The 230,686-nt window shown below is 51.3% G+C and carries 213 protein-coding genes, 1 tRNA gene, 2 pseudogenes and 1 other annotated feature (2 of these 217 running past the window's edge); of the genes and pseudogenes, 174 read left to right on the forward strand and 42 right to left on the reverse strand.

Annotated features, from left to right (window positions below):
* A protein-coding gene (locus AC0LWF_RS01265; protein ID WP_474649765.1) for an extracellular solute-binding protein crosses the window boundary here: on the reverse strand, positions 1-1,167 show its 5' portion. The gene continues 153 nt to the left of window position 1, outside the view; the window shows 1,167 of its 1,320 coding nt (coding positions 1-1,167); it begins with the start codon at positions 1,165-1,167; its stop codon lies off the left edge, out of view.
* A 351-nt stretch (positions 1,168-1,518) separates the two neighbouring features.
* Here AC0LWF_RS01265 and AC0LWF_RS01270 point away from each other — a divergent pair, with 351 nt between their 5' ends.
* Positions 1,519-1,794 carry a hypothetical protein gene (locus AC0LWF_RS01270; RefSeq protein ID WP_474649766.1) on the forward strand — a complete coding sequence of 92 codons (276 nt, stop codon included), beginning with the start codon at positions 1,519-1,521 and terminating at the stop codon, positions 1,792-1,794.
* Between the two features lie 120 nt (positions 1,795-1,914).
* On the opposite strand, the gene AC0LWF_RS01275 is transcribed toward AC0LWF_RS01270, so the two are convergent.
* Positions 1,915-2,316: a VOC family protein gene (locus AC0LWF_RS01275; protein ID WP_474649767.1), complete on the reverse strand. Its 402-nt coding sequence runs from the start codon at positions 2,314-2,316 to the stop codon at positions 1,915-1,917.
* A 33-nt stretch (positions 2,317-2,349) separates the two neighbouring features.
* Positions 2,350-2,607, reverse strand: coding sequence for an ATP-binding cassette domain-containing protein (locus tag AC0LWF_RS01280; protein WP_474649768.1), 258 nt, complete (start codon positions 2,605-2,607; stop codon positions 2,350-2,352).
* Between the two features lie 105 nt (positions 2,608-2,712).
* Here AC0LWF_RS01280 and AC0LWF_RS01285 point away from each other — a divergent pair, with 105 nt between their 5' ends.
* The 8 genes from AC0LWF_RS01285 to AC0LWF_RS01320 all read left to right on the forward strand — a co-directional run bounded on the left by AC0LWF_RS01285 (position 2,713) and on the right by AC0LWF_RS01320 (position 10,894).
* Positions 2,713-3,300, forward strand: coding sequence for a guanylate kinase (locus AC0LWF_RS01285; RefSeq protein ID WP_474649769.1), 588 nt, complete (start codon positions 2,713-2,715; stop codon positions 3,298-3,300).
* Positions 3,301-3,663: 363 nt separating this feature from the next.
* Positions 3,664-4,032, forward strand: a complete 369-nt coding sequence (locus AC0LWF_RS01290) for a DoxX family protein (protein WP_474649770.1) — start codon at positions 3,664-3,666, stop codon at positions 4,030-4,032.
* A gap of 149 nt (positions 4,033-4,181) precedes the next feature.
* On the forward strand, positions 4,182-5,087 hold the full coding sequence (locus AC0LWF_RS01295) for a M15 family metallopeptidase (RefSeq protein WP_474649771.1): 906 nt from the start codon (positions 4,182-4,184) through the stop codon (positions 5,085-5,087).
* A complete protein-coding gene (locus tag AC0LWF_RS01300; RefSeq protein ID WP_474649772.1) occupies positions 5,084-5,614 on the forward strand; it encodes a VanZ family protein in 531 nt (176 codons plus the stop codon). Before AC0LWF_RS01295 ends, AC0LWF_RS01300 begins: the two co-directional genes overlap by 4 nt.
* A 38-nt stretch (positions 5,615-5,652) precedes the next feature.
* On the forward strand, positions 5,653-6,348 hold the full coding sequence (locus tag AC0LWF_RS01305; protein WP_474649773.1) for a response regulator transcription factor: 696 nt from the start codon (positions 5,653-5,655) through the stop codon (positions 6,346-6,348).
* On the forward strand, positions 6,341-7,462 hold the full coding sequence (locus AC0LWF_RS01310) for a sensor histidine kinase (protein ID WP_474649774.1): 1,122 nt from the start codon (positions 6,341-6,343) through the stop codon (positions 7,460-7,462). Before AC0LWF_RS01305 ends, AC0LWF_RS01310 begins: the two co-directional genes overlap by 8 nt.
* 385 nt (positions 7,463-7,847) lie before the next feature.
* Positions 7,848-9,083, forward strand: a complete 1,236-nt coding sequence (locus tag AC0LWF_RS01315) for a plastocyanin/azurin family copper-binding protein (protein ID WP_474649775.1) — start codon at positions 7,848-7,850, stop codon at positions 9,081-9,083.
* Positions 9,041-10,894: a multicopper oxidase domain-containing protein gene (locus AC0LWF_RS01320; protein ID WP_474649776.1), complete on the forward strand. Its 1,854-nt coding sequence runs from the start codon at positions 9,041-9,043 to the stop codon at positions 10,892-10,894. Before AC0LWF_RS01315 ends, AC0LWF_RS01320 begins: the two co-directional genes overlap by 43 nt.
* Here AC0LWF_RS01320 and AC0LWF_RS01325 read toward each other — a convergent pair.
* The gene (locus tag AC0LWF_RS01325) at positions 10,891-12,975 is read right to left on the reverse strand and encodes an AAA family ATPase (protein WP_474649777.1); all 2,085 of its coding nucleotides are present in this window, start codon (positions 12,973-12,975) and stop codon (positions 10,891-10,893) included. The genes AC0LWF_RS01320 and AC0LWF_RS01325 overlap by 4 nt on opposite strands.
* A 191-nt stretch (positions 12,976-13,166) precedes the next feature.
* Complete coding sequence (locus AC0LWF_RS01330; protein ID WP_474649778.1) at positions 13,167-14,066, reverse strand: NAD(P)/FAD-dependent oxidoreductase; 900 nt, start codon at positions 14,064-14,066, stop codon at positions 13,167-13,169.
* A 26-nt stretch (positions 14,067-14,092) separates the two neighbouring features.
* Between AC0LWF_RS01330 and AC0LWF_RS01335 the strand changes: the two genes are divergently transcribed.
* The 3 genes from AC0LWF_RS01335 to AC0LWF_RS01345 all read left to right on the forward strand — a co-directional run bounded on the left by AC0LWF_RS01335 (position 14,093) and on the right by AC0LWF_RS01345 (position 16,650).
* Positions 14,093-14,689 (forward strand): epoxide hydrolase family protein, encoded by a 597-nt coding sequence (locus AC0LWF_RS01335; RefSeq protein ID WP_474649779.1) that lies wholly within the window; start codon positions 14,093-14,095, stop codon positions 14,687-14,689.
* A 9-nt stretch (positions 14,690-14,698) separates the two neighbouring features.
* Positions 14,699-15,190 carry a hypothetical protein gene (locus tag AC0LWF_RS01340; protein ID WP_474649780.1) on the forward strand — a complete coding sequence of 164 codons (492 nt, stop codon included), beginning with the start codon at positions 14,699-14,701 and terminating at the stop codon, positions 15,188-15,190.
* A gap of 158 nt (positions 15,191-15,348) precedes the next feature.
* A complete protein-coding gene (locus tag AC0LWF_RS01345; RefSeq protein ID WP_474649781.1) occupies positions 15,349-16,650 on the forward strand; it encodes an epoxide hydrolase family protein in 1,302 nt (433 codons plus the stop codon).
* Here AC0LWF_RS01345 and AC0LWF_RS01350 read toward each other — a convergent pair.
* On the reverse strand, positions 16,647-17,195 hold the full coding sequence (locus tag AC0LWF_RS01350) for an aldehyde dehydrogenase family protein (protein ID WP_474649782.1): 549 nt from the start codon (positions 17,193-17,195) through the stop codon (positions 16,647-16,649). The two genes, AC0LWF_RS01345 and AC0LWF_RS01350, sit on opposite strands and share 4 nt — an antisense overlap.
* 296 nt (positions 17,196-17,491) lie before the next feature.
* Between AC0LWF_RS01350 and AC0LWF_RS01355 the strand changes: the two genes are divergently transcribed.
* Positions 17,492-21,739 (forward strand): GGDEF domain-containing protein, encoded by a 4,248-nt coding sequence (locus AC0LWF_RS01355; RefSeq protein ID WP_474649783.1) that lies wholly within the window; start codon positions 17,492-17,494, stop codon positions 21,737-21,739.
* Positions 21,740-22,192: 453 nt separating this feature from the next.
* Here the strand turns inward: AC0LWF_RS01355 and AC0LWF_RS01360 are convergent, their stop codons facing one another.
* On the reverse strand, positions 22,193-22,600 hold the full coding sequence (locus tag AC0LWF_RS01360) for a MerR family transcriptional regulator (RefSeq protein WP_474649784.1): 408 nt from the start codon (positions 22,598-22,600) through the stop codon (positions 22,193-22,195).
* Positions 22,601-22,717: 117 nt separating this feature from the next.
* Here AC0LWF_RS01360 and AC0LWF_RS01365 point away from each other — a divergent pair, with 117 nt between their 5' ends.
* The gene (locus AC0LWF_RS01365) at positions 22,718-23,482 is read left to right on the forward strand and encodes an SDR family oxidoreductase (protein WP_474649785.1); all 765 of its coding nucleotides are present in this window, start codon (positions 22,718-22,720) and stop codon (positions 23,480-23,482) included.
* 78 nt (positions 23,483-23,560) lie between these two features.
* Here AC0LWF_RS01365 and AC0LWF_RS01370 read toward each other — a convergent pair whose 3' ends face one another.
* Positions 23,561-24,301, reverse strand: coding sequence for a spermidine synthase (locus AC0LWF_RS01370; protein ID WP_474649786.1), 741 nt, complete (start codon positions 24,299-24,301; stop codon positions 23,561-23,563).
* 101 nt (positions 24,302-24,402) lie between these two features.
* Here AC0LWF_RS01370 and AC0LWF_RS01375 point away from each other — a divergent pair, with 101 nt between their 5' ends.
* The 11 genes from AC0LWF_RS01375 to AC0LWF_RS01425 all read left to right on the forward strand — a co-directional run bounded on the left by AC0LWF_RS01375 (position 24,403) and on the right by AC0LWF_RS01425 (position 39,750).
* Entirely contained in the window at positions 24,403-25,386 is a 984-nt protein-coding gene (locus AC0LWF_RS01375; RefSeq protein WP_474649787.1) for an ATP-binding cassette domain-containing protein, read from the forward strand.
* Entirely contained in the window at positions 25,387-26,208 is an 822-nt protein-coding gene (locus AC0LWF_RS01380) for an ABC transporter permease (protein ID WP_474649788.1), read from the forward strand.
* Positions 26,209-26,334: 126 nt separating this feature from the next.
* Positions 26,335-27,624 carry an MFS transporter gene (locus tag AC0LWF_RS01385; protein ID WP_474649789.1) on the forward strand — a complete coding sequence of 430 codons (1,290 nt, stop codon included), beginning with the start codon at positions 26,335-26,337 and terminating at the stop codon, positions 27,622-27,624.
* 182 nt (positions 27,625-27,806) lie between these two features.
* On the forward strand, positions 27,807-28,802 hold the full coding sequence (locus tag AC0LWF_RS01390; RefSeq protein ID WP_474649790.1) for a cell wall hydrolase: 996 nt from the start codon (positions 27,807-27,809) through the stop codon (positions 28,800-28,802).
* Between the two features lie 182 nt (positions 28,803-28,984).
* Positions 28,985-29,899, forward strand: a complete 915-nt coding sequence (locus AC0LWF_RS01395) for an exopolyphosphatase (RefSeq protein ID WP_474649791.1) — start codon at positions 28,985-28,987, stop codon at positions 29,897-29,899.
* A 27-nt stretch (positions 29,900-29,926) separates the two neighbouring features.
* On the forward strand, positions 29,927-30,103 hold the full coding sequence (locus tag AC0LWF_RS01400; RefSeq protein WP_474649792.1) for a hypothetical protein: 177 nt from the start codon (positions 29,927-29,929) through the stop codon (positions 30,101-30,103).
* Positions 30,104-30,574: 471 nt separating this feature from the next.
* On the forward strand, positions 30,575-32,497 hold the full coding sequence (locus AC0LWF_RS01405; RefSeq protein WP_474649793.1) for a methyl-accepting chemotaxis protein: 1,923 nt from the start codon (positions 30,575-30,577) through the stop codon (positions 32,495-32,497).
* Between the two features lie 113 nt (positions 32,498-32,610).
* Positions 32,611-33,999: a hypothetical protein gene (locus AC0LWF_RS01410; protein ID WP_474649794.1), complete on the forward strand. Its 1,389-nt coding sequence runs from the start codon at positions 32,611-32,613 to the stop codon at positions 33,997-33,999.
* Positions 34,000-34,231: 232 nt separating this feature from the next.
* Positions 34,232-35,248 (forward strand): NAD-dependent epimerase/dehydratase family protein, encoded by a 1,017-nt coding sequence (locus AC0LWF_RS01415; RefSeq protein ID WP_474649795.1) that lies wholly within the window; start codon positions 34,232-34,234, stop codon positions 35,246-35,248.
* A gap of 3 nt (positions 35,249-35,251) precedes the next feature.
* Complete coding sequence (locus AC0LWF_RS01420) at positions 35,252-36,319, forward strand: dihydrodipicolinate synthase family protein (protein WP_474649796.1); 1,068 nt, start codon at positions 35,252-35,254, stop codon at positions 36,317-36,319.
* Between the two features lie 194 nt (positions 36,320-36,513).
* The gene (locus AC0LWF_RS01425) at positions 36,514-39,750 is read left to right on the forward strand and encodes a response regulator (RefSeq protein ID WP_474649797.1); all 3,237 of its coding nucleotides are present in this window, start codon (positions 36,514-36,516) and stop codon (positions 39,748-39,750) included.
* A 94-nt stretch (positions 39,751-39,844) separates the two neighbouring features.
* Here AC0LWF_RS01425 and AC0LWF_RS01430 read toward each other — a convergent pair.
* Positions 39,845-40,567: pseudogene (locus tag AC0LWF_RS01430) on the reverse strand (MBL fold metallo-hydrolase).
* Positions 40,568-40,636: 69 nt separating this feature from the next.
* Between AC0LWF_RS01430 and AC0LWF_RS01435 the strand changes: the two are divergent.
* The 3 genes from AC0LWF_RS01435 (at position 40,637) to AC0LWF_RS01445 (ending at position 43,239) form a co-directional block, all read left to right on the forward strand.
* Positions 40,637-40,918 carry a LytS/YhcK type 5TM receptor domain-containing protein gene (locus AC0LWF_RS01435; RefSeq protein ID WP_474649798.1) on the forward strand — a complete coding sequence of 94 codons (282 nt, stop codon included), beginning with the start codon at positions 40,637-40,639 and terminating at the stop codon, positions 40,916-40,918.
* Between the two features lie 198 nt (positions 40,919-41,116).
* Positions 41,117-42,562, forward strand: coding sequence for a diguanylate cyclase domain-containing protein (locus AC0LWF_RS01440; RefSeq protein ID WP_474649799.1), 1,446 nt, complete (start codon positions 41,117-41,119; stop codon positions 42,560-42,562).
* Positions 42,563-42,789: 227 nt separating this feature from the next.
* A complete protein-coding gene (locus tag AC0LWF_RS01445) occupies positions 42,790-43,239 on the forward strand; it encodes a methyl-accepting chemotaxis protein (RefSeq protein ID WP_474650446.1) in 450 nt (149 codons plus the stop codon).
* A 49-nt stretch (positions 43,240-43,288) separates the two neighbouring features.
* Here AC0LWF_RS01445 and AC0LWF_RS01450 read toward each other — a convergent pair whose 3' ends face one another.
* Positions 43,289-44,386: an ATP-binding protein gene (locus AC0LWF_RS01450; RefSeq protein WP_474649800.1), complete on the reverse strand. Its 1,098-nt coding sequence runs from the start codon at positions 44,384-44,386 to the stop codon at positions 43,289-43,291.
* Between the two features lie 219 nt (positions 44,387-44,605).
* Between AC0LWF_RS01450 and AC0LWF_RS01455 the strand changes: the two genes are divergently transcribed.
* Complete coding sequence (locus tag AC0LWF_RS01455; RefSeq protein ID WP_474649801.1) at positions 44,606-45,265, forward strand: NAD-dependent epimerase/dehydratase family protein; 660 nt, start codon at positions 44,606-44,608, stop codon at positions 45,263-45,265.
* A gap of 42 nt (positions 45,266-45,307) precedes the next feature.
* Here AC0LWF_RS01455 and AC0LWF_RS01460 read toward each other — a convergent pair whose 3' ends face one another.
* Genes AC0LWF_RS01460 through AC0LWF_RS01470 form a run of 3 tightly spaced genes read right to left on the reverse strand, consistent with a single transcriptional unit; the run spans position 45,308 to position 48,962 of the window.
* Entirely contained in the window at positions 45,308-46,438 is a 1,131-nt protein-coding gene (locus AC0LWF_RS01460) for a Ger(x)C family spore germination protein (protein ID WP_474649802.1), read from the reverse strand.
* Entirely contained in the window at positions 46,431-47,525 is a 1,095-nt protein-coding gene (locus AC0LWF_RS01465) for a GerAB/ArcD/ProY family transporter (RefSeq protein ID WP_474649803.1), read from the reverse strand. The genes AC0LWF_RS01460 and AC0LWF_RS01465 overlap by 8 nt, the downstream gene beginning before the upstream one ends.
* 33 nt (positions 47,526-47,558) lie before the next feature.
* The gene (locus tag AC0LWF_RS01470) at positions 47,559-48,962 is read right to left on the reverse strand and encodes a spore germination protein (protein WP_474649804.1); all 1,404 of its coding nucleotides are present in this window, start codon (positions 48,960-48,962) and stop codon (positions 47,559-47,561) included.
* Between the two features lie 130 nt (positions 48,963-49,092).
* On the opposite strand from AC0LWF_RS01470, the gene AC0LWF_RS01475 reads away from it, so the two are divergent.
* Entirely contained in the window at positions 49,093-49,899 is an 807-nt protein-coding gene (locus AC0LWF_RS01475; RefSeq protein WP_474649805.1) for a phospholipase D-like domain-containing protein, read from the forward strand.
* A gap of 240 nt (positions 49,900-50,139) precedes the next feature.
* Here the strand turns inward: AC0LWF_RS01475 and AC0LWF_RS01480 are convergent, their stop codons facing one another.
* Positions 50,140-50,835, reverse strand: a complete 696-nt coding sequence (locus tag AC0LWF_RS01480; RefSeq protein WP_474649806.1) for a TetR/AcrR family transcriptional regulator — start codon at positions 50,833-50,835, stop codon at positions 50,140-50,142.
* A 173-nt stretch (positions 50,836-51,008) separates the two neighbouring features.
* Here AC0LWF_RS01480 and AC0LWF_RS01485 point away from each other — a divergent pair, with 173 nt between their 5' ends.
* Together AC0LWF_RS01485 and AC0LWF_RS01490 are read left to right on the forward strand one after the other, a co-directional pair.
* The gene (locus tag AC0LWF_RS01485; RefSeq protein ID WP_474649807.1) at positions 51,009-52,466 is read left to right on the forward strand and encodes a DHA2 family efflux MFS transporter permease subunit; all 1,458 of its coding nucleotides are present in this window, start codon (positions 51,009-51,011) and stop codon (positions 52,464-52,466) included.
* Between the two features lie 199 nt (positions 52,467-52,665).
* Positions 52,666-53,691, forward strand: coding sequence for a zinc-binding dehydrogenase (locus AC0LWF_RS01490; protein WP_474649808.1), 1,026 nt, complete (start codon positions 52,666-52,668; stop codon positions 53,689-53,691).
* Between the two features lie 62 nt (positions 53,692-53,753).
* Here the strand turns inward: AC0LWF_RS01490 and AC0LWF_RS01495 are convergent, their stop codons facing one another.
* Positions 53,754-54,566 carry a helix-turn-helix domain-containing protein gene (locus AC0LWF_RS01495; protein WP_474649809.1) on the reverse strand — a complete coding sequence of 271 codons (813 nt, stop codon included), beginning with the start codon at positions 54,564-54,566 and terminating at the stop codon, positions 53,754-53,756.
* A gap of 153 nt (positions 54,567-54,719) precedes the next feature.
* Here AC0LWF_RS01495 and AC0LWF_RS01500 point away from each other — a divergent pair, with 153 nt between their 5' ends.
* From AC0LWF_RS01500 to AC0LWF_RS01525, 6 genes are all read left to right on the forward strand, one after another.
* Positions 54,720-55,529, forward strand: a complete 810-nt coding sequence (locus tag AC0LWF_RS01500; RefSeq protein WP_474649810.1) for a phytanoyl-CoA dioxygenase family protein — start codon at positions 54,720-54,722, stop codon at positions 55,527-55,529.
* 178 nt (positions 55,530-55,707) lie between these two features.
* Positions 55,708-56,454, forward strand: coding sequence for a phytanoyl-CoA dioxygenase family protein (locus tag AC0LWF_RS01505; RefSeq protein WP_474649811.1), 747 nt, complete (start codon positions 55,708-55,710; stop codon positions 56,452-56,454).
* Positions 56,455-56,490: 36 nt separating this feature from the next.
* The gene (locus AC0LWF_RS01510; protein WP_474649812.1) at positions 56,491-57,339 is read left to right on the forward strand and encodes a helix-turn-helix domain-containing protein; all 849 of its coding nucleotides are present in this window, start codon (positions 56,491-56,493) and stop codon (positions 57,337-57,339) included.
* A gap of 137 nt (positions 57,340-57,476) precedes the next feature.
* Positions 57,477-58,331, forward strand: coding sequence for an aminoglycoside 6-adenylyltransferase (gene ant(6) / locus AC0LWF_RS01515; RefSeq protein WP_474649813.1), 855 nt, complete (start codon positions 57,477-57,479; stop codon positions 58,329-58,331).
* A 165-nt stretch (positions 58,332-58,496) separates the two neighbouring features.
* Entirely contained in the window at positions 58,497-59,630 is a 1,134-nt protein-coding gene (locus AC0LWF_RS01520) for a metallophosphoesterase (protein ID WP_474649814.1), read from the forward strand.
* Between the two features lie 78 nt (positions 59,631-59,708).
* Entirely contained in the window at positions 59,709-62,009 is a 2,301-nt protein-coding gene (locus AC0LWF_RS01525) for an alpha/beta hydrolase family protein (RefSeq protein WP_474649815.1), read from the forward strand.
* Between the two features lie 78 nt (positions 62,010-62,087).
* Here the strand turns inward: AC0LWF_RS01525 and AC0LWF_RS01530 are convergent, their stop codons facing one another.
* Complete coding sequence (locus tag AC0LWF_RS01530; RefSeq protein ID WP_474649816.1) at positions 62,088-63,119, reverse strand: LacI family DNA-binding transcriptional regulator; 1,032 nt, start codon at positions 63,117-63,119, stop codon at positions 62,088-62,090.
* Positions 63,120-63,254: 135 nt separating this feature from the next.
* On the opposite strand from AC0LWF_RS01530, the gene AC0LWF_RS01535 reads away from it, so the two are divergent.
* From AC0LWF_RS01535 to AC0LWF_RS01575, 9 genes and pseudogenes are all read left to right on the forward strand, one after another.
* Positions 63,255-65,045, forward strand: a complete 1,791-nt coding sequence (locus AC0LWF_RS01535; RefSeq protein WP_474649817.1) for an L-fucose isomerase — start codon at positions 63,255-63,257, stop codon at positions 65,043-65,045.
* A gap of 30 nt (positions 65,046-65,075) precedes the next feature.
* A complete protein-coding gene (locus tag AC0LWF_RS01540; RefSeq protein ID WP_474649818.1) occupies positions 65,076-65,504 on the forward strand; it encodes an RbsD/FucU family protein in 429 nt (142 codons plus the stop codon).
* A gap of 109 nt (positions 65,505-65,613) precedes the next feature.
* Complete coding sequence (locus AC0LWF_RS01545; RefSeq protein ID WP_474649819.1) at positions 65,614-66,756, forward strand: endospore germination permease; 1,143 nt, start codon at positions 65,614-65,616, stop codon at positions 66,754-66,756.
* Positions 66,707-68,131, forward strand: a pseudogene (locus AC0LWF_RS01550) (spore germination protein). The gene AC0LWF_RS01545 and the pseudogene AC0LWF_RS01550 overlap by 50 nt, the downstream one beginning before the upstream one ends.
* Positions 68,128-69,288, forward strand: coding sequence for a Ger(x)C family spore germination protein (locus AC0LWF_RS01555; protein WP_474649820.1), 1,161 nt, complete (start codon positions 68,128-68,130; stop codon positions 69,286-69,288). The pseudogene AC0LWF_RS01550 and the gene AC0LWF_RS01555 overlap by 4 nt, the downstream one beginning before the upstream one ends.
* A 181-nt stretch (positions 69,289-69,469) precedes the next feature.
* On the forward strand, positions 69,470-71,656 hold the full coding sequence (locus AC0LWF_RS01560) for an alpha-galactosidase (RefSeq protein ID WP_474649821.1): 2,187 nt from the start codon (positions 69,470-69,472) through the stop codon (positions 71,654-71,656).
* Between the two features lie 95 nt (positions 71,657-71,751).
* Complete coding sequence (locus AC0LWF_RS01565; protein WP_474649822.1) at positions 71,752-72,144, forward strand: phage holin family protein; 393 nt, start codon at positions 71,752-71,754, stop codon at positions 72,142-72,144.
* Positions 72,145-72,304: 160 nt separating this feature from the next.
* Positions 72,305-72,676 (forward strand): YhjD family protein, encoded by a 372-nt coding sequence (locus AC0LWF_RS01570; protein WP_256217318.1) that lies wholly within the window; start codon positions 72,305-72,307, stop codon positions 72,674-72,676.
* A 126-nt stretch (positions 72,677-72,802) separates the two neighbouring features.
* Positions 72,803-73,186 (forward strand): cupredoxin domain-containing protein, encoded by a 384-nt coding sequence (locus AC0LWF_RS01575; protein ID WP_474649823.1) that lies wholly within the window; start codon positions 72,803-72,805, stop codon positions 73,184-73,186.
* A gap of 50 nt (positions 73,187-73,236) precedes the next feature.
* Here AC0LWF_RS01575 and AC0LWF_RS01580 read toward each other — a convergent pair whose 3' ends face one another.
* Positions 73,237-73,494 carry a hypothetical protein gene (locus AC0LWF_RS01580; RefSeq protein ID WP_090572795.1) on the reverse strand — a complete coding sequence of 86 codons (258 nt, stop codon included), beginning with the start codon at positions 73,492-73,494 and terminating at the stop codon, positions 73,237-73,239.
* Between the two features lie 110 nt (positions 73,495-73,604).
* Between AC0LWF_RS01580 and AC0LWF_RS01585 the strand changes: the two genes are divergently transcribed.
* The 6 genes from AC0LWF_RS01585 (at position 73,605) to AC0LWF_RS01610 (ending at position 77,009) form a co-directional block, all read left to right on the forward strand.
* Entirely contained in the window at positions 73,605-73,892 is a 288-nt protein-coding gene (locus tag AC0LWF_RS01585; protein WP_090572796.1) for a Dabb family protein, read from the forward strand.
* Between the two features lie 154 nt (positions 73,893-74,046).
* The gene (locus AC0LWF_RS01590; RefSeq protein WP_474649824.1) at positions 74,047-74,472 is read left to right on the forward strand and encodes a DUF86 domain-containing protein; all 426 of its coding nucleotides are present in this window, start codon (positions 74,047-74,049) and stop codon (positions 74,470-74,472) included.
* A gap of 88 nt (positions 74,473-74,560) precedes the next feature.
* Positions 74,561-75,238 carry a helix-turn-helix transcriptional regulator gene (locus tag AC0LWF_RS01595; protein WP_474649825.1) on the forward strand — a complete coding sequence of 226 codons (678 nt, stop codon included), beginning with the start codon at positions 74,561-74,563 and terminating at the stop codon, positions 75,236-75,238.
* Positions 75,239-75,685: 447 nt separating this feature from the next.
* Entirely contained in the window at positions 75,686-76,171 is a 486-nt protein-coding gene (locus AC0LWF_RS01600; protein ID WP_474649826.1) for a DUF948 domain-containing protein, read from the forward strand.
* A gap of 19 nt (positions 76,172-76,190) precedes the next feature.
* Positions 76,191-76,613, forward strand: a complete 423-nt coding sequence (locus AC0LWF_RS01605) for a YtxH domain-containing protein (RefSeq protein ID WP_474649827.1) — start codon at positions 76,191-76,193, stop codon at positions 76,611-76,613.
* Positions 76,614-76,745: 132 nt separating this feature from the next.
* Complete coding sequence (locus AC0LWF_RS01610) at positions 76,746-77,009, forward strand: hypothetical protein (protein ID WP_474650447.1); 264 nt, start codon at positions 76,746-76,748, stop codon at positions 77,007-77,009.
* Here AC0LWF_RS01610 and AC0LWF_RS01615 read toward each other — a convergent pair.
* The 3 genes from AC0LWF_RS01615 to AC0LWF_RS01625 form a co-directional block, all read right to left on the reverse strand.
* Positions 76,903-78,546 carry an MDR family MFS transporter gene (locus tag AC0LWF_RS01615; protein ID WP_474649828.1) on the reverse strand — a complete coding sequence of 548 codons (1,644 nt, stop codon included), beginning with the start codon at positions 78,544-78,546 and terminating at the stop codon, positions 76,903-76,905. The two genes, AC0LWF_RS01610 and AC0LWF_RS01615, sit on opposite strands and share 107 nt — an antisense overlap.
* Positions 78,543-79,016: a MarR family winged helix-turn-helix transcriptional regulator gene (locus AC0LWF_RS01620; protein ID WP_474649829.1), complete on the reverse strand. Its 474-nt coding sequence runs from the start codon at positions 79,014-79,016 to the stop codon at positions 78,543-78,545. Before AC0LWF_RS01620 ends, AC0LWF_RS01615 begins: the two co-directional genes overlap by 4 nt.
* Before the next feature lie 155 nt (positions 79,017-79,171).
* Positions 79,172-80,056, reverse strand: a complete 885-nt coding sequence (locus tag AC0LWF_RS01625; protein WP_474649830.1) for an AraC family transcriptional regulator — start codon at positions 80,054-80,056, stop codon at positions 79,172-79,174.
* A gap of 182 nt (positions 80,057-80,238) precedes the next feature.
* Between AC0LWF_RS01625 and melA the strand changes: the two genes are divergently transcribed.
* The 6 genes from melA (at position 80,239) to AC0LWF_RS01655 (ending at position 84,874) form a co-directional block, all read left to right on the forward strand.
* On the forward strand, positions 80,239-81,537 hold the full coding sequence (gene melA / locus AC0LWF_RS01630; RefSeq protein ID WP_474649831.1) for an alpha-glucosidase/alpha-galactosidase: 1,299 nt from the start codon (positions 80,239-80,241) through the stop codon (positions 81,535-81,537).
* Between the two features lie 227 nt (positions 81,538-81,764).
* Positions 81,765-82,574, forward strand: a complete 810-nt coding sequence (gene racE / locus AC0LWF_RS01635) for a glutamate racemase (protein ID WP_474649832.1) — start codon at positions 81,765-81,767, stop codon at positions 82,572-82,574.
* Positions 82,575-82,716: 142 nt separating this feature from the next.
* The gene (locus tag AC0LWF_RS01640; protein WP_474649833.1) at positions 82,717-83,922 is read left to right on the forward strand and encodes a M14 family zinc carboxypeptidase; all 1,206 of its coding nucleotides are present in this window, start codon (positions 82,717-82,719) and stop codon (positions 83,920-83,922) included.
* Between the two features lie 40 nt (positions 83,923-83,962).
* A complete protein-coding gene (locus tag AC0LWF_RS01645) occupies positions 83,963-84,202 on the forward strand; it encodes a hypothetical protein (protein ID WP_126018027.1) in 240 nt (79 codons plus the stop codon).
* 119 nt (positions 84,203-84,321) lie between these two features.
* Positions 84,322-84,624 (forward strand): iron-sulfur cluster assembly accessory protein, encoded by a 303-nt coding sequence (locus AC0LWF_RS01650; RefSeq protein ID WP_474649834.1) that lies wholly within the window; start codon positions 84,322-84,324, stop codon positions 84,622-84,624.
* 25 nt (positions 84,625-84,649) lie between these two features.
* Complete coding sequence (locus tag AC0LWF_RS01655) at positions 84,650-84,874, forward strand: YuzB family protein (RefSeq protein WP_126018025.1); 225 nt, start codon at positions 84,650-84,652, stop codon at positions 84,872-84,874.
* Between the two features lie 148 nt (positions 84,875-85,022).
* Here the strand turns inward: AC0LWF_RS01655 and AC0LWF_RS01660 are convergent, their stop codons facing one another.
* Positions 85,023-87,032: an LTA synthase family protein gene (locus AC0LWF_RS01660; protein ID WP_474649835.1), complete on the reverse strand. Its 2,010-nt coding sequence runs from the start codon at positions 87,030-87,032 to the stop codon at positions 85,023-85,025.
* A gap of 21 nt (positions 87,033-87,053) precedes the next feature.
* Positions 87,054-88,202 carry a THUMP domain-containing class I SAM-dependent RNA methyltransferase gene (locus AC0LWF_RS01665; protein ID WP_474649836.1) on the reverse strand — a complete coding sequence of 383 codons (1,149 nt, stop codon included), beginning with the start codon at positions 88,200-88,202 and terminating at the stop codon, positions 87,054-87,056.
* A 183-nt stretch (positions 88,203-88,385) separates the two neighbouring features.
* Between AC0LWF_RS01665 and AC0LWF_RS01670 the strand changes: the two genes are divergently transcribed.
* Positions 88,386-89,012 (forward strand): O-methyltransferase, encoded by a 627-nt coding sequence (locus tag AC0LWF_RS01670; RefSeq protein WP_474649837.1) that lies wholly within the window; start codon positions 88,386-88,388, stop codon positions 89,010-89,012.
* Positions 89,013-89,763: 751 nt separating this feature from the next.
* Here the strand turns inward: AC0LWF_RS01670 and AC0LWF_RS01675 are convergent.
* The gene (locus tag AC0LWF_RS01675; RefSeq protein ID WP_474649838.1) at positions 89,764-90,990 is read right to left on the reverse strand and encodes an MFS transporter; all 1,227 of its coding nucleotides are present in this window, start codon (positions 90,988-90,990) and stop codon (positions 89,764-89,766) included.
* A gap of 187 nt (positions 90,991-91,177) precedes the next feature.
* On the opposite strand from AC0LWF_RS01675, the gene hemE reads away from it, so the two are divergent.
* From hemE to hemG, 3 genes are read left to right on the forward strand one after another with little or no spacing between them, the layout of a single operon-like run.
* The gene (hemE, locus tag AC0LWF_RS01680) at positions 91,178-92,242 is read left to right on the forward strand and encodes a uroporphyrinogen decarboxylase (protein ID WP_474649839.1); all 1,065 of its coding nucleotides are present in this window, start codon (positions 91,178-91,180) and stop codon (positions 92,240-92,242) included.
* 15 nt (positions 92,243-92,257) lie between these two features.
* Positions 92,258-93,193 (forward strand): ferrochelatase, encoded by a 936-nt coding sequence (hemH, locus tag AC0LWF_RS01685; RefSeq protein WP_474649840.1) that lies wholly within the window; start codon positions 92,258-92,260, stop codon positions 93,191-93,193.
* A gap of 42 nt (positions 93,194-93,235) precedes the next feature.
* Positions 93,236-94,711 (forward strand): protoporphyrinogen oxidase, encoded by a 1,476-nt coding sequence (hemG, locus tag AC0LWF_RS01690; protein ID WP_474649841.1) that lies wholly within the window; start codon positions 93,236-93,238, stop codon positions 94,709-94,711.
* Between the two features lie 80 nt (positions 94,712-94,791).
* Here the strand turns inward: hemG and AC0LWF_RS01695 are convergent, their stop codons facing one another.
* Positions 94,792-95,331: a phosphatidylglycerophosphatase A family protein gene (locus tag AC0LWF_RS01695; RefSeq protein ID WP_474649842.1), complete on the reverse strand. Its 540-nt coding sequence runs from the start codon at positions 95,329-95,331 to the stop codon at positions 94,792-94,794.
* A 137-nt stretch (positions 95,332-95,468) separates the two neighbouring features.
* Between AC0LWF_RS01695 and AC0LWF_RS01700 the strand changes: the two genes are divergently transcribed.
* The 3 genes from AC0LWF_RS01700 (at position 95,469) to rdgB (ending at position 98,086) form a co-directional block, all read left to right on the forward strand.
* Positions 95,469-96,533, forward strand: coding sequence for a GerMN domain-containing protein (locus AC0LWF_RS01700; RefSeq protein ID WP_474649843.1), 1,065 nt, complete (start codon positions 95,469-95,471; stop codon positions 96,531-96,533).
* 165 nt (positions 96,534-96,698) lie between these two features.
* Positions 96,699-97,445, forward strand: a complete 747-nt coding sequence (gene rph, locus AC0LWF_RS01705; protein ID WP_474649844.1) for a ribonuclease PH — start codon at positions 96,699-96,701, stop codon at positions 97,443-97,445.
* The gene (rdgB, locus tag AC0LWF_RS01710; protein ID WP_474649845.1) at positions 97,442-98,086 is read left to right on the forward strand and encodes an RdgB/HAM1 family non-canonical purine NTP pyrophosphatase; all 645 of its coding nucleotides are present in this window, start codon (positions 97,442-97,444) and stop codon (positions 98,084-98,086) included. The genes rph and rdgB overlap by 4 nt, the downstream gene beginning before the upstream one ends.
* A gap of 599 nt (positions 98,087-98,685) precedes the next feature.
* Here the strand turns inward: rdgB and asnB are convergent.
* Positions 98,686-100,530, reverse strand: coding sequence for an asparagine synthase (glutamine-hydrolyzing) (gene asnB, locus AC0LWF_RS01715; RefSeq protein WP_474649846.1), 1,845 nt, complete (start codon positions 100,528-100,530; stop codon positions 98,686-98,688).
* 124 nt (positions 100,531-100,654) lie between these two features.
* Between asnB and AC0LWF_RS01720 the strand changes: the two genes are divergently transcribed.
* From AC0LWF_RS01720 to AC0LWF_RS01730, 3 genes are all read left to right on the forward strand, one after another.
* Positions 100,655-101,008: a hypothetical protein gene (locus AC0LWF_RS01720; RefSeq protein ID WP_474649847.1), complete on the forward strand. Its 354-nt coding sequence runs from the start codon at positions 100,655-100,657 to the stop codon at positions 101,006-101,008.
* Positions 101,005-101,352, forward strand: a complete 348-nt coding sequence (locus AC0LWF_RS01725) for a hypothetical protein (protein ID WP_474649848.1) — start codon at positions 101,005-101,007, stop codon at positions 101,350-101,352. Before AC0LWF_RS01720 ends, AC0LWF_RS01725 begins: the two co-directional genes overlap by 4 nt.
* Before the next feature lie 101 nt (positions 101,353-101,453).
* Positions 101,454-102,785 (forward strand): 5'-deoxyadenosine deaminase, encoded by a 1,332-nt coding sequence (locus AC0LWF_RS01730; protein ID WP_474649849.1) that lies wholly within the window; start codon positions 101,454-101,456, stop codon positions 102,783-102,785.
* 120 nt (positions 102,786-102,905) lie between these two features.
* On the opposite strand, the gene AC0LWF_RS01735 is transcribed toward AC0LWF_RS01730, so the two are convergent.
* Positions 102,906-103,784 (reverse strand): SDR family oxidoreductase, encoded by an 879-nt coding sequence (locus tag AC0LWF_RS01735; RefSeq protein ID WP_474649850.1) that lies wholly within the window; start codon positions 103,782-103,784, stop codon positions 102,906-102,908.
* 281 nt (positions 103,785-104,065) lie between these two features.
* On the opposite strand from AC0LWF_RS01735, the gene AC0LWF_RS01740 reads away from it, so the two are divergent.
* Genes AC0LWF_RS01740 through AC0LWF_RS01755 form a run of 4 tightly spaced genes read left to right on the forward strand, consistent with a single transcriptional unit; the run spans position 104,066 to position 105,772 of the window.
* Positions 104,066-104,692 (forward strand): hypothetical protein, encoded by a 627-nt coding sequence (locus AC0LWF_RS01740; protein ID WP_474649851.1) that lies wholly within the window; start codon positions 104,066-104,068, stop codon positions 104,690-104,692.
* Positions 104,692-105,213 carry an accessory gene regulator B family protein gene (locus AC0LWF_RS01745; protein ID WP_474649852.1) on the forward strand — a complete coding sequence of 174 codons (522 nt, stop codon included), beginning with the start codon at positions 104,692-104,694 and terminating at the stop codon, positions 105,211-105,213. Before AC0LWF_RS01740 ends, AC0LWF_RS01745 begins: the two co-directional genes overlap by 1 nt.
* Positions 105,214-105,220: 7 nt before the next feature.
* On the forward strand, positions 105,221-105,382 hold the full coding sequence (locus tag AC0LWF_RS01750) for an AgrD family cyclic lactone autoinducer peptide (protein ID WP_474649853.1): 162 nt from the start codon (positions 105,221-105,223) through the stop codon (positions 105,380-105,382).
* Positions 105,383-105,394: 12 nt separating this feature from the next.
* Positions 105,395-105,772 (forward strand): LytTR family transcriptional regulator DNA-binding domain-containing protein, encoded by a 378-nt coding sequence (locus AC0LWF_RS01755; protein ID WP_474649854.1) that lies wholly within the window; start codon positions 105,395-105,397, stop codon positions 105,770-105,772.
* 117 nt (positions 105,773-105,889) lie between these two features.
* Here the strand turns inward: AC0LWF_RS01755 and AC0LWF_RS01760 are convergent.
* Positions 105,890-105,966 (reverse strand) — tRNA-Arg (locus tag AC0LWF_RS01760).
* A 156-nt stretch (positions 105,967-106,122) separates the two neighbouring features.
* Between AC0LWF_RS01760 and AC0LWF_RS01765 the strand changes: the two genes are divergently transcribed.
* The 19 genes from AC0LWF_RS01765 (at position 106,123) to hemB (ending at position 127,064) form a co-directional block, all read left to right on the forward strand.
* The gene (locus AC0LWF_RS01765; RefSeq protein ID WP_474649855.1) at positions 106,123-106,323 is read left to right on the forward strand and encodes a hypothetical protein; all 201 of its coding nucleotides are present in this window, start codon (positions 106,123-106,125) and stop codon (positions 106,321-106,323) included.
* Positions 106,313-107,578: a DNA polymerase IV gene (locus tag AC0LWF_RS01770; RefSeq protein ID WP_474649856.1), complete on the forward strand. Its 1,266-nt coding sequence runs from the start codon at positions 106,313-106,315 to the stop codon at positions 107,576-107,578. Before AC0LWF_RS01765 ends, AC0LWF_RS01770 begins: the two co-directional genes overlap by 11 nt.
* A gap of 20 nt (positions 107,579-107,598) precedes the next feature.
* On the forward strand, positions 107,599-107,949 hold the full coding sequence (locus tag AC0LWF_RS01775; protein WP_474649857.1) for a YolD-like family protein: 351 nt from the start codon (positions 107,599-107,601) through the stop codon (positions 107,947-107,949).
* Positions 107,950-108,164: 215 nt separating this feature from the next.
* Positions 108,165-109,052 (forward strand): hypothetical protein, encoded by an 888-nt coding sequence (locus tag AC0LWF_RS01780; protein WP_474649858.1) that lies wholly within the window; start codon positions 108,165-108,167, stop codon positions 109,050-109,052.
* Between the two features lie 96 nt (positions 109,053-109,148).
* The gene (gene tig / locus AC0LWF_RS01785; RefSeq protein ID WP_474649859.1) at positions 109,149-110,447 is read left to right on the forward strand and encodes a trigger factor; all 1,299 of its coding nucleotides are present in this window, start codon (positions 109,149-109,151) and stop codon (positions 110,445-110,447) included.
* A gap of 196 nt (positions 110,448-110,643) precedes the next feature.
* Positions 110,644-111,225: an ATP-dependent Clp endopeptidase proteolytic subunit ClpP gene (clpP, locus tag AC0LWF_RS01790; protein WP_132484003.1), complete on the forward strand. Its 582-nt coding sequence runs from the start codon at positions 110,644-110,646 to the stop codon at positions 111,223-111,225.
* Between the two features lie 34 nt (positions 111,226-111,259).
* Positions 111,260-112,516, forward strand: coding sequence for an ATP-dependent protease ATP-binding subunit ClpX (gene clpX / locus AC0LWF_RS01795; protein ID WP_090572835.1), 1,257 nt, complete (start codon positions 111,260-111,262; stop codon positions 112,514-112,516).
* 200 nt (positions 112,517-112,716) lie between these two features.
* Complete coding sequence (gene ispG, locus AC0LWF_RS01800; protein ID WP_090572836.1) at positions 112,717-113,838, forward strand: flavodoxin-dependent (E)-4-hydroxy-3-methylbut-2-enyl-diphosphate synthase; 1,122 nt, start codon at positions 112,717-112,719, stop codon at positions 113,836-113,838.
* A gap of 141 nt (positions 113,839-113,979) precedes the next feature.
* Complete coding sequence (lonB, locus tag AC0LWF_RS01805; RefSeq protein WP_474649860.1) at positions 113,980-115,689, forward strand: ATP-dependent protease LonB; 1,710 nt, start codon at positions 113,980-113,982, stop codon at positions 115,687-115,689.
* Positions 115,690-115,777: 88 nt separating this feature from the next.
* Entirely contained in the window at positions 115,778-118,132 is a 2,355-nt protein-coding gene (lon, locus tag AC0LWF_RS01810; RefSeq protein WP_474649861.1) for an endopeptidase La, read from the forward strand.
* A gap of 122 nt (positions 118,133-118,254) precedes the next feature.
* A complete protein-coding gene (yihA, locus tag AC0LWF_RS01815; RefSeq protein ID WP_474649862.1) occupies positions 118,255-118,896 on the forward strand; it encodes a ribosome biogenesis GTP-binding protein YihA/YsxC in 642 nt (213 codons plus the stop codon).
* Between the two features lie 166 nt (positions 118,897-119,062).
* Positions 119,063-119,653, forward strand: a complete 591-nt coding sequence (locus AC0LWF_RS01820; RefSeq protein ID WP_474649863.1) for a non-ribosomal peptide synthetase module — start codon at positions 119,063-119,065, stop codon at positions 119,651-119,653.
* A gap of 333 nt (positions 119,654-119,986) precedes the next feature.
* On the forward strand, positions 119,987-120,385 hold the full coding sequence (gene speD, locus AC0LWF_RS01825; RefSeq protein WP_090572841.1) for an adenosylmethionine decarboxylase: 399 nt from the start codon (positions 119,987-119,989) through the stop codon (positions 120,383-120,385).
* A 202-nt stretch (positions 120,386-120,587) separates the two neighbouring features.
* Complete coding sequence (hemA, locus tag AC0LWF_RS01830; protein WP_474649864.1) at positions 120,588-121,982, forward strand: glutamyl-tRNA reductase; 1,395 nt, start codon at positions 120,588-120,590, stop codon at positions 121,980-121,982.
* A 26-nt stretch (positions 121,983-122,008) separates the two neighbouring features.
* On the forward strand, positions 122,009-122,827 hold the full coding sequence (locus AC0LWF_RS01835) for a cytochrome C assembly family protein (RefSeq protein WP_474649865.1): 819 nt from the start codon (positions 122,009-122,011) through the stop codon (positions 122,825-122,827).
* A 51-nt stretch (positions 122,828-122,878) separates the two neighbouring features.
* Positions 122,879-123,529, forward strand: a complete 651-nt coding sequence (locus AC0LWF_RS01840; protein WP_474649866.1) for a precorrin-2 dehydrogenase/sirohydrochlorin ferrochelatase family protein — start codon at positions 122,879-122,881, stop codon at positions 123,527-123,529.
* 3 nt (positions 123,530-123,532) lie between these two features.
* The gene (gene hemC, locus AC0LWF_RS01845; protein ID WP_474649867.1) at positions 123,533-124,498 is read left to right on the forward strand and encodes a hydroxymethylbilane synthase; all 966 of its coding nucleotides are present in this window, start codon (positions 123,533-123,535) and stop codon (positions 124,496-124,498) included.
* Positions 124,499-124,504: 6 nt separating this feature from the next.
* Complete coding sequence (gene cobA, locus AC0LWF_RS01850; RefSeq protein WP_474649868.1) at positions 124,505-126,067, forward strand: uroporphyrinogen-III C-methyltransferase; 1,563 nt, start codon at positions 124,505-124,507, stop codon at positions 126,065-126,067.
* A 1-nt stretch (position 126,068) separates the two neighbouring features.
* Positions 126,069-127,064: a porphobilinogen synthase gene (hemB, locus tag AC0LWF_RS01855; RefSeq protein WP_474649869.1), complete on the forward strand. Its 996-nt coding sequence runs from the start codon at positions 126,069-126,071 to the stop codon at positions 127,062-127,064.
* 145 nt (positions 127,065-127,209) lie between these two features.
* On the opposite strand, the gene AC0LWF_RS01860 is transcribed toward hemB, so the two are convergent.
* Complete coding sequence (locus AC0LWF_RS01860) at positions 127,210-127,872, reverse strand: Crp/Fnr family transcriptional regulator (protein ID WP_474649870.1); 663 nt, start codon at positions 127,870-127,872, stop codon at positions 127,210-127,212.
* Positions 127,873-127,984: 112 nt separating this feature from the next.
* Between AC0LWF_RS01860 and hemL the strand changes: the two genes are divergently transcribed.
* From hemL to murC, 6 genes are all read left to right on the forward strand, one after another.
* Positions 127,985-129,286: a glutamate-1-semialdehyde 2,1-aminomutase gene (hemL, locus tag AC0LWF_RS01865; RefSeq protein ID WP_474649871.1), complete on the forward strand. Its 1,302-nt coding sequence runs from the start codon at positions 127,985-127,987 to the stop codon at positions 129,284-129,286.
* 15 nt (positions 129,287-129,301) lie between these two features.
* Positions 129,302-130,297, forward strand: a complete 996-nt coding sequence (locus AC0LWF_RS01870; protein WP_474649872.1) for an RluA family pseudouridine synthase — start codon at positions 129,302-129,304, stop codon at positions 130,295-130,297.
* A gap of 97 nt (positions 130,298-130,394) precedes the next feature.
* Complete coding sequence (locus AC0LWF_RS01875) at positions 130,395-131,639, forward strand: LysM peptidoglycan-binding domain-containing protein (RefSeq protein WP_474649873.1); 1,245 nt, start codon at positions 130,395-130,397, stop codon at positions 131,637-131,639.
* Between the two features lie 166 nt (positions 131,640-131,805).
* Positions 131,806-132,050 (forward strand) — a binding site (T-box leader).
* A 76-nt stretch (positions 132,051-132,126) separates the two neighbouring features.
* Positions 132,127-134,787 (forward strand): valine--tRNA ligase, encoded by a 2,661-nt coding sequence (locus tag AC0LWF_RS01880; protein ID WP_474649874.1) that lies wholly within the window; start codon positions 132,127-132,129, stop codon positions 134,785-134,787.
* Positions 134,788-134,849: 62 nt separating this feature from the next.
* Positions 134,850-136,217, forward strand: a complete 1,368-nt coding sequence (locus AC0LWF_RS01885; protein ID WP_474649875.1) for a bifunctional folylpolyglutamate synthase/dihydrofolate synthase — start codon at positions 134,850-134,852, stop codon at positions 136,215-136,217.
* 7 nt (positions 136,218-136,224) lie between these two features.
* Positions 136,225-137,619, forward strand: a complete 1,395-nt coding sequence (gene murC / locus AC0LWF_RS01890) for a UDP-N-acetylmuramate--L-alanine ligase (RefSeq protein ID WP_474649876.1) — start codon at positions 136,225-136,227, stop codon at positions 137,617-137,619.
* A gap of 214 nt (positions 137,620-137,833) precedes the next feature.
* On the opposite strand, the gene AC0LWF_RS01895 is transcribed toward murC, so the two are convergent.
* The 3 genes from AC0LWF_RS01895 to AC0LWF_RS01905 form a co-directional block, all read right to left on the reverse strand.
* A complete protein-coding gene (locus AC0LWF_RS01895) occupies positions 137,834-138,268 on the reverse strand; it encodes a VOC family protein (RefSeq protein ID WP_474649877.1) in 435 nt (144 codons plus the stop codon).
* 314 nt (positions 138,269-138,582) lie between these two features.
* Positions 138,583-139,107: an SRPBCC family protein gene (locus AC0LWF_RS01900; protein WP_474649878.1), complete on the reverse strand. Its 525-nt coding sequence runs from the start codon at positions 139,105-139,107 to the stop codon at positions 138,583-138,585.
* A 79-nt stretch (positions 139,108-139,186) separates the two neighbouring features.
* Positions 139,187-139,516, reverse strand: a complete 330-nt coding sequence (locus tag AC0LWF_RS01905) for an ArsR/SmtB family transcription factor (protein ID WP_474649879.1) — start codon at positions 139,514-139,516, stop codon at positions 139,187-139,189.
* A gap of 117 nt (positions 139,517-139,633) precedes the next feature.
* Between AC0LWF_RS01905 and AC0LWF_RS01910 the strand changes: the two genes are divergently transcribed.
* From AC0LWF_RS01910 to AC0LWF_RS01970, 13 genes are all read left to right on the forward strand, one after another.
* Positions 139,634-141,070: an SPOR domain-containing protein gene (locus tag AC0LWF_RS01910; protein WP_474649880.1), complete on the forward strand. Its 1,437-nt coding sequence runs from the start codon at positions 139,634-139,636 to the stop codon at positions 141,068-141,070.
* A 62-nt stretch (positions 141,071-141,132) separates the two neighbouring features.
* Positions 141,133-141,375 (forward strand): DUF4321 domain-containing protein, encoded by a 243-nt coding sequence (locus AC0LWF_RS01915; protein WP_090573494.1) that lies wholly within the window; start codon positions 141,133-141,135, stop codon positions 141,373-141,375.
* A gap of 33 nt (positions 141,376-141,408) precedes the next feature.
* Positions 141,409-142,041, forward strand: a complete 633-nt coding sequence (locus AC0LWF_RS01920; RefSeq protein WP_474649881.1) for a Maf family protein — start codon at positions 141,409-141,411, stop codon at positions 142,039-142,041.
* Positions 142,042-142,080: 39 nt separating this feature from the next.
* Positions 142,081-142,770 (forward strand): RadC family protein, encoded by a 690-nt coding sequence (gene radC / locus AC0LWF_RS01925; RefSeq protein ID WP_474649882.1) that lies wholly within the window; start codon positions 142,081-142,083, stop codon positions 142,768-142,770.
* 45 nt (positions 142,771-142,815) lie between these two features.
* Complete coding sequence (locus tag AC0LWF_RS01930) at positions 142,816-143,844, forward strand: rod shape-determining protein (protein WP_474649883.1); 1,029 nt, start codon at positions 142,816-142,818, stop codon at positions 143,842-143,844.
* Between the two features lie 120 nt (positions 143,845-143,964).
* Positions 143,965-144,828 carry a rod shape-determining protein MreC gene (mreC, locus tag AC0LWF_RS01935; RefSeq protein ID WP_474649884.1) on the forward strand — a complete coding sequence of 288 codons (864 nt, stop codon included), beginning with the start codon at positions 143,965-143,967 and terminating at the stop codon, positions 144,826-144,828.
* Positions 144,825-145,349: a rod shape-determining protein MreD gene (mreD, locus tag AC0LWF_RS01940; RefSeq protein WP_474649885.1), complete on the forward strand. Its 525-nt coding sequence runs from the start codon at positions 144,825-144,827 to the stop codon at positions 145,347-145,349. The genes mreC and mreD overlap by 4 nt, the downstream gene beginning before the upstream one ends.
* Before the next feature lie 74 nt (positions 145,350-145,423).
* A complete protein-coding gene (locus AC0LWF_RS01945; protein WP_474649886.1) occupies positions 145,424-146,083 on the forward strand; it encodes a septum site-determining protein MinC in 660 nt (219 codons plus the stop codon).
* Positions 146,084-146,106: 23 nt separating this feature from the next.
* The gene (gene minD / locus AC0LWF_RS01950; protein WP_126017977.1) at positions 146,107-146,898 is read left to right on the forward strand and encodes a septum site-determining protein MinD; all 792 of its coding nucleotides are present in this window, start codon (positions 146,107-146,109) and stop codon (positions 146,896-146,898) included.
* 7 nt (positions 146,899-146,905) lie between these two features.
* Positions 146,906-148,054, forward strand: a complete 1,149-nt coding sequence (locus AC0LWF_RS01955; RefSeq protein WP_474649887.1) for an FtsW/RodA/SpoVE family cell cycle protein — start codon at positions 146,906-146,908, stop codon at positions 148,052-148,054.
* A gap of 151 nt (positions 148,055-148,205) precedes the next feature.
* On the forward strand, positions 148,206-149,228 hold the full coding sequence (locus AC0LWF_RS01960) for a peptidoglycan DD-metalloendopeptidase family protein (protein WP_474649888.1): 1,023 nt from the start codon (positions 148,206-148,208) through the stop codon (positions 149,226-149,228).
* Positions 149,221-150,108 carry a site-2 protease family protein gene (locus AC0LWF_RS01965; RefSeq protein WP_474649889.1) on the forward strand — a complete coding sequence of 296 codons (888 nt, stop codon included), beginning with the start codon at positions 149,221-149,223 and terminating at the stop codon, positions 150,106-150,108. Before AC0LWF_RS01960 ends, AC0LWF_RS01965 begins: the two co-directional genes overlap by 8 nt.
* Before the next feature lie 52 nt (positions 150,109-150,160).
* Positions 150,161-151,357 carry an Rne/Rng family ribonuclease gene (locus AC0LWF_RS01970; protein WP_474650448.1) on the forward strand — a complete coding sequence of 399 codons (1,197 nt, stop codon included), beginning with the start codon at positions 150,161-150,163 and terminating at the stop codon, positions 151,355-151,357.
* Positions 151,358-151,382: 25 nt separating this feature from the next.
* On the opposite strand, the gene AC0LWF_RS01975 is transcribed toward AC0LWF_RS01970, so the two are convergent.
* Positions 151,383-152,759 carry an arsenic transporter gene (locus tag AC0LWF_RS01975; RefSeq protein ID WP_474649890.1) on the reverse strand — a complete coding sequence of 459 codons (1,377 nt, stop codon included), beginning with the start codon at positions 152,757-152,759 and terminating at the stop codon, positions 151,383-151,385.
* A gap of 45 nt (positions 152,760-152,804) precedes the next feature.
* The gene (locus tag AC0LWF_RS01980) at positions 152,805-152,963 is read right to left on the reverse strand and encodes a hypothetical protein (protein WP_474649891.1); all 159 of its coding nucleotides are present in this window, start codon (positions 152,961-152,963) and stop codon (positions 152,805-152,807) included.
* A 297-nt stretch (positions 152,964-153,260) separates the two neighbouring features.
* Between AC0LWF_RS01980 and rplU the strand changes: the two genes are divergently transcribed.
* The 22 genes from rplU (at position 153,261) to AC0LWF_RS02090 (ending at position 173,171) form a co-directional block, all read left to right on the forward strand.
* On the forward strand, positions 153,261-153,572 hold the full coding sequence (gene rplU, locus AC0LWF_RS01985) for a 50S ribosomal protein L21 (RefSeq protein ID WP_474649892.1): 312 nt from the start codon (positions 153,261-153,263) through the stop codon (positions 153,570-153,572).
* A gap of 10 nt (positions 153,573-153,582) precedes the next feature.
* Positions 153,583-153,924 carry a ribosomal-processing cysteine protease Prp gene (locus AC0LWF_RS01990; RefSeq protein ID WP_474649893.1) on the forward strand — a complete coding sequence of 114 codons (342 nt, stop codon included), beginning with the start codon at positions 153,583-153,585 and terminating at the stop codon, positions 153,922-153,924.
* A 14-nt stretch (positions 153,925-153,938) separates the two neighbouring features.
* Positions 153,939-154,244 (forward strand): 50S ribosomal protein L27, encoded by a 306-nt coding sequence (gene rpmA, locus AC0LWF_RS01995; RefSeq protein ID WP_474649894.1) that lies wholly within the window; start codon positions 153,939-153,941, stop codon positions 154,242-154,244.
* 159 nt (positions 154,245-154,403) lie between these two features.
* Positions 154,404-155,144, forward strand: coding sequence for a Spo0B domain-containing protein (locus tag AC0LWF_RS02000; protein WP_474649895.1), 741 nt, complete (start codon positions 154,404-154,406; stop codon positions 155,142-155,144).
* Between the two features lie 14 nt (positions 155,145-155,158).
* A complete protein-coding gene (gene obgE, locus AC0LWF_RS02005; RefSeq protein WP_474649896.1) occupies positions 155,159-156,487 on the forward strand; it encodes a GTPase ObgE in 1,329 nt (442 codons plus the stop codon).
* 199 nt (positions 156,488-156,686) lie between these two features.
* A complete protein-coding gene (locus AC0LWF_RS02010) occupies positions 156,687-157,124 on the forward strand; it encodes an ACT domain-containing protein (RefSeq protein ID WP_474649897.1) in 438 nt (145 codons plus the stop codon).
* Positions 157,125-157,153: 29 nt separating this feature from the next.
* Positions 157,154-158,440 carry a homoserine dehydrogenase gene (locus AC0LWF_RS02015; protein ID WP_474649898.1) on the forward strand — a complete coding sequence of 429 codons (1,287 nt, stop codon included), beginning with the start codon at positions 157,154-157,156 and terminating at the stop codon, positions 158,438-158,440.
* A 38-nt stretch (positions 158,441-158,478) separates the two neighbouring features.
* A complete protein-coding gene (thrC, locus tag AC0LWF_RS02020; RefSeq protein WP_474649899.1) occupies positions 158,479-159,552 on the forward strand; it encodes a threonine synthase in 1,074 nt (357 codons plus the stop codon).
* Positions 159,552-160,526 carry a homoserine kinase gene (thrB, locus tag AC0LWF_RS02025; RefSeq protein WP_474649900.1) on the forward strand — a complete coding sequence of 325 codons (975 nt, stop codon included), beginning with the start codon at positions 159,552-159,554 and terminating at the stop codon, positions 160,524-160,526. The genes thrC and thrB overlap by 1 nt, the downstream gene beginning before the upstream one ends.
* Positions 160,523-161,398, forward strand: a complete 876-nt coding sequence (gene pheA / locus AC0LWF_RS02030; protein ID WP_474649901.1) for a prephenate dehydratase — start codon at positions 160,523-160,525, stop codon at positions 161,396-161,398. The genes thrB and pheA overlap by 4 nt, the downstream gene beginning before the upstream one ends.
* A 45-nt stretch (positions 161,399-161,443) precedes the next feature.
* The gene (gene ilvE, locus AC0LWF_RS02035; protein WP_090572879.1) at positions 161,444-162,325 is read left to right on the forward strand and encodes a branched-chain-amino-acid transaminase; all 882 of its coding nucleotides are present in this window, start codon (positions 161,444-161,446) and stop codon (positions 162,323-162,325) included.
* Between the two features lie 181 nt (positions 162,326-162,506).
* Positions 162,507-164,168, forward strand: a complete 1,662-nt coding sequence (locus tag AC0LWF_RS02040; protein ID WP_474649902.1) for a LysM peptidoglycan-binding domain-containing protein — start codon at positions 162,507-162,509, stop codon at positions 164,166-164,168.
* Between the two features lie 169 nt (positions 164,169-164,337).
* A complete protein-coding gene (locus AC0LWF_RS02045; protein ID WP_474649903.1) occupies positions 164,338-164,982 on the forward strand; it encodes a BofC C-terminal domain-containing protein in 645 nt (214 codons plus the stop codon).
* A gap of 169 nt (positions 164,983-165,151) precedes the next feature.
* Positions 165,152-165,655: a crossover junction endodeoxyribonuclease RuvC gene (gene ruvC, locus AC0LWF_RS02050; protein ID WP_474649904.1), complete on the forward strand. Its 504-nt coding sequence runs from the start codon at positions 165,152-165,154 to the stop codon at positions 165,653-165,655.
* Positions 165,652-166,284 (forward strand): Holliday junction branch migration protein RuvA, encoded by a 633-nt coding sequence (ruvA, locus tag AC0LWF_RS02055; protein WP_474649905.1) that lies wholly within the window; start codon positions 165,652-165,654, stop codon positions 166,282-166,284. Before ruvC ends, ruvA begins: the two co-directional genes overlap by 4 nt.
* 19 nt (positions 166,285-166,303) lie before the next feature.
* The gene (gene ruvB / locus AC0LWF_RS02060; RefSeq protein ID WP_474649906.1) at positions 166,304-167,359 is read left to right on the forward strand and encodes a Holliday junction branch migration DNA helicase RuvB; all 1,056 of its coding nucleotides are present in this window, start codon (positions 166,304-166,306) and stop codon (positions 167,357-167,359) included.
* Positions 167,359-167,808: a thiol-disulfide oxidoreductase DCC family protein gene (locus AC0LWF_RS02065; protein ID WP_474649907.1), complete on the forward strand. Its 450-nt coding sequence runs from the start codon at positions 167,359-167,361 to the stop codon at positions 167,806-167,808. Before ruvB ends, AC0LWF_RS02065 begins: the two co-directional genes overlap by 1 nt.
* 23 nt (positions 167,809-167,831) lie before the next feature.
* Positions 167,832-170,003, forward strand: coding sequence for a SpoIID/LytB domain-containing protein (locus AC0LWF_RS02070; protein ID WP_474649908.1), 2,172 nt, complete (start codon positions 167,832-167,834; stop codon positions 170,001-170,003).
* Positions 170,004-170,012: 9 nt separating this feature from the next.
* Entirely contained in the window at positions 170,013-171,059 is a 1,047-nt protein-coding gene (gene queA, locus AC0LWF_RS02075; protein ID WP_474649909.1) for a tRNA preQ1(34) S-adenosylmethionine ribosyltransferase-isomerase QueA, read from the forward strand.
* A gap of 23 nt (positions 171,060-171,082) precedes the next feature.
* Entirely contained in the window at positions 171,083-172,216 is a 1,134-nt protein-coding gene (gene tgt, locus AC0LWF_RS02080) for a tRNA guanosine(34) transglycosylase Tgt (RefSeq protein WP_474649910.1), read from the forward strand.
* A 24-nt stretch (positions 172,217-172,240) separates the two neighbouring features.
* The gene (gene yajC, locus AC0LWF_RS02085) at positions 172,241-172,573 is read left to right on the forward strand and encodes a preprotein translocase subunit YajC (RefSeq protein ID WP_474649911.1); all 333 of its coding nucleotides are present in this window, start codon (positions 172,241-172,243) and stop codon (positions 172,571-172,573) included.
* A gap of 118 nt (positions 172,574-172,691) precedes the next feature.
* Complete coding sequence (locus AC0LWF_RS02090; RefSeq protein WP_474649912.1) at positions 172,692-173,171, forward strand: DUF421 domain-containing protein; 480 nt, start codon at positions 172,692-172,694, stop codon at positions 173,169-173,171.
* A gap of 150 nt (positions 173,172-173,321) precedes the next feature.
* Here the strand turns inward: AC0LWF_RS02090 and AC0LWF_RS02095 are convergent, their stop codons facing one another.
* Complete coding sequence (locus tag AC0LWF_RS02095) at positions 173,322-174,188, reverse strand: phosphatase PAP2 family protein (RefSeq protein ID WP_474649913.1); 867 nt, start codon at positions 174,186-174,188, stop codon at positions 173,322-173,324.
* A 110-nt stretch (positions 174,189-174,298) separates the two neighbouring features.
* Complete coding sequence (locus tag AC0LWF_RS02100; RefSeq protein ID WP_474649914.1) at positions 174,299-174,700, reverse strand: TIGR04086 family membrane protein; 402 nt, start codon at positions 174,698-174,700, stop codon at positions 174,299-174,301.
* A 163-nt stretch (positions 174,701-174,863) separates the two neighbouring features.
* Between AC0LWF_RS02100 and AC0LWF_RS02105 the strand changes: the two genes are divergently transcribed.
* Positions 174,864-175,631, forward strand: coding sequence for a YetF domain-containing protein (locus AC0LWF_RS02105; protein ID WP_474649915.1), 768 nt, complete (start codon positions 174,864-174,866; stop codon positions 175,629-175,631).
* Between the two features lie 60 nt (positions 175,632-175,691).
* Here AC0LWF_RS02105 and spoVB read toward each other — a convergent pair whose 3' ends face one another.
* On the reverse strand, positions 175,692-177,266 hold the full coding sequence (gene spoVB / locus AC0LWF_RS02110; protein ID WP_474649916.1) for a stage V sporulation protein B: 1,575 nt from the start codon (positions 177,264-177,266) through the stop codon (positions 175,692-175,694).
* 182 nt (positions 177,267-177,448) lie between these two features.
* Between spoVB and AC0LWF_RS02115 the strand changes: the two genes are divergently transcribed.
* The 16 genes from AC0LWF_RS02115 (at position 177,449) to AC0LWF_RS02190 (ending at position 197,898) form a co-directional block, all read left to right on the forward strand.
* Positions 177,449-177,709, forward strand: coding sequence for a post-transcriptional regulator (locus AC0LWF_RS02115; RefSeq protein WP_474649917.1), 261 nt, complete (start codon positions 177,449-177,451; stop codon positions 177,707-177,709).
* Positions 177,710-177,799: 90 nt separating this feature from the next.
* Positions 177,800-179,062 carry a protein translocase subunit SecD gene (gene secD, locus AC0LWF_RS02120; protein WP_474649918.1) on the forward strand — a complete coding sequence of 421 codons (1,263 nt, stop codon included), beginning with the start codon at positions 177,800-177,802 and terminating at the stop codon, positions 179,060-179,062.
* Positions 179,052-179,984 (forward strand): protein translocase subunit SecF, encoded by a 933-nt coding sequence (secF, locus tag AC0LWF_RS02125; protein ID WP_474649919.1) that lies wholly within the window; start codon positions 179,052-179,054, stop codon positions 179,982-179,984. Before secD ends, secF begins: the two co-directional genes overlap by 11 nt.
* A gap of 56 nt (positions 179,985-180,040) precedes the next feature.
* The gene (locus AC0LWF_RS02130; protein WP_474649920.1) at positions 180,041-180,952 is read left to right on the forward strand and encodes a cation diffusion facilitator family transporter; all 912 of its coding nucleotides are present in this window, start codon (positions 180,041-180,043) and stop codon (positions 180,950-180,952) included.
* Between the two features lie 54 nt (positions 180,953-181,006).
* Positions 181,007-183,415, forward strand: a complete 2,409-nt coding sequence (gene recJ, locus AC0LWF_RS02135; RefSeq protein ID WP_474649921.1) for a single-stranded-DNA-specific exonuclease RecJ — start codon at positions 181,007-181,009, stop codon at positions 183,413-183,415.
* A gap of 24 nt (positions 183,416-183,439) precedes the next feature.
* Positions 183,440-183,952, forward strand: coding sequence for an adenine phosphoribosyltransferase (locus tag AC0LWF_RS02140; RefSeq protein WP_474649922.1), 513 nt, complete (start codon positions 183,440-183,442; stop codon positions 183,950-183,952).
* 321 nt (positions 183,953-184,273) lie between these two features.
* Entirely contained in the window at positions 184,274-186,460 is a 2,187-nt protein-coding gene (locus tag AC0LWF_RS02145; RefSeq protein WP_474649923.1) for a RelA/SpoT family protein, read from the forward strand.
* Between the two features lie 30 nt (positions 186,461-186,490).
* Positions 186,491-186,934, forward strand: coding sequence for a D-aminoacyl-tRNA deacylase (gene dtd, locus AC0LWF_RS02150; protein ID WP_474649924.1), 444 nt, complete (start codon positions 186,491-186,493; stop codon positions 186,932-186,934).
* Positions 186,935-187,049: 115 nt separating this feature from the next.
* The gene (locus tag AC0LWF_RS02155) at positions 187,050-187,223 is read left to right on the forward strand and encodes a hypothetical protein (RefSeq protein WP_474649925.1); all 174 of its coding nucleotides are present in this window, start codon (positions 187,050-187,052) and stop codon (positions 187,221-187,223) included.
* Between the two features lie 1,357 nt (positions 187,224-188,580).
* Positions 188,581-189,828: a histidine--tRNA ligase gene (gene hisS / locus AC0LWF_RS02160; protein WP_474649926.1), complete on the forward strand. Its 1,248-nt coding sequence runs from the start codon at positions 188,581-188,583 to the stop codon at positions 189,826-189,828.
* Between the two features lie 62 nt (positions 189,829-189,890).
* The gene (gene aspS, locus AC0LWF_RS02165; protein WP_474649927.1) at positions 189,891-191,711 is read left to right on the forward strand and encodes an aspartate--tRNA ligase; all 1,821 of its coding nucleotides are present in this window, start codon (positions 189,891-189,893) and stop codon (positions 191,709-191,711) included.
* Positions 191,712-191,793: 82 nt separating this feature from the next.
* Positions 191,794-192,549, forward strand: coding sequence for a tRNA threonylcarbamoyladenosine dehydratase (locus AC0LWF_RS02170; protein ID WP_474649928.1), 756 nt, complete (start codon positions 191,794-191,796; stop codon positions 192,547-192,549).
* Positions 192,546-193,211: a YdeI/OmpD-associated family protein gene (locus AC0LWF_RS02175; protein WP_474649929.1), complete on the forward strand. Its 666-nt coding sequence runs from the start codon at positions 192,546-192,548 to the stop codon at positions 193,209-193,211. The genes AC0LWF_RS02170 and AC0LWF_RS02175 overlap by 4 nt, the downstream gene beginning before the upstream one ends.
* 263 nt (positions 193,212-193,474) lie before the next feature.
* Positions 193,475-194,824 (forward strand): Nramp family divalent metal transporter, encoded by a 1,350-nt coding sequence (locus tag AC0LWF_RS02180; protein ID WP_474650449.1) that lies wholly within the window; start codon positions 193,475-193,477, stop codon positions 194,822-194,824.
* 163 nt (positions 194,825-194,987) lie between these two features.
* Positions 194,988-196,292: a replication-associated recombination protein A gene (locus AC0LWF_RS02185; protein ID WP_474649930.1), complete on the forward strand. Its 1,305-nt coding sequence runs from the start codon at positions 194,988-194,990 to the stop codon at positions 196,290-196,292.
* A 256-nt stretch (positions 196,293-196,548) separates the two neighbouring features.
* A complete protein-coding gene (locus tag AC0LWF_RS02190; RefSeq protein ID WP_474649931.1) occupies positions 196,549-197,898 on the forward strand; it encodes a hemolysin family protein in 1,350 nt (449 codons plus the stop codon).
* A 107-nt stretch (positions 197,899-198,005) separates the two neighbouring features.
* Here AC0LWF_RS02190 and mnmA read toward each other — a convergent pair whose 3' ends face one another.
* Positions 198,006-199,103: a tRNA 2-thiouridine(34) synthase MnmA gene (gene mnmA / locus AC0LWF_RS02195; protein ID WP_474649932.1), complete on the reverse strand. Its 1,098-nt coding sequence runs from the start codon at positions 199,101-199,103 to the stop codon at positions 198,006-198,008.
* A 249-nt stretch (positions 199,104-199,352) separates the two neighbouring features.
* Here mnmA and cymR point away from each other — a divergent pair, with 249 nt between their 5' ends.
* From cymR to AC0LWF_RS02265, 14 genes are all read left to right on the forward strand, one after another.
* Positions 199,353-199,772, forward strand: coding sequence for a cysteine metabolism transcriptional regulator CymR (gene cymR, locus AC0LWF_RS02200; RefSeq protein WP_474649933.1), 420 nt, complete (start codon positions 199,353-199,355; stop codon positions 199,770-199,772).
* A 13-nt stretch (positions 199,773-199,785) separates the two neighbouring features.
* Positions 199,786-200,943: a cysteine desulfurase family protein gene (locus tag AC0LWF_RS02205; RefSeq protein ID WP_474649934.1), complete on the forward strand. Its 1,158-nt coding sequence runs from the start codon at positions 199,786-199,788 to the stop codon at positions 200,941-200,943.
* A 17-nt stretch (positions 200,944-200,960) separates the two neighbouring features.
* Positions 200,961-201,512: a PRC-barrel domain-containing protein gene (locus AC0LWF_RS02210; RefSeq protein ID WP_474649935.1), complete on the forward strand. Its 552-nt coding sequence runs from the start codon at positions 200,961-200,963 to the stop codon at positions 201,510-201,512.
* Positions 201,509-201,703: a hypothetical protein gene (locus tag AC0LWF_RS02215; protein ID WP_090572911.1), complete on the forward strand. Its 195-nt coding sequence runs from the start codon at positions 201,509-201,511 to the stop codon at positions 201,701-201,703. Before AC0LWF_RS02210 ends, AC0LWF_RS02215 begins: the two co-directional genes overlap by 4 nt.
* A gap of 135 nt (positions 201,704-201,838) precedes the next feature.
* Complete coding sequence (locus tag AC0LWF_RS02220; RefSeq protein ID WP_474649936.1) at positions 201,839-202,909, forward strand: AI-2E family transporter; 1,071 nt, start codon at positions 201,839-201,841, stop codon at positions 202,907-202,909.
* Between the two features lie 360 nt (positions 202,910-203,269).
* Positions 203,270-205,906, forward strand: a complete 2,637-nt coding sequence (gene alaS / locus AC0LWF_RS02225) for an alanine--tRNA ligase (protein WP_474649937.1) — start codon at positions 203,270-203,272, stop codon at positions 205,904-205,906.
* Between the two features lie 49 nt (positions 205,907-205,955).
* Positions 205,956-206,219 (forward strand): IreB family regulatory phosphoprotein, encoded by a 264-nt coding sequence (locus AC0LWF_RS02230; protein ID WP_090572914.1) that lies wholly within the window; start codon positions 205,956-205,958, stop codon positions 206,217-206,219.
* Between the two features lie 32 nt (positions 206,220-206,251).
* The gene (gene ruvX, locus AC0LWF_RS02235; protein WP_090572915.1) at positions 206,252-206,668 is read left to right on the forward strand and encodes a Holliday junction resolvase RuvX; all 417 of its coding nucleotides are present in this window, start codon (positions 206,252-206,254) and stop codon (positions 206,666-206,668) included.
* Between the two features lie 8 nt (positions 206,669-206,676).
* The gene (locus AC0LWF_RS02240) at positions 206,677-206,991 is read left to right on the forward strand and encodes a DUF1292 domain-containing protein (protein ID WP_474649938.1); all 315 of its coding nucleotides are present in this window, start codon (positions 206,677-206,679) and stop codon (positions 206,989-206,991) included.
* Positions 206,992-207,025: 34 nt separating this feature from the next.
* Positions 207,026-207,325 carry a DUF1292 domain-containing protein gene (locus AC0LWF_RS02245; protein ID WP_474649939.1) on the forward strand — a complete coding sequence of 100 codons (300 nt, stop codon included), beginning with the start codon at positions 207,026-207,028 and terminating at the stop codon, positions 207,323-207,325.
* Positions 207,326-207,455: 130 nt separating this feature from the next.
* Entirely contained in the window at positions 207,456-208,565 is a 1,110-nt protein-coding gene (gene mltG / locus AC0LWF_RS02250) for an endolytic transglycosylase MltG (protein ID WP_474649940.1), read from the forward strand.
* Between the two features lie 11 nt (positions 208,566-208,576).
* Positions 208,577-209,524: a peptidase U32 family protein gene (locus AC0LWF_RS02255; protein WP_474649941.1), complete on the forward strand. Its 948-nt coding sequence runs from the start codon at positions 208,577-208,579 to the stop codon at positions 209,522-209,524.
* Between the two features lie 27 nt (positions 209,525-209,551).
* Positions 209,552-210,808, forward strand: coding sequence for a peptidase U32 family protein (locus AC0LWF_RS02260; protein WP_474650450.1), 1,257 nt, complete (start codon positions 209,552-209,554; stop codon positions 210,806-210,808).
* Positions 210,809-211,033: 225 nt separating this feature from the next.
* On the forward strand, positions 211,034-213,172 hold the full coding sequence (locus AC0LWF_RS02265) for a methyl-accepting chemotaxis protein (protein WP_474649942.1): 2,139 nt from the start codon (positions 211,034-211,036) through the stop codon (positions 213,170-213,172).
* A 99-nt stretch (positions 213,173-213,271) separates the two neighbouring features.
* Here AC0LWF_RS02265 and AC0LWF_RS02270 read toward each other — a convergent pair whose 3' ends face one another.
* Positions 213,272-213,955, reverse strand: coding sequence for a zinc metallopeptidase (locus tag AC0LWF_RS02270; protein WP_474649943.1), 684 nt, complete (start codon positions 213,953-213,955; stop codon positions 213,272-213,274).
* Positions 213,956-213,981: 26 nt separating this feature from the next.
* Positions 213,982-214,428: a MerR family transcriptional regulator gene (locus AC0LWF_RS02275; RefSeq protein WP_474649944.1), complete on the reverse strand. Its 447-nt coding sequence runs from the start codon at positions 214,426-214,428 to the stop codon at positions 213,982-213,984.
* 425 nt (positions 214,429-214,853) lie between these two features.
* Here AC0LWF_RS02275 and AC0LWF_RS02280 point away from each other — a divergent pair, with 425 nt between their 5' ends.
* From AC0LWF_RS02280 to AC0LWF_RS02290, 3 genes are read left to right on the forward strand one after another with little or no spacing between them, the layout of a single operon-like run.
* Positions 214,854-216,224, forward strand: a complete 1,371-nt coding sequence (locus AC0LWF_RS02280) for an ammonium transporter (RefSeq protein ID WP_474649945.1) — start codon at positions 214,854-214,856, stop codon at positions 216,222-216,224.
* A gap of 47 nt (positions 216,225-216,271) precedes the next feature.
* On the forward strand, positions 216,272-217,348 hold the full coding sequence (locus AC0LWF_RS02285; protein ID WP_474649946.1) for a DUF294 nucleotidyltransferase-like domain-containing protein: 1,077 nt from the start codon (positions 216,272-216,274) through the stop codon (positions 217,346-217,348).
* 27 nt (positions 217,349-217,375) lie between these two features.
* Positions 217,376-218,110, forward strand: coding sequence for an exonuclease domain-containing protein (locus tag AC0LWF_RS02290; RefSeq protein ID WP_474649947.1), 735 nt, complete (start codon positions 217,376-217,378; stop codon positions 218,108-218,110).
* On the opposite strand, the gene AC0LWF_RS02295 is transcribed toward AC0LWF_RS02290, so the two are convergent.
* Positions 218,084-218,638: a M67 family metallopeptidase gene (locus AC0LWF_RS02295; RefSeq protein WP_474649948.1), complete on the reverse strand. Its 555-nt coding sequence runs from the start codon at positions 218,636-218,638 to the stop codon at positions 218,084-218,086. The two genes, AC0LWF_RS02290 and AC0LWF_RS02295, sit on opposite strands and share 27 nt — an antisense overlap.
* Positions 218,639-218,712: 74 nt before the next feature.
* Complete coding sequence (locus tag AC0LWF_RS02300) at positions 218,713-220,026, reverse strand: MFS transporter (RefSeq protein ID WP_474649949.1); 1,314 nt, start codon at positions 220,024-220,026, stop codon at positions 218,713-218,715.
* 137 nt (positions 220,027-220,163) lie between these two features.
* Here AC0LWF_RS02300 and AC0LWF_RS02305 point away from each other — a divergent pair, with 137 nt between their 5' ends.
* Positions 220,164-220,730 carry a TlpA family protein disulfide reductase gene (locus AC0LWF_RS02305; RefSeq protein WP_474649950.1) on the forward strand — a complete coding sequence of 189 codons (567 nt, stop codon included), beginning with the start codon at positions 220,164-220,166 and terminating at the stop codon, positions 220,728-220,730.
* A 58-nt stretch (positions 220,731-220,788) separates the two neighbouring features.
* On the opposite strand, the gene cimA is transcribed toward AC0LWF_RS02305, so the two are convergent.
* A complete protein-coding gene (cimA, locus tag AC0LWF_RS02310; RefSeq protein WP_474649951.1) occupies positions 220,789-222,402 on the reverse strand; it encodes a citramalate synthase in 1,614 nt (537 codons plus the stop codon).
* Positions 222,403-222,601: 199 nt separating this feature from the next.
* On the opposite strand from cimA, the gene AC0LWF_RS02315 reads away from it, so the two are divergent.
* From AC0LWF_RS02315 to AC0LWF_RS02340, 6 genes are all read left to right on the forward strand, one after another.
* Positions 222,602-223,891 carry a DNA polymerase IV gene (locus AC0LWF_RS02315; protein WP_474649952.1) on the forward strand — a complete coding sequence of 430 codons (1,290 nt, stop codon included), beginning with the start codon at positions 222,602-222,604 and terminating at the stop codon, positions 223,889-223,891.
* Positions 223,892-223,964: 73 nt separating this feature from the next.
* On the forward strand, positions 223,965-224,201 hold the full coding sequence (locus tag AC0LWF_RS02320; protein ID WP_116189662.1) for a ferredoxin: 237 nt from the start codon (positions 223,965-223,967) through the stop codon (positions 224,199-224,201).
* A gap of 168 nt (positions 224,202-224,369) precedes the next feature.
* Complete coding sequence (locus tag AC0LWF_RS02325; protein ID WP_474649953.1) at positions 224,370-226,274, forward strand: CHASE2 domain-containing protein; 1,905 nt, start codon at positions 224,370-224,372, stop codon at positions 226,272-226,274.
* Positions 226,271-228,115, forward strand: coding sequence for a FecR family protein (locus AC0LWF_RS02330; RefSeq protein WP_474649954.1), 1,845 nt, complete (start codon positions 226,271-226,273; stop codon positions 228,113-228,115). The genes AC0LWF_RS02325 and AC0LWF_RS02330 overlap by 4 nt, the downstream gene beginning before the upstream one ends.
* A 23-nt stretch (positions 228,116-228,138) precedes the next feature.
* Positions 228,139-229,743, forward strand: coding sequence for a stalk domain-containing protein (locus AC0LWF_RS02335; RefSeq protein WP_474649955.1), 1,605 nt, complete (start codon positions 228,139-228,141; stop codon positions 229,741-229,743).
* An 87-nt stretch (positions 229,744-229,830) separates the two neighbouring features.
* Positions 229,831-230,686, forward strand: the 5' portion of a protein-coding gene (locus AC0LWF_RS02340) for a L,D-transpeptidase (RefSeq protein ID WP_474649956.1). 614 nt of this gene lie beyond the right edge of the window; the window shows 856 of its 1,470 coding nt (coding positions 1-856); the start codon lies at positions 229,831-229,833; its stop codon lies beyond the right edge, outside the window.

Genomic DNA, 230,686 nt, shown 5'->3' on the forward strand with positions numbered 1-230,686 from the left:
AGCGCCTGCCGATCTGTTACCTACTGCAATGATCTCTTTTACAAGACCGGAAGCTTTAGCGTTAGCCAGTTTGGAGCTGTTTACTTTCATGGAAGGCAAGACGCCGTCTGCTTCAAGTCCGCGAATTTGCATTTCGTCATTGTACATGTTCTTGATGAACGATTTAACGAATGCTAATTGCTTTTTGTCGTTTTTAACTTTTGCGGAGAAACCGTAACCGTTGGAGAAGCCGCCGTTTACATAGGTTTGGTTGCCTTTGCCACCAGCTACCGACGGCATTGGGAAGTAACCAACTTTGTTCGTTAGGCTACCTGCTTGTTTAGGATCCGCGAATACGCTGGAAGCCCATGATCCGTCATACATCATAATAGCTTCGCCACGAATGAGCTGGTTGCGCTGTTCGGCATAATCCAAGCCGAGCTCGCCTTGTTTAAAGTAGCCCTTTTTCACCCAGCTTTGGTATTTCGTAAACGCTGCTACCATTGGAGCGCTGTTCCATTTTGTTTTACCAGATACGAATCCGTTCGTAATATCCGGACCTGCATAACGGGACCACAATGTATTAGCTGTCATGAGCGGCACCCATGCGGCTTTGGAAGCTTGGGCAAAAGGTGTTTTTCCGTCTCTTTTAATGGTGTCTGCTATTTTCTCAAGATCGCTTAATGTTGTCGGAGCTTTCAGACCGTGAGCTTTAAAGTAATCTTTATTGTAGAAATAACCTTCTTGGTAGCCACCGATAGGCAAACCGTATATTTTCCCGTTCACTTTGAACTCGTCCAAAGATATAAACTTGTTCGATAAACCAAGCTCTTTCAGAATCGGTGTCAGATCGAGCAGCCTATTTGCTTCAACATACAGCTGCGTGTCGGATCCGCCGAACAGATCGAATATCGCAGGAGCTTTGTTAACGACCATCTCTGAACGTAATTTCTCCTTGCGGTTTACGTCCGAATCGACGCCATCCAGTTTGTACTTTACACCTGGAACTTCTTTTGAAACCCGGCTCAATACATCTTTTAGGATATTGAAGCGTTGTTGTTTCGCCTCGCCCAATTGCGTATGTCTTATCACAATGGTATCGGTTTTTGATGCTGCGCCAGCCGTACTTAAGACAGTTGAAGCTGCAAGTACCAAGCTAATTGATGAGACTAGAAGACGTTTCTTCATACGATGGAACCTCCCAATATGGTATATGTATCTATTTCAGAATAGAATTATCGGAATATTTTGAATAGGGATAAATTTCAATTATTCGAGGATAAATTTGTATAACTTAAGTCGCAGTTTGTTGATTCGCTGTTCCTAGGTTCGCCTATGGATCGCTAGCCGCGCCTCGAAATCTAACGGTTGTGACAGCGCCAAATTAGCTCAAAATGCCCAATTTTATCCCCTAACGGTTGCTATGAATCTTATTTGATGCATCCCCTCGCAGGCTGCTTTTTTTCTTTTAGATGATATAATCAAACTCGACAACAGCGGAAATGAGTTGGTGAGGTTGTTTTGATAAAGAGATTGAATTTGTCAACGAAGAAGCAAGTTGTATTGATCATGATGATTTTTATAATCCCGCTAGTATTGCTCTTGATTAGCTATAATTTTTATGTCGTCAACGTCTTAAACAGCAAGATCGAACAAACGAATCGGAATTCAATTATGCTGTATCAGAACACGTTCGAGAAAAATTTAAGCAATGCCGATATCGCATCCGTCGAAGAAGTCGCTCGCGCATCCGAGCAGCTTCGCTTAATGGCGAGCAAGCTGAACGATGCTGTTAGTAAGTTCGAGCTTGAATAATGGAGCAATATAGAAAAAAGGTGGTACCTTTGGGTATCACCTTTCGTTCACGCTATGAGGAGGGATCGAGTTGCCACAGTGTCCAAATAGTTCGGACTAGCGATGAATTCTCTAGAGCATTCACTCACCATTCACCGCAAATATCGAATGAACATTACCCTCTGGATCGCCGAAGAAGCCACACGTATGACCCCAAGGCTTAATCTGTGGCGCTGTGACGTCTATCGCTCCCTTCGAAACGAATTCCTCATATAAGGCATAGACTTGATCCGGCGTATCACACTCAAAATTAAGCTCTACGGCTTGTCCCTTGCGACTTTCCGTATAAGAAGAGTAGTTGTTGGTATTCTCCGCCATAAGCGATCGGGAGCAAATACCCAATCTTATTCCTGGATTGCTGAATTCTACGTAATGCTCTTCTTCTACAACAATCTCAAATCCCAACACTTCCTTATAAAATCGGGCCAATCGAGCGACATCATCTGCTAACAGTGTAATTCCTTCTAGTTTTACGAGCTTCATCGTTTGCCGCACCTCCAAGTTGAGTTTAACATATTACAAATCGTTTTCGGGTCCATATCTTTCCTCTATCTGCATATACATCCGCTCATTATGTTCTTCCACAATAACAGGCGATTCGAAAAACTCGCTAAGTCGTTCTGTTGTTAGTACATCCTCCGTTCTTTCGCGATACACGACTTCGCCGCTGCGGATGAGCAGCGCATGAGTGAACACCGGCAAAATCCCCTCTGTATGATGTGTGACGTAGATGAGCGTCGGCGCATCGTCGCTTTCAGCATTGAGTTGAAGCAAGGGAACGGCGGCGTGACTCCTCAGGCCTACCGGCAGCAATAAGCTAAAGAGTCAAGCCACATTGTTCGATATATAGAGTAGAAGAGTACGAAGGAGGCGATGCACGTGACAAAGCCGGATATTTTCGTATTTACAGGGACATGTGGTTCGGGCAGGAAGACGACAGCCCATCGACAATGCACGGAGTTTAATTTGAAGCACATTGTGTCTTGCACGACTCGGTTGCCAAGAGACAAAGAAAGACCGGATTTTGACTATCATTATTTATCTAGGGAAGAATTTGAAGAAGCGGAGCGCAGCGGTCGTTTTGTGCAAACGGTGGAAATCGATAAAGAACGGTATGGTGTAAGGAAGCGGGATTTCGAGTTCGCCCTTCAAAGCGGTCGAGGTGTCTATCTGATACTGAACCGTGAAGGTGCGTCGGTCATTAAACAACTGTACGGAGACCGCGTCATTCGTCTATTCCTGTACGTGGATAAACAGACTGTCCGAGAATGGCTGGAAAGCAAAGGGGCCGGACCGGAACTAGTCAATCATGTGCTGAATCATTACACAGAAGAAGTTGGCTATCGTAAAGAATGCGAGCATGTCTTTCAAAATTTTCATTTAACAGACACGCTGAATCATATAAGGGAAGTCATTCGCAGGTATCGACCAGACTTGCCTTACGCTTCAGATCAAGCACTTGAATAAATAGAGAACGGAACGGACAAAAGTGCGATTGATTTCGGATGTGGAACGGGGCTTGTTGGGCTGAACTTGCTTGATGATTTCGGGCACATCGTCTTTTTGGATAGTTAACCAAATAGATGGCGAAGATTGGATTCAAAGAAATAAGATCCAAAACCGTTTATAGTAGCAGTAAAATCTTCATGAATCAAGATGCTTCTATGGATTTGAAAAAATAAGCATGTGGAATACGGGCGCGACCTATAAAGGGTTGCGTTTTTTTATTGGAATCACAAAAATTGCATCTTTACAGGACACCATATAGTGTCGTATTATGAAATAGGACACTTAATGGTGTCTAATATAACTATGAAAAGAGGACTTTAAATGCACATACTTTCCATCGTTCTTCAAAGCTGGCTGCTCTTCTCCATGGCTTTCTTTGGTGTAAGCAAGGTTACAGGGGCTAAGCATCAAGTAGAGCTATTCGATTCGATTCAATTTCCTCAGTGGTTCCGCGGCATTACGGGTATTATCCAAATTGCTGCAGCCGCCTTGCTCATCATCGGCTACTGGTATCCGGGAGCTGCCTCCTGGGCAGGAATCGGGATCGGCATTATGATGCTGGTAGCGGTTCTCTCGCATATCCGAGTCAAGCATTCGTTCGGTAAGATATTCCCAGCCCTCCTGAACATCGCATTGGCGATTGCGGTTCTGCTGTTATTCGCAGATGAGCTGTCCCATCCTTTCAGCTAAGTCATCCCATCCAAACACGTCGATCTCTGGCGTGTTTTTTGTTTATCGCACGTTCCTCGCAGCACGGTTTTAATAAATTTTTTATCTTTTCCCATCCTAATTTTTAAATTTTCTCCTTTATTCTTGAGTAGGTAAAGGAGGAGTTAAGCATGAAGAAACTTGTTGTTATCATGATGTTGTTGCTTGTATGCGGCTTGTTCATATTTGGGAAGCAGTATGCTGCTGAAGATAAAGCGGTGGATGTGCAAGGGCACGATCAAGCAGAAGTGTCCAAATCCGGTGAGGAGTCCGAAGCAGACGCTAAACAGACAATGCTCACCATATCCAAGAATGATATCTATAAAGGTGATTTATTGCTTGTGAACTCACAGCATTCTGTGCCAAAAGGATACGAAGTATCGGATGTTATCAATTTGTTCAAGCATCAAGATTTGTTGCATGGCTTCGGAATATTGGATAACACTGTCGAGCTGCCGATGGATATGCTGAATCGATTTGACGAGATGATTGCTTCAGCAGAGGAGGATGGCGTCAGTCACTTTCTGATCAACAGCGGATACAGAGATAAGGAACAACAAGCGGAGCTCTTCGAGAAGCTCGGATCGGACCAAGCGAATCCGCCTGGCTACAGTGAGCATAATTTGGGCTTGTCGCTGGACATCGGTTCATCGCTCGGTCCCATGAAGGATGCTCCTGAGGGCGAGTGGCTGGAGAAGAACGCATGGCAGCATGGCTTTGTCGTGCGTTATCCGGAGAATAAGACGAGCATTACGGGCATTCAATATGAACCGTGGCATTTTCGCTATGTAGGGCTTCCGCACAGCGCCATTATGCAGCAGTATGGCTTTGTTCTGGAGGAATACTTGGCTTACTTGAAAGAACAAAGCACGATTCACGCTGAGATCGACGGCAAGCTGTACACGATTTCCTATTATCCAGTCCAAGGCAAGCAGGAGCTATCGGTGCCGACGGATGGCAATTACACGATTTCGGGGAACAATATGGACGGGATTATCGTAACCTCTTGGGAAACTAGGGGGGCGGTGCGATCATGAAGACTCAACGAATCATCCTGCTGCGTGTTTGTCTTACTGCCTACGTCTATTTGTTAGTGAAGGTGATCTTGTTCAAAGGCGGAGCCATCGACCTAACGTTTGTGATGCAGCAGCTCCACGTAAGCTTGCATGAGCCTGCGCATATTGTGATGAGGATGCGACAAGGAAATCTCATTCCATTACATGAAATTAGGCGAACACTGAACGATACCACAAGCAATGGGCTTGTGAATCTGATTGGGAATATCGCTATTTTCTTGCCGTTCGGCGTCCTGACAGGCATGCTCGGTTCACAGCGGCAATTGAACGTCCTTGCAATACCAGCGTTGTCCTTTGCAGTTAGCTTGTCACTGGAACTGCTGCAGGCATTGCTCTGGATTGGTCAATTTGATGTAGATGATCTTATTCTGAATACATGCGGGGGCTTGTCAGGAGGTATTATGTACGGCTTGTATGCCATAGCGCTCGGGCTGCTGCCTTCCAGGAGAAGCACGAAGCCATTAACGCCGCCTGGACAAATCTGTTAAACTGAAAAGGACTCCAGGTAAGTGAGGAAGGTATGAGCATGCCCATTACGATTCTTATTGCAGATGATGACGCAGAGATTGCTGATCTGGTTGAGCTGCATATGGTAAAAGAAGGCTATCGTTGTATGAAGGTTTACGACGGACTGGCGGCTGTTGAAGCGATTATGAAACACGACATTAATCTCGCCATTCTCGATATTATGATGCCGAAGCTGAATGGCTATGAGGTAACGAGGCAAATCAGGGACAAGCATCATTTGCCGATCATCTTTCTCAGTGCGAAGACCTCTGATCTTGATAAAATAACCGGCCTTGTGCAAGGTGCGGATGACTATATGACGAAGCCTTTTAACCCGATGGAGCTGGTTGCGCGAGTGAATGCTCAGCTAAGGCGATCGCTGCGATTCAGCCAGCCTGCTGTGGTGGCAGGCAAGCCGGTAATTGAGGCAGGTCTCGTTGTCATCAATCCAGAGGAGCGCTCGGTTCTTGTCGATGGCAAGCCGATCACGCTGACACCTAAGGAATTTGATATTTTGTACTTGTTAGTCCGCCATCCGAAAAAAGTGTACAGCACGGAACATATTTTCCAGCAGGTGTGGGGGGAAGAGTTTTACGAGGGCAACAATACGGTGATGGTCCATATCCGTACACTCCGGAAGAAGCTTGGGGATGATCTCAACAAGAACAAGTTAATCAAAACCGTATGGGGAGTCGGTTATTCCTACCATGGCTAAACTCATTCAAAGCTTCAGATTCAACATGATCGTGCTCGTCGGGCTTAGCATGATGTTATCCGGGGCCATTACCTACGTCATTTATAAGGTCGCACAAGGATATTACCATACGACTAAATATGAAGATCCGTCGACTCAGCTGCGTGTATTCATCAAACAGGTCGGGGACGTGAACTTCTTTCTCCTTTTCTTTATCCCGATGTCGATTTATTTCTTCTTCCTGCTCACGAAGCGGTATGCGGGATACTTCAAGGACATTTCAAGCGGAATTAATCAGCTAGCATCAGGCAATTTCGAGACGAGAATCGTCATCCCATCGACAGACGAATTCGGTGACATCGCAAGAGACATTAATTTGGCGGGAGAAAAGCTGCGGGAAGCGCTGGAGCGGGGTGATTTTGCAGAGAATAGCAAGGAACAGCTCGTTCTGAATTTGGCCCATGATCTCCGTACACCGTTAACGTCGGTGATCGGCTATTTGGATTTCATACTGAAGAATGATAGCTTGCCCCAGGAGCAGGCACGGCATTACACATCAATTGCTTACACGAAAGCGCAGCGCCTGGAACGGTTAATTGACAATCTGTTCGAGGTGACAAGGATGAACTATGGGAAGCTGCCAATTGAACAGAAACCCGTTGACCTTAGCGAGCTGCTGCTCCAGTTAAATGAAGAACTATTTCCAATGTTCGAGAATCAAAGCTTAATCTCTCGGCTGGATGTGACGCCAGCGCTAACGGTCCGGGGCGATAGCGAGCTGTTGGCCCGCGTATTCGAAAACTTGCTCAGCAATGCGGCTCATTATGGCGGTGAGGGCGAATATGTCGATATCAGCTGCCAACTTGATGGCGAGGATGTCCTTGTCCAAATCACCAATTATGGAGACAGCATTTCACCTGAGGATTTACCGCATATATTCGACATGTTCTACACAAGCGACAAAGCGCGTACATACCATGAAGGCAGCACAGGACTGGGATTGTTCATTGCCAAAAATATTGTGGAGCAGCATCACGGAACGATTGCAGTGGAGAGCAGCGTGATCAGCACGATATTTGAAGTTCGATTGCCGCGGGAGTTAATGAAAAGCGAGACATCTATTCTCATTGAATGAGAATGGATGTCTTTTTTATTTTTTTCACTCAAAAATAGTAGTTCATAGATGTGGCGCTGCCTGCGCAGGCCAGCAAGGATGGCGCCGAGAGAACAAATACGTTCTCTCATCTCCAAAACTAACCCAAAAACCAACCGAGAGAACAAATACGCTCTCTCAGAGCAGAGCGACCCCGCTCGCCGCTCGAAATTGTGCATCTATTCGGACACTCAGTGTAAAGTCACCCGCCCGGGTGGCTTTTTTGTTCCCTTTGTTCCCTTTGTTCCCTTCGTTCCTTTCATTCCCTTTTTTCTTTCTGTTTTGGTAGTGAATTGGTAGTGAACGTGGTAGTGGCAAACAGCTAAGATGCGAATGGGTCACAATTATCGACTGGGGAGGAAAGTAAATGAAATTCATTCGTATCATGCTTCTCGTTGCCATTATGGCGCTGACGGGAGCAACAGGTGCATTCGCAGATGGTGCGAGCGCATCGCAAACTTGGGACGTATCCGTTGGCAAAATGATGTCCAAGGATACAGAAATGTTTTCGATGCAGCCTGGTGTCATTTACATCCATGAAGGGGACACGGTGAAGTTTACGAACAACGACATGCTCGCTCCGCATTTGCTCGCCTTCTTGCTCGGCAATCCGCCTCCAGGTGATGATGTAGATATTTCGAAATTCACGCCTGCCAGCGGCTCCGCTTGGGCAGGAGATACGATGATGTTCTCGCCCGAAATGATGCCGATGCAATCGTATTCCATCACGTTTACGAAGGCAGGCGCGTACGCTTATTTCTGCGCGATTCACCCGGTAATGAAAGGCACGGTCGTCGTCCTTCCAAGCGGCAGTATCCTTCCTACTAAGGCCGAGCAGGCTGCGGTGAACAATGCGCTGCTTGACGATCAAATGAATGTTGCTGCAGATTGGAAAACCTTTAACAGCAAAGTGAGTTACGACAAGAACAAGGACGGCACGCTGACCTATAAAGTGCTCGCAGGCGTGGGCAATTCGGAAGTGATGGTCAACGCTTTCCTTCCAGGTGAAGTTTACATTAATGCAGGGGATACCATCCAATGGCTGGCTGGAGCACCAGGGGAAGCACATACAGCTGTCGTGAATGCGCCGAAAGGAATGCAGGTCTTCACGGAGAAAGGCGTTAATCCTGAAGTTGTGACACCGCATAGCCCGGTTTACGATGGTAAAGGCTTCGCGTCGGCAGGTGTACTGATGCAGAATGTGCCGGATTTCGGCAGTCCGAGCTTTAAGCTCACCTTTACGAAGCCAGGTACGTATACGGTGACAGATGTGCTTTGGGGTTACACTGGCAAGATCATCGTCGCTCCGAAAGGCGCCGTGAAGCTCACCGTGAATGACAAAGCGGTTGTGACGACGACGCTATTGAAGAACGGCCACGTCTTCGCCCCACTTTCCAGCGTTGCTAAAGCATTGGGAGCTTCCTACCAGGTTTCCGGCAAAACGGTTCTGGTTGGTGGGAAGAAGCTAGTCGCCACAGCCGATACAGCTCCATATGTGTCGAAAGGTGTGACTTACATCGCCGTTGAATCGGTGGCGCAGCTGCTCGGCAAAACCTATACATGGGATCAAACAGCGAAGCTGTTGGCCATCCATACGAAATGAAACCAGCCTTCCATGCAATAAAAGTTAGGGAGCATGCGCTGCTGCTATCAGCAGCGCTGCTCCTTAGCTCGTTGTTGGTCGGGTTCATGCTGCCGCGCCTTGCCGAAGGCGCTACCCAAACAACCCTCCAAACAGCTACCCCAACCGTTCCCCAAACCGCGCAGGTCAAACGGTTCCATCTCTACGCGACCGACGGTGAAGTTAAGCTGGCGGACGGCAAACGCCTCTATATTTGGGGTTATAGCTTAAAGAATGAGCCCGGATCCGCGATACTGCCTTCTCCGACGCTCACGGTGAACGAGGGCGACAAAGTCGAAGTGACTCTGACGAACATCGGTCCATCGAACTCGCATATTAAGAAGCTGGCGCATACGATTCATTTTCACGGACTCGATACCGATCAAGCGAATGACGGAGTTCCCCATACATCTCAAGCGATACTGCCTGGCGAAAGCTTCACGTACCGTTTCACGGCAACGCATGCTGGCACTTATTTCTACCATTGCCATGTGGATACGATTGAGCACTTGCAGATGGGGATGCACGGTGCGTTCATCGTAAAGGCGAAAGGCGGCGCTCCGGAGGATTGGACAGGAGGCCCCCGCTATGACAGAGACTACGTGTTCCTGCTGAATGAGATCGACCCGATGTGGCACGAAGCGGTCGAGAAGGGAGAAACGTACGATCGAACGGACTACCACCCGCGCTATTGGACGATTAACGGCAAATCGTTTCCCGATACCGAGAGCGATCCTGCGACTATGGTAGAAGGGCGGGTAGGAGATACCATCCTTATCCGGCTAATTAACTCGGGCTACGACACGCACTCCATCCACATGCATGGTGAACATTTTCAAGTAATCGCTTCGGATGGCAGGCCAATTCCGGCTCCACTTACGAAAGATACGATCGAGATTGCTCCCGGGGAACGGTACGACATTCTCGTCAAGCTGACCCAGAGCGGCCATTTTCCAATCCACAGTCATAACATTAAGGACAATACGAACGATGGCCTTTATCCTGGCGGCATGCACACGATGATGATGGTTTCCCCGGCATTGCCGGATAGAGCGGTTACGCTGACAAACGGGAAGAAGGCTGCAATGATCGACGGAAAAAGCAAATCGATCGCAGCGGCGCCGTTCCTGCAAGGCAAGGAGCTGTATGTGCCGATCCGGCTGCTGCAAGACGAGGTTCGTTTCGGCATGCGTCAAGGCGCGAAATCGGGAGAGGCCCTGCTAACGCTGAAGGCAAACGAGCTGAAGCTGACGGCTGGAAGCAAGAATGCTGTCTATAACGGTAAAAAGGTTGCATTAACCGCGCCTGTACAACTATTGAAAGGAACGACGTTCGTTCCGCTCAGCGCAGGTGTGAGGTATATGGGCGTGAAGCTTGTGTCTTCAAGCGCAGCAGAATGGCGACTGAAGCTGCCGCAATTGCCGCCATCGCCGTCGACGTTCCCGGTGGAAGCGCCGACGACATCAGAGGCTGCACCAGACGAAACGACTCAAACGGAGCCAACAACGTCGGACACCGATCATACGATGCATGACGAGCATGGAACGATGGTCACGATCAGCGCAACAGGCTTTTCTATGAAAGAGCTGCATATAAAAGCCGGAACTACTGTGACATGGATGAATGGCGATAAACAAGGACATACGGTCACCGATTTGGACGGTCGTTTCAACAGCAAGACGATTCCGCCTTCCCGCTCGTGGAGTTTCACGTTCAAGGACGCAGGCACGTATACGTACTATTGCTCCGTACATCCGACGATGCAGGCGGTTGTAATCGTAGATCCAGCTTAACGCAGCAGCTCGTCGGCGAGACGACCGATTCCCTTCTTCAAATATCTGTAGTAGGTCGTCATCGCAAGGCCGAGTCTCGTTGCGACGGTCTCGTGGGAACCGATCCCTTCGATATAGAATAGCTGCAAAATTCGCGCCTGCAATTTCTCCTGATTTTTGCCGGATGCCATCCGTTCAAGTCTTATTGTAATGCGCCGTGCAATGCTGGCTGCAAGCGGTTCGTTTCCGTTATCGGGTTCGTTATCCGGCAGCAAGCTGCCGAGCTTCTTCACAAGAGTAAGCTCGAAGCCAAGCGAATGGAAGCATTCCAGAGCCTGCTTGACGAGCCCAAACCAAGTATCTTTCGAAGGCGCATCTGGCTTATCCGTTCCTGTACCCCTACCCATGCCCGTGCCCATGCCCGGAATTCTGTGGAAGAGCTCATCGTTTCTAAGGTCGATGCACGCCGCTTTCCAATGTATCCCGCCTGCTGAGATGTAATCGGCCCATGGAATCCGTTCGAAGCCAAGCCGGCAAATCGATTCCAGCGGTCCATCAATTGGAATAAGGATGGAAACGCGCTTCCCCGTTATGCCAGTGGAGAAGTGTTCTTGCACGATGACCGAGCTTAGCTCCGGCTCATATTCGCGCTTGACGCCTAGTATCCAGATCAGATACTCCTTCTCCTGCAGCGGCGTTTCCTGAATGAAGGTGGCGAAGACGGGATTTGCCGCGAATATGGGTCGCGTTTTCTCGGTTAGCGGTACAAAGGTGTAGATGCCCGCGACATCCTGATCATGGTAAACAACCCGAAACGAGGAGGGCTCTTCTTCCCAAATGGCGTCAAGGTAAGTATGCTGCAACGTGTCATCGATCTGAAATGGAGGGAAAGCGAGAAAAAATTGTTGTACCAGCTCGCGGAGCAGGGGAAGTTGCTCTTTGCTAGCGGCATTGATTCTGAAGCCCGACCGATCAGTGGCAAAATAAAAGTTTCTCATAAACTCATCAGACATGAGAAATGCCTTCTCAAGCCGCAGCAGCTTCTTGCGTTCTTCATCGCTTGGCGAAGTATGCGTCCAGCGCCGTTCGATCGCAGCTAGTGCTCGCTGCTTGTAGAGGGCATGCGTCTCAGGAGCGCGGTGGGCAAGCTCGGCATTCACCCATTTGCTGACGGCATCCAGAAGGCAATAACCGCCTTGCCGGAACAGCTTGACGTAGGGAATATTGCAGAATTCGTTGAACTGTTCCTGCGTAATTTCTTCGCCGATAATCCATTGCAGCATATCTTGGTCGAATCGCCACGGAATCGAGGCGGCCGTCAGCAGCTTCTTGATATGGAGAGGCTCTTCCCCCTGGAAGAGCTTGCGGTCCATCGAAGAGATAATCGCTTGCGTCTGATCTCCGCCGAGAAAAGAAGGAACTCCGTGCTTCAGCACTGTGCTGCATGTCAGAGAGAGGGCAAGAGGAATTCCGCCCGAGAATTGTTCAACGGCATACCGCACTTCAGGATCGTTGATGCCCGATGTGATCAGGTAGCTTTCCATTTCTTTACGGTTCAGCGGCGCGAGTCTCATGTTGCGATACATGTAGCTCCATTCGGAAGCTGACAGCGTGCCTTCGCCAAGTGGATGCTTTCCGGCTGTACATACTTTGACGCGCACGGTCAGCAGCGGCAGCCACTTGTCGAATAGCCATTCTAGTGCTGCTCCCCAGCGTTCCAAGCTATCGAGGAGCAGGACGATTCCGCCTCGCTGCTGCGCAACTTGGTTAATCAGTTCGGCTTCCTCTTCGCCTGGCGGCTTCGCCTCCGACTCCTTCGGCTGGAGCCCGGCATTTGCGAGTTTCAAACGAACGGCTTCCACGAAATGTGCCGGCTGCGTGAAAGAACGCCCGTCGATATAGAAGACGAGCTCTTCTCTTGCTGTCCATTGGAAGGCACGAAGCAAAGCGCTCTTGCCGATACCTCCTGGTCCGCAAATATGAATGAGACACCAGTCGTCGTTGCTGTCATTTAGCTCCTGCCTCATAATAGCGAGTTCTTTCTCCCGCCCGACAAATCTTTTTTGCTCTAAATCGCTCAGCACTTGACGAACTAGCTTCATCGTAGATTCATCGCTCCCGTTAGACGGAATGTTATGTAGGATTAGTTTGATCTGATTTTAACGCTTCCTTTATGTGAAAAGCTGTCGAATTGTATACCATTTGGGAAATATTAGGGGGATGATTCACGCCCTCATAAACGTATACAAAGGACCCCATGTCTACAGCAGACATGGGGTTCTTCATCTGGAGATTAGAAGTCCGCTTCGACGAGATCGGTGTTTACCGCAATGGCAGCTTTGCAGCCTTCAGCAGCTGCGACAATGACTTGAGCAGGGGGCTGAAAGGATGTATCCCCAGCAACATAGACCCCAGCAACACTCGTCCTGCCATAATGATCTTTTGCAACGATGCCCATCTCATTGGTTCTGCAAGCAAGCATGTCGATGATCGGGGAGGCATGTGTCCATTGCGGTGTAACGAAGCCTCCTGAACGCTCAATTGAGAATCCATCCTCGAATTGGACCCGCTGCAGCATCCCGCCTGTTCCGATGAGAGAAGAGATCCTAGACTCGATGACCGCGATTCCGCGCTGGCGGAGCCTATCTCTCTGCTGTGGCTGGAGCAGCGGCATACCGTTTGTGCAGAATACCAAGTCTTTGCTCCAATTGTACACTTTCTTAGCTAGAAAAAAGGCACTCTCATGATCAGCGATAACAACGAGCGGTTTATCTCGAAGCTCCCAGCCATCACAGTAAGGACAGCTGAATATGCTTTTGCCATAATAATCGTGAATCCCTTTCACTGGGGGAAGAGTTTCTCTTAGTCCTGTTGCCAGGATGACGCTGCGGGATACAAAGTTGTAGCCTTGCTCGGATGTGGCTTGAAAGACGCCGTCGATTTGGCGGACGGCAGTCACTTTCGCCGGACTGACTAGAACAGAAGGGTATTTCCGCAAGTCTTGATGCGCCAGTTGTCGGAATTCGGTCGGGGCAATCCCGTCTCTCGTAATGAAACCGTTGGATTGCCGCGTGACGGCGTTTCTCGGTTTGTTATCGTCGAATAGGATGACATTTCTTCTCGCGCGCCCTAGGACGAGAGCCGCATTAAGACCTGCCGGACCTCCCCCAATAATGATGCAATCCAGTAACATGCGTATCCCTCCCATCCTAGATTTATATGACTGTCAGCTTGTTTTATTGCGGCGTTTCTCAAGCGTGCTTCTCCAGCTATCAGACAACTCGACCTGCCCGCTATTGGGCGAATGATTACGATTGGCGCAAGATTGAGGCGAGAATCAATTCCTTCCCGCATTTTCTTACCGAGATTGACGGCTTGGACATTCACTTCATTCACGTTCGTTCGAAGCACGAGAACGCCATGCCGATGCTCATTGCCCACGGATGGCCGGGATCAATTATCGAGCAAATGAAGCTGATCGAACCGCTTACGAACCCAACGGAATACGGCGGAACCGAAGCAGATGCCTTCCACATCGTCATTCCATCGATGCCTGGCTACGGGTTCTCGGGCAAACCGACGGAGACGGGCTGGAATCCGAAGCGCATCGCGACCGCTTATAGTGAACTGATGGCTCGTCTTGGCTACGAGAAGTATGTGGCGCAGGGAGGAGACTGGGGCTCAATCGTCGTTAACATGATGGGCGTTCAGGAACCGGAAGGCTTGCTCGGCATTCACACCAACATGCCTGAAGTGATTCCGCCTGAGGTTGATGCGGCGATTTGGTCGGGCAATCCGCTGCCGGAAGGACTATAGGACGAAGAGATGAAAGCGTGCGAGCAGATTCGCGAAAATAAATTTTACTATGCTTTCTTAATGGGAACGCGTCCGCAGACGCTGACTGGCCTTGCGGATTCCCCTGTCGGTTTGGCTTCCTTCATGATTGACCATGATTGGAAGAGTCATGCCATGATCTCGAGAGCTTTCGCCGGCGTTCAGGAAGGTCTGACACGCGACGACGTTCTTGATAACATCTCGCTCTTCTGGTTTACGAACAGTGCGATTTCTGCAGCTCGCCTATACTGGGAGAACGGTAATGCGGGCATATCCTTCTTCGCTGTCAAAGGCGTCAAGCTGCCGGTTGCCGTCAGAGTATTCCCGGATGAGATGTATGAAGCGCCGAAGAGCTGGTCAGAGAAGGCATACCCGAATCTGATTCATTACAATAGACTGCCTAAAGGCGGACACTTCGCTGCTTGGGAGCAGCCTGAATTGATCATTTCCGAGCTGCGCACGGCATTTAAGACGCTCCGTTAATATAGATGAGAGACCTGGGTCATGGAAACATGATTCGGGTCTTTCTTTTTTTTTTTATGAATGGGATAAGAATCCCGATTTGGTTGGAACTTAAACAGAAGACTTCAAGACAGCGGGACACTCCCGTACGACTATCACAAAAGGAGCCATACCTACTTATGAGCACCAAAGTTTGGTCGCGTTTAGCGATGCTGATTGCCTTATCGCTAGGTTTGGCAGCCTCGGGCATATATACGAACACGGTTGGCGCGAGACCACAGCAATCTTCTGGGCAATCCCAATCGGATAAGAACGCCATTCGTCCGTTTCAGGTGCATGTTTCGGAAGCGGAGCTCGCCGATCTGCATAGACGAATACTGGCGACAAGATGGCCGGATAAGGAGACGGTCTCGGATCATACGCAAGGCGTACCGCTGGCAACGATGCAGAAGCTCGCGGACTATTGGGCGAACAACTACGACTGGCGTAAGTTCGAGGCGAAGCTGAACGCTCTGCCAATGTTCGTTACGAATATTGACGGGGAGGACATTCAGTTCATCCATGTCCGTTCGAAGCATAAAGACGCGATGCCGATTCTCCTTATGCACGGCTGGCCGGGCTCCATCGTTGAGATGCTGAAGGTGATCGATCCGTTAACCAACCCGACAGCCTACGGTGGCAAGGAATCGGACGCGTTCGATGTCGTCATTCCATCGATGCCAGGCTACGGATTTTCGGGCAAGCCTACTACGACGGGGTGGGGGCCCGACCGAATCGCGCGCGCATATGGCGAGCTGATGAATCGGCTCGGATATAAGAAGTATGTGGCACAAGGCGGCGACTGGGGTGCGCTTATCGCTGATGTAATGGCTGTCCAGCAGCCAAAGGGTCTGATTGGCATTCATACGAACATGCCAGGCGCGGTCCCGGCGGAGATCGAGAAGGCGCTTCAAGCCGGCAAGGGCTGCCCTCCCGGTCTAACAGCCGACGAGAAGCATGCATGCGAGCAGCTCGACTTCTTCTATAAGCAAATTGGCTACGCTCAGATGATGGGGACGCGCCCGCAGACACTCACTGGACTTGCGGATTCGCCCGTCGGCATGGCAGCTTTCATGCTTGATCATGACGCGAAGAGCTTGGAGCTGATCGCTAAGGCATTCGACGGACAGCCAGTGGGGCTCTCACGGGACGATGTCCTCGACAATATTACACTCTATTGGCTCACGAACACACCGATCTCTTCAGCGCGCCTCTATTGGGAGAACAAATATCCTTTCTTCAGCGTCAAAGGCGTCAAGCTGCCGGTTGCCGTGAGCGCCTTTCCAGACGAGCTCTATCAGGCGCCGAAGAGCTGGGCGGAGAAGGCGTATCCGAATCTTATCTATTTCAACAAGCTGGACAAGGGCGGTCACTTCGCGGCATGGGAACAGCCGGAGCTATTCGTACAGGAGCTCCGCAATGCAATCAAGCCGCTCCGCTAATCGGTGTAAAGCACAAAGCCAGCCTCATTCACAGATGAATGAGGCTGGCTTTCTCTATTCAGAGCAAGAAAGGATATTTTCGCGCTTCGACCTGAACCGACACCCACTTGGTTGTCGTCATCTCTTAGAAGCCGTAACGGCCGCCGTAGTGGGCCGATCCCGGAAGCTTTCTCGCCTCCGAATGGCGCGGTCACATCCATGTTAGCCGTTGTGTCGTTCACATGCGTCATGCCGCTCTCGGTGAGACGAGCGAAAGCGTCTCCTTTAGCCAAATCCTGCGTAAATACGGCGCTAGACAGACCGTAGTCGGTATTGTTAGCCCATACGAGCACTTCCTCGTCACTGCCAAACGGAATAATCGTTGCGATTGGTCCGAAAATTTCCGTCTGCGCCAGTGTGGAGTCTGGCTTCACGTCGGCGAACACGAACGGAGTAACGATATTGCCGATTTGCTTGCCTTCGAGAACGACGCGAGCCCCTTCTTCTACGGCAATCGCCGCAAATCCAACCTTTAGGCAGGTCGGCTTGCTCGAAGACGTCCGCAATGACAGCGATGCAGCGAATCGCCGAGATGATTGAGAAATTAATCATTGAATTGCATGGTCGCGCAAGCACTATCTCTCCAAAGCGGCGGAATGCTTCCGGCAATTTACGATGGATTATTTTGCGTCCTTGCAGAAGGAATACGAGCAAAAAGGGTGGGGGTAGAGCAGAGTGAGATCATAATTAATAGTTATGTCAACTATTAATTTGAATAATTGATGAGGCTGTAATATTAAGCTTTTTCTTGCAAAATCCTGTTATACTAAAAGTGGAATTTCAACATGAAGGGGACTGCCCAGTGAACGAACGATTGCTCTCTATTGATACAGCGACACCGCATTTAGGTGAAGCTTATATGAGATTCATTCCGCGAACTTGGCGTTTCTTCGAGCGTGGTCAAGTGTTGAAGCGGATCGAGCAGTGGCAGAGAATCGCTGCGAATGGAACGGGGTTAAGAGGAATCGTAGATTGGATCGAGACGGAATCGCAGCTCGACGTTAGGCTGACGCCGCTTCCGGCAGGATTCATCTCATTTAACGCATTCTCGAGTCAAGATGGGCTTAGCGATTCCGAACGTGCTTGGGTGATGGTATCGTTATTCGATACGCTAGGATTGCTGCATGCGAATCAGTTCTATATCGGGTTCCTGTCACCGGACTTGATCAGCGTAAACCCGAGCACGCTTCAGGTTATGCTATGCTTACAGCCATTCCCATCCGTGTTTCCATTACTGGATTTCTATATACAAGATTATCCGTTTGAACTCTTTAGCGCTCATTGTCGAACCCATACGATTACTCGCGCGTCCGACTTCTACGCAGCTGGAACGATCATGCGTGAGCTGCTCCACGGTCATCTGGTTTATCCGCCGCTCAAAGTGTTATATGAGCGGTTGATTGGCGATCCATCCTTCTTATTTATCGAAGATGCAGCCTATGAGATTAGCCGTATCTATGGACTAAGTCGCGAGCCTTGGGAGCAGACGATCGGTCCTAATGCTCATGCATGGCTCTACCATGCAGAACCGCCTATATCACCGGAGAGCCAGCGTCAATTCAGACGATTCCTGCGTGCTGAAGGGTCGAAACAGATTGCGATCATCCACGAAGATGAGTCGCTCATTGCTGAAGTGCTCCGCTTCCACATAAATGAAGTGCTTGAGAAGCAGTCATTCGTTACGATAAAATGCACGGATGTTCCATTCTCCACCATAACAGAGATGGTTAACCGGATCATCAGCGCATTAACATTGACTTATTATCCGCAAGCAGAGCCGCAGTTCCGAGCACTGGCCAGACGTCAGCGCCAGCTGGTGCAGCAATACTACTTTGGACAAGACGTATCCGAGGCATTCGGCGAATGGATGCTTCGTTTCTATACACAATTGATAGCCATTATTCCCGCAGACAATATTTACCTCATCTTCGATGAATGCTCGAATATAGATCTGGAATCGTCCCAGTTGTTCAAGTATGCGTGGAGCCGTTACAGTGAGCAGATGCCGCGGTTGTTCACGATCTTCTGCGGCAAGGCGCTGGATGAATCGGATATGAATGAAGAGATGTATCGAATCCAATTCCTTCCATATAGTGCGGCGGCATATAGCGGGCTAATGCGCAAACGGCTCTGCCGTGTCGAGCCACAAACGCTGCAGCATCTCGCCAATTGGCTCAATGACCAGGCGATCGATCCGAAGTATACGAATATGATGCTGGAAGCGTTCATTGATCAAGAGCTGTTGCAGCTGACACCTGCAGGATGGGTAGCCGGAACTCGTGAGCTTCCGCTGGAAGGCACGAATCCGGTCTCCATTACGGAACAGAAGCTGGATCAGCTGAGCGCAGAAGAAACGGAATTGCTCGCGCTGTTCTGCTACTTGCCAGCGCCGATCCGTGTATGGAGCTTGTTCAACGCGAACCAGCTCCCGCTCAGCCGGCTGTATGTCAATTTGCACCATTTGGCCAAGCTCGGTCTCATTCTGTTCTTCCACCAGAACAGTGTGATTGTGCATAACAATGTGAAGGAGCAGCTCGCTCTCCGTTATGATATGGCGCAAGCTTACTCCCAAGCGGTCGCCTACATGCTGAAGTTCGAGAAGTATCCATCGCTAACGATGCTTAATCTGGTGCGCAAATCCGGTGATAAGCGGCGGGAGTATATCCTTCTGATGCTCTATTTCCGCAGAAACCGCAAGGCGCTTTCCTCTGAACAATCGCGGCTGCTGCTGGAGCAGATGATCGGGCTGCATGAACAGCTTCAGCGACCGACGATGCAATGCTTTTATCGGCTTATTTTGCCCGTGTACAATGGATTCCGCGAGATGAAGCGCTGTGAAGAAGTATGCATGAAGCTGTATGAGCTGAGAGGCCGCGACGGCGACCGATTCAAGTGGATGTTCTACAAAATGCTGCAAAATGAGCTCGAGCTCGCGGACCATAAAGATGAGCTGTTCGCCTACCTGGAGAACCCGAATCACAAGCTTAGCGACAAGCTCGACGCGCTGTGCCCGCTTGTGGCGAACCGAGTGTATCTGAATCTCGAGCCGCATGAGAAGGAGTACATTAAGGAGCTATACATCGGGCAAATCTACCCTAACCGCCATCTTATTCCGGAGTGGGAGTTCATTGACTCCTCCTACTACTGTATCGCGTTTATCTTTGAGAATTTCCCTCATTTGAACACATGGGGACTGGCGCTGCTGAACAAAGTGGAGTCGATGCTCCATTACAGCTTCTACCCGGATCTCATTCTGAGAGTGTACAACATGTACATTCATCAAAATAACGCTCGTATGGCAAGAAGCTACATCGAGAAAGTAATCAACGGCGCAACACAGCTTGGGCATCCGAACATGCTCGAGGTCGGTCATGCGAACGGTATGGAAATTTCGCTAATTCTCGGCGATATGCCAGCATTCCATTATCACTGGAACCAGCTCGTGGACATTAAGCGCAGAGACGTGCTCGAAGGCGTTCGCGATATGATCCGAATGTATGCCTGTGAATCTCGGCAATGGGAGCTGCTTGACCGCATGGGTCAAATTCCGGATACGAGCGACTACGCGAAGACAAGGATGGAGCTTTACCGTGTCTACGCCGCGCATCGCAGAGGAGAGCGGATGATTCCGCAGCCTGCTATTCAAGAGGAGCAGCCGGCCATGTTCGTTGGTGCACTTAGGCTGCTGCAGCTCGGCTCAGTAGAAGCAGCATGCCGCCATCTCCAGCGATGCATCGGCGGTGCAGAGCGTACGGGAAGGTTCCCAATGCTGGAGGGCTGGACATTCCGCGAGCTGCTGCTGGCGATGCTTAGCATACAGCCGGTCAGCGAGACCATTACAATTGAGGAGATTGGCCAGTGGATCGCGCGCTTCAAACAATTTATTGAAACGAACGCCTATGATTTGTTCTGGGCGGACTACTATTATATCTCTGCGGTGTGGGAGCTTCGGCAAGGGGCGGTCACGAACGGGATGCTGCTGCTGCGCAAAGCGATCAACGCTTATTATCTGATCCAGCAGAATGATAGAGCTGTGGAAGTGAAGCTGGAGATGGAGGCTTACATGAAGCCGGTAGGTTTGCCTGTAGGCTGGGAGCTGGCGGACAACGCGCAAGTCAAACAAATTATGCAAGAGCGCAGAAGCTTCCTGGAACAATCGCTCGATTACTTGACGACGATTCGAATGTTCGATCGACTGCCGGATTCGCTTAATTTGAGCATGGTTATCGACCGCGTCACGTTTGCGCTTTTTGAATATTATCCGGTTGCTTACGCATCCATCCTGTTTGACCTGCCGTTCCATAAATCGCAGAATTATTATTCCGCTTTCGGTCCTATCGGCCGCAACATGCTGACCGAATATCGCGCGGGCGAGAGCCAGTTGCAGCGAGTCAGCTTCACGCTGTTTGGCGCAAAGCATCGTTCAATCCGGATGGATGTGTTCTTGCATCAGATGCATGACAATATCTCGCATCAATTGGATCAGCTGCTGCATATCGTTAAGCCGCATATCGGGAATGCGGTACTCTACGAGGAAATGATGATCGACAGCTTGACTGGCCTCTATTTGCGACAGCATTTTATGGACAGGCTTGTGCAAGAGGTTGAAATATCGAAGCGGTATGGCCTCGACGTCTCGGTGCTGATGATCGACTTGGACGACTTCCGCAAAGTCAATGAACTCGGCCATCAAGTTGGTGACGAGGTGCTGAGGAAGATCGCTGATACGATTAGGTCGCTGCTCAGCCAGCATGATATTCCGGGGCGCTACGGCGGCGAGGAGATGCTCATTATTTTGCCTAAGACAGACGGGAAGCATGCGCTGCAGCTGGCGTCGGATATTCGCAAGCAGATTGAGCTGGAATTCGGCAGCGGCTTCGGCAAGCCTTATCGAGTAACGGTCAGCATCGGCGTCGCTTCGTTGGAATTATGCCATGCAAGTACGGCTGAGGAGCTGATCCGATATGCCGATGATGCGGAGATTAGGGCGAAGAATACCGGGAAGAACAAGGTGGTTGCGGCTTGGCTGCGGCGTAGTGATGGAGCGTAGGGGCGGGGGGAGGTCGATAATTGCGACCTTCGCTGAGAGAGCGTAATACGTACTCTCAGCGCAAAAATCGGCCCATTGAGGCTCTAAGAGTGCAGATTCAGCACTCTCAGATCAGGAAATCACCGAAATCGGCAGCTTTGCGAAGCTGAGAGAACACACACGTGCTCTCAGCGTCCGAATCTAGCCAAAAGTCGGCTGAGAGAACACATATGATCTCTCAGCGCGGCAGATCAACAAACTAATCCTGCTCTTAGCGTTAAAACTCACCGAATGTCGGCTGAGAGTGCGACATACGTACTCTCAACGCGAAAATCGGCCGATTGAAGCTCGGAGAGTGCAGATTCAGCACTCTCAGAACAGGAAACCGCCGAAATCGGCAGCCTTGCGAAGCTGAAGCTGAGAAAGAAACAAGAAAAGACCATCCTTACGCCGTAAGGATGGTCTTTTCTTGTTCTAGTTCGCTCGATTGCGCACGCGCTCTTTCATTTTTTCCATGAGCTCGATGTTGCCGGGGTCGTTGTAAAATTCGATCTTCTCATCGATCAGCTTCAAATTGTGCTGCAGTTTCTCGATTTGCCGCTCAACCTCGAGGCGGTGCTCGGTCAACATGAGCTTTCTTTCTTCGCTCGTTGCTGCACCTTGCATAGCCCACTGGCTGTATGTCTTCATTTCTTTGATTGGCATGCCGGTATCCTTCAAGCAGCAGATCAGAGCAACCCAGTTCATGTCTGCCTCGGTGAAGCTGCGATTGCCGGATTTGGTGCGCTCGACGAACGGGAGCAGCCCTTCTTTGTCATAATAACGCAGCGTATGTGCGGAGAGTCCGAACTTCTGTGCGACTTCGTTAATGGAGTAGTTCATATTTTAACAGCCTCCTATGGCTTGACTTAGAGTTAACTCGAAGTGATATTCTCACTGTAGACCTCGCTGGCCGAATGGTCAAGAGGCCAAACCACATATAAAAGGAGCAATGAATTTATGAATCATACAACGAAAATCGCACTCGTAACAGGTGGAAGCCGCGGACTTGGTAGAAACACTGCTTTAGCGCTGGCTGGCAAAGGAATCGGCGTCATTATCACTTTTCATACCCAGCAAGCAGCCGCTGATGAGGTTGTTCAAGAAATTGAGCAGGCAGGTGGCACGGCAGCTGCAATTCAGCTGGATACAAGTATGGTGTCTTCATTCGATGGCTTCGTAACTGTACTCGGGGACGTGCTGAGGACGAGGTGGGATCGCGACAGCTTCGATTATCTCATTAACAACGCAGGCGTCGGTAAGAATTCGCCATTCTCTAATGTGACGGAAGAGATGTTCGACAGCCTTATGAACATTCACTTTAAGGGCGTCTATTTCTTGACGCAGAAGCTGCTTCCGCTGCTCGCGGATAACGGCGGCATCGTGAACGTCTCCACTGGTTTGACGCGCTTCGCGATGGAAGGCTACAGCGCTTATGCGTCAATGAAAGGCGCGATTGAAGTAATGACACGCTATTTGGCAAAAGAGCTCGGCAAGCGCGGCATACGCGTGAACTCCGTTGCTCCCGGCGCAATAGAGACCGACTTCGGCGGCGGAGCGTTGCGAGATAATCCGCAAGTGAATGCACATGTTGCATCGATTACGGCACTCGGCCGTGCTGGTGTACCTGATGATATCGGCGGCGTTATCGCATCGCTCTGCACGGATGACATGCGGTGGGTGAATGCGCAGCGTCTTGAGGCTTCGGGCGGTATGCTGATATAAGTCCATCTGTAGAGTGAAGCTGGCATCGGTCTCTGAACCGATGCCAGCTTTTTTTTATGCGATATGATAGTGATAGTATTAGCGGTCTTCGATCATATAGCCTTGCGCAGGTTCTATTCGTGTAAAACCAGCCATCCGGCTTTCTTGAAAGCGGATCGGACGCTGGCTGGCGGCAATAATGATATTCCGCTGCTCAGGCATGCTGGCTGAGGGCAGCGCAAATACACGCGTGTACGCGAATACGGCTTGCAGCGTCGTATGAACGGCAGCTGTAACGGTATCTTGCCCACCCTTGCCCATTACATTCAGAATGACTGCGCCGCCTTCCGAGAGTTTGGCAGCGGTCAGCTCGAAAAAAGCTCTTGAAGTAAGATGCCGCGGTGTTCCGCTGGCAGTGAAGGCGTCGAGCAGGACGAAATCAAACGCATGGTCTGCCTGTTCCTCGAGAATCGCTCTTCCATCGCCGATCTGCACATGCTCGTCGTTGCAGCCAAACAGCTCTTTGCTCAGCTGAACGACTTGTCCGTCAAGCTCTGCCGTCGTGAAGCGGACGCCAGGGCAGCCGCGCGCAATCGTACCGATGCCGTGACCGATCAAGAAGACGCTACCGTAGGAGGAATTATTGCAACTCATTAGGTGAATCATCGCTTGCGGATACTCGAATACCATTCGATCGGGATTGTCGAGGTCCAATGCGCCTTGCATAGCGTTCTCGGCGAATTGCAGCACTCGGAATCGGCCGCGTTCACCACCAAGCTCAAACGTATCGTAGACAGTGATTTCGTGCGTCTCGGTATAATCATGGAATAAGATTTGCATGACTTAGTTAGCTCCTTATCTTGTTCATCAGCCTGTTCATATTCAGTTCATAGAATCAGGTTAAGATTCGTTTAGTCAATAGTCAACTAGGAGGAATTAACTTGAAACTCGGAAATAGCATAGAGCCGAACAACGGCGATTTAGCAGTTGATGCACAAGGGCTTGTGAAGCTGTTTGGCGATAACCGCGCAGTAGATGGTGTTGATCTTCAAGTAAAAGCAGGTTCGATATATGGCGTACTCGGACCGAATGGTGCAGGGAAGACGACAACGATTCGGATGCTCGCAACGCTTTTTCGGCCAGATGCCGGCTCGGCGCGGATCTTCGGCCATGATGTGGTGAAGGATTCGCAAATTGTCCGCCAATTGATTGGTGTAACCGGACAATACGCATCGGTAGACGAGTCGCTGAGCGCAACGGAAAACTTAGTCATTTTCTCCCGCCTGCTTGGGCTTGGCCGTGCCGAATCGAAGCGCAAAGCAGCGGAGCTGCTCGAAGAATTCGGCCTCACGGAAGCGGCGAAGCGACCGCTCAAGAACTTCTCCGGCGGTATGCGCCGCAGACTCGATCTTGCAGCAAGCTTGATCGCGCAGCCGCCGCTCATCTTCCTTGATGAGCCGACGACAGGGCTCGATCCGCGTACACGCGCTCAAATGTGGGAAACGATCCGCAGATTGGTGAAGACCGGCTCAACCGTGCTGCTCACGACGCAATACTTGGATGAAGCCGATCAGCTGGCGGACCGGATCGCCGTAATCGACCGCGGCCACGTCGTTGCTGAAGGCACGGTGGATGAACTGAAAGCATCTGTCGGAACATCTTCCTTACAGCTGCGTGTGCAGCAGGGAGCTGATATTGCGGAAGCGCGCCGTATCGTGAATCAAGTGCTTGCGGTTCAATCGAACGTAACCTCGGAAGCGGCGAAAATTACAGCACCGATGGCAAATGCCGATCGCGTCACGGATCTGCTCCTCGCGCTCCGTGAAGCGGGGATTGCCCTTGATGAGGTCAGTGTGCAGAAACCGACGCTAGATGAAGTATTCTTATCTATTACGGGGCAAGGCGTTAATAAGGGGGCAAACTAAATGAGCAGCAACAGTCAGACATTAAGAACAGGCACCAATCGTCCGTTACGGAGACATACCAGCTTCACCCAATCCATCCGCAACTCGCTTACGATGGCGTATCGGGGATTGCTGAAGATTAAGCGCACACCTGAGCAGTTATTCGACGTGACGCTTCAACCGATTATTTTTACGCTTATGTTCACGTACATCTTCGGCGGCGCGATCTCTGGAGACGTACAAAGCTATCTACCGGTCATTATTCCAGGCATACTCGTTCAGACTGTTATTACAACCTCTATCGTAACCGGCGTTCAGCTGCGAGAGGATATGGATAAAGGCGTATTCGACCGGTTTAAGTCATTGCCGATAGCCCGGATCGCTCCGCTCGCCGGGGCACTGCTTGCCGATACGATCCGGTACACCATTGCAACAACGCTCACCTTCTCGATGGGTTACATTATGGGTTATCGCCCGGAAGGCGGGCTTGAGCATGTCGTTCTTGCAGGCTTGCTTGTCATTGTTTGTTCGTGGGCAATGAGCTGGATCTTCGCATTCTTCGGCGTTATTGCACGTACAGCTTCCAGCGTACAAGGGATTTCGATGCTCGTGCTGTTCCCGATGACGTTCTTGTCGAATGCATTCGTCCCTACGGAGACAATGCCGAAGTGGCTCCGTTGGTTTGCGGACATCAACCCGATCTCGCATCTGATCTCGGCTGTCCGTGATTTGACCAATAAAGGTACGGTTGGCTGGGATTTGGCTATCTCGCTAATCGGCGCTGCAGTCATCGTCTTGATCTTCGCACCCATTACGGTTCGTGCCTACATGCGCCGGACATAAGTCACAAGAAACATTGGCCCTTGAGCATTCAAGGGTTTTTTTGTTTTGGCTATGTTCTTTTCTTGGCTTTCAAATTAGAATAGCAATAGAGTAGTAGAGCATGGCCACATAACTGGAGTGAATGTAATGAAGTCTATCAACCGCGTCTTGCGGCAAAATGTTAAAAATAACCTATACAACGGCATTGCATGGTCGATTGGATTTAATTTCGTAACGCCATTTATTCCGATTCTGGCAGCCAGGCTTAACGCGTCGAACAATGATTATGCATTGTTATCTTCGGTACCGGCCATTCTGACGATCTTGCTGACGTTCCCTGCCTCCATGCTGATTGGAAGGTACAGGCAGCAGAAACGGATTATTTCCGGCATGATTCTGCTGAGCCGCTTCAGTTACCTGCTGCTGTTCTTCCTGCCTTACTGGCATGCATCGCCGATGGTTGCCTTGATTGCGCTCGTCAGTGCTTATAGTGCGACCAACACCATTATCGCGGTGTCCTATCAATCGATTATGGGCGAGATTATCCCGTCCAGCTATCGGAATAAGGTGTTCGCGCAGCGGAACTTATGGATCGGAATAACGGGTATGGTAACGGCGCTCGTGGCGGGATACGGAATTGACCACTTTGCCTATCCATACGGGTTTCAAGCGGCGGTCGTGCTCGGGTTCATTGCTTCACTTATTGAAACCTGGTATTTCCATAAGCTGCGTATTCCGAGCGAGGAAGAGGCAGTTAACCAGCCAACCGATGCGGAAGCCCGCACTGCTGTCATCAAGCCGCGCCAGCGCATATCGTTTAATCCTGTTCATGCGTTTCGGAAGATGTTCAAAGTCGGCGGCGGTTGGCCGTTCATCTTATTTTGCGGCTGTGCGACTTTTTACACCTTTTCGTGGATGGCGGCTTGGCCGATGTATTCCAAACTGAAGGCGGACATTCTGCATGCAACCAATACGCAGATAAGCATCACTACTGTCGTCGGCTCCATCGGTTCCTTGATCGCCTTCGGCATGTGGGCAAAGCTGGCGGACCGCAGAGGGAACGGCTTCACGGTATTCGTCTCTTCGCTGGCGCTTGGCCTGGCCCCATTCTGGTGGGCGTATGCCCCTTCGATGAAATATGTCTATGTGTACGATTTTATAGGTGGCTTCGTCACAAGCGGCTTCCAGCAGTCCATCTTTAACCGCCTGCTCGAGATCGTCCCAGAAGAGACGCGGCATCCGGCTATATCGCTCTACACGACGCTGGCCCAAATTTCTGCGATCTTCGCGCCGCTTGTCGGCATGAGTCTATTCACCTGGATCGATTACGTGCCAAGTATGATACTCATTGGAATCATTCGTGTTGTCGGCGCACTATGCTTCCTATTGATTTTGCTGCCGAAACGAGAGGCTCGTATAACGCGAAGCATGAATTAGTCCATTTATACTGGCAGTCAGGACACTTCCTCCTGGCTGTTTTTTTATGCCCGAAATGTGGGGGATTAAAGCACTAATCGGCTATTTCTGTGAAAATGTTAATGAAATTTGCGTAAAGAGCTGTGTTATAATCTGGCAAGACGGTTAGGCAGCTTAAACCAAACGCCATCAAGGAGGTACACATGATTAAAGCAATCAAGCCTGTTAAAGGGCTTCTTATCGCAATGATTCTGGGGTTACTTCTTAGTTGCATGATGTCGCTCTCCATTGCAGGAGCACAGGAAGCTGATTATGATCAATCTGTATCGGTTCTAGTGAATGGCAAGCATGTGTTGTTATCCAAGCAGGCATTAGTCATTAATGGAAGAACTTATGTACCGGCTGCTCGCATTGCGAAGCTGCTAGGAGCATCCGTAAACTGGAATAATAACGACGAAGAATTAACGATACATACCGCATTAAGCGATGAGATTGTAATCGGAAACCGTGTCCCGGTCGTTTATTTCAATGACGTCCGTTATCGGATGGACGCGCTTCCAATACTGAAGGACGACAGACTGTATTTGCCGGTCCGCCAATTGGCAGATATGCTGCATGCAGACATTACGGCAGACTCACAATCTGACACCGTCGAGCTGGCATTGGCACAGCCTGCGTTCGTAAGTGAAGAGAAGGGCCTGGGTGAAATCAGCATTGAAGCCGGCATTAGCAAAGCACAGCTGCTGAAGCGCAACGGACTGAGCAGTGAAGCAGAAGCGCCTGTTGGCACGAAGCTCAAGGTCGTTATCCCTTCTTTCTTCAGCAGGCCTGCGGCTGATTACACCCAATCGGATCTTTTGCTGCTTGCGAAGATTACGATGGTGGAATCGGGCTATGAATCGTATGAAGGACAGCTTGCGCTGGCGAATGTCATTCTGAATCGGGTGAAGGATACGAGATTCCCGGATTCGATCAAGGAAGTTATCTATTCAGGCAGACAGTTCCCTCCGGCTCATAACGGTATGCTCGATAACAGCACCCCGCATGCAAGAGCACTGCGCGCTGCCAAGGATGCGCTGAATGGACGCAACAATATCGGTGACGCCGTCTACTTCTACAATCCAGAGGTGACGAGAGGGTCATTCTGGTCGAGCCTTGAAGTCGTTGTGAAGATCGGCCATCATAGCTTTGCTAAATAATAGATTAGAGCCCGCGATTAACTATTCGCGGGCTTTATTATTTGGAGACGCAAGGGCAGAAATATAGCTGCGGAATTTGTCGCACCTTGTCTAAAATCTAGTAATCTTTGGTTTATTCCGTCTCAAAATCTGGTATAATAGTCCTGATGTTGGCATGATAGAATTACTTTGTGGGGGCGAACATGATGAGGCTCGTTACGAGAAGCGATTTCGACGGATTGGTGACGGCAGTACTGCTCAGAAAGCTTGGTATGATCGATGAGATGAAGTTCGTGCATCCTAAAGATATGCAGGATGGTACAATTGAAATTACGAAGAACGATATATTAACGAACATTCCATTCGTTCCAGGCTGCGGCCTATGGTTCGACCACCACGCCAGCGAGCTGAAGCGGTCACAGGAAGAGAAGTTTGAATTCGAAGGCGAGATTCGCATTGCGGACAGCGCTGCGCGAGTCGTTTATGAATATTACGGCGGGCAAGACAAATTTGGTCCGTTCTTCGACAGCATGATGGAGGGCGTAGACAAAGCCGATGCGGCAAAATTCAGCAAGGACGATATTTTGCAGCCGAAAGGTTGGGATTTGCTGTCCTTTATTATGGATTCCCGTACGGGACTTGGTCGCTACCGCGATTTCCGGATCAGCAACTATCAGCTCATGGAGAAGCTTGTTGACCTGTGCCTGGAGCATCCGCTTGATCACATTATGCAGGATGAAGATGTGTTGCAGCGGGTTGAACGGTACTACGAGCTGGACGCTTTATTCCGTGAGATGCTCATCAAGCATACGCGAATTGAAGGACATGCCATTGTAACGGATCTAAGAGGCACCCAGCCGATCTATCCGGGCAATCGGTTCCTCATCTATGCGCTATTCCCTGAACAGAATGTTTCCTTATGGATTGTTGACGGCTTCCAGAAGCAGAACTGCGCGATTGCGTGCGGCCACAGCATCGTGAACCGGACTTGTGACGTTCCGGTCGGCTATTTGATGCGGGAGTATGGCGGCGGCGGGCACGAAGCGGCAGGAACATGCCAAGTGCCGTATGACCAAGCGGATGAGACGATCGCAGCGATCATCAAGCAATTCAACTAATAGAAATCCCGCTCGTGGCAGGTTCGCTTGCACGAGCGGGATTATTTTTTTGCGCTGCTCTGCGGAGGCATCGGCATCGACTTCGGTTCGAAGTTCATGCATGGCTTGCCGGAGGAGGAGAGGACAGCGGCGCTTGGCATCGCGGACCCTTTGAATTTGAAAGCTTTACAGCCTCTTGGGAAGTTCTTATCCCAAGTGATGTAGAAATGGCGACATTTCATACAGTCGATACGTGGTTGCTCGTTCGTCATGCTGATAATACTCCTTTACTATTGCTGTTGTACGTTATGTGAAGGAATCGATTGATGAGCCAAAGCTTAGCGGAGAAGTGTCGTACTCTCTTTCTCTCCTATTCGCGATCCTTCTCTCATTATATCGTAAAAAACTGCAATGATTTGCATTGTTCATTAAGATATTGTTTGCTATTATGAATGGGAATCCAAATGGCGAAATTTGGCGAATGATAGGTTGGAATTACTACAACATAGATGATAACAGCTCACCAGCCTAGCCAATTCTTCAACCAGGTGACAAGTCTTTTTCGTCATCTGGTTTTGTTTTATTTTGTTTGCATCATGGGAGAGGGGGACTATCCTAGAAATTCCGAGCGACAGCAACAAGAGAGTTCATGCAAGTGGACAACGATGAATCCAACTTTGACAACGAGGTGAGCTTGTGAATTTGAAGCGAAAGTTCCAATTCTCCAACATAGCCAATACGTTAGCGATATCGCTGTTTATTTTTATTTTTGCGATATTCTCCATATTAGGGACCGTTATTTATAGCAGCACACGCAGCGTCATCGTTCATCAGCAAGAGCAGATGATAGAGGCGAAGACGCAAGCAATCGTTGATCAAATAGATGCCCTCTTCAAGGAGAAGGGCAGTATCGTCAAGCAGATGGCGACGAATTCGCTGTTTCTCAATTATATCGAGACGACGCCTGGCCTTGCGCAAGCGAAATCCTCCACGTATGCAGCAGAGACAGAGCGGACGCTCATGTCGATCTTCAAGACCGACCCGAACTTGGCAGATACATGGGTGGCTAACATCGCTGGCAACATGTGGCTGGAGCATGACGGCTTAACGAACAAGGCGGATTTCGATATGAAGAGCCGTCCTTGGTTTAAGCCGGCGCTGGAGGCGAACGGGCTCTATTATTCGGATCCTTACGTCGATCAAGTAAGCGGCAACGTTCTCTTCGGTATTTTCTATCCGATCAAGGATGCAAAGGATCAGGTTGTCGGCTTCACGGCTGCTGACATTGCAATGAAAGATATGCCGGCTATCATGCAGAGTTATACGCTCGGAGAGACAGGCTATTCCTTCTTGCTTTCGAAGACGGGTGATATTCTATACCATCCAGACAAGGATAAAGTGCTTAAGGAGAAGTTGAACGAGAGCAAAGGCGAAATGGGTGAGGTCGGGAAGAAAATGGTGGCAGGCGAATCCGGTCTGCAGCTGGTCGACGACAATGGCGTGAAGCGGTATGTCGGCTACGCGACGAGCAAAGAAACCGGATGGTCGGTCGGTCTTACCATTACCGAGAAAGAAGCGATGGGCGATTTCAATAATGTCACGTATATGACGATTGGCGGATTTGCTGTTAGCCTTATCGTGCTTGTCTTCATTACATATATTACGCTGCGTTATATGCTTCGGAATATTCCACAGCTGCTGGCGAAGCTCAAGCTTATTGAGCATGGCGATTTGACCGTGCAGTTCGATCTGAAATCGAAGAATGAGATCGGCCAAATCTCCCAGGGGCTCGCAAGCATGGTGCAGCAAATTTATAAAATGATTGCGACCGTTACGAGCACCTCGCAGAGCGTAACGAGCGGCGCAGCTGAAATATCGGCAACGACTGAGGAAGTTGCCAAAGGCAGCATGAATCAGGCGGAGTCCGCGCAGACCGCTTCCGAGCTGATGAAGGTGTTGACGAATACGGTAAGTATCGTCTCAAGCAGAGCGCAGGAAGCAGTTGAGCTGACGAAGAAGACGAACCAAGGCGCGGTCGCCGGCGGTGATGCCGTTCGCACGACGATCAGCAGCATGGATCGGTTATCGACTCAGATGTCGGAGCTGGAGAAAGATTCAAGCCGAATTGGCAATATCATTCAAGTTATCAACGATATCGCTGAGCAGACGAATCTGTTGGCGTTGAATGCTGCGATTGAAGCAGCACGGGCTGGCGAGCAGGGAAGAGGCTTCGCGGTCGTCGCCGATGAAGTGCGCAAGCTGGCGGAACGAAGCGGCGAAGCGACGAAGCAGATCGTTACGATCATTACGAGCATGCAGCACAGTACGCAAGAGAGTGTTCGCGCGGTTGCCGAGACGGCTGCATTGTCGCAGCAGACTGGTGAAGAGCTCGATAACATTGTGCGTATGGTCGGCGAAGTCGCAAGGCAATCCGAAGAGATTGCGCGCGCGAGCCATGGGCAATCTACCCAATCGATGGAGGTTATGAAGGAGATTGAGTCGATTGCAGCAGTCAGCGAAGAAGCGGCAGCAGCGGCGGAGCAGACAGCGAGCTCGTCTCAATCATTGACGTCGATTGCACAAGTGTTGAATGATACCGTAACGAAATTCCGTTTGTAATGGAAGTTAATAGGTGACATAAGCAAAAGGTCCACGATTTCGATCGTGGGCTTTTTGTGTTATTTTGGATATAAAATACAGCTTGGGCCTGTTTGAGAGATGGAGGGTTAACGATGCAGAAGAGCTTGAACGGCATCATGTCGGAGTCGACAGAGGGGACGCCAGCTGCTGCGAAAGGGATTTCGATCGGCATTATCGGCACCTCGCAGCTTGTCGGCCGCATATTGCAGGTGTTGAAGGCATTTCCTTCTTTTCGCCCGGTCCCGATGGTTTATGAACAGGACATAGAAGCGCCAAGGTTGGCGCAGCAGCTCGGTGATACAGTAGAAGTGCTGCTCGCTTCAGGCCTGGTTCCGTATAATCGCATAAGTGAGGAAGCGGATGTGCAGGTGGCGTTGCATTATGTCCCGTTGACAGATACGGGGTTCTACCGTGCGCTGTTCCGATTGAAAAATACAGTCGGCGGCATGGAGAGAAACTTGCGGATCTCGATAGATACGTTAAGCAAGCAAATGGTGCAGAAGTCGCTCAGCGAAATTAACGAGTCGCTTACTGAAGTGGTTTACTATGACGGACCGGACTACGCCTCGAAGGAGCAGTTGATTGCCTATCATCAGGGACAATATGAATCGGGCTGCTGCGATGCGGCGCTGACAGCGGATGAATCTGTTGCGCGTGAGCTGACAGGGCTCGCGATTCCGAATGAGTGGATTATTCCGACCGATCAGAACATTACTGTAGCGCTGGAGCGGGCGCTGCTTTCGACGGAAACGCGCCAAAGCCGGGAAGCGCAGGTCGTCGTCGGGCTCGTTAATCTCGATCAATTCGAGAAACGAATCCATGTACACACGTCCGAGCATGAAGTGCAGAAGCTGAAGCTTGACATTCACCGGATGCTGCTCGACTATGTCGAATCGCTTGACGGGTATTTGACGCCGCTCGGAGGGGATGAATATTTGTTCTTTACGACGCGGGGTATCTTCGAGCGGGTTACGGGCGGCTATAAGAAGATTTCCCTTGGCAAAAGCATCTATCAGAAGTTTGGGCTGTCGCTCAGCATCGGCATGGGCTTTGGCCGTTCGGCGAACGAAGCGGGCACGCATGCCCGTATCGCGCTGCGCAAGTCGAAGGAAGCGGGTGGAGACACATGCTTCATAGTAGGGGAGGATAAAACAGTGATCGGGCCGCTCGCGATGGCGGATTCGCTGGAGTTCGCTTTGTCGCTTACCGATGCGGAGCTGCTAAAGAAAGCGGAGGATGCCGGAATGACTTCCGGCTACCTTAGCAAGCTGATGGCTCAGGTGGCGCGATCGGGAAAGACCGATTATATGGTGCATGAGCTGGCCGCAATTCTGGACATTAGCGTGCGAAGCACACACCGTTTGCTGCTCCAGTGGATGGACCATAGCTTAGTTGCAATCGCAGGTGTCGAGAAGGTGCCGAAGGGAAGGCCGCGCCAAGTTTTCCGGTTAACATTCCTGCGAGACAAGGCGCCGATTTAGGGTATTTAGGGCGGGTGTTTGGTTGCGAGGCGCACTTTCGATGCTGAGAGAGGCTTTCCCCTTTCTCGACCTGCTTTTTCAACTATTTCCGCTCGGAGAGAGGCATTTCCCGCTCTCGGATGCCATTTCGCTTATCCCTATTTAAAGTCAATTAAAAGATTTGTCTTTTAATCTCATCTCCCTCTAAGATGAAAGTAGAACTTATTCTCATTCATGGAGGGGAACTTGGAGCATGCGGACGATTGAGGAGCTGGAGGCGAAGCTGGCGGAACCGTCGGAGGCGCTGATCCGGGACGTAAGGGAGATCAAAGGAGACATACTGCTGCTCGGGGTCGGCGGAAAAATGGGGCCGAGCCTTGCGCGCCTGCTGCTGAACGCCATTCGTGCGGCCGGTGTGGATAAACGTGTTATCGGCGTATCCCGATTCTCGGAGCCGGGACTGCAAGCACAGCTGGAGGCAGATGGCGTGGAGACAATCGCCTGCGATCTGCTGGACGATGAGGCGCTTCAAGCTCTTCCAGATGCGCCGAACGTCATCTATATGGCAGGCACCAAATTCGGCACCACCGGGAACGAGTCTTTCACATGGGCGATGAATGCTTACCTCCCGGGCAGAGTCGCTGAGAAATACCGCAATTCCCGCATCGTCGTGTTCTCATCCGGTAATGTCTATCCATTCACGCCGGTTGGTTATGGCGGAGCAAGTGAATCGGTGCCGCCTTTACCTGTTGGCGAATATGGCCAATCGTGCTTGGGGCGGGAGCGGATATTCGAGCATTTCTCGAAACGAAACGGTACCAAAGTGCTAATTTATCGGCTCAACTATGCAATAGATATGCGCTATGGCGTGTTGCTTGAGCTGGCTCGATCAGTGAAGACGAAGAAACCGATCAACTTGACGATGGGCTACGCCAATGTCATCTGGCAGGGGGATGCGAACGAGATTGCGATCCGCTCCTTACTCGCCTGCGAAGCACCTGCCGCTTATATGAACGTAACAGGACCGGAGACCGTATCGATCCGCTGGGCGGCAGAGGAGTTCGGCAAGCGGCTGGGCGTGCAACCGGTATTCGAAGGCAGTGAAGCAAGCGATGCCCTGCTCAACAATGCGGCGAAATGCCAGCAACGATTCGGCTATCCTCGGGTGTCCTTGCTGCAAATGATAGATTGGGTGGCGGAATGGGTAGAAGCGGACGGAGTGACGCTCAATAAACCGACGCACTTCGGGGAGCGAAAGGGGAAGTTTTAATCGATGAGCACGAGAAGAGACTTATCCTCCGGGCAGAAGCGTGCGCTGCATGACGGGCTCGTTATACCGGCGCATCCTCTGGCGCTTGATGAGCATCGCCGTCTCGATGAGCGTCATCAACGCGCACTAACCCGCTATTATTTGGCCTCGGGAGCAGGCGGCATCGCTGTTGGCGTCCATTCCACGCAATTCGAAATTCGTGACCCGAAGCACAATCTCTATGAGAAAGTCCTTCGGCTAGCGACGGAGGAAGTAGATCGTGCCAATCTGCAGCATCCGTTCCTCCGCATTGCGGGCATATGCGGTCCTGCAGCGCAAGCGCTCGGTGAAGCCGAGACTGCAGCGGCAATCGGTTACGATGCGGGGTTGCTTAGCATGGGAGGCCTTGCAGATCAGTCTGAACTCCAACTTCTGAAGCGCACAGAGCAGATTGCAGAGCGAATTCCGATTGTAGGCTTCTATCTTCAACCATCGGTTGGCGGCAAAATATTCTCCTATGAATTTTGGCGTGCTTTTGCCGATATTCCAGGTGTCGTCGCAATCAAGATGGCGCCGTTCAACCGCTACCAAACCATTGATGTCGTTCGAGCGGTATGCGAGTCCGAACGTAGAGATGAGATTGCCCTGTATACCGGCAATGATGATAATATCGTAAACGATTTGCTGACGCTCTATCGCTTCCAAGTGGGCGGGCGGCCGGTTGAGAAGCGAATCGCCGGTGGGCTGCTCGGCCATTGGGCGGTATGGACGCGGAAGGCGGTCGAATTGCTCGAAGCCATCAAGCAAGCAAGGCAGCAAGAGCTGCTGCCTGCAGACTGGCTGACGCGAAACATCGAATTGACCGAGACGAATGCTGCTTTCTTCGATCCGGCACATGGCTTTGCGGGCTGCATACCTGGCATACATGAAGTGCTCCGTCGGCAAGGACTTATGCGAGGGACGTGGTGCTTGAACCCGAATGAGACGCTCTCGCCAGGCCAGCAGGAGGAGATTGACCGGATGTACCGGGATTATCCGCATCTGAACGACGACGAATTTGTGAAACAGAATCTGTCGGATTGGCTCTCCTAGCATGCCAAAACAAACCCGTAAAAAGAGGTGATTCTGCCCCTTTTAACGGGTTTTTTCTATGAATTTCCTTTTTCGACGCGCATCTGACATGAATCGACAAAATTGCTTTACTTTTTCGTCGTTCATTCAATACAATGGTGGAAAGCAAGGAAACTTATTTCCATTTCGATAAGCAAGGAAGGCGGAGCGAGCACATGACCAGCCATCGCAAGACTGAATTGAACCGAACGATTGTACTAGCTCTATTCGCTCTGATGTTGATTCTATTTGCGGCAGCGCCTTATAGTTACGCATCTGTTGCTGATCCGCAGACACCTGACAAAAAAGTACTTATTCTTCATTCGGCAACCCCGGATTATCCAACGACGAAGATGTTCGTGGACGCATTCGCAAAAGTACTCAAAGCGTCCACGAATGTTACCATAAATCAAGATTATTTGGATTTGGTAAGATACGGCTTACAGCCCGGCTATGAACAGACGATTATGTCTTTGTTGAAGCAGAAATATGAGAATAACCAGCCTGATTTAATCGTGACGACGAGCTACCAGATGCTTCCATTTATGAAGAAATTCGGTGAGCAGTTATTCCCTGGTGTGCCTGTCATCTACGCCTACAACGAGTTTGAAGGCGCCGCACCTGATCAGATGCCGGCTAATTATACGGGTGTTTTGGGAGATTTTGAGCTGTCTGGCACGATTGATCTCATTCTGAAGTCGAAGCAGCAGACGGACAAGATCTATGTCGTTATCGGCAGCTCGCCGAATGAACAGAATGCGCTGAATATGGCGAAGTCAGAAACGGCTCATTACGAGAATCAAGTGCAGCTGGAATACTTGAACGGTCTTACATATTCGCAGCTGCTGAATAAACTGGAGCAAGCGCAAGTCGAGCATGCAGCGATTCTGTTCGTATTTCTATTTCAAGATAAGACAGGCAAGCCCTATATTCCAGCAGAAGTTGTGAAGAAAATCATAGAAGTTTCGCCTATACCCGTCTATTCGCCTTTCAGCCAATTTATGGGGAGCGGTATTGTCGGCGGTGCCATGCACAACTTTGCCGATCTCGGCGCTACGGCAGCACAGCGCGCCTTGCTGATTCTTCAAGGGAAGTCAGCCAGCGATCTGGGGACAATCAATAGTAGTAAACGAGCAGTCCAAGTCGATTGGAGAGCGCTTGCAAAGTGGGGGATTAAGGAAAGCCAGCTGCCGAAGGGCACCGATATTCTGTACAAGAATCCGACGATATGGGAGCAGTATCGCTGGTACATAATCGGCGGTGTCGCGCTAGCGGTGTTGGAATTTGTGCTTGTTATGGTGCTGCTGCTTACCCGGACACGCCGCAAACGGGCGGAAGATGCGCTTCGGGAACATAAGGACCATCTGGAGGATCTCGTTGAGGAGCGCACACAGGAGCTAGCGCTGAAGAATGTACAGCTTAGCGAGGCCAAGGAGATTGCTGAGAGCGCAAGCCGGGCGAAGGGCGAGTTTCTCGCCAATATGAGCCACGAGATTCGGACGCCGTTGAATGCCATTGTCGGGTACAACTATTTGTTACAGAAGACTGTGATGTCCGATAAACAGCTCGATTACGTCGATATGACGATTCAGTCAGCGAAAGGCTTGCTGACCATCATTAACGACATTCTTGATTTCTCCAAAGTCGAAGCGAAGATGATTACGCTCGAATATATAGATTTTGATTTGTACGAGGTGCTGAACAACATCTCGAATATGGTCAGCTTCAAGGCGTTTGACAAGGGACTGCGCATGCATATCTCCATTCATCATGAAGTGCCGCAAGTGCTGCATGGTGATCCGTTCCGGCTCAATCAAGTGCTGCTCAATCTTGTTAACAATGCAGTCAAATTTACGGAGCATGGGGAAGTAACCGTTGCTGTCAGTGTGCTAGAACAGCAGGCGAGGAGAATCAAGCTACAGTTCCAAGTGACGGACACGGGTATCGGCATCTCGCCAGCGGAGCAAGAGCATCTGTTCAAGACATTTTCGCAAGGGGATATGAGCACGACGCGCAAATACGGTGGTACGGGACTTGGCCTTGTTATTAGTAAAAGCCTTATCGAACTGATGGGTGGTACGATTGCGCTCGAGAGCGAGATCGGACATGGCAGCTGTTTTACGTTCACCGCTTTATTCGAGGAAGGCGATTACGATCTATTCAAGGAAATTCGGCAGATGAATTCGACGTACCTGCGCGTCTTGCTTGTTTGTGATAATCAACAGATGCAGCTTGTTATGAAGCAGCAGCTGGAGCAGTTTCAATACATTGTCACCATTGCAGCGTCTGCAACAGAAGCGTTTGACAGCATCCATAAGTATGGCGGCTACGATTTGCTGCTTATTGATTGGAAGCTTAGAGATCACGACGGAACGGAAGTATTCAAGCAGATCTATGAGGCGTTCCCGTTCCTGACGAAGACGATTGCACTTATTAGCGACACGCATAATTATGAGCTGCAGCGCCATCTGGACGATACGGAACTCGACAGGGTGCTCCCTTATCCGATCAGCCAATCCCAGCTATACAATGAAATATCTTCAGTGATTAGGCAGAAGCCAGCATCGGTTGCCGGAGGAACGGTGCAGCAGGAGGGGATGGAGAAGTTCGCGATGCTGAATGCCGCGCGTGTCCTGCTCGTTGAAGATAATGAGATCAACCAGCATGTCGCGAGGTCGATTCTGGAAGAGACAGGTGTAATGGTCGACATTGCCGAGAATGGGCTGCAAGCGGTCGAGAAAACAGCGGCAGCACATAAGTTCGATGCCATTCTGATGGATGTTCAAATGCCTATTATGGATGGCTACGAGGCGACGCGGAAAATTCGTGAAGCAGAGGTTGCCGCGGCAAGCGAGTACCGTATTCCGATCATTGCAATGACAGCCGACGCGATGAAAGGCGTTCACGATAAAGTGCTGGAAGCGGGTATGGACGGTTATATTACGAAGCCTTTCGAGCCGATTGAATTGTTCGTCATGCTGCAGAAGCTCATTCTACAATCGAAGTCCGTAGTCGTACCAGTACCGGCGCAGCCGCAGATTAGCGACTTGTCGCAGCTGCCGGACCAGCTTCCCGGTCTTGATATTAGCGAATTCATGGCACGGTATCGGATGAAGCCGGAATCGTATTTGCATATTCTCGGCCAGTTCGCTGCAAAGTCATCTGGGGCGGTAAAAGACATTTCCTCTGCCTTCTCAGTTGGCGATATTGACGGAGCACGCTTTCTAACGCACACGTTGAAGGGTGTTGCGGCTAACATTGGCGCGAATACGCTGCATATGGCGGCGCTCAAGCTGGAGACGATGATTCATGAGGGCAAATATGCGAAGCTGGAAGTAGTACTGGATACGCTCGAGGAAAAGCTGAAAGAAGTGTTGGACTCGATTGCGAGCCTTGTGCGGCATTACCGTTAGCTCAAGAAAAGAAAAAAGAAGGCGGTTTTCCATGGCTGCATCTGTGCTACAGATAGCTGGAAAGCCGCCTTCCCTATAAGGACTATACGTTCGGTTAAGACTGAGGCGCAGAGACGATCGCTTGCAGCCGCTCCTGTAGATTGTCAGTGCATACTCCGCCGTGATAAGCAATGACACTGTTAAGCTCAAGCGCTTGAAACTTCGTGATGGATTGCAGAGCAGTATTCTGGTCAGGCGTAAATGTAGGGTTGAACGATTGCAGCACGCCATCCCCGGCCGTAAGGGCGTCGCCGGCAATTAATGTTTGGCTTGGGATATGGTAGAGTGATGTGTGATCCGGCGTATGGCCAGGCGTGAATACGACCTGAATGCCACCAGCATACGGAAGAATATCCCCGTCATGCAGCACCGCATCGACGTGAACCGGTTAAACGAACGACTTGCTCTTCACAAGCGGCTCCTTGCCAGTTAAGTATGGCACAGCAACTTCATGGGCGATGACCTGCACTTGATCGCCAAATAGTCGTTTAAGCTCCGGCAAGCTGCCGATATGATCGCGGTCTTGATGCGTGATGATGATCTTAGTCAGCTTTTCGAACGGGATCGACGCTTTGTTGAACGCGGCGCGAATGACATCCACTTGGCCTGGAAGTCCGGTATCGACGAGAATAATTTCCTGCTCATCCCATAGAACAGTTGGATAGATGACGAACGGATTACCTTGGATGGACATGCTGATTTCGATGGCTTGAATGCCAGCGCCAGATTGCGTCACAATGAACACCGCCTTATTAGTCATGGATACGTACAACTTCATTATTTATCGGAAACGGCTCAAATAGCAAGTTTTAGGGTATTGGCTTGGCACAGAGAAGGAGGGGCAATTGTGATCAAAGACTTCGCGCTAAGTCTGTTTCTATTAACCTTCTTTCTTTTCTTTCTAACAAGGTTTTTCTATTGGTTTCGCTCGGACACAGAGCTGGATACGCGGAAAAAGCTGGTTCTTGGCGCGGTATGCGGCTTACTAGGCATACTGCTGCTATATAACGGGGCCTCCTACAATGGCTTCGTATTCGATTTGCGATCCGTTTCGGTGCTCCTTGCCGTCTCGTTCGGAGGGCTGCCCTCCAGCTTAATTACTTTTGTTATGATGACGCCCGCAACTTGAAGGCGCTGTATGCACTTACGGATGCAGCTTTGTATCAAGCGAAGCATGAAGGACGTAACCGCACGATACGAGTTATTCAGAGCTGACTGGACTAACAGAAATTTAACGAATAGATGTCAACTTTTTTAACAAGTAAACACTATACTGAAACTGATCTAACTTTATATTGAACATCTTTAATGAACGGGGAGGTTGAAAATGGAGCCGACAAGTCATTCATCACTTTCCGATTTTGACCATCTCGTAAAGCTGAATCTCATGAGAGAGAAAATGATTCAAGGACAACGGCATATTTTGAAGCATATTCTGAGAGGCGAGCCGCTAAAGCTCGTTCTTGATCACATTATAGAAATGGTTGAAGACCTTGTACCGGGCTGGATTTGTTCCATTATGCTGCTTGACCAAGAGAAGAACTCGCTCTATGTGATTGCGCACCGCAGCTTGCCGCAGCACTACATTGATGCAGTGAATGGGAGCCTGATTGGCTCGGCCTCTGGCTCCTGTGGAACGGCGGCATACCGCAACGAAACGATCATCGTCGACGACATTGCGCGTCACCCGTTCTGGTCGAAGGAGAAAGCGATCCCGCTTGCAATCGGGCTGCGCTCCTGCTGGTCTTATCCGGTGCGGACGTCTGATCAACAAGTGCAGGGGACCTTCGCCATCTATCAGCGCGTTACTGCTCTTCCTAGGGAAGATGAAGAAGAAATTATCATGACTTTCACTCGTCTCATCGAGCTCGTGCTCGATCAAACGAAGCTGCGGCTGGAGAACATTCAGAATGAACAGCGATACAAATCCTTATTCGACAATAATACGGATGCGGTATGCTCCTTTGATCTCGAGGGCAACTTTCTATCTGCGAATCCAGTGACACTTGAACTGCTCGGCTACACGCTCGAAGGGCTGCATTTGAAGACGGGTAGAAGCTTTGTGTTGAAGGAAGATACGGAACAGGTAATGAAGCTGATCCATGAGGCGCATCAAGGTAGCTCCGTTAATGGAGATATTCGAATCATGAACCGTTTCGGGAGAATCATTCCGATCAATATCACTTTAATTCCCATTATTGTGAATGAGAGAATCGAGGGCTTATTCGGAATCGCCAAAGATTTCACCCAAATCTACGAACAACAGGCGAAGATTCATAGGCTCGCATATTACGATTTGTTGACGGGATTGCCGAACAGGCGGATGCTGATGGAGCGTTTATCTGAGGCACTGACGGTGGTGGGGGCGGCAGAAAGCAACGTCTCGCTCATTTATCTAGATATCGACCATTTCAAAAGCGTCAACGATCGTTATGGCCATCATGTCGGCGATGAGCTGCTGCAGCAGGTTGCACGGCGGCTTGAGCGCTGTATCGGACCAAATGAGATTGCTGCTCGAATGGGAGGCGATGAATTTACGATTCTGTTGACTGGCGAGCGCTCGGAGACTCGTGCGATAGCAATCGCGGAAGCGGTGCTGCGGGCCTTCGAGGAGCCGGTAATGGCTCATGGTATCGAGCTGACCGTGACGCCAAGCATCGGCATAGCTACATCGAAGCGAGGCGGAGAAGATGTAGATACGCTCATTCGCAGTGCGGATACGGCGATGTATACGGTCAAAACATCCGGGCGGGGAAATTACCGCATCTATTAATACAATCAAAGATTTCCCGCTGCGGCCTTGCCGATGAGGGAAGTCTTATTTTTTTATGGAAGCAGTTATGCACATATCTAATAAAAGCGCTTGAGGGTAGCAACCGAATTAATAAGACGCTCAGCCAGATGGATGAAGTGAATCGTCATATGGAGCAATTAGAGCGCGATTCGAAACAGATCGGTGAAATCATCTATGTCATTAACGAAATCGCTGAGTAAACCAATCTGCTTGCGCTGAATGCCGCAATTGAAGCGGCGCGAGCAGGCGATCAGGGTAGAGGCTTCGCCGTTGTAGCGGATGAAGTGCGTAAGCTTGCGGAGCGCAGCGGCGATGCAACGAAGCAGATTGCGGACATTATTAAAGGCATGCAGCAGAGCGCGGTGAAGAGTGTGCATGCTGTTGGCGATAGTGTCGTTCAGTTTGCGCAGACACGCGATTCGTTCGGAGAGATCGTCGGCAATGTGAACAAGACGGCGAATAAGGTCGACGAGATTTATCGGGAGAGCGAAGGACAGGCGGAGCGAGCGAATGATGTGATGTATTCGATTAGCTCAGTCGCTGCGATCAGTGAGCAGTCGGCGGCCGCTGCGGAAGAGACGGCAGCATCATCCATGGAGCTGTCCCCCATGGCGGGTCGTTTGAATAGTTCAGTCGAGCACTTTAAGTATAAATAAATGAGAATAGGCAGCAGGGCTATAGAAACCCTGCTGCCTATTGTTATTATTACCTGGCCTCCTCTATAACCGGCATATAAATGTTGAAGCTCGTACCAACATCTGCCTTGCTGCTGACTTCGATTTCTCCATTCATCCCTTGAATCAAGCTGTAGGCGACCATCATGCCAAGGCCAGTACCTTTCTCCTTCGTCGAGAAGAATGGCTTGCCTACGCGCTTTAGCATCTCTTCATCCATGCCAATTCCGGAATCCGTAATTACGATATGGGCAATCCCGTTGACCGCTCCCTTGCATTCAAGTCTCAGCTCCCCTCCGCTTGGCATCGACTCAATCCCGTTCTTGATGAGATTGATTAGCGCCTGCCGAAACTTCTTGGAGCTGCCATAAATAAGAATGCCTTCGGCTTGATTCAGCAGATAGAAGCGAATATCTTGAATGGTGGAGTAAGGCACCATCATCTTCGCGATGTACGCAAGCTCGTCGTAAAGGGAGAAATTCGCTGTATCATCAATGATCGGCTTGGCAAAGGATAAATAGTCTGTAATGATGCTAGCTGCCCGGTCGAGCTCCTCCAGAGAGATTTTAATATAGTCCTTCTTCTTCTCTGGCGTTAATCCAGGCGTATTGAGCAGCTGCAGAAAGCCTCGCGTAACGGAGAGCGGATTGCGGACTTCATGGGAGATGCTGGCGGCGAGCTGGCTGACGGTGGAAAGATGTTCCATCCGATTTAAGTCATAGGGTGCTGGTTCTTCAGCAAGCTGTCTCGGGTGCGCAGGCTGTTTGGAAATTGTGATATAAAATGTGAGTGCTGAAGCGGCGGATTCGGCTGAATCAGCTTGCGGTACGAGCATGATGCGAAGAGGGATAGGGGCATGTCCCTTAGTCCAAAGCGGAAGCTCGAAAGTTTGTGCTTCGCCGAAAGTGAGGGCATGCTGGATGTGCTGATACAGATCAGGCAAGTCTTCTTGTGCGAATAACGTATGTATGCGTTGTCCGAGAAGCGATTGCGAAGGGGGCTGGGCGAATGCTTGTACGGCTGCCGGATTGGCATAGCGGATGAATGCTTCCGGATCTGTTGCGAGAATAGCCTCAGGGTGACGGTCGAATAGAATCGGATAAAGAAGTGAAGGGCTTCTTGGATTCATCTCTCACACCTCAACGTATAGTTGTCAAAGGCTGATGCATATGATTTTTGTAAATAACTACCATCATAATAACATAACTCGCGCCTTCCGTGAACCTTTACATGTCACGTACATGCTGCTAACACTACTTTATTCGCCACGTAACGTAAGCTTTCCTCTTTCTGCTCCAATGTGCTATCGTAATGGCTATCGATGGCAAGGAAGCGAGGAGTGATCAGAATGAAAATATTGCTATTTGGCGCAACGGGCATGGTCGGTCAAAGCGTGCTGCGCGAGTGTCTCTTGGATTCCGAAGTGGAGCGTGTACTTGTCGTCGGTCGAAGCGGAACGGGGAAGACGCATCCAAAGCTAGAAGAGATTATCCATCCGAACCTGCTGGATCTGACAGCGATTGAATCGCAGCTATCCGGTTACGATGCTTGCTTGTTCTGTCTTGGCGTCTCATCGGCAGGGATGACGGAGGAGAAGTATCGCGCCATTACATACGATCTCACGCTTAGTATCGCGAACACATTAGTACGTCTGAGCCCAGCTATGACCTTTATCTACGTCACGGGAAGCGGGACGGACAGCACGGAGAAGGGCCGCAGCATGTGGGCAAGAGTGAAGGGCAAGACGGAGAATGACTTGCTGAAGCTGCCTTTCAAAGCGGCGTATATGTTCAGACCTGGCGCGATTATTCCCAAATATGGCGTCAGATCCAAGACAGGCTGGTATATGTTTTTTTATGCCTTCATAAGGCCTTTCGCCCCGTTGCTTGAACGTGCATTCAAGAATGCGGTCACGACGTCGGACCAATTAGGCCGAGCGATGGTCAAAGTAGCGAAGCACGGCTATTCGAAGCCGCATATCGAGAGCCGGGATATTAATCGTATTTAACTAGCAAGAAGACGGAGCCGAATTCGGCTCCGTCTTCTCGTATCAAGACTCGATCATCCCATAGTCTCGCACATGGAGATGAACTTGAACATTGATTTTCGCCTTCGGATAAACCTGCTCCCAATTTGTTTGCTTCCAAGCTCCGTGGCTCATTTTGTTCCGAACCGCTGAGCCGATGCCGACAGAATCCGCTCCCAGCTGCTGCAGCCGCTTCATAATGCCCTCTAGTTCCTCGCGAATCGCTTCGGTAAGTTCTTTCGTTAGCTGCTCCCGGTCTGCAGTCGAATTCAGCTTCTTCTCACCCAAGTATTCGAGCAGAATCGCATCCAAGGTGACACCAATGTTCACTTGAGGCGCTGAAGCCCGGTTTCCAATGCTTGTGACAGTCACCTTACGTTTGCTGACCAGAGCATCCAATACCGCACTTTGCTTCTTCCGGGAACGGCTATCTTTCATTCGAATAATGATGCCCCCATTCTTGAAGCTATGCTTTAGCATCATGAATAGAGTCGACTTCTCTGCGTCGATAGCGCCAACATATCGTGAGTCTTTGAAGATGGCGATGCCATCAGCCTCAACAAGATCGTTCTTCTTTGCGATGACGGATCCAATCGGATCAACGCCATCGTCCAAATAATCGCGTATGAAATCATGCATGCTGCCGCTGGGGGATTCATTAATGATCTCCTCTTGAACGAGAAGCGTGCTTAAGTAATCACCAATCGAAGGGATATCTTTGTATTGATGAGCGAGAAGATCGATGCTGCTCCCTTTGGAGACAATGATGCGCATTCTTTCGCTCACGGTATAATCGCGGCGGTAGGAGTCCAAATAATCGTAAATGCCCTGCTTCGCGAGATTTTCGCCGATAATCAGATTTTGCAGCTGACCGGATACGAGCACTTGGCTTGTTTTGCGTGAAAGCTGGTTTCGCGCTTCCTTCGGCGAGTTATCCGCCGTCTGGACCACTTTCTCCATTGGTCCGCTTTTCGTATCGGTAAGCTTGATCGCAACGGCTACCTTTAATAATTTGGCATCAGCTTCGTCCGAGGCATCGTTGAGATCCAATGCAGCTGTTGTCACGATTCCAAGCCCTTCCAGTTTCTTCGGCTCGGCACAGCTTTGAAGAAGCAGTGCGATACAAATCAGCGGCAACGACAGCTTTTTATGCATATTTACGCCGCTCCTTCACCTTTGCAATGCCAATCATGCCGAGCAACAGTACCGGCAGTAAAAATGCAATGCCAATTTCAACATAGCCTAATTGATTCAGCCATTCATTCGTCCGTTTGAGGTCAGTTGGATAAATAAAGAAGACCGCAATGGCAATAACGAGCAAGAAAATATAAATTCCTGTCTGGCTTCTTGCTTGCGGCCGCATTCTATGAATTGTTTCGACGGCCATCCACATATAGAGGGTAGTGATAAACAACGCCCTAAGAAGCGTCAGGTTAAAGATGAGATCGTCCAAACGCTGAGCGAAGGGGAACTTGACGTTCGACAGCATATTCAGAATGGGATAGGACAGCTGCTTTAGCTGCTCGAAGCTGAAGAATCCAAGCGCCAAAAAGGAAATGATGCTATAGAAAATCGTCGTTAGGCAATTCCCGATTTGGAATGCCAGATGAAGACGGGATTGCTTATTCGTATAGGGCATGAGGAGAAGGGCCGTCTCGTAGCCTAAGAAGGAATAATAGATGTTCATCCAGCCTAAAAAGTCATGATTTGCATCCTCGAACCAAAAGGTAGTCAATCGAGATCGATCAAAGCCTTCCAAGAGTGCACCAGGCGTCGTGAAGAGAAGGCTAAGCAAGAGGGTCAGAAATAACGGAGCGATGTTGGAAATGCTCATGATTCCCTTGCTTAGCAGCATGAAGATCAATGCCCCAAGCAGCACGTAGAGATAGGCAGGCGGCAGCGTCGGGAACGAGAGAGAACGAAGGATAAGCAAATACTCTTTACTGACCGTCAAGCCTAGAATTGTCCATTGGATGGCAAACAGAAAGAAAAGCGGCGTTACAATAAACGCGGGCAATGCCCTTCTAGCAATTGTGATGATATCGGCGCCGTTTCCATACCGATAGACAAGTGCAATAAGTACGATGTTTAATGCGGCAGTGGCCCCGAAGATAGAAAGAGCAGCCCAACCATTTGTTCCGATATAAGTGGTTACTAGACGCGGAAGGGTGAAAGCTGTCACTCCGTATTGCATCGAGACGGATACGCAGATCAGATGGCTGAATTTTAGCTTGGCTGTCATGGCGTTTCTCCTTCCTTCGGGTGTATTTTCGGTTTAGGCTTGCGGTTTGCGAATTTTGTCCAGCAGCTGCATTGGCGCACGGATGATCATATCAAGCCAGCTGCCTGGTTTAGACGGCGTGAGCGGAAACAGAAACGACTGTCCGAACAAGTTTGGTGACACGAGTTGAATGCAAATATAAGCAAGTCCGATCATAAGGCCGAAATTCCCGAAGAATCCAGCTAGCAGAATAATGCCAAACCTGAGCATCCGGATGGCTGAACTCATCATATAGCTGGGAATGACGAAGGAGGCTATTGCCGAAATCGAGACCGAGATGATGAGAATATTGCTCGTAATGCCTGCTTGAACAGCAGCCTGGCCAATGACGATACCGCCGACCGTACCGATTGTTGTTCCGATCTTTGTCGGCAGACGTGCACCGGCTTCCCGCAGCAGCTCAATCGTAATTTCCATAACGATCGCTTCCATGAGCGGGGAGAACGGCACTTTGTTACGGGATTCCATCAAATTGTTCAGCAGCTCTTGAGGGATCATCTCGTAGTGATAGGTAACGATCGTGACGTACAAGGCAGTGAACATTAGCGTGATGAAAAGAGCGATGATGCGCAACAGTCTAACGGCAGAGCCGATATTCCAAGTCATATAGTAATCATCGGGCGATGCGAAGAACTCGAAGAAGTAAGCAGGCGCGCTGAACGCAACCTGGCTGCCATCCATGAGGCCGACAATTTTGCCTTCGGCTAGCTTGCTCGTCATGAGATCGGGGCGAACGCTTGTCAAGTACTGTGGCATGAGGTGGTACATGCTTTTGCCCAAATACTGAACAAGCGTATTCGTATCGAGCATAATATCGGTCTGAATCGCTTCGATCTTATTGCGCAGCACCTTGAGATGGTTCTCATCGGCTGTCCCTTCGAGATAGAGCAGCATGATCGTGCTTTTTGTTTTTGTGCCGCAAGTGAGTGTGACGGCTTTGAGGCTAGTGTCCTTGAAGCGCCTCCGAATTAGCGATAAGTTGGTGCCAAGCGACTCGGTAAAAGAATCTTGAGGACCGCTTATAACCGTTTCCAGCTCACTGCTCTCAACGGATCGCGATTCCGGTCCGTACGCATCGAACAGATAAGCTAGCTCCTTGTAGAAAATCGCAGCTTGTCCCCCAAGAATGCCGTCGGTTAGAGCTTTCGCATCTAATGTCTGGCTATACTGGGACTGGCCAAGTCGTTTCTCGATTTCATAAGCTCCTGCATCGGTGCTGCCGAACGGCTCGAGCACTTCTTTGCGCAAGCTTTCCTTGTTGGTCAGATGATCGAAATAAAGAAGCTGAACTTGCTGCGCCGGATATTCCCGGTGAGTAACGTCCTCGCATTGCTGAAGCAGGAGGAGCGTTTGTTCAACTAAGCTGCTGTCAGATTGGCTGACATTCTTCTGCATCATTAGCGACGATCTCCTCTCTTGGATTAATCTGGCATAGTATGTGCAAAATAGTGCTGCTTGCATTCGTGTGCTCCTCCGAAACCGTGGTAAACTAGAACCAAAATAGAGATTCAAAAGGTGGGCAGTATGTATGCGAATACTTAAATTTATTTTGCCGCTGACGCTTGTGCTTTGCGTCACAGCATGTGGCGCGATTTATGCTTCATCGGATAAATTGTCCAAGGTGAAGGGCATGGATGCAGAGTGGGCGTTCACGCAGGCGAACCAGCAGCCGGATAAGCTGTTGATCAGCGTCATTAATGAGGCGAGCACTACGCTCGATATTGCAATCTACAGCTTGACGAAGCCGGAGATCGTCGATGCAATCAAGAAGGCGAAGAAGCGCGGTGTTGCCGTGCGGATCATTACCGACCGGATTCAGTCGGCGGGCAAGACGCAGAAGGAAGCGCTCAAGCTGCTCGGCAGCGCTGGCATTCCGCTGAAGATCAACAAGCACAGCGGCTTGATGCATTTGAAAATGACGATCGTGGACGGGAAGACGGCGACAACAGGCTCCTTCAACTATTCGAAATCGGCGAGCACCGATAACGATGAAGTGCTCATGGTGCTGCGCAGCGCCGAGGTAGCGGAGTCGTTCGCGCGGCAATTCCAGGTCATGTGGGAGGATACCGGCGCGTTCGAGGCGATTACGCCAATCATTGCCGAGGATGCGGTCGAGGTGACCGGGGAAGAGGAGTCTGGATCTGGCGAGCAGGCTGCTGTTCCAGCTTCGCAAACGCCGCGCGATTCGTCCAACAGCGCCGGTACTGCCGATGTGGTGTACAAGAGCTGCGCAGAAGCTCGAAAAGCTGGCAAAGCGCCGCTACATAAGGGCGATCCGGGCTATAACCGGAAGCTCGACGGTGATGGTGACGGCGTCGCGTGTGAAGTGAAATAACGAAAGCATAAGTGCCATAATCCACTTATTGTTCCGCTTGCGGCGACTAATTCATCAAATAAATGCGATGAAGCACTTATTTCACTAGAGAAGATCGGCACGATCTCCGTCATGGGTAGCGGCGGCGGACTGCTGGAGCAGCTAAACGTGCTGCTGAAGCCGGGAAGTGATGCATAATTCATACGACAAAAATGGTGGCATAAAGACCGAGTTACTAGGGTCCTTGTGCCACCATTTTTATTAAATGACGCCGTATGTCACTTTGCGTACCAAATACTCGATTTTGTCCATCATCCGCGTATCTTCGATCGAAGTGTAAATATCTGGCTTAAACAACTGGAGCTTCTTGATCTGATAATAATCGCTAATGGCATTCCGAAGCGTCAAATTGTTCTTCATTAAGTACATTGGATCAAGCAAATGGCGGAACATGAGCTCGTCCTCCAGGATAAGCAGCGTTGCATTAAGCGAGTTTAGGTATCCCTCTGCCATGCCTCGCTCATAGAACTTACGCAGCCGTGCATTGCGTTCGCTAATGGCAACGTCGATAGAAGCCATATGCTGCGGATAGATCTCGCGCAAATCTTTGAAGAAGATTTCCGTGCCATAGTTGGCGATCACCAGCGTCTGGCTGAACGAAGACATGAAGCCTTGAACGTAAGCGTCGCTGCTGCCTTCGATAAGCTCGGCTTCGGAGCCGCTGCCTACGACATACTTCACAAAAAGAGCCGCAAGCCGCTCGATGATCTCATCCCGTGAAGGAAAATATTTGTACAAAGTCGCCTTCGACAAGTCCATTGCCTTCGCGATATCGTCCATGCGCAGGTTATGAAGACCATTCGTTTTGAGCGGATGAAGCAGCTTCGCTGCATATTTATTAAGAATAGATTCGTCTGTATACCGGCAAATCGGTGCTTCGCCGCCTGTCGTTTCCATAGCGCTCACACTCACTTTCTAGTACCCAGTATACACAATGTCGACAGACAAATAAACTATTTGGTCAAACTAAACTAAAAGTGACTAAAGTGGTTTACTTTATCTATGTTTTGCGATATGATCATTTTTACATAAATCCCAAGTGGGCAAATAGGATAGGAGTAGATAACTTAATGAGTTCAACAACGACGGCATCTCCGAACGTTCGGTTCTGGCCAATCATGATCGCTATTTTCTTTGGCGCTTTTCTTAGCATACTCGGCATCAGTACCATAAACGTGGCGCTGACGATCTTCATGCAAGATTTTCATTCTACGCTGAGTACGGTACAGTGGACGCTGACCGGTTTCATGCTCTCGCTTGGTACAATTGCACCGCTGACTGGCTACCTGGGCAATAGGTTCGGCTACAAGAACGTTTACTTGTATGCAATGGTTGGCTTTGTCGCTTTCTCAATCCTGTGCGGCTTCGCATGGAGCATTGAATCGCTGATCGTTTTCCGCATTGTGCAAGGGCTCTTTACAGGTTTGGTCGTTCCGGCGACGATGACGATTATTTTCCAAGTTATTCCGAAGGAGCGCCAGCCTTTCGCAGTCAGCATCTGGGGCTTGTCGGCGATGCTTGCGCCAGCATTCGGCCCTACACTTAGCGGCTGGCTTATCCAGCAGTTCAGCTGGAGATGGTTGTTCTTTATCAATGTACCAATCGGCATTATTGCCATTCTCTTCATTGTTATGATGATTCCAAGCTACCGTATCGGTTCGGCGAATAAGCTTGATGTTTGGGGACTCATTACAGTTGTACTTAGCAGCGCGTCGCTGCTTGTCGGGCTGAGCCAAGGCCGTACATGGGGCTGGGATTCCGCGCGTGTTATCAGCTTGTTCGCCTTTGGCGCTGCAATGCTCGTGTTGTTCATTATCCGCGAACTGATGGCGAAGCAGCCACTGCTGAACTTGCGCGTATTCGGCAACTACCGCTTCTCGATTACGCTCGTGGCGAATACCATCATTACAATCAGCCTGTACTCCGGTACATTGCTCATTCCACTGTTCTTACAAAATGTTCAGCAAGAAACGCCTATGGACACAGGTCTGATTTTGTTGCCGGCTTCGCTCATTATGGCGCTTGCCATGCCAATGGCAGGGAAGTTGTACCCGATTCTTGGACCGCGCATAATGACGATTGCCGGTCTTGTCCTGATTATCTTCGGCAGCTTTGAGTTGACGCATATGCATAATGACAGCACGCATCTCTACATCATCCTGTGGATGTCGATTCGCAACCTCGGTGTATCGTTCGCTGCTGCTGCGACAAGCACGGCGGGGATGGAAGAGATTCAGCCGACGATGATCGGCGATGCATCTTCGGTTACGAACTGGGTGCGTAACGTGGGCGGCTCGTTCGCGATTGCACTCTTCACATCGCTGCTGGCATCGCACACGATCACGCATGTGGCGGAGCTGACGCAAGATGGCAAGGAAAGCGCGAAGCTCATTCCCCTGTTCTCCTTCACGATGAGCGTTAACGACGTGTTCCTCGTAGCGACCTACATCGCAGTTGCGGCGATTCCGTTCACGCTGCTCGTCGGCAAGAAAACCGCTCGTACACGTGCGGAAGCGGCCGCGGCATAATAAAACCACCTTTAGTAAAGTGTGAAGCCGGACCTTGGATGGTCCGGCTTTTTTGTGTGCTGCTTATGGGCGAGGCTTCAAATGGTCTTGCACCAACTAAGAATTAAGGGAATAACAGGAAATCGTTCGTTTATGTGGAAGTAGTCTACGGATAGACGGAAGCTGAACATCTAATTCGGGGAGCAGGAGCTGATCGGGGATGGACATTAAGCAAGTCGTCGTAACTGGGCAAAATGAAGTTGAGCTGCAAAATTCGAGTTTGAAGGATGAGGTTGGACCGGAAGAAGTGCTGATTGACACGGAGTATACGTTCATCAGCGCTGGCACCGAGCTCGCGAACTATACGGCAAAGGACGTGAAAGTATTCGAGCCAGGCCATTGGCACTCTTATCCGTGGAAATCCGGCTATGCTAACGTAGGTATTGTTCGCAAGGTTGGAGACAACGTGAAGCGAGTGAAGGCTGGGCAGCGCGTCTACACGTTCGGTCTACATGCTTCGGCGATTATCGTCAGCCAGCAGCAGCTTATTATTGAGGTTCCTTCGGATATTAACCCGGCGATTGCGGCATCCTCTCGGATGGCTGGCGTTGCGGCGACCTCGATTATTTTGAGCGAAATTCCGCATAACGCGACGGTAGCCGTGTTCGGCCTCGGCATGGTGGGCAATCTAGCCGCGCAAATGTTCCGGAATCTGGGCTGCAAAGTGATCGGCGTCGAACCGAATGAGCAGCGCCGTCAGCTCGCGAAGGCGTGCGGCTTGGATATTACAATTGGCGGCAGCAGTGAAGAAGTGCAAGAGCAGATCCGCGCCCTTACTGGCGGCAAGCTTGCGCATATTACGGTCGATGCCGTCGGCCACAGCAGCGTTGTTATGCAAGCGCTTCAAGCTACGGCGAGTCTCGGTCAGCTCGTGCTGCTCGGCAGTCCGCGCGTGCCGGTTGAGGGCAACTTGACCGAGCTTCTGTCCGACGTTCATCTGCGCTGGATTACGATGCGCGGCGGGCTGGAATGGTTCTTGCCGGTCTATTCCGAAGTGTCGACTGCCGTGTCGCTCTATAGCAAGCAGGAGCTGGTGTTTGATTGGATTCGCCAAGGAAAGCTAGCACTGGAGCCGCAAATTTCCCACTACGTGAACCCAAGTCAGATCAAGAAAGCGTACGACGGTCTGCTCTATGAGCCGCAGACGTATACGGGTGTCGTGCTGGATTGGTCGAAACAACAATAAAAAACAAGAGTAAGAGCAGGATAGAGGCGCTACCTTTGGTGGCGCTTTGTTTATTTTGCTTCTTATGTGCGCGGTCCCTTCTTAAACACACGTGGGCTGACCTGATGCCGCTTGCGGAATTGGTTGGCAAAATGATTATAGTTCTGGAACCCGACATCGAGCGCGACTTCCGTTGGGTGACGATCCGTATGCTCGAGGAGCAGAGCCGCTTGGCGGATGCGCATGTCGTTCAGCGTATCGACGATTGAGCTGCCGGTTGATTCTTTGAACAGGTGAGAGAGCCGCGACGGAGACAGACCGACAGCCTTTGCCAGCTCGTCAATGCGGACAGGCTCCTGCATGCGAGTGGCGAGCATATGCTGAATCTCTTCAATGCGCGGATCAAGCTGCTTCGTCATTCGCTTCGCGAGCAGCAGAATAATGTGACGCATCGTGTTCTCGCAGAGCTCGTTCCAATACATGCCGCGTTCGATGGAATCGGAGACGAGGCTGCGGAACGCCCGGTAGATGCGTTTACGCACGGAGTCGCTATCGATCGCATGAATGAGCAGCTTTTCGTTTGGCAGCAGATTCGTCTCCATAATGCGCGAAGAGAAGTGTGCCCATATGAAATGCCACTGGCTCCCTTTACGCGTCCCATATTGATGCGGAACGCCTGGCTGCATCAGCACAACATCACCGGTCTGGCATAATCGTTCCACACCGTCAATGATGAAATATCCTTCGCCGCTGAGCGTGTACGCAATCAGCCAGTCGCTCATGCCCTGCGGCCGCCGGATCCCATAGCTATCTGGCTGGTTGAAATGATCAGCAATGACGGTGTTGCCGCCTTGCTCCTTAATATATGAGAACAGCTCATCGCGCTTCGCGCTCACCAGAAATTCACTCTCCTTGCTTCATCCATTTAGGCTCATTATAGCAGGATTGTTGTAGTAATCAGCATAATTGTTACTTTTGCGTAAGTGGTCTTAACCCTACAATAAATCTATAAGCAAGGAGCATATTCATGATCATTAGGGGGAAGAAGAATGACACAAGCGCTGCGCGTACTGACAGAGGAACAGAAGAAACAGTTCGACACGGATGGCTACTTGATTGTAAAAGGGCTGTTCTCAGCGAGCGATGTAACTGAAATTGTCGATACTTTCGATAAAATGAGCACGGAGACGATTCCTGGCTACTTCGAGCCGAACCTGGAAGCGGACGGATCAGACCCGCTGCAGCGTTATCCGCGAGTCATGCATCCGCACCGCTTCAATGAAACGGCGATGAAATATATGCTTCATAACCCTGTCTTGGAAGTTCTTGCAGATCTATATGGCGAGGAAGCGTACGCCGCTCAGAGCATGTTCTATTACAAGCCGCCGGGATCCAGAGGCCAGGCGCTGCACCAAGACAACTTCTATTTGATGGTTGAGCCGGGCAACTGTATCGCGGCTTGGACGGCGATTGATGCTGCTTATGAAGACAATGGCGGTTTACTCGTTGTGCCGAAGTCGAATACGCATGAGATTTCGTGCCCGGATAAGGCGGATGCGAAGGAATCGTTCACGACTCATTATGTGAAACCGCCTAAGGACGGCGTTGTCATGCCCGTTATTATGGATAAAGGCGATGTGCTCTTCTTCAACGGCAATCTCATTCACGGCTCGTATCGGAATAAGACGAAGGACCAATTCCGCCGCGCGTTCATTTGCCATTATGCCAACTCATCTGCAACGAAGATCAGTCAACATTACAACCCGCTTTACAGAGCGGACGGATCAAAAATCGAATTGGAAGCAAACCCGGATGGCGGCCCTTGCGGCGTCGAGGTTGGAGCGGCTTTCTATCATTAATGAAATGGTTTTTTGTGGAGCCGCAGCCGGTGAAGGCTGCGGCTTTTCTTCCGTGCTGAAGATATGCATAGTTTTTCGGTGAAGAAGAGAAGCGCAGAGGGTAGGGAAGCGGGGATAATGAAACCATAAAGAAACCATAAAGAAACGAAAGCGTTTATTCCCAAGGAGGTCCTCTACATTGTCTAATATTGCAAACGGTAAATTGTCGCAAGCTGAGCTTGAATTCTACGAGAAGAACGGCTACACGTTATTTAAGAATCAACTGTTCAGCGCTGAGAAACAGGCGGAGCTTACAAATATTTTCGAGGAACAATGGAATGTGCTTGGACGCCGCTTGAACAGCGAGCTGGATACACCGCATTTCCGCGACGAGAGACTTTTGAAGTTTCTGATGAGCGATGAAGTGCTTGATCTTGTCGAGCCGATTATCGGACCGAATATCGGTCTATGGTCGTCCCACTTCATCTGCAAAGAGCCGTTAATCGGCAAGCCGACGCCATGGCATGAAGATTCCGCGTATTGGAAAGGCCGTTTGACTCGTTACGACAAGATCGCTACAGTATGGCTTGCGATTGACCGCAGCACCAAAGAAAATGGCTGCATGCGCGTTATTCCAGGCACGCATAGCAACGGCTTCTCCGACTACGAAGATGTCGATACGGATGACGATATTTTCACCATCCAAATTAAAAATATTAACGATGCCGATGCCGTCTACTTCGAGCTTGAGCCGGGCGAATGCTCGATTCATGACTCGCGAATTATTCACGGTGCTACGGCGAACAAAAGCCAGCTGCGCCGCTGTGGTTACACGATGCGTTACTTCTCCACAGAGGCGAGCGTCATTCCGGAGAAGAACAGTGGCCACAAAATTTGGCTAGCTCGCGGCAAAGACATCGCGGGAAGCGATTTCGTTAACGTATAATAAGAACGATTATGAGAGCGTGGAGGGGAACTTGTGATGAGCGTCTATAAAGGGCCGGAACGATTGACGAATGACCGATATATGACGTTGTCCGCTCCTTTCCGCTTGTTCAAGCATTCGATCGACGGGCTTATCGATACACATTGGCATGAGTTTTTTGAAATGGCCTTTGTGGTATCCGGTTCGGGCACGCATATGTTGAACGGGGTGCCCTTGCGTTTGACGCGGGGCGCCGCTTTTTTGCTGTCACCGGCGGATTTCCACAGCTTGGAGCCGGACCCGGGCGAGACGCTGCAGCTGTATGATTTTATATTCAATGATCATTTCATACGCGAGCCGCTGCCGGAGCTGCTGTTCGATCACCGGACGGCGTACACGCACTGGTATGCCGAAGAGCAGATCGCTGAGCTTGAGCAGGAATACGAACGGATCTGGGAAGAGTCGATCGCCTGGCAGCCTGAGAGCGAAATTCTCATTCAAGGCACTGTTGAACGGCTGCTCATAGATCTATTCCGCAAGTGTCGAGCTGCAGATCAGCAGCAGGGTAGTGAAGCTGAGCCGCATCAGACGCTGCAATCGGCTGTGCGCAAAGGGCTCATCTATATTCAGCATCACTTCCGGGAACCGCTGTCGCTCGAGGAGGTCGCAACCTATTGCGGCCTTTCCGCCAACTACTTCAGCGAATGCTTCCGCAAAGGGACAGGCTCTACGTTCCAAAGCTATCTGCAGGAAGTGCGTCTGCAATTCGCGCGGTCGCTAATCAAGACGACGCAGCTGCCGATTACGGAGATCTGCTTCGCTTCCGGCTTTAATACGCTGCCGCACTTTGAGCGGGCGTTTAAGAAGCGGTTCCTGCTGCCGCCGCGAGAGTATCGGAAGCAATAATGCATTTAGGAAGAGCCTGCGGCTTATGGAGCCGCAGGCTCTTTTTGTGCGTAGACAGCAAGGAGTATGAGAGCCCAATATCGAATTCCAATAAGACAGGGATGATGGTGACTTCGTTAGAAACGGGGGTTTTCTGTATGAGAAGCGAACAAGAAATGATGAAGCTCCTTATCGAATTTGCCGAAAATGATGATCGAATTCGGTTGGTAACATTGGAAGGGTCGCGCACAAACAAGACGATTGCTCCCGATACATTTCAAGATTATGATATTTCTTATTTTGTAACCGATATGGATTCATTCAAAGCGAATGATCAGTGGCTTGAAGCCTTCGGAAAACGGTTGATGATGCAAAAACCCGAGGATATGGAGCTTTTTCCGTCCGAGCTAGGCAATTGGTTCTCCTATTTAATGCTGTTTGAGGATGGTACGAAAGTAGACCTGACGCTAATTCCGCTTCATGAAGTAGAGGAGTATTTTGCAGGGAGCGACGGTTTGGCCCAGCTGCTGCTTGACAAGGACGCGTTGATCAAGAGAGAAGTAATTGCAACGGATCGTCAGTATTGGATTAAGAAGCCGAGTGCAAGAGAATTCGATGATTGCTGCAATGAGTTCTGGATGGTTTCAACATATGTCGTAAAAGGTTTAGCGAGAAAGGAAATTCTGTTTGCGATTGATCATTTACATGGCATTGCAAGACCCAACTTATTGCGAATGATGGCTTGGTTCGTCGGAACAGAGCATGGATATACCTTCAGCGTAGGGAAGAACTATAAGTTTATTAATCGGTACCTGCCTGAAGAAGATTGGGAAAAGCTGCTGTCAACCTATTCGGAGAATGGGTGCGAGGAAATGTGGCAGTCTTTATTCACCTGTTATGAGCTGTTCCGTTCATATTCAGGCGCGGTATCCGCAAGTCTTGGGTATCCGTATCCGCAGTACGATTCTGCGATTACGAAGTATACGGATACGGTGTATCAATCGTTGCCGTGACCATTATAAAGCCTAGTGCCCTAGAAAGAAGTCATGGAGACTTCCTCTAGGGCATTTTCTTTGTGTTGTTCTCCATTCTCGCAAGCCAATCTAGCAAAATCGCATTTTGCCTACGAAATCGGTATACTGATAGAAAAGATAGCTCACAGATATCAAGGAGGACGTATGGCTGCTCGATTGATTATCATTTTGACGATTTATACGGGTTTGCAGGTTTATATCGGATGGCATTTGAACTTGTTTATTGCGGAGAGTGGCGGGCAGGTGCCAGGCGCGCTCTTCTGGCCTGTGTTTGCTATTGTTGCACTCTCTTATTTATTCGCGATGCTGCTGCGCAAATTTCTGCCGAAACCTGCCGTTACGCTGCTCAAGTGGATAGGTTCCTATTGGATCGCTCTTATGCAGTACAGTGTGCTTCTGCTGCCGGTGGCGGATTTGGCGGCATGGGGGATGCGAGCTTCTTCGATGACAAGACCGGATTCGATAGTAACGGCGGGCTGGGCGGTTATTGCTGCACTTGTGCTCATAATGGCGCGAGGGTCACGCAACGCATGGAGCCCCGTTGTTCGCGAGCATGAAGTGACGATTCCGAAGTCCGCTGGCAGCTTGAAACGGCTGCAGCTTGCGGTTGCTTCCGATCTACATCTTGGCATGACCGTTGGCCGCAAGCATCTGCAGCGTCTCGTGGATGGAGTTAATGCTTTGAAGCCTGACCTTGTTCTGCTTCCTGGCGATGTGCTTGACGATGCAGTGGAACCGTTTATTCGCAATCATTATGCCCAGCAGCTCGCGCAGATTAAGTCTAAGTACGGCACATACGCGGTACTCGGCAACCACGAATATTATGGCGGGGGTATCGATACGTATGTCCAGGCGATGAAGGAAGCCGGCATCCCTGTGATGCTCGATGACCATGTCCTCATTGCCGACAGCATCCATCTGATCGGGCGCAAGGATAAGACGGATCATGCCCGCATGAATGTCGCTGCATTAGTCGCGGATCTAGATACGAAGCTGCCGATCATTCTGATGGATCATCAACCTAGCGCAATTCGCGAAATTGCCGACGCCGGCGTCGATCTATCGCTTCACGGGCATACGCACAGGGGCCAAATGGCGCCGAACCATCTCGTGACGCGCCGAATCTTCGAGCTTGATTATGGATACAAGCTTATTGCAGAACGCTTGCACGCATTCGTCTCTTCCGGGTTCGGAACGTGGGGACCGCCGATTCGGCTTGGCAGTCGGAGCGAAATATGGTCGATCACCGTTAACTTTACTTCCCATGACAACAAATAGATGTTGGTTGCGCTTTTCAACCATCGTATAATCGAATAATAGCGTCATTTTACAATTCTGATAGACTAGGAGCCCGATATGGAACTTGAACTCATACCGTCGATACCTGCGCCGCCCGCGCGCGGCAGTATGTGGAAGAGAATGGCGAATTGGCTCCTTGACCGGGGCAAAGCGGCTCTTGGTTTTGATACCGCTGTATGGAAGGCGGCCATTGCCGGTGTATGGCTGATCTGCAATACGATATTAATTATCGAAGCGCTTGGCATGCCTACAGGCTTCGGCATCTTGTTCGATTGTGTGGTTGCGGTCCTGTTCTGCACCATTCTTATGGGGGCGGCTTCGCTCATCATTGCTTATATTCTTGCTCTATTTTATATACCGATTCCGCGTCTAACTGCGGGAGCCAGCTTGTTTACAGGCTGCGTGGTCTGGTATGTATGCGATCAGACGGATCTTGGCGATCCACTAACACTAATACTAGCCGGCAGTATTACAGCAATTGGCCTTATTGGCGGGCTCGTGATTGGCATGCTGCTTCACCGCCGCGTGCATATGGCGATTAAGCTCGCGCTTGTTGTCGCTGTTACCTCAAGCGTAGTCAGCTTCCGCTACTGGCCAATTAATCAAACAGGCGTTGTTACGGCTTCTGCGGATGTCCAGTCGGTGGACGAGCAGCAGGTTCAGGCTCTTGTTGCCGATGATCCTGCGGAGCCTGGATTGTACCGAGTAAAGAGCTTCACGTACGGCAGCGGTGACGATTCACGCCGTGATGAATACGGCGAAGATGCGGAACTTATCTCGAAGCCTGTCGACGCTTCCGCTTATATTTCACGCTGGAAGTGGCTGCGCTCCATGTTCTGGGGCTTCGACGAGAACGCCTTGCCGGTGAACGGTCGTGTCTGGATGCCAGAGGGAGAAGGAGAATTCCCGCTCGTGCTGATGGTACATGGCAATCATTTGATGGAACAGTTCTCCGACGAAGGCTATGCGTATCTGGGCGAGCTGCTGGCAAGCCGCGGGTTCATCGCCGTTTCGGTCGATGAGAATTTCTTGAACTATTCGTACTGGGGCAACATCCCGAACAACGATATGAAAGTGCGGGCCTGGATGCTTCTCAAGCATTTGCAGCAAATCGCCGAGTTCAATGAACAGGCGGGAACACCGTTCTACCACGCGGTTGATCTGAAGAAGGTCGCGCTAATCGGTCATTCCCGCGGCGGTCAAGCCGTTGCGATGGCGGCTGATCGGTCACGTTGGTTCGCTGATGACAAATCACTGGCTAGCTTGACCAGCAATAACGTGGCTATTCAAGCAGTTATTGCTATTGCGCCAACGGATAACGTCGTAGACAAGAAGCAAGCACAGCTGAAAGATACGTATTACTTGTCGCTCCAAGGCGCTAGCGACGGAGATGTCGATACGTTCAACGGCGAGCGACAGTATATCCGTTCCTCATTCTCCGCTGGCTCGGACCGTTTTAAGTCCACGCTCTATATCGGCGAAGCGAACCACAGCCGGTTTAATACCGAGTGGGGTACAATGGATGACAGCTTGCCAGGCGGCTTACTGCTCCGCAGGGCGGGCATGATGGATGCGGATGACCAGCGCGAAGTGGCAAAAGTATACGTGTCCGCCTTCCTTGAAGATGCGTTGCTTGGGAAGAAGGAATATACGCCGCTCTTCACCGATTATCGGACTGGCGCTGCGTGGCTGCCGCAAGCGACGTATATGAACCGCTACGAGGACGGCAGCTTCTTACCGCTTGCCCGTAGTGAAGAGGACTATGATAAAACGACCGAGAACAGCGGCGTGACAGCGAGTGCCAGCAAGCTGATTTGGACCGAAGACTCGGCCAAAGACCGCGACGGCAAGGACAAAGGCACGCGCGGCGCTGTGCTGCAGTGGAAGCAGGGAGACGGCAGCTACACGCTGCAGCTGCCTGATTCGCTGACGGAGAGGCTGCAGCAGGATGCAGCCGCAGCGAAGCAGCTGACATTCGCCATGACGAATCTGGCGAAGGATCTGCCTGCGGACAACAGCGGCTCAGCCGCACCGCTTCCCGTTATTAATGTCGAGCTGCAGAGCAAGAATGGCGCAGTTGCCTTGCTGCCGCTTGCACAATTCAAAGCGGTGATGCCATTGCCATACACGACGTTTACCCGTTTCGCATGGACGGAAAAAACGATAAAGAACGGCAAGTATAAAGTGCCCACTGAAGCGGTATTTCAAACGTTCAGCCTGCCGTTCGCGCAGTTCCAGAAGCAGAATGCTGATTTTGATCCGAGCGAGCTTACGCGTGTCACGTTCTATTTCACGAGCGACCGAGGCAAAGTGATGCTCGATGACATCGGCATTAGCAAGGTTGTCAGCGCGTCGTAACCGAATAACGCCAAATACAAAACACCGCAGAACTCGTGCGATCTTAGGCACGGGCAACTGCGGTGCTTTTTGCTTGCTCTAGCTATCGCTTTCGTCAAGCTGTTTCACGGACCGCCTCACAATCAGCTCGGGAGGCAGCACAACTTTTTTCCAAACCGTCTTCTCAGGCGCTTCCCGCTCCCCGATGCGATCAATAAGCAGCTGCATCCCCAGGTATCCGAACTGGTAAGCCTGCTGCGCAGCAACAGTTATGAATGGGTCCATCTCCGAGTAGAGTCCGAAGTCATCGAAGCAAACAATCGAAATATCTTCGGGAATGCGTAAGGCACGGGCGCGCAGCAGCTTGATAATAACAACGGCTAGCACATTATTGCCCGCCATAATTGCGGTAGGGAGCGGGTCCATTGAAGCAATCCACTGCTCCATCGCATCGGCGTCCAGCTCAGGACCGAAGCTGGTCTCATGCACATAACGTTCATCGAACGCGAGATCGCTCAGCTTCATCGCTTCCTGAAAGCCCGCTAACCGCAGCCGAGCGCTGCTTATCGACGCCGAGCCGTTCACGAGCGCGATGCGCCGGTGACCCTGCCCAACCAAATGTTCAACCAATCGGCGAGCGCCGTCCCGGCTGTCGCCGAGCACGATGTCGCAAGCGATGCCCGGCACTTCGCGGTCGAGCAAGACGAACGGCACGCCATGCTTGCGCAGTTGTTCCAGATGAGGATGCGACGGATCGCCGGCAGGAGCAAGCAGCGCACCGTCAACACGAGTCGTCAGAATGGTGTTGATGTATTCGCCTTCCTTCTCCACGCTCTCATCGCTATTGCCGAACAGCAGCCGGTAGCCATTCTTGCGCGCAGCATCTTCGGCGCCGCGGGCAAGCGTTGTATAAAAAGGGTTCATAATGTCTGTAATAAGCAGAAACAGAATGCGTGTCTGCTGAAGGACGAGGCTGCGCGCCATTTGGTTTGGCACATAGCCAAGCTCGTCCATAACTTTCTTTACTTTGGTGCGCGTTTTCTCGCTAATTTTGCCAGTGTTATTGATAACTCTAGAAACGGTCATAGCCGACACATTCGCTTGAGCTGCGATATCGTAGATGGTTACCATAGGTTTAAGCTCCTCATAGGTCTAATCATGCATTTATATTACCTAACAGATGGATTGACAGCAAGCGGTTACATTGTTATTTTAGAGTTATCGGTAACATTCTTTATCACATTCATTCGTTGGAGGGATTCGTTCGTGGCAGATATTAGCACTCGTTATCAATCCGCTTTCCCTAAGATTGGCATTCGTCCTGCAATTGACGGCAGACGCAAGGGCATTCGTGAATCGCTTGAAGAGCAAACGATGGAAATGGCGAAGTCCGTTGCAAGACTGTTCGCCGAGAATTTACGCTATCCGAACGGTGAGCCCGTGGAGTGCGTGATCGCAGATACTTGCATCGGCGGCGTTGCAGAAGCAGCAGCTTGCGGTGAGAAGTTCTCGCGTGAAGGCGTAGGCGTATCCATTACCGTAACGCCTTGCTGGTGCTATGGTACGGAAACGATTGATATGGACCCATCCATCCCGAAGGCGGTATGGGGCTTTAACGGCACAGAGCGTCCGGGCGCGGTTTACTTGGCGGCAGTATTGTCCGGGTATGCGCAGAAGGGCTTGCCTGCATTCGGCATCTACGGCAACGAAGTGCAAGATACCGGCGACACGACGATTCCAAGCGATGTGAGAGATAAATTGCTGGGCTTTGCCCGCGCGGGTCTTGTTGTTGCACTCATGAAAGGCAAGACGTATCTATCGATGGGCTCCGTGTCCATGGGGATCGCTGGTTCGATTGTGAATGACGCGTTCTTCCAAGAGTACCTCGGTATGCGTACCGATTACATCGACATGTCGGAGTTCGTCCGCCGCATGGATCAAGGCATCTACGATCCGGCCGAGTACGAGCGTGCGCTGTCGTGGGTGAAGGAGAATTGCAGCGAGGGTCCTGACAACAACCCTGAGGCGATTCAATCGACCCGCGAACAGAAGGATAAGGATTGGGAGACGGTTGTGAAGATGACGCTGATCGCGCGTGATCTCATGATCGGCAACCCGCGTCTGGACGAGCTGGGCTACGGCGAAGAGGCGCTCGGCCGCAATGCGATCGCATCCGGTTTCCAGGGGCAGCGGGCATGGACGGATCATTTTCCGAATGGTGACTTCTTAGAGGCGATGCTGAACTCATCCTTCGATTGGAACGGCATTCGCGCTCCATATATCGTTGCGACGGAGAACGACAGCTTGAACGGCGCTGTGATGCTATTCGGTAATTTGCTGACGAATACGGCTCAAATCTTCGCGGATGTGCGGACGTTCTGGAGCCCGGATTCCGTGGAGCGCGTAACGGGCCATCGTCTAAGCGGCCATGCGGAGAACGGCATTCTGCACCTGATTAACTCGGGTCCCGCTACGCTTGACGGAACAGGACAGCAGGAGCAAGACGGCAAGCCAGTCATGAAGCCGTTCTGGGATATTAGCGAAGAGGAAGCACAGAAGTGCCTTGATGCAACATCGTGGCGTCCTGCTTCCCTGGAGTATTTCCGCGGCGGCGGCTATTCTTCGGATTACCTTACTCGCGGCGGCATGCCGATGACGATGTCGCGGATCAACCTTGTGAAGGGCATCGGTCCTGTGCTCCAAATCGCCGAAGGCTATTCGGTTGATTTACCGGAGGAAGTGCATGATACGCTCGACAAGCGGACGGATCCAACGTGGCCGACAACTTGGTTCGCGCCAAGGCTGACTGGCAACGGCGCATTCCGCACCGTGTATGATGTTATGGACAACTGGGGCGCGAACCACGGCTCGATCAGCTACGGCCATATCGGCGCAGATCTCATTATGCTCGCTTCGATGCTGCGTATTCCAGTTAATATGCATAACGTGCCCGCGGAACAGATTTTCCGTCCGCGCGCATGGAGCCTGTTCGGCACCGACAATCCGGAGAGTGCGGATTACCGGGCATGCACGAACTTTGGACCTCTTTATCATTAATTAGCTCGTTTCAACAGGAGGATTCACACGATGCTTATTGGTATTCCTAAAGTGCTGTCGCCAGATTTGCTCAAAATCTTAATGGAGATGGGCCACGGCGACGAGATCGTCATCGCGGACTCGAACTTTCCAGCTGCAAGCCATGCACAGCGGCTCATTCGCTGTGACGGGCATGAGATTCCGGCGCTGCTTGAAGCGATTCTCCAGCTGATGCCGCTCGATCAATATGTCGACAAGCCGGCTGCGCTTATGCAGGTCGTGCCTGGCGATACGGTAGCGACGCCGGTGTGGGACGTATATGGCAGCATCATTCAGGAGCGTGCAAGCTTGGAGTCGCCGTTCGTGATGGTGGAACGGTTCGCCTTCTACGAGCGGGCTCGCAAAGCGTATGCAATTATCGCAACGAGCGAAACGGAGCGGTATGCGAATTTAATTCTCAAAAAAGGCTGTGTCCTCTAAAATCAGCTGTTTCAATCGGTCTCTTCGAGCTTAGTGCTCGAAGGGACCGGTTTTTTTTATGCCTTTTCTGGTAAAACTATGCCGAAATGGAAAAGGGGGTCAACCGTGCATGAAGGTAAAATCGATTGAGCTCGGGTTCTGGCCTGTATTTATGATGCTAACGTTGTCTGTCGGCCTTTCTTCGCATGTGCTTGTCCTTCCATCCGTGCTTGAAGTGAGCGGCAGAGATTCTTGGATGTGCGGCATCATCGCTTTTGTCATCATTCTTCCTTGGTCAATCATTTTCATCACCGGAACGATGAAACGAACGAAGCAAATTAACTTGCGGAATTGGCTGAGAACAAGGGTATCTCCGATTGGTGCTTGGTTTATTATTTTGCCGGTCGTTATCGTTCTGCTGCACGCGAGCTTTCAAACCTTCGTCGAAACGATCAGCTGGACGTCCGCGACTTATCTTCCGGATACGCCGCTTCTTGTTATCATGATTACCTTGATGACGCTTATCGGCTTTGCTGCCTACAGCGGGCTTAGGGCAATTGCGTATATGTCCTGTTTGCTGCTGCCGGCGGTCGTTATTCTCGGTGACCTCGTTATGGCTGCCAACATGCCTCATAAAAACTACGCTCTGCTGCTTCCGATGCTCGAGGGCGGATGGGGCCCGCCTCTGCACGGCTCCTTGTATGCGCTCAGCTGCATGATGGAGTTGTCGGCGATTTTATTCATTCAGCATCACTTGAGCGGCCGCATCAGGCATTGGCAAATGATCATCCAGCTCGCGTTTATTATGCTGCTCATGTTAGGACCGACCATTGGAGCGCTTACGCAGTTCGGACCTGCAGAGGCTGACAAGCTGCTCTTTCCGGCATTTGCTCAGTGGCGGCTTGTTTCAATCGGCAAATACATCGAGCATGTGGATTTCTTCGCGATCTATCAGTGGCTCTCCGGTGCTTTCGTGCGCATTTCTCTCGGTATGGTCATTACCATTGAACTCCTCCAGCTTCGCAAGCCGCTCACAAAGATTATTTTCATTACGGCTCTTAGTATCATATACATGGTTCTCTCGTTGATCCTGCTTGCTTCGGTAACTGCGCCTGAATTGATCTACCGGTATGCGTTTGTCTTTGAAATTGGAGTGATGGTTTGTGTGACGACTCTAATTTGGCTGTTATCGTTTAAAGGCATTCCGAAGGAAGGTGGCGCAGATGAGAATCCGAAGCCAAGGCAAGAAGTCAGAGCAAACAATAACCTTTGATTGGCTGCTGGATGCCGTAAAGCATTGCGGCGACGTCGAAGCTCACTCGTTGTCTTTTGAACGCGAAGGCGATATGGACCGCGAGGAGTTTGCGATTCTGTATTGCAACGGCTTGGTGGATAGTCGGTTCATGCAGCATTTGCTTCAGCCTGAAGGGCTTGGCACTCGCATTGATCCGAAGCAAAGTCCGTTTATCCGAAACCTGGACCCGGGAAACGAGGGGAAGGAGCTGTTCAATCAGCTGTTTGCAGGCTATATCATTGTCTGGAAGCCGAAGGAAGAACAGTTTTATTCGATCGATTGCTCGCATCCTCCGGGACGGACGACGGAAGAATCGACGCTGGAATTATCCATTAAAGGGCCGCGCGATGGGTTCGTCGAAGAAATTGATACGAATGTGGCGTTGATTCGGAAAAGGCTGCGTTCACCCAAAATGCATGCCGAATGGTTTACAATCGGCACGGAATCGCAGACGAGGATATGCTTGCTTTCCATGGAGGGCATTACAGCCACGGCTGCGCTTGAGGAAGCGAGACACCGGCTTCGCGGCGTTAATATTGCGGTTCTTCATGGAGCGGGAGAGCTTGAGGATATCATCTCTGACAAGTCGATTGTATTGGTACCATTGATTGATTATATCGGCCGGCCGGACGCGGTCATTCAATCGCTTATGAACGGCAGATTCGCCCTTCTGGTGAATGGCACGCCTGCTGCGTTAGTCGCGCCGGTTAACGTCTCCCTACTGGTCAAGTCTCCGGAGGATGCGTATTAGCCGTTCTATTTTGTCATCTTTGAACGGACGCTTCGCTTGATCAGCTTTGTACTATCCGGCATATTGCCAGGCTTCTATCTTGGTCTGTTGGCATTCAATAATGACCAGCTTCCATTTGCGCTGCTAGCTACCGTTACGATGAACCGAATCGGGCTGCCGTTCAGCCCTCAGATGGAGCTGATTCTTATGATGCTCATGTTCGAGATCTTTCGCGAGGCCGGCGTCCGCTTGCCACGAGCTGTCGGTCAAACGGTTACCGTCGTCGGCGGCTTAATCGTCGGCGATGCCGCGATTCGCGCTGGATTGACATCGCCGACAATGCTGGTCGTCACGGCGGTGACGGCGGTCTCCACCTTCACGCTCGTGAACCAGTCGCTGAATGGCTCCGTAACCGTCATTCGCTTCTATATGATGATCGCCGCCTCATTCCTGGGCTTGTTCGGCTTCTTTATCTCTCTCTTCTCCGTCCTGCTCTATCTCTGCACGCTGGAATCGTTCGGCATGCCGTTCTTGAAGCCGCTTGCTCCGTTCGAGTTCAAGAAAATGCTTACCGCGGTGTGGCAGCTGCCGTGGAAATATCGTGTGAAGCGCAACCTGCCATGAGGACTGCTTATGGCCGTTCCCTGCTCGTGCTTCTGCTGGCGCTAGTGCTGCCAAGCCTGCTGAGCGGCTGCAAAGGGCGGATCGATACAAGCGATCTTAGTGCGCAAGCCTTCGTAAAGGCGATGGGAGTCGATTACCGGAACGGACAATATATCGTTACGGTCCAGTTGATGGACTTCTCTGCGATTGCGAAGTCGGAGAGCCCAAAGGCCCAGAAGCCTTCCGTCTGGATCGGCGTAGGACATGGCAAAAGTATCAGCGAAGCGAATAAACAAATTGCCGTGACGACCCAGAGCACGCTTAATTTTGATCAATTGAATGTAGTCATTGTGAGGGAGCCTGCGATGAATAAGATGGCTCAAATTCTGGATGCGGTCAATCGGGTGCGCGTGACCCGATATACATCATGGATTTACGGAACGCGCAGTGAGCTTAGCGACATCTTAACGGCAAGCGCCTTCTTCGAGCTATCGCAAATGTACAGCTATATTTATAACCCGCTCACGCTCGAGAAGCAGAACAGCTCCGTTCCTCCGGTTACGATGCAGAAATTCGTCACGGCCTTTAATGAGAAGGCGATGACCGCGCTGCTGCCGAGCGTCACCGTTTCGAGCAAGGTGTGGCACCAGAACAAGAAGCCGATCACCGTGCAGGAGCTGGACGGCGTATTTGCCTTCAAAATGAAGCATAAGCCGGTCTATTTACCTCTAAAACAGGTGACTGGGATTCGCTGGTCCAAAAATCCGCTCTATCGCGCGCAATACACGGTGCAGTCAAAGGGGCAGCAGGATTCGGCGGTCGTCTGGATTAAGTATGCGAAGGTGAAGAAGAAGGAGCTGAAACTGGGCAAGGGAGGCCCGAAATTTGTGCTGCACGTGAAGGCGTACGGCGATTTGACTGAGATTGGCGGCACGATGTCAGTGGGAGAAATTGAAGGCAAGGTGCGTAAGCTGATCGAGGACGAGATTATGCTCGCTTATACGTCGGGCATTCGCCAGCACATGGATCTGTTCAATTTGGAAGAAGTGATGTATCGGTATCATTTGGGCCAGTGGAGAAAGACGGCTCGAAACGGCGATTGGCTTCCTGGCGAGAAGGACTTGCAAGTGAAGATTTCATTCGGCATCCGGCGGGCAGGCGTGTTTGAGATGCAATAGACCATTAGCGGCAGCTTGGGGAGGTTAGTGCCGTTCCATCCTACATTTATCCATATGATCGCGTCAAGCATCCATATAGATCGAATCAGAATCCCCCTATACTTGGAGACGACAAGTGAATTTGAGCGGTTAAACGCGCTTCAAATAGAGTCGTTTTTTCCATAAGGAGGATACGTTAAGGATGTCCATTACATTCAATGCCGCAAGCGGTATGTTCCATCTGCAAACACGCAATATGAGTTATATTATTCAAGTGCTTCAAGGATACCCGACTCATCTGTACTGGGGCCGCAAAATCAGCGAGCCTAACCCAGCGCGTTTGCTGCAGCGCATCGAACGCGCTTCTTTCTGTCCGACGCCGATTCCGGAGGACCGGACAATCTCCCTCGATACATTGCCGCAGGAATATCCGGGCTACGGCTCTGGCGACCTGCGTTCGCCGGCTTATGCGGTTCAACTGCCGAACGGTACGACTGTAACGGAGCTTTCTTACGAATCGCATACAATCGTGCAAGGGAAGCCAGAGATCGAGGGGCTGCCTGCTATTTATACGGAACAGGATTCCGAGGCGCAGACGCTTGTTATTACATTAGCGGACAAGCTTGCCGGCCTTACAGTCGAGCTGTCCTATACGGTATTTGAAGCATTCGATGCGGTCATTCGTTCTGCGCGTATTAAGAACGACAGCCCAGGCGTCATGCAGCTGACGCGCGCGCTCACCGCAAGCGTGGATCTGCCGCATGACCGCTTCGATATGCTGCAGCTGTCCGGCGCGTGGGTGCGCGAGCGCTACGTCCATAAGCGCCAGCTGACACCGGGCTTGCAGGCGGTTGAGAGCCGGCGCGGCTCCAGCAGCCATATGAACAATCCGTTCTTTGCGCTATTGTCCGAAGGCTCAACTGAGGATTACGGCGATGTGTACGGCTTCAGCCTCGTATACAGCGGCAGCTTCTCGGCTGGTGTTGAAGTGGATCAGTTCCACACTTCACGCGCGTTTATTGGCATCAATCCGTTTGACTTCTCGTGGCGGCTTGAAGCAGGAGAATCATTCCAGACGCCGGAAGCGGTTATGGTCTTCTCGGGCAGCGGCCTCGGCACGATGTCGCAGACATACCATGAGCTGTACCGGACACGCCTGTGCCGCGGCGCATTCCGCGATGCGGTGCGGCCGATTCTCGTAAACAACTGGGAAGCGACGTACTTCAACTTCAACGCGGACAAAATCGAAGCGATTGCCAAGGCAGGCAGCGAGCTCGGCATTGAGATGTTCGTGCTCGACGACGGCTGGTTCGGCCGCCGAGACAGCGATAACTGCTCGCTAGGCGATTGGGTCGTTGACGCGAAGAAGCTGCCTCGCGGCCTTGAAGATTTGGCGGAGAGGGTGCGCAGTCACGGGCTGGAGTTCGGCTTATGGTTCGAGCCGGAGATGGTGTCGCCGGACAGCGATCTGTATCGCGCGAATCCGGACTGGTGCTTGCACGTGCCTGGTCGCCGCCGTTCGGAAGGCAGGAAGCAGCTCATTCTCGATCTCTCCCGCGAGGATGTGCAGAACTATATCATCGAAGCTGTGAGCGCAGTGCTGCGCAGCGCGCCGATTACTTACGTCAAGTGGGACATGAACCGCAACATGTCGGAGATCGGCTCGGCTTTATTGCCACCGGAACGGCAGCGGGAAACGGCGCACCGCTACATGCTTGGCCTTTATCATGTGCTGGAACAGATTACGTCTGCGTTCCCGCATGTATTGTTTGAGAGCTGCTCAGGCGGCGGAGGCCGATTCGACCCTGGCATGCTCTACTACATGCCGCAGACGTGGACGAGCGACAACTCCGATGCGGTTAGTCGGCTGCGTATCCAGTACGGCACGAGCATCGTCTATCCGATTAGCACGATGGGCGCGCATGTATCCGCTGTACCGAATCACCAAGTAGGACGCAATACGCCGCTCAAGACACGCGGCGATGTCGCGATGTCCGGCAACTTCGGCTACGAGCTGGACTTGACGGTATTCAGCGAAGCCGAGAAAGAAGAAGTGAAGCGCCAGGTTTCACTTGTGAAGGAAGTACGCGAACTTGTGCAGTATGGCACGTTCTACCGGCTGCTCAGCCCATTCGAAGGCAATGAGACGGCATGGATGTTCGTCTCCAAGGATCAGCGCGAGGCACTCGTCGTACACGTTGCCGTGCTTAGCGAGCCTAATCCGCCGCTTAGCCGCTTGAAGCTGAAGGGACTTAGCAGCGTTCTTCGCTACGAGTGGATCGGCACAGACGAAGTGGTCGGCGGCGATGAACTGATGCATGCCGGCGTCGTGAAGCCGCTGCCGCACGGCGACTACTTTAGCTCGGTTTTCCGGTTCAAATCGAAGTAAGCCTATCTTGTTCGATCTTGTACATGTGAAGGGACAACCTGCATTTCTCCCGCATATGATGTATTGCAATTGCATCAGGAAGGGAGGTAACGATCGTGCCACACACCATCGTTTGCAGTATTACCGCTGTGCTTGGATCGCTGCTCACGTTCTCCTTTGGTATGTGGCCGGAATCATTGACATTACTCATTGTGGCAATGGGCGTAGATTACGCTACCGGCGTTACAGCCGCGGTAAAGGAGAAGGGGTTAAACAGCGGGGTTGGATCATGGGGATTAACGAAGAAAGGCATAATGCTGCTCGTTATTTTGCTTGCCCACCGAATCGATATTTTGCTGGAGCTTAATAACGTTGCCATGGGCGGAGCCATTTATTTTTATTTGGCAAATGAGCTTATTTCTATTACGGAGAACTTGGGTCGGATCGGCGTTCCGTTGCCGGATCGGCTTCGCCAGTTTATTGAAGTATTGAAGAATAAGAGTAAATAAACGTATAGCTCCCTTCATTTGAGGTCATCCTTTTTAGGATGGCCGTTTTTCTTGCCCTCCATATGCTCGCCTTGGCAGCTGCTTGCATCTTGAAGCAGGCACTGCTATAATGGGAACAAATGTTCTTATTGTTTAGAGGCTTGGAGGGGTTACATTGGCTGTGGAGATGAATCAAGCATCGCCGCCCGTTCAAATCGGCAAGGAACTGGAGCTTGTGAAGCGATATGTGCTGCTTGGCGTCGTAAGTCAAATTCTCGATCATGACATTCGCATCGTGGGAGCGACGGCAACGAAGCTGCCGCGCCTGTATGAGTCGATGATGCGCGGTCTTCAGGACCGAGTGCTGCTGGAGCTGGCGTCGATACGCAGACAGTTTCGGGCGTGCAGCATCCACCTGTATCAGGAGAAGCGCACGACGGAGGGGCTGACGGCATCATATAGCTGCATGGGCTATCAGCATCACTTCTCCATGCCGTGGACGTTTGTGAAAGCGGAGGCTGAGCGGCTGCTTCGGACATATTTGACGAAGTAGTACGTTCATCGTTTTGTCAAAAAGGTGAAAAAAGTTTATTTGTTGACACAGTTTAAGGTTGAGAAGAACGGACGATCTTATGTAATATAAGGAGTAGACATTTGATGAAAAGGGGAGCAAGAAGCAATGCATAAGTGGATTATGTTCATCGTTTTCGCAGCAGCTTCGATTTTAGGCGTTGTTTTGCTGACGACAGAGCTTCCGGGCAAGCCGGTAGACGAGGCAGCATCTTTGCCGCCAGGCGTTACTCTAATGAAGGTAGAAGCATCCTCAGACTTCGTATTTGACCAAAAAGAATACAAAGTAAAGACAGGCGATAAAGTGAAGCTGAAGCTCATCAATAAGAGCGGCGTTCACGGCCTGGCAATTCCGGATCTCGGTATTGATCTTCAAGGCGACAAGATGGAGCAAGATGTCACGTTCGATAAGCCAGGCAAGTATGAGATGCACTGTGCCGTTATGTGCGGAGCAGGCCATCAAGATATGAAAGCCGTTCTGATAGTTGAATAAGAAGCAAAAGGAGCCCAAATTGCGGCTCCTTTTTTTTGCAGGCTCACCTGCTAGTCATATGAACGGCGTTTTCCTTTTGTTCGGGCAATTGTCCAGTCACAGATATAACCAAGAAGAGCGTAACTGGCAATAGTCAGGACGTACATGAAATAGACATTCACATTATGAATGTCCATAATCATGTCCGCGAACCAGGCAGGCACGCTGAACATGAAGAAGACGAAATTATGCGGATCGTATCCTGTGGAGTTATAGAGGCATAACAGGAAGCCGATCAGCGAGGCTACAATAGTAACCGGATATCGCATACTCTGCACACACCTTTGCTGGAAGATTGCCGAACGACGGCACCTTGAGTTATTATGTGACAAAAGGATGTTTCTCAATCCACTACATTGACGAGGGAGCGGTTCGCATTATGATTACGCATATCGTATTGTTCAAGTTGAAGGATGGCAGCCCGGAGAGCGTTGCGCGCACAGTTCAAGTGCTGAAGAATATGGAAGGCAAGATTGATGAGCTGCTCTCGATCGAAGTGGGCACTGACGTGCTGCATTCAGAGCGTTCGTACCATATTGCTCTCATTACAAAATTTGAATCGATGGAAACGCTCGCGGCTTACCAGGTACATCCTGTACATAAAGAGGTTATCGCGCATATGACTGAAGTTCGCGAAGCTTCTGCGAGCGTAGACTTCGAATCGTAGTAAAGGACGGCTTAAACAATGGGTGACGTATTTGAAATGATGACTTATCTGATGGTCGTTATTATTAGTGCGATCGTGATGGCCTTGTGGCTCAAGCGCAAAGCACGTAAAAATAAAACGAAACGGTCATAAGCAGAACAGGAGATTTAGCAGGATGTATTATGTGAATCGTGAACAGTTGAATGTGCGCTTGCATGTCATACCGGAAGTTGTTGCAGCACTGGAATTGCTGCAGCAAAGCTGGGACGGCAGCTTGCTGCAAGGACTTGCCCAGGAGCGGGCGCTCCATCTGGCAATCGAGGCGGTTACCGATATCGGCAGCTACCTGATTGACGGCTTCATCATGCGGGATGCGAGCAGCTACGAGGATATTATTACGATCATTGCTGGCGAAGGTGTATTCCCAGCGGAGCTGCTGGAGACCTTGCTTGAGCTGGTTCGCTTGCGCAAGCCGCTCGTGCAGGATTATTTCGAGTGGACAAGAGGCGAGTGGCATCCGCTGGCGGCTGAGCTGCCTCATACGCTGACGGCGTTCAAAGCGGCGGTGGAATCGTATTTGGTGCAGGAGCTTGGGGAGTAGACAGAACCTAAGCTTTTGTCGATTTACGAAACGGTAAAAATGCGTTACATTTGCGATAAGGGTTGGAACGATTAAGGATGTGATTGGAATGGAACAGGATGGGACGCCGTTTTCGCAGAAGGAGCAGGCATTCCGGCAGGAAGGCTCGACACGGCAAACTGTGCTTTTCTTGCTGAAGACGAACGGGCAAATGAATGCGGGCGAGCTGGCCAAGCAGCTGCAAATTACGGAAATGGCCGTGCGGCGCCATTTGAGTACGCTCGAGCGTGACGGACTCATAACGCCGACCGTTGTCCGTCAGGCAATGGGCAGGCCGACGCATATGTTCAGTCTGACTGAGCAAGCCGAGCTCTTGTTCCCGAAGAACTACCACGTACTTGCACTTGACTTTCTGGAGGAGCTGGAGGACGATCCGGAGACGGCACTTATCGTTGACCGGTTGTTTGAAGGCCGTAAACGGAAGCTCATTGACCGGTACGCGCACCGGATGGAAGGCAAGACACTGGAGCAGAAAGTAACGGAGCTTGCGGTCATTCAGAACGATGGCGGCTACATGGTGCAGGTCGAGACGAATGAAAGCGGCATTGTGCTGCACGAGTACAACTGTCCGATTGCCCAGGTGGCGAACCGTTATCAGCAAGCTTGCGGCTGCGAGCTGGCCTTGTTCCAGCAGCTGCTCGGCACAGACGTGGAACGGACGGAGTGCTTGGCAAAAGGCGGGGGCAAGTGCAGCTATCGGATTGGGAAGGTGGGGGCTGTCCTTTAGGGCAGCTCTTTTTTTTATATGAGGTGAAAACCGGGGGACGCTGCGCGTTCGAATGTTCTTTCGATCGCTGTCGTATTCGGATTCCCTTTTGAACAATGGGAACGTGGTTGGAAATCCGAATACAAAGGCGCAAATGATTTAGCGTCGGTTAAACCGCGCAAATCATTTCGCCTAGGCGACCACAGAGGAATCGACTCCGATAAAGGATATTTCCACTTGTCATGAATGCGTCTCTCGGACAACAAAAAACCGGTCATATTCACATAGCTGAGACCGAAGCTAAGACTGAAGAAAGCAACCGCAAAAATAACGATTGGGCTAGTGCCATTAGGGCATTAGCCCAATTTTTTTCGCAATCGGAGTGTCAAGCCAAGCCCATACTGGGTATTATGTCAGTAAGTTAATGGGCATTTGCCCTGGGGGCTTACGTGAAGGAGGTGCCAAACGATGGAGACGATTTGGCTTGAGGCGATTGCGGTAGCGGCGTTCGTTGCGCTTGTCGCAGGCATTTTAATCTGGCTGCGCTCGGCTGATCGGAAGCTGGCGAAGCTGCTTATGGCTGCTGAGGCGATGGAACGCCATACTGCGGAAGCCAAAGAGCAAGTGTGCGAGCTGCTTGATCCGATGACAGCGACGATGCGCAATGTGCAGAAGCAGCTGGAAGGTGTGTCCCGGCTAACGGATGCGACGCGCCGCATTGGCGATTCGGCCAGCCAGCTGTCCTTGACCGTAAGCCGGCTAACCGCTGAGCTGAATGACACGGTTGAGCGGCATGCTGCGAAATCCGGCGATAAGCTGAGGCACCAAATTACGGATGCAATGGACTGGGCAGAGGTTGGATACGCGGTGTTTCAATTATGGCAAACGAAGCGAAAAGAAAACCGCGCCTCTGCATGCTCAGGTCATGACCTAGGGCAGGATACTACTATCTAACACAAAGGAGCGTATTCAAATGGCAAAGAAAAGTGGAGCAAAAAGTTTCGTATATGGCGCGATTGCAGGCGGCGTAATCGGTTCCGTAACAGCACTGCTGTTTGCACCAAAGCCTGGACGCGAGCTGCGCAAGGACATCGCAGACGGCACGCAGGTGGTATCTGAACATACAGTACGCATCGCTTCCCAAGTAGGGGAGAGCACAACGAAGATTGCGAAGCAAGTAGGCGACGGCGTAACGACGGCAGCTTCGAAAGCAAAAGATACAGCAAGCCAATTGATCGACAACGTACGCAGCTGGCGTTCCGGCAGCGACGATCTTGATGTTGTCGAAGCTGTGGGTGACGCAGGCGAGCTGGTGCAAGAAGCAGCTGAATCCGTGCAAGACAAAGCAGAAGAAATCGTGTCCGAGCGCACGGAAGAACTGCAAACAATCGGCTAATCGCTTGGTTCAAAAGCTGCAAAAAAGGCTTCGTCGCAACAGCTGCGGCGAAGCCTTTTTAATGTTTCATTTGGATACGTAAAAGCCATTCAGATACTACCTCCTCATCTTGTTGAGGAAATACAAAAATATATTGAAGGCACGCATTTATATATCCCGCAAAAGACGCGAAAGGTGTGGGGCTCCGAATCTGGAGCAAGAGCGCATCTTGAGAAGCGGAATATTGAAATTCATTTGCTGTACAGACAGCAAAGCTCCACCGCTAAGCGGCGAAGCCTCCTTGATGAAATTAATGCGAGTCAGCCATCTGCATGGCGGCTTCCTTCTTCTCTTCTTTGGAACGCTGAGTCAGCTTCACTTTGCCGATTAGAAGAGCCAGAAGAGCACCTACAATGATGAATACGAGCGCATATAAGAAGACGCTGTGCAAGGAGTCGACGAGGGTTGATTTCAGCACGGGAACCATCGTCTCGATTGCTTCCTTCGGCAGCTGCTTAAGTGCATCCGGATTAAGCAGTGTATTGTACAAGCCGTGCGGATCGGTATGAATCAGTTCGAGAATTTTTGTTTTGAATTCTGCCATTTGATCCGGCATCTTCGTAATAATCGGCGTCAGCTTCGTATCAAGCTCGCTGCCTGACACATGATTCATAATGGCGCCAAGGATCGTAATGCCGAACGTGCCGCCGATGGAGCGGAAGAACTGGGCGGAGGATGTGACAACGCCAAGCTCTTCGCGTTTGAAGCTCTCCTGCAGCACCAGAGTCAGCAACGGCATAACTAGGCCAATACCAAAGCCCATGATAACCATGTAGGAAGAAGCGATAAGCCGCGTTGTGTTCTCGCTCATTGTAGAAAGCAAGAAAAAGCTGACTGCTGCGATGAGCATGCCTATCACCATCTGGCGACGGGGCCCAATCTTGTAAACGACTTGACCGCCGACAATGCTTGCAAGGATTAGCGCGATCATCATCGGCATCATGACGGTGCCTGATGCGGTAGCGCTTGTGCCGATAATGCCTTGCATGAACAGCGGAACGAATACGACTGCGCCGAACATGCCAAGGCTGAGGAAGAAGCCGACGCCGTTAACGGTCGAGAAGATTCGATTCTTAAACAAATGGACGGGCAAGATCGGTTCGCTCGTTCGGCTCTCAATGCGGACGAACGCGAATAATGAAACGAACGCCAAGACGAACAAGCCGATAATCTGCCAAGAAGTCCAAGCATAATCTTTGCCGCCGAAAGATAGTGCAAGCAGCAAGCTGACGACGCCGACGATCATCGTAACGATACCTGCATAGTCAATCTTAGGCTTGCCGACCGCACGATGCTTCGGAAGGCCCCGGATAATAAAGACGAGGGCGATTACGCCGACAGGCAAGTTAATGTAGAACACCCAGTTCCATGTCCAATTGTCGACGATGAATCCGCCGATTTGCGGACCGATTACGGACGAGAGGCCGAAGATGCCACCGAATACCCCTTGCCACTTCGCGCGCTGCTTGCCGGTGAACAAGTCCCCGATAATAATCATCGCCATTGGCATCATGACGCCGCCGCCGATTCCTTGAATGCCGCGGTAAATGATCAGCTGCTCCATTGAAGTGGAAATCCCGCAAAGCGCAGAGCCGATGATAAAAATAATAATTCCGGTTACATAAATAAGCTTGCGCCCGAACATGTCGGCAAGCTTGCCGGCAATCGGTACGACGGTTGTCGAGGTTAGCATGTAAGCGGTCGTTACCCAAGTTAACAGGCTAAGACCACCGAGCTCGCCGATAATCTTCGGCATGGCCGTACCTACAATGGTGTTGTCGAGCGCGGCGAACAGCATCGCAATGATAAGACCTGTGATGAGCATGCCGCGATGCTTGAATGCAGCTTGAGATTGCTGTACTTCCTGAGATGAAGCCGCAGATTGTTCTGTCATCGTAATCGCTCCTTGTGCGGTGGATTCTGGCTGAGTCCGTCGTTTAACTTCACAGCAGCGTCAGCAATATACTCAAAGGATTGCACGAAGCGGTCGATTTCACTCGCATCAAGCTGTTGAAGAAGCTGATCAAGAATGGTTGTATAATTCGTCCGTACTTTAGTGAATGCTTCGCTACCTTTTTCAGTCAGCTGCAGGATCATTACCCGCCGGTCATTCGCATCCGGCACCCGCAAGACGAAGCCGTTCTGAACAAGCCGGTCAAGCATAACCGTGATGGCGCTTGGCTTCACTTCCATATGCTCTGCAAGCATCGATGCGGTAGCGCGCTTCTCTTCGGAAATCAGCTTCATTAAGTAGCATTGGGGTCCCGTTAAGCCGGCTTCCATGCTGTGGTTGATCATCGCGCCGATCTTCCGGTTCGTTGTCGCGATTGCATTCTGGAACCGTTCGGCATAGCTGCTGGTCATTGGACGACACTCCTTTCGCCAATAATAGTTTTACTATTTAATATTTAAACAATTTAACTAAATAATAAAAAAGAACAGCTCTTCTGTCAAGAGATGTCTGATGGGAGTTTGCTACCATTATTTTGCCCATGTTCAATAGAAAAGCGGAGCGGGACTTATTGGCTGCGCGCCTGCTGCCGATATTCGGAAGGCGAAAGGCCGAATGTTTTGCGAAATTGCTTGGAGAAGTAGAGCGCGTCCGAGTAGCCGACAGAGGAAGCGACTTGGTCGATGGACAGATGAATCTCGCCATTTAACAGCTCCTTGGCCCGCTCCATCCGCACCTTCAGCAGAAATTGCATCGGGGAAATGCCAGTCACCTGCTTGAACATTTTGGACAAGTGCGTCCGGTGGTAGCCGAGGCTGCGCGCGAGATCTTCAATGGAAATTTGCTGCGCATATTGGTAAGAAAGCCAGCGCACGGCCTGTTTGATTTGCCGTTCAATATCCGGGATGATCGCAAGCGTGTTGAACGCAAGCTTGCCGGCGTTATGCTGCCCGAGCTCCTTCAAAAAAACACGAAGCAGACCTTCAGCCTCCAAATCTGCAAGCTCGGGAAAAGGGGTCTGTTCAAACGTGCTGCGCATCTTGCGGTACAGCGAAACAAGCGAACGGATGTCCTCTGCGTGGACGATCGGATTCGCTGCCGTAATGCCTAGGCTAAGCAGCAAATGCTCAGAGATATGACCCTTGAAGGCGACCCACATATAATGCCACGGGTCGGCATCGTCAGGGATATAAGTAAACAGCTCGTCCGGAAAAATAACGAATGTATCGCCCTTTGTGCATATAAAACGCTGCCCGCTGATCTCGAACATGCCGCGGCCCGAAACAACTGTGTGAACCAGATAATAGTTATGTACGGCGGGACCGTTCGTGAGTCCGGGCATCGGCTTGCCTTCGCCTGCAAACATAACCGACAATTCGCCCTGAGCAGGCTGCGTATTGTTGACGACGGCGAACTTGAAGTGATCGGACGTGCGTGCATTGATTTTGCTCATAGCAGGGGAAGCCTCGCTTTCACCAACATTTTGCTACAAGTAGTGTAGTTTAAAAAACTACAAATGTACATATAAAACACGCATTATATCCTACTCAAACCGTTCATTCATGCCGTATAGTAAGGATTATAGTAAGACATTAATCCGCTTACATTTATGAACATTATTTGGGGAGGCACATCATGCCGAAAATTACGTTTATTGGTGCAGGAAGCACTGTATTTGCGAAGAATGTACTGGGGGATGTATTACATACACCAGCCCTTCAAGGGTTTGAGATTGCTCTGTTCGATATTAACCCAGAGCGGCTCGCCGATTCCGAGAGCATGCTCAATCATATCAAGAACACATGCGGCAGCACGTCGACGATCAAGGCGTACTCCGATCGTAAAGAAGCGCTTCGCGGTGCCAAATATGTAGTCAACGCCATCCAAGTTGGCGGCTACGACCCATGTACGATTACGGATTTTGAAATTCCGAAGAAGTATGGCCTTCGTCAAACCATTGCAGATACGGTCGGTATCGGCGGTATTTTCCGTAACCTGCGCACCATTCCTGTCATGCTTGGTTTTGCGGAAGATATGCAAGAGGTTTGCCCGGACGCCTTGTTCTTGAACTATACGAATCCGATGGCGGTTCTGACGAATGTCATGAATACGTACGGAGGCATCCAAACGGTCGGCCTTTGCCACAGCGTTCAAGCGTGCGTATCTGATCTGTTCAGAGATCTGGGTATGGATAAGACGGGTGTTCAATCCAAAATCGCCGGTATCAACCATATGGCGTGGCTGCTTGAGGTGAGCAAGGATGGCGTGGACTTGTACCCAGAAATCAAACGCCGTGCGCGTGAGAAGCAGAAAGAGAAGCACCATGATATGGTCCGTTATGAGATGATGCTGAACTTCGGCTACTACATTACAGAGTCATCTGAACATAATGCCGAGTACCACCCGTACTTCATCAAACGCAACTATCCGGAGCTAGTCGATCGCTTCAACATTCCGCTGGATGAATATCCGCGCCGTTGTATCGAGCAAATCGGCAACTGGAAGAAGCTGAAGCAAGAACTGGTCAGCAATCCAGAGCTGCAGCATAAACGTACGCATGAGTATGCATCGTATATTTTCGAAGCGATTGAAACGAACGTTCCGTTCAAAATCGGCGGCAATGTGATGAACACCGGCCTGATCACGAATCTTCCGAAGGAAGCTTGCGTTGAGGTGTCCTGCCTCGTTGACCGCAGCGGCGTAACGCCGACATTCGTAGGTGATCTGCCGCCGCAATTGGCAGCGCTGAACCGTACGAACATCAACACGCAGCTGCTCACAATCGAAGCGGCAATGACTGGCAAGCGCGAGCATATCTACCACGCTGCGATGCTTGATCCGCACACTAGCGCTGAGCTGTCGATGGACGACATCAAAGCAATGTGCGACGACTTGATCGAAGCGCATGGCGACTGGCTGCCAGCTTACAAATAAGCTAAGAATGAATACCGTCCGAGCTTGCCGCACTGCCTCGATGCAGTGCTGCCGGCTAGGGCGGTTTTTATTTTTTTGGTCGAAGTCGTGAGCGAGAGTCCGCTCCTGCCGGGAGGCGGGTTTTGTTGAACCTTGTCCTATTTTGCGCTAAGATGTAGGTACCTTTTCTGAGGAGTATTCATATTCTATTGAAGTCCTGCCAAAACGTTCAAGAAAGCGGTGTGTCTGTGCAACAACCGATCGCAATTTTGGATTCTGGCGTAGGCGGTTTAACAGTCGTCAAGGAAGTTATGCGCCAGCTTCCCCGGGAAAAAATCATTTATTTCGGCGATACTGCACGTACCCCGTACGGTCCGCGGCCCGCTGAAGAAGTGACTCGGTTTACAAGGCAAATCGTTGAGTATTTAATCCAATACCGTCCCAAAATGATAGTCATCGCCTGCAATACAGCTACAGCCGTCGCGCTCGAGGATATTCGCTCCCGCGTTGCCATTCCGGTCGTCGGCGTCATTCATCCAGGTGCCCGCGCGGCGAACAGCCGGACACAGACGGGGTTCGTCGGCGTCATCGGCACGGATGGAACGGTTCGAAGCGGCGCTTACGAGCAAGCGCTCAAGCAATTATCCCCTTCCACACAAGTGTTCAGCCTCGCATGTCCGCGGTTCGTACCGCTCGTCGAGCAAGGCAATTTCCGTTCCAAGGAAACATACGATGTCGTGGAATCCTCCTTGCAGCCGCTGAAGGAACGCGCCATTGACACGCTTATCCTCGGTTGTACGCATTATCCGTTTCTCTCGGAGACGATCGCAAGCGTGATGGGCAAGGATGTCGCGCTCATCAGCTCGGCGGATGAGACAGCCAGAGAGATCAGCACGATTTTGCATGATCGCAACCGATTGACGCGGGATGGGGAGCTGCCTGTACATCAATTCTTCTGCAGCGGAGATCCCCGGTTGTTTCGAATGATCGCCCAGGAATGGCTGGGAGAGCAGATCGAGCTTACACCTGTCGTCTGGCAGGTGCCGAAGATCGTATAACGTGCGTTTAGCGCGAGCATAAGTCGGGAAGATAGCCGTCGTTCTTGTCCCCCGGACGAGAGCGGCGGCTCTTTTGTGTGATTCTAAAGTGTCATTCTGCGGGCACGCGCGGCATAAGCATGTGACTAGAAAGGGTGATCACATGCTTCCCTATATTGTTCAAAAGGGTGACACAGTGCTGCGCATTGCCCGCACTTATAATGTGAATGCCGCTTCGCTGCTGGCGGCGAACCCTGGCATTGCTGCGGATGAACCGTTAGTGCCAGGGCTGCTGCTGCAAGTGCCGGCTCAGCATTATTTTACGTATCGGGTACAGTCTGGTGATACGCTGCTTCGCATTGCCGCCCGGTTCGCTGTGACGACATATGCGGTGAAGGCGGCGAACCGCCCGCTGGATCTGAAGCAGCTTCATGAAGGGCAGCTCCTTACCATACCAAATACGGGCAGCTCCCGGATTGTCGATGCAAGGGCAGAATATGGCCAGCGGGAGCTGATGAACAACATCGAATCGCTCCTCGAGGCGTACCCGTTCTTGCAGAGCTATACGATCGGTCATAGCGTGATGGGCAAGCCGATTGCCGCGCTTCGTCTCGGGGACGGGCCGGTGAAGGTGCATATGAATGCAGGCATGCATGCGAATGAATGGATTACGGCGCCGCTGCTTATGACGTTCATCGAGGATATGGCGAAAGCTGCGGCTGCGGGCGAGAAGCTGTGCGGCGTCGAGGCGAGGACGCTGCTCCGGCGCGTGTCGTTATGGGCGGTCCCGCTCGTTAATCCCGATGGCGCAGAGCTTGTGCAGGAGGGGCTTCCGCGAGAGCATCCTTACTATAGCGAGCTGCTTCAGTGGAATAACGGCTCGCCGAGGTTTCATAAATGGAAGGCGAATGTGCGCGGCGTTGATCTGAACGACCAGTTCCCGGCATTCTGGGAGCAGGAAGCGGAGCGCCGTGATGTACCGGGGCCAGGGCCGCGTGATTATACAGGCGAGAAGCCTTTGTCGGAGCCGGAGGCGCAGGCGATCTACGCGCTGACGCAGGAGCAGCAGTTCGATCTCGTTGTGGCGCTGCATACGCAGGGTCAGGAGATCTATTGGAACTATCGCGGCTACGAACCTGCGGAGGCGGAAGCGATTGCGCATAAGCTTGGCAAATCGAGCGGCTATAAGCCGATCAAGCTGACCGGCAGTGACGCCGGTTATAAGGATTGGTTCATTTTGCAATACCGCAAGCCGGGCTTTACGATTGAAGTCGGTTATGGCGTGAATCCGCTCCCTGTCGGCGCGTTCCCGGGGCTATATGACGAGGCGCGGCCGCTCCTTATCGCTGCGTTGGAGGCGGCCCTCTAGCTTGTGCTATAATGAGCGCAAGTAGAAGGAGGGCTGCAACATGCGCAAGCTGCTTTCGCTTCGCCACTGGCGAGCGGTGTTTGTCCGGATTTTCCGTTTGCTCGGTGCAAAGGAAGTCCGGCTGGTAGACAAGCTTCTCTATGTCGTTCCTGTGTTACTGTATTGGGTTCTGCCCGATGTCATGCCGTTCATGCCGATTGACGACATTGCGGTGACGATGATTGCGGCGGAATGGTATACCCGATATATGGAGCGCAAATATAGCGAGCATTTGAAATAACAAGGCGATAGCGGTTGAACAATGCGCCGCGTTTCTTTACAATAGAGAGATCAGGGTCAAACGAATCGTGCCGGGAGCAGGCTTCCCAAAGGCAGCAACTATAAGGAGATGAATGGACAATGAATTGCAAAATTACACGTAATGCCGCGAAGGTACTTCGTGAAGAAATCGATAAGCCAGAGAACGAAGGCAAATTGCTGCGCGTCTTCATTACGCATTCGCACGGCGACCATGCCCACTACGGCATGCAAATGGACGAGCCTACAGAGAAAGACGAAGTCGTCGAGACGGACAAGGACATTAGAGTCATTTTGGAGAAGGGCGTGGAACTGCTGGACGGCGTCAGAATTGACTACTTCTTTGTGCCACAAGAAGGCTTCATGATTTCTAACCCGACCAAAGGCAATCACGGCGACCATTAATTTGTAAACGGTTAGGGAGAGAATCATGGCTAACGATATTCGCATTTGCGACAAATGCAAACACATCAACGTGAAGAAAATGGTGCCGAAGCTGGAGCAGATGGCGCCGGACACGGAGATTAAAGTTGCGTGCAAGTCTTACTGCGGCCCGTGCTCGCGGTTCGCTTTCGTCTTCATCAACGGGCGCTACATTACTGCGCCGACTGAGGACGAAGCGATTGAGAAAGCAAGTAAATATGTGAAGAAATAAGAGCAGAAGAAAAAGAAAAACGGCCAATACGATTTTGTCCTCCTGATTCAAACAGCAGATGACAATCGTAAGAGCCGCCTTGAAGAACCGTGATGATACGCGGTTCTTTTTTTTTGTAATGATTGTTCGTTGGTTATAGTGTTACCGCTCAGTGCAGCTGAGGCACGAGGTTATATTCGACGACGAGATCGGAAGCGTCTAGCTCTTTGCGTGCTTCCACAGCGCCGGTGTGGCACACGCTCTGGTCGGTGAGCTGGGCTTGCTTTGCTCCGGTGGCGCCTGTGCCTGCAATGGAGTAACATTTGCTGTGCTCTGGCAGGCCATCTTCAGCGGGAAGATAGAGTACATTGCCATCTGTGTACGCGCCGCTGCGGAACACGATTCTTTTGCCTGCTTGCGGCGGTGCAGCTGTAATGAGCGGCGTGCCAATCATCACTTTGTCGCTGCTTGCGATTCCGAGCAGATGCAGAATTGTCGGCGTAATGTCGAGCTGTCCGCCCGGCTGCTCATAGGTTCCCGCGTGTGCATCGTCAGGCAAATGCACGATAAAAGGTACTCCTTTGAGGATGCGGAAACGTTCGGTTTCATCGAGCGATTGGCCGAGGAAGGACTCGAAAGGCTGCCAATCCGCGATGGAATTATCGTGATCTCCGTAGAAGAGGAAGATGGACTTATCCCATAGTCCTGCTTGTTTCAATGAGTCGATCATAGAGCCAAGCGCGGCGTCGACGTAGTGAACCGCCTCGAGATAATCGCCGAACATCGTCCCGCTGAACTGTTTCGTATCGAGCTGTTGAGCGCTTTGCGGCAGCTTGTAAGGGTGATGGCTCGATAGCGAGATAAGGAACGAGTAGAAGGGCTGCTTCTCCTGCTGCATTTTTGCTATCGACTGCTGGAAGAAGGACTTATCTCCAAGGGACCAGCCGATCGGCTCATCCATGGTGAAATCTTTCTTGCTATAGAACTTGTCGTAGCCTAGCTGGTCGTACATCATGTTCCGGTTCCAGAACCCCCCGTCGTACGCATGGAAAGCTGCTGTCGTGTATCCGTTATCCTTGAGTGTTTGCGGCATGCTGTCGAACTGATGCTGTGCATACCGGATAAATACCGAGCCGGTTGGCATCGGCTGGAGGGACACGTTAGCCGCCAAATCGGCATCGGATGTACGCCCTTGCGCGGTTTGGTGGTAGAAATTCGGATAATATAGCGACGATTCCAGCAGCTTGTTCATGTTTGGCGTTACCGGCACACCGCCGATCGAACGGTTGATGACGAAGTTTTGGAACGCCTCAAGCTGGATCATGATGACGTTCTTGCCCTTGTATTTGCCGAACAAGGCGTCGGATGATTCGAGTTGCTTGCGCATTTCGCCTCGAGTTTGGAACCATTGCTTAGCTGCGGTTTGCTGCTCCGCAGTTACTTTGCTGTCATGCAGCCAATGCTCATTCGCATAACGGTATAGATCGTAGCCGTGAAATCCAAGAACGCCAGTTACGTTATACAGCGACAGATTCCACCAGTTGCCCGTGAACAGCTCGGCCGCCCACGTTTGTTTGGCCTTGTGGACAGGGGCGTAGACGAGAGTGAAGCCGATCGCGAAGATGATGATCGAAGCGATGAGTCTTCGAATTACAATCGGCATGCGCCGCGGTTTGTGAAATGACAGTTCGGCCGTGCGGGTGTTACGGCTTCTGCGTGATTGTATCACTGTGTAGATGAAGAGTGGCAGAAGCAGCAGCCAGTCGGCGAAGAACCATAAGTCTTTCCCGCTAAGCAGTGAACCGATACTTTCCCCAAGCGCGCCGACTTGCCCGGCCTGCATGAGGACAGGGACTGTAATCAAGTCTTGGAAGTAACGGAAATAGATCAGGTCTGCGTACACGATCGCGGTCAGAAGGATATCGAGTGCGATTAGAGCGATGCGTCGCCCGCGTGCCGGCAGCCATAACGTCCAGAAGGAGATGACGATCAGCGTTCCGGCAGCGGTCATCCAGTCATCGCGAACCATTGCCATGTTCGGCACATGAATGATGCGGTCGAAGAAGTTCAGCTTCAAGAGCATCAAGGTGATGAACAGAATGAAATCAAGCCTTTGAAGCAGCGCAATGAGAAAAAACGGCGCCTGCTGGCGCCGTGAATAGTGAAATGGAACAGCCATGTTTCATGAAATCCTTTCTGCTTATTCCGATTTGTTAAGTGGAGGCAACGGGCCGAAAAATTGATAAAAAGCACATTCGATACGACCGTTGAACAGCTTCCGTTTCTTGTCTGCTTTACGTCCAATCGTGTCCTCGAAGGTACGAGACTGCGTTAACGCGAACATCGACCATGTCGGCAAGTAAAGAGCGCTTAACCCGAGCTGGCGGATTGCCTTCTCCGCATCGTCTTCATCTCCGAGACGCGAACCATACGGCGGATTGGTAATGATACAGCCGTAGTCGCCTTCTGGCTTAATACGCGATACCGCCATTTGCTGCAGCTTAATATCTTTGGCGAATCCGGCTTTCTTCACAGCGGCTGCCGCGATTTCAAGCGCCCCCGGATCGATGTCGGAGCCTGTAATTTGAAGCGGAATATCATCCTTCACCGAGTCAAAAGCTTCCTCGCGAGCTCTTTCCCACAGTTCTTCCGGCACGATCGGCCAGCCCTCGCTGTTGAACGTACGGCGCAGTCCAGGCGCGATATTCCAGGCAATCATCGCCGCTTCAATTGGAATGGTGCCAGATCCGCAGAAGGGATCGTAGAGCGGACGCTCTGGGCGCCATCTGCTCAGCAGCACCATCGCAGCCGCCATCGTTTCTTTGAGCGGCGCTTCTGTTACGAGCTTGCGGTAGCCGCGTTTGTGCAGCCCTGGCCCGGTCGTATCGAGTGTCAGCATGGCGACATCATTCAGCAGCCATACTTCAATGACGAAACGCATGCCATTGTCCTCGTGGAACCATTCCGTTCCGTAGACGGACTTCATTTTCTCAACGACGGCTTTCTTCACGATGCTTTGGCAGGCAGGCACGCTCGACAGCTGGGATTTATGGGAGCGTCCCTCTACCGGGAATTCAGCGTCCTCGGGAATCCAATCCGGCCAGTTGACAGCCTTGGTCCCTTCGAACAATTCTTCAAAAGTGGTGGCAGGAAATTCCGCCATCTTAATAAGCACGCGATCCGATGTGCGCAGCCACAGGTTAGCACGGCAAATATCTTCAGGACCGCCAGTAAAAATAACGCGCCCGTTCTCCACTTTCTGATCGGTATAGCCAAGATCTCTTAATTCGCGTGCGACGACCGCTTCAAGCCCCATGGGAGCTGTTGCGATCAGCTGCAGTTTGTCCATTATGTCTCACTCCGCCTTCACGAGTTCCGGTTGTATCCGGTCTATAAAAATCATACAATCAATATGGAATCAAATCTTGTACAGATTCAGATTGATGAAGATTCGTTTCTGTACAAGTATAGGACATCTACGGGAATAATTACAAACATTACATGAGTACATAATCGAAAGGAGCAGGAGAACATGTCTACGGAACTGTATGTAGAACGGTTGCTTGGGGATGATGCGGATTTGGAGCGGGTCCATCAGACGATCCGCGAGAAGGGGATGCCGGAGATTTCCATCGCTGCAGGATACGGCCGTCTGCTGACCATGCTCGTCCGCATGTCGGGAGCGCGCAATGTACTCGAAATCGGCGCGCTTGGCGGATACAGCGGGATCTGTCTGGCAAGGGGATTGTCGGACGGTGGACGTCTTACTTCATTAGAGCTGCTGCAGGACTATGCGGATGTCGCGCGGGGCAGCTTGGAAGCAGCCGGTCTTGGCGACCGCGCCGAGTATCGTGTTGGCGATGCGAAAGACAGCCTTGCGGTGCTGGCTGAAGAAGGCCGTAAGTTCGATTTCTTCTTCATTGATGCCGATAAGGAGAATTACCCGTTGTATCTGGAGTGGGCGATTAAGCTTGCTAATCCGGGTGCAGTCATTACAGGCGATAACGCGCTGCTGCACGGCAGAACGATCGATCCCGACAAGAACGGCCCATCGGTTATCGCGATGCGTCAGTTCAACGAGTCGATGGCAAGAGACGAGCGCCTCATCGGCACGCTGCTCCCAGCGTATGACGGCTTGGCGGTTGCTGTGGTGAAGTAGTAGTTGGGTTGTTGCGGGAGTGAGGGGAGGTGCACATGGGTGCGCCTCTTTTTGTTTTTGGTGGAGGTTATTTCTATTTCTATGAAGGGTACTGAGTTCCCCTCTTGGGTGATAATCGAGCTGATTACGTGAATGAAGGGTACTGGGTACCCCACATGGTTGAGATTCGAGTCTGATAACGTGAATGAAGGGTACTGAGTTCCCCTCTTGGTTGAAAATCGAGCTGATAACGCGAATGAAGGGTACTGGGTACCCCTCTTGGGCGCATCGCGGGACAATTGCGATTAGTCTCGAGAGAATCGCTTGGTTCATCTCGATGGGTTTGGCGAAGAGGACCAGTAGACCAGCTACATGGGTGGAAAGTTGGGTTGAAAGGAACAAGAGGTCCAGCAAACCAGCTACTTAGGCGGAAAGTTGGTTTGAGTAAGCAAAGAGGTCCAGCAGACCAGCTACATGGGTGGAAACGTCCACTTGATGGATGACAAAGAGGAAGTAGATCCCTAGAATACACTCTTTGCTTCTATCTGCTGAATTTCAGCCAATGTAGTGCCCTGGAGTACAAACTTTGCCTCTAGCAGCTGATTTTCAGTCAATGTAGATCCCTGGAGTTCACACTTTGCCTCCGTCCTTAGTTTCAACCACTGTTTTTCCTCTCCAGCCCCAAGTAGCTTTAATACTCACAAAAACAAAGAGACCGCCCCGAAGGACGGTCTTTCCATCTCTATCTCCATCTTCACCACCACAAATATATCTAACCCCCGCGCACAGAGCCGCTGTTTCCGCGCTTCCCGCTGACGAGGGTGCGCCGCACCCAGAGCGCGTTCACGACGAAGAGCACGGCGGAGATGATGAACACGCCGCTGATGCCGGTCCAGCCGGAGACGAAGCCGCCGACGATAGGGCCGACCATGTTGCCGAGGGCGAGCATGCTGCTATTCAGGCTGAAAGCGCGGCCTTCCATGCCATCCGGCGTGAAGCGCCGCACGAGCGCGTTCACGGACGGGATTAGCCCGCCAAGGAAGCAGCCCTGCAGCAGCCGGCACAATAGCAGCTGCCATACGGTATGCACGAACGCCTGCGGAATAAACAGCAGCGCCGCGCCAATGAGCGAGATGCCGAGCACACGCTCCTGACCGATCCGGTCGCTGAGCCGCCCAAGCAGCGGCGCGGCGATCATGTTCGATAATCCAGCCGCAGAGCCGACGAAGCCGGCCCAGAATGCGAGATTAACTGCTGTGCCGTGAAGCTGCTGCACATAGAGCGGCATGAGCGGCATCGGGCCGATATTCGCGAACTGGAGCAGGAACGTAACCGCGAACAGCGACATGAGCTGCGGCACTCGGCTCAGCTGCTTGAAGCCTTCGATGACCGAGACATTCGGCCGTGCAGCTGCGACCTCGCGATTGAAGCTCTCCTTCACGATAAAGTAGGCGAGGAGCGAGGCGACAAACAGGCTAGTGCCCGTAATATAGAAGATCGGCTGGTATCCGACCGCATCCGCCAGCAGCCCGCCGAGGAATGGCCCTAGAATCGTGCCGGCGATGCCGCCCGACTGCAGAGTCCCCATGGCGAAGCCCATCTGCTTCTTCGGCGTCGTGGCCGAAACGAGCGAAACAGCTGCTGGATTAAACCCGGAGATTGTCCCGTTCACCATCCGCAGCAGAAGCAAATGCCAGGGCGATGTAGCAAAACCCATCAGCGTCATAACCACAGCCATGCCGAAGCCTGAACGAAGCAGCATCATTTTGCGGCCGTAACGGTCGGATAGCTTTCCCCAGAGCGGCTGAAATAGAAACGAAGTGACAAAGTTGCCGGCAAAAATAACGCCCGCCCAAGTGGCGATTTCATGCTGGTTCGTCAGCCCGATCTGGTCGGATTGCAAGTACAGCGACATGAACGGAATGATCATCGTCATCCCGCCCATGACGAGAAACTGCCCGAACCAGAGAACCGCGAGATTTTTCTTCCACTGCTCCATTGCGGTTTCTCCCGTCTACTACTACTCCATTGATTCATTTTATAGTACCACTTTCGCGCCCGGCCAAAACAGCATGACGAACATTGTCATATGTTTGTCAATCATGCAAGGTGTGCGGCGGTTGTTACACCTCCGTAAAAAGGGCATAATGGAAACGTAGGGAAAACGATAGAAATGGGGAACTTCAATGAGCTACAACGACCGATTCATCCGTGCTTGCCGTGGAGAACAAGTCGATCGCTTACCCGTCTGGTATATGCGACAAGCGGGACGCTACGATCCCGATTACCGTAAAATAAAAGAAAAATACTCGCTGCTCGAAATTTGTCGGCAGCCTGAGCTTGCAGCGGAAGTGACGATGCAGCCGATCAACAAGCTCGGCGTCGACGCGGCGATTCTGTATTCCGATATTATGAATCCTGTTGCTTCGATCGGTATTGATTTTGATATCGTGGCGAACGTTGGCCCGGTCATTCATAACCCGATCCGCACTGCGGAAGACGTTGCTAAGCTGAAGCCTATCGACGTAGAAGGCGATCTATCCCATGTGCTGGAGACGATTCGCATTCTCGACCGCGAGCTGAAAGTGCCGCTTATTACGTTCGCAGGCGCGCCATTCACGATTGCGAGCTACTTGATTGAGGGCCGTCCTTCGAAGTCCTATATTCGCACGAAGGCGATGATGTACTCGGAGCCGGACGTTTGGTTCAAGCTGATGGACAAGCTCGGAGACATGGTTATCGCTTATTTGCGTGCCCATATTGCTAATGGCGGCAAGGCGTTCCAACTGTTCGACAGCTGGGTAGGCTCACTTGCGCCGCATGATTTCCGCAAATACGTTCTACCGACGATTGAGCGGATCTTTAGCGAGCTGTCTGATCTGCCGCAGCCGAAAATCTACTTCCCAGGCGTAGCATCCGGCGAGCTGCTCCCGACGCTCACGAACCTGAAAGCAGACGTAATCGGCCTCGACTGGCGCGTGCCAATCTCGGAAGGCCGCCGCAGACTGGAAGGCAAATATGCGGTACAGGGCAACTTGGACCCTTATGTGCTGACTGCTCCGATGGATGTCATTAAGGAGCATGCGAAGGCGATTATTGATGAGGGCATTCAGGAACCCGGATATATTTTCAACCTTGGACACGGTCTGTTCCCGGAAGCGTCGCTGGATAAGCTGCGCGAGCTGACGGAATTCGTGCATGAATACTCGGCTCAGGCCATTGCAACAGCGGCGGCGCCGCTTAGCAAGTAGGAGGAACGACAGCAGATGGCTAACAACTTAATCGGCGTTCTCGTTATGTCCTACGGAACTCCTGAGAGTATGGATCAAATCGAAGAATATTACACGCATATCCGCAGAGGCCATGCTCCGACGCCTGAGCAGCTAGCAGAGCTGAGCGAGCGTTATGAAGCGGTGGTTGGCGGCGTGTTCCCGCTTCGCGAGAATACGAACCGTCAAGTGGCGGGCCTTCAGGCAAAGCTTGATGAAGTGGCGCCTAATCAGTTCCGCTGCTATCAAGGGCTGAAGCATGCGCGTCCTTATATTGAAGATGGCGTTACGGCAATGGCGGCAGACGGCATTACACAAGCGGTTGCAATCGTGCTTGCGCCACACTACTCCATCATGAGCGTTGGGGCTTACGTGAAGCGTGCGGAGGAGAAAGCGAAGGAAGTCGGCATCACGATGACGGCTGTTGACAGCTATCACCTTCATCCAAAGCTGATTGAAGCGCTGGTTGAACGCGTGAAGAACGCGCACAGCAAGCTGCAAGAGAAGAGTGTACAACCTATTAAAGTGCTGTTCAGCGCGCACAGTCTGCCGGTGAAAATCCGCGAGATGAACGATCCGTATGAGCAGCAGCTGCTTGATACTTCGTCCGCTGTGGCGGAGGGTGCGGACACGCCGGATTGGCAGTTTACTTGGCAGAGCGCCGGACGTACGCGTGAGCCGTGGCTTGGTCCGGACATTCTGGATACGATGAAAGAAGTCGCTGAAGCGGGCTACAAAGGTTTGCTGTCTGCACCGATTGGCTTCGTCTCCGAGCATCTTGAAGTGCTGTATGACATTGATATTGAAGCGCAGGCAGCCGCGCGCGAGCTTGGTCTGACGCTTGAGCGCATTGACATGCTCGGCACGGATTCGCGTTATATGGAGACACTCGCTGATTCTGTGCGGGAAGCGAGCAAGACAGCTTTTCTATAAAAAAGATAAGCGTGAGAAACCTACCTTGGGGAGATGACCTGCATGCGGGGTAATGGAAAACGCGATCGCTTTGTCGTAATTGGCGGAGGCATCAGTGGACTGAGCTCCGCTTTTTATTTGTTGAAACAAGCGAAGCAGCGCGGCCGCGATGCGCTCGTTACGATTGTCGATCCTTCAGAGCGTATCGGCGGCAAAATCAACACGTTGAAACGTGATGGCTTCACAATTGAGCGGGGACCGGATTCATTTTTGGCGCGTAAGACGCCGATTATCGATCTCGCTTATGATCTTGGCATTGAGAATCAGCTGGTCGGAACGAATCCGAAAGCCAAGAAGACTTATATTTTGCACCACGGCAAGCTGCATCCGATGCCTCCGGGCCTTGTGCTTGGCGTACCGACGGAGATCGCGCCGTTCGCGAAGACGAGCCTGCTCTCTTGGGGCGGCAAGCTGCGGGCGATGATGGATTTCGTTACGCCGGCAAGCAAGGAAACGGGCGATGAGTCGATCGGACACTTCCTGACGCGCCGCGTCGGCGCTGAGGTGATGGAGCGGGTCGCAGAGCCGCTGCTCGCTGGCATCTATGCTGGTGAATTGAACAAGCTGAGCCTTGCTTCGACGTTCCCGCAGTTTCGGGATGCAGAGCGCAAGCATGGCAGCCTGATTCGCGGTATGCGTGCTAACAAGCGGCTTGCGGCGTCAACGCCGGCTGTGGCGACCCGGCTGCCGGATGCGGTGAAGAACAGCATGTTCCTCACGTTCCGAGGCGGTCTTCAGACGATGCTTGATGCGCTGCATAAGGCACTGGCTAACGTAGAGTGGAAGCTGGGAAATAAAGCAGTCGCATTCCGTCAGAACGATCCGGATGAGCATGGGGAAGACGTTGCTCCTTATGAAGTGCTGCTAAGCAATGGCGAAATTCTGGAGGCAGATGGTATCGTCATTACTGCTCCGGCATTCGATGCGGCTGATTTGCTTGAACCGCATATGAATGTCGATGCGCTGCGAGCGATTCGTTATGTGTCTGTTGCGAATGTCGTGATGGCGTTCGATAAAGCGACGCTCGGCATCGACTTCGACGGCTCGGGCTTCGTCGTTCCGCGCACGGAAGGAACAACGATTACAGCTTGCACATGGACTTCGGCAAAATGGCTGCATTCCAGTCCAAGCGACAAGGTGCTGCTGCGCTGCTACGTCGGCCGTTCCGGTGATGAGGCAGTTGTTGATTTGTCTGACAACCAGATGACCGACGCGGTCCGCCGGGATATTCGGAATACGATGGGCATTACAGCAGAGCCGCTCTTCACGGAGATTACAAGGCTGCATCATTCGATGCCGCAGTATCCAGTCGGCCATTTGCAAGAGACGGCGAAGCTTCGGACGAAGCTCCGCGCGCAAATGCCAGGGGTTTGGGTTACAGGCGCAGCCTTCGATGGGGTCGGTTTGCCAGACTGCATTCGCCAAGGCAAAGAAGCGGCTATGGGTGTCTACAAATCGCTAATTGGCGATTTCAAATAAACGTTTATTTAAATAAAAAGGGCCACGCGGGCTGTGTTAGTCATTGAACTAACGCAGCCGCGCGGCCCTTTATTTGTTTATTAGTCAATCGGCGGTCCGACTCGACCTTCTCGTTCCGCTTGTTTGCGGTGCGCGATGCGGCTGCTGGCCGCTGCGGCGATAGCACCTACAATATCATCAAGGAACGTGTGGCATTCCGCGTCTTCTTTATCGTTAAGCTTCTTCAATATGCCCGGCTTGAGCTTGTCCACATAGCCAAAGTTCGTGAATCCGATGCTGCCGTATACATTCACGATGGATAAGGCTAGAATTTCATCGCAGCCGTAAAGTCCTTCGTCATTCTCAATCATTTCTTGCAGCGGGGAGAGGAGCTTGCCTTGCTCGGCCAGTATATCCAGCTGAATACCGGTCAGTACGGCGTTCTGCACCTCGCGTTTCGTGAGCACGGCTTCAACGTACAGCTCGCACTCCTCCATGGTGAGGTCGGGGAAGTAATCCTTTTGCAGGAAAATAACGAGTTCGGCGATTTGAGACGTCTTGACGCCGCGTTTGGTGAGCCATTCCTTCGTCGCTTCGGCGATTTTCGCGCTGTTGAGGCTGTACGAACTGGACTTTGTCATGCCTAACACCCCTTGTCTCAAAATGGTGGACAAAACTGGTCTAATTGATTTGGAGGGCTCGTATATATAGTACTACAAAAGCAGGCCTTGTACCAAAACCAAAGATTCAACAATATGATTAGGGAGGAAAAATAACCATGACTCACAAACGGCTCATTCGCCGGGCCGCGCTCGCGGGAGTGCTGGCTCTGCCCATCTTGACAACCGGCTGTGGACTGTTCTCTCAGCCAGCAAGCAAATCGATAGACCCTCCGCAAAACAGTGCGCAGAACGTGAATGCAGGCGCGGACAACAAGGGACAAACTGTCGCACAGGGCGAACAAAGCGATTCGTCGCAGATGACGCTCTACTTGAAGGACCGGAACGGACTCCTTGCGCCAATTACGGTAATGGCAGGACTCGGCGCGGACGAGCAGCCGGGACAGAAAGCGCTGGAAATGATGGTAGACGGAGGAACGTATGCAAGCGAGATTCCTGACGGCTTCCAAGCGGTGCTGCCTGAAGGCACTGTCATCAAAGGGCTTAAACTCGTTCCTGATCAAAAGCTTGCCATTGTCGATTTCTCGAAGGAATTCAACAACTATAAAGCAGAGGACGAACGGCAAATTGTTGAGGCGCTCACTTGGACGCTGACAAGCTTGCCTGACGTCAATAAAGTCGAGATTAATCTCGAAGGAACGCGCCTCACGGAGATGCCGGTCGACGGTCTGCCGATGGACGATGATCTCACTCGCGCAATCGGTATTAACCTTGAAGCTGCCGATAACGTGGACTATAGCCTATCGACGCCGGTTACGATTTATTTCTCCGCAGTTACGCCTGACGACGAGCCTTATTTTGTGCCGGTGACTCGCCTTGTGAACCGTTCCGACAATAAAGCGAAGACGGCGATCGAGCAGCTCATCAGCGGTCCGATCAACAACCTTCCGCTTAAAGCGGTTATGACTTCGGATGTGCTTGTGAAGAGTGTGACGAAGAAGAAGGACGTCGTAACGGTCGAGCTGCAGGACGACAGCTATCAAGCGGGTCAGCCTGAGCCGGCAGAAATGATGGACGCGCTCGTGCTGTCAATCACCGAGGTTACTGGACTTAGCAAGGTACAGGTGAAGCTGAATGGCAAGACGGACTTCGTAGATACTCAAAATCGTAAGTACAGCGAGCCGGTTACTCGCCAAGAACATCTGAATGCATTCAAATCATAGCTGCAGGAAGCAAGCGGCTGCATGATCGAAGACCTGGCTAATCGCACTGCGCAAGCGTGTGGTTAGGGCAGGTCTTCTTGCGTTTTTGCTGGAAAGATGATTTTGAGGCATTCTTTTGGTAAAATGAGTGAGGTTGACGTAAAAACAGATGGAGGCTTACATACGATGAGAATTGATGGACGACAGGCAGCTGAGCTTCGGCCGGTCACAATTACGCTACATCCTAATAAACACGCAGAAGGCTCCGTCCTTATTGCTTTTGGTGATACGCAGGTGCTGTGTACGGCTTCGGTCGAGGAGCGCGTGCCGCATTTTATGAAGGGGCAAGGCAAAGGTTGGATTAACGCGGAGTATTCGATGCTGCCGCGGGCCACGCAGGTGCGTAACCAGCGTGAATCAGCCAAAGGCAAGCTGACGGGCCGCACGATGGAAATTCAACGGCTGATCGGCCGCGCATTGCGCTCGGTCGTTGATTTGCAGGCGCTCGGCGAGCGCACGCTTACACTCGACTGCGATGTGCTGCAGGCAGATGGCGGCACGCGTACGACTTCCATCACCGGTGCGTTCGTGGCACTTGCGCTGGCGATTCATAAGATAGATCGGTCCAATGCGTTTGCGAAATATCCGATTACGGATTACCTCGCTTCGGTGAGCGTCGGCGTTATTGGCGAGCGTACCTTGCTCGACCTGAACTACGACGAGGATTCGAAGGCGAAGGTCGATATGAACGTTGTAATGACTGGCGCCCGCAAGTTCGTTGAAGTGCAGGGCACGGGAGAAGAAGCGCCATTCTCGCGCGACGAGCTAAATGAGCTGCTGGCGAGCGCGGAAGCGGGCATTGCGAGCTTGATTGAAAAGCAGCGCGAGGTGCTTGGCGAGATGGGCAGCCGGATCGGGACGGCTCGCGTATGAAGCCGGGCGATACGGTCGTCGTCGCGACGAAGAATGCCGGCAAGGTGAAGGAATTTGCGCATGCGTTCGAGAAGCTGGGCATGCGTGTCGTGAGCATGTTCGACTATCCGGGCTTGCCGGATGTCGTTGAGGATGGCGTCACCTTCGCGGATAATGCCCGCAAGAAGGCGAAGGAAGTAGCGGAAGCGCTCGGCCTGCCGGTGCTGGCCGACGATTCCGGGCTTGAGGTTGCGCGGCTCGGCGGCGAGCCGGGCGTCTATTCGGCCCGGTACTCGGGCGAAGGCGCGACCGATGCGCGCAACAATGAGAAGCTGCTGCGCGAGCTGGCTGCACTGGGCGAAGCTGGCGCGAGTGAGGGCCTGGCGCCGCTCGCGGACGGCACGAAGCTGCTCAGCGAAGCACGGTTCGTATGCGCGCTCGCGCTGTACGATCCGGCGGAGCGCGCGTTCGTGGAGAGCGAGGGCTACGCCGCGGGCTTTATTATGGAGCAGCCGCGCGGTGAAGGCGGCTTCGGCTATGACCCGCTGTTCTGGCTCAACGGGCTCGGCAAGTCGATGGCGGAGCTATCGACCGAGGAGAAGCAAGCGATCAGCCACCGCGGCGCCGCGCTTGCCGCGTTGTTGGAGAAGCTCGCGCGCTAGGCGCGGAATAGCAAAGAGCAGGGAGGCCGCTGGGCGGCTTCTCTGCTCTTTTTATGTTTGTCTGCTGTGAGGCTGCGCTTCCGCTGAATTTCTGCGCGAGAGGCCCACTACGATCTCTCGGCATGGATTCCACGCCGAAACTGATGCTGAGAGATCAAATGGGATCTCTCAGGCACTCAACAAACCGTCGCTCTACCGGTATTTCAGCGCGAGAGGTCAAATACGATCTCTCGGCGCGGATTCCGCGCCGAACGAGTGCTGAGAGCACGCATATGTTCTCTCAGTACCTTCTCTAATTCGCCGAGAGCGGGAAAACCCGCTCTCACCATCAAATCGGCCAAATTCGCGAGCCGAGAGAGGGAATATCCCAACCGCTCGCTCCAGCCGCGAACACAAAAAAACCGAGAGAGGACCAGCCGCTCTCGGTCCCTCACTCGGTTTCCCTCGGCCGCACGTGGCTGCACTCGGTCTTCACTCGGTTTCCCTCGGCCGCACGTGGCTGCACTCGGTTTCACTCGGTCTCATTCGGCTTCCCTCTGCTTCACTCGTTCTTCCCGGTCCCAATCCCAGCCAACCAGCGACCTGCACCACCACCGCTACTACCTTATAACCACCTTATACTCCCGCAGCCACATATCGACTTGGAGCAGATACGCGAACAGCTGAGGGCCGCTCATGAGCTGGCCGAACCATGGGAGGTTCGAGCTGGCGGCTTCCGATTCGGCGAGCTCGCGAATCTTCTTCACATTAATCAAAGGCAGCAGCGGGGAGGTGCCTTCATTGATCAATTCAAGCACCTGCTTGCGCACCGCGTTCAAATAGTTCGGATTATGCGTCTTCGGATACGGACTTTTCTTACGGTACAGCACGTCGTTCGGCAGGACGCCCTCGAGCGCCTTGCGAAGGATGCCTTTTTCCCGGTCGCCTGCGATCTTGATCTCCCACGGAATATTGTACACGTACTCGACGAGTCGGTGATCGCAATAAGGGACGCGCACCTCGAGCCCAACGGCCATGCTCATCCGGTCTTTGCGGTCGAGCAGCGTTGGCATGAAGCGCGTAATGTTGAGATACGACATCTGTCTCATTTTGCGAGCGGCTTCGTCTTCACCGTCCAGATGCGGCACTTCTGCAATCGCATCGCTATACCGATCACGAATATACTCAAGCGGGCGAATCCACGCCGCTACATCCTGCGAGAGCAGGTCGGCGCGCATGCCTGCCGCCAGCGACCAAGGGAAAGTACCGGCGTTCAGCGCTTCCTCGCGATGGAACCACGGATAGCCGCCGAAAATTTCATCCGCCGCTTCTCCGGATATCGCAACCGTCGCTTCCTTCTTGATCTCCCGGCAGAAGAGCAGCAGCGACGCATCAACATCCGCCATGCCTGGCATATCCCGCGCTAACATCGCCTCGCGCAGCGTGGTGACGAGCTCGGGCGTATCGAATACCATCGAGTGATGGTTGGTGCCGAGGTGGGTGGACATCCGTTCGATCCAAGGTGCATCGGCGTTTGGCTGGAATGCATGCGCCTTGAAATGCTTATCGTTATCGACGTAATCGACCGAGAACGTATGGACATTGCCTTGCCCAGTCTCGTTGTAATAGTTCACGGCAAGCGTTGTGAGCGCGCTCGAATCCAGGCCGCCCGAGAGCAGCGTACAGAGCGGAACGTCAGAGACCAGCTGCCGCTCGACCGTATCTTTCAGCAAATCGCCGACTGTCTTCGCCGTCTCGTCGACCGACTCCGTATGGGGCTTGCTTTGCAATTCCCAATAAGCGCTCACCTTCACGCCGGAGCGGTTAACGATCGCGCATTGTCCTGGCTTCAGCTCGGATAAATCCCGATATACGCCAACCCCTGGCGTTCGCGCAGGTCCGACGATGAAGATTTCCGCCAAGCCTTCGGGTCCGACCTCAGGCTTCACGGCAGGGTGTGCCAGCAGGGCCTTAGGCTCCGAGCCGAATATAAACCGTCCTAGCTGCTTCGCGAAGAAGAACGGCTTCACGCCTAGCCGGTCCCGCGCAATGAACAACTGCTGCTCCCGCGAATCCCACAGCGCAAAAGCGAAGATGCCGTTGAATTTCTCCACACAAGACGGTCCCCACTCCATATAAGCGACGAGCAGTACTTCCGTGTCGCATGTCGTAGTGAAGTGTCTGCCCCGGCCCTCGAGTTCCCTTTTCAGCTCAGGCGCATTATACAATTCTCCGTTATACACAAGGACGTAAGTATCGTCTTCAGAGGTGCGTACCATCGGCTGCGCTCCGTTTGCAGGGTCAATGACGGAGAGGCGGCGGTGGCCAAGCGCGCAATGCGGCGAGATCCAGGTACCGGAGGCGTCCGGGCCGCGGTTAGCGAGCGTTCTGGTCATTTTCTCCAGAGTAATGGATTGTTTCGTCAGGTCCTCGGTCCAATCGATCCAGCCCGTGAATCCACACATGGTTCTCATTCCTTTCGTATGCAGGGGCTAAAAATAGCGTACTAAGATGGTTATGCGAAAAATATGGATAAAATGTCTGTCCGAAGGGGGATGCTAGAGCGATAGAAGGAGGGTGTTTTCCATAATGGCAAATGACTACGATGAGTCATATTACGCACGCAAACCGTATTATGTGTCCGTACAGGCGGGCTCGATATTGGAAGATCCAGGCGCTACCGCATATGAATTGGCAATTACAGCAAATGAAGAGGAATTGAACCGTTTGCAAGAGTTAATGGAGGAATATGCGACAAATGATGAGCGGCAGGTGTTTCATTTTGCGAGCACTCCGTTCAGTTCGGCGTCGGACCGGCAAATCAATGCTGGCGTAGACGGCCTGCTTGTCGATATTTACCGGCTTCTGAGCGAGCTCGGCACAGAGGAGACGAAACAGCATATCAGGGCGATGGGCTTGTTTCCAGAGGGGAGACTCGAATGATTGTGACGGATGCTCATGTTAGGCGCGCCATAGACCGTAACGGGCTCCGCGCCTGCGAGGTGGAAGTACATACGAATGATGCAAGCACGCCGGAGCTGCTTGTTTATTTCGGCGCGTCGCGGGATAACGATTATGATATGGTCAGCATCATCCAGAACGATGCGAAGACTGAGATCGACTGGTACGACAACAGCATGCACAGTGCGTTCGCCGATGTGAGCGACGAGCTGTTCGATACGCCGACAATGAAGACGGATTGGGGGGAGCGGGAGACGTTCAAGGAGCAGGTGCTTTCGTTTCCTGGCATTCGTGTAGATATTGGCAGGCTGATGGATTGGTCCTAATTTTGTAAAATATTCCTGCTCGTCTGGTGTACGTGTTACAATGTTAGCATATCTGACATATTTACGCGTGAATGCGGTATGAAGGAGGCAGGCGATTGCGAATGACAGCGACTTTACTGCGAAATGCAACTATTGTCACCATGAACGAGCAGGATGACCTTGTTGTTGGCGATGTTCTCATTCGGGATGATGTCATTGTCGCGGTCGGCGGCCAAGTGACGGACTATGATGCGGAATCGACGACCCTTATCGAAGCAAAAGGCAAGCTGCTTCTGCCCGGATTCGTGCAGACGCATATCCATCTGTGCCAGACCCTATTTCGCGGCCAGGCCGACGATATGGCGCTGATGGACTGGCTCCGCACGCGCGTGTGGCCGCTGGAAGCAGCGCATGACGAGGAGTCGGTATACTATTCGGCGATGCTCGGCATTGGCGAGCTGCTTCGCAGCGGGACGACAACGATTCTCGATATGGAGACGGTGAGCCATACCGATTCCGCATTTCAGGCGATGGCAGCGAGCGGTATTCGGGCGATCTCCGGCAAAGTAATGATGGATGCGGGTGGCGATGTGCCGATCGGGCTGCAGGAGGATACGGACCGCTCGATTGCGGAGAGCACGGCGCTGCTTGAGCGCTGGCACGGTCATGACGGCGGGCGTATTAGCTATGCATATTGTCCGCGTTTTGTGGTGTCCTGCTCGGAGAGGCTGCTCATGGAGGTTCGAGACCTGTCGGCGAAATATAACGTTCTCGTCCATACGCATGCTGCCGAGAACCGCGAGGAGATTGAGCTTGTCATGTCCCAACGGGGGATGCGCAACATCGTCTATCTCGACCATATTGGCCTGACCTCGCCGCGGCTCGTGCTTGCCCACTGCATTTGGCTAGATGAGCAAGAACGGGAGATTCTGAAGCGTACCGGTACGAAAATGACCCATTGCCCCGGCTCCAACCTGAAGCTCTCCTCCGGCATTGCCTTAGTGCCTGAGTTGCTGGAGCAAGGAGTCGGCATCGGCATCGGCGCGGATGGCGCTCCGTGCAACAATACGCTTGATATGTTCCAAGAGATGAAGCTGACCGCGCTGCTGCACAAGGTGCGCTGCGGAGCGGAATCGATGAACGCGCGGACGGTGCTCCGCATGGCAACGATTGGCGGGGCACGGACGCTTGGGCTCGACCATCTGATCGGGAGCGTTGAAGTAGGGAAGAAGGCGGACCTCGTGCTGTTGGACTTGAATGATTTTCACACCTTTCCTTCGTATGATGCCGACCCGTATTCCAGAGTGGTGTACGCCGCATCCAGAGGCAATGTGTCGCATGTTTGGGTGGATGGCAAGCTCGTCGTCGACCGAGGCAAAGTGAAAACCGTAGACAAGCGGCTCGTGCTTAGGGAGGCAGACCGCTCGATTTCCCGCTTGTTGAAACGGATCTAATGCTGCGTTAGGGAAAATGATGGTAGGAAAAATGATGGTGGTAAAAAAGAAAGCCAGCCCAGTCCTCGAACGGTTTCGAGAGTCTGCGAGCTGGCTTTTTGAGTTTGGAGTTAGTGCTAATTAACCGTTCACGATTTCCCCGCCGTTCACATGCAGCACCTGTCCACTCATGTAGGACGAGTCCTCACACGCCAGGTAAACATAGGCGGGAGCGAGCTCCTCCGGCTGGCCGGCCCGTTTCATCGGGGTGTCCGCCCCGAACTTGGCGACCTTCTGCTCGTCGAACGTCGAAGGGATGAGCGGTGTCCAGATCGGCCCGGGCGCCACGGCGTTCACGCGAATGCCCTGGCTCGCCAAATTCATCGCGAGGGAGCGGGTGAACGCTACTTGCGCGCCTTTCGTCGACGAATAGTCGAGCAGGTCCTTGCTGCCTTTGTACGCCGTAATGGAGGAGGTGTTGATGATGACCGATCCTGATTTCAGATGCGGCATCGCTGCTTGCGTCATATAGAACATGCCGAACACGTTCGTCTTGAACGTGCGCTCGAGCTGCTGCGGCGTTATGAGCTCGAGGCTCTCCTGCGGATGCTGCTCCGCCGCATTGTTAACGACGATGTCCAGCCCTCCGAGCTGCGATGTCGTGTCGTAGATCGCTTTCTTGCAGAACTCGGGATCGCCGATATCTCCGGCAATCGTAATGCAGCGCCTGCCCAGCGCTTCGATCCGACCTTTTATCTCATTCGCGTCGCCGTCCTCGCTCAAATAAACAATCGCTACGTCGGCGCCTTCCTTCGCATAGATAAGCGAGACAGCCCGGCCGATGCCGCTGTCCCCGCCTGTTATAATGGCAACTTTGCCTGCAAGCTTTCCTGCTGGTTTATAGTTCGGGCAATCAAACATCGGTCTTGGCGTCATTTCGCTCTCGATTCCGGGCTGTTGATTCTGGTGCTGCGGCGGGAACGAGCTGGGCTTCGTTTGCCCGTTGTTCTGTGATGTCATTGCTGTTAACCACTCCTTTCACGGAGATAGGTTGCCTAAAAAGGGGCCATTTTACACCTATCGAAAAAGACCTCCCGCCGTCCCGAGCATTTCGCGGGGGCAGTAGATGGTCTTTATTTTCTTATGCGTTTTAAGCTTCAAACTTAACTACCATTAAAAGCGATAATTTGGATATATGTGGAAGGTGTCGCGAAAAGGAGAAATATGGAGAAACTCGTTTACAAGGGTATGATTACCAGAGATAATATATTTATAGGAACGTCATACTGGGTGGTGAAAGAGTGAAAGAATTTTTACTATTCATGGTTTTCTCGACAATCGAGGGAGTTTCTGCATTCGCGCTCACGCTATATATCTACCGTTTGGACTTGAAGAGGTATATACTGCCGGTGCTAATCGTGATGACTCTTGCAAACCTACAGAGCTATGCGATTCGCGAGGATACATCACTATCGTTCATAGCCCCTACCACTAATATTATTTTTATCATTTTATTTATGGCTACCATCGTTAGAGTGCCAATTGTTTGGGCGGTTATAACTGGCGTATCCGGATTTTTTGCGTTCGGACTGCTTCAAGTCTCAATCGTACTAGCATCCAACGGTTACCTTTCAATCGATGCGGTTCAACATATGCCGCTCAGAGGGTATATGCTGCAGACCTTAACCGGCATATCCGGGACTTACATCGGGTGGATGCTCTATCAATTCGGTTACGGCTTTTCTTTTGAGTTTGACCGGCTGCGGTTGAAATTCGAAAAAACGATAGTCATCGGTTTTATCGGAGTTATGTTATCGTTACTGACTTTGCTGATTTACTATAAGGACGCATTTATGATTATGCTCAGTTTTCTCGTATCCATGTTACTGTTTCTCTACTACGCAATAAATAAGGAGGCAGCTTCCTAGTGGTTTCATACGTATCAGGCAGGATAGCCTCAAAGATAAAAGCGAGAGTTCCGGATCATCCGACCAGCGAAAATGTGCTGAAGTACTCCATTTCTTTCTTGATCAACACGATATTATCAATAGGTCTCGCTCTCGTCATATCCATATTTACAGGAAAGATTCATGAAACGGTAGTTGTCTTATGTGCATTCGCATTACTTAGGCGGATGTCTGGTGGAATACATCTCAAATCAAGTTTTTCTTGTATTTCGGTTACCTCGATCGGTGCGAACCTATTGTCATTTGTTTCACTGAGCAGCAGTGTTGCCTTTGTTATTAATTGTATTAGTCTTGTGCTAATTGGGATGCTTGCTCCAGCCTATTACCACAAGCGCAAGAAACAAACGCCGACATCCAATATGGTGTTGAAAGTCGGATCCGTTATACTGGTCGCTTTGAATTTTTTAATAGGAGATTCGATCATCGCAGCTACTTTCTTAACCCAGTCTCTTACATTGCTGATTATTAAGATAAGGAGGTGATGAGGACATGTTGAAGAATGTGCTTAAGAAAATTTCTGCTAAAGAAATGGTATTGGTAACAGCAGCTACATATGTAGTAGCCACGGTACTCCATGCAATAGCGGATGAGGTAGCTCCCGCAAGTTGGTTATTCGTTCACCAAGAAGAGACGCCTGACGAGCTTCTATAGGGGGTGGACGATGTGTACCTATCTGTTACCGAGGATTTAAAAGGGAAGTCCGGAATCATTAATTTGGATGTTAATGATGTGTGGTTTATCCATTTTTTTAGCCGAAAGAGAATCAACGAGGTTCATACGGAGACGCAAATATTGTATATGACAGGGACTCTTGCTTATTGGCAAAATGCCCTCAACTATACGTATGGATTCCCGTTTGAAACCGTAGATCGCAATATTATCGTAAATGTATCCAAAATAATATGCGTTGACTCCGTTCGAAGTGTTGCTTATTTCTCATCGGAAGTAACAGAAAAATCAAAATTTTGCACTTTTTCTCAAGGGAATCGCAAAAAAATTGAACGTCTAAAGAAGCTCAATCCGAGTATCGTTACGTTATAGTCGCCTTGTGCGGCTATTTTTTTGTGAAGCAGCGAGACAACAAAAAAGCCTCGAATCCCAATATCAAGGGCTTCGAGGCTTTCATTATTTCATCAAACTTAACGTGTCGTAATTAAATGGCGTCCCAGGAGGGATTCGAACCCCCGACAACACGCTTAGAAGGCGTGTGCTCTATCCAACTGAGCTACTGGGACAACGAGAACTATAATAACATGTAGTTTATGGATTTGGCAAGTGTTAAGCAGAAAAAAGTTTCCCTCTCCATCATCTGGAAATAAAAGTCTGTATACGAACGTGCATTCGCGTCATATAATGAGAATATACGTTCGTATATAGGAGGCGATGGCAACATGCGAATTGCAAAATATGTCGGGTGTGTCGTTGATATTATTTATGAGGATCGTGCGGGCAAGCTCAGCAAGAGGAGAATTAAGGTGCAGGCGGTCAGCGGGCCGTTCGTTCGGGCACATTGTATGGCGGCAAACGCTCCGCGCGTCTTTCGCATAGAAGGGATATTGGCAGTGGATCCGGTGAAGCACCGTGTCGGCTAAACCGCGAACGATCTTCCTGGTGGACTGCCAAAGCTTCTACGCCAGCGTGGAGAAGGCACTTAATCCAGAGCTGGAAGGGAAGCCGGTCGCTGTGGCGGGCGATCCCGAGCGGCGCTCTGGCATCATTCTGGCGGCCTGTCCGATCGCCAAGAAATATGGCGTCACTACGGCGGAGCGTCTCGGCGAAGCGCTCGGCAAATGCCGGGATCTGGTCATTATTAAGCCTTCCATGCAGCGCTACATCGAATACAGCATGCGCATTTCCGAGATTTATGAGAGCTACAGCGACCTTGTTGAAGCTTATTCCATCGACGAGCAGTTCATTGATGTGACGGGTTCCTTGCACAAGTACGGCGGCGATGCCGAGACGCTGGCGCGGACGATTCAGCTCCATGTGCAGGAATCGGTGGGCGTCTATACGCGAATCGGCATTTCCGACTCGAAGGTGCTTGCGAAGCAGGCTTGCGACAATTTCGCCAAGAAGAATGCCTCCGGCATCTACGTGCTCCAGCGGGAGGAGCTGGCGGATTCGCTATGGCGGCTGCCTGTGGGCAAGATGTTCATGGTCGGCAGCCGCATGACGGCGCATTTTCAGCGAATGGGGATCCACACAATCGGCGACCTGGCGCAGACGCCGCTCTCGCAGCTCAAGCTGCGGATGCGGCAGCGCTTCGGCAAGAACAGCGACGTGCAAGCGGAGGTGTGCTGGCGGATCGCCAACGGCATCGACGACTCGCCGGTGAAGCCGGGGACGCACATGGGCGAGAAGTCGGTCGGCCATATGATGACGCTGCCGCGGGATTACGGAACGCGCGATGAGCTCAAGGTCATCGTGCTTGAGCTGTGCGAGCTCGTGGCGCGTCGCTGCCGCTCGATCGGCAAGATGGGGCGGACGCTGTCGGTCGGCTGCCAAGGGGCGGACTTCGACCGACCGACAGGCTTCAGCCGGCAGATGACAATGCCGTATCCGTCGCATGTGACGAATGATCTTTATTACAATGCGATGTCGCTGTTCGACAGGCACTGGGATGGGCTTCCGGTGCGGCGGGTTGGCGTATCGGTAACGGGCTTTCAGTCCGATGAGCAGTACCAGCTTGTCATGGATGACAATCGAGAGCGGCTAGGCGCATTAGAAGCGGCGATGGACCGGCTGAAGGATAAGTACGGCGATGCCATTATTATGCGCGCCGTTTCCAAGACGGCTGCGGGGCAAGCGCAGGACCGGGCCATGAAGATTGGCGGGCATTACAAGTAGGCTAGGAGGCGTATTGATGTATGGGTGATACCAAGAAGCTGGCGGCAGGCGGCAACTGGCTGTGGGAGGACAGCCGGATGATGCTGCCGGAGCATAAATTGGCGCAGAATGAGCATCAGAGGGAGCTAAGACGCCGGGACCGCAAACATATCGACGAAGCGGAGTGGTCAGAGATTGCAATGGCGTTCAGCACTTCGCTGCAGCTTCACAGGCTTATTATGATCCGTATGTTCGATCCGTTCGAGGAAACGTGCATCGAGGGCGTTGTGGAGCGGATGGATCAGCTTGGCGGGCGGTTTATGGTGGACGGCGAATGGTTCCTCTTCCGCGACATTGAAGGGGCAGTGCTTGCTGAAGCTGAAGGCGACTGAGAGGGTATAGAAATTATAGATATACAAGCCGCTGCACAGCCGTGAAGCACCACGCGCCAAGGCGGCTTGTTTAGCTGTAAATAGACTGGTTGCGTATCAAATGGAAATATACAGAAAGGGGTGATATAATCAGTTTCGAACAAGGCGGTGATTTTATTACAACTCCCACTAATATGCAAGGTGACAACAAAGAGAACGTATATCTGTTTCCCAATATGCTCGATCAATATCAGAATCAGCTGACGCGCATGCTCGAATCCGAGCGCTATGGCGAAGCGAAGGAGCTTCTTCGTTTCCTGCTGAATTGTCAGGGGGAAGAGAAGCGTCATTACGAGGAGTGGAACAATTTATTAACGTGGCTGGATGTCGCATTTCCGGCCATCGAGACGACTGGTAATGACATACATACGCTTGCAGATGGAAGCGAGGACGGCAAGGATGAAGAGGCGCTGCGGCGAGATATCCTGAGCTCAGGCAACTACGATGAAGCCTTCGTGCAGCAGGTGCTCTACATCATGCAGCATCATCCGGTGGCAGATCAGCAGATCCTCGCGCTCGAACGTGCCGCTTATTTGCAGCATCCGCTTGTGGAACAGACGATTGTTACTTGGCTGACAAGCGCTGAGGTCCACCCGGCGTTGCAGTTCAAGGCGTTGCAATCGCTGAAGAAGCTTGGTGCAGTGGGGTCGATCAAGCTCGAACGGCTCGGTGAAATGGTAGAGATTGACATCGAAACGACGCCGCTTTCGATGGATGATTTTCCGCCAGTGGTTATAAGAGTCGTAGAACGGGTAGAATCGGTAACAGAAGTGGTGGACGCGTCGCTGCCTCATTTTGCCCGTGAGCTGTGGAAAGAGTGTCTGCAATGCCTCTATGGCACAGCGGCCTATACTCGTCTACTGAATGATGATGATGACACGGTGGACTGCTATTCAGCAGCGCTCCATCAAGTGCTTGAACTGTCATTATATGGCAGGGTGGATGACGACGACGTCAGGGACGCTTACGGCATTACAGATGCGCTGCGTTTCAGGTATGAGCAGGCTTGCCGATCGTTGCGCCAAATAGTACAATTTAAAAACGAGCATGGCAGCCAGTCTTGATCTTACTCCGATTGTTGAGTATAATAGAATGGTTTATTACAGTGAAACATCTGACACAGATTGATGTGTTATTTAATTTGGAGGGGAAAGCATAACATGACAGCAACTTGGGAAAAAATAGACAAGAATCTTGTCTCCATCAACGTAGAGGTTGAAGTTGGACAAGTTACGGAAGCGATCGACAAAGCATTCAAGAAAGTCGTTCAGAAAGTAAACGTACCAGGCTTCCGTAAAGGTAAAGTGCCTCGTGCAATCTTCGAATCCCGTTTCGGTGTAGAAAGCCTGTATCAAGATGCGATCGACATCCTGCTTCCTGACACATATGCAGCAGCAGTGAAAGAAACTGGCGTATTCCCAGTAGACCGTCCTGACATCGACGTTCAACAATTCGGCAAAGGCAAAACATTCAAGTACACAGCGAAAGTAACTGTGAAGCCTGAAGTTGAGCTTGGCGAGTACAAAGGCATTGAAGTACCGGCTGTAAACGCAGAAGTTACAGAAGAGGAAATCGCAGCTGAACTGAACCGTTTGCAACAGCGTCACGCTGAGCTGACTGTTATCGAAGAAGGCGCTGCAGAGAACGGCGACACAGCAGTAATCGACTTTGACGGCTATGTAGACGGCGTAGCGTTCGAAGGCGGCCAAGCTGAGCGTCACTCCCTGGAGCTTGGTTCCGGCCAATTCATCCCAGGCTTTGAAGAGCAAGTAATCGGCATGGCTACTGGCGACTTCAAGGATGTTGAAGTGTCGTTCCCAGAGAGCTACCATGCAGAGCACCTTGCTGGCAAGCCAGCGGTATTCAAAGTGAAAGTACACGAAATCAAGCGCAAGAACCTTCCGGCTCTTGACGATGAGTTCGCGAAAGACGTTAGCGAATTCGATACGCTTGAAGAGTACAAGCAAGACCTGCAAAAGAAGCTTGCTGAACGCAAAGTGAAAGAAAACGAAGCGGCTCGCGAAACAGCGGTAGTTGACAAAGCGGCTGAAGCTGCAGTAATCGACATCCCTGATGCAATGATCGAATCCGAAACAACTTACATGCTGCGTGATTTCGAGAACCGTCTTCGCATGCAAGGCATGAACCTGGAGCTGTACTACCAGTTCTCCGGTCAAGACGAAGCAGCGCTTCGCAGCCAAATGAACGCTGACGCCGTAAAACGCGTTCGCAACAACCTCGTTCTGGAGCAAATCGCGAAGAACGAAGGCATCACGTCCGGTGAAGAAGATCTGAACGAAGAGCTTGAGAAGCTGTCCGTTCAATACGGTCGCCCAGCTGAAGAGCTTCGCTCGATCTTTGAAAACAACGGCAACCTCGACAACATCAAAGAAGATCTCGTACTTCGCAAAACAATCAAGTTCTTGCTTGAGAATAGCAAGGAAGCTGTTGTAGCTTAATAATCAATGAACCGATAAGGCACGTACATACGTGCCTTATTTTATCCTAACGCAGCTTTTTGGCATGCGATGGGAGCCTAAGACGTACATATGTAGTTACCCGGTGTTAAACCGTACTTAGAAAAATGACATTGCTTCCGTAACATGTTAAAATGGATGAGGTAAGAAGAATCGATAACGAAAGAAGGTTGGTCGCATGAATCTGGTGCCTATGGTCGTTGAGCAAACGAATCGGGGAGAGCGTTCTTACGATATATACTCCCGCTTATTGAAGGATCGGATTATTTTTCTAGGAAGTGCGATCGACGACGATGTTGCCAATGCCGTCATCGCGCAGCTATTGTTCCTCGCAGCCGATGATCCGGAGAAGGACATTCATCTGTACATTAACTCACCGGGCGGTTCTGTCACCGCGGGTATGGGTATTTATGATACGATGCAGTTTATTAAGCCGGATGTATCGACCATTTGCGTCGGTCTAGCTGCAAGCATGGGCTCGCTGCTGCTTACTGCAGGAGCGAAGGGTAAGCGCTTTGCGCTTCCTAACGCTGAAGTTATGATTCACCAGCCTCTTGGAGGCGTCCGCGGCCAAGCGTCCGATATCAAGATTCATGCAGATTGGATCTTGAAGACGAAGCAGAAGCTGAACCAAATTTATGTGGAACGCACAGGCCAGACTTATGAACGTATCGATCGCGACACGGATCGCGACAACTTCATGAGCGCGGAAGAGGCGTTGAACTACGGCTTGATCGATAAAGTCGTCACGTCTCTGTAATTGACAGCGAACCAACAAGAAGGGGTGAAAACTCATGTTTAAATTCAACGACGAGAAAGGCCAGCTGAAGTGTTCGTTCTGCGGCAAGTCGCAGGATCAAGTACGTAAGCTTGTTGCCGGACCTGGCGTCTATATATGTGATGAATGTATCGAGTTATGTACGGAAATCGTTGAGGAAGAGCTCGGTCACGAAGAAGAGCTTGACCTAAAGGACATTCCGAAACCGCGCGATATTCGTGCGATTCTCGATCAATATGTCATCGGCCAAGAGCAAGCGAAGAAGTCGTTGTCTGTAGCGGTGTATAACCACTACAAGCGCGTGAATTCGCAGAATAAGCTTGAGGACGTTGAGTTGCAGAAGTCGAACATCTTGCTCGTAGGTCCTACGGGTTCAGGTAAGACGCTTCTTGCACAGACAATGGCGAAGATTCTGAACGTACCGTTTGCGATTGCGGATGCAACTTCGCTTACAGAAGCCGGCTATGTCGGTGAAGACGTTGAGAATATTTTGCTGAAGCTGATCCAAGCGGCAGACTACGATGTGGAGAAAGCCGAGCGCGGCATCATCTACATCGATGAGATCGATAAAGTAGCGCGCAAATCCGAGAATCCGTCGATTACACGCGACGTATCCGGTGAAGGCGTACAGCAAGCGCTTCTGAAGATTCTTGAAGGCACGGTCGCTTCCGTTCCACCGCAAGGCGGACGTAAACACCCGCATCAAGAATTTATTCAAATTGACACGACGAACATTCTGTTCATCTGCGGTGGCGCATTTGACGGACTGGAGCAGCTCATTAAGCGCCGGATCGGTAAGAAAGTAATCGGCTTTAATGCAGTGGGCGACGCTCAGAAGGATCTGAAAGCGGGCGAATATTTGTCGATGGTATTGCCAGAAGACTTGCTCAAATTCGGTTTGATCCCTGAGTTTGTCGGTCGTTTGCCAGTTATCTCGACGCTTGAGCCGCTTGATGAGAGCGCGCTTGTACGTATCCTCTCCGAGCCGAAGAATGCGCTTGTGAAGCAGTATCAGAAGCTGCTTGAGATGGATAACGTGAAGCTCGAGTTTGAAGCTGGTGCGCTTGATGCGATCGCCAAAGAAGCGATTAAGCGTAACACTGGTGCCCGCGGCTTGCGTGCGATCATTGAAGGACTCATGCTCGATGTGATGTATGAAGTGCCTTCGCGTGACGATGTAAGCAGTTGCACCATTACCGAGAAGGTCGTTCAAGACCGGATCATGCCGGAGCTTGTTTCCAAGAAAGGCAAGAAGAAGGAAGAAAGCGCCTGATCCAATAAATAACACCTCAAATGTTTCCACCTCTGTAGCCGCCTGCCATTCGAGGGCGACCCGCAGAGGTGGACTTTGACGTTCAAATATAAGAAAGTATAAGTTTTACCTTATACTGGGCTTATATTTCACCGTGAAACGTTAGCTTTGCCGCCTTAGGACGGCGACAGCCGTTTACACTTGATGGGAGAGGTTACCTGATGTATTTGCGTAAGGATACGGTGCCGGTCAAAGTCGGGCCGCTAACCATTGGCGGCAGCGATGAAGTCATTATTCAAAGTATGTGTACAACGAAGACAGCGGACGTTGAAGCAACGGTTGCTGAGATTCTGCGTTTGGAAGAGGCTGGCTGCCAAGTTGTCCGGGTAACGGTCAATAACAAGGAAGCTGCCGAGGCGATCAAGGAAATTAAAAAACGCATTCATATTCCGCTCGTTGCGGATATTCATTTTGATTACCGTCTGGCGCTGGCTGCCATTGAGAACGGCGTCGATAAAGTGCGGATCAACCCGGGCAATATCGGCCGTAGAGAGAAAGTCGAAGCGGTCGTCAAAGCTTGTAAAGAGAAGAACATTCCAATCCGGATCGGCGTAAACGCCGGCTCGCTGGAAAACCACCTGCTCGAGAAGTACGGTTACCCAACGCCAGAAGCGATGGTAGAGAGCGCTTTGTTCCATATCGGCATTCTTGAAGAACTCGACTTCCACGACATTATCGTGTCGCTGAAGGCGTCCGATGTGCCGATGGCGATCGAAGCATACCGAATGGCGGCAGAAGTGATTCGTTATCCGCTGCACCTAGGCATTACGGAAGCGGGCACGCTGCATACAGGCACGATCAAGAGTTCCGCTGGTATCGGTGCGTTGCTGGCAATGGGCATCGGCAACACGGTGCGGATCAGCCTGAGCGCTGACCCTGTTGAAGAAGTGAAGGTAGCGCGTGAGCTGCTGAAGACGTTCGGTCTTATTACGAATGCAGCGACGCTCGTCTCTTGTCCGACATGCGGACGCCTTGATATCGATCTGTTCTCGATTGCTAACGAGGTTGAAGAGTATATTAGCAAGATCAAAGTACCGATTAAAGTATCCGTGCTTGGCTGTGCCGTGAACGGTCCAGGAGAAGCGCGCGAAGCGGATATCGGTATCGCGGGAGCGCGTGGCGAAGGGATGCTGTTCCGATACGGAGAGATGATCCGTAAAGTTCCTGAAGCTGAGCTTCTCTCCGAACTGAAGAAGGAAATTGACGAGATCGTCCGTGTGTTCGAAGCAACGGGAGAAATTCCAGGGCGCAAGCACCTGCCTGGGCCCCATGTGACGGCATAAACAGTAAACTTTACGTGAATAGTGCGATTATTCCATCCGGCGGGGGGCAATACTGAAGAGTATGAGCCCCATAAAGCCGGATTTTTTTTGGGGGAAGCGGCGAGAGCGCCGTTTCTTTCTTTTTAGAGAGGAGTAATCGTTATGAGTAACTTAAGTATGATTTTGATGTTTATTCAAGTGTTTTTTGCTATTGTCATCGGTTTGTATTTCTGGAACCTGTTACGTAACCAGAAGACGAACCGGACGGCCGTAGACCGTGAGTCGCGTAAAGAGATGGATAAGCTGCGCAAGCTGCGTTCCGTATCACTCACTAAGCCGCTGTCGGAGAAGACGAGACCTCAGACGATTAACGATATCGTCGGACAAAGGGATGGATTGCGCGCACTGAAGGCTGCGATGTGCAGTGCGAATCCGCAGCACGTTATTATTTATGGGCCGCCGGGTGTCGGTAAGACTGCGGCTGCTCGTGTCGTACTGGAAGAAGCGAAGAAGAATCCGACGTCACCGTTTCTGCAAGAGGCGAAGTTCACGGAGATTGATGCGACTACCGCTCGCTTTGACGAGCGCGGTATCGCGGATCCGCTTATCGGATCGGTGCATGACCCTATCTATCAAGGGGCGGGCGCCATGGGAGTTGCGGGCATTCCGCAACCGAAACCAGGTGCTGTGACGAAGGCGCATGGCGGCATGTTGTTTATTGATGAAATTGGTGAATTGCATCCGATACAGATGAATAAATTGTTAAAAGTACTTGAAGACCGCAAAGTCTATCTTGAGAGTGCCTATTACAATTCTGAGGATAACAGTATTCCGATGTACATCCATGATATTTTTCAGAATGGACTTCCAGCTGACTTCAGGCTCGTAGGCGCGACGACGCGTTCGCCGCAAGAGCTTCCGCCCGCGCTGCGTTCCAGATGCATGGAAATTTACTTCCGTCCGCTGCTGCCGGATGAAATCTCGCAGATAGCCGTGAATGCGCTGAAGAAGATTGGTTTGCCTCCTTCACAGGAAGCGATTGACGTGATTACTCGCTACGCGACGAACGGGCGCGAAGCCGTCAATATTATTCAACTGGCTGCAGGGCTTGCATTGTCTGAGAAGCGCGAGGCGATCTCGGCATCGGACATCGAATGGGTGGTCAACAGCAGCCAAATTCCTCCTCGCCCAGATCGCAAAGTGCCAGCTGCGCCTCAAGTCGGCTTTGTAAACGGACTGGCAGTATATGGCCCGAACATGGGCACGCTGCTTGAGATCGAAGTTAGTGCGATCGGAGCAAGAGCAGGCAAAGGGGTATATACAATCACTGGTGTCGTCGATGAAGAAGAGCTTGGCGGAGGAAGCAGCAGAACGCTTCGCCGCAAGAGCATGGCGAAAGGCTCGATCGAGAACGTGTTGACCGTGCTGCGCCGGATGGGCATGAAGCCGGAAAATTACGATTTGCATATTAATTTTCCGGGCGGTACTCCGATTGACGGTCCTTCCGCCGGCATTGCGATGGCGACTGCAATCGCTTCGGCAATCAAAGGCTTTCCAATTAGCCATAAGCTTGCGATGACAGGCGAGATGGGGATTCACGGCAATGTGAAGCCGGTAGGCGGCGTGCTTGCCAAAGTTGAAGCGGCATTCCAAGCCGGAGCGGATACGGTCATTATTCCGCGCGAGAACTGGCAGGCCATCTTCGCAGAGCTGCAAGGGGTGCAAGTAATTCCGGTTGACCATGTTGAAGAAGTGTTTAAGCACGTATTTGGGGTGGAAGAGGCACATGTTCAGGCTACAATTCCATCGCCGGCTGCTGATGTATTTATCGCGGGCAGCCTCCCCTATTTGCAGGCGGATTCCGCTCAGTGATAAAATGGATAAAAGCTCTAAAACTTTAGGCCGATTTACAATCGGCCTTCTAAGTTAGAGACGTAAGCTTCAAGACGGAGGTGCTGGAATGGGACCTGCTAAATGGAAAGGTCGTCGCTTGCCCCTGCTGCCGCTACGGGGGCTGCTTGTATACCCCAGCATGGTGCTGCATTTAGATGTGGGCAGGGAGAAATCAGTACGCGCGCTTGATCGCGCAATGCTGGACGATCATATGATTTTGTTATGTTCGCAGTCCGAGGTGAATATTGAAGAGCCGACACAGGAAGATATTTTCCGTGTGGGCACGGTAGCGCGGGTTCGACAGATGCTCAAGCTGCCAAACGGTACGATTCGTGTGCTCGTGGAAGGCGTCGTTCGCGCAGAGATCGTCGATTACTTGCCGAATGAAGATTTCTATGAAGTGTCGATCAAGGAGCTGCCGGAATCGGAGTCGACCGATCCGGAGATCGATGCGCTCATGCGCACGGTTCTGAACCAGTTCGAGCATTATATCAACTTGTCGAAGAAGGTGACGCCGGAGACTCTCGCGGCTGTATCTGACATTGATGAGCCAGGGCGGCTTGCCGATGTCATCTCCAGTCACCTGTCGCTCAAAATTAAGGATAAGCAAGATATCCTTGAGACGATTGATGTACGTGAACGGCTGGAGCGTCTGCTCGACATTCTGAATAATGAGCGCGAAGTGCTGGAGCTCGAAAGAAAGATCAGCCAGCGCGTCAAGAAACAGATGGAGAAGACGCAAAAGGAATATTATTTGCGCGAGCAGATGAAGGCGATTCAGAAAGAGCTTGGCGAGAAAGAAGGCCGTGCAGGCGAAGCGGAGGAGCTTCGGACGCAGATGGCCGAATCCGGCATTCCGGAGAAAGTAAAGGAGAAGGTCGAGAAAGAAATCGACCGTCTCGAGAAGATGCCATCGACTTCAGCAGAAGGCGGTGTCATCCGCAATTATATTGATTGGCTACTCTCTTTGCCTTGGAACAAGAAGACCGAGGATGACCTCGATGTGAACCGGGCGGAAGGCATTTTGAACGAAGATCATTATGGGCTGGAGAAACCGAAGGAGCGCGTTCTTGAGTATTTGGCGGTCCAGCAGCTGGTGAAGAAGCTGAAGGGTCCAATTCTCTGCCTTGTCGGTCCTCCTGGTGTCGGTAAAACATCGATTGCGCGCTCCATCGCGAAGTCGCTGAATCGCGAATTCGTTCGCATCTCGCTCGGCGGCGTGAGGGATGAAGCCGAAATTCGCGGTCATCGCCGTACATATGTCGGCGCAATGCCGGGGCGTATCATTCAAGGGATGAAGACAGCAGGCTCGCTCAATCCGGTATTTTTGTTGGATGAGATTGACAAGATGGCGATGGACTTCCGCGGCGATCCGGCTTCCGCATTGCTCGAAGTGCTTGATCCGGAGCAGAACAGCACGTTCAGCGATCACTTCATCGAAGTGCCATTTGATCTGTCGAACGTTATGTTCGTGACGACAGCCAATGCGATTCATAATATTCCAAGACCGCTGCTTGACCGGATGGAAGTGCTCTATATTCCGGGCTATACCGAACTTGAGAAGCTTCAAATCGCTAAGCGATACTTGCTGCCGAAGCAGAAGCGCGAGCACGGCCTGCAGGATGAACAGCTGCTGCTTGGCGATGACAGCTTGCAGCAAGTGATCCGTGAATATACGCGAGAGTCCGGCGTCCGCAACTTGGAGCAGCAGATTGCTGCGCTTTGCCGTAAAGCAGCGAAGGCGATCGTAACGGAAGCGGGCACGGAGTCGATTGACGTCGATGCTGCGAAAGTGAAGGAATGGCTTGGACCGGCGAAGTTCCGCTATGGCATGGCAGAATCAGAGGATCAGATCGGGGCGGTTACCGGCCTCGCCTGGACCGAGGTTGGCGGCGATACGCTAGTCATCGAGGTGACGGTGCTGCCTGGCAGCGGCAAGCTGACGTTAACCGGTAAGCTCGGCGATGTCATGAAGGAATCAGCTCAGGCGGCGTTCAGCTATACGCGTTCACGCGCAGAAGAGCTCGGCATCGATCCGAAATTCCATGAGAAGAACGATATTCATATTCATATTCCCGAAGGCGCGATTCCGAAGGATGGTCCATCCGCAGGCATTACGATGGCGACAGCGCTTATCTCGGCGTTGACGAACCGTTATGTGAATAAGGAAGTAGCGATGACGGGTGAGATTACACTCCGCGGACGCGTGCTTCCGATTGGCGGGCTGAAGGAGAAATCGCTCGCCGCGCACCGCGCCGGCATCCGGAAAGTGCTTATGCCGAAGGAGAACGAGCGTGATCTGCGCGACATCCCGGACAGCGTGAAGGACGATCTGGAGTTCGTCCCAGTCAGCTCCATGGACGAGGTGCTCAAGCACGCGCTTCATGAAGCGCAGGCAGAGGCGCCGGTGGAAACGCATTAAGCGTAAATGACTGGCACCGCCTTTCGGTGCTAGAAAGCTTACGTTTCGACGAGAAATACAAGCTAGGCGTGTAGGGTGAAACCCTACACGTTGTTATGTTTTAAGAAAGCAGGTTACGACAAGTGAAAATTACTAACGTTGAATTCGTCATCAGTGCGGTAAGACCCGATCAATATCCTGTGGATGCCCTGCCAGAGTTCGCTCTGGCAGGGCGTTCCAACGTCGGCAAATCATCGCTCATTAACAAGATGATAAATCGCAAAGGGCTAGCGAGAACGAGCGCGCAGCCAGGCAAGACGCAGCAGCTCAACTACTACCGTGTAAACGATCGCTTATATCTCGTCGATTTTCCCGGTTATGGCTATGCCAAAGTATCGAAGGTGCAGCGTCAACAATTCGGAACAATGATCGAGACTTTCTTGAACGACCGCGAGCCGCTTCGCATGGTGCTGCTCATCATTGATATCCGTCATGAGCCGTCCAAGGACGACATTCTTATGTACGATTGGCTGAAGCATTATGAAATTCCCGTTTGCATTGTAACGACGAAGGCGGATAAGATCCCGAAGAGCAAGTGGGACAAGCATGTGAAGATGATTAAGACATCGCTCAGCTTCCATCCGGCTGACCGCCATGTACTCTTCTCCTCAGAGACAGGGCTTGGTCGTGACGAGCTGTGGGCTTTGATTAATGAAACGATTGAGGAAACAGCAGCAGAAGCTGAAGAAGCGGAAGAAACAGCAGAAGTTTCACTCGAAAAGTGAGGATAACGCATAAAAGCGGTGACTCTTCGTAAAATCTCCTTGATTATTCAGAAATATGCGAGAATATCGCGGCTGGCTGACAGGAATAAACCTTTTCGATCGGGTATAATATAGGTAAGCAAGAAGATTTACAAATGCGTTACTTTAAAGAATTGAGGAGATCTTTATGGCTCAGCGGATAGCCACAGAATATGTCAATGCTTCTCTGCAATTAACGGCTGAAGAGATGGCGGGATTTGTCCGGTTTTTTGAAGACCAGCACATAAAACAACAGGTGCGGGTACTTGAAAACGGCAATCACGAGGTGGTTCTCGAAGACGACGCAGGACAAGAAGAAGTCCGCCTTACATTCGAGCGTGAGCAAGATCAATTCGTTTGTGCGCTCACATGCCGCATCATGCATCCGAAGTTAACGAACGCCATGCGCAAAGCGGTATCCGTATTCCGCGGCGATGCAGTCGTCAACCGCATTTATCCGAACTATATGATGACCTATCATTATACCGAAGGCACTGTTCGCAAAATTGTCGAAATTCGCGGTGGCGAATCAAGAGTCGTCTTTGAATTCAAAGACACGATTGGCCAGCTCGAAGCAGCGTTTCGCATTATGGATGTTGAGAAAGAGATCGAAGTCGTACGCGGCGCGATCAATCAGTTGCTTGATTTGCGTAATCAATGCAAAGATCGGGAGCAAATTGCTATTATTGATGAGCGTTTAGCTCAGTATTCCCGTAACTTGTTTAAGCTAGAAGCTTAATAAATGTACAATATGCAAATGTGAAAAGGCCGCAGAAATGCGGCTTTTTTTATTGTTTATGGACGAGTAATGGCGCACACCAACCATTCAATTCGAACATACGTTGAAAAGTGGAATTTTCGCAGCATGGTCCAAATAATTATGCCAAAAAAAACTGTTGCATTTCTGGGCGATAGATGTTATTTTTATTTTCGTTGCAATGACAATTAGGAACCAGGATTCACTCAGGACATGGTAATGTTGCGAGCGGAAAGTCCCTCGGGCAGTGAATGACGTAGGTCCTAGCGGATGAAATTACAAAACATTTTATTCCTAGGAAGGGGGAACCGAGAGATGGAATATTCAACTTTCGGAAGACACGTTGCTGTTGATACTTGGGGTGTAGATTTTGACAAGCTCAACAACGCGGAATTTTTACAAGCCCAAATGGTAGAAGCTGCTGAAGCTTGCGGTGCCACTGTACTTTCGGTGCAGGCACAACAATTCGAACCACAAGGAGCAACTGTGCTCGTACTGCTGTCAGAAAGTCATCTTTCCATTCACACGTATCCTGAGAGAGGGTTCGCTGCTCTTGATTGTTATACATGTGGAGAAACAGTTGATCCGCAACTCGCGATCGACTACATGATGTCTGTATTGAAACCAAAAGTAATGCACGCTAAGAAGCTTGTTCGCGGTATGGGTGAGCTGCAAGTGGTTGAAGCCGACATGAAGCAAGTAGAGCTTGTGTAGCATTATTTAAATAAGCAGTCGTACAACAAATACTTTCTTCGATTCGCGTAATGCGAATAGGGGGAAGTATTTTTATTTCAACAAATTCATGTCTGAAAACAAATGAGATTTTCAAATAATTTTCATAATTGCAGGGGTATAGCTCGCCTTACTGTGCTATACTAAATGATGAAAAATGATGTCGAAGGGCAGGTGAACGCGCATGCACATTATCGTAGTCGGGTTGAATTATCGAACAGCTCCTGTTGAAGTTAGGGAACGCTTTACATTCTCCGAGCGAGATTTGCCAGATGCTTTGAAGCAGCTGAAACAAACGAAGAGCATTATGGAATGTGTCATCGTTGCGACCTGTAACCGGACAGAGCTGTATGCTGTTGTTGATCGACCAACGCTTTGTGGCCATTATATTCGCAGCTTTATGGAGAAATGGTTTAATACGCCGAGACAGCAGTTTACCTCGGATTTATATATGTATGAAGATGAGAAAGCGATCGATCATCTGTTCCGTGTTACTTGTGGTCTTGATTCCATGGTCATTGGCGAAACGCAAATTTTAGGTCAAATTAAGAGCGCATTTGCACTTGCGCAAGAATACAAGACAACGGGTACACTGTTCAACTCGATCTTCAAGCAAGCTGTTACGCTTGCGAAGAAGGCGCACTCCGATACAGCTATCGGGGAAGCTGCGGTTTCAGTCAGCTACGCGGCTGTCGAGCTTGGCAAACGGATTTTCGGCCAATTTGGCGGGAAGACGATAATGATTGTTGGAGCCGGCAAAATGAGCGAGCTGACTGCGAAGCATCTATATGCGAACGGTGCAAGCCGCGTCTTTGTTGTAAACCGAACCTACGATCGTGCAGTGCAGCTTGCTGATAAGTTTAATGGAACGCCGCTTTCAATGGCAGACGCGATTGCGCGTTTACATGAGACGGATATTGTAATTAGCTCAACGGGCTCTGATGGTTATGTCATTATGCGCGAGCAAGTGGCAGTAGCGATGCACAGACGCAAGTCTCGTCCGCTGTTCATGATCGATATTGCAGTTCCGCGTGATCTTGATCCAGCGATTGCGTCGGTCGACAACGTTTTCTTGTATGATATCGACGATCTTGAAGGGATCGTAGAGAGCAATATGGAGCAGCGCCGTGTAGAGGCTGCCAAGATTGATGTCCTTATTGAAGCTGAGCTTGACGCTTACCGCACTTGGTATAAGACGCTTGGTGTCGCACCTCTCATCCGGGCGCTGCAGACGAAAGCCGCAGATATCCACTCGGAGACGATGGACAGCTTGGCGAACAAGCTGCCTGACCTTGGCGAGCGGGAGCTTAAGATCATTCACAAGCTAACCAAGAGCATCGTGAACCAAATGATGCATGACCCGATCCTTCGCATTAAAGAAATGGCCGGCGAGAAGAAGGCTGATGAGGCGATGGACCTGTTCGTGAAATTATTCGCGCTTGAAGATACGCTGGATCAAACCGAAAACGAGAACAAAGCTATGCAGCAGAAGGCTGCAGTGCAAGGCGAAATCAAATCTGCTGCCAAAGATATGCTGCCTTCGCTTGGCAAAGGCTCTATTGCGGCGATTACAAGATAAGTTGTTCAAAGTTTGCGGAGGCGCCTATGGTTACCCAAAACTGGTTTTATGATGGAATCCTGTACGTCTATGCCCTGAGCCTTCTGTTTTACTTCTCCGATTTCGTTGATCGAAATCGGCAAGCGAAACAATTGGGAACAGGGCTGCTTATTTTCGTCTGGGTGCTGCAGACTGGCTTCATTGTTCATCGAATCATATCGCACCTGGACATGACCTTTATGTCATTGTTTGAATATTTGCTCCTCTTCTCTTGGCTGCTTATCACGCTTTCTTTGGTGATGAGCCGTTTTTTTCGAATGGAGCTTATCGTCTTCTTCGTCAACGTAATCGGATTTGCCGTATTAACGATCAATTTATTCGGTATCGGTTCCGGCGCCTCCATGGAGAGGTGGGAGCTGGCGCATGACATGCTTGTTCTTCATGTTATTCTGATGATTCTAGCGTATACGGCGTTTACGCTGAGCGCTATTTTCTCAGGGATGTACCTATTCCTGTTCAGAAGGCTGAAGGGGAAGCAATGGACGAAGCAGATGCAGAGAATGCCGAGCCTCGATGTAGCGGATCGGTTTATGTTCCGGGTATCGCTGATTGGTACACCGCTGCTTATGCTATCGCTCGCGATAGCGGTAGCATCCATCTTGGTTGAAGGCCGTTACGGCTTGCTTCTTGATCTGAAGGTGCTGACATCATTTGTAGCGCTTGCGCTTTATATCTGGAATGTGCTGAAGCATCAATGGTTTGATGGGGCAGGTCGGAAGTTTGCCAGATTCAATCTAATTAGCTACGCGGTTCTGCTGCTGAATGTATTTATGAACGAGGCATCTAATTTTCACAGCTGGTCATAAGGAGTGCAGATACAAAGTCAGTGCCTGCGAAAGGAGCGTTTCGCCAGGAAAATGAGAGATTATTATCCGATGATGGTGAGGCTTCATGGCCGGCGCTGCGTCGTCGTAGGCGGCGGAGCAGTTGCGGAGCGTAAGGTTCGCGGCCTATTAGACGGCGGGGCAGACGAGATTATCGTCATCGCGCCACATATAACTGAAGAACTGAAGGTGCTCGCGAGTAGCGGGTGTATCGGCCTTGTGCAACGGGAATACATAGAACAAGACCTGCACAAGGCTTTTCTTCTATTCGCAGCGACTGACTCGCGGGAAATGAATGGGAGAATTGCAGCCTACGGCGAGAGCTGCGGGGCGCTCGTCAATGTCGCCGATCTGGGCGAATCCGGTCATTTCATTACGCCATCTGCAGTCAGACGAGGCGAGCTGCTGATCGCAGTGACGACTGGCGGCGCTAGTCCGGCATTAACGAGCCTATTGAAGAAGCAGCTAGCGGGGCAGTATGGCGCTGCTTATAAAGAACTTGTGGAGCGGCTGCGGCTGCTTCGCGAGCATGTTCAAGGCGAAGTGACAGATGAAACTGCAAGGACGATGCTATTACGCCAGGCTGCGGAAGAGCTTGCTGTTCCTGGGGCGGAGTATGATCGCAATGAACCGATAGATGAGTGGATGAACAGGCTGCAGCAAGCAGCGAAGAGGAGACAATAACACATGCCTTATATCGTAGATGGACGTCGAGTAATCGTTGTAGGAACACGTCAGAGCGCGCTTGCCTTGACGCAAACGGGCCAAGTCATTGATCAGCTGAAAGCGATTTGTGCGGAGCACGGGCTTCCGTATGATTTTGAAATTCGCAAAATTGTGACGAAAGGCGACCGTATTCTTGATGTGACGTTGTCCAAAGTCGGCGGCAAAGGTCTATTCGTGAAAGAAATCGAGCAAGCGCTGTTCGATCAAGAGATCGATCTCGCCGTTCACAGCATGAAGGACATGCCTTACGAGCTGCCGGAAGGTCTCATGAATGGCGCAGTTCCGAAAAGGGTTGATCCTCGTGATTGCCTTATCTCGGCAGGTGGCCTATCGCTCTCAGAGCTTCCGCAAGGAGCAAAAGTGGGCACGAGCAGCCTGCGCCGTTCCAGCCAATTAAAGAATGCGCGTCCTGACTTGCAAATCGAGTCGATTCGCGGCAATATTGATTCCCGCATTAAGAAGCTGGACACTGAAGGCTTCGATGCGATTGTTCTAGCAGCTGCAGGCTTGCACCGCATGAGCTGGGACGGGAAGATATCGGCATACCTCTCGGAGGAGCTGTGTGTCCCGGCGGTTGGACAAGGCGCACTCGGCATTGAGTGCCGCGAAGACGACGCTGCTGTGCGCGAGCTGCTCGCGCTCTTGAACGATCCGATTACCGCGCTTGCCGTGTCGGCTGAGCGAAGCTTCCTTGGCGCCTTGAACGGCGGGTGCCAAATCCCGATTGGCGCTCACGCGACAATCGTTGGGGAAGCGGAGGATGGTTCCGCGCTGCTGGAATTGACAGGTATTGTCGGCTCAGCTGACGGCAGCGTTCTGCTGAAAGAAACATTGCAAGGCAATGATCCGGTTGCGCTCGGCATGGAAGCCGCAGCGCTGCTTAAAGCTAGAGGAGCAGACCGTATATTAGCTGAAGTTAGGGGATGAGCGACTGTGCTACAGAGAAGCGGCAAGGGGAAGGTCTATCTCGTAGGAGCGGGTCCAGGCGATCCAAAGCTCATCACGATTCGGGGAAAAGAATGTATAGCAGCTTGTGACGTCATCGTCTATGACCGGCTCGCAAGTCCACGATTGTTGAAATATTTAAAGCCGGGCGCCGAGAAGGTCTACGTTGGCAAGCTTCCGGATCGTCATACGATGAAGCAAGAAGATATTAACCAACTGCTCGTTGATCTTGCCTTGCAAGGGAAGGTCGTCACTCGTCTGAAGGGCGGCGATCCAACTATATTCGGCCGTGTTGGCGAAGAGGCCGAGCTGCTGTATCAGAACGGGATTGAGTTCGATATCGTGCCAGGCATTACCTCTGCAATCGCCGTGCCTGCCTATGCGGGCATTCCGGTTACGCATCGCGATTTGGCTTCATCTTTATCTATTATTACGGGTCACGAGAGTCCGGATAAGCTTGACCATTCCATTCAGTGGGACAAAGTAACGCTTGCAACGGGTACACTTGTCTTCCTGATGGGGGTAGCGAAGATCGGCTACATCGCTGAGCAGCTCATCAAGCATGGCAAACCTGCGGATACGCCTGTGGCGCTAGTTCGCTGGGGCACGCGCGTGGAGCAGCGGACCGTAACAGGGACGCTTGAGACAATTGAAGCGATCGTGGAAGCGGCGGACTTCAAGCCACCGGCGGTCATCGTCGTCGGCGACGTTGTGCGCCAGCGCGAGAAGCTGATGTGGTACGAGCGCAAGCCGTTATTCGGCACGCGCGTGCTTGTGACGCGCGCGAGAGCGCAGAGCAGCGACCTTGTCGAACAGATTGATGAGCTTGGCGGCGAAGCCTGCGAATTCCCGGTTATTGAGACGAGGGAGCCTGCAGGAGATGCGGCGGTGGCGGAGCTTACGGCTGCGCTGCAAGCGGCGGAGCAGTATGAGTGGCTCATGTTCACGAGCGTCAACGGCGTCGATTATTTCTTCAGCTGGCTGAGCAAGCTGCGCATTGATATTCGCCGGTTTCACCGCGCGCGCATTGCCGCGGTCGGACCGAAGACAGCAGAAGCGCTGGAGAAGCGAGGCATGCTGGTTGATGTGCTGCCTGTCAAATTCCAAGCAGAGGATCTGCTTGATAGCTTGAATGAGCATCTCATAGAAGGTCAACGCGTGCTTCTACCGCGAGGCGATCTCGCACGCGAAGTGATGCCGCGTGAGCTGAGGGCAAGAGGGCTGACGCCTGTCGAGATCGACGTGTACGAGACGGTGCTTGCGGAAGAGCAAGACGAAGAGACGCTTGAGCTGTTGCTCAAAGGTAAAGTGGACGTTATTACGTTCGCAAGCTCATCGACGGTTACGAATTTACTCGAAGTGCTGCGGCGTATGGGCGTAGAACAGCCTGTAGAGCTGCTGCAAGGCGTAGATATAGCTTGTATTGGTCCTGTAACGGCGCAAACAGCTGCTGAGGTAGGACTTACGGTAACGATTCAGCCTGAAGAGGCTACGATAGACGGACTTATTGATGCAATAGCAATGAATCGCAAGCTGAAGGGAGCATACTAACATGGCATTTCCAATTACAAGAAACCGCAGATTGCGCGGAACCGCAGGATTGCGCAGCTTGGTGCGTGAAACACAATTAACGGTAGATGACTTGATCTACCCGTTGTTCGTTACAGTCGGCACAGGCATCAAAGAAGAAATTCCTTCGATGCCAGGCGTTTATCATCTGTCGATGGATCTACTCCAGCAGGAGATTGATAACGTAGTCGCAAGCGGCGTAAAAGCAATTCTGCTGTTCGGCGTTCCAGCAACGAAGGATGCAGTCGGTTCATCCGCGTATGATCATAACGGTATCGTGCAAGAAGCGACGCGTGCGATCAAGGAATGGGCACCGCAGCTGCTCGTCGTTGCAGATACATGCCTCTGTCAATTTACTGATCACGGCCACTGCGGCATGATCCATCACGACGAGCGGACAGGCCGCGCGGAAGTCGATAACGATTCTTCGCTCGAGCTGCTCGTGAAGACGGCTGTCTCGCAAGCGGAAGCTGGCGCTGACATTATTGCGCCATCCAACATGATGGATGGCTTCGTTGGCGCAATCCGTGAAGGATTGGATGCGGCAGGCTTCGAGTCTGTGCCGATTATGTCCTACTCGGTCAAATATGCGTCTGCATTCTACGGACCATTCCGTGATGCGGCCCACTCCGCACCACAGTTCGGCGACCGTAAAACTTATCAGATGGACCCAGCCAATGCGCGTGAAGCGCTTCGTGAAGCAGAAGCGGACATCATCGAAGGTGCGGACATGCTGATGGTGAAGCCTGCGCTTGCTTATCTCGATGTTGTGCGTATGTTGAAGGAGACTTTTGACTTGCCGGTTGTTGCGTACAATGTTAGTGCAGAGTATTCGATGGTGAAAGCTGCTGCGGCTAATGGATGGATTGATGAGCGCGCGATTGTGCTGGAGACACTCACGGGGATGAAACGTGCGGGTGCGGATATCATTATTACGTATCATGCGCTTGATGTGGCACGCTGGCTGCGCGGGGAATAACAAAACTAGGCTAGACTTTGCATGAGCGCAAGTGTAAATGGCTATCGCCGTCTTCTGACGGCAGAAGCTTACGTTTCGCGGAGACATTATAGAAATGGATACAGCTTAACCTATACATTCCATAATGTTAAAAAGCCTGAACGGTCTAGCCGTTCAGGCGGGCAAGGTCGAGCTTATATTCATTTAGGCCGAATTTGAGGATGTTGCGGTCCTCGAGATCGCGAAGCACCTGGGATAACGATTGCTTCGTGACGCCTGCCATCTGGGAGAGCTCGTCAAAGTTCAGCGCAATTTTAATTGTGATGATGTTGCCAGAGCGCGAGCCGTGGCGGTTAGCAAGCAGGATGACGTTCTTAAGCACGCGGGTGCGGGCGTCAACGAAGGTCAGGTCATAGACATGCTGGTTCGTGTCGCGCAACCTGCGGCACAGCTCAGCCATAATATGGCGAGTAATCTCAAATTGATTGCGGAGCAGGTCATTGAATGCTTTGCCTGCGATGACAAGCAATGTCGTCGATTCAAGCGTCTGTGCGGAAGCCGAACGTGGTCTGCCGTCAAGCAGCGACAATTCGCCGAAGCTCTCGCCAGCTTGGATGAGCGACAGCACCTTTTCCTCGCCTGCTGTGCTGCGCGTATAAATTTTCACGGAACCTTTCAACAGAATATAGAAAGCTGAACCGTGATCATTTTCCTGAAACAATACGGTTCCTGCAGGAAAAGATTGCTTATTCGCGATCGACAAAATATGATGCAGCTGTTCGTCGCTCAAGCTTTCAAATAGCTGTACGGTCTTCAATAGTTCGATCAATGCAATCAGCCTCTCCATCTGGAGTAACAGGCCAAGATAGTAGGAAAGCCTGTACGATCTATAGCAGAAGTGTACCATAGGATTGTCACTAATTAACAGGCAGGTGTCGCAAATGAACGTTAAGAATCAGAAAAGGTCGGATGAGCGCTCCAAAGCTGCTTTTGCCAAAGCGAAGACGGTCATTCCCGGCGGCGTTAACTCTCCGGTTCGCGCTTTCAAATCTGTTGGACTAACACCGGTATATATGGAGCGCGGCGAAGGCTACCGCGTCTACGACATTGATGGCAACAGCTACATCGACTATGTCGGTTCGTGGGGACCGCTCATTATGGGCCACGCCCATCCAGAGGTTATCGAAGCGATCAAGAAGACGGCTGAGAAAGGGACAAGCTTCGGCGCTCCGACGGAGCTCGAGACGCTGATGGCTGAGCTCGTCTGCGATCGGGTGCCATCGGTTGAAGTCGTCCGTATGGTAAACTCCGGCACGGAAGCGACGATGAGCGCACTGCGTCTTGCGCGCGGCTATACGAAGCGCAGCAAAATTTTGAAGTTTGAAGGCTCGTACCATGGTCATGCGGACAGCTTGCTTATTAAAGCAGGATCAGGCGTTGCAACGCTTGGATTGCCTGACAGCCCTGGTGTGCCAGAGAGCGTGGCATCCCATACGATTACCGTTCCTTATAATGATCTGAACTCCATTAAGCTGGCGTTCGAGCAGTACGGCGAGCAGATCGCTTGTATTATCGTTGAGCCAATTGCCGGCAATATGGGTGTCGTTCCGCCGCTGCCTGGCTTCCTGCAAGGGCTGCGCGACATTACGACGCAATATGGCAGCTTGCTCATCTTCGATGAAGTCATGACAGGCTTCCGCGTTCATTACAACTGTGCGCAAGGCTTGTACGGCGTAACGCCGGATCTGACTTGCCTAGGCAAAGTCATCGGAGGCGGCCTGCCAGTCGGCGCATACGGCGGCAAACGCGAAATAATGGAGATGATGGCGCCTAGCGGTCCGATCTATCAAGCTGGCACGTTGTCCGGCAATCCGCTTGCGATGGCCGCGGGTTATACAACGCTAAGCCTGCTTACACCGCAAACGTACGAGCAGCTTGAGCGGATGAGCGTTCGCTTGCAGCGCGGCTTTGAGGCGAATGCTTCGAAACACGGCGTACCTGCTACGATTAATCGTGTAGGATCCATGGTTTGCCCGTTCTTCACCGAGAAGCATGTTATCAACTACGACACGGCGAAGACAGCGGATCTGGATCGGTTCAGAGCTTATTTTGCATCGATGTTGGATTTGGGCGTTAGCGTTGCGCCGTCCCAGTTTGAAGGCATGTTCGTTTCTGGCGTGCATGACGAGGCGGCAATTGATGCAACGATTGAAGCACACGATGAGGCGCTTCGCCGTCTCTAATAGGAGCTGAGAGTCGTGGTTGAACATCGTTTGTTAACCTATGAACGAAACGGGGAGTGGCTGAGCTTGTCGGCGAAAGAGCTGGCGAGCCATGCTGCCCATGCCGGCGTTCAGCAGATAGAGGCCGGGAGTCATCCGCACCATGTGCGGCAATGGCTGCTGGCCCTTGGTTTATTTCCGGTACGTTACTTGAATCGCCTCTTCTCCGTAGGCGGCATCCAAATGGACGGAGACACGATCCGGCTCCGCACCTTCATTCCGGCCGATCCGGCAAAGGATGCGGTTTATCGGATGGCGATGCAGCAGCGAGAGGAAGTGGAGGCTGTGCGGTCGTCCAATGAGCGCGCACAGGCAGAGGTGCTTTTTCAAGACGACTGGTGCCTCGTCATGGACAAGCCAGCAGGTATGCCTGTTCATCCGAATGCACCCGGCCAGCGCGGAACTCTCGATGAGGCGGCAGCACTCGCCGGTATCGCGCATGGCGACCATCAGTCCGCGAAGCATATCCACCGGCTGGACGATGATACGGCTGGACCCGTGCTCTATGCGCGCAATGAGCTGGCGCAGCTGCACCTGGACGCGGCGATGCGAGAGAAGACGATAGGCAGGCAGTATGTCGCCCTAGTGCAAGGCGTGCTTCGCAGGCCAGCAGGAACGATTGATGAGCCGATCGGCAAAGACCGCCATCATAGTGCCCGTAGGCGCGTGTCACCAGCCGGGGATCATGCCGTTACCCATTACGAGACAATCGCTTCGTACCGCCGCGCCACTCTTGTGCGCTTATGGCTGGAGACCGGCAGAACGCATCAAATCCGTGTCCATATGAGCTACCTTGGTCATCCGCTCGTTGGCGATTCGCTGTACGGCGGCAGTGACTCCCTGCTTCGCCACCAAGCGCTGCGAGGCGAGCAGCTGACGTTCATCCATCCGTGGTGCGCGGAAGAGATGACCGTGCAAGCGGATGAGCCTGAATGGTTCCGAGAAGTGCGCGAACGCTATGCTTCACTGTGAAAATCGTAGTCATGCCTATCCACCCCTTGCCATATAGATAAATAGGGAAGAAAGCTGTAACCAAGCTTTGGTGAGAGGGGAAAGGAGGACGACAACCGTGCCCAGTCAGTCAAACGGTTTGCGATTTGACATTTATGAACGGGTTCATTTGCCTGATGAAGTAGCGGCAATCGACGAGCTGGAAGAAATTGAGCTTGTCCCCCGTATCGGAATCGTTCAGCAAGACGAGCAGGTGTTGTTAAAAGGACATTTGCTCCTGACCGGCGTGTACCGCGCTCAGGATGAGCCTTTAGCTGAACAATCATTGGAACACTGGATTCCTGTCGAAATTACGCTTCCTATGAATCGTATTCACCGGCTGGATGACATCTCCGTAGAGATTGATAACTTCGACGTTGATCTTCTGTCAACGCGAACGCTCAATATCACGGGTGTGCTGTCGCTGAAAGGAATTGAGCTGGGTCATTCAAGCCCGCAGGAAGAGTGGCAGCGGGAAGAGCCTTTCACGGTCGTGCACAAAAGAGATCCGGTAGAGGTGCCGAATTACGAAGCGTTGTTCGAGCAGCAGACTGGTTATGCGGAGCCGCAGGCCATCCGTAATGAAGGTTGGGAGCCCGCCGGCAGCCCGCCTGCCTACAACGATGCGTTTATCCGTGATGCGGCGGCGCAAGCGGCGCAGGCGGCATTCGAGCAAGAGGAGATTGCGCAGGCGGCAGAGATCGTAAGGCAGCAGCAGCTGGAAGAGGAGGCTCGAGAAGCAGAAGCGGCGCTTCAGGCGATTGAGTCCGAGGTGTCTGATGAAGTGATCGAGGCGGCAATTGCCGGACCTCCTGCGGAGAATCCGTTTCTAGCTGACGCTGCGGAACGCGAAGCCAGGAGCCGTCAGCTGGCAGCGAATATCGCAGATGCGCCGGCTGCGCAGCAATTTGGCGACATTTCGGCAATCGAAGCCGAATCGGCGCGAAAATTGAAAGTCGCGGTCGGGGGCAAGCCAGCCGAGGAAGAGGCTGAGGCTGCTCAGCCGCCTGGCGTCGGCTTCCGGTCACTGCTGCAATCGAGCCGCAGGGAGCAGGAAGCAAGGGCGGCGGCGGAGCAATCGGCCGAGCAGGCAGCGAAGGAAGCGCGCAAATCGAGCGGAGATGAAATCGAGTGGAAGAACCTGTTCTTCAGCCGTTCGGGCGAGGATCAGTCCTTCCGCAAGCTACGCATCTGTATCGTGCAGCGAGAGGAGACGCTCGACGTCATAGCAGGCCGTTATCAGCTGCAGCCGCGCGAGATTGCGCTCTATAATCGGTTGCCGGATCAGAGCATTAGCGAAGGCCAAGTGCTGTATATTCCTTAACGCGCGCGAGATAGATGCAGATAAGCCTCCGAAAAGGGCTGTAAGCATTCCTTTTCAGAGGCTTTTTTGCTGTCTTTCCCAAATCTCTGGAAGTGTGGACGGCTGTGGGATTGACGTGGACAATTAAGAACGTGTATGATAGAAAAAATAGGGTTATACTCTTATTATAATGACGTTGATGGGGAAGAGTAGCAGGAATGCCTTCAGAGAGCGGAACCAATGCGCTGAGAGGTTCTGCAGGTAATGAACTGCGACAGGTCGCCCCGGAGTTGCTGGAATGAAACGGTGCTAATCGTTAGTTCAAGCCGGCTGCAGCCGTTATCTGTTCTAAAGTTGTCGAATGAAGCCGTTTCATGCGGTTTATTCGGAACAAAGGTGGTACCGCGGAAGCTAGAACCTTTCGTCCTTTGCTATTAAGGGCGTGAGGTTTTTTTGCGTTTATCCAGTTTATTACGATATTGAAATACATTGGAAGCGAGGAATAGTGATGTCACAGAAACAAGCAATGACAGAGATGCCGACGACGTACGATCCGAAGGCAGCCGAGTCCAAATGGTATCCATATTGGATGGAGGGCAAGTTTTTTGAAGCAGGCAAGCGTCCAGATGCGGAAGCCTATACGATTGTAATTCCTCCTCCGAACGTAACGGGTATGCTGCACATCGGGCATGCGCTCGATTTTACGCTGCAGGATATTCTGATCCGTACGAAACGGATGCAAGGCTATGATGCGCTATGGCTGCCGGGGAGTGACCACGCAGGTATCGCGACGCAAACAAAGGTTGAGCAGAAGCTGCGCGAAGAAGGCGTATCCCGCTATGACCTGGGACGTGAGAAATTCCTGGAGAAAGTGTGGGAATGGAAAGATCTGTACAATGAGACGATTCGTGAGCAATGGGCGAAGATGGGCTTCTCGCTCGACTACTCGCGCGAGCGTTTTACACTGGATGAAGGGCTGTCCGCAGCGGTTCGCGAAGTGTTCGTTCGTCTCTATGAGAAGGGCCTTATCTACCGCGGCAAAAAAATCATTAACTGGGATCCGGCTGCGCGCACGGCGTTGTCCGATATCGAGGTTGAGCATAAAGAAGTGAACGGTCATCTGTATCATCTTCAATATCCGCTGAAGAACGGCTCGGGCTTTATTACAGTTGCGACGACTCGCCCAGAGACGATGCTTGGTGATACAGCGGTTGCGGTACATCCGGAAGATGAGCGCTATAAACACCTCATCGGCGAACTGATTATTCTCCCTATCATCGGCAGAGAGATTCCGATTATTGCTGACGAGTATGTGGAGAAAGAATTCGGTTCCGGTGCGGTAAAAATTACGCCGGCGCACGACCCGAACGATTTCGAGGTTGGCCTTCGCCATAGCCTGCCGCAAATCGTTGTAATGGACGAGAGCGGTACGATGAATGCAGAAGCGGGTCCGTATAACGGTATCGACCGTGCGGACTGCCGCAAGCGGATCGTTGCAGATCTGCAAGAGCTTGGCGTTTGCATGAAGATCGAAGATCATGTTCACCAAGTTGGCCATAGCGAGCGCAGCGGCGCAGTTGTTGAACCGTACTTGTCGACACAATGGTTCGTTGAGATGAAGCCTCTCGCAGCGGCTGCGATCGAAGCGCAGAATGCGGGCAAAGGCGTCAATTTCGTTCCAGATCGCTTTGAGAAAATCTATTTGCAATGGATCGAAAATGTTCGCGACTGGTGTATTTCCCGCCAATTGTGGTGGGGACACCGCATTCCGGCATGGTACTGCGACGCTTGCGGCGCGATGCATGTTGCACTTGAAGACCAAACATCTTGCTCCACATGCGGCAGCGAGTCGCTTCGTCAAGATGAAGATGTACTCGACACTTGGTTCAGCTCGGCATTATGGCCGTTCTCGACACTCGGCTGGCCGGAGCAGTCTGAAGACCTAAAACGGTTCTATCCGACGAATGTTCTAGTAACAGGTTATGATATTATTTACTTCTGGGTTGCGCGGATGATCTTCACGGCGCTTGAGTTCACAGATGAGAAGCCGTTCAAGGACGTTCTCATGCACGGTCTCGTTCGTGACGAGAACGGCAAGAAGATGTCCAAATCGCTTGGCAACGGCGTCGATCCGCTTGAAGTGATCGAGAACTACGGCGCTGATGCGATGCGTTTCATGATTTCGACAAGCAGCACGCCGGGTCAGGATCTGCGCTTCCGCTGGGAACGCGTTGAACAAGCGCGTAACTTCGCGAATAAGATCTGGAACGCTTCACGGTTCGCGCTCATGAACCTTGAAGGCGTAACGGCAGCTGACATTGACATCAATGTGAAGCTTGGAACGGCAGATCGCTGGATTCTTCACCGTCTGAATGCTGCGGTTGCTGACGTGACGCGTCTGATTGACAGCTATGATTTTGGCGAAACCGGCCGTGTGTTGTACAACTTTATCTGGGATGACCTGTGTGACTGGTATATCGAGTTCGCGAAGCTGAACCTGAACGGTCAGGACGCGGAAGCGAAGCGCGCGACACAGTCCGTACTCGCATACGTACTAGATCGTACACAGCGTCTCATTCATCCGTTCATGCCGTTTATCAGTGAGGAAATTTGGCAACACTTGCCGCATGAAGGCGAGACGATTACGCTTGCTCCGTGGCCGGTTTATGATCCAGCGTTTGAAGCGCCTGAAGCTGTTGCCGAGATGGAGCTGCTCATGGATATGATCCGTGCGGTTCGAAACATCCGTTCTGAGGTTAATGTACCGATGAGCAAGAAAGTCGAGCTGCTCGTGAAGCCGTCGAGCGATAGCATTGCTGCCATTCTGACGCGTAACGAAGAGTTCATTGTCCGCTTCTGCGGCACGTCGAAGCTTGAGATCAGCGAAGCTCTCGCTGCTCCGGATAAAGCGATGACAGCAATCGTTACAGGCGCACAAATGTACTTGCCGCTTGCTGGCCTCATCGATATCGAGCAAGAGATTGCTCGTCTGAACAAAGAGGTTGCAAATCTGACAAGCGAAGTTGAGCGTGTGGAGAAGAAGCTTGGGAATGAAGGCTTCGTTGCGAAAGCGCCTGCGAAAGTCATTGAGGAAGAACGCGCGAAAATGGCTGACTATGCGGAGAAACGCGAGAAAGTGCTTGCGCGTATTGAGGAGCTGAAGGGCTAGAACAGCCCTTCTGAGCTTGTCAATTCGCAGCATTTCGCTGCAGAAGGAAGAAGGAAATCATAATGACTGAACAACAGTTATCGGCACAGCTTGCTAGCTATGAAGAAGCAAGGGATTGGATTGTGGGGCTCGTCCCATTCGGCATTCGCCCTGGCATGGAGCGGATCGAGAAGCTGATGGAGCTGCTCGGCCGCCCGGAGCGCCGGCTGAAATTTATCCATGTGGCGGGCACGAATGGCAAAGGCTCTGTCTGCGCTTATTTGACCAGTGTGCTGCTGCGATGCGGCTATGATGTAGGGACGTTCACGTCCCCTTACATAACGAAGTTTACGAATCGTTTCAAGTATAACGATGCGGACATTCCCGATGAAACGCTGCTTATGCTCGCGAACAAGCTGAAGCCCCATGTCGAAGCAATTGCACAGACCGAGCTTGGCTCACCTACGATGTTTGAAGTATCGACGGCGCTGGCGATTTTGTATTACGGCACAGTGTCATACCCTGATTTTGTCGTGTGGGAAACTGGGCTTGGCGGACGTATGGATGTGACGAATATCGTGACACCGCTTGTGTCGGTTATTACGAATGTTGGTCATGATCACATGGATATTCTTGGCGATACGATTGAGGCAGTCGCGACAGAGAAAGCTGGTATCATTAAAGCAGGTGTTCCCGTCGTCAGTGCAGTGACACAGCCGGAGGCAGTAGCCGTTGTAACTTCGACGGCTCAGGCGAAACGCAGCTCGCTTTATCTATTGGGTGAAAAGTTTCATGAATCGGCGCTTCAAGTGGCGGAGAATGAGCAAACATTCCGTTTTGACGGCTTGTTCCGTACGATTGAACCGCTGACCATTACACTAAATGGTGCACATCAACGGACGAATGCAGCCGTAGCTGTCATGACGCTTGAAGTGCTGCGGCAGTATTATGCCGCTATCATTGAGGATGAAGACCTACGGGAAGGGCTTCGTACTGCAGCTTGGCCGGGGCGCCTCGAGATGATTCAGCAGTCGCCTAGGCTGCTCATCGACGGTGCGCATAATCCGGAGGGCGCCCAGACCTTGGCGGCTGCGCTTCGTGATACGTATTCGTACAAGCGTCTGCATCTCATGATGGGGATGCTATCGAATAAGAATCATCGCGACACGCTCAAGCATATACTACCTCTAGTGGATACGCTTATCGTGAGTGAGCCGAATTTCCGCAAGGCAATGCCTGCTGCGGAGCTGGCTGAGCTCGTCAGCGAGATTCGTGATTCAAGTGACCGTCCTTTTGAGCTGATCGTTGAACCGGATTGGAAGCAGGCTCTTAAGAGACTGCAAGGTTTGGCGAATGAAGCGGATTTGGCGGTCGTTACCGGAACGCTCTACTTAATTGCAGACGTCCGCTCCCAATTGCTCCACAATAAGGATTCTGAAAAAGGTTGGTGAACCGTCTTTGAACACAGCAGAGCACGTTCATTTCATCGGTATTGGCGGTTACGGCATGAGCGCCATCGCGCGCGTCATGCTGGAGATGGGCTATAAAGTGACAGGCTCAGACGTTGCCGGGCAAGAGCTTACGGAGAAGCTTGCAGCCAAAGGAGCGCGTATTTACATCGGTCACGAGCCGGAGCATGTCAAAGGGGCGGATTTGGTCGTATATTCGACGGCGTTATCTCGTGATAACGTCGAGCGCGTCGCTGCGGAGAAGCTGAACATTCCGATTCTTCACCGCGCTCAAATGCTTGCGAAATTGATGAATAACGGCAAAGGTGTCGCTGTCGCTGGCGCGCACGGCAAAACGACGACATCCTCGATGATCGCACTGGTGATGGAAACTTGCCAGCTCGATCCGACGTATATCATTGGCGGTGAAATCGTCAATGTCGGTACGAATGCGAAAGCCGGCAAAGGCGATTATGTCGTGGCAGAAGCGGATGAGAGCGACGGCTCGTTCCTGCAGTACCATCCTACAATTGCCATCGTGACGAATATCGAACCAGATCATCTTGAAAACTACGACGGTGATTTCAATAAATTAAAAGCAGCTTACGTGCAGTTTCTAAGCCAAGTGAGGGATAGCGGCAAAGCGATCGTCTGTGCGGACGATGATAATATGCAAGAGATGCTTCCTGAGCTTACAGCAGGTCCTCTTGGTCGTGAAGGCGTACTTACGTACGGCATTGACCATGAGGCGATTTACCGTGCGACAAATATTACACTCGGCGATCGTAAAGCATCGTTCGATATGGCGCGTCACGGCCAGCTGCTTGGCCGCATTGAGCTGTCTGTTCCAGGACGGCACAATGTGTACAATGCAATGGCAACAGTCATTACATGCTTGGAAGCGGGCGTATCGTTCGAAGCGATTGCGGAAGCCATCGTTGATTTCCGCGGCGCGAAACGCAGATTCCAGGTGCTCGGCGAAGTGAATGATATTCTCGTTATTGATGATTATGCGCATCATCCGACAGAGATTCAGGCGACAATCAGCGCTGCCAAGTCGACGGGCAAACGGATCATTGCGGTGTTCCAGCCGCAGCGGTATACGCGCACGTTCTTCTTGCTCGAGCAGTTCAGCCGTGCGTTCTCGGAAGCGGATGAGGTGCTCATCACGGATATTTATTCACCCGCTGGGGAGCAGCAGATCGAAGGCGTTCACTCCAAGAAGCTAGTGGAGATGATCATCAAGAACAGCAATGCCAATACGTCATACTATCCGACCAAAGAGGAAGTGCTGACGGTGTTGACGGACCAAGTGAAGCCAGGTGATCTCGTCATTACGATGGGTGCCGGTGATATTTGGAAGGTTGCGGATTCACTTGCGAAGACGCTCCGCGGGAAGGCTTGAAACGTTTGCCTCCCTAAATCCCTCCAGAGGAGGGACCCCAAGGGATTCGTCCCTCTGGACCCCCGAATGGTTTAACGTTTGAGTGACAGAGGCGCGTGCGGAGATTCGTTAGGTGGGGGAGAAGTGTTGTCACTTGCGTGACAAGACTTCTTGTCTGAACAAAAAAAGCTGAGAATCGTGATTTCGATTTCTCAGCTTTTTTTTTGTGTTTTAACTAGCTAATATCCTGCCATACTGCAAACTTATTGCCATCGGGATCATAAAAATGAAACGACCACCCGCAGCCGCCATTATCTTTGAGCTCCGAAACATTCGCTCCATCTTCTTTCATTAAGCGGTATAGCTCCTCAATTTCGGTCACCTCGAAACAAGCTGCTTCCATCACATACTGTTCATCCTTTTCATCCCAGTCGTGGGTAACGAAGTTCGACGTTTGCTTCTTTGTTGTCTCTAGGAAGAAGATCCCTTGTCCGGAGTCGAGTTTTACATTGCCTTGAGGAGATAAAGCAACCAGACCATATTGCATAAAGAACCGTTTTGCGGCTTCAGCGTTTGTCACAGGTATATAGATGCATTCAATCCGCTTTAAGCAGGCTTTCGTATGAGGATACTTGCGCTCTAGCTCATGCTTTAACTCTAACTTATTCACTGAAACTCCCCCTTAAGTGGTGTGAAGTATTTATTCTGAATAAAATAGGGAATTCCTTCCACTCGGAATGGGAGTGGTGAGTTTCATGGTGCTGAAAGAGAGATGGGGGAAAGAAGCTGGTTCGCTGGACTACATGGTGCTGAATGTGATGGACGAGGGTGAGAAGCTGGTTTGGTGGACTACTCTAGGTCACTGGAAGTTACAGAATATCGGCGAAAGGAACGAAAGAGAGTCCTCCAGGTATCTACATTCATCTAACCTCGCAAAAAAAACTGAGAAATCGGACATCCGATTCTCAGCTTTATCAACATTAACTATGCGATTGTTGCGAGGTACGCATCGAGCTGCGCTAGTGTGCCTGCGAAGCCGCCTTGAACGAGGTGATGCGATTCGTTGAACGTTTTGATTTCCTCATCGGAAGCGTTGTATGGCTTGCCGCGCATGACTAGCAGCGTTTTGCCGCCTTCTTGCTCTTCGAATACAAGCTCGTTCCAAACTTCAACCGGCCAAGTTGGCGCCATCGGATGGCGGTGGCTGTTACCCTCTTTGTCCGAGAAGGAAGTGATGTAGACGAGTCGATTCGGCTCGTCGATCTCACGATACTCGAATTTGCCCCACATTTCCTGTCCATCCGGCGTCTTCATGCTGTAGTGAAAGAGACCGCCTTGCTTAAGGTCAACTTTGCACTCGCCCATTTCAAGCCCTGCTGGACCCCACCAATGCTTCAAATGCTCGGCTTGTGTGAACACCTTAAATACAAGCTCGCGAGGAGCGTCTATTACGCGTGTAATGAGCAATTCATTTATGTTTTCACCGGTAGTTGTTTGATTATCTGCCATGTAGATTCCTCCAAAGTTATCATTTTGTACGAGAGTGTTAATAATCTTACGAGCTTACGAACGTGCTTAAGAGGTCCTCCTACTCTTCTTGATTAGGGTCCTTCGTCTGCAGCTTGCGTAGATAAATCTCCAAATCATCGAACTTTCCTTCCCAGAAACGGCGGAAAGAACTGACCCAGTCATCGAGCTCCTTGAGCGGCGCAGTTCCTAGCTTGTAAATTCGCCGATTGGCAACCGGATGCACCTCGACGAGACCCGCCTCAAGAAGCACGCGCAGATGTTTGGATACTTGCGGCTGATTCAGTTCTAGCCGTTCGGCGATTTCGCCTACTGTGTGAGGGCCGTCTCGCAGAAGCTCGACAATTCGTAATCGGTTAGGCTCAGCAAGAGCGCTCATAGTCGAATTCATGTTTTGAATATACCTCATAAGGAATATTCCTGTCAAGGAATGTGAGTTGGCGGAGTCATACTTCTCTTAACTTTTTCATAGACTCGTACTAGAGTATGTGGACAAGGAGAGAGTGCGATGAACAATAAAGGACGCATTACCTATCGTTTCGATCAGCGGAGCGGAGCACGGATGGAGCCGAAGCAGGAAGAGAAGCGGCGCGAGAACTCCGCGAATGTCGTACCTTTTTTTCAAGAGGAACTTAAATTTACTTCCGATATAGGTCCATGGAACAGCTCCTTCCAAAATGATGCCCAAGCGCTGGAGCAGCTTATTCGTGAGGCAGACGGTCAATTCCCTAAGCAGAAGCCGCGGCGTGCAGAGCATGTCCGAGAATCAATTGAACAAGAGCAGCAGCCCATGCAACCAGTGTCTGAACAGCGCCGGAACCATACTGAGATCCAGCCATACCCAGAGACGGACGTGCTCGAACCGATTCTGCTAGGCGATGAATACGAAGAAACGCCAATCAAACGACCAGCGCAGTCTCCTCAGGTCATTGATATGTATCCGATCATTGATGTCGAAGAGGAAGAACGGTATCGCCGCGCAAGCAGCAATGATCGAAATGCTAGAGCTTCCTTTGGTTCTTATTTAACGGGATCATCGCAACGACCGAGTAGAGGACCGTCATGGTATAAAGTATTTGCTTCGGTCACCGGGGCGATCGCAACTGGCGCGATATTTGGTTATTTTGTACTTACACTTTTTACTGGCGGCAACGGTACGACTGGCAATGATGCAGCGACTGTAACAGGCAAGCCTTCTTCCGGCACGAGCACGGATTCAACTGCAGCCGGTACAGACAAGAATACAAACAAAAATCCGAATACAGCGACTGACACGTCCGGCACTGCTAACAGCAGCAACCAAGCTATTTCACAAGCTGCACTGGTGCAAGTCAAAGTGCCTGCCTCCACGTACTATATGCTTCAGTACGGAGTATTCAGCAACAAGGAGGGGCTTGATGCAGCAGTAAGCGAGCTGAACGAGAAGGGGCTTGCAGCGGCTTCCTTAACGTCTAGCGAGGACTACCGTGTCTACGTGGGCATGTCGACGGACAAAGACAACGCGCAGCTGCTCGGCCAGCTTCTGACGGGCATGGACGTTTATGTGAAGCAGATCGAATTGCCTGCGGTTTCCTCGATTCCTTTTAAAGGCGACAGCTCCGTCGTCGAATCATTCTTCTCTCAAACGAACGACCTGCTAGCGAAGCTGGATTCGTTAACTTTGGAGCAATTAAGCGGTGCAAGCACAGGCGGTTTGGCAGCAGGAGATTGGAAGAAACTGCATGAGACCTGGACACACTCCGCTTCACTCATGGAAGCAGGCATGACAGACAAAGTGAATAAGAACGCACTGTTGAAGCTTGTCCAGTCCATCAATACTGCGGCGCTGGCAGCTGATGCATATGTGAAGAAACCGTCGGAAGCCTACTTGTGGACCATGCAGAAGTCATTGATGCAAGCTGTATTCACTCAGAAAGGTTGGTTTGCTTCCATGGATGCATTGTAATGCGTTACTTCCCCGCGTATAATAAAGTGTACGTGTCAAATTATGGCGAGGGACGTAACAAGATGAAGAAAAATTTCTGGGTATTTTTATTATTTCTGCTTATTGGATTATTGACAGGCGCACTTCTTTCCCGGTGGCTGTCGGAGGTACCAGGACTTTCGTTCCTCACGAAAACAACGACGATAAAGTGGGCGCCAGCAGCGGATTTGCTCGTGCTCAGCTACAATTTCTCGCTTCGAATTGAGATCAGCCTACTAAGCATCGCTGGACTAATTGCAGCGATTTGGGTTTACCGCAAGCTATAACGGGGTATCTATGTATGCGTAAGGAGCGTCACCATGAACGTGAGATCTTCTTCGAATTCTTCTTCAACTATACGCCAGCTTGTGCTGGCTTCATCTTCTCCCCGCCGGCAGGAATTGGTCGCGTCACTCGGCCTTTCCTTGCCGGTTCTCATTTTGTCCAGCGATGCCGATGAAAGTACGCCGCAAAACTGGTCTCCGGCAATGATCGTGGAGCAGCTAGGTCTGCGTAAGGCCAGAGCCAGCGCCGAGCTGCTAAGCAGTGAAGCTAAGAAGAGTTCTCTTATCATCGGCGCAGACACGATTGTCGTGTTAGACGGCAAAGTGCTCGGCAAGCCGTCGGACAAGAACGACGCTGTTCGGATGCTGACAGAGCTCGAAGGTCGGCAGCATGAAGTCTATACCGGCGTCGCACTCATCGAACCTGCTACCAGCCGCGAGCTTGTCTATCACCAAATGACGCGCGTGACGATGAAGCAGCTTGGCGAAGAACGGATTCGGCGCTACGTCGATTCCGGGGAACCGCTCGATAAGGCCGGCAGCTACGGCATTCAGGGACTTGGCGCAACAATGGTGGAGCGAATCGACGGCTGTTATTTTAACGTAGTCGGACTTCCGTTATCGCTGCTGACGGACATGCTAGATGAATTCGGCATCAATGTGATTTAACAGCTAAGAGACGAATCTCGCACAAAGGCAGGGATGTCTATGGAAGCAAAGCCATTCGTTTTGAAGGATGTACCGAACAGCGAAAGACCTCGGGAACGTATGATGTCGGCGGGGGCTGAGGCGTTAAGCCATGCCGAACTGCTGGCGATCTTGCTGCGAACCGGAACGAAGCGGGAATCCGCGGTTCTGCTCGCTTCGCGTATCTTGAATCAATGCGGCGATTTGCGGGGTTTAGTGGATATGAGCATAGCGGAGATGACGAAGATCCGCGGCATCGGGACGGCGAAGGCGGTCCAGCTTCGAGCAGGCATTGAGCTCGGACGCCGGCTTGCTAGAAGCCAGCAAGGCGAGCTTCCTACCATACGAAAACCAGCCGATGCTGCGAACTTATTAATGGAAGAACTTCGTTATTTGAAACAAGAACATTTTGTCTGCTTGTTTTTAAATACGAAGAATCAGGTTATTTTAAAAGAAACATTATCCGTCGGCACCCTCAATGCGACCTTAGTGCATCCTCGCGAAGTATTTCGGGCGGCTATCAAATGCAGCAGTGCTTCGTTGATTTGCGTACACAACCATCCAAGCGGCGATCCAACGCCGAGTCCTGACGATATAGCGCTTACGAGGCGCCTGATCGATGCAGGTGAACTTGTAGGCATCGATGTTCTCGATCACTTGGTAATAGGTGACAATCGCTTTATCAGTTTGAAGGAGCGAGGTCACATGTAATATAATAAGAGGGATTGTCTGAAAGCAGAAAGGAAGTATACAAACATGTTTGGAACGAAAGATCTAGGAATTGACCTTGGCACAGCTAACACACTCGTCTATGTAAAAGGTAAAGGCATTGTCGTAAGAGAACCGTCCGTGGTCGCTCTGCGTACAGATACAAAAACGATTGAGGCCGTCGGCGAGCAAGCGAAAAAAATGATTGGGCGTACACCAGGCAACATTCGTGCGATTCGTCCGATGAAGGACGGCGTTATCGCGGACTTCGAGACAACGTCGACAATGATCAAATACTTTATCCGTCAAGCGCAAAAGCAGCGTGGCTTATTCCCACGCCATCCGAATGTGATGGTGTGTGTGCCGTCGGGCATTACTGCTGTTGAGCAGCGCGCCGTGAAGGACGCGACGGAACAAGCGGGCGCTCGCGAAGCGTTCACGATCGAAGAGCCGTTCGCGGCGGCAATCGGAGCGGACTTGCCAGTATGGGAGCCGACAGGAAGCATGGTTGTTGACATCGGTGGCGGTACGACTGAAGTCGCAGTTATTTCGCTCGGCGGTATCGTAACGAGCCGTTCGATCCGCATTGCCGGAGATGAGATGGACGAAGCGATTATGCAATACATCAAACGGATGTACAATCTCATGATTGGCGAACGGACTGCGGAGCAGTTGAAGATGGAGATCGGCTCTGCGCTAATAGGAGATCGGACGGAAACGATCGAAATTCGCGGTCGTGATCTCGTAACAGGCTTGCCGAAGACGCTGCCGGTTTCGTCGGAAGAAATTTGCGATGCGCTGTCGGATACCGTGAATGCTATTGTCGAAGCAGTGAAGGTTACCCTTGAGAAATGTCCGCCAGAGCTGTCTGCGGACATTATGGACCGTGGTATCGTTCTTACAGGCGGCGGCGCGCTGCTGAAGAACCTGGACAAGCTGTTGTCGCGTGAAACAGGCATGCCGGTAATCGTAGCAGAGAATCCGCTCGACTGCGTTGCAATCGGCACTGGCCGCGCACTAGACAATATTGATTTGTTTAAAACACGCGGAGGCCCGGTTTCTCGTTCCAAAAGATAATATCCGGCGTGTGTATCGATGGGGAAAACGGATGAGCAACGCTGATTGCTGTGAACGAACCAACGGGTTCGTTCAGCATCCAGCGCGGAATGGGCAGGTGTAGGGAAGTTGTTTAATTGGATGCGAAACAGACGGATGTTCGTCTTAATGCTTGTGTTTATATTATTCGTTACGGTAATGGGCTTCTCAATCGGTGATCGGAAGAAGCTGACTTGGCCGGAGAACTTTGCGCTCGATTCCACCTCATTTGTGCAACAATGGTTGTACAGGCCCGCTGGTTATGTAGCGGGCTTGTTTCAAGATTTATCGAACTTGCACAATATTTACAAGGAGAACGAAGAACTTCGCATCGCAGCTGCGGCTTATGCCAGAGATAGCATTAAATTTAACCGTATAGATGCCGAGAATAAACGGCTTCAAGAAAAGCTGAATTTTACGGAGCGGCAGAAAAAGCTGTATGACTACAACTATTTGATCGCACAGGTAGTGGCAGTCAGCCAGGATCCGTATGATGATACGATTCGAATTAATCTGGGCTCCAAGGATGGAATTAAGCCGAATATGGTGGTCGTTACTGATAAAGGCCTTGTCGGTCTTGTTAGCCGAGTGGACCCATTCTTCTCGTCGGTTATGCCGATCACGAAGCTCAGTGATACGTCACCTGACACGAAAGCCATCGCAGCTACAGTATTTGGCAAGGAGACGGATTCGTTCGGTATCGTCGATACCTATGATCCTGAGACCGGCAAGCTGTTCATGTCGAAGATCTCCGAGCATGATCCACTCACCAAGGGTGATACGATCATTACATCGGGTCTAGGCAATGTCTTCCCGCGGGGGATGGTTATCGGAACTGTGGATTCCAGTCAGGTCGGCGACTTCGGCCTCACGTATACGGCAACGATTACGCCGGCAGCGGATTTCGACCATTTGACAGAGGTGTTTGTCGTACAGCCTGCTGAGACAGGGGAGAGCGATAAATGAGCATGCAGCGCATCGTTGGCGTCATGCTGCTGCTCTTCCTCGTACAAGGCACCTTGTTCTATTGGTTCGTGCCGAGCAGCATGGTAGGACGGATCGTCCCGCATTTTACACTTGCTTTTGTCTTGTTTGCCGCGCTCTATCGCGGCAGACACTCCGCCTTGATTCTCGGAATGGCGTTCGGCTTATTGCAGGATCTGGCTTTCTATGGGCGCATTATTGGCATCCATTCGTTCACAATGGGACTCGTCGGTTATATGACAGGACTTCTCTTGGAGCGTAGAAAGAGTACACTTCTGATGGCACTGACGATGATTGGCATGTCCACGCTTGTATATGACACGATCGTTTACTTTATCTATCGTGTATTCCGATTAACGAGCGAGACGTACGAGTGGGCATTGTCTGAGCATATGGTTCCAAGCTTGTTCCTGCAGCTGCTCTTCTCACTAGCGATCTACGTGCCTGCGCGAAGATGGTTTGAGGGCAGCTTTGTTGCGAAGAGCGAAGAGGAAGAAACTTGACGAAAGTTGGCGCACCTGCCAGGCAGGAATCTGCACAGTTTCAAAGAATCGTATAGAGAAGGGGTGGGACGAGAGTGACCGAGAAGCAGCATATTACGATCAAAGGCGTCAAGGAAGGTCTCATCTTCCTTCTTGACGATAATTGCGAATTTTCCACGCTTATGGATGAGCTGCAATTCAAATTGGAAAAATCGCATCAACAGCTGCTGTCAGGTCCTATCGTTCACGTTCAGGTGAAGCTCGGCACCCGCCAGGTAAGTGAAGATGAGACGGAACGGATCCGGTCAGCAATCCGGCAGCAGGGCAATTTGCTCGTGCAGTCGATTGAGAGCGAGCCGCCGATCATTCCTCAGCTAGAGGATGGAAACAATTTGAAAGTGCTGGCAGGTATCGTTCGCTCAGGCCAGACGCTCGAGCATGAAGGTAATTTGCTGCTAATGGGCGATCTGAATCCAGGCGGCACGCTGCTCTGCACGGGAGACATCTATGTGCTGGGAGCGCTGAGAGGCTTAGCTCATGCAGGTTACAAAGGCAAAGAAGAGGCAATTATTGCAGCTTCGCTGCTGAAACCAACGCAGCTTCGTATCAGCGGCGTCATCAGCCGACCGCCAGATGAATGGATGACGGGTGATGCGGCAATGGAGTTCGCATACTTAAACGAAGGCGTTATGAAAATTGATAAAATGACACAGCTGCAGCGCTTGCGTAAGCTGCCGGTATTGTTTAGAGCTTAAGTAGTAAGCGGGGAGTGTTGATCATGGGAGAAGCGATTGTAGTAACTTCAGGCAAAGGCGGCGTCGGCAAGACGACGACGTCTGCCAATATCGGAACTGCGCTTGCTTTGCTGGGGAAGAAAGTGTGCATGGTGGACACGGATATCGGCCTCCGCAATTTGGATGTAGTGATGGGGCTGGAGAACCGGATTATTTATGACTTGATTGATGTAGCGGAAGGCCGCTGTAGATTGAATCAAGCGCTTGTGAAGGACAAACGCTTCGATGAGCTCTATATGCTGCCTGCTGCCCAGACAAAAGATAAATCGGACGTGTCTCCAGAGCAAGTGAAAGAGATGGTGCTTGAGCTGAAGAAGGAATTCGATTATGTCATTATCGATTGTCCTGCAGGCATTGAGCAAGGCTTCCGGAACGCGGTTGCTGGAGCTGACAAAGCGATTGTCGTAACAACACCGGAGAATGCGGCTGTCCGTGACGCGGATCGTGTAATCGGCTTGTTGGAGCAGACGCATATTCCAGCGAGACTCGTTATTAATCGGATACGCGCTAACATGGTTCGCAGCGGAGAAATGCTGGATATTGATGAAATTTGTCAAGTATTAGCCATTGATTTGCTCGGTATCGTGCCGGATGATGAGAAAGTAATCCGCTCCGCCAATGCGGGTGAGCCGACGGTTATGGATCCGTCATCACGCGCGGCGATCGCATATCGCAACATTGCGCGGCGGATGCTTGGCGATATGGTGCCACTTATGCCGCTTGAGGAGAAATCCGGGGTTATTAAGCGGTTTCGCAAGTTCCTTGGAATAGGATGATTACGCAGTGCTAAATAAACTTAAAAAAGTGGACCTCGGCATGATTATCATCCTGCTTGCCTTCATGGTCGTCAGTACGCTTCTGGTCCACAGTGCCACCTACGGAAATCCCGATTACGCGAATTATGATCTGAAAACGGTGATTTTCTACGGATTAGGATTTGCTGTCGCACTCGGTTCTACTTTCTTTGACTATCGTCTGTTTCTGAAGGCTTGGTGGGTGCTTTACGCGATCGGAGTCGTACTGCTCGTGATCGTTTATTTCACCGCTCCGGAGATTAATGGTGCGAAGAGCTGGTTCATGCTGCCAGGCGGCCTCCAATTCCAGCCTGCTGAGATGGTAAAGATCATTCTGATCATCACGGTAGCTTTCCTGATGGGAAGAAGGCAAGGAGATCCGCTGCGAGTTAGACAGGATCTACTGGTCGTGGCTACATTCTCGTTCGTACCTTTCATGCTCGTTATGATTCAGCCTGACCTCGGCAACGCGATCATCTATTTGGTTATCGTCCTTGGCATGCTTTGGATCGGCAATGTGCGTTATACGCATGTATTGCTAGGTATAACGATTATTGCAGGCGGACTCGTCCTGTTTATCTTCTTGTTCAACACGTACAATAAGCAGATTCACGATTACTTGCTAGATGCCCATAAGGTACACTGGTATGAGCGGATAAACGGCTTCATTAACCCGGAAACGGCGTCGGAGAAGGAGATCTACCAAGCGAGCAAAGCGAAGATTGCTATTGGCTCAGGCGGACTCACCGGAGACGGCTACATGAAGGGGGAATCGAAAAACCGGAAGTTTATCCCGTACCCGTACTCGGATGCGATCTTCGTCGTTATTGGCGAGGAGTTCGGCTTCCAAGGCGCCGCCGTCGTGCTGATGCTCTACTTCTTACTGATCTATAGGATGATCATAATTGCGTTCCAATGTTATGACTTGAAGGGCTCTTTTATCATCATCGGAATTGTTTCGATGTACGTCTTTCAAGTCTTCCAGAACATTGGCATGATGATCGGCCTCATGCCGATTACGGGCATTACGCTTCCATTCATCAGTTACGGCGGTACATCGCTGCTGCTCAATATGCTTTGCATTGGACTTGTTTTCAGTGTAAAAGCACATCAAGAGAAATACCAAATGGCCACTTAATTGGCCGTTATGCCTAAACCGTCTTGCGTTCGCGCAAGGCGGTTTTTGTGCTTCTATCCGAGTGCAGCATGCCGCCTCACGCTCCAACATAACTGTACATGCCCCCACATATACATAAGCGAACAAGCTGCAAAATGTTGGAGGGATAGCTATGGATACGAAAAGCAGTATTCGCGAGCGCAGAGCAGAGCGGATCAGGCGGATTGTGGAAGAGAACCGTCATGCCAAGCCGCAGCAGCCGCAGCTGAAGGCGTTGCCCGGGCCGCATCAACCGCAGCAGTACCAGCTGGATGATCAGCAGCCGTATCAGAATCAGCAACAGAAGTCGCATCCGCTTCAGAAAAATAAGCTGCAGGCACTACCGGAGAAGACAGCAGAATCTCCTTACGAGCAGCCGCCGCGAAATGAATATGATGATCCGGAGCAGCTATGGAAAGCGAATCCAAACCCATGGAAGAGTGCAGGATGGCGCATTGCGCCGTTGCCGAGCAAATACGACCGAGACGGCAAGTCTGGTGGTCCGAAGGCGCCGCAACCGCCACAACAGCGGTTCGCTTTTGTCGCTAGAGGGTTATTTATTCAATCTGCTATTTCCGTTGCGCTGTTTATTATCGTTTTCGGCATGTTTAAGCTGGACGTGCCTATCGCGAAGAAAGGGCAGGAGGTCGTAACCGCTGCCTTAACGGAGCAGATGGATTTCGATGCCGCGGCCCGGTTGTACAAGAAGATGTTTGCTGGTGCTCCGTCATTCATTCCGTTATTCGGAAGCCATGACGACCCTGAGACCCAGGTGACTGGAGGTGCCGTGGAGCTGCCTATTGTTGCACCGCTCATCAATGGTAGTGTGGTTAGATCATTCGCTGAAACGTTAAGCGGTGTAGAGATCGTCGGTCAACCCTCTCAGGAGGTGCTGACGGCGGAAACAGGCAGAGTCATTAATGTGACCAATGACGGTGAGACCGGCGTGACCGTCGTCATCCAGCACGCGAATAATCGTGTGACCTTATACGGTCATCTCGGCGAAGTGAAAGTTGCCGTCAATGACTGGCTTGAAGCCGGAACGAAGCTTGGGCAGCTCCCGGCAGCTCAGGAGGGACAGCCAAGCTTGTTATTTTTTGCGGTGAAGGAGAAAGGCAAGTACGTCAATCCCGCTGACGTCGTTCCGCTTGATTAAGTTTGGCGGCATTCGGTGGTCCGTTCATCCGCTGTTCGTGCTCGTCATGCTGGCGTCGGTCATTACGGGGTATTTTGTCGAGCTGCTAACCTTGTTTGTCATCGTCCTGGTGCATGAGCTCGGACATGTTATAACGGCTAGAGGCTTTGGCTGGAATGTGCGCGAGATTAAGCTGCTGCCGTTCGGCGGCGTCGCTGAGGTTGAGGATGGAAGCGGGCTTCCGGCGAAGGAAGAAGCGATTGTGGCGATTGCCGGACCTTTGCAGAACGTCTGGATGGCTGGCATCGCATATCTGTTTGGTCAATTCGGTCTGTGGAGTCACGAATGGGCTCATTACGTGTGCCAAGCGAACATGATGATCGGACTGTTTAATTTGCTGCCGATTCTGCCGCTTGACGGCGGAAAGCTTATGCAAGCGGCGTTCAGCCGATCGCTTACATTTCACAGCACATTAGTGTGGGGCGCGCGTATCAGCCTGCTCTTCAGCGCGCTCATGCTTGTCTACGCGATCGTTCCGGCTATTCTTAGTGGTAATGCCATTCATCTTCATATGAACTTGGTTGCTGTTGGCATATTCCTGCTGCTCACGAATTGGACTGCGTATCGAAACATTCCCTTTCTGTTTATTCGATTTCTTACGAATCGGGCCGTCTCGTCATCGCGGTCAATCGCACGCGGTGTATGGGCGCTGCCGATCGTCATTCCGAAAGGCTACACAATTCTTGCAGCGCTTCGTTTGTTCAAGCGGGACAGCTATCATCTCATCGTCGTCATGGAGGAGAAAGGGGACATTATCGGCGTTCTGCCGGAGCAGCGGCTTGTGCATGGATTTCTCTCTGATGGACGGGCCGATCGTGCAGTGCTGGAGCTTTTCATGTAGAATAGAGTATCAGTAAAGATCGACTGAGTAGGAGGTCGTTCATTTGAAACGAATGCTGGTACAGAAACAGAAAGAGTCGCTGAAGATCGCTGTGGTGGATCAAGAGCGTCTGTTTGAATTTTATATGGAAAAAAGCGAGAGTGCGGGGCAATTGGTTGGGAGCATATATAAAGCAAAAGTCGTCAATGTGCTGCCAGGCATGCAGGCGGCTTTCGTCGATATAGGACTGACGAAGAATGCGTTCCTCTACATTGATGATGTGCTTCATCCTCACCTCGAGAAGCAGAGCAAAGAGAAGCCGCAGATTAGTCAGCTGCTTCGAGTTGGACAAGAACTTACCGTTCAAGTGATTAAGGAGCCGCTTGGCGGAAAAGGCGCGCGGGTCACGACGCATTTCTCGCTGCCAGGCCGTTTCCTCGTATATATGCCGATTGCTGATTATGTAGGTGTATCAAAGAAGGTGTCAACGGACGCAGAGCGGCATCGACTTCGCGTCATTGGCGAACAGATTAGGCAAGCGGAGGAAGGCGTCATTATGAGAACCGCAGCCGATGGTGAAAGCAGCGATTCTCTGGCGAATGACGTTCAGTTTCTGCGTGAATTGTGGTTGCGGATCGAAGAGACTGCAAGATCGGCTTCAGCTCCTGCATTGCTGCACCGCGAGGCAGATCTCGTGCACCGGCTCGTGCGTGATTTGCTTACATCAGAGATGGACGAGGTATGGATCGACGATAGAACTGCATATGAGCAGACCGAAACCATAATGAAACAGATGGCCCAAGCGATGCTGCCAAGACTAAGGCTATTCGAGAAACAAGTAGGCGCGGCTTCGCTCTTCCATAAGTATCGGATTCATGAGCAGCTGCACGATGCGTTCGAACGGCGTTATCGGTTGAAGTGCGGCGGCGATCTAGTCTGGGATCAGACTGAGGCGTTGACTGTAATTGATGTGAACACTGGCAAGTTCGTAGGGACAAGCGACCTGGAGGATACCGTCTTCCGTACGAATCTGGAGGCGGCTGAGCAAATTGCCAGATTACTGCGGATTCGCGACGTCGGCGGCATTATTATAGTTGATTTTATTGATATGGAGAAAGAAGAGCATCGCGAGCAGGTGATGCATCTGCTTGAGCGTCAGGTTAGAGCGGATCGGACCAAGTGCCAAGTGGTAGGCTGGACAAGGCTCGGTCTTCTGGAGATGACGAGGAAGAAAGTGCGGGAGCAGAGCAGTTATCCTGGCGGCATATGACTTCTCACTTGAAATAACAGTGTAGTTAAAATAACCAGCTGATCCAGTAATAAAGCACAACTAGCGTGAACAGCACCGTTGGCGGGATGACGAGAATCGTCACCTTCGTGTACTCCTTCCAGGGAAGCTTAACTTTATGTTTGCGCAAGATATGCAGCCAAATGAGCGATGCTAATGTACCAATTGGCAGCAGGAGCGATCCGATATCGCTGCCGATGACGTTCGCGAGATAAGCAATCTTGAGCGTCAGCGGGTCGAGATGCATCTCGGTCAAGGTGAGCGTCCCGATCATCAAAGCTGGATGGTTATTGAAAAGCGTAGACATTGCGCTCTGAATGGTGCCAATCACGAGGCTGGCATTGAGCAGATTGCCGCTGACAATCGGCTCAAAGAAGATAACGAGCTTATTCGTAAAGCCAATGTTATGAATGCCGAAAATAATGACATACATGCCGAAAGCGAATACGAGGATGTGCCAAGGTGTCTTGCGAAGCATATCAGCTGGTGAGATGTGCAAGTAATACCAACGCCATGCGAGTAGAATTGCGGACCCAATCACGGAGACGATTGCGATCGGAATGCCATAGTAGGAAGCGACGAACAAGCTGATACGGACGACGAACACAAACAGAAGCACTTTCTGCATGAAGCGGTTCCGCTGATCAGCTGTCAATTCGCCCAGCACCGGTACAGGCGCTTGTTGCTTCAGCGGGTGCTGACCAGGCAAGTTCAACCTGCCTCGGCCATGGATGTGGGGCGTCGCTGGCAGACGCTTTGGCAGCGCGCGATAGTTGACCAGAAACAGCAGCAGAACCATGAACAGCAAGCCAAGCGTGGCAGGGACAAACATCATTAGCGTGTTCATGTATAAGCTCATATGGACCATTTTCAATGCGATGAGATTAACGATGTTGCTGACGCCGATTGGAGCGCTGGACGCGGTTGCGACAAGTGCGCCTGAGAGCAGATAAGGAATTTTCTGATGCGGTTTAAGTCCCAAGTTCTGTAGCAATATAAGCAGTATCGGTGTTGTGATAAGAATGCTGCCGTCATTGTTGAAGAACAAGGTCATCAAGAAACAGAGCAGGTTCACATACCAGAACAAGCGAATGCCGGAGCCCTTCGCCCGAGCGGCTAGTCCTTCCGCGGCCCAAATAAAAAAGCCGAAGCTCTCCAAGACGACGGCCATGACGATGGTCGCCATAATGGTAATCGCTGCACCGCTAACCGTTTGGCTGATTTGTGCAAAGTCCGATAAGGAAACCGTTCCGCTTAGCAGGACGAGCACAGCACCAATTGTTGAGGGAATCGCTTCATTGATTTCTTTCGGCCGCCACAGAATGAGGATAACGGTCATGATGAAAGCGAAGATCGTCACGGTGTTCGCTAATGTGCCGTACATGCGTTTGTTTTCCCCCCTGACTGGTCGTGGTCATAAGCGCCTTGACTACACCTGCGATTTGGTGAAGGCTGCGCCTTCATGCAGCTTCTGTACGTGCTCCTTCTCGGTACTGCTGTGAATGACCACTTCTTGCTTTGCGTTAGACGGTGTCAGCACATAGAAAACACCGGCTCCTGCGAGCGCAATGATGAACAGAACGAGCATCTCATTCGCCTCCCTTGGCATTTATAGGTATCTAGCAGCTGTCATTGATAGATACGTATACGCCAACATATGAGAGAATTCAAGAGTTGGTATAGTCGATGAACTACCGTTATGTAAATAATTACGAAAAAGATTGCTACAGCCCAGCTTAGTGTGTTATTATATTTTGGTGCCTGTGAAAGCTCGGCTTTTACACGCATGTACCGCACAGAACAGGTACATAAGCTCAGTTTGAGCTCATGGCTCGAGCCGACACCTGCATCAGGCGAGTCTTCGATATAAGGAGGTGCAACACATATGTTCGCGATTTTTGAAACTGGTGGTAAACAGTATAAAGTACAAGAGGGCGACGTTCTTTTCATCGAGAAACTGGACGCTACTGAAGGTCAAGAGGTAACTTTCGACCGCGTACTGGCTGTTTCCAAAGGTGCAGAGCTTGTAACAGGTACTCCGGTTGTTTCCGGCGCTACTGTAACAGCGACTGTTGAGAAACACGGCAAAGGTCAAAAAATCATCGTTTATAAATACAAAGCGAAGAAAAACTACCGCCGTAAGCAAGGTCACCGTCAACCGTACTCCAAAGTGACGATTGGCAAGATCCAAGGCTAAGAGGTTCATTATGATAACGGTCACGATTGAGCGCCTCTCGGCTGCTAATGCACGGATCGTATCGTTTGCAATTGAAGGACATGCCAAGTTCGCGAAGCCCGGCAAAGACATCGTCTGCGCTGGCGTATCGGCTGTATCGGTCGGCACCGTGAACGCGATTGAGGAGCTGGCAGGCATTGAGCTTCCGGCTTCCATGAAGAGCGGCTGGCTCCGGTCAGATATTCCGGTTACGGCTGACGCAGACTCGAATGAGAAAGCGCAGCTGCTGCTGGAAGGTATGATCGTGATGCTGAATTCAATTGCAGCCTCATACGGGAAGTATGTTGATATTCGTCAACAATATCGGGAATAAAGGAGGGAAAATCCATGTTGAAATTGAATCTTCAGCTCTTCGCTTCGAAGAAAGGTGTAGGTTCCACAAAGAACGGACGCGACAGCCAATCGAAACGTCTCGGCGCAAAACGCGCTGACGGCCAAACGGTTACTGCTGGTAGCATCTTGTTCCGTCAACGCGGAACGAAAGTTCACCCGGGCAACAACGTTGGTATCGGTAAAGACGACACACTCTTCGCATTAATCGAAGGCGTTGTGAAGTTTGAGCGTTGGGGACGCGATCGTAAGAAAGTTAGCGTTTACCCAGTTGCAGTTGCTCCAGTAGCGGCAGCAGAATAATAGTTCTCCCTGGTCTGCATGCAGGCCGGGGTTTTCTTTTTTTTCCTCCGCTTTTTAGCGTTGCCCACTAAAACTTTTTTAGAGGCCGAGGACGGCAAAAAGGTATAGCTTGTGCTATACTGTTTAAGCTAGGAAAGAATAGGAAAGTGGGCTCGGTTCATGAATCGGATTGGATTGACCAAACGACTTGCGGCTGCATCGTCAATTGTGGTGCCTGCGGCTGCAGTGCTCATCTGGCCGTCACAGCTGTGGCTGCTGGCTGTGTTCGTACTCTGGCTTACACTTGCTTCCGTATACTGGATATGGACAGAGCGCAAAGCGTATGAATTACGGATAGAGAGGTCAACAGAGGCGATACAGCAAACCGCAATTCGTACATTAAATCATCATCGACATGACTGGATGAATGACCTGCAAGTGATTTATGGTTATATTCGGATGAACAAAGCGGATAGAACCGTCCAGTACGTGGAACAGATAAGAGATAGAATGTTGACGGAGAGCAAGATCGCCAAGCTCGGCGTGCCGTCGCTTGTCTTATTTATTCAATCTTTTCGCACGTTAACGCACTCATTAATCATCGATTGGGAGATTGACGGGGAATTGAATATGGCGGACCTGAATGTGGACGGCGAAGCCTGTGCGAAGACGATTATGGAAGTCATCAACGCCTATCGGTTTGCAATCCAGCCGGGAATGGGAGATGCCGCAAGGCTCGGCATTCAGTTGTCGGAGAATGAGCGGAAGCTTCTTGTGACGTTCAGCTGTGAAGGGCAAGTCGGTGAGCTTGACGCTTGGAAATTGAAATGCAATGAAGCGCTGGAAGGATCGCCGCTGAAGCTGGCGGAGAACGGATTAAACAGCAGATATATGAGGCTGCAAGCGCAGCTTGGGAACTAAACGGAGGCTAACACATGTTTGTCGATAAGGCGAAGATTTTTGTAAAAGGCGGGGACGGCGGCAATGGGATCGTCTCGTACCGCAGAGAGAAATACGTGCCGAACGGCGGTCCTGCCGGCGGTGATGGCGGCCATGGCGGAGACGTTATCTTTCGTGTAGACGAAGGACTTCGTACACTGATGGATTTCCGTTACCAGAAGCACTTTAAAGGCGAGAAGGGCGAGCGCGGCAAAGTAAAGTCGATGCACGGCGCAAATGCGGAGGATACGATCGTTCGCATCCCGCCGGGAACGGTTATTCTCGATTCGGATTCGGAAGCTATATTGGCGGATATGACGCAGCATGGCTCAGAAATTATTGTTGCAAAGGGCGGTCGTGGCGGACGCGGCAACTGCCGCTTTGCAACAGCGGCAAACCCGGCTCCTGACTTTTGCGAGAATGGCGAAGAAGGCGAAGAACGCTGGATTACGCTTGAGCTGAAGGTAATGGCTGACGTCGGACTTGTGGGCTTCCCGAGCGTAGGCAAGTCGACATTGTTGTCGGTTGTATCGGCGGCAACGCCGAAGATCGGCGCGTATCACTTCACAACGCTTACGCCGAATCTCGGTGTCGTTGATGTAGGCGATGGCCGCAGCTTCGTTATGGCGGATCTGCCAGGACTCATTGAAGGTGCGCACGAAGGTGTCGGACTTGGTCATGATTTCTTGCGTCACGTTGAACGCACGCGCATTATTTTGCACATTCTCGATATGTCCGGCTCCGAAGGCCGCGATCCTTATGAGGATTGGGTGAAGATCAACGAGGAGCTGAAGCTGTACAATCCGCTCTTGGCAGATCGTCCGCAAATTATTGTAGCGAACAAGATGGATATGCCGGATGCCGAAGAGCAGCTCGCAATGTTCAAGGAACAGCTGGAAGCGGCTGGCCTTGCTGAGAACCACACGCTCGTAGCGATGTCCTCCTTGACGAAGAAGGGGGTTCAGGAGCTGTTGTACAAGGCGGCCGACCTGCTGGAGACCGTTCCAGAAACCCGGACGATCGAGGAAGTGAAAGACGTTGCGGAGCGCAAGGTGTACACGCTTGATCAGGCAGAGGACCGTTCGTTCAAGGTTGGCAAGGAGAACGAAGGCTTCTATGTGGAGAGCGCGTATATTGAGAAGTTCATGAAGCGTGTTAACTTGAACAACTCCTATGACGCGATCATGCGTTTCGCGCGGACGATGCGGACGTTAGGAGTCGATGCGGAGCTGCGGAAGATTGGAGCTAAGGACGGCGATATCGTCAGAATCGGCGACTATTCATTCGAGTTTTTCGAAGGAAGCGACTTCTATTACAACGAATAACGTGTATCAAGCTGCTTTGGCCAGGCTTGCAGAATCTCTGCAGGCTTGCATGCTGAAGCGGCTTTTTCTTTTACGGGCAAAGGGATATTCAGGTATAATATAAAAGTTGTAGATGTCACATTTCCTATTGCTGCATTCGTCGTTTTTCGATATAATGTCCTCTATGGAAGAACAGATGTCTATTGTAGGAGGACGGCGAGTGGAGGAACGATATTTTGTCGTCCGCGAGGATATGTTGCCGGAAGCCATCGTGAAGACGATACAGGTGAAAGAGATGCTCCGCCGCGGGGAAGCGACTACCGTTCATGAAGCAGCTGAGCGGGTTGGCCTGAGCCGAAGCGCTTTCTACAAGTACAAAGACGGCGTATATACGCAGAATCAGCTGCAGCGAGAAGCCATCGTAACGATCTCTATGGATTTGGATCACCGTTCAGGCGTGTTGTCCAAAGTGCTTGGCCTTGTTGCCAGCTCGGAAGGCAATGTGCTGACGATCCACCAGACGATACCGCTGCAAGGACTAGCAAGTGTCATTATTTCGGTCGAAACGTCGATGATGACAAAGACGATATCCGAAATGATGGATGCCATTCGTAAGCATGACGGCGTCCGCAAGGCGTCGATAATAGGACAGGGATAAACTGAATTTTCATATATGGAGGAACTGGAATGAAACCGATTAAAGTAGGATTGCTCGGCCTTGGAACGGTGGGAACAGGTGTTGTTCGCCTCGTGGAAGGTCATCAGAGCGATTTGGAGAGCCAAGTCGGCTCGCCGATCGTTATCGAGAAAGTGCTCGTACAGAACAAGAGCAAAGCGCGTTCGATCAATATTGATTCGAGCAAGCTGACAGAGGATGTTTGGGAAATTATTCATAACCCTGAGATTGACGTTATCGTGGAAGTGATGGGCGGCATTGATCTGACGCGCAGCTATATCCTTGAGGCGATTTCTCGCGGTAAACATATCGTAACAGCGAACAAAGATTTGATGGCGCTGCACGGTCCAGAGATACTGTCCAAGGCGCAAGAGCATGGCTGCGACATCTTGTATGAAGCTTCCGTAGCTGGCGGTATCCCGATTATTCGTACGCTGGTTGAAGGCTTCTCCTCCGACCGCATCACGAAGATCATGGGTATCGTGAACGGTACAACGAACTACATCCTGACGAAGATGAGCCAAGAAGGTGCGGATTACAGCGATGTGCTGAAGGAAGCGCAAGAGCTTGGTTATGCGGAATCCGATCCGACCTCTGACGTGGAAGGCCTAGATGCTGCACGCAAAATGACCATTCTAGCGACACTTGGCTTCCGTGCCAACATCGCGCTTGAAGATGTGGATGTTAAAGGGATTTCGTCGATTTCCCGTGAAGATATTCTCTATGCAAAGCGCCTCGGTTATGAAGTGAAGCTGCTTGGCATAGCGGAGCGTCAAGATGACTATATCAGCGTGAGCGTACAGCCGACGATGGTGAAGCGTTCGCACCCAATCGCTTCCGTAAACGGTGTGTTCAACGCGGTTTACGTGTATGGCGAAGCGGTAGGCGAGACGATGTTCTACGGAGCAGGCGCAGGCGAGCTGCCGACAGCAACTTCCGTCGTTGCTGACCTTGTTGCCGTTGTGAAGAATCTCAAGCTTGGCGTGAACGGCAAGCAAGAGAAGCTTGCTTACAAAGAGAAGAAGCTTAAGACTGACGAGCAGATCGCATCGAAATACTTCCTGCTGCTGCATGTTGCGGATCGCGCTGGTGTACTGGCACGCATCACGCAAGCTTTTGCCGAGTTTGAAGTAAGCCTTGAGTCTGTATTGCAGCAGCCGAATGCGAGCAATCCGGAAGCGGAAATCATCATCATTACGCATGATGCGAACAAAGCGGCAATGAAGAAAGTGCTTGGCGCACTCGAGAGTATGGATGTCGTGAAAGTAATCAAGAGCGTTTACCGTGTAGAAGGCTAATAAGCTAATCTTATAGACATAAAGGAGCATTACCTACGATGAGATACCTTGGCTTGATTGAAACGTACAAAGAATATTTGCCTGTAACGGACAAAACTCCAATGTTGACGCTGCAGGAGGGCAATACGCCGCTCGTTCGCGCAGAAAACTTGTCTAAGGAGCTTGGGCTGAACCTGTTCTTCAAGTATGAAGGCTTGAACCCGACAGGCTCGTTTAAGGACCGTGGTATGGTAATGGCAGTTGCCAAAGCGATGGAGGAAGGCAGCACGACAATTATGTGTGCGTCGACTGGAAACACGTCGGCAGCAGCTGCTGCTTATGCGGCTCGTGGCGGACTGAACTGCATCGTCCTGATTCCGAATAATAATATTGCGCTTGGCAAGCTTGCTCAAGCGGTAATCTATGGTGCCAAAGTGATCGCGATCAACGGCAACTTCGACCGCGCGCTCGAGATCGTCCGTGAAATTACGGCTAAGCATCCGATCACGCTTGTAAACTCGGTTAACCCGTACCGCATCGAAGGCCAGAAGACAGCTGCGTTCGAGGTCGTAGATCAGCTGGACGGAGTAGCGCCGGACTATTTGGCAATTCCAGTAGGCAATGCGGGTAACATCTCTGCGTACTGGAAAGGCTTCAAGGAGCTTCACGCACACGGCCGGATTTCGAAGCTGCCGAAGATGGTCGGCTTCGAAGCGGAAGGCGCGATGGCGATCGTGAAGGGCGAGCCAATCGCAGAGCCAGAGACGATTGCTACCGCAATCCGAATCGGCAATCCGGCTAGCTGGACAACAGCGGTTGCTGCTGCGGAAGAATCCGAAGGTCAAATCAACTTCGTCACAGACGAAGAGATTCTTCACGCGTACAAGCTAATCGCAAGCCGTGAAGGAATCTTCGCAGAGCCGGCATCCGCGGCTTCGATCGCTGGCGTGCTGAAGCTTAAGCGCGAAGGCAAGTTCCAAGGCGGCGAGACGATCGTCTGCGTGCTTACAGGCCACGGCTTGAAGGATCCGAACATCGCGATCAAGAGTGTACAAGCTGAGCCGATCGTTGTTGACGATACGGAAGAAGCGGTTATGAATGCCATCCGCCAGCTTGAGGAAGCAGCACAGTGATGAATCGCCGGGTAATGGTGAAGGTTCCGGCCAGCACGGCGAATCTTGGTCCTGGCTTTGACGCGCTTGGCATGGCGTTGTCACTGTATGCCTGGATTGAGATGGCAATTCCCGAGGATGGCAGAACTGTAATCAACCTGCATGGAGATGGACTGGACGGCATTCCCGTCGATAAATCCAACCTGATTTATAAAGTGGCTCAGCTCGTGTTCGAGAAAGCAGGCGTATCCGTACCTGAGATCACTATTGATATGTTTATCGAAATTCCTCTGACAAGAGGGCTCGGCAGCAGTGCATCCGCCATTATTGGCGGACTCGTTGCCGCGAACGCGTTAATCGGAAGCCCGCTTAGCGAAGACGAGCTGTTCCAGCTGTCAACGGAGCTCGAAGGCCATCCGGATAATGTCGGCGCATCGCTCTTCGGCGGTATCGTCGTGGCATCATGGGACGGCTCTCGCGCTGCGAAGGTGACGATTGCGCCGCCAGCGGATCTAGAAGTTCTCGTTGCGATTCCTCAGTTTGAACTGGCGACAGAGAAAGCGCGTCATGCGCTTCCTACACAGCTTAGCATGAAAGATGCTGTCTTCAACGTGGCTAACAGCTCCTTGCTCGTTGCTGCGCTCGCAAGCGGTCAGCTGGATCTTATTCCGCATGCGATGCGAGATCGGCTCCATCAGCCTTATCGGGCACCACTCGTGCCTGGTATGGCAGAAATTCTAGAGCATGCCACAGAGCATGGCGCTCTTGGAGTTGCTCTCAGCGGAGCGGGCCCGACGCTGCTCACACTCGTTCACCGCGGAAGCACGCAGAAGGCAGAGCTAGAAGCATTCCTGATCGACACGCTGAAGAGGCACGGCATTGAAGCGGAGACGATGTGGCTTGAGCCATGCACCGGAGGGCCTGAGCTCACGGTTGTAAGGGAGCCAAGTGGACAATCGTTCATGGAACGCGTTAAAGGAGAAGTCAGGGCATGATAAATGTAGCATGTTTGACGAAAGGCTCCACCTCGGACGAGGCGGCCAAATATTTATTCGGTGCGCATAACGATACGATTCAGTACACCTACCACCGTATGATCGCGGATGTATTTCTGGCGACGGCGGAAGGGAAAACGGACTACTCCATTATTCCGATTGAGAATACGATTGACGGTTCGGTGGGCTTACATACCGATTGGCTCGTTGATGAGGTCGATTTGCCGATTCAAGCCGAGTGGGTATATCCGTCCATTCAGAATTTGATTGGTCCTGCATCTGAATTGCTTGATGATGCTGGCGGTCTCGCTTACGGGCGGATTACGAAGGTGATGAGCCACCCTGTGGCGATGGCACAGTGCACGCAATATTTGAAGCGCCATCTTCCGCATGCGGAGCTTGAGCATGTTGGCAGTACATCCGAAGCTGTTCGGATTGTACGAGACAATCCGGGCCGCGGTTGGGCGGCGATTGGCCAAGTATCCGCAGCTGCGGACAACAACTTGTCCGTGCTGGAAGCTGCGGTGACCGATCACGACAACAATTTCACAAGGTTCCTGCTTGTCGGCAGCAAGCCATTCACCATTCGCGAATCGGCTGCGCATAAGACGAGCGTTCTGATTACGATGCCTGAGGACTATCCTGGCGCCCTTCATCAGGTGCTGTCTGCTTTCTCGTGGCGTCGAATCAACTTGTCCCGCATCGAATCGCGTCCGACGAAGAAGAAGCTCGGCAATTATTATTTTCTGATCGACATCGATATGTCACTCGATACGGTGCTGCTTCCGTCAGCAATTGCTGAAATCGAAGCTATCGGCTGTCAGGTTCGTGTATTAGGAAGCTATCCTAGCTTTAAATATGTTACAGCGTAAGCAATCTATATGAGAAGCAAACATTTCGGAGGTGCATGAGCAGTCATGGCAGAGCAAGTCATTTATTTAAACGGTGAGTATGTAAGCAAAGAAGATGCAAAGATTTCCGTATTCGACCACGGTTTTTTATACGGAGACGGGATCTTCGAAGGAATCCGAATCTACGGCGGCAATATCTTCAAATGCAAAGAGCATCTTGACCGTCTCTATGACTCGGCAAAATCAATCATGCTGGACATTCCTCTAACTCAAGATGAGATGGAGCAGGCTCTGGTTGAGACGATTCGCAAGAATGGCCTGCGCGATGGTTATATTCGGCTTGTCGTATCTCGTGGTCCCGGCAACCTGGGCCTTGATCCGAAGCGCTGCCCGCAAGCTTGGGTTATTATCATCGTTGAGCAGCTGGCGATCTACCCTGCAGAAGCTTACCGAGATGGACTTGTATCGGTATCGGTATCGCAGCGCCGCAACATTCCAGATGCGCTGAATCCGAAGATCAAGTCGCTGAACTATTTGAACAACATTCTCGTTAAAATCCAAGCTAACCTTGCTGGCGTTGGTGAAGCGATTATGCTGAACTCCCAAGGCTATGTTGCTGAAGGCTCCAGCGATAACATCTTCATCATTAAGCGTGGAGTTGTCTACACGCCGCCTTGCTATGTAGGTGCGTTGGAAGGCATTACGCGTGCAACGATTATGGAGCTGTGTGCGAAGCTAGGCTACACGCTGAAAGAAGAGCCATTCACGCTGCATGATGTGTATGTGGCTGACGAAGTGTTCTTCACGGGTACGGCTGCAGAAGTAATTGCGGTTCGCGAAGTGGATGGCCGTACGATCGGAAGCGGCAAAGCAGGTCCGATTACGACGCATCTGCTTGAAGAATTCCGTATGACCGTTGAAGTGGACGGCGTTAAAGTTTACGAATAGTGGCACGAATTCATAAAGTTGAAGTTCTCTGGCGCGGACCTGCGCTCGGAGGAACTTCAACTTTTTTTTGTGCGCATGGGTGACACTCGCCTAGCTGATGCATAGGATGTAGGGATTGATAACGGGCGTTTGCCGCGTCTTCCGCGTAAGGCGTACGAACGTGACAGGAGGTATTAAGCGGGTGAAAATTCATATTGTAAAAAAAGGCGATACCTTATACCTAATTGCACAAAAGTACAACGTATCGCTGGAAGAAATCATTAAGCTCAACCCGGACATTACGAATCCAGATCAAATCAACATCGGCATGAAAGTGAAGGTGCCGACGGGTTCGAATCACCATGGCGGCCAAATGGACATCATGCATCAGCATGTTGTGCAGCAAGGGGACACGTTATGGAAGCTGTCGAAAGCTTGGGGCGTGCCGCTTGGCGATATGATTAAAGCGAATCCGCAGCTGAAAAATCCGAACGTGCTGCTGACTGGAGAGATCGTCAACATTCCGACGCCAGGCTCTTCGGGCATGATGCATGACATGAGTGAGAATAGCGGCAAAGGCACGGGTCACCATCTGTTGTCGCCGACCTCGGTTATGCACGGCGTTCAAGGCTTGATGGGCAAAATTCCGACAGGGAAGAAGCCAACAGGCCAAAAGCCAAGCACAATGCCAATTCCGGAAGTACTTCCGGAAGCGATCGAGCCAGCTCCGGCTCCAGAGCCAGTACCAGTACCAGTACCAGTACCAGTACCTACACCGCTGCCTGCGCCAGTGCCGGTAGTGGAGAAGAAGTATCCGGTGTATAACGCGCAGCAACACGTCGATCTGTTCAAGCAATATGGCGTGCCGGCAACAGAAGTGATGTCGCTTTATGATATGCCTAAGATGCCTGAAGCGGTATCGCCAGCTTCACAAGGCCCAATGAAGCATGGTTATGGCTTCAGCAATCCGACGGTTGTATCGCCAGCGATGACGGGCGGCTACGGGATGAATCCAACGGCAGTGTCGCCAGCGATGACAGGCGGATATGGTAATCCAACGGCAGTATCGCCAGCATCGACAGGAAGCGGCTATGGTTTCCCAACAGCAGTATCGCCGGCATCAACTGGCGGAGGCTATGGGATGAATCCAACTGCAGTTAGCCCTGCGGAAGAAGGACCAGAATGGGGTCCGCCAATGACATTGCCATGGGGCGCGCCAAGCTATGGCTTTAGCCCGTCGATGGTATCTCCTGCAGAAATGGGACCGCAAGGCGGCTACGGTTATGATGGATTCGATCCATCAATGGTATCTCCGGCTAACGTAGGCCCGCAAGGCGGCTATGGATATGGCTATGACCCATCAATGGTATCCCCAGCAAACGTAGGACCACAAGGCGGCTATGGATATGGTTATGATCCATCAATGGTATCTCCAGCTAACGTAGGACCACAAGGCGGCTATGGATATGGTTATGATCCATCAATGGTATCTCCAGCTAACGTAGGACCACAAGGCGGCTACGGATATGGCTATGATTCATCAATGGTATCCCCAGCTAACGTAGGTCCACAAGGCGGTTACGGATATGGCTATGACCCGTCGATGGTATCTCCAGCAAACATGGGGCCATCAGGCTACACTTATATGGGCAATGGTCAAGTTTCTCCAATCGTAGCGGGTGCAAATGATAAGAATTGCAACTGCGGCTGCCGCGAAGACGAGGGGCCCCACATTGACGAGGAAGAAGGCATTGAGCTGAGCGAGCCGAAAGCTAGAGTTGCCCGCAAGAAAAAGCCGGTTATCCGTACGGTACGTACTGCAAAACCGAAACGCCGTGGCAGCTACCCGTGGATTAACAGATAACAGGTCAGAATGGATCGTTTTGCGTTCAGCCCCGCGCTTGCTCCTGGCACTCTACTGCCGGGCGCCAGCCGGGGCTTTTGGCAATGGGAGCACTTAAATTAGAAATCGGTGCATATTTCTCCAGCAACGTTGAGAGACTAACAAAAAAGGAAAAAAGGGGATTTCCAGTATGGAATTCAGCCTGTGGAAAAAAATAAAACAGAAACTTCGCCGCTCCCGCCGTCCTGTGTGGCAGCTTGGAAGTTTTATCGCTGCCGTATTGCTGCTCTTCAACTGGACAGCGAGTGATGTATCTGCTGCTGAGCCGGACAAGCCTTCGAACGGTAGTCCAAGCAGTGTCATTGAGACACTCTCAGGGCAGTCCGAGCAGGTTAATGTGAAGCTGCGTCTGATCTATTTATGCGGTGATGAAATGAAGACGCTTGGCAAAATGAGCGCCAAAGCCGCGCTCAGCATGCTTGCGCAGCACCCCGAATGGAACGCGGTCATGCACCCGGGCGGCGCGGTCGTGATGGAGCAGCGAGTTGATGATCTGTCTGATTCGTGCAAAAGAAACGGCTATATCAGCCTTGATAAGTCGGGCAATTTGACGATGTTCGACGGTTCGCCGAAGGAGAAGAAGGTGATGCGCACTTTCTTTCAGCTTGATGTCCGCTACATGGAGAGCAGCCTGCCGAAGGAGCGTATCGACCAGCTGATGAATGGCATCCGCATAAACGATAAAGATGAATTCAACAGTGTCATTTCGACGTTCAGCGATTATGCGATCGACCGCAATGAGAAGGTAGAAAAAGTAATGAAACGGTCATTTTGAACTGAATGGAAAGCTGAAGGGACGGCCCGGTATTACGGTCCGTCCTTCTTCTTTGCCCATCGCCCATCCCGAGACAAAACGCGTGTTCTCATCCTGCTCATCATTTGGTATAATGGGGGGAAGCCAATTTTTGATAGGGACATGAAGTTGGCCTGGGGAGAGAATTGCATTGCGAGTATTAGGTATCGATCCGGGGATTGCCATTGTCGGATTTGGATTTATTGACAAAATCGGGAGCAAGCTCGTTCCCGTTCAATACGGCTGCATCCAGACGGAGGCGCATACGCCTCAAGAAGAGCGGCTCAAGCAGGTTTACGAATCTACCTGTTCGCTTATTGACCGTTACAAGCCAGATACCGTTGCTGTCGAGAAGCTGTTCTTCAACAAGAACGTCACGACAGCGTTCTCGGTCGGTCAGGCGCGCGGTGTCATGATTCTAGCAGCGGCACAGCGCGGATTGCCAGTAACGGAATATACGCCGCTTCAAGTGAAGCAAGCCGTTGTCGGCTACGGTAAAGCGGAGAAACGTCAAGTGCAGGAAATGGTAAAGATGTTCCTGAAGCTATCCGCCATCCCGAAGCCAGATGACGTTGCGGATGCGCTTGCGGTGGCCATTTGCCATGCCCATTCGTCGGTTCTGACGCAAAAAATTAACGAGGTGAACCGAGGATGATCGATTATATTCGCGGACGTGTCGTCCATTTGGATACCGAGTATGTCGTAGTGGATGTACGTGATATCGGCTACCAGGTTTTTACGCCGAATCCGTATGCTTTTGTGAAGAGCGATGATGCCGTTACGATTTATACACATCACCATGTGCGCGAAGATGCGAATCTGCTCTTCGGATTCTCGAATCGGGAGGAGCAGGCGATGTTCCGCAAGCTGCTGGATGTCTCTGGCATCGGTCCGCGCGTTGCGCTTGGCATTCTTGCTGGCGGTAAGCCGGAGACGATTGCGGCAGCCATTCAGCAAGAGAACTTAACGTTCCTGACGAAGCTTCCGGGCATCGGCAAGAAGACCGCGCAGCGGATGGTGCTTGATCTGAAGGATAAACTTGATCATATCCCCGGCGGGTTCAGCTTTGCGGCAGCGAGCTTTGTTCTTGATGATGCGGGCACAAGCGGCACGTTGTTCGAAGGTGGAGAAGTTTGGCGCGAGGCACGTGAAGCGCTTATGGCTCTTGGGTATACCGCAGCCGAGCTTGACCGCGCATGGCAGGGCATGAAGCAGACGGAAGTGCCGAATGAGAGCGTGGATTCGCTCATGAAGCGGGCATTGCAGCAGCTGTTTAAAGGCTGATTGAAGGAGGTAAGCGTAAATGGACGATCGGATAATTTCCGCCAACCTCATGATGGAAGATCAAGCGGTGGAGTATAGCTTGCGTCCCCGCTATTTGTCTGAGTATATCGGCCAATCGCAAGTGAAAGAGAATTTGAAAGTATTCATTGAAGCCGCGAAGCTGCGCAAAGAAGCGCTGGATCACGTACTGCTATATGGTCCTCCGGGACTTGGCAAGACGACGCTGTCGAACATTATAGCCAATGAGCTCGGCGTCAATCTGCGTACGACGAGCGGACCTGCAATTGAACGGCCTGGCGATCTTGCGGCGCTGCTCACGAATTTGCAGGAAGGCGAGGTACTCTTCATCGACGAGATTCACCGGCTGCACCGGACGGTAGAGGAAGTGCTCTACCCGGCTATGGAAGACTTCGCGCTTGATATCATGATCGGCAAAGGCCCGAGCGCAAGATCAGTTCGCCTCGATTTGCCGCCGTTCACGCTAATCGGAGCAACGACGCGTGCTGGGCTCTTGTCAGCACCGCTTCGTGACCGCTTCGGCGTTGTGAGCCGACTTGAGTTCTACACGGTCGATGAGCTGGCGTTTATCGTCTCTCGCGCGTCAGAAATTCTCGGCGTGAACATTATCGGCGAAGCCGCGCAAGAGATTGCGATGCGCTCGCGAGGAACGCCGCGAATTGCGAACCGGCTCTTGAAGCGGGTGCGCGACTTCGCGCAAGTGCGCGGAGACGGCATTGTGACACATGAGCTAGCGCGTTCGGCGCTTAGCCTCATTCAAGTCGATCCGCTTGGTCTCGACAGCATTGACCATAAGATGCTCCGTGCGATGATTACTATTTATCGCGGCGGACCGGTCGGGCTGGATACGATTGCGGCGACAATTGGCGAAGAAGGTCAGACGATTGAAGATGTATATGAGCCTTATCTCATGCAGATCGGCTTCCTGCAGCGTACGCCGCGCGGCCGGATGGTGACGCCGCTCGCTTACCGGCATTTAGGGCTTCCTGTTCCGGAGGAGAAAGGCGGCGCTGCCGATCAAGCAGGCGATTCCGATGAAGGAGGCGTCATCCTCTAATGGCCCGAACACCGAAACAATCGGAAGAGCGAAGTCGCGAGAAGCTGATTGTGCTGTATGACGGTGAATGCAATTTATGTTTGGCAAGCGTGAAGCGCTTAAAGGAGCTGCAATCCAGCTCTATTGTTCGTTTTATTGCCGTGCAGGCATTGGATGAGACGTACGAGACCATTCCCGGTCTTGATCATGTGACTACGGAGCAGCTGTTATCGAAGATTCATGTCGTGGAGATGGATGGCACGCTGCATGCCGGAGCGGCAGGCATTGTCCGTATCTTGCGCACGACGAGAGGATTGCGCTGGCTTGCCTGGTTATACCGGGTTCCAGGCCTCCACAGCGCGGCAGATGGCTTATACCGGATCATCGCAGCAAAGCGCTATGATTGGTTTGGCAAAGCGGATCAAAGCTGTCATGAAGGAGCTTGTTCGCTGCCGCCGCGCAAGGATTAGACACGAGGGGGATAATGAGGCCGATGAGTGGCGTTAACGTTCATACGAACGAGACGATGGAACCGGCACGAATGCTGTTTCGGATGCCGAAGACGATGCGAACGGTTACCGCGATTTTGGCTGGCGTAATTGGACTCTCCGTGTGGACGGCGCTTCCTTCTAATGGAGCGGCTGTTCCACATCTGGATACGATACGCGTTGGCATATTCCTGGATACGAGTAAGTATAAGCTGAATACCACTGCTGCATCATTTAGTTCGGCTGAGGCTATGCAGGTTGGCCTGAGATTGCCATCAGGGGTCATTCCGATGTTTCAGACGGGCAGCGGCGAGATGATCCGGTTCACGATGGATGATTACAAGCCAATGCTGCTTGAGTCGACCAACTACCAGACTGCGCTTGCTTTGTTGAAGCGGCTGAAGGCGATGGGCGGCTCGGGTATGATGACTACGACGAATGATCCAAGAGGGAAAGTGTATCAAATCGTTGAAGGCTCTTATTCTTCGGTTACCGAGGCGAAGGCGGCAGGCGACCGCTTTCTCAAAGACGCTACGGTTGCGAGCTACACCGGAAAGTCTAGCAATGCCGGCTTGATCGGCCCGCTGCATCTCGAGACAGGCATGACGTATACGTCGAAGAGCGAAGCTGTAAAAGCTGCGCAATCGCTCAGCGCGAGCGGAGCTGAAGCGTATGCGGCGCTCAAGCAGACTGGCAGTGCGGCTGCGGTGTACACGGTATTGATCGGTGCGGAGAGCGATCAGACGGCGCTTGGTAAAGCGAAGGCCGCGGCGCTGCAATCGAATCCTGCACTTGCGCTTCGTCAGACGGAAGCAGCGAGCGTCTACTCGCTTATCCGCGACGATTACACCACAGCGGAGTCCGCTTCTAAGCCGCCAGTAGCTCTCTATTCCGTTCCAGCAACAGGCGCGAAGCTATGGGTTTCTACGGTTGCAGGAGCAGGCATTAAGCTGACCGAGCGATACAATCGCAGCTATCGGGGAAGCTTTGAAGTGAGCGGCTTGAATAACAAGCTTGCTGTTATTAACGAGCTGCCATTCGAGCAATACGTATACGCAGTGGTTGGCGCAGAGATGCCTGCGTCTTGGCCGGCGGAAGCATTGAAGTCGCAAGCGATTGCGGCGCGTACATATGCCCTCTATCAAGGGTTTGGATTTCAAATTGCACATGTCGTCGATACGACGCTAAGTCAAGCCTATGGTGGCATTGGCTCTGAGAAGCCGACGACGATCGCTGCGGTAGATGCGACACGCGGGGAAGTTGCGATGTATAACGGCAAACTCATAGAGACCGTGTTCTCCTCGAGCGCTGGCGGTATGACGGCGGACTCCAAAGAAATTTGGGGAAGCGACATTGCCTATCTGAAGAGTGTCTCGAGCCCAGACACCGCATCAGAGAAAGGGCTCTACAAGTGGTACCGGATCGTTACTCCGAATGGAGCTGTCGGCTATATGCGAGAGGATCTGCTCGATCCGACGGACCAGCTCTCAGTGGCAGGACAACCTCTGTTGCGCGTCAAGACTAACGGCTCGAAAGTGCGTCCGATTCCGCTCATTCAAGAGGATACTCCAATCGTAGATTCGGTTAACGCCGGATCGCTTGTCGTTCAATTGGACAAGGTGACCCAGTCCAATGAAATGTCCTGGGTTCGCGGTACGTATTCAGCGGATGCGTTACTCAACCTTACGAAAGGTAAGCTGCAGAAACCGATTAGCGGTCGGATTTCGACTCTTGAGGTCAGCCAACGCGGCCCATCAGGCAGACCGACCGAAATTCAGGTTAACGGCCAGAAGCTGCAGGTCAAGAATCCCGATGGATATCGCTCCGCATTCGGCGGCTTGCCGAGTACGTTCTTTACGATTGATGAGACTGCGAGAGTAACTATGGCGGGGGCGGATTATGCGCTTCGCAATCGGCCGGAAGACAGCGGGACTGTCTATATCCAAGGCGGGGATGGCTCTGCACGAGAGTTGAAGGAGTCGAACTACTTCATTCTAAGCGGTGACGGGCAGGTTCGGGCAGCGACGAAGGATCCAGGCTACCGCTTTGTTGGCGGGGGCTATGGCCATGGCGTAGGTTTGTCCCAATACGGGGCTCGCGGATTGGCAGAGCTTGGGTATGACTATAAATATATTATGCAATACTACTACAAAGACGCGAAGATCGTTAAGGAATGACACTAAACTATGAATGTAAATGATTTTGATTTTGAACTGCCAGAGCAGTTGATTGCTCAGACGCCGCTAGTGGATCGAACCGCTTCGCGCCTGTTGACTCTAAACCATGCTACCGGTGATGTTGAGCATCATTCGTTCCCGCATCTTGCGGAGATGCTCCAAGAAGGCGATACGCTGATTCTCAATGATACACGCGTAATGCCTGCAAGGCTGATGGGCGTAAAGTCTGACACTGGCGCGAAGGTAGAGCTGCTGCTCCTCAAACAGCTTGAAGGCGACCGCTGGGAGACGCTTGCCAAGCCAGGCAAGCGGCTGAAGGTTGGCGCTCAGCTCTCATTCGGTGTCGACGGCCATGGCGAGCCGCTCCTTCGGGCGACAGTGGTTGCAGAAGGCGAAATGGGCGGACGCGAGATTGAGTTCCACTATGATGGCATATTTAATGAGCTGCTGGATCGCCTTGGCGAAATGCCGCTGCCGCCTTATATCAAGGAGCGGCTGGATGACCGCGAACGGTATCAGACGGTGTATGCGAAGCATGAAGGCTCGGCAGCTGCGCCGACAGCGGGACTTCACTTCACGAAGCCGTTTCTCGAGCAGCTGCAAGCGAAAGGCGTGCAGATCGGCTATATTACGCTTCATGTCGGGCTCGGGACGTTCCGTCCAATGTCAGTTGATACGATCGAAGAGCATACCATGCACTCGGAGTATTACGAGCTGAGCGAAGAGACAGCCGCGATGCTGCGAGCTGCGAAGGAGCGAGGCGGGCGAATTGTCGCCGTTGGCACAACTTCCTGCCGAACGCTTGAAACCGTTGCATCCCGGTTTACGTATGAAGACATACGGGCATGCAGCGGCTGGACCGATATCTTTATTTTTCCGGGCTATGAATTCAAGCTCGTGAACGCACTGCTGACCAACTTCCATCTGCCAAAGTCGACGCTCGTGATGCTTGTGAGCGCGCTGGCTGGTCGTACAGCTGTGATGAAGGCGTACAAGGAAGCGATTGAACAGGAATACCGGTTCTTCAGCTTCGGCGACGCGATGTTTATTTACTAGGAATAGAAAGAGGACGTGCTGCAGTGGCAATCACCTATGAATTAATTAAAACATGTAAACAAACAGGAGCGCGACTGGGCCGCGTGCATACGCCACATGGCGTCATTGAAACACCTACGTTCATGCCGGTCGGCACACAGGCAACGGTCAAGACGATCAGCCCGGAAGAGCTGAAGACGCTTGATGCCCACATCATTCTAAGCAATACATACCATCTGTTCATTCGCCCAGGACATGAGATCGTCCGCCAAGCTGGCGGGCTTCATAAGTTCATGAACTGGGACCGTCCAATTCTGACGGACAGCGGGGGCTTCCAAGTGTTCAGCCTTAGCAATATGCGCAAAATCAACGAAGAGGGCGTCGAGTTCCGCAGCCATCTGAACGGAGACAAGCTATTCATCTCACCTGAGAAAGCGATGGAGATTCAGAATGCGCTTGGCTCTGACATTATGATGGCGTTCGATGAATGCGCACCGTATCCGGCTGAGTACGACTATGTGAAGAAGTCTCTGGAACGGACGACGCGCTGGGCGGAACGGTGCCTCGCTGCACATGCCCGTCCGCAGGACCAAGCATTGTTCGCCATTGTTCAAGGCGGCATGTACGAAGACCTGCGCCGTCAGAGCGCACTTGAGTTGACTTCCATGGATTTCCCGGGGTATGCTATTGGTGGATTAAGCGTCGGAGAACCGAAGAATCTCATGTACAATGTTCTCGAATGTACGGTTCCTTTGCTTCCGACCAATAAGCCTCGTTATCTGATGGGCGTTGGCTCGCCTGATGCACTGCTTGACGGCTCAATTCGCGGTATCGACATGTTCGACTGCGTACTGCCGACGCGTATTGCACGCAACGGAACGACGATGACCAGCCAAGGACGCCTTGTCATCCGCAACGCTAAGTTCGCTGATGATTTTGGTCCGCTTGATCCGGAATGCAGCTGCTACACATGCACGAACTACTCGCGAGCGTATATCCGCCACTTGATTAAAGCAGATGAGACGTTTGGCATCCGCTTAACTACGATTCACAACCTGCACTTCCTGCTAGAGCTTATGCGTAATGTGCGTAAAGCGATTATGGAAGATAGGCTGCTTGATTTCCGTAATGAATTTTTTGAAGCTTATGGCTTGAACGAGAACAACAAAGGCTTTTAATTTGAGGAAAGAGGTGAATCATATATGTCAGCAGCATCCTTACTCCCATTTGTACTTATGTTTGCGGTATTCTATTTCCTATTAATTCGTCCACAGCAGCGCAAGTCGAAGCAGCGTAACTCCATGCTTGGCTCGCTCAAGAAGGGCGATAAGATCGTAACGATCGGCGGTATGCACGGTACGATCTTGGAAATTTCCGACGACAAGGTTGTATTGCGCGTGAACGACTCCACGAAGATTACGTTCGATCGTAGTGCAATCAATAACGTCATTTCGCAAAGTGCCGCTACTTCAGCGGTACAAGCCGAGCCTGTGGTTGAGAAGAAAGAAGAGAAGGCAGACAATATTAAAGCCTAACTCTTAAGGAAGTACATCGTTTTAAGCAAACGGCCCCGCCAGTTCACGCTGGTTGGGCCGTTTTTCTTATGTTAATTGAATTTATATGGTTCACTTGTACAATTTCTATAATGCTTCCATGAATCTTAAGCTTTTACCGAAAGGACAGCGACGGCCGTTTACACTTGGCATTGAGATTGCCCTGCGTACGCTGTCAGCTGTAGCATTCCTGCTTCTGATGACGAAATTGCTAGGGAAGAGACAGGTGACTGAGCTGTCCGTGTTCGAATATATTACGGGGATCACGATCGGGAACGTCGCAGCCTACATATCGCTTGACACCGATGCCCAGTGGTATTTGGGATTTCTCGCGCTTGGCGTGTGGGTTGCGGTCTCGCTTGGCATGGCGCAGCTGGACGATTATGGATCACTCTACCTTGATTTGTATGATGACAAAGTCAAAGTCAAAGTGCCCAAGTCGACGCAAAGCCAAGCAGCGCTGCTTGCTCAGCTGAAGAAGTGCGAAGCCGATATCGAAATGTATGGCCTGCTGACAGCAGACGAGAGCGAGAAGCTCAAATATGGCAGCTTGCTCGAAGCAGCTGCAGCATCTGATTGATGAAGTAAGGCCACTCATTTATCAGTAACAGTAAGTTATAGTAATAAATTGTTACTATAAACCGAAAAGACCGTTCCTTCTCACGTATCAGCTGGTTAATCGCAGCTGAGTTATGAGAGAGAACGGTCTTTCTATCGTCTTAAGAACGGCCTATTTGGCGTCTTCACGAAGGAACTGGACTTGTGCCGGGTTTGTTATCGATCGGCCACGGCGGCTGCGCTGTGCGAGTGTCAGCCTGCTCAGCTTCATCCCTACAGTCGATGCGACAGTAGCGAGTACAATACCGCCACACATATCGATCAGCCAGTGGATGCCTAGGTAGAAAATGGCGAAGATAATGATGCCTGCACAGATACAGCAGAACCAAGCCCAACGCTTAATGCCGGATCGAACTGCGAGAATGGCAAGCGTCACAGAAATGGATGTATGCAAGCTAGGGAAGCAGTTGTCCACACCGGACAGGGCACGATATTGATTCTCGAAATCTGGGAACACATCAAGCATCAGGAAACGGACATGCTGTGGATCATGCAGCCACACTTCGTTGACAGGCAGGAACAGATAGAACGGAATGGCTACTAGATAGTTAATCATGATCGCGTAGCAGATTGCGTAGAACATCATCCGGTCTTTGCTCCGGTTCGTATAAATGCCAATTGAAGCAATGAGCAGTGCCTGAAAGACGATAACATACATAAAGGCTAGAAATATCGTTAAGTATTTATTCTCGAAAGTGTGTTGAAGGGTGCTGACAAAATTGCCTTCGATGGACTGGAAGAATGTAGCGAAGTCATAAGATTGCGTCAAATTGCTTTCGATGCGAAGCTCTAATTTGTTGCAGAACAGTATTAAGATGACTGCTACGAAGTGAAGCATATATTTGCGATTGAAAATCATTTCTTTTAGAAATAAGCCTGCGACGGTGAATGGATTACGAGCAGCTCCAAACCAGATCAGCAGCGTCACGGTAATGGCCGTGTAGACTGCGACCGTCGTCATGTTGTCAAACAAAGTCATATTGCTTCCTTGCCTCCTAAAGGACTTCCGTTGTTGCGATTCGATCTAGTATAGCACACATAGCATGTCAGATGGTATTCCAAAAGTGCTCACAATCGGGACATGCTGCCTTAAGATCGTTTTGCATTTACGCCGATCATGCCGCCAAGTGCGCCGCTAAGCAGCGTTTCTACTAACATCGTGAAGGTCCGGCCGCTAATGCCTGTATTCGATGCAAGGAAACTGACGATAAGAATAAGGATGCCGTAGGCGATCCCGAGCAGCCCTCCATAATACCAGCCGCGCGTACCTGAGCGTTTGCCGGCCACGAAGCCGCCGGCAAGTGAAGAGCAGCCGTGGACGATTAAACTGAACATAGGAAGCTGAGCTTCTTGCATGCTGCCCCATCGCAGCATTGCAGACAGGAGCAGAGCGCCAAGTGCAAGCCATACGGAAGCATGCAGGATGCCGGATAGCATCGGCGAAGCCATGTGAACCTTTGGAACATTTTTCATGGCATTAATCGTTTTCATATACCTATCCCTCCAATTATTTACGAACCTGTTCTCGATTATTACAACATATGGTCAAGCTCTTATGTTTTATTACCATAAATTCGAATATCCCCCTTCGTATGATGGGATGTCCATCAGGTGACAATAGTTGTACTTTGACGGAAGCAGGAGGGCGATTACTATGGAATTTATGGAATTGACGTTCCGTACGCTTCTCATCTACGTTGTTGTTTTTCTCATCATGCGAATGATGGGGAAGCGGGAGATTGGCAAGCTGTCGGTGTTTGACCTTGTCATCTCTGTCATGATCGCCGAAATAGCGGTCTTTGTTATTGAAGATACGAAGCGGCCGGTGCTCGATGGTATTCTGCCGATGATCGTGCTGCTCGTGGTACAAATCGGTATCGCGCTAATCTCGTTAAAGAGCCGGAAGATGCGCATGTTGTTTGACGGCAAGCCGACCGTGCTTGTGGAGCGAGGGAAGCTGAACCGGGAAGCGATGCGCAAGCAGCGATATAATTTGGACGATTTGCTGCTTCAGTTCCGGGAGAATAAGACGAACATCGCTGATGTGGAATTCGCAATTTTGGAAACAACCGGGAAGCTCTCGATTATTCAAAAGGACCACAAAGCGCGTGGCACCTCAGAGCACGCGGGATCACAGGCCTCAAATCCAAATCCAAATCCAAATCCAAATTCAAATTCGGGATCATCATTTCCGAAGCCTTTTCCGCGAAATTATAAGTTTGAATCGCTGCCGGTTCCGCTCATTATGGACGGTGAAATTCAGAAGACGAATTTGGAGCAGCTCGGCAAGGATCGGTTTTGGCTGAACAATCAACTTAGGCAGCGGGGCATTATTGACGTAAAGCAGGTTTTTCTCTTGACGATTGACCACCGAGGCAAAATATTTCTGGATGCAAGGCGAACGAGAGGTCCGCGCAGGTAGTGTAGGTGAGTAAGTATCCGTTGACAGCATCGGCCGTTCTTGGTCGATGCTGCTGTGCGTTTACGGACGGAACCAGCGGCCTAGAAAAGGGATACGCGCAGCATCGTTGCGGTCAATGATCCGCATCATCACCATAAGGATCAAGTAAATAAGGATACCGGCGAAGCAAGCGGTAATGAGGTTCTGCCATAGTGCAGGGAGTGCTTGCAGATTCATGATCCATAACGAAGCGGCGCCCATGATGAACATGGCGGATCCGACTTTCAAAAAGTCGAGCAGCTGCATACTGAATCCAGTCGCTCGTACAACGCTGATCCAGTGGAGAACCGTGACGAGCACGATGTTGACGTTTATGGCGATGAGTGCGCCATAAATGCCGAGCGACGGCTGCGAAGCGAGCTCTATGATGAGAACTAGCTTCACGACGGCTCCGATGAAGGTGTTCATAAGCGCGGTAGCAGGCTTGTCAAGCGCTTGAAGCGCAGCCTGCAGCGGGGCTTGCATGTAGATAAACAACCCGACAGGCGCAATCCACTTCAGCATTGGCGCGATCTCAACATGGTTGTATAACACGCGGCAGATTGGCTCTGCGAACAAGATCATGACGACAACGAATGGCGCACCGGTGACGAGGGAGAGCCGCATGGACTGGTGAAGCCGCTTATGAATAGTCGTCTTGTCTCCTTTGGCAGCAGCCTCTGACAGCGTTGGCACTAGGGAGACGGCAAGGGAGTAGGTAAGTGCAGTCGGGAGAAGCAGAATGGGGATGATCATCCCTTGGAGCGCTCCATATTGCGCGGTTGCGGCGCTTGTTGCAATGCCGGCTGCGAACAAGGCGCGAGCGGTTAAGATGGACTCAAGCAGATAAGAGAACGAGCCAATCATTCGGCTGGCGGTAACCGGAACCGATAAGTTAATCAGTTTGCGCATGACCGGCTCGCGCTTGGAGGGTCGAGCGGCGCCATCTTCCTCATGAATAATCGCCAGCTTCACGCGCTTACGGTCGCTTGCATACTGCCAGAGTAGAATAGCGAAGCCTGCGACCTCACCCGCCACAACGCCGAGCATCGCGCCTGCGGCACCCCATTCAAGCCCATAAGGCAATAGCATCTTGGCAAATAATAGCGCGAATATAATCCGTATAATCGTCTCGATTATTTGTGATAGCGCAGTCGGAATCATATTCGCTTTCCCTTGAAAGTAGCCACGGTAGACCGAGGAGACTCCAATAATAATAAGAAGCGGGGACATCATACGCAGCGTCTGATAGACACGATGATCCGTCATGAGGTGCGTTGATATCCAAGGAGTAAGAATGATAAACAGCAAGGTCAGCAGCACCGACAAGCCGACTGTGAGCGCCATCGCTGCGCGAAAAACTTGCTTCACTCGCTTCGAATCGCCGTCTGATTCAGCTTCTGCGATCCACTTCGCAACCGCTAGCGGAATACCTCCCGTAATAAAGGTGAGCAGCACGATGAGGAAAGGATAGCCGAGCTGGTAAAGTCCGACGCCCTCGACGCCGATAATTCTAGGAAGTGCAATTCTCGGCACGAATGCAAGGAGTCGATTTACGACTCCAGCAACGAGTAATATGAGTGCGCCCTTAATAAACGTTTGCTTCGTCACGGTCATTTCCTCTCCCTTACCCTGGTTCCTGGAATTACGCACGACATGTCCTTGTTCTCATGCTTATGCGCAGCATGTCCGCGATCATGCAGTCATTTTTTCGGGTAGGAGCAGTTTGGGCAGGAAAAGTGTGACAGAGCAGCGAAATAGTAGAGATATGGAAATCAGTGTAAGGAGGCCCGAAGATTATGACAGGCGATAATGAGCCATTAACAAGCGAAGAGTGGGTCGCGTCCATCGAAAATTTATGTCAAAGCAAAGCTGAAGAGTTTCGCATGATTGGCTACGAGTATGTTTCAGGCAGCGATGTTTGGGAATGCGTAAATGATCGGTACAAGAAGACTGGGCAGCCTGCGATGCACCAGGTCGTAAATGACATTTTATCGCTCAAAGTGACAAAATTTATGAACTTTATGACGATTAGTGCCTATAAAGGAACCCATTTTTAACAGATGGGCTCTTTTTTTTGACTCGTTTTTGAGGCATCGTTATAATAGGAATGTTGACACAAGAGAACTTAAGGGGGAAATGAGGGTATTATGAAGCGTCTGTTAGCATTCATAATCATCGTCGTCGTATCTGTCGGCGTTGTTGCTGGGACAAGCAATTGGCTTTTCCATGATGTAAAGCTAGGGCTTGATTTAAAAGGTGGCTTTGAAATTCTGTATGAAGCTAAGCCTATCGAGCCTGGCGGTAAAGTAACGAAAGATTCCTTGATCGAAACGGCCAAGAGTCTTGAATCTCGTGCAAATGCTACAGGCGTAGCGGAACCGGAAGTGACAACGGAGGGCTCAAACCGTATCCGTGTTAAGATTGCCGGCGTTTCCGATGAGGCTAAAGTTCGTGACATTCTTAAGAAGCCAGCTGAGCTGACATTCCGCAGTTCTGACGGCTGCGCCGCTGACAAAGGCTACTGTAAAGTCGAGCTTCGCGGTAGCGATTTCAAACAGAACGGCGCTGACGTTCAACAAACGAACCTCGGTGAGTACGAAATTACAATTAAGCTGAAAAGCGCGAAGCAATTCGCTGAAGTGACTGGTAAAATCGCGAAGCTCGCTCCAAATAACCAATTGGCGATTTACCTTGACGATAAGTTGCTGTCAGCACCGAATGTAAACGGTGAAATCAACAGCACGGATGCTTCGATCACGGGTAACTTTACCCGTGACGAAGCGAACAATCTGAAGAATACGATTAACCTTGGTGCACTCCCGCTGAACCTGACAGAGAAGTACACGCAAAGTGTAGGCGCTACTCTCGGTAAGCTGAGTTTGCAGGAAACTTTGTTTGCAGGCGCTATCGGTACGGTGCTCATACTGCTCTTCATGATGATTTTCTATCGTTTGCCGGGTATCGTCGCAAGCTTCTCGATTATCGTCTATATTTGGCTGCTGCTGCTTGGCTTCAACTTGATTGGGGCAACGCTTACGCTGCCGGGTATTGCGGCATTCATCCTCGGTATCGGTATGGCCGTTGACGCCAATATCATTATGGCTGAGCGGATTAAAGAGGAAATGCGCAGCGGCAAGAGCATTATGTCCTCGCAAAAAGCAGGCTCGAAGCATTCGTTCCGTACGATCATTGATGCGCACGTTACGACATCTATCGCAGCGCTCGTGTTGTTCTTTATCGGTGTAGGTTCTGTTAAAGGCTTCGCGGTTATCCTGCTTCTCAGTATCGTCATCAGTATCTTGACTAACGTGTTCTTCTCGCGTCTGCTTCTGTCTCTCATCATTCGCAGCGGCTTGATTAAGAAGAAATCCTTATTCGGTGTGAAGGAGAGTGAAGTACGTGCGCTTTAGTGGATTTGCACAAGTATCCGAAGGTAAATTCAATTTTGTAGAGAAGGCTCGTTACTTCTTTATTTTCTCGATTATCATTACAATTCTCGGTATCGTTACGCTCGGTGTCTTCGGCCTGAACTATGGCGTTGACTTCCGTGCAGGCTCCAGTGTAGATATTGCGCTCAAGAAGGATCTGTCGGGACAAAAGGCAGAGATTGAGAAATATCTTAGTGATGGCGGGTTCGGCAAGCCTGGTCTTACTGTCGGCTCCAATCGTGTAACGATTCGTTTCGATGATGTGCTTACCGATGCGAAGGAGAAGGAGCTTAAGGCAGGCTTCTCCGAAAAATTCGATAAAGAAGCGTCGATGGAGGTTAACACCGTTGACGTTGAAATCGCCAAAGAGCTTCAAACGAATGCACTCAAAGCGGTGCTCGTTGCAAGTATCGGTATCGTCATCTATGTCAGCATTCGTTTCGAATGGCGCTTCGCTGTAGCAGCGATTGTCGCTTTGCTGCATGACGCGTTTATCGTAATAAGCTTGTTCTCGATCTTCCGGTTGGAAGTGAACCTGCCGTTCATTGTCGCGGTGCTGACCATTATCGGTTATTCGATTAACGATACCATCGTTATCTTCGACCGGATCCGCGAGAACTTGCGGTTTGCGAAGCTTAAGACCCCTGCGGATGTGGCGAAGGTCGTGAACGTCAGTATCTGGCAAACGCTTGTCCGTTCGATCAATACGGTTATGACGGTCGTTGTAGCGGCGCTGTGCTTGCTCATCTTCGGCTCCGAATCTATTAAGCTGTTCTCGCTTGCCATTCTGTTCGGTCTTGTGAGTGGCGCGTATTCTTCGATCTTCATTGCGAGCCCGCTCTGGCTTCTTCTGAAGAACAAACAAAAACCGAAGCCAGCAGTCAAGTCTCCGGCTGCTTCGTAGTATAGTAGGATAGAGGACAATCAAAGACCATTAAAGTCAACCCATAGGAGGCGTCCATGTCAGCGAACCAACGTTATGCCAATGCAGAGTCTGCCGCATGGACAGGGCTAATCGGCAATGTCTGTATCGCAGCAGTTAAAGGCGGGATCGGCTTATGGTCAGGCAGCAGAGCGCTGCTTGCAGACGCTTGCCGATCTGCGTCAGACGCAGCCGCATCGTTCGTCTCCTTAACAGGTGTCCGCAGATGCAGGCAGCTAGGCTCTCCTCATGCTCCGGTTCCGCCTTCCAAGGGTCGTTTGGAAGCAGGCTCGGGCATGGTGGCATCCTTGCTGCTCATGATCGTCGGGCTCGAAATTGGCATCTCGGCAATTAAATCGATTGCCGACGGTGTTGATGACGGACCGAGCTGGCCTGCAGCCGTCGTCGTCATGTTAGCTTTTCTGATTAAGGAAGTCCGGTTCCCAATGAAAGAACGTGGAGCCGACCTGTACGCATCGGTAGCAGCGCTTGTCGGTACTGGTGGCGCTATGCTGGGGAAGCCGCTTCATATCCCGGTCTTATACTATTTTGATCCGGCGGCTTCGCTCATCATCGTTGTCATCGTGTTCACTAGCGGCTTTCGTGTCGCATCCGCATCTGTCATGCGCAGCCGATACCTGGAAGTCGAGCCTGCGGACATGTCCGAGGTGAAGGCAGTTGTGCAGCGCATGGAAGGTGTAATCAACGTCGAAGTGCTTCGCGCTCGCGAGCATGGTCACTACGCCGTTGCGGAAGTTGTCATTAGCGTGAATCCGCGTATCTCCGTACTCGAAGGCAATGAAATTGCCAAACGAGTCAAATATTTCTTAATGAAGCGGTTCAGCCATATGACGGAAGTGACGGTCCATGTTGAGCCTTACGATCCAGGATATCCATACAAAACAAATCATGAAGTAAGTCAAGAACAAATCCCGACGCTACTGCAATAGCAGCAGCGTTCGTTTTTTTTTGTACTCATGCTCAGAAAGGAGGAATCTGCGAATATGATTCAATCAAGAACCAGATGGAGCATCGCTGCGCTTGATATCGAAGGGGAAGCTCGGGCGGCGGCGCTTGCGAGAACGTTGTCGCTGACACCGCTGGTCGCAAGGCTGCTCGTGCAGCGTGGGTATGATCGTGTGGAGAGCGCCAAACAGTTTCTGAGCGGAGGCACGGAGTGCCTGCACGATCCGTTCCTGCTTAAAGGGATGGAAGCTGCCGCAGCACGTATTCATCAAGCCATTGAACGCGGTGAACGTGTGCGGATCTACGGCGATTACGACGCGGACGGTGTCTCTTCCACGACATTAATGACTTACCTGTTTCAGCGGCTCGAGCTGAATTTCGACCACTATATTCCGCATCGAACGCGGGAAGGCTATGGCCTAAATAAAGCGGCGCTCGAAGCTTCCGCTGCAGCAGGTGTAACTCTGATCGTAACGGTAGATACTGGAATTAGTGCTGTAGACGAAATTGCATATGCGAATGAGCTTGGTATTGATGTTATCGTCACGGACCATCATGAGCCGCCGCATGTGCTGCCAAGCGCCTACGCAATTGTGAACCCGAAGCAGGAAGATTGCGAGTATCCATTCAAAGGGCTTGCGGGTGTAGGTGTCGCTTTCAAGCTCGCGACAGCTATCTTAGGCGAACCGCCGCTTGAGTGGACAGATGTCGTCGCTCTCGGGACAATCGCCGATTTAATGCCGCTGACGGATGAGAATCGGGTGCTGGTCAGATTCGGTATTGAACAGCTTCGTTTAACCGATAAACCGGGCTTCCGCGCGCTTGCAGAGGTCGGTGGCATAGAGCTTGCCAATCTGACGGCGACGAATGTTGCATTCGGCATGGCGCCGCGCATTAATGCTGCAGGCCGTCTCGAGCACGCGAATCTCGCGGTTGAGCTGCTTACAGCCGGTAATGATGAATCGGCAGCAGCCGGGGCATTAACGCTCGACAACTTGAACCGTGAGCGCCAACAGATTGTCGAGGACATTGTGCAGGAAGCGGAGCATATGTGGGAGGACAAATGCAGTTCTGCCGCAGCTGCCGGCAAGCCGGCGCCTTCGGTCATCGTGCTGGCAGGCGCAGGCTGGAATGCTGGCGTCGTCGGTATTGTCGCATCTAAGTTTGTGGAGAAGTATTATAAGCCGACGCTCATTCTTGGCCTTGATGTAGAGACCGGTAAATGCAAAGGCTCGGCTCGTTCAATTGATGGCTACGATCTTCACGCAGCGCTGACGGCATGCGATGAGCTGCTCGATCATTACGGTGGTCATCAAGCTGCAGCGGGGATGACCCTATACAGCAGCAACTTGGAGCCTTTTGAAGAGCTTCTGAGTAAGCTAGCGGATGAATGGCTGACCGAAGAAGACTGGATTCCGAAGACGACGATCGACCTTTCATGCAAGATAGAAGACGCGACGATTAAAGTCCGGGAACAATTGGCACAGCTTGAGCCGTTCGGTGCAGGCAATTCGGCGCCGAAGCTGCTCCTGCATGGCATTACGGTCGCCGACCGCAAGGCTATGGGCAAGGAGAGTAAGCACCTAAAGCTGTCTGTCAGCGGTCAAGGAAAGCTGCTGGACGCGGTGAGCTTCGGCAGCGGGCATCTGACTGACCGATTGTCGCATGGCGCAGCAATTGAGCTGGTAGGCGAGCTATCGGTGAACGAATGGAATGGCCAGCGTAAAGCGCAGTTTATGATAAACGATATGCGTATCCCGCAAATTCAGTTGTTTGACAAGCGTGCCGATGTAGGCAGCGAATCTATTCGACTGCTAGGCAAAGTACTGAAGTCGGCCGCTTTCACCGAAGGGATTATCGTTGTACCGAATGAAACTTGGATGGAAGCTGCCCTGTCGTACGGGGAAGAAGTAACAATTTCTCAACAGGTTCAGCTCTTGACATATGAGGCACTTATAGCGCAAAGTGTACGATGTCCACATTTATTTGTACTTGGCAGACCGGCTTCCGCAGAGAAGCTGGCGCTGTCGCTGGCAGCATGTCAGCAGCTCGAAACGGTCCATTTGCTGTATGACAGCAGCAATGGAAAGTTCGACTTTCCGACGCGTGAGCAGTTCGGCCAATTGTACCAACTGCTTCGCCGTGATTGTCCAATAGCGGAAGTGAGCTGCACGCAGCAATTGGCTGCGAAGCTGAACTTGCCTGCGTCCACAATCGCACTCATGCTCCGCGTATTCACAGAGCTTGAGTTTATCAGATTGGAAGCAGGGCTCCTTGAATTGCTCCCAGTAACGGTGAAGCGAGAGCTGTCGCACGCCAAGGTATACCGCGAGGCGCAGCATGAAGCTGAATCGAACGAAATATTGTACGCATCAGCGAAGGAAATGACAGAGTGGATACAAGCTGCTGTGTCTTTGCATGGACATGAGAAGGCATCATCATTTTAAACGAAACGAAGGAGTCGGTATTTCATGAATTATAAGGATTACATTCGCATCATTCCGGACTTCCCGCAACCGGGTATCCGCTTTAAAGACATTACGACATTGACGAACAACGGTCCGGTATACGCATCTGCAATCGACGCACTCAAACAAGCAGTGGCTGACAAGCAGATCGACCTAGTTGCAGGTCCGGAAGCACGCGGATTCATTATCGGCGCGCCGCTTGCAATCTCGCTTGGTGCGGGCTTCGTTCCAATCCGCAAGAGCGGCAAGCTGCCTGGCGAGGTGGTTGAGGCAGCTTACGATCTTGAATATGGCAAAGACAAGCTTGCCATTCATAAAGATGCAATCAAGCCTGGCCAGCGCGTTCTCATTGCTGATGATCTGCTGGCAACTGGCGGTACAATTGCTACGTCGATCAACCTTATTCGTCAGCTTGGCGGCGAAGTGGTAGGCTCGGCGTTCCTGATTGAGCTCGGCTACCTGGACGGTCGTACGAAGCTTGATGGCATCGACATTTTCTCACTGATTACCTACTAAGCAATAGCTACTTACGTGACACCGGACTAAAGGGGCAGAGGCCTGCAGTAGTCCGGTTTTCCTTATTTAGCGAAGTTGATCGATAGAGGGATCTGCTTCCAGAGCATACAGCATTCGGGTTATTTCGGCAGTATTCATCAGCGAGTCCGCCCGGAATGAACGGCACAGGGGCTCCGGAGGTTGACGTAAAGGCTTGATAACAGGCATAATAATAGGAAAAACTCGGGCTACCCTATTATTTTTTACAGGGCATACATGACTTTAAGAATTGGGAAGTAAATCGCGCTGCTTTAGGGGCGCGCTTTTCCGGAAAGGACATTCATGGGCATAGAGCAATTACTCGACAAAGCATCGACCTATTTGAAGGAACAAGATTTGACACGGATCAAGGAAGCTTACGAATTTGCCGATCAGGCCCATCACGGGCAAGTGCGCAAATCGGGAGAGCCGTATATTTTACATCCTGTCGCGGTTGCAGAAATTCTCGTCAACATGCAAATGGATGTGTTGTCGATTATTGCTGCACTCCTTCATGATGTCGTGGAAGATACAACTGTTCCGCTTGAAGAGGTTCGGTCCCGGTTCGGAGATGCTTGCGCTGCTGTCGTCGATGGCCTGACCAAGCTGGAGAAGATCAAGTTCCGCTCGAAGGAAGAGCAGCAGAACGAGAACTACCGCAAAATGTTCGTCGCGATGGCACAGGACATACGCGTTATTCTCATTAAGCTTGCAGACCGCCTTCATAATATGCGGACGCTTAAATATCAATCCGAAGAAGCCCAGCGACGTGTTGCTTATGAGACGCTGGAGATTTTCTGCCCCATTGCCCACCGACTCGGTATGTCGGCAATCAAGTGGGAGATGGAGGACATCGCGCTTCGTTACTTGAATCCGCAGCAGTACTACCGAATTGCCAACCTCATGAAGAAGAAGCGGGCAGAACGGGAGCAGTACATTGCCGATGTCATTGGCCGGATTCGCGAGAAGCTTGAAGATATGGGCATCGAAGGCGACATTTCGGGCCGTCCTAAGCACATTTACAGCATCTATAAGAAGATGACCGCGCGCAGCAAGCAGTTTAACGAGATTTATGATTTGCTTGCGATTCGGATCATTGTTGACGGTATCAAAGATTGTTACGCTACGCTTGGCATCATCCATACGCTATGGAAACCGATGCCTGGCAGGTTCAAAGACTATATCGCTATGCCAAAAGCGAACATGTACCAGTCGCTCCACACGACAGTCATTGGACCAACTGGGGAGCCGACGGAGGTTCAAATCCGCACATGGGATATGCACCGCACTTCGGAGTTTGGTATCGCTGCGCACTGGGCGTACAAGGAAGGCGGCGTTGTGCCAGCTGGTTCCTTCGAGGATAAAATGACATTGTTCCGCGAAATTATCGAGCTGCAGAACGACGCAAGCGACGCATCGGAGTTCGTGGAATCGCTCAAGATGGATTTCTTCTCGGATCTTGTATTCGTCTTCACGCCGAAGGGCGAAGTGTTCGAGCTGCCTGCAGGGTCGGTTCCGCTTGATTTTGCCTATCGTGTCCATACCGAGGTCGGCAATCGGACAATCGGCTCGAAGGTGAATGGACGGATCGTTCCGTTAGATTACAAGCTCAAGACCGGCGATATCGTGGAGATTCTGACATCGAAGCATTCGTACGGTCCTAGCCAGGACTGGGTCAAGATTGCCCAATCTTCGCATGCTCGCAACAAGATCAAGCAGTGGTTCAAGAAAGAGAAACGCGAAGAGAACGTGCTCAAGGGCCGCGATCTGATCGAACGCGAGCTTAAGCGACTCGGGCTCGAACCGTCTAGCTTTATGTCGGATTCGCAGCTTCAAGAAGCGGCGCTTAAATTCACGTTTAACGATAATGATGATATGCTGTCGGCTGTCGGCTTTGGCGGCATCACTGCAGCTCAGATCTGTACGAAGCTGACGGAGAAAATGCGCCGTGAAGCTGAGGAAGCGAACCAGATCGAACTGACGAACGAGATGAAAGAAGTGAAGTCAGCGCCGGCGCATCAGCGCAAATCGCGACCAACGCATGGCGTTGTCGTGAAAGGCGTCGACAATCTGCTCGTTCGGTTTGCCCGCTGCTGTAACCCCGTACCGGGTGATGTGATCGTCGGTTACATTACACGCGGACGCGGCGTCTCCGTTCACCGGATGGATTGCCTCAATCTCACTTCAAGCGCTGAGGGCGAAGAAGCTGCTCGTATGATTGAAGTCGAATGGGAGCAGTCGGTTGAAGCGAATTACAGCGTCGACATTGAAATTACGGGACATGATCGTCCAGGCTTGCTCAATGAAGTGCTGCAGGCTGTATCGGAGAGCAAAACGAATATTTCCGCGGTATCCGGCCGTTCGGACAAGAATAAGCTGGCGATGATTCATATGACCGTGCTTATCCGCAACATTGAACATTTGGGAGCTGTAGTGGAGCGCATCAAACGGGTGAAGGATATTTATTCTGTTCAGCGGATCATGCAGTAGCTAGTTTTATCAAAGGGGAATTCATCAGGCATGAAAGTAGTTGTACAGCGAAGTAAAGGAGCTTCCGTCGTCATTAATGGCGAGACGGTCGGCTCCATTGATAAAGGGCTTGTCTTGCTCGTGGGCATTACTCATGAGGATAAAGCAACAGATATGAAGTGGATGGCAGACAAAATTGCGGGACTCCGGATCTTCGAAGATGAGTCGGGCAAAATGAATCTGTCGGTCCAGGATATCGGCGGAGCCATCCTTTCTGTTTCCCAATTTACAGTTTACGGTGATTGCCGCAATGGCAGACGTCCTAACTTCATGGCAGCTGCTCGTCCGGAGCAGGCAGAGCCATTGTATGAAGCGTTCAATGCAGCTCTTCGCAGCACGGGATTGACTGTTGAGACAGGGCAGTTCGGCGCGGATATGGACGTATCGCTGACGAATTGGGGACCGGTTACTTTGATTGTAGAATCAAAGGCTTAAGCAGAGTAGCGGTAAGCAAGGCTCGGATATGTGTTAGAAATGGGCAAAGCGGGCAAAACTAGAAACCTAGAAGCATGCAAGCTAGATGTGTGCAAAAGGTGGAGGGATACTCGCAATGCATCAATCGCGTAAAGAGCAAGGGTATGAGCGCGTTTCGCGCAGAATACTTCATGCAGACCGCCGCGAGGCGTTGATTTTCTCGGAGATGGAAGAGGATATAGAGGCTGCAGCCGAGTTTGGCGGCGGCGCCATGCCGATGCGGAGGGGTGGGGCTCCTAAAACCCCCTAACATCTACACCCCCTAAATCCGGATGAAAACCCCCTAAATCCCCCTCACCAGGGGGACCCCAAGGGTTTGCCAACCCTCTGGACACCCGGAACTTGGGAACGTTGGTGCTGCAGAGGAGCGCTCGCGAGGTGGTTTTAGTGCTGGGCCTCGCTTTCGTCCCTGCCGGGACACGCTTAACGTTAGGTGGTGTTTAGCGACCAGGTGTCCCTGCGGGACCATGGGAACGAACTGTGATACAGTGGCGCATTTGTGTGAAATGCGTGCTTGGCTCGCTTTACGTCCCTGTCGGGACCCGCTCTACGTTTGCGCGGATTTGGTTACCAGGTGTCGTTGCACTCCATGGTAACCTGGTGGCCCGCATGTAATAGCGGGAGAAGTTGGTTATGCGCTTTGGCAGTGGTTGTCGAAAGTTAGGGAATGGACAAGAAATCGCTTTATTTTTTGTAATATAACTGTAACTTGTTTTCAATCTTTCTCTAACATGGTCGGCCTATAATAATAGGCGACCCCCTTTTTTGAATATATTACTTTGATGGACCTACAACTTGTTTGTAGGTCCTTTTTCTTTATAGGGCAGAATGCCCTATAAACTAACTTCTCCCGCGATGACATGCGGGCCTCCAGGTTACCGTGGAGTGCAACGACACCTGGTAACCATCCCTCGCTCCCAAGGTAAAGCGGGTCCCGCAAGGGACGTAAAGCGAGCCAAGCACGGAATATCCATTAATGCGCCTCACTGTCAGAACTCGTTCCCATGGTCCCGTAAGGGACACCAGGTCGCTAAACAACGCCAAACGTTAAGCGTGTCCCGCAAGGGACGAAAGCGATCCAATCGCAATTCCCACTTCGCGAGCGCTTCTCTGTAACTCCAACGTTCCCTCGTTCCGGGTGTCCAGAGGGTTGGTAAACCCTTGGGGTCCCCCTGATGAGGGGGATTTAGGGGGTGTATGAAGTTAGGGGGATGGTTTCCTCTTGACTTGACTTGTGTCAATGAGTACAATAGAAGTTATATTGTGTCGATCCGTTGAAAGGACCGCTTCGTTCTACCCGCACCTACTCAGAGAGGGATTCCATGGCTGCAAGAATCCTTGGCGTGCTTGAACGAACAGACTTCCTGGAGGACATACGGTGAACCTGCATGTGCTGCTTCGCAGCTTTGCTCATTAGCTGTATTGCGTAGTCGGGCGTTAACCGATAAAGCGAATCAGTGACGACTTATGATGTCAGATGTCATTGCTTCGGAATGTGGGTGGTACCACGGTAGCTTTGTACTTTACAAGCTCTCGTCCCTTTTGCCTTATTTGAGGCGGAGGCACGGGGGCTTTTTATGTATCCATTATGTTAAGGGGGTAAGGACATGGGGTTTCAGAAGCCTCCGGGCACGCAGGACTTCCTGCCAGGCTCGGTAGAGAAATGGCAATTTGTCGAGAGTAAAGCGCGTGATATTTGCCGCCGCTTTAACTTCCGCGAAATTCGGACGCCAATGTTTGAAATGACCGAGCTGTATAAGCGCGGTGTAGGTGAGACGACGGACATCGTAGAGAAAGAGATGTATACCTTCACCGACCGCGGAGACCGCAGCCTTACTCTGCGTCCGGAAGGAACGGCAGGAGCGGTTCGCGCTTATGTCGAGAACAAGCTGTACGGCGAGCCAGATCTAACGAAGCTGTACTATATCGGACCAATGTTCCGCTATGAGCGCCAGCAAGCAGGCCGTTACAGACAGTTCCACCAATTCGGCGTAGAAGCGCTTGGAGCAGTTGATCCGGCACTCGATGCGGAAGTTATTGCTCTAGGCTACACGTTCTACGGCGAAGTGGGTCTGAAGGATGTGCGCGTGGAGATCAACTCCGTGGGCACGCCTGCAGTTCGCGCCGCATTCCGCGAGCGTCTGCTTGAATTCCTAACGCCAATGCGCGAAGTGCTCTGCAAAGACTGCCAATCGCGTATGGAGCGTAATCCGCTGCGTGTTCTCGATTGTAAGACGGACCAGCATCGTTTTGACGATGCGCCTTCGATTCTGGATAGCTTGGATGACGAATGCCGGACGCACTTTGAAGCGCTGCAGCAGCACCTTACAGGCATGAACATTCCTTTTGACATCAATCCTCGACTCGTACGCGGCCTTGATTATTACACGCACACCGCGTTTGAGTACAAAGCAGAAGGCATTGGCGCGATTGATACAATTGGCGGCGGAGGACGTTACAACGGTCTTGTTGCCGATATCGGCGGTCCGGACCAGCCGGGCGTCGGACTTGGTCTAGGCTTGGAGCGTACTGTCATGCTGCTTGAGAGCCAAGGCGCGCAGGTTGATAATATGCACCAGGTCGATATATACATGGTCGCACTAGGTGAAGCAGCTGACCGCGAAATAACGCGTCTGCTGCATGGCTTGCGCCTTCGCGGAGTGTCCGCTGAGCGTGACTACCAAGGCCGTAAGATGAAGGCGCAGATGAAATCTGCTGACCGTCTGCAAGTACGCTTCACAGCAATCCTCGGCGATGATGAGCTTGAGCGCGGAGAAATTGCGCTGAAGAACATGGCGACTGGGGAGCAGAAGTTCGTAAAGCTCGATAAGATCGCAGACGAGATTTTGCGTTAACACAGGCACCACCATAATAGATGCTTTTTTCATACCCATAATAAAAGGAGCGAGTAACAATCATGATGTTAAAAACACACGCTTGTGGAACACTTACGAAAGCGGAAGTAGGCCAAACGGTTACACTAAACGGCTGGGTTCAGCGTCGTCGCGACCTTGGCGGCGTTCTATTTATCGACCTGCGCGACCGTACAGGCATTGTACAAATCGTATTCAACCCGGATTTCTCCGGTGATGCGCTTGCTATCGCTGACCGCGCCCGCAATGAGTTCGTGCTTGCCGTTCGCGGTCAAGTCGTAGAACGTGATGCTGAAACAGTTAACAGCAACATCGCTACTGGCGAGATTGAAATTCGCGTTACGGAAATCGAGATTATGAACGCAGCGAAGACGCCTCCGTTCCCAATCGAAGACGGCGTTGAAGTGGATGAATCACTTCGTCTGAAATACCGCTATCTTGACCTTCGCCGTCCAGAGATGCAGAAGACATTGCTTCTTCGTTCGAAGGCCGCGAAAGTATTCCGTGACTATCTTGACGGTGAAGGCTTCATCGATGTTGAAACGCCGATCTTGACGAAGAGCACGCCGGAAGGCGCGCGCGACTACCTCGTACCGAGCCGTGTGCATCCGGGCGAATTCTTCGCACTGCCGCAATCGCCGCAAATCTTCAAACAATTGCTCATGGTGAGCGGACTTGAGCGCTACTACCAGATCGCTCGTTGCTTCCGTGACGAAGACCTTCGTGCTGACCGTCAGCCAGAGTTCACGCAAGTCGACATCGAGACGTCGTTCCTGTCTCAGGACCAACTGCTCGACCTTATGGAAGAACTTGTTGTGAAGCTGTTCCGCGAAACGGTAGGCGTTGAAATTCCGCGTCCGTTCCAGCGCATTACGCATGCAGATGCAATGAACAAGTATGGTTCCGACAAACCAGATCTCCGTTTCGGCATGGAAATGGAAGATATCACGGACATCGTTTCAAACAGCGACGTGAAAGTATTTGCATCCGTAGCAGCAAGCGGCGGCGTAGTGAAAGTGCTTAACGCTAAAGGCTGCGCGAGCTGGAGCCGTAAAGAGCTTGACGACCTGCAGCCGTTCGCAGCACGCTATGGCGGTAAAGGCCTTGCTTGGGTAACGGTTAAAGAAGGCGAATGGCGCGGTCCGATCGTGAAATTCTTCAAGCCGGAAGAAATCGAAGCAATGACAGAACGTCTTGGCGTTGAAGAAGGGGACTTGCTTCTGTTCTCCGCAGACAAGAAGAAGGTCGTAGCCGATGTTCTTGGTAACTTGCGTCTGAAGATCGGTAAGCAGCTTGGTCTGATTGATGAGTCCAAGTTCAAGCTGGAGTGGGTTGTTGACTTCCCGCTGCTTGGTTACGATGAAGAGGCAAAACGTTACGTAGCAGAGCACCATCCGTTCACGCGTCCGAACGACGACGACATTGCCCTGTTCGAGACAGATCCAGGCGCTATCCGCGCGCAAGCGTATGACCTTGTTCTGAACGGCTACGAAGTAGGCGGCGGTTCGATGCGTATCTACAAGCGTGACGTACAAGAGCTCATGTTCAAAGCGCTTGGCTTCTCGATGGAAGAAGCTTACGAGAAGTTCGGCTTCCTGCTTGATGCGTTCGACTATGGTACACCTCCGCACGGCGGCTTCGCATTCGGCTTTGACCGACTTGTCATGCTGCTGGCTGGCCGCACTAACCTGCGTGAAACGATCGCATTCCCTAAGACGGCAAGCGCAACAGATTTGTTGACAGACGCTCCGTCCGAGGTGGACATTGCCCAGCTGCAACAGCTGCATATCCGTACGATCCAGAAGCCTGCGAAGCAGCCTGAAACAGCTGCTGCAGCTGCAACCGCAGCAGCGCAGGAGAATTAATCCATTCACCGGCTTTCGCCCGCGGTTTAAGCGGCGGAAGCCGGATTCTTTTGACACTACTAATAAGTAAGAGGTGTATTTCATGCTGCACCAGTTTTCACGCACGGAGCTAGCGATCGGCCCGGAGGGGCTTGAGATCATGAAAGGCGCAACCGTTGCTGTGCTCGGCATCGGCGGCGTCGGCTCCATAGCAGCTGAGGCGCTTGCGCGTACAGGCGTAGGACGCATAATTCTGATCGACAAGGACGTAGTCGACATTACGAACATTAACCGCCAAATTCACGCGCTCACCACAACGGTTGGGCAGCCGAAGGCGGACTTGATGCGCGACCGCATCAAGTTGATAAACCCAGACTGCGAAGCGATATCGCTGCGCATGTTTTATACGGAAGAGACATACGAGAAGCTATTTGAGTACGATCTTGATTATGTGCTTGACGCCTCGGATACGATTTCGTACAAAGTCCATCTGATTAAGCAGTGCTTGGAGCGGAAGATTCCGATGATCTCAAGCATGGGTGCCGCGAACAAAATGGATCCGACAAAGTTCCAGGTAGCGGACATTTCCAAGACGTCGATGGACCCGATTGCTCGCGTCGTACGCCAGAAGCTGCGCAAGGACGGCATCAAGAAAGGTGTTAAGGTGGTCTTTTCGACGGAGGAGCCGATGAAGCCACGCGTTGACGTTACGCAGCGTATCGTTCCGGATAACGCGCCAGAGATTCGGAAGGCGCAGCAGCCGCCGGCAAGCAATGCATTCGTACCACCAGTCGCTGGACTCATCATGGTCAGCGTTGCTGTGAAAGATTTGCTCGCGCAAGGGGGACAACCAGTATGAACGCAGAACTCGTAAATAAGCTGCGCTTTTCGTTAGATATGCGCGCAGTCGTTATGGAAGTGCCAGAGCCGGAGCTTCTTGAGGAGCTGGGCTTGGAAAATAGCGGTAAAGTGGATGAAATGGACAGCGGCACGTATGATTTTGTCATGCTGTTCGTCAAAGACATCGCAAGCTTGAATGAGCATTCGCCAAAAGCGCTCAAGGCGGTTAAGAAGGATGGATTACTCTGGATTTGCTATCCGAAAGGCACATCCAAGATGAGGACAGACATCAATCGTGACCGTGGTTGGAGAGTCGTGAAGGATGAGGGCTGGGAAGGAGTGTCGCTTGTTTCGATCAACGAGACATGGTCTGCAATGCGTTTCCGTCCGGTTGGAGCAGCTCAGACAAGTGCTAGAGCGAGCCGTGCTGCTGACCTGAGCCGCAGAACAGAGCCAGTATCCAAAGAAATCGTCGTTCCAGACGATGTGCAAGCGGCGCTTGCATCCTATCCGGAGGCGGAAGCATTCTTCGCGGAGCTCGCGCCTTCCCATCGCAAGGAATATATTCGCTGGATCAACGAGGCGAAACAGGAAGTAACACGGGTTAAACGGATCATGGAGATGACCGAGAAGCTATCTAACAAGCTGAAACGTCCTTCGGACAAGCCGGTCGCGAAATAAAGACTACGATTACGAAAGCCGCTTCGGTGTTTACAGTCAGGCAACTGCTGTAGGCGCTGCGAGCGGTTTTTTTGTGCTTTTTCAGCGGATAACTTGTTTGCCTTACGATAAAGTTTTGTCCCATTCAACAAAAGTTGCCTTTGACAAACTTTTTTGTAGGTGTACAATGAAAATAGGAAACAATGGTTTCGCACCTGCATATTTGTAGGGTGTAGCTTTAGCGCATAATAGGACGATACGACGTTCATAAGAGGTGAAAGATGATGAGTGAACAATCGACTCCACTCGCACATGAGAATAGTGGCTGGCGTTATCCAAGGAAGCAGAATACATTGCCTGAAGTTTATCGCTCGATGAAGATCCCGAAATCAGCTTCCTGGTTTCGCAAGTTTCTCGCTTTTGCTGGACCTGGCTATTTGGTGGCGGTCGGCTACATGGATCCGGGCAACTGGGCAACGGACTTAGCTGGCGGTTCCAAATTCGGTTATACGCTGCTCGCGGTAATCTTGCTCTCCAACCTGATGGCGATACTGCTGCAGGCGCTAGCAGGCAAGCTTGGTATCGTGACAGGGCGAGACTTGGCACAAGCCTGCCGAGATCATTACACCAAGCCAGTAGCGATGGGGCTGTGGGTGATGTGTGAAATCGCAATAGCGGCCTGCGATCTGGCGGAAGTGATTGGGTCGGCGATTGCGCTTAACTTATTGTTCGGTATACCGCTTATAGCCGGTGTTGCCATAACCGTGCTCGATGTGCTCCTCGTGCTGTTGCTGCAGAACAAGGGCTTTCGTTATATCGAAGCACTCGTAATCGTACTTATTGTCACGATTGGCGGCTGTTTCTTGATCGAGATCTTCTGGTCACAGCCTGAGATCGGTGCTGTAATGAAAGGCTTTATTCCAAGTAGTCAGATTATTACGAATCCGGAAATGCTCTACATTGCCATCGGTATCCTCGGTGCGACCGTTATGCCGCACAACTTATATTTGCACTCATCAATCGTGCAGACTCGTCAATTTGAACAAACAGCGCTTGGCAAGCGCCAAGCGATTAAATATTCAACATGGGATTCGACGATCGCGTTATTTTTTGCACTTTTCATTAACGCTGCTATTCTCATTATCTCCGCAGCAACTTTCCATACGACGGGCCATACTGATGTAGCGGATATTGGAGAGGCATATGGTCTGCTGTCGCCGATGCTGGGCACAGCTGCAGCAAGCGTATTGTTCGGCGTTGCGCTGCTGGCATCTGGGCAGAACTCGACACTTACAGGCACGCTCGCAGGTCAGATCGTCATGGAAGGGTTCTTGAACCTCCGTGTCGCACCGTGGCTCAGAAGGCTCATTACGCGGCTCATTGCCATTATTCCAGCGGTCATCGTTACTTGGCTGTATGGCGCAAACGGAACGATGCAGCTGCTTATTCTAAGCCAAGTCATCCTGTCGCTTCAGCTGTCTTTCGCAGTCATACCACTTGTGAAGTTTACAAGCGATAAGAAGAAGATGGGCGAGTTCGTCAATAAGCCTTGGATGAAGTGGTTGTCATGGATAGTTGCGATTGTGATCGCAGGTCTGAATATCTATTTGCTGTATCAGACGTTTACAGGTTAATTCATAAAGATGTGGCTAGCGACGATAGGGCATTTCTCGGGTCTCGAGAAGTGCCCTTCTTGCTGTCTTCAAGTTGTCTTCAAGCTGTCTTCACACTGTCTTCATGGCGAACGTTTGTGCTTGTGTGCTATGATAGATGGGTGAAAAGGATGTGTGAATACGAATGGATCTGTTTACTTATCAGAACGAAGAAGAGGCGCCTCGGGCCAAGCTGCTAGCTGACCGGATGCGGCCTCAAACCATAGATGAATATATTGGGCAGACAGACATTGTCGGTCCAGGAAAGCTGCTGCGGCGGGCAATTGAAGCCGATCAGGTATCTTCCATCCTGCTGTACGGACCTCCTGGCTGCGGCAAAACAACGCTTGCACATATTATTTCGATGCGGACGCAAGGCGAGTTTGTGAAGCTGAATGCTGTTGAAGCTTCGGTAAAAGATGTCCGTGAAGTGATTGACCGTGCGAGAATGACCAAATCGATGTACGGCCGCAAAACAATTCTGTTCCTCGATGAAGTGCATCGCTTCAACTCCTCGCGTCAGGATGCACTGCTGCCTGCGGTGGAGCAGGGTATTATTATCTTTATCGGCGCGACGACAGAGAATCCGTTCCACTACGTGAACGGGGCTTTGCTGTCACGCTCCACGCTGTTCCAGCTCGAATCGCTGACGCGCGAAGATGCGCTGACGGCGATGAAGCGTGCGCTTGCAAACAAGGAGCGGGGCCTTGGCTTCATGGACCTGCACGTGGAGGAAGCCGCACTGCAGCATATCGCGAGCATGGCTGGGGGCGATATTCGGCGTGCGCTTAACGCGATTGAGCTTGCGGCAGTGACAACTCCGTCGCAGCCAGACGGCTCAGTCATCGTGACGCTTGAGGTAGCGGAAGAGTCCATCCGGAAGCCGACCATCCGTGCGGATGAATCGACGCAGTACGATGTGCTGTCAGCATTCCATAAGAGCGTGCGTGGTTCGAGCGATGCGGCGCTGTTCTGGTTTCTTTATGCCGTCGAGAAGCTTGGCATGGACCCCATGACATTCGTAAGACGACTAATCGTCGCGTGCAGCGAAGATATTGGCCTCGCGAACCCGCAGGCAATGGTACAAGCGGTCACGGCAATGGACGCGTATCATAAGATTGGATGGCCGGAAGCGAAATACAACATTACGCAAGCGATTCTGTTCGCTGTTGAAAGTCCGAAGTCGAATGCAGCCGCAATTGCGATCGGCAATGTGATGAACACGATTGAGCAGATTGGTTCTGCGGAAGTTCCGCTGCATTTGCGGGACACGCATTACAGCGGGGCGCAGCGGCTTGGCCACGTTGGCTACAAATATCCGCATGATTATCCGGGGCATTATGTGGAGCAGCAGTATTTGCCGGATCGAATCGCGAAGAAGAAGTTCTATCAAGCGACGAATCAAGGCATGGAAGACAAGATTCGACAAAACCAAGAACGGCGTAAATAGTGATAAATACCGCTCATAACTGCTTAAACGATAGCAGGAGCTAGAAAATGGCGCATAAAGGCCGACCTTTACCGAATAAACATTACTAAAACCCGAATTTGAGCCAGAAGGTGGGATGACGGCGTTTGACGTAAAGTTAATCCATCGACTAATCTAGTATTATAACATTTCTTTATAATTTTCATTCCCCGAAGGAGGTGCACCTGTTCGTCGTGAGCGTAGTTAACGTCAGCTGCGTGCGGCAAACAGGGAATCGTTGAGTAGTGACCCGTTACCCTTATTTTTAAGTCTTTTATTAATTGTAGTGCTCGTCTTTCTAAACGGATTTTTCGTTGCAGCTGAGTTTGCGATGGTTAAGGTGAGAAGCAGCCGGATCGATACGCTCGTCCTGGACGGCAATCGCCGCGCAGGTTTTGCTTCGCGGCTAACCAACAATTTAGACGCATACTTGTCAGCTTGTCAGCTCGGAATTACGCTTGCTTCGCTTGGTCTTGGTTGGGTTGGTGAACCAGCGATCGGGCACATTATTGAGCCATTGCTCAAAAGTCTTCACCTTGGCGAAGTTGCCGTGTCCACAGTATCCTTTGTAATTGCATTCTCGATTATTACGATACTGCACATCGTACTTGGCGAATTGGCGCCTAAGACGTATGCGATTCGTAAGGCAGAGCCCGTAACGTTATGGACGGCCATGCCGCTCATCGCATTCCACAAGCTGATGTACCCGTTCATCTTCTTACTGAACGGAACGGCGAACTGGTTGCTGAAACGTATCGGCATTGAACCAGCAGCTGAGCATGAATCGGCGCACACTGAGGAAGAAATTCGGATCCTCATGAAAGAAAGCCATAAATCCGGACTAATTGATAATACTGAGCTTACGCTTGTCGATAATATATTTGATTTTGCGGAGACGCATGCGAGAGAGATTATGATTCCGCGGACAGAGATGATCTGTCTATATGCGAACCTGTCGTTCGAGGAGAACCAAGCGATTGCACTCAAAGAGATGCATACACGCTACCCGGTTTGTGACGGCGATAAGGATAACATCATCGGCTTCGTGCACATTAAAGATTTACTGAAGGTTACTCAGCAGGGACTATCCGATTTCCGTATCATTACGCGTCCAATGACGACGGTGCCTGATTCGATGCATATTAGCGCGCTACTGAAGCTGATGCAGAAGAAGAAGACGCAGATCGCCATACTTATTGATGAATATGGGGGCACTTCTGGTCTTGTAACGCTGGAGGATATCATTGAAGAAATCGTCGGTGAAATTCAGGATGAATTCGATGAGGAACGCCCTGATATCGAGCCGCGCGAGGATGAATCACATTCGATTAACGGCATGATGTTGATTGAGGAAGTAAACAGCTATTTCGGTATCGAAATCGAGAGCGACGACTATGACACGATCGGCGGCTGGATGTACGCACAGATCGAGAATCCGCCAACTAAGGGCGAGCGGGTCGTTCATCCGGATGGCTTCGAATTTGTAATCGAAGAGACCGATCATCTGCGCATCTCGCGTATCGTCATCCGTAAGCAGACGGAGAGCGAACAGGATGAGGAAGAAGAGCTGCGGGCTGAAACGGGCTAATTGAAATAGGAAGCACTCGAACTTTGGTTCGGGTGCTTTTTTTTGAGCACAACTCCCCGCCGAAAAAAACAACCCCACGTCCATAGACGTAGGGCTGTTCCAAAAAGCTACTGATTCACAATATCAATTGTACCGCCGCCTAAGCATACATCTCCGTCGTAGAAGACAACCGCTTGTCCAGGAGTGATCGCTTTCTGCAGACTGTCGAAGACGACTTCCGCTGTAGTGCCGTCAGCGCGCAGCGTAATGGTTACGCCTTGGTCCGGCTGGCGATAGCGGAACTTCGCCGTGCACTTCAATGGTCCCTCTGGCTTAACCGGTGAGATCCAGTTGATTCCAGTCGCTACGAGGCTGTGCGAATACAGGCTCGCATGCTTATCTCCTTGAACGACGTAGAGGATGTTCTCCTTCAAGTCTTTCGCAGCGACGAACCAAGGCTCGCCATTGCCAGAGCCGCCGATGCCAAGCCCTTGCCGCTGGCCGAGCGTGTAATACATAAGTCCGTCGTGACGGCCTTTCGTCTCGCCAGTCTCAATGTCGACCATTGCGCCAGGCTGTGCCGGCAGATAGCCGCTCAGGAATTCCTTGAAGTTACGCTCGCCGATGAAGCATACGCCCGTACTGTCTTTTTTCTTAGCGGTGTAGAGTCCGAACTCCTCCGCAATACGTCTAACCTCTGGCTTCGGCAGATGCCCGATCGGGAACATCGCTTTCTCTAGCTGGTCCTGACGCAGCGCGTGGAGGAAGTAGGTCTGATCCTTATTTGAATCTACGCCACGCAGCAGCTTTGATTCACCGTCTGCCGTGCGCTCTAAGCGGGCATAATGACCAGTAGCTAAGTAATCCGCGCCAAGCTCGATCGCCTTTTGCAAGAAGTCGCCGAACTTAATTTCACGGTTGCACATAACATCCGGGTTCGGTGTGCGGCCATTACGGTACTCATCGAGAAAGTATGCGAACACTTTATCGAAATATTGTTTCTCGAAATTGACCGTATAGTAAGGAATGCCGATCTGGTCGCAGACGCGGCGTACGTCCTCTGCGTCCTCTTCAGCCGTACAGTGGCCGAATTGATCGGTGTCATCCCAGTTTTTCATGAAAATACCGATAACGTCATAGCCCTGCTGCTTGAGCAGCAGCGCGGTAACAGATGAATCAACGCCGCCGGACATGCCGACAACGACACGAATTGAAGAATTGCTCATAACTAGTTAGACACCTTCCTTTAGTTCCGGCCCATCTTCATCTTCCAAACGAACGAGAAGGAAGCCGCTTGCGTTTTTATATTGTAGCACATTTTGCAAATGATTTTCATGAAAACGTCATGTTTTATCAACATAAAACCTGTCTAGTATGTTAACATAGATATGATATGGGAATACCATGGATTAAGATTTCTTGAATGCATCAGCCTTTAAATAGGATTAAGTTTTGCTTGGGAAGAGGTGCAGCAGTTGAAAATTTCTACTAAAGGCCGCTACGGTCTAACGATTATGATGGAGCTTGCAGGCAAATTCGGTGAAGGACCTACTTCGCTTAAAAGTATAGCGGAACGTAATCATTTGTCGGAGCATTACTTGGAGCAGTTGATTGCCCCTTTGCGCAACGCAGGTCTAGTGAAGAGTATTCGCGGAGCATATGGCGGCTATATTTTGTCCAGAGATCCGGTAGAAATTACTTCGGGAGACGTCATTCGAATACTAGAAGGGCCCATCTCGCCGGTTGACTTCACTGAAGAAGATGATCCAGCTAAGCGCGATCTATGGCTTCGCATTCGCGACAGCATTGCGGAAGTGCTAGACTCGACGACACTTGCAGATCTCGTCTCGTTCAAGGAAGAGGGTCCGAAGGACTCCTACATGTTCTATATTTAAGGATGATGTGCGAATGAAACGGATTTATTATGATCATGCGGCTTCCACGCCGATACACCCTGAAGTAGTGAGCGAAATGATGTCTGTATACACAGGCACATTCGGTAATCCGTCCAGTACCCATGCATATGGACGCGGTGTGCGCCAGCTGCTAAATCGTGCGCGTGACATACTTGCATCCAGCATCGGTGCTACTCCGGCAGAGATTGTGTTCACCGGAGGCGGAACCGAGAGCGATAACATGGCGCTGATTGGCGCGGCCAGAGCAGTTCGTAAACAGCACGGCAAAACCCATATCATCACGTCTGCGACGGAGCATCACGCCATCCTTCACGCAAGTGAAGCGCTCGAAGAAGAGGGATTCCGCGTAACCATATTGCCAGTGGACGAGCACGGACTCGTATCGCCCGCTGATGTGGCAAACGCAATTGAAGCGGAAACCGCGATTATTAGCATCATGTATGTGAATAATGAGACCGGAACCATCCAGCCGATCCTTGAGATTGGGGAGCTGGCCCGATCTCGCGGTGTGCTCTTTCATGTTGATGCCGTACAAGCGCTCGGTACGATTGCTATTGATCTTAAGCAGTTGCCTGTTGATCTTATGAGCTTCTCCGCTCATAAGATTAATGGGCCGCAAGGCGTTGGCGCACTCTTCGTGCGTAAAGGCGTAACGCCCCAGCCATTCTCGCATGGCGGCTCGCAAGAACGAAACAGACGCGCGGGCACAGAGAATGTTGCCGGCATTGTCGGATTTGCGAAAGCTGTTGAACTTTCTGTGAATTCGATCGATGAACGGAAACTTTTGCTCAGTCAGCTTCGTCTTAGATGGATAGAGCGTATGATTGAAACGGTAGGAGCAGATCAGATTGCAATTAACGGTCATGATACGATGCAAGCCCCGCACATTCTAAACATGAGCTTTATCGGCATCAGCACGGAGACGATGCTCATGAATTTGGATTTGGTTGGCGTTGCGGCATCTGGCGGATCGGCTTGTACATCAGGTGCGCTTGAACCCTCGTATGTGCTTAATGCGATGGACATTTCTATCGAAAGACAAGCATCTGCTGTACGATTTAGCTTCGGATTGGGAAATACTATGGAGGAACTCGAGCAGGCCGCAAAAAAAGTTGCAACTTTTATAGGCCGTGTTCGTACTAATGCCTAGGAGGCTTTCCTAAAACGGTGCTAAGACTACAGCATGTGATCGGGCTTCCGGTCGTTGAGATGAGTGCCGGCAAGCAGGTCGGCCATGTGAAGGATGCATGGTTTGACGAGCACTGGCAGCTCGGCGGAATTATTTTGGACGCCGGCAGACGATTCTTGACAGCAATGAAAGCAGTGCTCTGGAGTGAAGTGCTCGTCTGCGGATCGGATACCGTTATTATTGTGAATGCGGCATCTGTGCGGAAGACGAAGCAAGCAGAAATTCAGCGTTCATTCCAAACTGGAATGATCCGTTTGAAAGATTTACCCGTCGTGACTACGGATGGTGAACAACTTGGCCGAGTATCCGATGTTTATTTTGATCAATTACAGGGTACACAAATAGTAGGCTATGAGTTGACTGATGGTTTTATAGCGGACATGATGGAAGGTCGTAAGTGGCTTCCGGTGCCGCGGCTAACAGAAGAAGTCATGCTCGGAGAGAATGTCATAATTGTACCGGCCGGCAGCGAGGCATACCTTACCCCGGTCGCAGTTTCTGAGTCGGATATAGGGAGAAATGAACTATGAAATGCCCAAATTGCAGTTCCAAGGATATCGGTAAAATCGGATCGCACCAGTATTATTGCTGGGGCTGCTTCATTGAATTGACGGTGAACGGCGAGAAGATGTCAGTGTACCAGGTTGAAGAAGACGGTACGCTGAGCTCGCTGGACGATCTATTCTTTGAAGATGATATGCCGCAAGTGCATGCGAATTAGCGCATCATAAGGAACAGTTAGACGACCTCTGGCGAGAGGTCGTCTTTTTTCATCTTCGGGATGAAAACGACAGCCTGTACATATACTGTTAGTACGTTTGCAATTTTTTGCGCGTCCAAGGGAGGAGTCGATGCCGTGGAACGCTTTACGAACAATCGTCTATTTGTATGGCTCGTCTATCTGATTCTGGGGCTGGTTGCCCTTTATTTACTGCTGCTGCTGAAGCCGATCATCGCACATGTTTATGTGTTTCTGCGCGCGATATTTGCACCGTTCTTAATTGCTATGATTATTTCATATGTGCTCAACCCGATTGTCAGTCTGCTGAACGAACGCAGAGTACCCAGGACGATCGCGGTTCTGCTCATCTATGCGGTGTTCTGCGGGACGTTAACCGTCATTCTAATGAACGCTATTCCGATGTTTCTGGAGCAGCTGCAGGAGCTGAATGAGCATATGCCGGATTTGACGATGAAGGCGCAGGGGATCGTGAATGACTTGAACAATTCGTCGTTTCTGCCTGAGAGCATTCGCGGCGGAATCAACAAGTCGATCTACAAGCTGGAGAAGCAGAGCTCGGACGCAATCTTCAGCTTCATCAATAACATCGGGGCGATGATCAACATCGTATTTATTGCGTTCATCATCCCGTTTCTGGCGTTCTATATATTGAAGGACTTCGAGGTGTTCGAGCGGACGCTGCTGACTTATGTGCCGAAATCGCATCGCAAGCATGCTGTCCGGCTATTAAAAGATATCGACAACGCGCTTGGCAGCTACATTCGTGGTCAGTTTCTCGTCTGCGTCATTGTTGGCACACTCGCTTATGTAGGGTATCTGATTATCGGTATGCCCTATGCGCTGCTGCTCGCAAGCGTGGTAGCTGTGACGAACATTATCCCGTATCTAGGTCCGTTCTTCGGCGCAGCGCCTGCGCTTGTAATGGCATCAACGGTTTCTGTCAAAATGATGCTGCTCGTCGTTGTCGTCAATACCGCCTGCCAAATCCTTGAGGGTAACATTATATCGCCGCAAGTGGTAGGCAGAACGCTGCATATGCATCCGCTGTCGATTATATTCGTGCTGCTCGTCGGAGGCGAGTTGGCAGGTATTGTCGGCATGATTCTAGCGGTTCCGATATTCGCTGCGCTGAAGGTTATCATTCAGCATTTCTTCGCTTATTACGTTAGGCGAAAGACGGTTTGACATTGTATGCCTGTTATGGATATACTAATGGCAACTACGTCAAACCGAATATCGAAATCGTAGATGAAACATAAAGTAAGTCATAGACCGCTGCCCAGAGATAGAATTTCTTCGTGAGTGCTGTAAGGCGCCCACGTCGGCTGTGAGAATTCTAACGGCGAAGGATGGCTGAAAGCTGGTTTCGGAGAGTGAATGAACTTCACCGGGTGGACCCGTTAACGTCTAACTAAGGAGATTGCTTTGCTATTCGCGATAGTTGCGAGTAAGCATGCAATAACCAGGGTGGTACCGCGAATGATTCGTCCCTGTTTTTTAGGGGCGTTTTTTTTATTTTCTATTAAATTTGGGGGTTGAACAATTATGAAAGCAAGTGAAATCCGTTCGAAGTGGCTCTCCTTCTTTGAGAGCAAAGGCCATAAAATTGAGCCGAGCGCTTCTCTAGTTCCGCATAATGATCCTTCATTGCTTTGGATTAATGCAGGTATGGCTCCGTTGAAGCCTTATTTTGACGGTCGTGTCATCCCTGACAATCCGCGTATTACGAACTCGCAGAAATGTATCCGTACCAATGATATCGAGAATGTCGGCAAGACTCGCCGTCATCAGACGATGTTTGAGATGCTCGGCAACTTCTCCATCGGCGATTATTTCAAAGAAGAAGTCATTACTTGGGCATGGGAGTTCCTTACTAGCCCGCAATGGATCGGCTTCGATCCGGAGCGTCTGTCCGTTACGGTATATCCAGAGGACGAGGAAGCATACCGCTATTGGAATGAGAAGATCGGCCTTCCGGCAGAGCGTATTTACCGCTTGCAGGAGAATTTCTGGGATATCGGCGAAGGCCCTTGCGGACCATGTACCGAGATCTTCTATGACCGCGGCGATGCGTTCGGTGACCTGAACGATCCGGAATGCTGGCCTGGCGGAGAAAACGAACGGTTCCTAGAAGTATGGAACCTTGTATTTTCGCAATATAATCATAATAAGGACGGCAGCTACACGCCGCTGCCTAATAAGAATATCGATACAGGCGCAGGCCTTGAGCGTTTGACTTCGATTCTGCAAAATGTCGATTCCAACTTCGATACGGATCTGTTCCGCTCGATCATTGATCGTACTTGCCAAATCGCAAACGTAACGTACCACACGGATGCAGAGAACGACATCGCGCTGAAGGTCATTGCTGACCATGTTCGTACGGTGGCATTCGCAGTTGGCGACGGCGTTATGCCTTCTAATGAAGGCCGCGGTTACGTAATCCGTCGCTTGCTCCGCCGCGCGGTTCGTTACGGCAAGACGCTTGGCGTTGATCGTCCGTTCCTATTTGAGCTCGTTAGCGTGGTTGGAGAGATTATGGGCAGCCATTACCCGGAAGTTGTCGAGAAGCGCGAATTCATTGAGAAAGTCATCCGTACGGAAGAAGAGCGATTCCATGAGACGCTTTCCGATGGTTTGGCGCTGCTCGGTGATTTGGTTAAAACTGCCCAAGCAGGCGGCGTCACGCAAATTAGCGGACCGGATGCGTTCAAGCTATATGACACATATGGCTTCCCATTCGATTTGACGGAAGACTTTGCTGCTGAGCAAGGAATGACTGTTGACCGTGATGGCTTTGACGTTTCGATGGAAGAGCAGCGTACTCGTGCGCGTGCAGCGCGCCAAGACACTGGCGGCATGAATGTTCAAGGCGGACCGCTCGCTGATTTCACGACGAAATCCGAATTCGTCGGTTACCAGGATCTGACGATTGAAGGCGCAACAGTCGTTGCGATCGTTAACGGTGATGAGCTTGTTGATTCAGCTTCTGAAGGAAGTGACGTGCTTGTCATTCTTGATCGCACGACGTTCTACGCAGAGAGCGGCGGTCAAATCGGCGACAGCGGTACGATTACAGGCAAAGGCTTCACGCTCACCGTTGAAAATGTGACGAAGGCTCCGCATGGTCAGCCCGTACACCACGCTGTAGTGTCGAGCGGAACTGTAAAAGTTGGCGCCCAAGTGCAAGCGGCTGTATCGACGCAAACGCGTGAAGATACAATTAAGAACCACACGGCAACGCACTTGCTTCACCGCGCGCTGAAAGACGTGCTCGGCGAGCATGTTAACCAAGCGGGTTCCCTCGTTGAGCCAGATCGTCTTCGTTTCGACTTCTCGCACTTCGGCAGCATTACGCCGGAAGAACTGACGGAGATCGAACGCCGCGTCAATCAGCAAATTTGGCTTGGCACTGCGCTAGAGATCGACTACAAGTCGCTCGCTGAAGCGAAGGAGATGGGCGCAATGGCGCTGTTCGGCGAGAAGTACGGCGATGTTGTCCGCGTCGTTCGTGTCGGCGGCTACAGCCTTGAGCTATGCGGCGGCTGCCACGTAGGTAACACCGCGCAGATCGGTCTGTTCAAGCTCGTGAGCGAGAGCGGTATCGGTTCCGGCGTTCGCCGGATCGAAGCTGTAACTGGCCGTAACGCATACCTGTACATGGAAGGTCAATTGGATCAGCTGAAGCAAGCGGCTGCGTTGCTGAAGTCGAACTTGAACGATGTGCCTAAGCGTATCGAAGCGCTGCACGCACAAGTGAAGGAGCTCGCTCGCGAGAACGAATCGCTGCAAGGCAAGCTGAGCCGGATCGAAGCGGGCTCTCTTGAAACGCAGGCGAAGGTCGTTAATGGCGTTACGGTACTCGCTGCACAAGTAAGCGCACCGTCCATGGACGCGCTCCGCGGCATCGTGGATGAGCTGAAAGTGAAGCTTCCAAGTGCGGTTATCGTGCTCGGCGCTGTCGCTGAAGACAAAGTTAACCTCGTCGCAGCAGTTGCTCCGGAGCTTGTGAAGCAAGGCTTCAACGCAGGTAAGATCGTCAAAGAAGCGGCTGCAGCATGCGGCGGCGGCGGCGGCGGCCGCCCAGATATGGCCCAAGCAGGCGGTAAAGATCCGTCAAAACTGGGCGAGGCGCTCCAAATTGCCGAAGAACTGGTTCTCTCGCAGGCAAATGTGATATGATAGCAATATTAAACGGCTGTTAAGCGGCTTGGAAAGTGAGGTGCTGGCGATGAATTCAATGGACAAGACAATGAAATTTGACGTGAAGGCGGAAGGGCTGGAAGCTTCTTCGAAAGAAATTATGCTTACCGTGTATGATGCACTGCTTGAGAAGGATTACAATCCGATTAACCAGATTGTCGGTTATCTATTGTCCGGAGATCCCGCATACATTCCGCGGCATAACAATGCTCGAAGTTTAATTCGAAGGAAAGAACGAGACGAGCTCATTGAAGAGCTGGTACGTTCCTACTTAAGTCAGCACAGCAAATAAAGAAGCTCATGGAAAAGAGGCACCAAGAACGTATGCGTCTGATGGGATTGGATTACGGCGACCGCCGAATTGGCGTAGCCGTCAGTGATGCATTCGGCTGGACCGCGCAAGGCGTCGGAGTCGTGGAGAAACGCCGCGACAACGGTGAGGTTGGAGTCATTGCCCAGCTTGTGAAGGAACACGAAGTTTCCGAGATCGTAGTCGGTCTGCCCAAGAACATGAATGGCACTATCGGGCCGCGTGGCGAAATTTGCATCGCATTCGCAGAGGATTTGCAGCAGAAGCTAAATTTACCCGTACACCTTTGGGACGAACGGCTAACGACCGTGGCCGCAGAGCGCACATTGCTTGAGGCAGACGTTAGCCGTAAGAAGCGAAAGTTAGTGGTGGACAAAATGGCGGCAGCGCTAATTTTGCAAAATTATCTCGATTCTAAAACGAAAAGGTGAGGGTAACGATGACAAAGGACGACATGCAGTTTGAAGAGCCGGAAATCATCTACATTCCAGATGAAGATGGCAACGAAGAAGAATTCGAGGTAGTCATGAAGTTCGAAGTAGACGGCTCCGATCAGAAATATATGATGGTCGTGCCGCTTAATGTCGAAACAAGCGAAGAAGAAGATGATGAGGATTCTGACGAGGTTTACGCCTTCCGTTATGAGGAAGACGGCGACGATCTGAAGCTCTACACCATCGAAGACGAAGAAGAGTGGAACATGGTTGAAGAAACGTTCAACACGCTTCTCGCTGAGATCGACGATAACGACTAACAGCCACCCATGTGGTTGAAGGGAGCTCTAAACAGTGTCTGAAGTAAAAAACATTTCCGTGCTGAAAGCGATTTATGGCACAGAAGTAGATTTGATTGGCGAAGAAGGGTCGGCAGAGCCGTTTCAAATCGTCGCTGAATTCCAGCTGGGTAACCAATCCTATGCCGGATTGCAGTCGCATGATATGCAGAAAGAAGATGAAGTCGCTTTCTTCCGTATTACGATTCAGGATGGCGCCGATCCGGAGCTGGAATCGATCGAGGATGACGAAGAATGGGAAGCCGTCGCTGAAGCATACGATGATTTGATGTTCGCAGGCGATGAGCAGCCTTGATTAGCGATTCTCTTGCATTAAACCGGGGCGGATCCAACAAGAGAAAGCTCGGTTTTACTTATAGGAGTACGGAAAGGGCGGCATATACCGCCCTTTTTCCGCGCTGATTCGGAAACGGAGGATACGTCGTTTGCACTCATCAGAAGAACAGTCAGCTCAATATCGCCCTGCAGGACCTAGGCGGGGACGCATAACTTTCTGGGTCATAACAACAATTATCAGCCTAATGGTTATTTCGGTAGGCAGTGTGTACTTGTATATTTGGAACGGTTTACGACCTGCATCTTCCGGGGACACCGTTCAAGTGGAGCTCAAGAAGGGAGCTTCACCATTCCAGTTTGCTGAAGTTCTTCAAGAGCAAGGCGTTATTCGCAATGCATTTATTTTTAAATATTACTTACGCTATAAACATGAAGGTCCGAAGTTCCAAGCGGGCGTATATGAACTTAAGCCTGGCATGACGAAGGAAGAAATTATCGCTAAGCTTAATGCCGGCGAGACGAAGAAGGAAGAAACCATTCGCTTTACGATTCCGGAAGGCTTCACTGTGGAGCAGATTGCGGATACGTTAAGTAAAGCGGGTTATGTCGATAAAGCAGCATTCCTCGCACTTGCCGATAAGGATCAAGTATGGAGCGATACGGATGAAGTGAAGAATATACCGAAGGATGCTAAGCTGCGCCACCGGCTTGAAGGGTATTTGTTCCCGGAGACGTACGAGATGGTGAAGAGCAGTAAGCCTGAAGATATTATTACGCGCATGCTGCAGGAGCTTGATCATAAGCTCGATACGCTGCCTGACAATTGGGAAGAATCGCTCACCGAGCATAATATTTCTATGCATGAGATGCTGACGATCGCTTCGCTTGTGGAGCGGGAAGTGGTCATTGACGAAGAGCGTCCGATAGTGGCGGGGATTATCTATAACCGGTTGAAGAAAGGGATGCCGCTGCAGATCGACGCAACGGTGCAATATTTGCTTGATAAGCAGAAGGAGCGATTGCTTCTGGCTGATCTGGATGTGGACAGCCCTTACAACACGTATAAGGTGAAAGGATTGCCGCCTGGTCCAATCGCATCGCCGAGCATCAAGTCGATTGAAGCAGCGCTGTTCCCGAAACAAACCGATTATTATTTCTACGTGACGAAGAAAGATGGCAGTCATGAGCATCTATTCGCCGAAACGCTTAAAGAGCATAATCGCAATATTGAGAAAAGCAACGAAACGGCAAAGCAATAGGAGGACTTACCATGGCAACAAAACCGGAGCTGCTCATTGATGCAGCATCCCTTGCCGACATGGAGCGGTTAATCGCAGCGGGCGCGAATGCAATCGTTGTCGGAGAATCGCGCTATGGCATGCGGCTCCCGGGCGACTTTGATTTGGCGATGATTGCGGAAGCGGTGAAGCTCGCGCATTCGCAAGGAGCCAGTGTCTATGCAGCAGTGAACAACGTAATGGACAACGCTACGGTCGATTCGCTTCCGGGCTATATTCGCGGCTTGGCAGGAGCTGGTGTACACGGAATTATTTTCGGAGATCCCGCTGTATTGATGATAGCGCGGACGGAAGCGCCGCAGATGAAATTGCACTGGAATGCAGAGATGACGTCGACCAATTATGCGACTGCTAACTATTGGGGCCGACGTGGTGCGACAAGAGTGATTCTTGCGCGTGAGCTGAATATGGATCAAGTGCTTGATGTGAAGGCGAATACGGAGATGGAGGTTCAAGTTCAAGTCCATGGCTTGACGAATATCTATCATTCCAAGCGTCCGCTTGTGCACAATTACTTCGATCACCAGGCGAAGGATAACAAAGGTATTCAAGACGTTCCAATTAATGGAACCATTGAGAACGGATTGTATTTGGTGGAAACCGAGCGTCCGGATGAACGCTACCCTATCTATGAGGATGCGAACGGTACGCACATTATGAGCTCCGACGATCTGTGCATGATCGAGAACTTGCATGAGCTAATGGAAGTTAATATGGATAGCTTTCGGATCGAAGGCCTGCTAAAATCAATAGCATATAACGAGACTGTCGTACGTGCATATCGCGCTGTTATCGATGCTTATTATGCCGATCCGGAAGGCTACACATTTAATGAAGAATGGCTCGAGTCCATCCGAGAACTGCAAGATCCGGCGCGTGAACTGTCGTACGGATTCTTTTATAAGGAACAGGTTTACTAATTGTCACCGAAGGAAGTGGAGGTGAAGCTGGTGACTTCAACGAAAGCAACTCCCCGTTACACGGGAAAAAGAAACCGACTGGATAAGCCGGAGCTGCTGGCTCCTGCTGGAAATTTAGAGAAATTAAAGTTTGCCGTTCATTATGGAGCGGATGCGGTTTACATCGGCGGACAGAAGTATGGTCTGCGTTCCAATGCCGATAACTTCAGCTTTGCTGAGATGAAGGAAGGCGTAGAGTTCGCGGAGAAATACGGCGCTAAAGTATTCGTCGCAACGAACATCTATGCTCATAATGAGGATATCGCGGGGCTTGAGGAATATTTGCGCGAGCTCGAGAATGCAGGCATCGCGGCGATTATTGCAGCTGATCCGATTATTATCGAAACGGCGCAGCGCGTAGCGCCTAAGATGGAAGTGCATCTTAGCACACAGCAATCGACGATGAACTGGCAAGCGGTCAAGTTCTGGAAGGACGAAGGGCTGCCGCGTGTCGTATTGGCGCGTGAAGTGAGCTTGGAGGAAATTCAAGAAATTAAAGAACATGTCGATATTGAGATCGAAGCGTTTATTCATGGCGCTATGTGCTCTTCCTACTCTGGACGCTGCGTATTGTCGAACCATTTTACAGATCGTGACTCCAATCGTGGCGGCTGCTGCCAGTCGTGCCGTTGGAAGTACGATATTTACGAGGATGACCTACAAATGGTCGGAATGGACGCAGATAAATTCACGATGGGATCCAAAGATCTCTGTATGCTGGAGAGCATACCGGATCTGATTGATGTTGGCGTGGACAGCTTCAAGATCGAAGGTCGTATGAAGAGCCTTCATTATGTAGCCACTGTTGTCAATGCCTATCGTCAAGCTATTGATTCGTATATGGCTGATCCAGAGAACTATGTACTGAAGCAAGTATGGCTTGATGATATTCAAAAGGCGGCTAACCGTCCGGTGAATACGGGCTTCTTCTACGATACGCCTGGTGCAGAAGATCATATTTATGTACCAGAAGACAAGGCTGCACCTTATGATTTCGCTGGCGTTGTTATCTCTTACGACGAGTCGACAGGTGAAGCGGTCGTTCAGCAGCGCAACAACTTCAAGCCTGGTCAAGAGGTCGAGTTCTTCGGTCCGAACGGGACGTTCTTCAAGCAAGTAGTCGGTGAAATTAAGGATGAGAGCGGCAACGTACTTGATGCAGCAAGACATCCGCTGCAATATATCGTCATAAAGACCCAACAACCCGTTAAGCCTATGGACATGATGCGGAAGAAAGTCCGTTAATGCTCGCCATAAGTCTAATGACCTGATTTAATCCTAACTGAGTAATCAGTTAGGATTATTTTTTATGAAAAATTTTAAAGAAATGCTAACATCTTGGAGATCAACTGCCGATATTAACCATACTGTTGTTTAAGAAAAAATAGACAAAAAATGGCGAAATATACGCAGAATTGGTGGTGTCAGGCAGTGAAATTGAAATTCAAGATGAACTCAAAGAAGGAAAAAATGAAAACGCAATCAGAAGGTGAAAAACGGACTCCGAACGTGAAAGAATTGTACAGCTCCTCCGTGAACGGAATTAAGAATGTGAAGATGACGAACCCGATTAAATCGGTCGGACTCATGCTCTTCTTAATTATTTTCAGTGCAATTCTAGTGTGCGTTCTTGTGGTTGGATTATTCTCCTATTCGACATCCAAGAGCATCATTAAGGATAAGGTGACCGAATCAAGCGCTGTAGCGATCGAGCAGTCAACGGGTAAGCTCGATATGATGTTTAAGAACTACGAGGCGCTCTCGATGCAAATTTTGCTCGATAAGTCGGTTCAAGATAATTTGGCTCAGCTGGATGTTACATCAGACGATTATGAGAAATTCGATACGATGAAGAAGCTCAGCGACTCGCTGCAGTCTTACATACTAGGCAACCAATCCATTCTCGGCGCGGCGATTATTCCGATTAAAGGAGACGTGACTTCAGTCTCGACTGGCTCTTCTGCCATGTCGACGGAGCTAGCTCAGAAGTCGGATTGGATGAAGAAGGTTGTGGAAGGCAATGGACGTCTTGTATGGCTTCCATCGCAAGCTAAAGGTTACAGAGGGGATGTGCCTGAGGCGACATTTGCAATGGGCCGCGTGATGAAGAACACGGTTACGAATGAAGGCAAGTTTGTTATGATTATTGAGATTTACTTGAGAGACCTTAGCGAAGTGCTTTCAAGTGTGAGGCTGGGAGACGGCAGCAGCATTACCATTGTTGATAGTGCTGGTAACTACGTACTTCCAAGCAATCCTTCAAGCAAGCCGGAAGATATTGGCAAGCCTTCGCCAATTAAGCTGCCGAAAGAAGGCAAAGCTGCTAAGAGCGGCTCGAAGACAGCGATAGATGCGAATGGTAAAGAAGTGCTTGCTATCTACAATCAGTTCGAAAACGTAGACTGGAAGCTCGTTGGATCCGTTCCGGTGGATGCGCTTGTGAAAGATGCGAAACAGATTTTAAATACGACGTGGATCATCGCTGGTATCGCAGCTCTGCTTGCAATCGGTATCGGATTGCTTGTGATTCGGATGGTTGCGATTCCGCTCGTGAGATTGCGCAACCTGATGAATGAAGGCGAGCGCGGCAACCTGACTGTTCGCTCGAACATTAATAAGAAAGACGAGATCGGTCAGCTCGCGCAAAGCTTTAACCAGATGATGTCTCAGATTACAACGCTTGTAAATCAATCTAATCAATCCGCGCAGGACGTACTAGCTACTGCTGGTGAATTGTCCGATGCTTCGAAGAAGACTGCAATCTCGGCACGTGAAATCGCGGTTGCGACCGAAGAAATAGCGAACGGCGCTTCGAGCTTGGCGACTGAAGCTGAGAAGGGCAGTGACCTGACTGGCGAGATCGGCGAACAGATGCAGCAGGTCATGATCTCGAACCGAGAGATGGGCGTAGCAGCATCTGATGTAGAGAAAGCAAGCCGACAAGGTACTTCGTATATGAACAGCCTCATCGAGAAGACAGGTATGACTGAAGAGATGACGCGCTCCATGGTGGAGAAGGTTGACCGCTTGAAAGAAAGCACGCGTTCCATTCGTAAAATTCTCGATGTACTCAATAACATGACGAAGCAGACGAATATTCTTTCCTTGAATGCGACGATTGAAGCAGCTCGTGCTGGCGCAGCGGGTAAAGGCTTCATGGTCGTAGCGGACGAGATTCGTAAGCTTGCGGATCAATCCCGTCAATCGATCGATGTTGTTGGTCAAATTACAGATACGATCCAGAAAGAAATCGACGAGACCGTTAACGTATTGTCGACGGCGTATCCGATCTTCCAAGAACAGATTCAATCCGTAAAAGAAGCGAATCAAATCTTCTTAACCGTACAAGGTCAAATGGGCGATTTCGTTGGTCGCCTCGGTACAGTAACAGAGTCGATCAGCAAGCTCGAACGTTCGCAGGTTGTATTGTCTGAAGCAATGAGCAACGTAAGTGCGGTTGCCGAAGAGTCTTCCGCAACCTCAGAAGAGGTTGCGTCCCTTAGCACTGAGCAGAACAGCATCAGTGAAGGACTTGTTCGCCTGTCCGATAAGCTTGAAACCGTATCGACAGGTCTTAAAGAAACACTTGCTCGTTTCCGTACAGAATAGGTCGAATGAGAATAACCGGCGCTCCCTTGGGACGCTGGTTATTTGCATATAAAAAGGCGAGGAGCTGAGCTCCTCGCCTTTCATTCATGCACATATTAATTAATCGCGATCCGATTGCGTAAAGATAAGAATGTACTTGAGCAATTCAAGCAGTGAGATTAACGCTGCTGCGACGTATGTGAGCGCTGCGGCATTCAATACTTTGGCAACTCCGCGTTCTTCATCGTTCGTAATGAATCCTTCAGATACCATGATTTCACGTGCTCGGTTGCTGGCATTGAATTCGACCGGCAATGTAACGAGCTGGAAAGCAACTGCGCAAGAGAAGAAGATAATGCCTAGCCCGATGAGGCCTGTCGCATGGAACAGGAAGCCTGCAAGCAGCAAGAAAGGCGCTGCGCCGGATGCGATATTCACGACCGGGAAGATCTTATGGCGAACAACGAGCATCGGGTAATGGACGCTATGCTGAATCGCATGACCAACCTCGTGACACGCCACAGAAACGGCTGAGATTGAATTCTCGTAATAAACATGCTCTGACAGTCTGACGACACGGTGCGTCGGGTCGTAGTGGTCGGAGAGCGTGCCAGGAACCGGTTCAATCGGCACATCATGTAGACCGTTGCGGTCGAGCATCATCCGTGCTGCCTGGTAGCCTGTAAGCCCGCTCGCCGTGTGAACTTCAGACCAGCGGTTGAACGTACCGCGAACGCGGAACTGGGCCCAGAGCGATAATAGGAATGCAGGTATGATTAGAATGTCCAGCGGGTGAAAAAACATCGTTGTTCCCTCCAATTAAATAAATGCTACATAATACCGCCCTTGTTAAGCAGAAGCATGAGTGCCTCGACGCAAGCAGCCGTTTGAGGTACGAGACGTTTGAAGACCTGCTTGGCCTGCTGCGGCTTCAATTGATTAAGCACTGGCTCAATCTCCTGCACCTCGCGCTGCAGCTGCTCGAGATGAAGCTGCAGGTCCATCAGCTTGTCGGATACTTGCTCCTCTGATGAAACTTTACGCCAAACAGCCATGCTCGCTTTAATTTCGTCGAGCGACAATTTGTCTTTCTTCAATTGTTCAATACGTTTGAGCCGATGCAAAGTTTCATCATTATAGAGACGATAATTTTTGGCGGAACGGCGTTCCGGCTCGATCAGTCCGAGCGACGTGTAGAAATCAATTGTACGGGGACTTACGCCAGCCATTTTGGATAATTCACCAATCCGGTATAACGGCAATGACAAATCGGACATTGGAATCACCTCTTTCATTTCATCAGTATGTACCGCATAAGCTTCTAGTTCCTATGATACAGAAAGTTGAACCGTACAGTCAAACGTAATGCTTTGGTGAATTTTCCATGTAGAAAACCTAACATAAAGTCGCAAGATGTCCAATTGGATGCTCAAAAGGGGATGATGGGAGCATAGCTACAGGTGTAGGAAGGTTGAGTGAAGGGAGCGATACAGCTCTAAATGCGAAGGATTTTGCGGTGGGACGGTTATTTTGACGTCGTATTCGTTAAAAAACTTAACATTCGATTCATTTGGAGAGACGAATGTTAGATTATTTTTAGTAAATCAGGAAAAATGTATTGTCAAAATGAATACTCCAACCTATAATGACATTAAGTCTTTCTTATCATGTTAAGAAACATAACATTAGGGAGTGGTCGTTCATGGTCAAAAAGTTAATCATGTCTCTAGGAGCTCTTTCGCTGTTATTCCCCGCTATGGCTTTTGCAGACGACCCGTCTGCAGCAACGCTCAATATGGGGCTCAACTCCATCTGGGTGCTCGTTGCAGCAGTTCTTGTCATTCTGATGCAAGGTGGATTCATCCTGCTGGAAGCCGGTTCGACTCGAATGAAGAATGCAGGTCACATCGCAGGTAAAACAGTGTTCACGTTAGGTCTTTGTACATTAGTTTATTGGGCAGTCGGTTATGCAATTGCTTTTGGCTCTGATAACGCGGAGAACTCGATCAGTAAGATCATCGGCTGGGGCAGCTACCTCTTTGCTCCTACAGTAGCAGCTGCCGATGGCGAGTCGCTTCCTTCGACCATCTTCTTCATTTTCCAACTGGCTTTCGCAGCTGTATCGCTTTCGATCGCATGGGGCGGCTTTGCAGAACGTGCTAAATTGTCCGCTTACCTCGTATTTACAGTATTGTTCACAGCAATCGTTTATCCGGTTATCTCCCACTGGATTTGGAGCCCAACAGGCTGGTTGTTCGCTGAAGGCGCGCAAGACTATGCTGGCTCTACAGTCGTACACTTAACAGGCGCGATTGCAGCCTTCGCGGCAACGGTCCTACTCAAACCGCGGATCGGCCGCTTCAATAAAGATGGTTCCGCTAATGAAATTCTTGGTCACAACCAAGTATTCGGCGCATTGTCTGTTCTTCTTCTGTGGGTTGGCTGGTTCGGATTTAACGCTGGTAGCGCGCTTGGCGTAGGCGATGGGTTCTTCGGCTATGTTGCATTCAACACACAGCTCGGCGCAGCTGGCGGCGCGGTTGCAGCTCTCTTGATCTCCTGGCTCGTAAACGGTAAAGCTGACATCACAACAACATTGAACGGCGGCTTGGCTGGTTTGGTTGCCATTACAGCAACTTGCGCATTCGTTGATCCTTGGGCAGCGGTTGTTATCGGTTTGATCGCAGGTGTGCTCGTATTCTTCAGCGCGAAGTTCTTCGAGAAAATTAAAGTCGATGATCCAATCTATGCTCTTTCCGTGCACGGCGCAGCAGGTATTTGGGGTACGCTCGCGAATGGTATCTTTGCGACGGATGTACTTGCGAAGAAGCTGAACGTTGGTCAAGGCGGTATCATTGATACAGGCAACTGGCACCAAATGTGGGTTCAGCTTGAATCGGTACTTGTGTGCGGCGGTTATGTGCTCGTTGTGTCCTTCATCATCCTCGGTGTAATGAAGGTTGTTATGGGTCTTCGTGTAACAGAAGAGCAAGAGATTATCGGTCTTGACCTCTCTGAGCATGGTGCATTCGGATATCCAGAACAAATGAAAAAAGCACAAAGCAGCATGTAAGACCTACTATTCGTCGCTTCTATTACTAGGGCAGGGGTGAGCACAGCATGGGCGATTCAGTTCGTGCAAAGCTGTTCACACGCATCGGGACTACAGATGATGTGATTGCGCTGCGCGGCTTGCGGGATCAAATCCATGAGCAAATGGTTGTACTGCAAGCCGAGCAGCCGATCGAACAATTTTATACGGATCTGAATGAGGTACATGATGCGTTAATTCGCCAGGCGATCTCACTTTCAGAAGCGAAGCTGGCACGGATGGGGCATGGATCCCCACCCGTGCCTTACGCGTATCTATTGTTCGGCAGCGGGGGCAGGCAAGAACAAACATTATCCAGCGACCAAGACAGCGGGTTGATCTATGAGGATTCGGTGGAAGAAGCGGAGCGAGAAGAAGTAGAGGAATATTTTCGCATGTTAAGTGCAACGGTCGTTGCGACATTGCAGGATATCGGATATCCGCCGTGTGAGGGGAATGTCATTAGCTCTAATCCTCTTTGGTGCCAATCTCTCTTAGGCTGGCGGGCGAAGCTCGATAGCTGGTTCCAGGAGCCGGACTGGGAGTGCGTCAGGTATCTTCTCATTGTCGCGGATTGCCGGTGCGTATACGGTCAAGAAACATTGCTGCAAGCGCTAAAGAGCCATTATTATACCGATACGCTTGTTACTCGGACGATCGTTCAGCACATGCTTAACAATACGATGCGCCATAAAGTGCTGATTGGCGTATTCGGTCAACTGCTCAAGGAACAATATGGCGAAGAGGCGGGAAGTCTGGATTTGAAATATGGGGCTTACATCCCGATGGTCAATGCCATTCGGCTTATGAGCATCAAAGCAGCGGTGAGGGAAACTTCAACATTATCCAGAATCGCAATGCTGAGCGAACGTGGCGTTATTACAGGGCAGGATGGCGTGGAGTATAGAGGCGCCTTCAATCTGTTTATGCGCCTTCGGCTGATGACGATGACGCGCGCGGAGGACGGAGTATATACGAACAGCGGCAAGCTGCCGCAGGCGAAGCTGACAAAAGAATTAGTTGATGAGCTTAAAGCTGCGCTCCGAGTCGTGAAGAAGCTGCAGCGACAGGTGCAGAAGCAAACGAAAGGCAGGCTCTATATGTAAGGCTGAGGTTTGACGGAGGGGAGAAGTATGAAGGAACAGCGCAGCATGGGTAGAATGTGGCATTTGTACAAAATGGGCGGGCTAACGTCAGCGATTGCTGGCGCGGTCGGTGCTCAAAATGCGCAACAGATGGCCTTCATTCGCTCGATGTCGAAGGAGCAGCGAAAAGAGTCGATTATGGATACACCGCTAAGCGACATGGAGGTGGTCGTCTTCGACCTGGAGACGACGGGCTTCTATCCGACGAACGGTGATGAGATTATATCGTTCGGAGCGGTCTTGCTGAAGGGTGAAGAGCTGATGCCGGAACAGACATTCTACAGCCTCGTCAATCCGAAGCGGAGAGTGCCGAAGCATATTACGGAGCTGACGGGCATCACGAATGCGATGACCGAGGATGCCCCTGACCTAATGCAGGTGCTGCATGATTTCATGGAGTTCGTAGGCAAAAGAATGCTGATCGCGCATGCGAGCGGCCATGATAAGCAGTTTCTGAACGCAGCGCTTTGGCGGACATCGAAGGTTAACTTGACGCATCGGGTGCTTGATACGATGCTTGTGGCGAAGTGGCTGGATCCGAATCGCGAGAGCTACAGCCTCGACGATCTGCTGGAGCATAGCGGCATTGAAATCACGACGCGGCATCATGCCTTGGAGGATTCGATAATGACCGCGAAGCTATGGCAGCATTACTTGCAGCGAATTCAGAGCCGGAATGTCATTACGCTTGGGGACTTATATGCGTATCTCAGTAAGCATTAATGGACTGCAGTGCAACTGGCCGTTCGGGTCATTATGGATCCAGTAAGGCTGAACGACTGGTGGTCGAGCCGAATCAGCTAACGAAATAATCCAATACGACGTATCCTGCGCAGCAGCAGCCCGAATGCCGTTAATATCGGCAATACTCGGGAGTGGCGGCGATGCAGGATGCGAATGGTAGTAACCGACAATCGATTGTCGGTTTTTTTGCATGTGATAAAGAGCTTGGATCCATGAAGCGGGTTCGAACGCAAAATGATTGTTCACGCGGGCAGCTGACTCCGCATTGTTAACCGGATATACATGGGTGACGCTCACGCGTGTTACTCCGTCATTTCGTTCGAGCGTTCCCGCCAAGACGCCGCATGCTTCGCTAGGCATTGCATCTGTGCAGCTGCGTAATAGCTGTTCAAATGCCTCTGGAGCCATTCTGGCGGCTGTTGGAATCGACGAAACGTATGCTTTTCGATGCGGTTCCTCTCTTGCTAGACCCTTAGCGCTAGATTGTTCAGGTATTCTGAATGACATAAGAATGTGAGACCTCATTCCTGTAAGGGAGATGGTTAGCTCCATTCATTATACGTGTTCATGCCTCGGATTCGTCAACCGCTGTCTCCGGCTGTTTGAGGCGGGTGAACGAAGAAGATGATGATGAGCAGCGCACATGCGGAAAGAGCGGCTACGACGCCGTATAGCAGCGTGTCTGAGCGTGAAGCCATCCAGCCAAACAATGGTGGACCGAAGGCTACACCGAGGAAACGGAGGCTGCTATAGAGCGACGTAACCATACCGCGGTGAGGTCGATCAACAGCGCCAGTAATGAGCGTGTTCAGACAGGGCAGGAGCAGTCCGGTGCCGAGGCTGCTGAGCGCAGCGAAGCCAATCAGCGCATAAATGCTGTGATGCAGAAATGCTGCAGCAGCTAGTGCGCCGCTCATGACAGCGAGCCCGATAATCATGAGACGACGCATGAGCGTGCCGTTGTTCTTAATGCGATGCCCCGTGATGTATGCGGTGATGACAAGGAACAGGAGCGGGATGGCGAGTACGCCGCCTTTTGCAACGCCGTCAATATGGTAAGGCGCCTTCTCGAGCAGATCAGACAGCCGGAAGAGCACGCCGAATAAGATAAAGAGTCCGAGTGAACCCGCAATAAAGGACGAGATGAGCCAGCGGCCTTTCTCGCGGAACACCTTCTTAATATCTCCGACATATTGCTTCACGGGAACAACTTCTTTGTTCGCTTTAGGTGGTTCCTTAATGAGCAGCATCATAGCAAAGAAGGAGCCTGCGCAGAAGAGCGGGAACGCGAATAGCGGCACATACCAAGCAATGAGTGCTAGCAGAGAGCCAATGATCGGGCTGACTACCTTGCCAGCGCCATTGGAGGCTTCGATAAGGCCGAGTGCTTCGCTTTCGGTGCCGTCCTTGTACATATCGCCGACGAGCGCCATGGCAATAGGTGAAGTGCCGGCTGCTCCTATCCCTTGCAGCGCGCGAGACGCGATGAGCAGCCAGTAGGAGTGCATAACAGCGCCAACGCCTGCGGCAATGCCGGCTATGCCATATAGCGCAAGCGAAGGTAATATGACAGCTTTGCGTGAATAACGATCGGATAAATAGCCGGATATGGGAATAATGAGACCAGCAGATACGGAAAATAATGTGATGACAAGGCTCGATTGGAAGCTCGTAATATGTAGCTTCTTCTCCATATCCGGGAGGATCGGAACAAGCATGGAGTTGCCCAGAACGAGGACGAGCGGCACGGTCGCGAGCGCAATATACTCCGCCCATTTTCCACCGCCAGCTTGCTTCTGCTTCTTCGTATCGTCCTTGCCGTCTCTGCTATGTTCTGCTGTACGCAGCTTGCCGGGCTTATTCGCAGCCCATTTCGATGTCGTTGATTGCTTCATTCGCGCGGATGCCCCCATGGTTGTGGTTTGACCTTCGCCCTGTAATGTGCCCATGAGCTTGAGCAACCATTCTCAGACATGGTAACATGTAGGGAGGCAATGTCGAACTAACGCAAAATGTAGAAAGAAGGCGCAATATGAAACGTTCTATCGTCTTAATCGTCATCGTGCTCGCACTCGCAGGTGCGGCCATTTATCAGAATACAGGGAAGCATGACAAAGCGCTTGCCGCTTCTAGCGATATGCTGCCAAAGCCAGGCTACACAGCTCCGACGCTGCAGCTGCCGAATTTGGATGATCAACCCGCGAATATTGGCGGTAAGCGGGACAAGCTGCTGCTGCTTAATTTCTGGGCTTCCTGGTGCGGGCCTTGTGAGCTGGAAGCTCCTGATTTGCAGGCGTTGTCGAAGAAGTACGGCGATAAGCTGGAGCTGTATGGCGTGAATGCAACGAGTATGGATAAAGAGCGGCAGGCGCGCGAGTTTGTCGTTCAACAGCAATTTACGTTCCCGATACTAATGGACCGGGATGGCAAAGCGACTGATTTGTACAAAGTCAATCAATTTCCGACAAGCTTGCTTATTGACAGCAATGGAGTCGTGAGGGAGCGGGTCACAGGGGTGATCTCGAAGAGTAAGTGGGAATCCATGATTGATAAGTGGATTGCGGTTCAGGAAGAGGCGGAGCAGAAACCAAGCGCATAACGACAAAAACGCCAGATCAGCTGATAAAGCTGATCTGGCGTTTCTCATTTAATGAATATTAGTGATTAACCAATCCGTGCTGCTCGCGCGGCTCTTCGTGGGCATTGTCAATCTTATTCATGCTAAGCAGCGCATATCGGATACTATCAACAAGCGCTTCCCAGCTCGCTTCGATGACGTTGTTCGAGACGCCGACGGTGTTCCAAGTCGTCTTGAAGTCGGTTGATTCGATAAGCACGCGGACTTTGCCTGCCGTCGCGCCTTTCTCGTCGATCACGCGCACCTTGTAATCCGATAGGTGGAAATCATTAATGCTCGGGTAGAACGGCTCCAATGCTTTACGCAGAGCGTTGTTGAGTGCATTAACCGGACCGTTGCCTTCCGCAGCCGTGTAGATCGGCTGGCCGTCGACATTCACTTTCACGATCGCTTCCGCGTTCATGCAGCCGTTCGTTTTCTCAACGAGCATCTTCATCGATTCGAGCTTGAAAATTTCTTTCATCTCGCCGAATGCGTCACGAAGCAGCAACTCCAGCGATGCATCTGCGCCTTCGAACTGATAGCCTTGATGCTCCAGCTCTTTAATGCGTTCCATAATTTCCTTCGTCTTCTCGTTGCCCGTGTTCACGTCTAGACCGAGCTCTTGCGCCTTGGAAATAATATTGCTCTGGCCAGCCAGCTCGGAGACAAGCACGCGCTGTTTGTTGCCGACCAATTCAGGACGAATATGCTCGTACGTCTTCGAGTCCTTCATAATCGCGGAGACGTGAATGCCGCCTTTGTGCGCGAATGCCGCGTTGCCGACATAGGGTTGAGCGACAGGCATGTGCACGTTAGCAATCTCGCTAATATAACGCGCTGTCTTCGTGAGCGATTGCAGTTGATCGTCGCTAACGCAGCGATAGTTCATCTTAATTTGCAAATTCGGGATGATCGAGCATAGGTTGGCATTGCCGCAACGCTCGCCATAACCGTTAATCGTACCTTGTACTTGACGTGCGCCGGCCTGAACGGCTGCCAATGTGTTCGCAACAGCAAGCTCGCAGTCATTATGCGTATGGATGCCGAGCGGCGCATTCAGCTCAGCGCGGATGCGTGAGACAATGTCATGCACTTCTGTCGGCAGCGTGCCGCCATTCGTATCACAGAGTACGATCCAGTCTGCGCCTGCATCCTGGGCTTTGCGCAGTACCGCAAGCGCATACTCCGGATTATGCTTGTAGCCGTCGAAGAAATGCTCCGCGTCGAAGATCGCTTCAACATCGTTCCGTTTCAGAAATGCAAAGGAGTCATAGATCATGGAGAGATTCTCTTCAAGCGTCGTTTGAAGAGCAGTATGTACATGGAAATCCCATGACTTGCCGACGAGAGTTGCTGCCGGAACGCCGGATTCGACAATTCGCAGCAAGCTGCTGTCTTGCTCTGCCAGGCTGTTCTTCCGTCTTGTGCTGCCGAAAGCGGTAATCTTCGCGTTCAGCTTCAGCCCTTTGGCGCGCTGGAAGAACTCGATATCCTTGCTGTTGCTGCCTGGATTTCCGCCTTCAATATAATGTACGCCGAGCAAATCAAGCTTCTGGGCGATTTTTATTTTGTCGTCTGCTGAAAGGCTGATGCCTTCGCCTTGCGTGCCGTCTCGCAGCGTCGTGTCAAAGATGGAGATAGTGTTTGCCATGATTGCATAGAGCCCCTTTCTATGTGAAACGATCCATTGTGATAATTTTTTATTATATCATTACTTATCCAGTGCGTAAATGCGACTTTCTCTCTGACAGAGTCGGCTCTAAATCAGAAGGCGAAGTTGACGGTGATTTTCGCCAAAGGTATGCTGGAAGGAGTTCATGATAGAGCGGAAAGAGGAGGTTTGTTCAGCGGTGGATAAGGAGACGGGGCAAGAGAAAACAGGGAAAAACCGCGTTATTCTTCACTTGGATATGAACGCCTTCTACTGCTCGGTGCACGAAGCAGAGGAGCCGCATCTCTATAAAGATAAACCGACCGCTGTCGCCGGAAGCGTCGAGCAGCGCAGAGGCATCATTGTCACCTCGTCCTATGCCGCCCGGAAGCTGGGCGTTAAGACCGGCATGACGGTTCGCGAGGGGCTGCGGCGCTGTCCGGAGCTTCTGCTGATCAAGCCTGATTTTCAGCTGTACCGTAAGTACTCGCATGGGTTTATGTCGATTGCGAAGCAGTACACGCCGCTTGTTGAAGCGATGTCGATAGATGAGTGCTACTTGGATATAACGGGCTCTTCCACCTTCGGTGAACCGCTCGAAATCGCGCATCAAATACAGGATCGAATCCGGTCCGAGTGGAACTTGCCCAGTTCGATCGGAATCGCGCCGAATAAGCTGCTTGCGAAGATGGCCTCTGATATGCAGAAGCCGAACGGTTTCACGGTACTGCGCATTCGCGATGTGCCGAAGCTTCTATGGGACAAGCCGTGCGACGCCTTGTTCGGGATTGGCCGCAAGACGGCAGAGAAGCTGACGAGGCTGAATATCAGAACAATCGGGCAGCTCGCGACTACGGACGAAGTGATGCTGAACAAACATTTTGGCGTGATCGGCTCTTGGATGAAAGCAGCGGCACATGGCCACGATAGCTCGCTGGTCAACGCTTCAAGGGAACGCAACAAGTCAATCGGACATACAACGACGCTGCCCAAGGATGTGAAGGAGCGCGAGGATGCGCACAGGGTGCTGCTCAATCTAGCGGATCAGACAGGCCGTAGAATGCGCCACCAGAAGATGATGGCTTCTACCATTCAGCTTGTCATGCGACGAGCGGATATGTCGACGTTTAATCGCTCCGTTACGCTAACATCGCCTACGGATTCGGCATATGATATTCACAGAGAAGCTTGCAAGCTGTTCGATAAACATTGGAAGGAAGGCGAACCGCTCCGGCTGCTCGGCATCACCCTTCAAAATCTATCACTTCAATCAGAGACAGCGGTCCAGCTGGATCTGTTCGATTATAAAGAGCAGCCTCGAAAGGATGCTTTGACCAAGACGATGGATATGCTGCGAGATAAGTTTGGCGAGGATGCCGTTCTAACAGCAGGTATGCTCGGCGACGATCCTTCTGCGTTAATTCGCAACAAACGAATTAGAGGGACATCCTTGCAAACTGACGATCATATGTTATATAGTGATGAGTGAAGGTTGTTCGCTAATTTGATGTCACAAGCACAAGTAAGCGGTTTAAAGCTTAGAACTAATAGGAGGGAAAACGATGTCGAAGTTTACATGGGTTGAGAAAGATACTTGCATTGCTTGCGGTGCATGCGGCGCAACGGCACCGGATATTTATGACTACGACGATGAAGGACTTGCAGAGGTTATCTTTGGCGGCGACGGCAACCACGGTAACACTGAAATTCCATCCGATCTATATGATGACTTGCAAGACGCAGCAGACGGCTGCCCTACAGATTCCATTAAGATTGCAGACGCTGCTTTCAACAATTAAGATCGCTTCATAGGATCGAACTAAAGTCCCATTCCTTGTTACGACAAGGAGCGGGACTTTTCTTGTTTTTTCGACAATAATTATTGCCAATGCTTGTAAAACTACAATAGAATAGAAGAAAGAATGAGAGGCAATATGATCCGTTCCAAAGTAGAAGAGGAGGTAACTATGCGAAAGCGTAAATGGTTGTTGACAACCGCAGCGGCACTGGTCATTTGCTTGTTCTGGTCCTTCCTCAGCAGTTTGGGAACTGGAGGCCCATTGAATCGGATGGAGTCCTTTCTACAGGACAAGGTAACTCAGCAGACAGACGCAGAAAGAGCGCCTAACGTCAACATAAAACTGATCAAGATTGACCAGACGTCGCTCGACAATTTAGGACAATTTCCGTGGGACCGAAGTCTCTATGCCCAGCTCATCTCGATGCTAGCGGATGCTGGCGCGAAAGCGATTGCGCTCGATGTCGTGCTTGCAGAGCCAGGGAAGGATCCCGAGAGCGATGCGCTGATGGCGGAGACGATGAGGAAGTACCCTAACGTCATTCTGCCTGTTATCTTCAATTTCAAAGCAAGGCAGGACGAGGCTGGAGAGCTGGAGACAGAGTCGATCTCCTATCCAGCGGATACAATCGGGGCAAGTCAAGACCAGCTCGGCCATATCAATGTCATGCAGGACCAGGACAGTACGGTCCGTAAGCTGACTGTCGGCCTTAAGAGCGATGATGGGCAAATTATTCCGGCATTCAGCGTGAAGCTCGCGAACTATTTGCTCGATAAGGATCATCAGATTACATGGAATGAAGATAAGTCGGGCTGGTACCGTGGCAATCAGCATATTCCGGCAGACAAGCGCAATCAGATCGCAACAGAGTTCTACACGATGCCAAGGGAAGAGATGAGCGCGGATACAGGCTATGATTCGCAATCGTTCTTCGATGTGCTCTCGGGCAATGTGCCTGCGGATTACTATAATGGCGATGTTGTCTTGATCGGCCCGTACGCGCCTGGCCTTCAGGACGAATATTTAACACCGCTCAGTACAACGCTCAAGATGTATGGAGTCGAAATTCACGCCAATATGGTGCAGTCGCTCGTAGCGGGCAAGTTCTCAACGAAAGCGACACCTGCTGTGAATTACACTTTGATCGTGCTGCTTTCGCTGCTCGCGATTCTACTATTTGAAAGAGTAACAGGCGGCAAAGCGTTTCTCGTTTATGGTGCGCTGGCAGCTGGCTATGTTCTGACATGGATCGAACTCTATCAATTTAAATCTTTATTTATTACGATTACATATCCTTTCCTAGCGATGACCACGGCCTTCGTCTGGTCGGTCGTCAGTCATTACGTTACTGAACGGCGTGAAAGAAGCCGTGTAACGAACATCTTCGGTCGATTCGTTCCGCGTACAGTTGTGGATGAAATGCTCGCTTCCGGCGAAGAAGTGACCGTGGGCGGACAGCGCCGCGATATTAGCGTAATCTTCGTGGATATCCGCGGTTTTACCCCAATGTCGGAGAAGCTGCAGCCAGAGCAGGTCATTCAAGTCTTGAATGAGTATTTGGACATCTGTACGAAAGCGGTCTTCAAATGGAATGGCACGCTCGACAAGTTTATTGGCGATGGCGTCATGGCGATCTTCGGGGCACCGATCTCGCAGCCGAATCATCCGGAGCTTGCGGTTTTGGCGGCTCTTGAGATGAAGCGCCAATCGGCGGAGCTGGAAGAGCGCTGCTTGCGTGAGATTGGCGTACCGGTAAGATTCGGCGTCGGCGTTAACAGCGGTCCTGCGGTCGTTGGCAACATTGGCTCGCAGATGCTTCGCCTCGACTATACAGCGATCGGCGATACGGTCAACTTGTCGGCACGGCTTGAAGCTAATGCGAAGCCAGGACAAATTCTTATCAGTGAAGAGACGCTGGCTCGCGTGAAAGATAAATTTATAACGCAAACGATCGGTGAAATCAAAGTGAAGGGCAAGGAACTGCCTGTACTCGTAACGGAAGTGCTCGGCGTTGCCGAGGAACAATCGGGAGATGAGCGGGAATTACGACATGTGGGGAGAGAAGGAGCATGAGTTTTCGCAGAAGCATAAATAACCGTTCGCTCCTAATGCTGCTATGCCTGCTGCTTATTATTGGGCCAGGCTCGCTGCTTGCAGGTGTGGGACATGCCTCCGCTCAAGTGATGCGCGTAGCGGTCGTCAAAGAGCTTAAAGGCACGGTGAACGTGCTCAAATCAGGTGGAGCGAAGCCATTTAAGGCATTCCGCAATATGAGCTTGAACGAAGGCGATCAAATTGCAACAGGCAAAGACGGCACAGTCACTCTAACTCTATCGAGCAGCGCTGCGGATACTGACGAGATCAATATTAGCTATGGCTCGCAAGTTACGTTCTCGAAGATGAAGGACAGCAGCGGCGCGAAGACGAAAATGAGCGTTTGGGCCGGCTCTCTCTGGGTGAAGGTGAAATCCGTCTCCAACGCAAGCGATCAGTTCGAAATCGAAACGCCAACATCGATCATGGGTGTGCGTGGGACACATTTCTTCGTGAGGGTGAATCCATTGACAGGTGAGACGAATGTCTTCCTGGCAGCAGGCGTGGTCGAATCGAGCACGAATAAAGACCGGCATAATACTGGCAGCGACTCGGGTATGTCGAACACGGTAACGATCTATCCGTCGCAGCAGTTAGGTGAAGCGAATGGCGAGGATGGGGTTGAAACTTCCATCTCTATTGTAGACCTAGCTACTTTTGTTAACGGGGCCTCACCGGACGTGGTGAAAGCGATTCTGCAAGATGCGGTATCCATTGCCGCGGAACAGAAGCAGATGATTGAGAAGGCGAAAGAGAGCATGAATACAGAGCCGAACAAAGATAACTTTGGCGGTCTCATTCAAACACCCGAAGATTTGCAGCGCTTGACTGATAACTTAACAAATCTAGTATCTATTATTGCAAAAGAAGCAATCGCGCAGAAAAAGGTAACTCAAGACGTGATTGACCAAATTAATAAAGACGTTGGCACTAAATTGATTGATTCGAAGACGACCAGCGAACTCCAGCTGACCGATAACGAGAAGAAGGAGCAGGAGCAAGCGAAAAAATTCGAAGAGCTTCAGAAGCAGCTGGCTGACAAAAAGGCGGAAGAGCAGAAGAAAAAGCAGGAATTGCTGCAAGAAGCCATTAAGAAGGCACAAGAGCTGAGAGAGAAACAAGAAGAAGCGAATAAGCAAGCACAGGAAAAGCAAAAAGAGAAGGATAATCAAACCTACTACAACCAGCAAACACCTGAAGAACAGAAGCGAATTGATGATAATCGTAATACAGTCGGATTGCCAAGCATTCCGACCGGTGGAACGAGCAGCGGTTCGAGCGGTGGAACGGGAAGCGTCAGTGCGAATTCGACGGTAAGCTTGCAGACGACTGCGAGTGGGACAATTTCGCCTGGTTTGTTCGACCTCGGCGTTGCGTTTAAGGGATTCACCGGGGCGAAGAAAATTATGGGCTATCAAATTGAAGTGGAATACGACAATCTGCACGCTCAATTTGATCATGTTACGTTTGACAGTGCTCAATGGCTTGTGAATCGCAAAGGTGGTACTTCCGGCTTCGCCGTTGAACCGGAGAACCAAACTGTACCAGATGCGAACAGTGTTGATGATTATCGTATCATTGAAGGCTCGAACGGTCATTCGACATTGCTGTACACCGTTGTGAAAATCAGCGGCAGTACGGTAGCGATTAATGAGGAAAAGACAGTTGTACGGCTTCCGTTCCTGCTGGGGGCATCGGAATCGTCAGGAACGGTGCCAGTTACGTTCAAAATCAAATCAATTACCGCCGTTGATGAGAACGGCGATGCAGTTTCAGTTATTAAAGGATCAGATCTAACTATGCAAGTGGCGCAACAATAATGATAAGGAGGGACAGAGCCTTCATGCAGAAAAGAATAAGACGTGCCGCTCTGCTGTTAGCCGCAGCGGTGTCGGTTGGTGCGTTTAGCAGCAGCAGCTTCGCTGCGGCAGGCAATGCCGCGCAGCCTTCGATCGGTAATATGGACTTATATGAAGTACATACTTTAGCGGGCTCTGGTGCATTTGATCGGGAGGACGGGAGCTCTGCTTCATCTGCATTCCGCGAGCCGACTTCAATTCTCTACTCCGCGAAGTCGGGCGGTTATCTCGTCGCAGATGCACGCAATCAGATGATTCGCGGTGTGACCGCTGCGGCAACGACTACCACCGCAGGGCTGTACACCGGAGCTGATGAATACAACGCGCCGCTCGGCAGCTTTCTTGACGGAGAGGCAGCAAAGTCGGGGTTCGACCTGCCGTCGGGGCTCGCAGCGGGTAGCGATGGCACGGTATACATCGCAGATGCGGGCAATAACAGCATTCGGAGTTTATCGGCTACTGGTGTCGTTGCAACTGTTGCAGGCACTGGAATCATAGGTTCTAATAATGGCGCGGCTGCGAGTGCGAGTTTCTATCATCCGCTTGACGTTGCGGCGAATAAGGAAGGCGTCATCTATGTCGCAGACACGCTCAACCATGTCATCCGTCAAATTAAGGACGGTCAAGTAACGACATTGAACGCACCGTCCAAACGGATTATCGAGTATTATCCGGGGGCCATTGAAGCTGTCGGCGATTATGCGGACGGGCCGCTTGCCGAAGCGAAATTCAATGAACCTAGTGGCTTGGCGCTTGACTCCAAGGGCAATCTGTATGTCAGCGACACTGGAAATAATCGTATTCGCTACATTGATTTCAAGACGAATACGGTCACGACGGTTGCTGGCGGGGTAACTAGTGAGAAGATGAATTATGAAGCGGGTTCGCCGTACACAGAAGGCGGCTTTGCAGATGGGGCTGCTGCGGCAGCGAAGCTGCATGCACCGCGTGGACTTGCTGTAACGCCGGATGGCGGCGTGCTCATCGCCGATTCCTTGAACCATGCGATTCGTTACCTCGCGAACGGAAAAGTAACGACAGTTGCCGGTACGCCTGAGGATGAAGGTATCGTTGACGGCATTGCTCGCTATTCCGCTTTCAACCGGCCGACTGACGTTGAATGGGTCGGCGGTGGTGCTTTCGCGGTTGCGGATTCTGGCAGCAATACCGTTCGTATTGTTGCTCCCTATGCCGCGCCGACAGGAATGAAGGCAGATGGCAGTATACACCTCTTGTATAATAGCGTGGAGCTGAATAGCGATGTAACGCCTGTTATTCAGAACAATATAACGTTCGTGCCTGTCCGCGTGCTGACCGAGAAGCTCGGCTTTAAAGTGCAATATGCGAATGGTCAGACTGTGCTGGGGCTTGCCGGTACAACTTATACGGTGAAGAATGGCTCCACTCAAGTGATCAAGCAGGTGGAAGGCGGATTGGCTACTACGGTGACGCTGCCGATAGCGCCAATCATCTCCAAAAACCGGCAGTTCCTGCCTGTCCGCTTCTTCGCAGAAGAGATGGGACTTGATGTGCAATGGTTATCCGATCTGCGCGCAGTTCTCCTCCGTGATAAACAGTTCGCAAAGTAAAAAAACCATTAAATTGCCGTCCGGTGCAAACCGGGCGGCTTTTTTTGCCGATATAGTACCTACATCGAGTAAATGGGGGTACTACCTGTGCAGCTGCAAGAAGACACAATGAGCTATTTAAAGCGCTACGTGCAGAACCATCCGAAGAATCGAATGGCATGGTATCTGCTTGGCAAACAATATTTGCTCGAAGGGAAAGAAGGCAAAGCAAACTATTGCTTCTTGCAATCAGGCAGTGTGTACGATGCTTATGAACGTAAAGAGCATCCACTGGCGAATCGTCCGAAAGAATTGATAGCCAAGTGGAACCGAAAGCAGAAGCTCATGATGCTCGCGGCGCGCACCTCGGCAGCGACGTTATTGTTGATGGGTCTCATGCTCGTACTGCCGGTCAGCGGGGAGAAGGATGAAGAAGATTCGCTGGCCGATATGGCTGCGAATACAAGCACGAAGGGGAATTCGCAGCAGCAGGAGCAGCAGCAAGGAAGTGCGCCGCAGAGCAATGAGCCGGGGCTTAACGTTGCAATCGTAAAGCCAGCCGGTGACAATACAATGGGCAAGGCGCTAAGCAGTTTATTGAAAGGAACAGGCGTGAAGCAGCAAACCGGCATTGCCGCGATGCTTCAGCAAGCCGGCAAGTGGCGCAAATGGACGGGGGAGACACGTCTGCTTGCAATGAGTAAACGGCAAGGCGAAGCGGATCCCGTCGCTGTCAGTTTGCTAGATGGCGCTGCATGCGACTGCCAGCCAGGCGATTCTAGCACTGCATATAAGCTATATGAGAAGTGGAGCGCACAGCAAGAGCAGCAATGGACGCTGCGCAGCGCGATTGCCCATTATCGTGCTATCAATAAAGCGTGGCCATCCGGTATGAATGATCTGACACGTCCGTATCCAGACAACGTGCTGGCAGGTACTTCGCCAGCTATGAAGCAATTGTTCC

The sequence above is a fragment of the Paenibacillus sp. sgz302114 genome, from assembly GCF_056120345.1.

Coding starts and splice junctions, on each gene's coding strand:
- AC0LWF_RS01395 (WP_474649791.1), top strand. CDS start 28,985: ATGATGAGGCTCGTTACGAGAAGCGATTTCGACGGATTGGTGACGGCA.
- AC0LWF_RS02285 (WP_474649946.1), top strand. CDS start 216,272: ATGGGCGATTCAGTTCGTGCAAAGCTGTTCACACGCATCGGGACTACA.
- AC0LWF_RS02170 (WP_474649928.1), top strand. CDS start 191,794: ATGCTGCACCAGTTTTCACGCACGGAGCTAGCGATCGGCCCGGAGGGG.
- AC0LWF_RS01900 (WP_474649878.1), bottom strand. CDS start 139,107: ATGGCAGATAATCAAACAACTACCGGTGAAAACATAAATGAATTGCTC.
- AC0LWF_RS01420 (WP_474649796.1), top strand. CDS start 35,252: ATGAGCACGAGAAGAGACTTATCCTCCGGGCAGAAGCGTGCGCTGCAT.
- yajC (WP_474649911.1), top strand. CDS start 172,241: ATGTCAGCAGCATCCTTACTCCCATTTGTACTTATGTTTGCGGTATTC.
- AC0LWF_RS01315 (WP_474649775.1), top strand. CDS start 7,848: ATGAAATTCATTCGTATCATGCTTCTCGTTGCCATTATGGCGCTGACG.
- AC0LWF_RS01460 (WP_474649802.1), bottom strand. CDS start 46,438: ATGCATAAAAAGCTGTCGTTGCCGCTGATTTGTATCGCACTGCTTCTT.
- AC0LWF_RS01380 (WP_474649788.1), top strand. CDS start 25,387: ATGAGCAGCAACAGTCAGACATTAAGAACAGGCACCAATCGTCCGTTA.
- AC0LWF_RS01915 (WP_090573494.1), top strand. CDS start 141,133: ATGAAGAAAAATTTCTGGGTATTTTTATTATTTCTGCTTATTGGATTA.
- AC0LWF_RS01585 (WP_090572796.1), top strand. CDS start 73,605: ATGATTACGCATATCGTATTGTTCAAGTTGAAGGATGGCAGCCCGGAG.
- AC0LWF_RS01600 (WP_474649826.1), top strand. CDS start 75,686: ATGGAGACGATTTGGCTTGAGGCGATTGCGGTAGCGGCGTTCGTTGCG.
- AC0LWF_RS01360 (WP_474649784.1), bottom strand. CDS start 22,600: ATGAACTACTCCATTAACGAAGTCGCACAGAAGTTCGGACTCTCCGCA.
- AC0LWF_RS01725 (WP_474649848.1), top strand. CDS start 101,005: ATGATTGTGACGGATGCTCATGTTAGGCGCGCCATAGACCGTAACGGG.
- rdgB (WP_474649845.1), top strand. CDS start 97,442: ATGAAGCCGGGCGATACGGTCGTCGTCGCGACGAAGAATGCCGGCAAG.
- AC0LWF_RS01665 (WP_474649836.1), bottom strand. CDS start 88,202: ATGGACAAACTGCAGCTGATCGCAACAGCTCCCATGGGGCTTGAAGCG.
- AC0LWF_RS01595 (WP_474649825.1), top strand. CDS start 74,561: ATGGAACAGGATGGGACGCCGTTTTCGCAGAAGGAGCAGGCATTCCGG.
- tig (WP_474649859.1), top strand. CDS start 109,149: ATGACAGCAACTTGGGAAAAAATAGACAAGAATCTTGTCTCCATCAAC.
- AC0LWF_RS02070 (WP_474649908.1), top strand. CDS start 167,832: ATGAGTGGCGTTAACGTTCATACGAACGAGACGATGGAACCGGCACGA.
- AC0LWF_RS02090 (WP_474649912.1), top strand. CDS start 172,692: ATGAATCTTAAGCTTTTACCGAAAGGACAGCGACGGCCGTTTACACTT.
- AC0LWF_RS01615 (WP_474649828.1), bottom strand. CDS start 78,546: ATGACAGAACAATCTGCGGCTTCATCTCAGGAAGTACAGCAATCTCAA.
- AC0LWF_RS01750 (WP_474649853.1), top strand. CDS start 105,221: ATGTTGAAGAATGTGCTTAAGAAAATTTCTGCTAAAGAAATGGTATTG.
- radC (WP_474649882.1), top strand. CDS start 142,081: ATGGAAGCAAAGCCATTCGTTTTGAAGGATGTACCGAACAGCGAAAGA.
- AC0LWF_RS01370 (WP_474649786.1), bottom strand. CDS start 24,301: ATGCAAATCTTATTCCATGATTATACCGAGACGCACGAAATCACTGTC.
- AC0LWF_RS01530 (WP_474649816.1), bottom strand. CDS start 63,119: ATGGTAACCATCTACGATATCGCAGCTCAAGCGAATGTGTCGGCTATG.
- AC0LWF_RS01840 (WP_474649866.1), top strand. CDS start 122,879: ATGAGAGATTATTATCCGATGATGGTGAGGCTTCATGGCCGGCGCTGC.
- AC0LWF_RS02145 (WP_474649923.1), top strand. CDS start 184,274: ATGGGCATAGAGCAATTACTCGACAAAGCATCGACCTATTTGAAGGAA.
- AC0LWF_RS01970 (WP_474650448.1), top strand. CDS start 150,161: ATGCTGGTACAGAAACAGAAAGAGTCGCTGAAGATCGCTGTGGTGGAT.
- AC0LWF_RS01775 (WP_474649857.1), top strand. CDS start 107,599: ATGGGTGATACCAAGAAGCTGGCGGCAGGCGGCAACTGGCTGTGGGAG.
- ilvE (WP_090572879.1), top strand. CDS start 161,444: ATGGCAGAGCAAGTCATTTATTTAAACGGTGAGTATGTAAGCAAAGAA.
- AC0LWF_RS02280 (WP_474649945.1), top strand. CDS start 214,854: ATGGTCAAAAAGTTAATCATGTCTCTAGGAGCTCTTTCGCTGTTATTC.
- clpP (WP_132484003.1), top strand. CDS start 110,644: ATGAATCTGGTGCCTATGGTCGTTGAGCAAACGAATCGGGGAGAGCGT.
- AC0LWF_RS01340 (WP_474649780.1), top strand. CDS start 14,699: ATGAAAGCGTGCGAGCAGATTCGCGAAAATAAATTTTACTATGCTTTC.
- AC0LWF_RS02175 (WP_474649929.1), top strand. CDS start 192,546: ATGAACGCAGAACTCGTAAATAAGCTGCGCTTTTCGTTAGATATGCGC.
- AC0LWF_RS01605 (WP_474649827.1), top strand. CDS start 76,191: ATGGCAAAGAAAAGTGGAGCAAAAAGTTTCGTATATGGCGCGATTGCA.
- AC0LWF_RS02295 (WP_474649948.1), bottom strand. CDS start 218,638: ATGTCATTCAGAATACCTGAACAATCTAGCGCTAAGGGTCTAGCAAGA.
- AC0LWF_RS01410 (WP_474649794.1), top strand. CDS start 32,611: ATGCAGAAGAGCTTGAACGGCATCATGTCGGAGTCGACAGAGGGGACG.
- AC0LWF_RS01920 (WP_474649881.1), top strand. CDS start 141,409: ATGAACGTGAGATCTTCTTCGAATTCTTCTTCAACTATACGCCAGCTT.
- AC0LWF_RS02155 (WP_474649925.1), top strand. CDS start 187,050: ATGCATCAATCGCGTAAAGAGCAAGGGTATGAGCGCGTTTCGCGCAGA.
- AC0LWF_RS01305 (WP_474649773.1), top strand. CDS start 5,653: ATGCCCATTACGATTCTTATTGCAGATGATGACGCAGAGATTGCTGAT.
- AC0LWF_RS01480 (WP_474649806.1), bottom strand. CDS start 50,835: ATGGAAACGACAGGCGGCGAAGCACCGATTTGCCGGTATACAGACGAA.
- AC0LWF_RS02290 (WP_474649947.1), top strand. CDS start 217,376: ATGAAGGAACAGCGCAGCATGGGTAGAATGTGGCATTTGTACAAAATG.
- AC0LWF_RS01780 (WP_474649858.1), top strand. CDS start 108,165: ATGCTCGATCAATATCAGAATCAGCTGACGCGCATGCTCGAATCCGAG.
- AC0LWF_RS02230 (WP_090572914.1), top strand. CDS start 205,956: ATGAATTCAATGGACAAGACAATGAAATTTGACGTGAAGGCGGAAGGG.
- AC0LWF_RS01365 (WP_474649785.1), top strand. CDS start 22,718: ATGAATCATACAACGAAAATCGCACTCGTAACAGGTGGAAGCCGCGGA.
- AC0LWF_RS01980 (WP_474649891.1), bottom strand. CDS start 152,963: ATGCTCGTTCTGTTCATCATTGCGCTCGCAGGAGCCGGTGTTTTCTAT.
- AC0LWF_RS02100 (WP_474649914.1), bottom strand. CDS start 174,700: ATGAAAACGATTAATGCCATGAAAAATGTTCCAAAGGTTCACATGGCT.
- aspS (WP_474649927.1), top strand. CDS start 189,891: ATGATGTTAAAAACACACGCTTGTGGAACACTTACGAAAGCGGAAGTA.
- AC0LWF_RS02000 (WP_474649895.1), top strand. CDS start 154,404: ATGAATCGGATTGGATTGACCAAACGACTTGCGGCTGCATCGTCAATT.
- ispG (WP_090572836.1), top strand. CDS start 112,717: ATGTATTTGCGTAAGGATACGGTGCCGGTCAAAGTCGGGCCGCTAACC.
- AC0LWF_RS01695 (WP_474649842.1), bottom strand. CDS start 95,331: ATGACAAAGTCCAGTTCGTACAGCCTCAACAGCGCGAAAATCGCCGAA.
- AC0LWF_RS01660 (WP_474649835.1), bottom strand. CDS start 87,032: ATGGCTGTTCCATTTCACTATTCACGGCGCCAGCAGGCGCCGTTTTTT.
- AC0LWF_RS01905 (WP_474649879.1), bottom strand. CDS start 139,516: ATGAATTCGACTATGAGCGCTCTTGCTGAGCCTAACCGATTACGAATT.
- AC0LWF_RS01555 (WP_474649820.1), top strand. CDS start 68,128: ATGAGGACTGCTTATGGCCGTTCCCTGCTCGTGCTTCTGCTGGCGCTA.
- AC0LWF_RS02115 (WP_474649917.1), top strand. CDS start 177,449: ATGACAGGCGATAATGAGCCATTAACAAGCGAAGAGTGGGTCGCGTCC.
- AC0LWF_RS01525 (WP_474649815.1), top strand. CDS start 59,709: ATGGAACTTGAACTCATACCGTCGATACCTGCGCCGCCCGCGCGCGGC.
- AC0LWF_RS01700 (WP_474649843.1), top strand. CDS start 95,469: ATGACTCACAAACGGCTCATTCGCCGGGCCGCGCTCGCGGGAGTGCTG.
- AC0LWF_RS02305 (WP_474649950.1), top strand. CDS start 220,164: ATGAAACGTTCTATCGTCTTAATCGTCATCGTGCTCGCACTCGCAGGT.
- recJ (WP_474649921.1), top strand. CDS start 181,007: ATGATTCAATCAAGAACCAGATGGAGCATCGCTGCGCTTGATATCGAA.
- AC0LWF_RS02265 (WP_474649942.1), top strand. CDS start 211,034: ATGAAAACGCAATCAGAAGGTGAAAAACGGACTCCGAACGTGAAAGAA.
- queA (WP_474649909.1), top strand. CDS start 170,013: ATGAATGTAAATGATTTTGATTTTGAACTGCCAGAGCAGTTGATTGCT.
- AC0LWF_RS01960 (WP_474649888.1), top strand. CDS start 148,206: ATGGATACGAAAAGCAGTATTCGCGAGCGCAGAGCAGAGCGGATCAGG.
- ruvX (WP_090572915.1), top strand. CDS start 206,252: ATGCGTCTGATGGGATTGGATTACGGCGACCGCCGAATTGGCGTAGCC.
- AC0LWF_RS01735 (WP_474649850.1), bottom strand. CDS start 103,784: ATGACATCACAGAACAACGGGCAAACGAAGCCCAGCTCGTTCCCGCCG.
- hemE (WP_474649839.1), top strand. CDS start 91,178: ATGAGCTACAACGACCGATTCATCCGTGCTTGCCGTGGAGAACAAGTC.
- AC0LWF_RS02130 (WP_474649920.1), top strand. CDS start 180,041: ATGTCAGCGAACCAACGTTATGCCAATGCAGAGTCTGCCGCATGGACA.
- AC0LWF_RS01465 (WP_474649803.1), bottom strand. CDS start 47,525: ATGACAGCCAAGCTAAAATTCAGCCATCTGATCTGCGTATCCGTCTCG.
- AC0LWF_RS01475 (WP_474649805.1), top strand. CDS start 49,093: ATGCGAATACTTAAATTTATTTTGCCGCTGACGCTTGTGCTTTGCGTC.
- AC0LWF_RS01885 (WP_474649875.1), top strand. CDS start 134,850: ATGACTGAACAACAGTTATCGGCACAGCTTGCTAGCTATGAAGAAGCA.
- AC0LWF_RS02105 (WP_474649915.1), top strand. CDS start 174,864: ATGGAATTTATGGAATTGACGTTCCGTACGCTTCTCATCTACGTTGTT.
- AC0LWF_RS01295 (WP_474649771.1), top strand. CDS start 4,182: ATGAAGAAACTTGTTGTTATCATGATGTTGTTGCTTGTATGCGGCTTG.
- AC0LWF_RS02240 (WP_474649938.1), top strand. CDS start 206,677: ATGACAAAGGACGACATGCAGTTTGAAGAGCCGGAAATCATCTACATT.
- AC0LWF_RS01450 (WP_474649800.1), bottom strand. CDS start 44,386: ATGAATCCAAGAAGCCCTTCACTTCTTTATCCGATTCTATTCGACCGT.
- rplU (WP_474649892.1), top strand. CDS start 153,261: ATGTTCGCGATTTTTGAAACTGGTGGTAAACAGTATAAAGTACAAGAG.
- AC0LWF_RS01730 (WP_474649849.1), top strand. CDS start 101,454: ATGACAGCGACTTTACTGCGAAATGCAACTATTGTCACCATGAACGAG.
- AC0LWF_RS01835 (WP_474649865.1), top strand. CDS start 122,009: ATGGTTACCCAAAACTGGTTTTATGATGGAATCCTGTACGTCTATGCC.
- ruvA (WP_474649905.1), top strand. CDS start 165,652: ATGATCGATTATATTCGCGGACGTGTCGTCCATTTGGATACCGAGTAT.
- AC0LWF_RS01345 (WP_474649781.1), top strand. CDS start 15,349: ATGAGCACCAAAGTTTGGTCGCGTTTAGCGATGCTGATTGCCTTATCG.
- AC0LWF_RS01655 (WP_126018025.1), top strand. CDS start 84,650: ATGGCTAACGATATTCGCATTTGCGACAAATGCAAACACATCAACGTG.
- AC0LWF_RS01415 (WP_474649795.1), top strand. CDS start 34,232: ATGCGGACGATTGAGGAGCTGGAGGCGAAGCTGGCGGAACCGTCGGAG.
- AC0LWF_RS02335 (WP_474649955.1), top strand. CDS start 228,139: ATGCAGAAAAGAATAAGACGTGCCGCTCTGCTGTTAGCCGCAGCGGTG.
- spoVB (WP_474649916.1), bottom strand. CDS start 177,266: ATGACCGTGACGAAGCAAACGTTTATTAAGGGCGCACTCATATTACTC.
- AC0LWF_RS02140 (WP_474649922.1), top strand. CDS start 183,440: ATGAATTATAAGGATTACATTCGCATCATTCCGGACTTCCCGCAACCG.
- AC0LWF_RS01910 (WP_474649880.1), top strand. CDS start 139,634: ATGAACAATAAAGGACGCATTACCTATCGTTTCGATCAGCGGAGCGGA.
- AC0LWF_RS02215 (WP_090572911.1), top strand. CDS start 201,509: ATGAAATGCCCAAATTGCAGTTCCAAGGATATCGGTAAAATCGGATCG.
- AC0LWF_RS01455 (WP_474649801.1), top strand. CDS start 44,606: ATGAAAATATTGCTATTTGGCGCAACGGGCATGGTCGGTCAAAGCGTG.
- AC0LWF_RS02275 (WP_474649944.1), bottom strand. CDS start 214,428: ATGTCCGATTTGTCATTGCCGTTATACCGGATTGGTGAATTATCCAAA.
- AC0LWF_RS01975 (WP_474649890.1), bottom strand. CDS start 152,759: ATGTACGGCACATTAGCGAACACCGTGACGATCTTCGCTTTCATCATG.
- clpX (WP_090572835.1), top strand. CDS start 111,260: ATGTTTAAATTCAACGACGAGAAAGGCCAGCTGAAGTGTTCGTTCTGC.
- AC0LWF_RS02320 (WP_116189662.1), top strand. CDS start 223,965: ATGTCGAAGTTTACATGGGTTGAGAAAGATACTTGCATTGCTTGCGGT.
- AC0LWF_RS01325 (WP_474649777.1), bottom strand. CDS start 12,975: ATGAAGCTAGTTCGTCAAGTGCTGAGCGATTTAGAGCAAAAAAGATTT.
- AC0LWF_RS01620 (WP_474649829.1), bottom strand. CDS start 79,016: ATGACCAGCAGCTATGCCGAACGGTTCCAGAATGCAATCGCGACAACG.
- AC0LWF_RS01330 (WP_474649778.1), bottom strand. CDS start 14,066: ATGTTACTGGATTGCATCATTATTGGGGGAGGTCCGGCAGGTCTTAAT.
- AC0LWF_RS01625 (WP_474649830.1), bottom strand. CDS start 80,056: ATGAGCAAAATCAATGCACGCACGTCCGATCACTTCAAGTTCGCCGTC.
- lon (WP_474649861.1), top strand. CDS start 115,778: ATGGGACCTGCTAAATGGAAAGGTCGTCGCTTGCCCCTGCTGCCGCTA.
- AC0LWF_RS01425 (WP_474649797.1), top strand. CDS start 36,514: ATGACCAGCCATCGCAAGACTGAATTGAACCGAACGATTGTACTAGCT.
- rpmA (WP_474649894.1), top strand. CDS start 153,939: ATGTTGAAATTGAATCTTCAGCTCTTCGCTTCGAAGAAAGGTGTAGGT.
- AC0LWF_RS01440 (WP_474649799.1), top strand. CDS start 41,117: ATGGAGCCGACAAGTCATTCATCACTTTCCGATTTTGACCATCTCGTA.
- alaS (WP_474649937.1), top strand. CDS start 203,270: ATGAAAGCAAGTGAAATCCGTTCGAAGTGGCTCTCCTTCTTTGAGAGC.
- speD (WP_090572841.1), top strand. CDS start 119,987: ATGGAATATTCAACTTTCGGAAGACACGTTGCTGTTGATACTTGGGGT.
- AC0LWF_RS01545 (WP_474649819.1), top strand. CDS start 65,614: ATGAAGGTAAAATCGATTGAGCTCGGGTTCTGGCCTGTATTTATGATG.
- AC0LWF_RS02205 (WP_474649934.1), top strand. CDS start 199,786: ATGAAACGGATTTATTATGATCATGCGGCTTCCACGCCGATACACCCT.
- AC0LWF_RS01640 (WP_474649833.1), top strand. CDS start 82,717: ATGCTTCCCTATATTGTTCAAAAGGGTGACACAGTGCTGCGCATTGCC.
- AC0LWF_RS01510 (WP_474649812.1), top strand. CDS start 56,491: ATGAGCGTCTATAAAGGGCCGGAACGATTGACGAATGACCGATATATG.
- asnB (WP_474649846.1), bottom strand. CDS start 100,530: ATGTGTGGATTCACGGGCTGGATCGATTGGACCGAGGACCTGACGAAA.
- AC0LWF_RS01645 (WP_126018027.1), top strand. CDS start 83,963: ATGCGCAAGCTGCTTTCGCTTCGCCACTGGCGAGCGGTGTTTGTCCGG.
- AC0LWF_RS01650 (WP_474649834.1), top strand. CDS start 84,322: ATGAATTGCAAAATTACACGTAATGCCGCGAAGGTACTTCGTGAAGAA.
- mnmA (WP_474649932.1), bottom strand. CDS start 199,103: ATGAGCAATTCTTCAATTCGTGTCGTTGTCGGCATGTCCGGCGGCGTT.
- AC0LWF_RS02180 (WP_474650449.1), top strand. CDS start 193,475: ATGAGTGAACAATCGACTCCACTCGCACATGAGAATAGTGGCTGGCGT.
- AC0LWF_RS01540 (WP_474649818.1), top strand. CDS start 65,076: ATGCTTATTGGTATTCCTAAAGTGCTGTCGCCAGATTTGCTCAAAATC.
- AC0LWF_RS02255 (WP_474649941.1), top strand. CDS start 208,577: ATGGCAACAAAACCGGAGCTGCTCATTGATGCAGCATCCCTTGCCGAC.
- hemH (WP_474649840.1), top strand. CDS start 92,258: ATGGCTAACAACTTAATCGGCGTTCTCGTTATGTCCTACGGAACTCCT.
- rph (WP_474649844.1), top strand. CDS start 96,699: ATGAGAATTGATGGACGACAGGCAGCTGAGCTTCGGCCGGTCACAATT.
- hisS (WP_474649926.1), top strand. CDS start 188,581: ATGGGGTTTCAGAAGCCTCCGGGCACGCAGGACTTCCTGCCAGGCTCG.
- AC0LWF_RS01560 (WP_474649821.1), top strand. CDS start 69,470: ATGTCCATTACATTCAATGCCGCAAGCGGTATGTTCCATCTGCAAACA.
- AC0LWF_RS02330 (WP_474649954.1), top strand. CDS start 226,271: ATGAGTTTTCGCAGAAGCATAAATAACCGTTCGCTCCTAATGCTGCTA.
- AC0LWF_RS01520 (WP_474649814.1), top strand. CDS start 58,497: ATGGCTGCTCGATTGATTATCATTTTGACGATTTATACGGGTTTGCAG.
- obgE (WP_474649896.1), top strand. CDS start 155,159: ATGTTTGTCGATAAGGCGAAGATTTTTGTAAAAGGCGGGGACGGCGGC.
- AC0LWF_RS01880 (WP_474649874.1), top strand. CDS start 132,127: ATGTCACAGAAACAAGCAATGACAGAGATGCCGACGACGTACGATCCG.
- lonB (WP_474649860.1), top strand. CDS start 113,980: ATGAGTAACTTAAGTATGATTTTGATGTTTATTCAAGTGTTTTTTGCT.
- AC0LWF_RS02300 (WP_474649949.1), bottom strand. CDS start 220,026: ATGAAGCAATCAACGACATCGAAATGGGCTGCGAATAAGCCCGGCAAG.
- AC0LWF_RS01320 (WP_474649776.1), top strand. CDS start 9,041: ATGGGATCAAACAGCGAAGCTGTTGGCCATCCATACGAAATGAAACCA.
- dtd (WP_474649924.1), top strand. CDS start 186,491: ATGAAAGTAGTTGTACAGCGAAGTAAAGGAGCTTCCGTCGTCATTAAT.
- mreD (WP_474649885.1), top strand. CDS start 144,825: ATGAGCATGCAGCGCATCGTTGGCGTCATGCTGCTGCTCTTCCTCGTA.
- pheA (WP_474649901.1), top strand. CDS start 160,523: ATGATAAATGTAGCATGTTTGACGAAAGGCTCCACCTCGGACGAGGCG.
- AC0LWF_RS02325 (WP_474649953.1), top strand. CDS start 224,370: ATGCGAAAGCGTAAATGGTTGTTGACAACCGCAGCGGCACTGGTCATT.
- AC0LWF_RS01485 (WP_474649807.1), top strand. CDS start 51,009: ATGAGTTCAACAACGACGGCATCTCCGAACGTTCGGTTCTGGCCAATC.
- AC0LWF_RS01310 (WP_474649774.1), top strand. CDS start 6,341: ATGGCTAAACTCATTCAAAGCTTCAGATTCAACATGATCGTGCTCGTC.
- hemL (WP_474649871.1), top strand. CDS start 127,985: ATGAACGTTAAGAATCAGAAAAGGTCGGATGAGCGCTCCAAAGCTGCT.
- AC0LWF_RS01930 (WP_474649883.1), top strand. CDS start 142,816: ATGTTTGGAACGAAAGATCTAGGAATTGACCTTGGCACAGCTAACACA.
- AC0LWF_RS01390 (WP_474649790.1), top strand. CDS start 27,807: ATGATTAAAGCAATCAAGCCTGTTAAAGGGCTTCTTATCGCAATGATT.
- AC0LWF_RS01385 (WP_474649789.1), top strand. CDS start 26,335: ATGAAGTCTATCAACCGCGTCTTGCGGCAAAATGTTAAAAATAACCTA.
- AC0LWF_RS02270 (WP_474649943.1), bottom strand. CDS start 213,955: ATGTTTTTTCACCCGCTGGACATTCTAATCATACCTGCATTCCTATTA.
- AC0LWF_RS01675 (WP_474649838.1), bottom strand. CDS start 90,990: ATGGAGCAGTGGAAGAAAAATCTCGCGGTTCTCTGGTTCGGGCAGTTT.
- hemA (WP_474649864.1), top strand. CDS start 120,588: ATGCACATTATCGTAGTCGGGTTGAATTATCGAACAGCTCCTGTTGAA.
- AC0LWF_RS01590 (WP_474649824.1), top strand. CDS start 74,047: ATGTATTATGTGAATCGTGAACAGTTGAATGTGCGCTTGCATGTCATA.
- cimA (WP_474649951.1), bottom strand. CDS start 222,402: ATGGCAAACACTATCTCCATCTTTGACACGACGCTGCGAGACGGCACG.
- ruvB (WP_474649906.1), top strand. CDS start 166,304: ATGGACGATCGGATAATTTCCGCCAACCTCATGATGGAAGATCAAGCG.
- AC0LWF_RS01765 (WP_474649855.1), top strand. CDS start 106,123: ATGCGAATTGCAAAATATGTCGGGTGTGTCGTTGATATTATTTATGAG.
- AC0LWF_RS01580 (WP_090572795.1), bottom strand. CDS start 73,494: ATGCGATATCCGGTTACTATTGTAGCCTCGCTGATCGGCTTCCTGTTA.
- melA (WP_474649831.1), top strand. CDS start 80,239: ATGCCGAAAATTACGTTTATTGGTGCAGGAAGCACTGTATTTGCGAAG.
- AC0LWF_RS02185 (WP_474649930.1), top strand. CDS start 194,988: ATGGATCTGTTTACTTATCAGAACGAAGAAGAGGCGCCTCGGGCCAAG.
- hemG (WP_474649841.1), top strand. CDS start 93,236: ATGCGGGGTAATGGAAAACGCGATCGCTTTGTCGTAATTGGCGGAGGC.
- AC0LWF_RS01300 (WP_474649772.1), top strand. CDS start 5,084: ATGAAGACTCAACGAATCATCCTGCTGCGTGTTTGTCTTACTGCCTAC.
- AC0LWF_RS01820 (WP_474649863.1), top strand. CDS start 119,063: ATGGCTCAGCGGATAGCCACAGAATATGTCAATGCTTCTCTGCAATTA.
- AC0LWF_RS01290 (WP_474649770.1), top strand. CDS start 3,664: ATGCACATACTTTCCATCGTTCTTCAAAGCTGGCTGCTCTTCTCCATG.
- AC0LWF_RS01470 (WP_474649804.1), bottom strand. CDS start 48,962: ATGATGCAGAAGAATGTCAGCCAATCTGACAGCAGCTTAGTTGAACAA.
- AC0LWF_RS01670 (WP_474649837.1), top strand. CDS start 88,386: ATGTCTACGGAACTGTATGTAGAACGGTTGCTTGGGGATGATGCGGAT.
- AC0LWF_RS01720 (WP_474649847.1), top strand. CDS start 100,655: ATGGCAAATGACTACGATGAGTCATATTACGCACGCAAACCGTATTAT.
- thrB (WP_474649900.1), top strand. CDS start 159,552: ATGAATCGCCGGGTAATGGTGAAGGTTCCGGCCAGCACGGCGAATCTT.
- AC0LWF_RS01575 (WP_474649823.1), top strand. CDS start 72,803: ATGCATAAGTGGATTATGTTCATCGTTTTCGCAGCAGCTTCGATTTTA.
- AC0LWF_RS01490 (WP_474649808.1), top strand. CDS start 52,666: ATGGACATTAAGCAAGTCGTCGTAACTGGGCAAAATGAAGTTGAGCTG.
- AC0LWF_RS01275 (WP_474649767.1), bottom strand. CDS start 2,316: ATGAAGCTCGTAAAACTAGAAGGAATTACACTGTTAGCAGATGATGTC.
- AC0LWF_RS02015 (WP_474649898.1), top strand. CDS start 157,154: ATGAAACCGATTAAAGTAGGATTGCTCGGCCTTGGAACGGTGGGAACA.
- AC0LWF_RS02045 (WP_474649903.1), top strand. CDS start 164,338: ATGGAATTCAGCCTGTGGAAAAAAATAAAACAGAAACTTCGCCGCTCC.
- AC0LWF_RS02095 (WP_474649913.1), bottom strand. CDS start 174,188: ATGACTTTGTTTGACAACATGACGACGGTCGCAGTCTACACGGCCATT.
- AC0LWF_RS01990 (WP_474649893.1), top strand. CDS start 153,583: ATGATAACGGTCACGATTGAGCGCCTCTCGGCTGCTAATGCACGGATC.
- mreC (WP_474649884.1), top strand. CDS start 143,965: ATGCGAAACAGACGGATGTTCGTCTTAATGCTTGTGTTTATATTATTC.
- hemB (WP_474649869.1), top strand. CDS start 126,069: ATGGCATTTCCAATTACAAGAAACCGCAGATTGCGCGGAACCGCAGGA.
- secD (WP_474649918.1), top strand. CDS start 177,800: ATGAAGCGTCTGTTAGCATTCATAATCATCGTCGTCGTATCTGTCGGC.
- AC0LWF_RS02065 (WP_474649907.1), top strand. CDS start 167,359: ATGGCCCGAACACCGAAACAATCGGAAGAGCGAAGTCGCGAGAAGCTG.
- AC0LWF_RS01500 (WP_474649810.1), top strand. CDS start 54,720: ATGACACAAGCGCTGCGCGTACTGACAGAGGAACAGAAGAAACAGTTC.
- AC0LWF_RS01335 (WP_474649779.1), top strand. CDS start 14,093: ATGACTGTCAGCTTGTTTTATTGCGGCGTTTCTCAAGCGTGCTTCTCC.
- thrC (WP_474649899.1), top strand. CDS start 158,479: ATGAGATACCTTGGCTTGATTGAAACGTACAAAGAATATTTGCCTGTA.
- minD (WP_126017977.1), top strand. CDS start 146,107: ATGGGAGAAGCGATTGTAGTAACTTCAGGCAAAGGCGGCGTCGGCAAG.
- hemC (WP_474649867.1), top strand. CDS start 123,533: ATGCCTTATATCGTAGATGGACGTCGAGTAATCGTTGTAGGAACACGT.